Annotated in this window: 177 protein-coding genes and 1 pseudogene (1 of these 178 cut by a window edge); 85 read left to right on the top strand and 93 right to left on the bottom strand. The window is 66.4% G+C overall.

The window, feature by feature from the left end:
* The first annotated feature begins 258 nt into the window (after positions 1-258).
* Positions 259-1188, top strand: a complete 930-nt coding sequence (locus tag DC347_RS01680; RefSeq protein WP_109044223.1) for an NADP-dependent oxidoreductase — start codon at positions 259-261, stop codon at positions 1186-1188.
* A 15-nt stretch (positions 1189-1203) separates the two neighbouring features.
* Here DC347_RS01680 and DC347_RS01675 read toward each other — a convergent pair whose 3' ends face one another.
* Complete coding sequence (locus tag DC347_RS01675) at positions 1204-1914, bottom strand: TetR/AcrR family transcriptional regulator C-terminal domain-containing protein (protein WP_231369923.1); 711 nt, start codon at positions 1912-1914, stop codon at positions 1204-1206.
* 138 nt (positions 1915-2052) lie between these two features.
* Between DC347_RS01675 and DC347_RS01670 the strand changes: the two genes are divergently transcribed.
* Together DC347_RS01670 and DC347_RS01665 are read left to right on the top strand one after the other, a co-directional pair.
* Positions 2053-3444 carry an NAD(P)/FAD-dependent oxidoreductase gene (locus DC347_RS01670; protein WP_109044222.1) on the top strand — a complete coding sequence of 464 codons (1392 nt, stop codon included), beginning with the start codon at positions 2053-2055 and terminating at the stop codon, positions 3442-3444.
* Between the two features lie 66 nt (positions 3445-3510).
* Entirely contained in the window at positions 3511-3993 is a 483-nt protein-coding gene (locus DC347_RS01665) for a pyridoxamine 5'-phosphate oxidase family protein (protein WP_018763393.1), read from the top strand.
* 21 nt (positions 3994-4014) lie between these two features.
* On the opposite strand, the gene DC347_RS01660 is transcribed toward DC347_RS01665, so the two are convergent.
* Both DC347_RS01660 and DC347_RS01655 read right to left on the bottom strand, forming a co-directional pair.
* Positions 4015-4623 carry a hypothetical protein gene (locus DC347_RS01660; protein WP_018763392.1) on the bottom strand — a complete coding sequence of 203 codons (609 nt, stop codon included), beginning with the start codon at positions 4621-4623 and terminating at the stop codon, positions 4015-4017.
* 60 nt (positions 4624-4683) lie between these two features.
* Positions 4684-5301 (bottom strand): hypothetical protein, encoded by a 618-nt coding sequence (locus DC347_RS01655; protein WP_240617664.1) that lies wholly within the window; start codon positions 5299-5301, stop codon positions 4684-4686.
* 154 nt (positions 5302-5455) lie between these two features.
* Here DC347_RS01655 and DC347_RS01650 point away from each other — a divergent pair, with 154 nt between their 5' ends.
* Entirely contained in the window at positions 5456-5836 is a 381-nt protein-coding gene (locus DC347_RS01650) for a VOC family protein (protein ID WP_109044220.1), read from the top strand.
* Positions 5837-5839: 3 nt separating this feature from the next.
* On the opposite strand, the gene DC347_RS01645 is transcribed toward DC347_RS01650, so the two are convergent.
* Positions 5840-6244, bottom strand: a complete 405-nt coding sequence (locus DC347_RS01645; RefSeq protein WP_026265045.1) for a DUF5997 family protein — start codon at positions 6242-6244, stop codon at positions 5840-5842.
* On the opposite strand from DC347_RS01645, the gene DC347_RS01640 reads away from it, so the two are divergent.
* Both DC347_RS01640 and DC347_RS01635 read left to right on the top strand, forming a co-directional pair.
* Positions 6207-7028, top strand: coding sequence for a LysR substrate-binding domain-containing protein (locus DC347_RS01640; RefSeq protein ID WP_206073865.1), 822 nt, complete (start codon positions 6207-6209; stop codon positions 7026-7028). The genes DC347_RS01645 and DC347_RS01640 overlap by 38 nt on opposite strands.
* A 128-nt stretch (positions 7029-7156) precedes the next feature.
* Positions 7157-7690 (top strand): MarR family winged helix-turn-helix transcriptional regulator, encoded by a 534-nt coding sequence (locus DC347_RS01635; RefSeq protein WP_109044219.1) that lies wholly within the window; start codon positions 7157-7159, stop codon positions 7688-7690.
* A gap of 46 nt (positions 7691-7736) precedes the next feature.
* On the opposite strand, the gene DC347_RS01630 is transcribed toward DC347_RS01635, so the two are convergent.
* The 8 genes from DC347_RS01630 to DC347_RS01595 form a co-directional block, all read right to left on the bottom strand.
* Positions 7737-8075 (bottom strand): hypothetical protein, encoded by a 339-nt coding sequence (locus tag DC347_RS01630; RefSeq protein WP_109044218.1) that lies wholly within the window; start codon positions 8073-8075, stop codon positions 7737-7739.
* A 9-nt stretch (positions 8076-8084) separates the two neighbouring features.
* The gene (locus DC347_RS01625) at positions 8085-9335 is read right to left on the bottom strand and encodes a D-arabinono-1,4-lactone oxidase (RefSeq protein ID WP_109044246.1); all 1251 of its coding nucleotides are present in this window, start codon (positions 9333-9335) and stop codon (positions 8085-8087) included.
* Positions 9336-10152: 817 nt separating this feature from the next.
* Positions 10153-11925, bottom strand: a complete 1773-nt coding sequence (locus DC347_RS01620; protein ID WP_109044217.1) for an amidase — start codon at positions 11923-11925, stop codon at positions 10153-10155.
* Entirely contained in the window at positions 11922-13022 is a 1101-nt protein-coding gene (locus DC347_RS01615) for an agmatine/peptidylarginine deiminase (protein ID WP_018763382.1), read from the bottom strand. Before DC347_RS01615 ends, DC347_RS01620 begins: the two co-directional genes overlap by 4 nt.
* 49 nt (positions 13023-13071) lie before the next feature.
* Positions 13072-13782 (bottom strand): alpha/beta fold hydrolase, encoded by a 711-nt coding sequence (locus DC347_RS01610; protein WP_109044216.1) that lies wholly within the window; start codon positions 13780-13782, stop codon positions 13072-13074.
* Between the two features lie 44 nt (positions 13783-13826).
* Positions 13827-14990 (bottom strand): ribosome small subunit-dependent GTPase A, encoded by a 1164-nt coding sequence (gene rsgA, locus DC347_RS01605; RefSeq protein ID WP_109044215.1) that lies wholly within the window; start codon positions 14988-14990, stop codon positions 13827-13829.
* Positions 14991-15276: 286 nt separating this feature from the next.
* Positions 15277-16317, bottom strand: coding sequence for a hemolysin family protein (locus DC347_RS01600; RefSeq protein ID WP_109044214.1), 1041 nt, complete (start codon positions 16315-16317; stop codon positions 15277-15279).
* On the bottom strand, positions 16310-17671 hold the full coding sequence (locus tag DC347_RS01595; protein ID WP_109044213.1) for a hemolysin family protein: 1362 nt from the start codon (positions 17669-17671) through the stop codon (positions 16310-16312). Before DC347_RS01595 ends, DC347_RS01600 begins: the two co-directional genes overlap by 8 nt.
* A gap of 246 nt (positions 17672-17917) precedes the next feature.
* Between DC347_RS01595 and DC347_RS01590 the strand changes: the two genes are divergently transcribed.
* Positions 17918-19069 carry a GGDEF domain-containing protein gene (locus DC347_RS01590; protein WP_026265040.1) on the top strand — a complete coding sequence of 384 codons (1152 nt, stop codon included), beginning with the start codon at positions 17918-17920 and terminating at the stop codon, positions 19067-19069.
* Between the two features lie 24 nt (positions 19070-19093).
* On the opposite strand, the gene DC347_RS01585 is transcribed toward DC347_RS01590, so the two are convergent.
* The 7 genes from DC347_RS01585 to DC347_RS01555 are packed head-to-tail and all read right to left on the bottom strand — an operon-like array spanning position 19094 to position 26355.
* Positions 19094-20209 (bottom strand): Gfo/Idh/MocA family protein, encoded by a 1116-nt coding sequence (locus DC347_RS01585; RefSeq protein WP_109044212.1) that lies wholly within the window; start codon positions 20207-20209, stop codon positions 19094-19096.
* Positions 20194-20892 carry a ThuA domain-containing protein gene (locus DC347_RS01580; RefSeq protein WP_018763375.1) on the bottom strand — a complete coding sequence of 233 codons (699 nt, stop codon included), beginning with the start codon at positions 20890-20892 and terminating at the stop codon, positions 20194-20196. The genes DC347_RS01585 and DC347_RS01580 overlap by 16 nt, the downstream gene beginning before the upstream one ends.
* A 50-nt stretch (positions 20893-20942) precedes the next feature.
* Complete coding sequence (locus DC347_RS01575) at positions 20943-21947, bottom strand: sugar phosphate isomerase/epimerase (protein ID WP_109044211.1); 1005 nt, start codon at positions 21945-21947, stop codon at positions 20943-20945.
* A gap of 35 nt (positions 21948-21982) precedes the next feature.
* Positions 21983-23173: a Gfo/Idh/MocA family protein gene (locus tag DC347_RS01570; RefSeq protein WP_109044210.1), complete on the bottom strand. Its 1191-nt coding sequence runs from the start codon at positions 23171-23173 to the stop codon at positions 21983-21985.
* A 14-nt stretch (positions 23174-23187) separates the two neighbouring features.
* Positions 23188-24093 carry a carbohydrate ABC transporter permease gene (locus tag DC347_RS01565; RefSeq protein WP_109044209.1) on the bottom strand — a complete coding sequence of 302 codons (906 nt, stop codon included), beginning with the start codon at positions 24091-24093 and terminating at the stop codon, positions 23188-23190.
* A 1-nt stretch (position 24094) separates the two neighbouring features.
* Positions 24095-25030, bottom strand: coding sequence for a carbohydrate ABC transporter permease (locus DC347_RS01560; RefSeq protein ID WP_109044208.1), 936 nt, complete (start codon positions 25028-25030; stop codon positions 24095-24097).
* On the bottom strand, positions 25027-26355 hold the full coding sequence (locus tag DC347_RS01555) for an extracellular solute-binding protein (RefSeq protein WP_109044207.1): 1329 nt from the start codon (positions 26353-26355) through the stop codon (positions 25027-25029). The genes DC347_RS01560 and DC347_RS01555 overlap by 4 nt, the downstream gene beginning before the upstream one ends.
* Positions 26356-26590: 235 nt before the next feature.
* Here DC347_RS01555 and DC347_RS01550 point away from each other — a divergent pair, with 235 nt between their 5' ends.
* Both DC347_RS01550 and DC347_RS01545 read left to right on the top strand, forming a co-directional pair.
* The gene (locus DC347_RS01550; RefSeq protein WP_109044206.1) at positions 26591-27634 is read left to right on the top strand and encodes a LacI family DNA-binding transcriptional regulator; all 1044 of its coding nucleotides are present in this window, start codon (positions 26591-26593) and stop codon (positions 27632-27634) included.
* A 9-nt stretch (positions 27635-27643) separates the two neighbouring features.
* The gene (locus DC347_RS01545) at positions 27644-28831 is read left to right on the top strand and encodes a mandelate racemase/muconate lactonizing enzyme family protein (RefSeq protein ID WP_109044205.1); all 1188 of its coding nucleotides are present in this window, start codon (positions 27644-27646) and stop codon (positions 28829-28831) included.
* 71 nt (positions 28832-28902) lie between these two features.
* On the opposite strand, the gene DC347_RS01540 is transcribed toward DC347_RS01545, so the two are convergent.
* From DC347_RS01540 to DC347_RS01515, 6 genes are all read right to left on the bottom strand, one after another.
* A complete protein-coding gene (locus DC347_RS01540; protein ID WP_109044204.1) occupies positions 28903-29763 on the bottom strand; it encodes a phosphogluconate dehydrogenase C-terminal domain-containing protein in 861 nt (286 codons plus the stop codon).
* Position 29764: 1 nt separating this feature from the next.
* Positions 29765-30565 carry a sugar phosphate isomerase/epimerase gene (locus DC347_RS01535; protein WP_109044203.1) on the bottom strand — a complete coding sequence of 267 codons (801 nt, stop codon included), beginning with the start codon at positions 30563-30565 and terminating at the stop codon, positions 29765-29767.
* Positions 30562-31374 carry a triose-phosphate isomerase family protein gene (locus DC347_RS01530; protein WP_109044202.1) on the bottom strand — a complete coding sequence of 271 codons (813 nt, stop codon included), beginning with the start codon at positions 31372-31374 and terminating at the stop codon, positions 30562-30564. Before DC347_RS01530 ends, DC347_RS01535 begins: the two co-directional genes overlap by 4 nt.
* Positions 31358-31828 (bottom strand): ribose-5-phosphate isomerase, encoded by a 471-nt coding sequence (locus tag DC347_RS01525; protein WP_109044201.1) that lies wholly within the window; start codon positions 31826-31828, stop codon positions 31358-31360. Before DC347_RS01525 ends, DC347_RS01530 begins: the two co-directional genes overlap by 17 nt.
* Positions 31825-33567 carry a dihydroxyacetone kinase family protein gene (locus DC347_RS01520; RefSeq protein ID WP_109044200.1) on the bottom strand — a complete coding sequence of 581 codons (1743 nt, stop codon included), beginning with the start codon at positions 33565-33567 and terminating at the stop codon, positions 31825-31827. Before DC347_RS01520 ends, DC347_RS01525 begins: the two co-directional genes overlap by 4 nt.
* A gap of 93 nt (positions 33568-33660) precedes the next feature.
* The gene (locus DC347_RS01515; protein ID WP_206073864.1) at positions 33661-35025 is read right to left on the bottom strand and encodes an MFS transporter; all 1365 of its coding nucleotides are present in this window, start codon (positions 35023-35025) and stop codon (positions 33661-33663) included.
* A 228-nt stretch (positions 35026-35253) separates the two neighbouring features.
* Here DC347_RS01515 and DC347_RS01510 point away from each other — a divergent pair, with 228 nt between their 5' ends.
* A complete protein-coding gene (locus DC347_RS01510; RefSeq protein ID WP_018763362.1) occupies positions 35254-35997 on the top strand; it encodes a FadR/GntR family transcriptional regulator in 744 nt (247 codons plus the stop codon).
* Between the two features lie 9 nt (positions 35998-36006).
* On the opposite strand, the gene DC347_RS01505 is transcribed toward DC347_RS01510, so the two are convergent.
* The gene (locus tag DC347_RS01505) at positions 36007-36411 is read right to left on the bottom strand and encodes a DUF1003 domain-containing protein (RefSeq protein ID WP_109044198.1); all 405 of its coding nucleotides are present in this window, start codon (positions 36409-36411) and stop codon (positions 36007-36009) included.
* Positions 36412-36414: 3 nt separating this feature from the next.
* The gene (locus DC347_RS01500) at positions 36415-37524 is read right to left on the bottom strand and encodes a LacI family DNA-binding transcriptional regulator (RefSeq protein ID WP_018763360.1); all 1110 of its coding nucleotides are present in this window, start codon (positions 37522-37524) and stop codon (positions 36415-36417) included.
* Between the two features lie 172 nt (positions 37525-37696).
* Between DC347_RS01500 and DC347_RS01495 the strand changes: the two genes are divergently transcribed.
* From DC347_RS01495 to DC347_RS01475, 5 genes are all read left to right on the top strand, one after another.
* Positions 37697-38554, top strand: a complete 858-nt coding sequence (locus DC347_RS01495; RefSeq protein ID WP_109044197.1) for an ABC transporter substrate-binding protein — start codon at positions 37697-37699, stop codon at positions 38552-38554.
* A 109-nt stretch (positions 38555-38663) separates the two neighbouring features.
* Complete coding sequence (locus DC347_RS01490; protein WP_018770382.1) at positions 38664-39452, top strand: amino acid ABC transporter permease; 789 nt, start codon at positions 38664-38666, stop codon at positions 39450-39452.
* Positions 39449-40231 (top strand): amino acid ABC transporter ATP-binding protein, encoded by a 783-nt coding sequence (locus DC347_RS01485; protein WP_109044196.1) that lies wholly within the window; start codon positions 39449-39451, stop codon positions 40229-40231. Before DC347_RS01490 ends, DC347_RS01485 begins: the two co-directional genes overlap by 4 nt.
* Positions 40231-41274 carry a Gfo/Idh/MocA family oxidoreductase gene (locus tag DC347_RS01480; protein WP_109044195.1) on the top strand — a complete coding sequence of 348 codons (1044 nt, stop codon included), beginning with the start codon at positions 40231-40233 and terminating at the stop codon, positions 41272-41274. The genes DC347_RS01485 and DC347_RS01480 overlap by 1 nt, the downstream gene beginning before the upstream one ends.
* A gap of 80 nt (positions 41275-41354) precedes the next feature.
* A complete protein-coding gene (locus tag DC347_RS01475; protein ID WP_109044194.1) occupies positions 41355-42476 on the top strand; it encodes an FAD-binding oxidoreductase in 1122 nt (373 codons plus the stop codon).
* Positions 42477-42556: 80 nt separating this feature from the next.
* On the opposite strand, the gene DC347_RS01470 is transcribed toward DC347_RS01475, so the two are convergent.
* Positions 42557-44056 carry a SulP family inorganic anion transporter gene (locus DC347_RS01470; RefSeq protein WP_109044193.1) on the bottom strand — a complete coding sequence of 500 codons (1500 nt, stop codon included), beginning with the start codon at positions 44054-44056 and terminating at the stop codon, positions 42557-42559.
* Between the two features lie 196 nt (positions 44057-44252).
* Between DC347_RS01470 and DC347_RS01465 the strand changes: the two genes are divergently transcribed.
* Positions 44253-44663 carry a MerR family transcriptional regulator gene (locus DC347_RS01465; RefSeq protein WP_026265034.1) on the top strand — a complete coding sequence of 137 codons (411 nt, stop codon included), beginning with the start codon at positions 44253-44255 and terminating at the stop codon, positions 44661-44663.
* A gap of 86 nt (positions 44664-44749) precedes the next feature.
* Complete coding sequence (gene mptB, locus DC347_RS01460) at positions 44750-46366, top strand: polyprenol phosphomannose-dependent alpha 1,6 mannosyltransferase MptB (protein ID WP_018763352.1); 1617 nt, start codon at positions 44750-44752, stop codon at positions 46364-46366.
* On the opposite strand, the gene DC347_RS01455 is transcribed toward mptB, so the two are convergent.
* Positions 46363-47619, bottom strand: coding sequence for a glycosyltransferase 87 family protein (locus DC347_RS01455; RefSeq protein ID WP_109044192.1), 1257 nt, complete (start codon positions 47617-47619; stop codon positions 46363-46365). The two genes, mptB and DC347_RS01455, sit on opposite strands and share 4 nt — an antisense overlap.
* 28 nt (positions 47620-47647) lie before the next feature.
* A complete protein-coding gene (locus tag DC347_RS01450) occupies positions 47648-49042 on the bottom strand; it encodes a glycosyltransferase family 87 protein (protein WP_240617663.1) in 1395 nt (464 codons plus the stop codon).
* 254 nt (positions 49043-49296) lie between these two features.
* On the opposite strand from DC347_RS01450, the gene DC347_RS01445 reads away from it, so the two are divergent.
* The 3 genes from DC347_RS01445 (at position 49297) to DC347_RS01435 (ending at position 52077) form a co-directional block, all read left to right on the top strand.
* Entirely contained in the window at positions 49297-49500 is a 204-nt protein-coding gene (locus DC347_RS01445; protein WP_018763349.1) for a hypothetical protein, read from the top strand.
* Between the two features lie 134 nt (positions 49501-49634).
* The gene (locus DC347_RS01440) at positions 49635-50507 is read left to right on the top strand and encodes an NAD(P)-dependent oxidoreductase (protein ID WP_109044191.1); all 873 of its coding nucleotides are present in this window, start codon (positions 49635-49637) and stop codon (positions 50505-50507) included.
* Between the two features lie 199 nt (positions 50508-50706).
* Positions 50707-52077 (top strand): MFS transporter, encoded by a 1371-nt coding sequence (locus DC347_RS01435; RefSeq protein WP_109044244.1) that lies wholly within the window; start codon positions 50707-50709, stop codon positions 52075-52077.
* Between the two features lie 126 nt (positions 52078-52203).
* Here DC347_RS01435 and DC347_RS01430 read toward each other — a convergent pair whose 3' ends face one another.
* Positions 52204-53004: an IclR family transcriptional regulator gene (locus tag DC347_RS01430; RefSeq protein WP_109044190.1), complete on the bottom strand. Its 801-nt coding sequence runs from the start codon at positions 53002-53004 to the stop codon at positions 52204-52206.
* A gap of 120 nt (positions 53005-53124) precedes the next feature.
* Between DC347_RS01430 and DC347_RS01425 the strand changes: the two genes are divergently transcribed.
* From DC347_RS01425 to DC347_RS01390, 8 genes are all read left to right on the top strand, one after another.
* Entirely contained in the window at positions 53125-53628 is a 504-nt protein-coding gene (locus DC347_RS01425) for a tripartite tricarboxylate transporter TctB family protein (protein ID WP_109044189.1), read from the top strand.
* 2 nt (positions 53629-53630) lie between these two features.
* The gene (locus tag DC347_RS01420) at positions 53631-55133 is read left to right on the top strand and encodes a tripartite tricarboxylate transporter permease (protein ID WP_018763344.1); all 1503 of its coding nucleotides are present in this window, start codon (positions 53631-53633) and stop codon (positions 55131-55133) included.
* A 48-nt stretch (positions 55134-55181) separates the two neighbouring features.
* A complete protein-coding gene (locus tag DC347_RS01415; protein WP_109044188.1) occupies positions 55182-56189 on the top strand; it encodes a tripartite tricarboxylate transporter substrate binding protein in 1008 nt (335 codons plus the stop codon).
* 23 nt (positions 56190-56212) lie between these two features.
* On the top strand, positions 56213-56839 hold the full coding sequence (locus tag DC347_RS01410) for a methyltransferase (protein WP_109044187.1): 627 nt from the start codon (positions 56213-56215) through the stop codon (positions 56837-56839).
* 45 nt (positions 56840-56884) lie between these two features.
* A complete protein-coding gene (locus DC347_RS01405; RefSeq protein WP_109044186.1) occupies positions 56885-57664 on the top strand; it encodes an NAD(P)-dependent oxidoreductase in 780 nt (259 codons plus the stop codon).
* A 79-nt stretch (positions 57665-57743) separates the two neighbouring features.
* Positions 57744-59081: a TRAP transporter large permease subunit gene (locus tag DC347_RS01400; RefSeq protein ID WP_109044185.1), complete on the top strand. Its 1338-nt coding sequence runs from the start codon at positions 57744-57746 to the stop codon at positions 59079-59081.
* 9 nt (positions 59082-59090) lie between these two features.
* Positions 59091-59348, top strand: coding sequence for a hypothetical protein (locus DC347_RS01395; RefSeq protein WP_018763339.1), 258 nt, complete (start codon positions 59091-59093; stop codon positions 59346-59348).
* Positions 59345-60325: a cyclase family protein gene (locus tag DC347_RS01390; protein ID WP_109044184.1), complete on the top strand. Its 981-nt coding sequence runs from the start codon at positions 59345-59347 to the stop codon at positions 60323-60325. The genes DC347_RS01395 and DC347_RS01390 overlap by 4 nt, the downstream gene beginning before the upstream one ends.
* Positions 60326-60456: 131 nt before the next feature.
* Here the strand turns inward: DC347_RS01390 and DC347_RS01385 are convergent, their stop codons facing one another.
* Positions 60457-61029: an MOSC domain-containing protein gene (locus DC347_RS01385; RefSeq protein ID WP_018763337.1), complete on the bottom strand. Its 573-nt coding sequence runs from the start codon at positions 61027-61029 to the stop codon at positions 60457-60459.
* Between the two features lie 56 nt (positions 61030-61085).
* On the opposite strand from DC347_RS01385, the gene DC347_RS01380 reads away from it, so the two are divergent.
* The gene (locus DC347_RS01380) at positions 61086-62057 is read left to right on the top strand and encodes an alpha/beta hydrolase (RefSeq protein ID WP_109044243.1); all 972 of its coding nucleotides are present in this window, start codon (positions 61086-61088) and stop codon (positions 62055-62057) included.
* Positions 62058-62155: 98 nt separating this feature from the next.
* On the opposite strand, the gene DC347_RS01375 is transcribed toward DC347_RS01380, so the two are convergent.
* The 3 genes from DC347_RS01375 to DC347_RS01365 form a co-directional block, all read right to left on the bottom strand.
* On the bottom strand, positions 62156-64507 hold the full coding sequence (locus DC347_RS01375; protein ID WP_109044242.1) for an excinuclease ABC subunit UvrA: 2352 nt from the start codon (positions 64505-64507) through the stop codon (positions 62156-62158).
* Positions 64508-64638: 131 nt separating this feature from the next.
* Positions 64639-65058, bottom strand: a complete 420-nt coding sequence (locus tag DC347_RS01370; RefSeq protein ID WP_109044183.1) for a VOC family protein — start codon at positions 65056-65058, stop codon at positions 64639-64641.
* The gene (locus tag DC347_RS01365) at positions 65055-65504 is read right to left on the bottom strand and encodes a helix-turn-helix transcriptional regulator (protein ID WP_109044182.1); all 450 of its coding nucleotides are present in this window, start codon (positions 65502-65504) and stop codon (positions 65055-65057) included. The genes DC347_RS01370 and DC347_RS01365 overlap by 4 nt, the downstream gene beginning before the upstream one ends.
* A 258-nt stretch (positions 65505-65762) precedes the next feature.
* Between DC347_RS01365 and DC347_RS01360 the strand changes: the two genes are divergently transcribed.
* The 6 genes from DC347_RS01360 (at position 65763) to DC347_RS01335 (ending at position 75113) form a co-directional block, all read left to right on the top strand.
* Positions 65763-66149 carry a YgjV family protein gene (locus DC347_RS01360; RefSeq protein ID WP_018763332.1) on the top strand — a complete coding sequence of 129 codons (387 nt, stop codon included), beginning with the start codon at positions 65763-65765 and terminating at the stop codon, positions 66147-66149.
* Positions 66150-66242: 93 nt separating this feature from the next.
* Positions 66243-69560, top strand: a complete 3318-nt coding sequence (locus tag DC347_RS01355; RefSeq protein WP_240617662.1) for a DUF5107 domain-containing protein — start codon at positions 66243-66245, stop codon at positions 69558-69560.
* A complete protein-coding gene (locus tag DC347_RS01350; RefSeq protein WP_109044180.1) occupies positions 69557-70873 on the top strand; it encodes a cellulase-like family protein in 1317 nt (438 codons plus the stop codon). The genes DC347_RS01355 and DC347_RS01350 overlap by 4 nt, the downstream gene beginning before the upstream one ends.
* Before the next feature lie 10 nt (positions 70874-70883).
* Complete coding sequence (locus DC347_RS01345; protein WP_109044179.1) at positions 70884-73220, top strand: beta-galactosidase; 2337 nt, start codon at positions 70884-70886, stop codon at positions 73218-73220.
* Between the two features lie 30 nt (positions 73221-73250).
* Positions 73251-74138, top strand: coding sequence for an AraC family transcriptional regulator (locus tag DC347_RS01340; RefSeq protein WP_240617661.1), 888 nt, complete (start codon positions 73251-73253; stop codon positions 74136-74138).
* A gap of 87 nt (positions 74139-74225) precedes the next feature.
* Positions 74226-75113, top strand: coding sequence for an SDR family NAD(P)-dependent oxidoreductase (locus tag DC347_RS01335; RefSeq protein ID WP_109044178.1), 888 nt, complete (start codon positions 74226-74228; stop codon positions 75111-75113).
* Between the two features lie 25 nt (positions 75114-75138).
* On the opposite strand, the gene DC347_RS01330 is transcribed toward DC347_RS01335, so the two are convergent.
* Complete coding sequence (locus DC347_RS01330) at positions 75139-75669, bottom strand: YbhB/YbcL family Raf kinase inhibitor-like protein (RefSeq protein WP_109044177.1); 531 nt, start codon at positions 75667-75669, stop codon at positions 75139-75141.
* A 73-nt stretch (positions 75670-75742) separates the two neighbouring features.
* On the bottom strand, positions 75743-76033 hold the full coding sequence (locus DC347_RS21890) for a cupredoxin domain-containing protein (RefSeq protein ID WP_109044176.1): 291 nt from the start codon (positions 76031-76033) through the stop codon (positions 75743-75745).
* On the opposite strand from DC347_RS21890, the gene DC347_RS21885 reads away from it, so the two are divergent.
* Positions 75969-76289 (top strand): hypothetical protein, encoded by a 321-nt coding sequence (locus DC347_RS21885; RefSeq protein WP_165837963.1) that lies wholly within the window; start codon positions 75969-75971, stop codon positions 76287-76289. The two genes, DC347_RS21890 and DC347_RS21885, sit on opposite strands and share 65 nt — an antisense overlap.
* 20 nt (positions 76290-76309) lie before the next feature.
* Here DC347_RS21885 and DC347_RS01315 read toward each other — a convergent pair whose 3' ends face one another.
* From DC347_RS01315 to DC347_RS01305, 3 genes are all read right to left on the bottom strand, one after another.
* A complete protein-coding gene (locus DC347_RS01315) occupies positions 76310-77032 on the bottom strand; it encodes a class F sortase (protein WP_109044174.1) in 723 nt (240 codons plus the stop codon).
* Positions 77033-77065: 33 nt separating this feature from the next.
* Positions 77066-77815, bottom strand: coding sequence for a hypothetical protein (locus DC347_RS01310; protein WP_109044173.1), 750 nt, complete (start codon positions 77813-77815; stop codon positions 77066-77068).
* Between the two features lie 159 nt (positions 77816-77974).
* A complete protein-coding gene (locus tag DC347_RS01305; RefSeq protein ID WP_109044172.1) occupies positions 77975-78379 on the bottom strand; it encodes a hypothetical protein in 405 nt (134 codons plus the stop codon).
* Positions 78380-78751: 372 nt separating this feature from the next.
* On the opposite strand from DC347_RS01305, the gene DC347_RS01300 reads away from it, so the two are divergent.
* Entirely contained in the window at positions 78752-78931 is a 180-nt protein-coding gene (locus tag DC347_RS01300) for a hypothetical protein (protein ID WP_109044171.1), read from the top strand.
* A gap of 69 nt (positions 78932-79000) precedes the next feature.
* Here the strand turns inward: DC347_RS01300 and DC347_RS01295 are convergent, their stop codons facing one another.
* From DC347_RS01295 to DC347_RS01285, 4 genes are all read right to left on the bottom strand, one after another.
* Positions 79001-79390 carry a hypothetical protein gene (locus DC347_RS01295; protein WP_109044170.1) on the bottom strand — a complete coding sequence of 130 codons (390 nt, stop codon included), beginning with the start codon at positions 79388-79390 and terminating at the stop codon, positions 79001-79003.
* Between the two features lie 283 nt (positions 79391-79673).
* A complete protein-coding gene (locus tag DC347_RS22085) occupies positions 79674-79901 on the bottom strand; it encodes a low affinity iron permease family protein (protein WP_206073862.1) in 228 nt (75 codons plus the stop codon).
* Positions 79864-80109 (bottom strand): low affinity iron permease family protein, encoded by a 246-nt coding sequence (locus DC347_RS22080; RefSeq protein ID WP_206073861.1) that lies wholly within the window; start codon positions 80107-80109, stop codon positions 79864-79866. Before DC347_RS22080 ends, DC347_RS22085 begins: the two co-directional genes overlap by 38 nt.
* Positions 80110-80256: 147 nt before the next feature.
* The gene (locus tag DC347_RS01285; protein WP_240617660.1) at positions 80257-81624 is read right to left on the bottom strand and encodes an ABC transporter substrate-binding protein; all 1368 of its coding nucleotides are present in this window, start codon (positions 81622-81624) and stop codon (positions 80257-80259) included.
* A 268-nt stretch (positions 81625-81892) separates the two neighbouring features.
* Between DC347_RS01285 and DC347_RS01280 the strand changes: the two genes are divergently transcribed.
* Together DC347_RS01280 and DC347_RS01275 are read left to right on the top strand one after the other, a co-directional pair.
* Positions 81893-82792, top strand: a complete 900-nt coding sequence (locus tag DC347_RS01280; RefSeq protein WP_240617659.1) for a carbohydrate ABC transporter permease — start codon at positions 81893-81895, stop codon at positions 82790-82792.
* Positions 82792-83745: a carbohydrate ABC transporter permease gene (locus DC347_RS01275; RefSeq protein ID WP_109044168.1), complete on the top strand. Its 954-nt coding sequence runs from the start codon at positions 82792-82794 to the stop codon at positions 83743-83745. The genes DC347_RS01280 and DC347_RS01275 overlap by 1 nt, the downstream gene beginning before the upstream one ends.
* 260 nt (positions 83746-84005) lie before the next feature.
* Here the strand turns inward: DC347_RS01275 and DC347_RS01270 are convergent, their stop codons facing one another.
* Positions 84006-84221 (bottom strand): transcriptional regulator, encoded by a 216-nt coding sequence (locus DC347_RS01270; RefSeq protein ID WP_109044167.1) that lies wholly within the window; start codon positions 84219-84221, stop codon positions 84006-84008.
* Between the two features lie 292 nt (positions 84222-84513).
* Here DC347_RS01270 and DC347_RS01265 point away from each other — a divergent pair, with 292 nt between their 5' ends.
* A complete protein-coding gene (locus DC347_RS01265; RefSeq protein WP_109044166.1) occupies positions 84514-84855 on the top strand; it encodes a DUF1508 domain-containing protein in 342 nt (113 codons plus the stop codon).
* 58 nt (positions 84856-84913) lie between these two features.
* Here the strand turns inward: DC347_RS01265 and DC347_RS01260 are convergent, their stop codons facing one another.
* From DC347_RS01260 to DC347_RS01245, 4 genes are all read right to left on the bottom strand, one after another.
* Positions 84914-86020: a GTP pyrophosphokinase family protein gene (locus DC347_RS01260; protein WP_109044165.1), complete on the bottom strand. Its 1107-nt coding sequence runs from the start codon at positions 86018-86020 to the stop codon at positions 84914-84916.
* A gap of 45 nt (positions 86021-86065) precedes the next feature.
* Complete coding sequence (locus tag DC347_RS01255; RefSeq protein WP_109044164.1) at positions 86066-87112, bottom strand: LacI family DNA-binding transcriptional regulator; 1047 nt, start codon at positions 87110-87112, stop codon at positions 86066-86068.
* 84 nt (positions 87113-87196) lie between these two features.
* Positions 87197-87838 (bottom strand): response regulator transcription factor, encoded by a 642-nt coding sequence (locus DC347_RS01250; protein ID WP_109044163.1) that lies wholly within the window; start codon positions 87836-87838, stop codon positions 87197-87199.
* On the bottom strand, positions 87835-89040 hold the full coding sequence (locus tag DC347_RS01245; protein ID WP_109044162.1) for a sensor histidine kinase: 1206 nt from the start codon (positions 89038-89040) through the stop codon (positions 87835-87837). Before DC347_RS01245 ends, DC347_RS01250 begins: the two co-directional genes overlap by 4 nt.
* Positions 89041-89165: 125 nt before the next feature.
* On the opposite strand from DC347_RS01245, the gene DC347_RS01240 reads away from it, so the two are divergent.
* The 4 genes from DC347_RS01240 to DC347_RS01225 all read left to right on the top strand — a co-directional run bounded on the left by DC347_RS01240 (position 89166) and on the right by DC347_RS01225 (position 93644).
* Complete coding sequence (locus DC347_RS01240; protein ID WP_109044161.1) at positions 89166-90029, top strand: GAP family protein; 864 nt, start codon at positions 89166-89168, stop codon at positions 90027-90029.
* A gap of 148 nt (positions 90030-90177) precedes the next feature.
* Positions 90178-91251, top strand: a complete 1074-nt coding sequence (locus DC347_RS01235) for a nucleoside hydrolase (protein WP_109044160.1) — start codon at positions 90178-90180, stop codon at positions 91249-91251.
* Entirely contained in the window at positions 91252-92679 is a 1428-nt protein-coding gene (locus DC347_RS01230; protein WP_109044159.1) for an MFS transporter, read from the top strand.
* Positions 92676-93644 (top strand): ribokinase, encoded by a 969-nt coding sequence (locus DC347_RS01225; RefSeq protein WP_109044158.1) that lies wholly within the window; start codon positions 92676-92678, stop codon positions 93642-93644. Before DC347_RS01230 ends, DC347_RS01225 begins: the two co-directional genes overlap by 4 nt.
* Positions 93645-93669: 25 nt before the next feature.
* Here DC347_RS01225 and DC347_RS01220 read toward each other — a convergent pair whose 3' ends face one another.
* From DC347_RS01220 to DC347_RS01200, 5 genes are all read right to left on the bottom strand, one after another.
* The gene (locus DC347_RS01220) at positions 93670-94740 is read right to left on the bottom strand and encodes a LacI family DNA-binding transcriptional regulator (RefSeq protein WP_240617666.1); all 1071 of its coding nucleotides are present in this window, start codon (positions 94738-94740) and stop codon (positions 93670-93672) included.
* A 47-nt stretch (positions 94741-94787) separates the two neighbouring features.
* The gene (locus tag DC347_RS01215) at positions 94788-95693 is read right to left on the bottom strand and encodes a carbohydrate ABC transporter permease (protein ID WP_109044157.1); all 906 of its coding nucleotides are present in this window, start codon (positions 95691-95693) and stop codon (positions 94788-94790) included.
* Positions 95690-96571 (bottom strand): carbohydrate ABC transporter permease, encoded by an 882-nt coding sequence (locus tag DC347_RS01210; protein WP_109044156.1) that lies wholly within the window; start codon positions 96569-96571, stop codon positions 95690-95692. The genes DC347_RS01215 and DC347_RS01210 overlap by 4 nt, the downstream gene beginning before the upstream one ends.
* 9 nt (positions 96572-96580) lie before the next feature.
* Complete coding sequence (locus DC347_RS01205) at positions 96581-97915, bottom strand: ABC transporter substrate-binding protein (RefSeq protein ID WP_109044155.1); 1335 nt, start codon at positions 97913-97915, stop codon at positions 96581-96583.
* Positions 97916-97980: 65 nt separating this feature from the next.
* On the bottom strand, positions 97981-99417 hold the full coding sequence (locus tag DC347_RS01200; RefSeq protein ID WP_109044154.1) for a GH32 C-terminal domain-containing protein: 1437 nt from the start codon (positions 99415-99417) through the stop codon (positions 97981-97983).
* Positions 99418-99692: 275 nt separating this feature from the next.
* Between DC347_RS01200 and DC347_RS01195 the strand changes: the two genes are divergently transcribed.
* Positions 99693-101246 carry a glycoside hydrolase family 32 protein gene (locus tag DC347_RS01195; RefSeq protein ID WP_109044153.1) on the top strand — a complete coding sequence of 518 codons (1554 nt, stop codon included), beginning with the start codon at positions 99693-99695 and terminating at the stop codon, positions 101244-101246.
* A 5-nt stretch (positions 101247-101251) separates the two neighbouring features.
* Here DC347_RS01195 and DC347_RS01190 read toward each other — a convergent pair whose 3' ends face one another.
* The 12 genes from DC347_RS01190 to DC347_RS01135 all read right to left on the bottom strand — a co-directional run bounded on the left by DC347_RS01190 (position 101252) and on the right by DC347_RS01135 (position 114246).
* The gene (locus DC347_RS01190) at positions 101252-101992 is read right to left on the bottom strand and encodes an SDR family NAD(P)-dependent oxidoreductase (RefSeq protein ID WP_018762750.1); all 741 of its coding nucleotides are present in this window, start codon (positions 101990-101992) and stop codon (positions 101252-101254) included.
* A gap of 44 nt (positions 101993-102036) precedes the next feature.
* Entirely contained in the window at positions 102037-103215 is a 1179-nt protein-coding gene (locus tag DC347_RS01185) for an ROK family transcriptional regulator (RefSeq protein ID WP_026264852.1), read from the bottom strand.
* Positions 103216-103242: 27 nt separating this feature from the next.
* A complete protein-coding gene (locus DC347_RS01180; protein WP_109044152.1) occupies positions 103243-104601 on the bottom strand; it encodes a glycogen debranching protein in 1359 nt (452 codons plus the stop codon).
* On the bottom strand, positions 104598-105680 hold the full coding sequence (locus DC347_RS01175) for an ABC transporter ATP-binding protein (RefSeq protein ID WP_018762747.1): 1083 nt from the start codon (positions 105678-105680) through the stop codon (positions 104598-104600). Before DC347_RS01175 ends, DC347_RS01180 begins: the two co-directional genes overlap by 4 nt.
* A 41-nt stretch (positions 105681-105721) precedes the next feature.
* Positions 105722-106561, bottom strand: a complete 840-nt coding sequence (locus DC347_RS01170) for a carbohydrate ABC transporter permease (RefSeq protein ID WP_018762746.1) — start codon at positions 106559-106561, stop codon at positions 105722-105724.
* Complete coding sequence (locus DC347_RS01165) at positions 106558-107451, bottom strand: carbohydrate ABC transporter permease (RefSeq protein ID WP_018762745.1); 894 nt, start codon at positions 107449-107451, stop codon at positions 106558-106560. Before DC347_RS01165 ends, DC347_RS01170 begins: the two co-directional genes overlap by 4 nt.
* Positions 107451-108794 carry an ABC transporter substrate-binding protein gene (locus tag DC347_RS01160; RefSeq protein ID WP_018762744.1) on the bottom strand — a complete coding sequence of 448 codons (1344 nt, stop codon included), beginning with the start codon at positions 108792-108794 and terminating at the stop codon, positions 107451-107453. The genes DC347_RS01165 and DC347_RS01160 overlap by 1 nt, the downstream gene beginning before the upstream one ends.
* 158 nt (positions 108795-108952) lie before the next feature.
* Positions 108953-110359 (bottom strand): MFS transporter, encoded by a 1407-nt coding sequence (locus DC347_RS01155; RefSeq protein ID WP_109044151.1) that lies wholly within the window; start codon positions 110357-110359, stop codon positions 108953-108955.
* A 28-nt stretch (positions 110360-110387) separates the two neighbouring features.
* Entirely contained in the window at positions 110388-111308 is a 921-nt protein-coding gene (locus DC347_RS01150; RefSeq protein ID WP_109044150.1) for an amidohydrolase family protein, read from the bottom strand.
* Between the two features lie 46 nt (positions 111309-111354).
* Positions 111355-112038, bottom strand: a complete 684-nt coding sequence (gene ligK / locus DC347_RS01145; RefSeq protein WP_018762741.1) for a 4-carboxy-4-hydroxy-2-oxoadipate aldolase/oxaloacetate decarboxylase — start codon at positions 112036-112038, stop codon at positions 111355-111357.
* Between the two features lie 19 nt (positions 112039-112057).
* Positions 112058-113083: an amidohydrolase family protein gene (locus DC347_RS01140; protein ID WP_018762740.1), complete on the bottom strand. Its 1026-nt coding sequence runs from the start codon at positions 113081-113083 to the stop codon at positions 112058-112060.
* Entirely contained in the window at positions 113080-114246 is a 1167-nt protein-coding gene (locus DC347_RS01135) for a 4-oxalomesaconate tautomerase (RefSeq protein WP_255414754.1), read from the bottom strand. The genes DC347_RS01140 and DC347_RS01135 overlap by 4 nt, the downstream gene beginning before the upstream one ends.
* A gap of 262 nt (positions 114247-114508) precedes the next feature.
* On the opposite strand from DC347_RS01135, the gene DC347_RS01130 reads away from it, so the two are divergent.
* Entirely contained in the window at positions 114509-115171 is a 663-nt protein-coding gene (locus tag DC347_RS01130; RefSeq protein WP_109044149.1) for a GntR family transcriptional regulator, read from the top strand.
* Between the two features lie 158 nt (positions 115172-115329).
* Positions 115330-117408, top strand: coding sequence for a bifunctional diguanylate cyclase/phosphodiesterase (locus DC347_RS01125; protein ID WP_165837968.1), 2079 nt, complete (start codon positions 115330-115332; stop codon positions 117406-117408).
* A gap of 172 nt (positions 117409-117580) precedes the next feature.
* Here DC347_RS01125 and DC347_RS01120 read toward each other — a convergent pair whose 3' ends face one another.
* On the bottom strand, positions 117581-118792 hold the full coding sequence (locus DC347_RS01120) for a chaplin family protein (RefSeq protein ID WP_109044147.1): 1212 nt from the start codon (positions 118790-118792) through the stop codon (positions 117581-117583).
* 90 nt (positions 118793-118882) lie between these two features.
* Complete coding sequence (locus DC347_RS01115; protein WP_133247065.1) at positions 118883-119911, bottom strand: hypothetical protein; 1029 nt, start codon at positions 119909-119911, stop codon at positions 118883-118885.
* 179 nt (positions 119912-120090) lie between these two features.
* Between DC347_RS01115 and DC347_RS01110 the strand changes: the two genes are divergently transcribed.
* Together DC347_RS01110 and DC347_RS01105 are read left to right on the top strand one after the other, a co-directional pair.
* Positions 120091-120879, top strand: coding sequence for an alpha/beta hydrolase (locus DC347_RS01110; protein ID WP_206073859.1), 789 nt, complete (start codon positions 120091-120093; stop codon positions 120877-120879).
* A 36-nt stretch (positions 120880-120915) separates the two neighbouring features.
* Positions 120916-121857, top strand: a complete 942-nt coding sequence (locus DC347_RS01105; RefSeq protein WP_368665735.1) for a carbohydrate kinase — start codon at positions 120916-120918, stop codon at positions 121855-121857.
* A gap of 3 nt (positions 121858-121860) precedes the next feature.
* On the opposite strand, the gene DC347_RS01100 is transcribed toward DC347_RS01105, so the two are convergent.
* On the bottom strand, positions 121861-122730 hold the full coding sequence (locus DC347_RS01100; RefSeq protein ID WP_109044145.1) for a ThuA domain-containing protein: 870 nt from the start codon (positions 122728-122730) through the stop codon (positions 121861-121863).
* Between the two features lie 118 nt (positions 122731-122848).
* Here DC347_RS01100 and DC347_RS01095 point away from each other — a divergent pair, with 118 nt between their 5' ends.
* From DC347_RS01095 to DC347_RS01015, 17 genes are all read left to right on the top strand, one after another.
* Positions 122849-124141, top strand: coding sequence for a DUF6379 domain-containing protein (locus DC347_RS01095; RefSeq protein ID WP_109044144.1), 1293 nt, complete (start codon positions 122849-122851; stop codon positions 124139-124141).
* A gap of 30 nt (positions 124142-124171) precedes the next feature.
* Positions 124172-125644 carry a DUF6379 domain-containing protein gene (locus DC347_RS01090; protein WP_109044143.1) on the top strand — a complete coding sequence of 491 codons (1473 nt, stop codon included), beginning with the start codon at positions 124172-124174 and terminating at the stop codon, positions 125642-125644.
* 170 nt (positions 125645-125814) lie between these two features.
* On the top strand, positions 125815-126042 hold the full coding sequence (locus DC347_RS01085; RefSeq protein WP_109044142.1) for a DUF2188 domain-containing protein: 228 nt from the start codon (positions 125815-125817) through the stop codon (positions 126040-126042).
* A 205-nt stretch (positions 126043-126247) separates the two neighbouring features.
* The gene (locus DC347_RS01080; RefSeq protein ID WP_109044141.1) at positions 126248-127462 is read left to right on the top strand and encodes an ATP-binding protein; all 1215 of its coding nucleotides are present in this window, start codon (positions 126248-126250) and stop codon (positions 127460-127462) included.
* A gap of 230 nt (positions 127463-127692) precedes the next feature.
* On the top strand, positions 127693-128991 hold the full coding sequence (locus tag DC347_RS01075) for an ABC transporter substrate-binding protein (RefSeq protein WP_109044140.1): 1299 nt from the start codon (positions 127693-127695) through the stop codon (positions 128989-128991).
* Positions 128992-129045: 54 nt separating this feature from the next.
* On the top strand, positions 129046-130005 hold the full coding sequence (locus DC347_RS01070; RefSeq protein ID WP_109044139.1) for a carbohydrate ABC transporter permease: 960 nt from the start codon (positions 129046-129048) through the stop codon (positions 130003-130005).
* Positions 130006-130008: 3 nt separating this feature from the next.
* Positions 130009-130845 carry a carbohydrate ABC transporter permease gene (locus DC347_RS01065; RefSeq protein WP_109044138.1) on the top strand — a complete coding sequence of 279 codons (837 nt, stop codon included), beginning with the start codon at positions 130009-130011 and terminating at the stop codon, positions 130843-130845.
* A gap of 5 nt (positions 130846-130850) precedes the next feature.
* A complete protein-coding gene (locus DC347_RS01060; protein ID WP_109044137.1) occupies positions 130851-131222 on the top strand; it encodes a nuclear transport factor 2 family protein in 372 nt (123 codons plus the stop codon).
* A gap of 32 nt (positions 131223-131254) precedes the next feature.
* Positions 131255-132031: a TIM barrel protein gene (locus DC347_RS01055; protein WP_109044136.1), complete on the top strand. Its 777-nt coding sequence runs from the start codon at positions 131255-131257 to the stop codon at positions 132029-132031.
* On the top strand, positions 132028-133587 hold the full coding sequence (locus DC347_RS01050; RefSeq protein ID WP_109044135.1) for a GMC oxidoreductase: 1560 nt from the start codon (positions 132028-132030) through the stop codon (positions 133585-133587). Before DC347_RS01055 ends, DC347_RS01050 begins: the two co-directional genes overlap by 4 nt.
* Before the next feature lie 64 nt (positions 133588-133651).
* A complete protein-coding gene (locus DC347_RS01045) occupies positions 133652-134047 on the top strand; it encodes a DUF6379 domain-containing protein (RefSeq protein WP_109044134.1) in 396 nt (131 codons plus the stop codon).
* Positions 134044-135147: a sugar phosphate isomerase/epimerase gene (locus tag DC347_RS01040; RefSeq protein WP_109044133.1), complete on the top strand. Its 1104-nt coding sequence runs from the start codon at positions 134044-134046 to the stop codon at positions 135145-135147. Before DC347_RS01045 ends, DC347_RS01040 begins: the two co-directional genes overlap by 4 nt.
* 20 nt (positions 135148-135167) lie before the next feature.
* Positions 135168-136193, top strand: a complete 1026-nt coding sequence (locus DC347_RS01035) for a sugar phosphate isomerase/epimerase (RefSeq protein WP_109044132.1) — start codon at positions 135168-135170, stop codon at positions 136191-136193.
* A 10-nt stretch (positions 136194-136203) separates the two neighbouring features.
* Entirely contained in the window at positions 136204-136974 is a 771-nt protein-coding gene (locus tag DC347_RS01030) for a nuclear transport factor 2 family protein (protein WP_109044131.1), read from the top strand.
* A 9-nt stretch (positions 136975-136983) separates the two neighbouring features.
* Positions 136984-137382 carry a DUF6379 domain-containing protein gene (locus DC347_RS01025; RefSeq protein ID WP_109044130.1) on the top strand — a complete coding sequence of 133 codons (399 nt, stop codon included), beginning with the start codon at positions 136984-136986 and terminating at the stop codon, positions 137380-137382.
* A complete protein-coding gene (locus DC347_RS01020; RefSeq protein ID WP_206073858.1) occupies positions 137379-138566 on the top strand; it encodes a Gfo/Idh/MocA family protein in 1188 nt (395 codons plus the stop codon). Before DC347_RS01025 ends, DC347_RS01020 begins: the two co-directional genes overlap by 4 nt.
* 13 nt (positions 138567-138579) lie before the next feature.
* Positions 138580-139584 (top strand): sugar phosphate isomerase/epimerase, encoded by a 1005-nt coding sequence (locus tag DC347_RS01015; protein ID WP_109044129.1) that lies wholly within the window; start codon positions 138580-138582, stop codon positions 139582-139584.
* Between the two features lie 63 nt (positions 139585-139647).
* On the opposite strand, the gene DC347_RS01010 is transcribed toward DC347_RS01015, so the two are convergent.
* Complete coding sequence (locus DC347_RS01010) at positions 139648-140637, bottom strand: restriction endonuclease subunit R (protein WP_109044128.1); 990 nt, start codon at positions 140635-140637, stop codon at positions 139648-139650.
* Positions 140638-140707: 70 nt separating this feature from the next.
* On the opposite strand from DC347_RS01010, the gene DC347_RS01005 reads away from it, so the two are divergent.
* The gene (locus DC347_RS01005; protein ID WP_109044127.1) at positions 140708-141121 is read left to right on the top strand and encodes a DUF6379 domain-containing protein; all 414 of its coding nucleotides are present in this window, start codon (positions 140708-140710) and stop codon (positions 141119-141121) included.
* Between the two features lie 27 nt (positions 141122-141148).
* Here the strand turns inward: DC347_RS01005 and DC347_RS01000 are convergent, their stop codons facing one another.
* Positions 141149-142411 (bottom strand): ROK family protein, encoded by a 1263-nt coding sequence (locus DC347_RS01000; RefSeq protein WP_109044126.1) that lies wholly within the window; start codon positions 142409-142411, stop codon positions 141149-141151.
* 106 nt (positions 142412-142517) lie between these two features.
* On the opposite strand from DC347_RS01000, the gene DC347_RS00995 reads away from it, so the two are divergent.
* From DC347_RS00995 to DC347_RS00970, 6 genes are all read left to right on the top strand, one after another.
* Positions 142518-143558, top strand: coding sequence for a Gfo/Idh/MocA family protein (locus DC347_RS00995; RefSeq protein ID WP_109044125.1), 1041 nt, complete (start codon positions 142518-142520; stop codon positions 143556-143558).
* A complete protein-coding gene (locus DC347_RS00990; RefSeq protein WP_109044124.1) occupies positions 143555-144364 on the top strand; it encodes a hypothetical protein in 810 nt (269 codons plus the stop codon). The genes DC347_RS00995 and DC347_RS00990 overlap by 4 nt, the downstream gene beginning before the upstream one ends.
* Before the next feature lie 158 nt (positions 144365-144522).
* Complete coding sequence (locus tag DC347_RS00985; protein WP_109044123.1) at positions 144523-146016, top strand: MFS transporter; 1494 nt, start codon at positions 144523-144525, stop codon at positions 146014-146016.
* Between the two features lie 16 nt (positions 146017-146032).
* The gene (locus DC347_RS00980; RefSeq protein WP_109044122.1) at positions 146033-147601 is read left to right on the top strand and encodes a GMC oxidoreductase; all 1569 of its coding nucleotides are present in this window, start codon (positions 146033-146035) and stop codon (positions 147599-147601) included.
* Positions 147602-147656: 55 nt separating this feature from the next.
* A complete protein-coding gene (locus DC347_RS00975) occupies positions 147657-148619 on the top strand; it encodes a LysR family transcriptional regulator (RefSeq protein WP_109044121.1) in 963 nt (320 codons plus the stop codon).
* A 71-nt stretch (positions 148620-148690) separates the two neighbouring features.
* Positions 148691-149473, top strand: coding sequence for an SDR family NAD(P)-dependent oxidoreductase (locus tag DC347_RS00970; RefSeq protein WP_109044120.1), 783 nt, complete (start codon positions 148691-148693; stop codon positions 149471-149473).
* A gap of 62 nt (positions 149474-149535) precedes the next feature.
* Here the strand turns inward: DC347_RS00970 and DC347_RS00965 are convergent, their stop codons facing one another.
* The 8 genes and pseudogenes from DC347_RS00965 to DC347_RS00930 form a co-directional block, all read right to left on the bottom strand.
* The gene (locus DC347_RS00965; RefSeq protein ID WP_109044119.1) at positions 149536-150531 is read right to left on the bottom strand and encodes a Gfo/Idh/MocA family protein; all 996 of its coding nucleotides are present in this window, start codon (positions 150529-150531) and stop codon (positions 149536-149538) included.
* Between the two features lie 13 nt (positions 150532-150544).
* Entirely contained in the window at positions 150545-151546 is a 1002-nt protein-coding gene (locus DC347_RS00960; protein ID WP_109044118.1) for a fumarylacetoacetate hydrolase family protein, read from the bottom strand.
* Positions 151547-151557: 11 nt separating this feature from the next.
* The gene (locus tag DC347_RS00955) at positions 151558-152631 is read right to left on the bottom strand and encodes an amidohydrolase family protein (protein WP_109044117.1); all 1074 of its coding nucleotides are present in this window, start codon (positions 152629-152631) and stop codon (positions 151558-151560) included.
* On the bottom strand, positions 152628-153752 hold the full coding sequence (locus DC347_RS00950; RefSeq protein ID WP_109044116.1) for an FAD-dependent monooxygenase: 1125 nt from the start codon (positions 153750-153752) through the stop codon (positions 152628-152630). Before DC347_RS00950 ends, DC347_RS00955 begins: the two co-directional genes overlap by 4 nt.
* Positions 153753-153806: 54 nt before the next feature.
* Complete coding sequence (locus DC347_RS00945) at positions 153807-154841, bottom strand: cyclase family protein (RefSeq protein ID WP_109044115.1); 1035 nt, start codon at positions 154839-154841, stop codon at positions 153807-153809.
* Positions 154838-155800, bottom strand: a complete 963-nt coding sequence (locus tag DC347_RS00940) for a fumarylacetoacetate hydrolase family protein (RefSeq protein WP_109044114.1) — start codon at positions 155798-155800, stop codon at positions 154838-154840. The genes DC347_RS00945 and DC347_RS00940 overlap by 4 nt, the downstream gene beginning before the upstream one ends.
* A gap of 7 nt (positions 155801-155807) precedes the next feature.
* The gene (locus tag DC347_RS00935) at positions 155808-156827 is read right to left on the bottom strand and encodes a VOC family protein (protein WP_109044113.1); all 1020 of its coding nucleotides are present in this window, start codon (positions 156825-156827) and stop codon (positions 155808-155810) included.
* Positions 156828-157101: 274 nt separating this feature from the next.
* A pseudogene (locus DC347_RS00930) lies at positions 157102-158270 on the bottom strand (ABC transporter substrate-binding protein).
* Positions 158271-158516: 246 nt separating this feature from the next.
* On the opposite strand from DC347_RS00930, the gene DC347_RS00925 reads away from it, so the two are divergent.
* The 4 genes from DC347_RS00925 to DC347_RS00910 all read left to right on the top strand — a co-directional run bounded on the left by DC347_RS00925 (position 158517) and on the right by DC347_RS00910 (position 160403).
* On the top strand, positions 158517-158873 hold the full coding sequence (locus DC347_RS00925) for a helix-turn-helix transcriptional regulator (RefSeq protein WP_109044112.1): 357 nt from the start codon (positions 158517-158519) through the stop codon (positions 158871-158873).
* Positions 158866-159309, top strand: coding sequence for an SRPBCC domain-containing protein (locus DC347_RS00920; protein ID WP_165837967.1), 444 nt, complete (start codon positions 158866-158868; stop codon positions 159307-159309). The genes DC347_RS00925 and DC347_RS00920 overlap by 8 nt, the downstream gene beginning before the upstream one ends.
* Entirely contained in the window at positions 159306-159935 is a 630-nt protein-coding gene (locus DC347_RS00915) for a maleylpyruvate isomerase family mycothiol-dependent enzyme (RefSeq protein ID WP_206073857.1), read from the top strand. The genes DC347_RS00920 and DC347_RS00915 overlap by 4 nt, the downstream gene beginning before the upstream one ends.
* A gap of 321 nt (positions 159936-160256) precedes the next feature.
* Positions 160257-160403 (top strand): lmo0937 family membrane protein, encoded by a 147-nt coding sequence (locus tag DC347_RS00910; RefSeq protein WP_109044233.1) that lies wholly within the window; start codon positions 160257-160259, stop codon positions 160401-160403.
* 54 nt (positions 160404-160457) lie between these two features.
* On the opposite strand, the gene DC347_RS00905 is transcribed toward DC347_RS00910, so the two are convergent.
* Positions 160458-161738: a Y-family DNA polymerase gene (locus DC347_RS00905; protein WP_206073867.1), complete on the bottom strand. Its 1281-nt coding sequence runs from the start codon at positions 161736-161738 to the stop codon at positions 160458-160460.
* Between the two features lie 26 nt (positions 161739-161764).
* Entirely contained in the window at positions 161765-162196 is a 432-nt protein-coding gene (locus DC347_RS00900; protein ID WP_026264842.1) for a LexA family transcriptional regulator, read from the bottom strand.
* An 89-nt stretch (positions 162197-162285) separates the two neighbouring features.
* Here DC347_RS00900 and DC347_RS00895 point away from each other — a divergent pair, with 89 nt between their 5' ends.
* The 3 genes from DC347_RS00895 to DC347_RS00885 all read left to right on the top strand — a co-directional run bounded on the left by DC347_RS00895 (position 162286) and on the right by DC347_RS00885 (position 164318).
* Positions 162286-163104 carry an HAD family hydrolase gene (locus DC347_RS00895; protein WP_109044109.1) on the top strand — a complete coding sequence of 273 codons (819 nt, stop codon included), beginning with the start codon at positions 162286-162288 and terminating at the stop codon, positions 163102-163104.
* A 106-nt stretch (positions 163105-163210) separates the two neighbouring features.
* The gene (locus DC347_RS00890; RefSeq protein ID WP_109044108.1) at positions 163211-163474 is read left to right on the top strand and encodes a hypothetical protein; all 264 of its coding nucleotides are present in this window, start codon (positions 163211-163213) and stop codon (positions 163472-163474) included.
* 85 nt (positions 163475-163559) lie between these two features.
* The gene (locus DC347_RS00885; RefSeq protein ID WP_231369902.1) at positions 163560-164318 is read left to right on the top strand and encodes a glycerophosphodiester phosphodiesterase; all 759 of its coding nucleotides are present in this window, start codon (positions 163560-163562) and stop codon (positions 164316-164318) included.
* A gap of 12 nt (positions 164319-164330) precedes the next feature.
* Here DC347_RS00885 and DC347_RS00880 read toward each other — a convergent pair whose 3' ends face one another.
* The 3 genes from DC347_RS00880 to DC347_RS00870 all read right to left on the bottom strand — a co-directional run bounded on the left by DC347_RS00880 (position 164331) and on the right by DC347_RS00870 (position 168751).
* Entirely contained in the window at positions 164331-165362 is a 1032-nt protein-coding gene (locus DC347_RS00880; RefSeq protein WP_026264838.1) for an EAL domain-containing protein, read from the bottom strand.
* A 175-nt stretch (positions 165363-165537) separates the two neighbouring features.
* On the bottom strand, positions 165538-167088 hold the full coding sequence (locus tag DC347_RS00875; protein ID WP_109044106.1) for a bifunctional diguanylate cyclase/phosphodiesterase: 1551 nt from the start codon (positions 167086-167088) through the stop codon (positions 165538-165540).
* Between the two features lie 19 nt (positions 167089-167107).
* Positions 167108-168751, bottom strand: coding sequence for an ATP-binding protein (locus DC347_RS00870; protein ID WP_240617658.1), 1644 nt, complete (start codon positions 168749-168751; stop codon positions 167108-167110).
* A gap of 207 nt (positions 168752-168958) precedes the next feature.
* Here DC347_RS00870 and DC347_RS00865 point away from each other — a divergent pair, with 207 nt between their 5' ends.
* From DC347_RS00865 to DC347_RS00850, 4 genes are all read left to right on the top strand, one after another.
* Entirely contained in the window at positions 168959-169735 is a 777-nt protein-coding gene (locus DC347_RS00865) for a class I SAM-dependent methyltransferase (protein WP_109044104.1), read from the top strand.
* Positions 169736-169888: 153 nt separating this feature from the next.
* On the top strand, positions 169889-170353 hold the full coding sequence (locus tag DC347_RS00860) for a hypothetical protein (RefSeq protein ID WP_018762708.1): 465 nt from the start codon (positions 169889-169891) through the stop codon (positions 170351-170353).
* Positions 170354-170389: 36 nt separating this feature from the next.
* A complete protein-coding gene (locus DC347_RS00855) occupies positions 170390-171199 on the top strand; it encodes an SDR family oxidoreductase (RefSeq protein WP_109044103.1) in 810 nt (269 codons plus the stop codon).
* Between the two features lie 76 nt (positions 171200-171275).
* Complete coding sequence (locus DC347_RS00850; protein ID WP_109044232.1) at positions 171276-172400, top strand: glycerate kinase; 1125 nt, start codon at positions 171276-171278, stop codon at positions 172398-172400.
* A gap of 32 nt (positions 172401-172432) precedes the next feature.
* On the opposite strand, the gene DC347_RS00845 is transcribed toward DC347_RS00850, so the two are convergent.
* Positions 172433-172957 carry a DUF6328 family protein gene (locus DC347_RS00845; RefSeq protein WP_109044102.1) on the bottom strand — a complete coding sequence of 175 codons (525 nt, stop codon included), beginning with the start codon at positions 172955-172957 and terminating at the stop codon, positions 172433-172435.
* Between the two features lie 140 nt (positions 172958-173097).
* Between DC347_RS00845 and DC347_RS00840 the strand changes: the two genes are divergently transcribed.
* Positions 173098-173451 (top strand): hypothetical protein, encoded by a 354-nt coding sequence (locus tag DC347_RS00840; RefSeq protein ID WP_109044101.1) that lies wholly within the window; start codon positions 173098-173100, stop codon positions 173449-173451.
* Positions 173452-173715: 264 nt separating this feature from the next.
* Here DC347_RS00840 and DC347_RS00835 read toward each other — a convergent pair whose 3' ends face one another.
* The 8 genes from DC347_RS00835 to DC347_RS00800 form a co-directional block, all read right to left on the bottom strand.
* Positions 173716-174717 (bottom strand): sugar phosphate isomerase/epimerase, encoded by a 1002-nt coding sequence (locus DC347_RS00835; protein ID WP_018762703.1) that lies wholly within the window; start codon positions 174715-174717, stop codon positions 173716-173718.
* A 23-nt stretch (positions 174718-174740) separates the two neighbouring features.
* Positions 174741-175931 (bottom strand): Gfo/Idh/MocA family protein, encoded by a 1191-nt coding sequence (locus tag DC347_RS00830; protein WP_109044100.1) that lies wholly within the window; start codon positions 175929-175931, stop codon positions 174741-174743.
* A 19-nt stretch (positions 175932-175950) separates the two neighbouring features.
* Positions 175951-177078, bottom strand: coding sequence for a Gfo/Idh/MocA family protein (locus tag DC347_RS00825; RefSeq protein WP_109044099.1), 1128 nt, complete (start codon positions 177076-177078; stop codon positions 175951-175953).
* Positions 177075-177827 (bottom strand): sugar phosphate isomerase/epimerase, encoded by a 753-nt coding sequence (locus DC347_RS00820; RefSeq protein ID WP_018762700.1) that lies wholly within the window; start codon positions 177825-177827, stop codon positions 177075-177077. The genes DC347_RS00825 and DC347_RS00820 overlap by 4 nt, the downstream gene beginning before the upstream one ends.
* A 45-nt stretch (positions 177828-177872) precedes the next feature.
* Positions 177873-178766 carry a carbohydrate ABC transporter permease gene (locus tag DC347_RS00815; RefSeq protein WP_018762699.1) on the bottom strand — a complete coding sequence of 298 codons (894 nt, stop codon included), beginning with the start codon at positions 178764-178766 and terminating at the stop codon, positions 177873-177875.
* Positions 178766-179728 carry a carbohydrate ABC transporter permease gene (locus tag DC347_RS00810; RefSeq protein ID WP_018762698.1) on the bottom strand — a complete coding sequence of 321 codons (963 nt, stop codon included), beginning with the start codon at positions 179726-179728 and terminating at the stop codon, positions 178766-178768. The genes DC347_RS00815 and DC347_RS00810 overlap by 1 nt, the downstream gene beginning before the upstream one ends.
* Before the next feature lie 9 nt (positions 179729-179737).
* Positions 179738-181063, bottom strand: coding sequence for an ABC transporter substrate-binding protein (locus tag DC347_RS00805; protein ID WP_109044098.1), 1326 nt, complete (start codon positions 181061-181063; stop codon positions 179738-179740).
* Between the two features lie 113 nt (positions 181064-181176).
* Positions 181177-181988: the 3' portion of a hypothetical protein gene (locus DC347_RS00800; protein ID WP_109044097.1), read on the bottom strand. 19 nt of this gene lie beyond the right edge of the window; the window shows 812 of its 831 coding nt (coding positions 20-831); its start codon lies off the right edge, out of view; its stop codon occupies positions 181177-181179.

The following is a 181988-nucleotide window of genomic DNA, read 5'->3' as shown; positions in this document are numbered from 1 at the left end:
CATGGGCTTCTGCCGGCCGGTGAAGACTTTGGCGTCGCTGATGGGAACAGTGAGCGGCAGGCGCGCGGTGGACAGCTTGACGTGCCGGATCAGATCGACAGTACTCATTGATACTCCTAGGGGCGTGACTGGGCTCCATCGCCCACCTCTTTAGGATATAAGTTGATAACTTGTATTACAAGTTTGGGCTTTTGTTGTACTCACCACTCCGGGATCGCGGCAGGAATAGCGCCGGGCTGCGGTGCTGTTGACCCAGGCATGAAAGCAATTACCTACAGCGAATACGGCAGCCCCGATGTCCTTGAGCTCACCGAGCAGCCCATGCCGAAGGTGGGTCCGGGAATGGTCCTGGTCAAGGTGAAGGCGGCTGCAGTCAATCCGGTGGACTGGAAGATCATGGCGGGTTACCTGGATGCGGCCATGGACCTGCAGTTCCCGGCGATCCCGGGATGGGATGTGGCAGGCGTGGTGGAGTCGGTGGGAATCGATTCCCGGCAGTTCAAACCCGGCGACGAAGTGATCGCCTACGGGCGCAAGGACTACGTCCACGGCGGCAGCTTCGCCGAATACATTGCCTTGCCCGAAAGGCTCTTGGCGCGGAAACCCGCCGCCCTTGACTGGAGCGGGTCCGCAGGCCTTCCGCTGGCGGGCTTGACTGCCTACCAGGTGCTGAACCGCCTTGGCCTCAGCGCAGGCGAGACCGTACTGATCCATGGCGGCGCCGGCGGCGTGGGATCCCTGGGCATCCAGATTGCCGTGGCGCTGGGCGCCGAAGTCATTGCGACGGCGTCGGAAAAGAACCACGATTTCCTCCGCTCCCTGGGCGCGCACCCCGTCACGTATGGTGACGGTCTTGCCGACCGGGTCCGGTCCCTGCGGCCCGGCGGGGTGGACGTGGTTGCCGATTTTGTCGGCGGCAACCTGGCGGCCACCCTCGACGTGCTTGCAGAAGGCGGACGGCTTGCTTCGATCGCCGACAGTGACGTTGAAGAGCATGGCGGCACCTGGATGTGGGTCAGCCCTGTCGGCGCCCAGCTTCAGGAACTGGCGGACCTGGTGGATGAAAGGAAGATGCGGGTGGAGGTTGCCGAGGTGTTTCCCCTGGCCCGGGCCGCGGACGCATTCCGGCTCAACATGGAGGGGCATACCCGGGGCAAGATCGTGGTGACGGTGGATCACACAGTCTGAGTCCGCAACTGCCCGTTATTTCCTGATTGCGCCGAATCCTGCAATCAGCGCCTCGAGTCCGAGGCGGAAGGCGGTGTCGGCCGGGCGGCCGCGTTCCTGCCCGGCCGAGGCCTCCTGCCCTGATGCCGAATGTCTCACGGCCGCCGTGAAATAGGGCGTGGATTCCGCCATTGAACCGGCGTCGAAAATGTCCTCGGGCGCCGTGACGTCGTAGGCGGAGCCGAAGATAAAGGACTCCAGTGCCACGATGGAGGGTACGATCCGGTCCTGGGGAAAACCGGCGTCCGAAAATCCCTTGCTGACGGTCTCGTACATGGCGAGGGTCTGCGGGGCATCCGTCACAGGCAGGACGGCGATGACGGGAATCAGCGGGGTGTGTTCTGCAAAGACATCCCGGTAGCTCCAGGCCCAGGTGCGCACGGCGTCTTCCCAGCTGCTGCCGCCGAATCCGGAGACATCCACCAAGGACATTAGATGGTCCTCCACCAGGAGCAGCACGTCGTGCTTGGACGCCACGTGGTTGTAGAGGGCGGACGGCGCAACGTCCAACACCTTGGCGAGGGCGGCCATGGTCAGCCCGTCATAGCCTTTGCGGCTGACCAGCTTCAGCGCGGCCGAGGTAATCCCCGCTTTGTCCAAGACCGCCGCCGACGGCCTGCCCGCCCGCCTCTTCTGCGCGCCCCCGCTGGTGGCGGCGCGTCCCTGTGCGGCTGATAGTGCCGGCATTCCTGCCCTTTCGTCGGTAGTCTCCAGCATTATTCCATCCGGGACTTCCGCTCCCGGATGCCACCGGTTATAGTTCTACTAAATGAATGCCATTCATTTAGTGGTTTCCATCACTAGGGAAGCCGAAGAGAGGACATCATGCTGAACCTGAACCGCGACGTCGTGGTCGTTGGAGCCGGGCCGTCCGGACTCACCGCCGCCCGTGAACTGAAGAAGGCCGGCCTCACCGTCGCCGTACTTGAGGCCCGCGACCGCGTGGGCGGCCGCACCTGGACGGACACCGTGGACGGCGCCATGCTCGAGATTGGCGGCCAGTGGGTTTCCCCGGACCAGACCGCCCTCCTGGAACTCCTCCGGGAACTGAACCTGGAGACCTACCCGCGCTACCGCGACGGCGAGTCCATCTACATCGGCGCGGACGGCACCCCCGTGCGCTACACCGGCGACTCCTTCCCCGTGGACGCGGACACCGCCGTCGAAATGGACCGCCTGGTGGCCCTCCTGGACGGCCTGGCCGCCGAGATTGGCGCCACGGAACCGTGGGCCCACCCGAAGGCCCGCGAACTGGACACCATTTCCTTCCATCACTGGCTGCGGCAACACTCGGCCAACGAGGAAGCCTGCAAGAACATTGGCCTCTTCATCGCGGGCGGCATGCTCACCAAGCCGGCCCACGCCTTCTCCGCCCTGCAGGCGGTCCTGATGGCCGCCTCCGCCGGCTCGTTCACCCACCTGACGGACGAGGACTTCATCCTCGACCGGCGCGTGGTGGGCGGGATGCAACAGGTTTCGCTGCTTCAGGCGCAGGAACTGGGCGACGACGTCGTCCTGGACTCCCCGGTGCGCACCATCAACTGGGAGCAGGATGCCGACGGCGGCTACCGGGCTGCCGTCGAGTCTGACCGCGCTACCGTCAACGCCCGGTTTGTGGTCATGGCCGTGCCGCCCAACCTCTATTCCCGAGTCTCGTTCAACCCGCCGTTGCCGCGCCGCCAGCACCAGATGCACCAGCACCAGTCCCTGGGCCTGGTCATCAAGGTCCACGCCGTCTACGCCACTCCTTTCTGGCGGGACAAGGGACTTTCGGGTACCGGCTTTGGCGCGGATGCTTTGGTGCAGGAGGTCTACGACAACACCAACTACGGAGATTCCCGCGGCACGCTGGTGGGCTTCGTCTCGGATGAGAAGGCGGACGCCGTCTTTGAGCTCAGCGCCGACGCCCGGAAGAAGGCCATCCTGGAATCCATTGCCGGCTTCCTTGGCGACGAAGCCCTGGCTCCGGAGGTTTACTACGAGTCCGACTGGGGCTCGGAGGAGTGGACCCGGGGCGCCTACGCTTCCAGCTACGACCTGGGCGGCCTGCATCGTTACGGCAAGGACCAGCTGGCACCCGTGGGTCCTATCTACTGGTCCTCGTCCGACCTGGCCGCGGAAGGCTACCAGCACGTCGACGGTGCCGTCCGCATGGGGCGCCTGACCGCCGCGCGCATCGCCGAGGTGGCGAAGGTTCCGGTTGCCGCCGGCTGGTAAATAAGCATGCTTACTAATAGGCTGGCGGCGGGGAGCGTCCCCGACTTCAGACGAACGAGGTGAGGCATGACTGACGCGCAGAGCATCAGCAAGGTTACTGAGATCATCAACGATGCCAAGATTGGGATGGTCACCACCATCAACGAAGAAGGCGCCCTCGTCAGCCGGCCGCTGGCAGTCCAGGAGGTCATGGACGACGGCGATATGTGGTTCTTCACCGGCCTGGGCACCTCGCAGGTGGCGCACGTCCGGGCAGATCCGCGCGTCAACGTCGCCTTTGGCAAGAACACCGAATGGGTTTCCGTTGCCGGAACCGCCGAGGTGGTCACGGACCGGGCCAAGATCCACGAAATGTGGAACCAGGTGGTCGAGGCGTGGTTCCCCGACGGTCCGGACACCCCCGAAGTGTGCCTGCTCCGGGTCGAATCGGACTCCGCGGAGTACTGGACCAGCCCGGGTGGCACTGCGGCCACCGTGCTGCAGTGGGTGAAGTCTAAGGTCACCAACAGTCGGATGAGTGTTGGCGAGAGCGGAACCGTGGAGCTTTAGCAGAACCAGGGGGCGGAGCGGCTACGGCTGCTCCGCCCTTTTCAACGCCTGCAGGACTGCCGGCAGCAGCACGTCATTGCGGCCCCACAGCGGATCCAGGATCTCCACGTACCAGGAGTCCGCGAGGAGCAGGGCCAGGGCATCGTTGGTTTCCACGGCCCAGTCCCGGATCTGTTCCTCTTCCACCGGGTTTTCGCTGGAGCCGAGGACCGTGGTCACTTCCGATCCGGCGATGGTCACGGGGATGGCTGCGCTGCTGGCCTCGCCAGGCGCGTGCGCCACCGTCACCAGTTCGGTGCGGGTGGACAGCGCCAGCAGTTCACCAGCGGTGGCCGCACTGCAGAAGCCCGTGACGTATTCGCGTTGCGCCGCCGCACCGTCCCGGATGCCCGGTTGGGATTCCTTGGTGAAGAGGCCGTGCCGGTTCAGCTCTGCCAAGGCCCCGGCGATGGGCCTGGTCTCGTCGTCGGAGCCCGGGGCAAAGTGTCCGGGCTGGTAGGAACTACCGCCCTCCAGCCACCGGGCCGTCAGTTCCCCGGCGGCCTCAAGGGTAGTGGCTTGGCGCCAGACTCCACGGTCCTCCAACAGCCGGCCGAACTTGTCACGGACGGGCACTTCCTCAGGCTTCATCTTCGGATGCTATCGCCGGGGCGGCGGCCCGATCCACCGCCCCCGACACAGCAGTTAACCTCAGCCGGCCTGGTCGGCCGGCTGGCGGGATGGAATTCCGGCCGCCCGTTCGGCCGCCGCCAGGGTCGCCGCCAGGCTCCCGACGGCGTCCGGGTACGTCGCGTGCGCGGCAGTGCGCAGCTGGTCCGCCGTGCGCATCGCCTTGATCAGGGCGGAGGTCTCCGGCAGGCGCACGTCCGTCAGGGCGGGGTAGTCGATCATGCTGGCCGGATCGAGCTCATAGCGGCGCCAGCGGAGCAAAAGCTCGTCATGCCGAGCCGTCGCCGCCTGATGGGCAGAGAGCTGCCGGCGGTGCTCACGGCGGCCCGCATGCCAGGCCAGGTACCGGGGGGTGGCGTGGTGGGCGGCAATTCCCGCGGCCACCGCCGCGCCCGCCATGACAAGCCCGGACCAGGGGGACACCATCGCAGGGATGATCAACGCCGGAAGTGCAACGCACGAGCCCAGGAAAAGGTCCCAGAACAGCTGGTCCGGCACCTCGGCGGCGCGGCCCTTGGGTCCCAGTGCCCGGCGTCTTACGGCAAAAACTGTGGCGGCCACGCTGGCAACCAGGACCGGACCACACAACAGGACCGCCCACGCACCTTGATGCAGTCCCTGGAACAGGAATTCGGCCATGGCTGACATTGTGCACCTCCAGCGCCCGCAGGCCCCGGCCGGAACGCCCGGGCTGGTCATTCCATTGCATCGTCTTCCGGGCACCGCGTCAATGGCGTCAGGGAATGGCCACAGGGGGTACTGCAAAGCATCGGGAGGTGGGTAGCGTGGACCCATGCGTATCAAAATGTGCAGCATCCATGTCCAGGATCCCGCAGCGGCCCATGCCTTCTACACGGGGACCCTGGGCTTTGACACGCTCATGGCCATGCCTGAGTACAACCTCTACATCATCAAGGACCCCGGCGCGGACGACAGTTCCACGGGGTTGCTCCTGGAGCCCAGCGACAACCCGATCGGCGCGGACTACATGAACTCCGTGCGCGAAGCGGGCCTGCCCGCCATCGTCTTCGGCGTCCCGGACGTCCAGGCCGAATTCGAACGGCTGACGGCGGCCGGCGTCAGCTTCAAGACGCCGCCCACCACGGATCCCTTCGGCACCAGTGCCGTGTTCGACGACGGCTGCGGCAACTACATCCAGATCCACCAGGACTGAGGGCTACTCCGCCTTCGCGCGGTCCTTCTTGGCCTGCTTTTTCGCCGCCTCTTCCTTGACCCGCTGGGCCTCGGCGCGGACGGCAGCGTGCGTGGAACGCTCGGTGACCAGCCATTGTGGCGGTGCCTGCAGCAGGGCGGTGATTTCCGCCGTCGTAAGCGCTTCCTCCACGCCGCCGCGGGCAAGGCCGCTGATGGACACGTTCAGCTTCTGTGCCACCACCGGGCGGGGGTGCGGGCCGTTGCGGCGGAGCTCGGCGAGCCACTCCGGCGGGTTGGCCTGGAGCTCGGCGAATTCCTCGCGGGTGATGGTTGAATCCTGGAACTCCTGCGGCGCAGCAGGCAGGTAGATGCCAAGTTTCTTGGCAACGGTGGCCGGCTTCATGGACTGGGAGTTTGCAGAGGTCATGCTTCAAGGGTATCCGGGCGGCGGGTACTGTGAAGACGTGCCCGCCGACAATACCCCTGCCCCTGACGCCCCGGACGCCGTTGCCGGCGCAGAGCCGCGGATGCTTCGCATCTCCTACGTGGCAGGAGTGACGCCCGGTAAGTGGATCCGCCGGTGGGAGGAGCGGATGCAGGATATTCCGCTGCGCGCATCCATGGTTGACGACGGCGACCAGCTGGAGGTGCTTCGCGACGGCAGGGCGGACATGGCCTTTGTCCGGCTTCCGGTGGACCGGACCGGCCTCAATGTCATCCCGCTGTATGAGGAGCAGCCCGTGGTGGTGGCCCCCAAAGGCCACGAGATCTCCGTGTTCGAGGAAGTGGCGCTCGCCGACCTGGAAGAGGAATCGATCCTGGATGTGGCCTCATTGGGTGGACCGGAGGCGGCGCTCCAGGTGGTTGCCACCGGCGCCGGGCTGGTGATCCTCCCCATGCCGGTGGCGCGCCACCTCAACGTCAAAGACACGGTGGCGCGGCGGCTGACCGGGTTGGACGGGACGGAAATCGGGCTGGCCTGGCCTGTTGACGCCACGGACGAGGTCCTTGAAGAGTTCATCGGCATCGTCCGCGGGCGCACTGCCCACAGTTCGCGGCAGCCCTCTGCCCAGCCGGTCAAGGAAAAGAAGGATCCCAAACCGGACCGGCGGGGAACCGGCACCAAAAAAGCCCCGAAAGTGGCCCAGCGCTATGCTCCCAACCCGGACAAGGGCCGTGGCAGGGGATCGCGGAAAAAGGGCAAAAGATAATCATTCACGGGTCCGTCGCGGCCAAATAATAAGTCTACTTGCGAATATGTTGCTAAGCATGCTTATTGTAGGAGGGTAGCGACGCGGGGTGACCAGCACCTTGCCACCTGCAGGAAGGCCGCGGCCCGATGACCAGCAACCTCGATCCTGATGCCCGGAGCAGTTACCGCCTGATCGCGTTGGCGGCGCGCCTGATCCAGCGGCGCCAGGACGATGCCCTGGCCCACCTTGGCCTCACCCGTGCCGCCGTCATTGCCCTGGAAGGGTTGACGGAGGGTCCGCTGAACCAGGAACAACTTGCCGAGGAAATCCGGGTCCAGAGCCAGACGCTGGGCCGGGTCCTCCTGCGGCTCGAAGCCGCCGGCCTGATTACCCGGACCCGCCAGGTCACGGACCGCCGGCAACTAAAGGTGGAACTGACGGATGCGGGCAGTGCCGCGGTCGAAGCCGCACGGGAAGCGGAGGTCAACGCCTACCCGCGCGACTCCGATATTTCGTGGAAAGCCCTCCGCGAGGAGCTGACGAAGTTCGTCCACGCGGTCCCGCCGGGCCATGACTCCGGAGTGGTCCCCTTCGCGCCGCCCGAACACCGTACGGGGCACCGCGGCCAGGCCAGCCGTGCCGGCGGCATGCGCGGCTGGGACCAGCCCCGGCAGAACTGATCACACGCGGGGAGCGTGCCGAACGTCCGCGGAACCCTCGTGCTGGTCAGGCCGGGCAGGCGTCCTTGAGGGCTTTGACCGAGTCCGCCGGCACCTGGTCCCCGGATGCAGCCACGTCGCCGAGCGGCGTCGTGATTTCCGCCGGGACCCCGGCCTCCCGGGCCGCGGACACCAACCCTGCCAGCGCCTTCTTATCGTCCACGCTGACAAGTCCGTCCTGGACCCTGGCGCAGATCTGCTTGGTGACCTCCTGGGCAACGGCGGAGGCGGCCTGGGAAGCGGCGGCGCTGGCCGCGTTGCCGGCCGCGTCCCCTGCCGCTCCGCATCCGGTCAACAATAAAGCTGCGGACAGGACGGCGGTGAGGGCTGCGTGGCGGCGGATCATGGTTCCAGCCTACCGGCGGGCGGGAACCCCCAGGATGCCGTCCAGCAGCCCATTCCGGAATTTGCCCTCCGGATCGTGCCCGCCGGCGAAGGCCCGGAAGTCTGCGAAGCGCGGATAGAGCTTCTCCCAGTCGTAAGCGTCCGCGGAAAACAGCTTTCCCCAGTGCGGCCTCGCCCCGAAGGGCCGCAGGGCTTCTTCAAGGACCGGAAGGAAAGCCTCCACCTCGGGTTGCATCGGCTTCCAGGTAAAGTGCAAGGCCACGCTCGGCTGCCGGAAGAACGGGCTGAGCCAAAACTCATCGGCGGCGCCGGTGCGGATCTCCGAGACAAAGAGCAGGGGTGCGAGCTCGTCCGCGAGGGCCCGGACCGCCTGGAGGGCCCCGGGGGCCTGCCCGATGGGCAGGATGAACTCGCTTTGCAGCTCGTCCCCGTTGCTCGGCGTGAATTCATGGCGGAAATGCGGCAGACGGTCCAGCCAGGGCCCGGGCTGGTCCAGCTGGAGGGTGCAGTTCTCGGCAGACATGTCCGGCAGTGGATGGCGCGGGCGCTGGGCCGGTGTGGCGCCATACAGGTTGGCCAGCGGCTCTTCCCCGGCAAGGGCTTTGAGCCAGACCTGGTTGACGGTGTCACCGGCATAGTCCGTAAAGAGGCTGACGCTGTAGGCGCTGGACACGATGTCGGTGAAGTCCTCCAGCGCGGCATCCCACGGAAGGTCTTCCAGGACGCGCTGGCGCATGCTGAAGCTTGGCCGTACCGCCAGTTCCAGCCCGGTGACGATGCCGAGGGCACCCATGCCCACCACGCTGGCCAGGAAATCGTCCCCGTCCTTCCGGGACAGCGTGACCTGCTCGCCCGAGGCCCGAACCATGTCGATCGATTCCACGGCGCCGGCCAGTGCGGGGTTGTTGACGCCGGAACCGTGGGTGCCAGTCTGCACCGCGCCGGCTACCGAGATGTGCGGCAGTGATGCCATGTTGTGGATGGCAAGGCCGGCCTCTTCCAGCTTCCGGCACAGGGCACCGTAGCTCACCCCGCCGCTGACCCGGACCGTTGAACGGTCCGCACCCACCTCCACCTGCTGGGGGAGTGCATCGAGGAGGACGTGCATGCCGTCCGTGTCGCCGACGCTGTTGAATGAGTGCCGTGACCCCAAGGCCTTCACCCGCGTCGATCCGGCGACGATGGCAGCCAGTTCGCTGACCGATTCCGGCCGCCGGACATCAGCGGAGGAGTATTGGAGGTTTCCTGCCCAGTTCTTCATTGAGTGGCTTTCGCTTGGTGTTGGGGTCATCCCACTGTCAGCGCTAACAAAGTGGGATGTCAAGGCACTTCCGCTGTGCGGGCGGCGGCCCGCCAGTGTCCGGGCCGTCCGATACCCGCCGGGAGGCTCGTGGCCGCGCTGCCCCGCGCCGCGGCAACCTGCGCGGACCTCCTCGCTGACCTCCCGCAGAACCGCGCCCACACTCTCATGGAGGGACCCGACGTCGGCTGCAAGGACCGTTTCGAGGCTTCCACCGGCGATTCCCTGTACGAGGCTGTGTACCTGGCCCACCTCCCGTGCCGTTTCCGGGCTGTAAGCAAGCGACTCCGCCCGGTCCAGTTGCCAGAGCATTTCGTGGAGCTGCCGCAGGACCTTGAAGGCGGCAAACATGTCCTTGGCCGACCGGGGGTCGTCCCGCCAGCTGGTCCCTCCGAAGAGCCGCTGGCTGACGGCCTGGCCGGCGCCGAAGCAGTCAAACGCCGTGCAGCCTGCGAACCCGCGGGCGCGCAGGCTGCGGTGGATGGTGCAGGAGAAGTCGCCTGCCAGGTTGGGGCACGGGGTGGCTGGCGGCTTGTCGATGGCAAAGTCCGCGGAGCGGGTGAATCCGAAGGCGGTGCAACACAGTGCAAAGCACTGGGTGCAGTCAGGTGTGAGGCGTGGGGTGGTGGGTTCCATGGGGGCTCCCTGGGGTGGTTCCGATCAGGGGCGCACGGAATCACCGTTCCCGTACGGAAGGACAAGAACTGCCGGCAGCGGGAGGTCACTGGGAATGCATGAAAGTCACTGCGACCAGAATAGCCACTGCGGGCGTGCTCTGTCAGGAGGTCCCTGTATCTCCTGCCTGCGTGGTGCGCGGCGGCGGGACGCGGCGGCTGCCGGTGGTTTCGAAGGCCGCGGCCAGCCGGAGCAGGTCCGTGTCGCTGTACGCTTTGCCGGCGATGGTCAGGCCCACGGGCATGGCAAGGTCAGCCGCGACTCCCATCGGGACCGTGACCGTGGGGATGCCCAGGTGCCGGGGGACCAGGTTTCCGTTGGCCACCCACACGCCGTTGCGCCACGCGATGTCTGCGGAAGCCTCGTTGCTGTCGGCATCGGCGGGTGCAACGTCGGCAGCTGCCGGGAACACCACGGCATCCAGTCCCAGCCGGTCCATCCATTCCTCCAGGTCGACGCGCCGGGTTTCCTCCAGCCCCGCCAATCCTTCGGGCAGGTGCGGAATATCGGCCAGGACTGGAACGCCGTACTCCCGGATCCAGGCGGGATAGTCGCTGATGTCGTCATCGAACCCGTCGTAGCGGTCCGGCAGCGAACCTTCAGGGGCTGGGAAGATGGCGGAGCCGTCCACGTCAGACAGGCGGTTCAGCCGCGGATCACCGTTGGCATCAAGGAAGTCATTCCACGCCCAGGCTGACAGGTCCACGATCTCCCGCCGCAGATACTCCGGGGACACGAATCCCCGCGTGGCGATGGTGGGCGCGCCCGGCCGGTCCCCTTCGTAGTTGGACACCACGGGGAAGTCCACTTCGATGACCTCCGCACCTGCGGCCTCGAGGTCCTGCCGGGCTGCGTTCCAGAGGTCCAGCACCGAGTTCCGGGTATTGATCCGCTGCCCCGTGGGACCACCGATGCCCGGATGGTCCGACGTCCCGGCGTCGGGATCGGCGTTGATGTACATCCGGGGGATACCCAGCCGCTTGCCCGCGAGGACGCCGGCTGCTGCGGAAGCGTCCGGCACGGCCAGCTCAACGTACGACGGCGGGCGGACACTTGATGCCTTGGGTACCGGCACCCACGGCTGGACGCGCCAGAAATCCCCGCGTGCCTCGGCGTCGTCCGCCACCACGACGTCCAGGACTTCGAGCAGGTCGGCCATGGTCCGGGCGTGCGGAACCACCACGTCCATGGTGGGCACCAGGGGCCAGTTTCCGCGGACGGAAATGACCCCGCGCGAGGGGGTATAGGCACACAGGGCGTTGTTGGACGCCGGGGCGCGACCGGAGGACCAGGTCTCTTCCGCGAGGCCGAACGCCGCGAAACTGGCGGCGGTGGCGGTCCCGGAGCCGTTGGACGAACCTGACGCGAAGGCGGCCGTGAGGTAGTCCGCGTTGTATGGGCTTTCTGCCCGGCCGTAGACCCCGCGCTGCATCCCGCCGTTGGCCATGGGAGGCATGTTGGTAAGCCCGATCAGGACTGCGCCGCCGGCCCGGAGCCGTTCAATGGTGAAGGCGTCGCGCTGCGCCACCAGGTCCTTGAACGCCGGGGAACCGGCGGCCACGGTGAGGCCGCGGACCTGGTAACTGTCCTTGGCCGTGTAGGGGATGCCGTCCAGCGGGCCCAGCGTGAAGCCGGCCGCCCGGCGCCGATCGGACGCCTGCGCCTCGGCCACCGCCGCAGGGTTCATGACCACCATGGCATTTAGACATATGCCTGATGAGTCATATTTTCGGATCCGCTCCAGGTACAGCTCCACCAGCTCCTCGCTGGTGACCTCGCCGGACTCGAGCGCCGCACGCAGCCGGCTGATGCCGGCCTCGACGACGTTGAACGGGCGGGCTGCGGGCGCGGACTTTTGCTCCTCGACCAGTTTCACGCGGCCTCCTCCCTCGGGGCAGGCTGCTGCTGGGTGATGCAGTGAATGCCGCCGCCGAAGGCGAAGATGTCGCGGGCGTCCACCAGTTCCACAGTTCGGCCCGGGTACGCGCGCTCGAGGATGCCTGCGGCGATGGCGTCGTTGGGATCATCGAAGCTGCACAGCACCACCACGTCGTTAGCCACGTAGTGGTTGATGTAGGACCAGTCCACCCAACCTTCGTCGTCCTTGAGGGTTGTGGGCGCGGGAACGTCGATAATGCGCAGCGGCCGGCCCTGGGCGTCCATTTGGCCGGACAGGACCGCCTTCAGTTGGAGATAGACGGCGTGATCCGGGTGTGCGGGGTCGTCTTGGCGGTGAAGCAGGATGGTGCCGGGTCCAGCGAAGGTTGCCACGATGTCCACATGGCCGCGGGTGCCGAATTCGTCGTAATCGCGCGTGAGTCCGCGCGGCAGCCAGATGGCCTTGCTGGTCCCCAGTGCCGCGGAAACCTCCGCTTCCACGGAGTCCTTGGTGGCGCCGGGGTTGCGGCCGGGATCAAGCTGGACGGTCTCGGTCAGCAACACTGTCCCCTCACCGTCCACGTGGAATCCGCCGCCCTCGTTCACCAGTGGACTTGTCCGGACGGGGACGCCGGTTGTGGCGGCGACGGCCTTTGCCACTGCTTCGTCGTTGCCCCAGGCTGCCCATTCCTGGGCGCCCCAACCGTTGAAGATCCAGTCCACGGCGGCCACTGATCCGTCCGGTTGGTGTACGAAGGTGGGTCCGCTGTCCCGAAGCCAGGCGTCATCGAGGGGGACCTCCACGATGTCGATGCCCGTGCCGAGCCATTCCCGTGCGGCCGTGGCGTCCCGGGGATCGGCGACCACGGTGACCGGCTCGTACCTGGCAATGGTCTGTGCCACCCTGGTCCACGCGGCGCGGGCGCGGTCAAGGGTCGGGCTGCCTGTTGGACCGAAGGTTTCGTTGGGTGGCGGAAATGCCATCCAGGTGCGCTGGTGGGCCTCCCACTCGGCGGGCATCCCGGTGGTGGCGGAGGGCGAAACGTGGTTGGGGGCGGCGGTGGCCCCAACGGCGGTCGAATAAATGAATGACATTCATTTATTATGGAGAGGCGGATGTGTCGTGCGCAAGGGTTACGCCGATTCAGTCCATGCCTGACCGGTCAACGGCCGCCAGGATGGCGCGTGCCAGTTCCGCCGGCTTGGTGAATTGCGGCCAGTGGCCGGTGGGCAGGTCGACATAGTCGACGTCGTGGACCCGCGCCAGCTCGGCGACGAACGGACTGCCGGCCGCGATCCACTCCCTGAGCAGGGCCGCGGGAAACTCGCACGCAATCACAGTGGCGGGCACGGCGTAGCGGCGCTCGTCATGCAGGTGCTGCCTGCCGTAGGCCACGCCCCGCGGTTCGGGAATGGCGTGTGCGCGGAAGGCCCGGCGGAGCCCGTCGTCCAGGTCCACCAGGTCGGCGTCATCGAAGCTTTCCCAAGGCGGAAGGGGAATGTCGTCACCCTCGGCGGGCAGTTCGTCATTGATCACACCCCCTTCGCCCAGTGGGCCGCTGTCCACGTAGATGGCGCGCTCCACCTTGTCCGGCGGTGCGTCAACGGCCCCGTGGATGATGGCGCCACCTCCCGAATGCCCCACCAGGACCACCTTGCCGCCGATGGCATCGACGGCCTGGACCACGGCGTCTATGTGGTCCTGCAGCCCTATTCCGGCCCGGCTGGAGTCCACCGATTCCAGTCCGGGCAGGGTCAGGGGGTGGGGGCGGTGGCCCGCTGCCTCCAGGGCAGGTGTCACCTCCGCCCAGGATGAAGCGTCCAACCAGAATCCGGGTACCAGGATGATGTCCATGACCGCACCCTACCCCCCACCCCCTGCGCCGGAGCAAGGGGCCGCTACCGCTTCCGGTTCCGGCCCTTCCCGGCGTTCCGGCTGCCGCGTTCGAAGGCCTCGCGCTCTGCGGAGCGCTGCGACTTTCCCGCGGAGACCACCTTCTGCTGCCACTCCCGGTGGTAAGCGCGCTGGGCGGCGACGTCGGAGCGGCGGGCCAGGGCTGCGAGTTCACGCTGCATCTTCAGGTACGAATTCCAGCGCCGTTCCTCCAGGACGCCCGCGTCAATCGCTTCCCGGACTGCGCAACCGGGCTCAGTTCCGTGCGCGCAGTCCGCAAACCGGCAGCTTGCGGCCAGTTCCTCCACGTCGCCGAACATCCCGCCCAGGCCTTCGCCGGCGTCGAACAGCCCGAAACCCCGCACGCCGGGTGTGTCCATCAGCACCGTGCCGTTGGACAGCGGCACCAGTTCGCGGGCGGTGGTGGTGTGCTTGCCCTTGAAATCGCCGGACCTCACCGCACCGGTCTCTTGGACTTCCTGCCCCGCCAAGGCGTTGATCAAGGTGGACTTGCCGGCTCCGGACGGACCCAGGAGCACAATGGTGCCTCCGGCCGGAATGCGGCCCATCAATTCGTCGATGCCGTCGCCGTTCTCGGCAGAGGTGGTCACCACGTCCACGCCCGCCGCCTGAAGGACCACCTTCCCGACGACGTCGTCCGCCACCTGCGCAAGGTCAGCCTTGGTGATGATCACCAGGGGAGTGGCGCCCGAGTCCCATACCGCCACCAGGGTCCGTTCCAGCCGGTTGTGGGTGAGCGGCCGGTCCACGGGCACCACCACGCCAACGGTGTCCATGTTGGCGGCAAGGACCTGCTCGGCGGACGAGTCCTCGAAGGCACGTTTGCGGCTGAGCTCGGACCGGCGGGGCAGGATGGCCAGGATCTGGCGCCCGCCGGCGCGGTTGGGGCCGATCCAGACCCAGTCACCGGTGACGGGCTGGTCGCCGGTGAGCGGGTAGGGCAGGTGGAGCAGCCCGTCGGCGACGGCGACCAGCAGCAGCGTTCGGTCCACGCGCACCACCCGCCCGGTGCCGGTGGCCTCGGGGTTGGGATGCGCGGCGAAATGGCGGGCGACGGCGGGCGTGTAGCCGTAGGCGAAAGGGCCCTCGGCCGTTGAAGGGTTGTTGATGCCAGGGTTGTCCAGGGCGTTGCCTGAAGGAATATGCACGTTGGTGTCCTCGGAAAGGTTCCCGGAGCAGGCGCGAGGTACCGGTCAGGAATCTCAGGAACGGCGCGTGCAACGGGAAAGGATGGTTGATGGTGTTGATGCGGGGCGCTCACGGCGCGCGGCAGTCGCAGTCATCAAAGCCACCTCCTCTCCCTCGTGCGGGTCCCGTCATCCTGCCGGGAACGGCAGGATGGGGCCGGGTCCCACTTTAGTGGCCGCCGGCGTCGGGCACCAGAGCCTGGACCACAAGGGTGCGGACTCCCGTGGATCCACCCCCCTCCGGCCGCTAGGCGCTGGTGGCGTCCTGGACCTCGCCCACCAGCTCCTCGATGATGTCTTCGAGGAAGAGCATCCCGGTGGTCCTGCCGCCGGCGTCGAACACCCGGGCCACGTGGGCCCCCGTCCGGCGCATGGCGGCCAGCGCATCCTCAAGGTCGGCGCCGGCGAAGGCCGAGGCGAGGCGCCGGATCCGCTTGGCCGGCACCGGCTGGTGGAACTTCGCGGCCGTGGTCAGGTCCATGACGTCCTTCAGGTGGAGGTAGCCGCCAGGTTCCCCGGCCGGGTTGGTCAGGATGTACCGGGAGTAGCCGTGCCTGGCTACGGCCAGCTGGATATCAGCAGGCGTGGCCGACTCCGGCAGCAGCACCATCTCCGCCAGGGGGACCTGGACATCTGCCACGGTCTTGGCCGTGAATTCGAACGCGTTGCTCAGGGTGCCGCTGGTGTCGGCCAGCATCCCGTCCCTGGTGGACTGCTCCACGATGGTGGCGACCTCGTCCAGCGTGTAAGCGCTGGTGGCCTCATCCTTGGGTTCCACCCGGAAGAGCCGGAGGACGGCATTGGCAATCCCGTTCAGCGACCAGATCACCGGTTTGAAAACCCGGGCCACCAGGACCAACGGGGGAGCGAGCAACAGGGCCGCCCGGGTGGGAACCGAGAAGGAGATGTTCTTGGGCACCATTTCCCCCACCACTACATGCAGGAACGTCACCAGCAGCAGCGCCACAACGAACGCGATGATGCTGATCGCCTCATAGGACAGGGATGTCAGGCCCAGCGGGATTTCCAGGAGATGGTGGATGGCGGGCTCGGAGACGTTCAGGATGACCAGCGAGCAGACAGTGATGCCCAACTGGCTGGTGGCCAGCATGAGGGTGGCATGCTCCATGGCCCACAGGGTGGTTTTGGCCGCCTTGCTCCCCGCCTCCGCCTTGGGCTCAATCTGGGACCGGCGTGCGGAAATGACGGCAAACTCGGCACCGACGAAGAAGCCGTTCACCAGCAGGAGCACGGCCAGCCAGATGATGCCGGGAAGGTAGTCACTCATGGGCCAGCTCCTGGGTCAGGTTGTCGATCATCCGGTCATGCGGGCTCCGCGGCGGTTCGGCGGCCCCGGCGGGAGTGAAGCGGAGCCGCTCCACGTGCATCCCCGCCACGCGCTCCACACGGAGGGTGCCGCCGTCGACCGCCACTTCGTCGCCCAGCTCCGGCAGCCGGTCCAGCTGGTCCGTGACGAACCCGCCAACTGTGTCGTACTCCTCCCCGTCCGGAACCTCGATGCCGGTGCGGTCCAGCAGTTCATCGGGGCGCAGCGCCGCGTCGAACGTGACGGACCGGCCAACCCGGACCACACCCGCCCGTGCGCGGTCGTGTTCATCCTCGAGTTCGCCCACTATCTCTTCCACCAGGTCCTCGAGCGTGACGATTCCGGCGGTACCGCCGTACTCGTCGGAGACGATGGCCACCTGGAGCCCCTGCCGGCGGAGGAGGCCCAGGAGGGTGTCCACGCCCATCGACTCCGGGACCCTGAGCGGTTCAACCATCAGCCCCGCCGCGGTGGTCCCGGCGCGCTGGTCCAGGGGCAGCGCGAACGCCTGCTTGACGTGCAGGAGGCCCAGCACCTCGTCCCGGTCGCGGCCGATCACGGGAAAGCGGGAGTAGCCGGTGGCCGTGGCAAGGGCCACAATGTCCTCGGCGGTGTCACCGGACGCGACAGCCGCCATGCGCACGCGCGGAGTCATCACGTCCGCTGCGCTGTACTCCGAAAAACGCAGGGTGCGGCGCAACAGGGTGGCGTGGTCAAGGTCCAAGACCCCTTCGACGGCGGAGCGGCGCACCAGGGAGCTCAGCTCCTCGGCGCTGCGCGCACCGGAGAGCTCCTCCTTCGGTTCGATCCCGAACCCCCGGATGATCCGGTTGGCTGTGTTGTTGAAGAGCAGGATCACCGGCTTGAACACAGCCGTGAACAGGGCCTGGAACGGGACCACCACCTTGGCGGTAGCCAGCGGCAGTGCCAGGGCGAAGTTCTTCGGGACGAGCTCGCCCACCACCATCGAAAAGACCGTGGCCAGGAAGATCCCGGCAACGGAGCCAACGGCGGGAACCACCGCATCGGGAACGCCCAGCGAGGTGAGCGGCGCGCTGAGCAGCCGGCTGATGGCCGGTTCAAAGGTGTAGCCGGTGAGGAGGGTGGTCAGCGTGATACCCAGCTGCGCACCGGAAAGGTGGGTTGAGGTGATCCGCAGCGCTTTGATGGTGGGGCCCAGCCGCTTCTCGCCGCGGGCCTGTCGGGACTCGAGGTCATGCCGGTCAAGGTTCACCAGGGCGAACTCGGAGGCGACGAAGAAGCCGGTACCGACGGTCAGGACCAGGCCGATGCCCAGCATGATCCATTCATACATTGGGGCGCCCCTCTCCTGTGGTGGCCGGTGGTCCGGTCAGGCGGCAGAGGGGCCAGGGCATGTGTGAAGGAGGGTCGTCCATAACCGGTTCAACTCCGCTCCCGCCGGCGAAGTTCCCAGCGGGTTCCAGATCCCGTCCAGTGCGGGGTTCCGCGCTTAATCATGGTGCGGGGTTCTTCTGCCAGGCGCGGCGGGGTGTGATACTTGCTGCGGCAGCATTCGGGCTTTTGGGGGGACTTCCTGCATATGGTTCTGGACACCGCAACCCTGCGCATCGCGTTTGGCCTGATGGCCCTGGCGCTGGTGGTCCTCTTCTACTTCTCCGCATACCGGGTGACGCGCTCGCCGTACAGCGGCTGGTGGTGCGTCGCCCTGGTGTTCTTCCTGGCGGGGTCGGGCTGCTTCCTGCTGAACGGCACCCCCCACCAGGTTTGGGCCAATCCGCTGGGTAACGCGGTGCTGGTGTACGGTGCGGTGGCGGTCTGGGCCGGGGCACGTTCCCTGCGGACGGCGCCGCCGCCGAAGTGGGCCTTCACGGGCATCCCGCTGGTCACGCTGGTTGCCTCAGTGCTGGACCACCCGGCCACCAACACATGGTCCGGTGGCGCCGTGTTCCTCGCCGCCATGAGCGCCACCATCGGGCTGGCATCCCATGAGCTGTGGCGCCTGGAACCCGGCTACTCGAGGGTCCGCATTCCCATGGCCGTGGCTGCTGGAGGGCTGTCCGTTTTCTACTTGTTCCGGTGGGTGGCCTTCCTCCTGGACGGCCAGGACGGTCCAGTGTTCGTCACGGTCTTCGGGTCCGCCGTGACCACCATGGTGACCATGGTGCTGCTGGTGGTGGTCTCCTTCAGCATGGCAGCACTGAGCAGCGAACAGCAGACGCGTGCCCTCCGCGTGGTGGCCACCCGCGATGACCTCACCGGGCTCCTGAACCGCAAGGCGTTCCTGGACCTTGCTGCCGAGCAGCTCGCAGACCGCGCCATCACCCGCGGATCCGGGGCGTTGATCCTTGCCGACCTGGACCATTTCAAGACGGTCAACGACACCTACGGGCACGCTGCCGGGGACTTCGCCCTGAAGGCCTTCGCTGACGCCTGCGTAGCCACCGTGCGTTCCACGGACTTGACCGGGAGGTACGGCGGGGAGGAGTTCGTCATCCTGGTTCCCGGGGCCAGCGCCGAGCGGGCGGAGGCAATCGCGGAGGAGATCAGCAGGCGGCTGGCCGACGCTGCCGCGCCGGGCGGACTGGAGCTGCCCACGGCCAGTTACGGGATTTCCGTCTACGACGCCGGCACCTCCAGCGTGGACCGCCTCATCGCTTCGGCCGATGCCGCCCTCTACCGGGCCAAATCGCTGGGCAGGAACCGCGCCGCCCGCAGCGACGAGATGCTGTAGGGCGGCGCGGCTCCCGACTGCCGGTCAGAGCGGCTGGAGGGCGTCCGCCTGGCCGGCAAGGAGCGTCAGGGCCACGGCTTCAGGCCGGTCCACGGTGCTCTGGATGGCCACGGAGGTGCCCTTGCGGGCCGAATCGAGGATGGATTCCATGACTTCCAGGACGTGGTAGGCCAGGGCACCTCCCGCGCGCGGTTCCTTGCCCTGCGGGGTGGAAGCCAGGTCAGCGATGCCGAACCCGCGTCCGGAGTCGATGTAGCCTGCGGAGGCGGGAAGTGTTTCCCAGTCCTCGGCGCCCAGGGAGAACAGCTGGACGTCGCCGTCGAAGTGGTTGGGGTCCGGCACCACCAGGGATCCGCGTTCGCCGTGGATTTCGATGTTCGGGGACTTGGACTTCACGGCGTCGAAGCTCATGAACAGCGTGGAAAGTGCACCCGAGGCGTGGACCAGGACGCCCGTGACGTGGGAGTCGATGTCCACGGCTACCTGCTCGCCCTGCCGCGGTCCGGACCCGATGGTTCGCTGGTTCCGGGTATGGCTGGCGGCACCCACCACGGACACCACCGGTCCAAGCAGCGTCACCAGGGCCGTCACGTAGTAGGGCCCCATGTCCAGGAGGGGCCCGCCGCCGGGCTGGTAGTAGAAGTCCGGGTTCGGGTGCCAGCGTTCGTGCCCCGGAGTTGCCATGGTGGCGGTGGCCGAGATGGGTGCGCCGATCAGCCCGTCATCGATCGCCTTCCGCGCGGTCTGGATTCCGGTGCCCAGGACGGTATCAGGGGCGCAGCCGACGGCGACGCCGGCCTCGCGTGCCGCGTCCAGCACCTGGCGCGCCTCCGCAGTCGTGGCAGCAAGGGGCTTCTCGCCGTAGACGCTCTTCCCGGAGGCAATGGCCTTCAGGGCGATTTCCGCATGCGCGGCGGGGATGGTCAGGTTCAGGACCAGGTCGATGTCGTCAGCGGCGAGCAGTTCGTCCACGGAGACGGCGCGGACTCCGTCGTAGTCATCCGCCACGGCCTGGGCACGCGCGGGATCCAGGTCCGCGACGGCCACCAGCTGGATCTGGTCCAGGCGCCGGAAGTTGGCGAGGTACTGGGCGATGATGGCTCCGCAGCCAATGATCCCTACGTTCAACGGCTTGCCCACAGCAGGCCCCTTTCGATGATGGTTCGTACGTTCCGGTCCTGCAGGATTTCCACCCGGTGCCCGGGCGTGCAGACGAAGATCCGGCCCTTGCCCCACTGGCGGGTCCAGATGGCGGGGGAGGTGACTTCGCGGTGCCAGGGGTCCCACTCGCGGACTTTTTGGGTGGTGGTGGCGAGGACGTCGATGTAGTCGTCCGAGAGGACCCAGTACTGCTCGGTCTCCAGGTCGAAGTCCTGGATGCCCCGGGTGATGGGGTGTTCGGCCGCCGCGGGCAGCATATTGACGGTATAGGGCACATAGTTGTCCGACTGCTCGCCGATGCACTCATCCGGGTGTTTGCCGGGGTGGCAGGCGAACTGGCCGCCGATGAGGTGCAGGTAGTCGGAGGTGTTCCGGTAGGAATCGGCGATTCCACCGTGCCAGCCGGCCAGGCCGGTGCCGTTCTCCACGGCGGCCCGCAGTCCGGCGAACTCGTCCTTTTCGATGGTGGACATGGTCATGCACTGCACGATCAGGTCCACCCCGGCCATGTACGCGGCGTCGGCGTAGACCTTGGGGGATTCCTCCACCCGGACGTCATAGCCGTTGTCTTTGAGATAGGGAATGAAGAGCTCGGTGGCCTCGTAGGGCTGGTGGCCGTCCCAGCCGCCCCGGACCACCAGTGCATGCTTGCGTTCTGTCATTGGATTTCCTTTGTTTGGCTCCCGGCCTCGCGGGCCGGAAAGAGCAGGGATCAGCGGCTGGCGAAGGCGGCGTCGAAAGCGGCTGCGGGCGGGGCGATGCGTGCCAGTTCCCGGACCATGGCAAGGGCCTGCGGGGCGCCGATGAGGCGGTCCATTCCAGCATCCTCCCATTCGATGCTGGTGGGACCCTCGTAGCCAATGGCGTTCAGGGTCCGGAAGATCCGGTTCCACTGCACGTCACCGTGTCCTGCCGTGACGAAGTCCCAGCCCCGGCGGGGGTCCGCCCAGGCGAGGTGTGAGCCAAGCCTGCCGTTGCGCCCATCCAGCTGCCGGACGGACTCCTTCACATGCACATGGAAGATCCTGTCCGCGAAGTCCTGGAGGAACATCACGGGATCCAGGTCCTGCCAGATGAAGTGGGAGGGATCGAAGTTCAGCCCAAAATTTTCCCTGTGGCCAATAGCTTCAAGGGTCCGCTTCGTGGTCCAGTAGTCGTAGGCGATCTCGGACGGGTGGACCTCCAGGGCGAACCGGACTCCCACGTCGTCGAAGACGTCCAGGATGGGGTTCCACCGGTCCGCGAAGTCCTGGTAGCCGGCGTCGACCATTGCCTGCGTGGCGGGCGGGAACATGGCGACGGCCTTCCAGATGGAGGAACCGGTGAACCCCGTCACGGTCTTGACGCCAAGCCGTGCGGCCGCCCGGGCGGTGTCCTTCATGGATCCCGCTGCCCGGCGGCGCACCCCTTCAGGCTCACCGTTGCCCCAGACCTCCGCCGAGAGGATGCCTTGGTGGCGCTCATCGATGGGGTCGTCGCAGACGGCCTGGCCGGTCAGGTGGTTGGCGATGGCGAACACCTGGAGGTTGTTTTTCTCCAGGATGTCCAGCCGGCCCTGGACGTAGTTGTCATCGTCGGCTGCCCGGCGGGGGTCCAGGTGGTCGCCCCAGCAGGCGATTTCCAGCCCGTCAAAACCCCACTCGCCGGCAAGCCGGGCCACTTCCTCGAAGGGCAGGTCGGCCCATTGGCCGGTGAACAGCGTGATTGGTCGTGTCATTGGGTGGTCCTTGGGTTCTTGGAGCTGTGGATCGCTCAGACTTTTTGCCATTGGCTCGAATTCGCGGCGCTGGACTCCACGGCGGCGAGGACCCGCTGTACCTGCAGGGCATCCGCGAAGGACGGTTCAGGCTGCCGGCCTTCGCCGATGGCGGTGACGAGGTCCACCACCTGGTGGGTGAAGCCGTGTTCGTACCCGAGGCCGTGCCCGGTGGGCCACCAGTTTCCGACGTACGGGTGCTCGGGCTCGGTGACGAAGATCCGGCGGAATCCTGCGTCGGGCGATTCAGCCGCGTCGTAGAAGGAGAGGACGTTCATCTCCTCGAAGTCAAAGGCGAGGGAACCTTTGGTGCCGTTGATCTCCAGCCGCATGGCGTTCTTCCGGCCCAGGGCGTACCGCGTAGCTTCAAACACGCCGATCGCGCCCGCGGAGGCGCCGCCGTCGAACCTTGCGCTGAAGATGGCCGCATCATCGACGGTGACACTCCCGCGCGGGGCCTCGCTGCTGACGTCGCCGTGGCCGCCCAGGCCCACCAGGTCGCCTGCCAGCGGACGTTCGGGGACGAAGGTTTCCAGCAGTGCCGAGACCCCGCTGATGTTTTGCCCCGTGACCCACTGGGCGGCGTCGATGCTGTGCGCACCGATGTCGCCCAGGGACCCGGATCCGGACTTGGCCTTGTCCAGCCGCCAGGTCATGGGGGCGTTGGCGTCGGAGAGCCAGTCCTGGAGGTACTGGGCGCGGACATGGCGGATCTCGCCGAGCCTGCCCTGTTCGACGAACCGCTTGGCCAGCGCCAAAGCGGGGGTGCGTCGGTAGCTGAAGCCGCACATGGAGAGGACGCCGTGCTTCGCGGCAGTCTCCGCGGCCAGTGTCATCCGTTCGGCTTCTTCCACGGAGTTGGCCAGCGGCTTTTCGCACAGCACGTGCTTGCCGGCTTCGAGGGCCGCGATGGCGATCTCCGCGTGGGTGTTGCCGGGCGTGCAGATGTCGATGAGGTCGATGTCGTCGCGTTCGATCAGGCGCCGCCAGTCGGTCTCCACCGAGTCCCAGCCCAGCTTGTCTGCGGCCGCCTGGACGCCGTCGGCATTCCGCCCGGCCACTGCGGTGAGCTGTGGCTGCAGCGGCAGGTCGAAGAACCGTGGCGCGGTGCGCCAGGCGTGGGAGTGGGCGGCACCCATGAAGGCGTAGCCCACCATGCCCACCCGGAGGGGTTTGGCGATGCTCATGGCATCGGTCCTTTCTACTTGCTGAAGCCGGCGGTCAGGCCTGCCAGTAGCTGGCGGCGGCCGATGACGTACAGAACCAGGATGGGTAGGGTACTGAGCACCACGGAGGCGAGCACGGCAGGAATGTTCACGCTGAACTCTCCTTGGAAGGTCCAGAGCCCCAAGGGGAGGACCCGCAAGCTGGGGCTCTGGGTGAGGACCAGTGGAAGCAAGAACCCGTTCCAGACGTGCAGGCCGTTGTAGATGGCAACAGTCACGATTGCAGGGCGCGTCAAGGGCAGGGCCAGCCGCCACATCGTCTGCCACTCGCTGCAGCCGTCCAGCCGCATGGACTCGAACAGTTCGTTAGGAACGTCACGGATGAAGTTGGACAGGATCAGGACCGTTAGCGGGATGGCGAAGGCTATGGACGGCAGCATCAGCGCCAGCAGGCTGTCATACAGGTTGAGCCTAATGATCATCAGGTAGATGGGGATGATCGTCGCCTGCAGCGGGATGGCCAGGCCCATCAGGAACATGCCGTTGACCAGCTTGAGGAACCTGCCAGCCCCGCGGACGATGGCAAACGACGCCATGAAGGAGATCAGCACGGCAGGAATCACGGAACCGAGCGTGACGATGGCGCTGTTCATGAAGTACTGGGCAAAATCCGCCTCGAGGACCGACTGGTAGTTCTCCATCGTGGGCTCGGCGGGCAGGGACAAAGGATTCTGACTGAAGTAGCCGGCCTGCGTTTTGAGGCTGGTGACCACGACGTAGTAGACCGGCAGGATGATAACGGCCAGCCATATCCAGCCGCCCAGGCCGCCGGGGATGTTCAGGCGCCGAAGCCGTGGGCCGAGTCCCCGGTTCGCGGCTGCTGTGCCGCCAACCGACCCGGTGCGTGCCTCCCGTGTATCGCTTTTCAGGACGGTACTCACCCTACAAACCTTCCAATTGGCTGCCCTGCTTGTCCTTGCCTCCAAGGCGCTGGAGGAACAAAGCGAGTGCAAGGCCGATGATGACGAGAATGACGGCGATGACGCTGGCCGGGCCCATGAGGTTGGCCCGGAAGCCGCGGAGGTACATATCCAGGGCGAGGATCCGGGTGGAGTTTCCCGGTCCACCGCCGGTGAGGACAAAGATCAGGTCGAAGTAGGTCAGCGACCCCACCACCATCAACGTGGACGAGGTGATGATCGTGTACTTCAACTGCGGAAGGGTGATGTGGAAGAACTGCTTGATGGTTCCGGCGCCGTCGATCTGGGCCGCCTCATACAGTGACTTCGGGATCTGCCGCACGCCACCTTGGTAGATGAGCGTGTGGAACGGCACGAACTGCCACGCGATGACGAAGATCACCAGGCTGAGCGCCAGATGCGGGACACCCAGCCAGTCCTGGGCCAGGAATGGCAGGCCCAGGCCGGTTGCCAGGCCGAAGTTCGGGTCCAGCAGTGCCTTGAATGCGATGGCCACAGCTGCTGAGGACAGCAGCAGGGGCAGAAAATAGAGCACCGCCAGGACTGCCCGGTAGCGTTGGCTTCCCGCAGTGAAGACGCCGAGCAGGAGGCTGATGGGGGTCTGGACCAGCCAGGAGACGATCATGATCAGGAAGGTCAGCCCCAAGGCGTTGTACAGCCCGGGATCCGCCAGCACGGAGAACCAGTTATCCAGTCCCGCCGCCCCGATGGCACCGATGCCGTCCCAGCTGGTGAAGCTGAGGATGAGAACACCGCCCAGCGGGATGACGGCGAAGACCAGGAAGAAGAACAACGCAGGAATGGTCAGCCACGCCAGGGCGGCCTTGCGCTGTTCCGTTTGCTTGGAGTCCTTGACGCCGACAGCGCGCCCCGGGGCGGTGGAGACGGCGCTACTCATTTCCCGAGGGTGCCATTCATATTCTCGGCGAACTGTTGCGGCGTGATCGACTTCAAGAACAGTTGGTCGATGTTGTTCAGCAGGGCTTCAGCTGCGGTGGGGCTCAGTGCCTGGTCCCACGACTGCTGGAAACTGGGGGCGTTCTTCGCAAGGTCGTAGACGAAGTTAAGGAAATCCTTGTCCGGGGACGTATTCAGCTTGCTTTCGATGCCGTTGACAATGGGAACCGATCCGGAGTTGATGTAGGCGTCGATCATGGTGTCGGTCATGATGCCGTCCTTGAGGAACTTCTTGGCGGACTCCTTTTCCTTGTCGCTGGCCTTGGCGGAGATGGACTGGTAGTTCGCCGGGTTGCCTACGCCGTTCTTGGGATCCCCCTTGCCGCCGGCGACAGTGGGGAACTGTACGAATCCAAGTTTCCCGTCCTGGACGAAGTTCTTACCGTCCTTTTTCATCGGGCCATATGTCCAGGAACCGTGCAGCATCATTGCGGCCTTGCCGGTGTACAGCAGGGCCTGGTCCGCATTGGAGTCGGCAGTGATGGAGGAGAAGCCCTTGATAAAGCCATCAGCGGAGACGAGTTCCTGGATCTTGGTGCCGGTTTCGACCACCGCGGGGTCCATCCAAGCATTGGGCTTGCCTTCGAAGATCGCCTTGAATACGTCGGGGCCGCCAATGCGGTCCAGCAGGTATTCAAGCCACATCATGGACGTCCAGCGTGATTGGCCGCCCAGGGAGAAGGGTGCCACGCCCATGCCATTGAATGTCTTCACCAGGGACATGACGTCGTCCCAGGTCCTGGGCGGCTGGACGCCCGCCTTCTGGAAGAGTTCCTTGTTGTAGAACAGGACAATCGGTCCCACGTACATGTTGGGCAGCGCGTAGATTTTTCCGTTGACCGTCGCGGCGCTGAAGGTGGACGGGAAGAACTTCTTCTTCAGGTCCGGCTCGGACTCCAGCCAGCTTGTGAGGTCTTCGACCTGATTCGCCTCGGCATACGTCTTCAGCGTGCCGCCACCCCAGTTGTAGATGATAGTGGGCGCCTGGTTGGCTCCAATGGCGGTTTTGATCTTGGTCTTGTAGGCGTCGTTCTGGAAGAACGTGACCGCGATCTTATTGCCCGGGTTTGCTTGGTTGAAGGCGTCGACGGCCTTCTGCATGTTGGTTTGGTTCGGCTCACCGGAAAGAAACCACATGCTGGCGCCACCGTTGGCGCTGGACGCGCCCGGACCTGACGTCCCGCAGGCACTGGTCGCGGCGACGGCAAAGGGAGTAAGGGCAGCGAGGGCGAGGAAAGAGCGCCGTGAGGTCTGGGGTTGCTTCATTGCTTCTCCATTGTGAATTCGCAGTCGATTTCCGGGGCAGCAGCTCCGAAGTACATTCGAAACATTTCGAATGGTGATATAAGTCACGCTCTAAACTAAAGCGGCAAAGATCAGGACGTCAAGGGATCGTGGAGGATATTTTTAAGATCTTGCGCCTATTTGCGCTATGCCTTGACGGCGAGCGGGCGATTCTCGAGAATGAATGCACATCTCATTTTCGAAAGATTGCGAACGCATGACGACCAAATTGACGGATCGCAGCAAACCCACGCTCGCTACCGTGGCCAAGCAGGCAGGGGTTTCGGCGCCTACGGTGTCCAAGGTGGTGAACGGGCGTGAGGACGTGGCCCCCGAAACCAGGGCCCGGATCCTTGCTGCACTGGAGCAGGCGGGCTACCAGTCGCCTGTCCAGCGCCGGGCGGCCGCCGAAAGCGGAACCGTGGTGGAAGTTGTGATCGACGTGCTCGACTCCGCGTATACCATCCAGGTCCTCAATGGCATCCTGCAGTTCGCTGCCGCAGCCGACGTCGAAATACTGGTCAGCGTGACCGGCCAGTCCACCCCCGCCCGTCAAACTCCGGAGCGCCGGGCGCAGCGGATGCTGGAAGAGGGCAGGGCCGGGATGATCGTTGTGACCTCGGCCTTCAGCGAGGCGCAACTGCACGCCTTCAGGCGCCGCCACATCCCCGTCGTCGTCATCGACCCGCTTAATCCGCCTTCCGCCGACGTCGTCAGCGTTGGGGCCACCAACTGGGCCGGCGGCAAAGCAGCCACCGAGCACCTCCTGGGATTGGGACACCGCCGCATTGCCTACATCGGCGGCATAGAGGGCGCTGAATGCAATCAGGCGCGGCTGCACGGATACATGGCAGCCCTGATGGCACAAGGGATCAGGGTGGCCCCCCAGTACGTTGTTTCCGGTGGCCGGTTCCGGACGGAGAGTGGGGTTAATGGATTCAAAGAGCTGCTCAAGCTTGACCCGCGCCCCACGGCGATCTTCGCCGGAAGCGACACGATTGCCCTGGGAGTCCTCAGCGAAGCGCGGCGCCACGGAATCAGGGTTCCCGAGGACATCAGCCTCATCGGCTTCGACGGCACCAACCAGGGTGAGCAGTCGGTGCCATCCTTGAGCTCCGTGGCCCAGCCCCTGGAGGAAATGGGACGGGCGGCCCTGAGGTCGCTGCTGCGCCAGGTCCACGGCGAAGTCCTTGATTCCCACCGCGTGGAACTGGCAACCCAGGTAATCGTCCGGGAATCCACCGCACCTCCGGCCGGATGAAAGACAACCATGAAAATCACCCATCTCGACACTGTGGTCGTGGACTTCTACCGGACAAACCTCATCTTCGTCCGGCTCACAACTGACGAGGGGCTCACCGGCATCGCCGAGGCGACCCTCGAAGGGCAGGAACATGCTGTCCTCGGGGCGGTGGCTGTCCTTGCCGAAGCCGTCAGGGGCAAGGACGCCACGCGGATCACCCAGACGATTTATGAACTCAACCGCGACGCCTACTGGCGCGGCGGTCCGGTATCCATGACAGCGCTGAGTGCCCTTGAGATGGCGATGTGGGATGTTTCGGCGCGCGCTTTAGGGGTCCCGGTCCACCGGATGCTGGGGGGACAAGTCCGCGACCGCGTCCGCGCCTACGCCAACGGCTGGTTTTCCGGGGCCGTCACTCCGGAGGATTTCGCCGAGGCCGCTCTACGGACAGTCGGCCAAGGGTTCCGCGGCCTTAAATGGGACCCTTTCGAGGCCGCGGACCTTTTCCTGGAACCGCGGGACCTGCGGCGCATGCTTGAACCTGTTGAAGCAGTGCGGGCGGCAGTGGGCGACGACGTTGAACTCTTCATAGAAGGCCATGGCCGCTTTGATGTCCCCACTGCCATCCGGGTGGCCCGCGAACTTGAACGGTACCAGCCGGTGTTTTTCGAGGAACCGTGCCCGCCGGACGGGATCGACGCCCTCGTGGAGGTGCGCAGCAAGTCCCCTGTCCCCATTGCCGCGGGGGAGAGGTGGATAGGCCGGAACACCTTCGTTCCTGCCCTGGCCCGCAACGCCGTGGATTACCTCCAGCCGGACGTCACGCATGCAGGCGGGCTGCTGGAAATGTCATTCATTTCCACTCTGGCGGCAGCCCACTATGTGCCTTTCGCACCGCACAACCCCAGTGGACCACTCAGCACTGCGGCAACCCTGCAACTCGGTGCCACGCTGCCGAATTTCCGATACCTGGAGATCATGGCCACCGACGTGCCGTGGCGCAGCGACATCTCCAGTGAGCGTCTTCGGCTGACGGCAGACGGCGACGTCATGATCCCCGAAGGGATTGGGCTGGGCATCGACCTCGACTATGACGCGATCGCGGAGCACCCTTTCACGCCGCATCCCATGCGGATCTTCAGCGACGTGGTGGCCGATATCCGGCCGCCGGACGCCCGGTCGTACTTCAACCTCGAAGGCGCCGGCGTCCGCTGACGCGTCGGACAACGAAAAAGCGGCATCCGCCGGCCTGCTAACCGTACGGACGCCGCCTTGCGGGTGGGTGCTTAGCGTTTGACGGCTTCGAGCTTGAGCATCTTGGCGATGACGCCGTCGAGTTCGGAGTCGTCGAAGATCTTCTTCCAGTCGTCCTTGATGATGGTGTCCTTGCCGTACTGGATGGCGATTTCGCAGGCTTCCGAGAAGGGGTTGGACCCGCGCAGGGCGTTGGTCAGGGCGATCTGGACGTGGCCGAACAACATGGCCTTGGCCGCCTCCTCCGGCACGCCGGCCGTGTGGACGGTCTCGTGCAGCGCCTCGTTGAGCAGCGTACCGATCATGCAGGCCACGGTTTCCACCAGGGTGGGCTCCAGGATGGCAAGCTGCTTGACGGTGACCCAGTGCACGTCGATGACCGGCGCGTAGATGGTGCGGATGACGGCCTCCGCAGAGTCGCGGGTGGCTGCCGGCGCGTCGTCGTCGATGGCGGCGACGACGTTCTGGGGGGCGCCCTCGCCGCCGAAGGTGTCGGCCCATTCCTCCTTGGTGGTGCGCTCCAGGAACACCGACGGGTGGCACGGGTGCGCGACTGCCTGGACGACGTCGTCGCGCTTGGCCAGCAGGCCCGCGTAAGCGGCAGCGGGGTCAAGGGTGAGCAGGATGGCGCCGGCCTTCATCTGCGGCACCACACCTTCGGAGACGATGCCCAGGACGGTGTCGGGGACGGCGAGGATCACCACGTCGGCGCCCTTGACGGCGTCGTCCGTGGCGGTGATCTGGCGGCCTTCGGCCTGGACGCGTTCCTGGCCGGCGGGGGAGTTCTCGCTGTAGAAGACGATGTGGCCGGACTTCTGGAGGTTGCGGGAAACGCGCATCCCCATCTTGCCTCCGGCTCCGATGACGGCGACGGTCAAAGTTTCTGCTGACATTTCACTTGCTCCTTAGGAATTTGATGCTGTGCCGGGTCCACTGGTTTTCGAGCCGGATGGTGTCCGCCTCGGTGTCCTGCCAGGGCAGCCAGTGTTCGACGATCTGGTTGATGTTTCTTTCGTGCGGCCGGATTTTTTCGACCATGTACGCGTAGTCGAGCAGGCCTTCGCCAAGCGGCGCGCCGGAGTAGGTGAAGCCCACCCATCCGTCCTTGCGGCTGAAGGCAAAGTCCTTGATGTGCATGTTCAGGACGTAGGGGGCGACGGCGTCAATGACCTCGCGGGGCATTTCCAGCGCTGCGACGGTGTTGGCGGGGTCGCTGCAGATCCCCAGGTACGGGCTGTCCACGCCGCGGATCATGTCCAGGATGCGGGCGGTGGGGACCTGTTCGTAGGTTTCCACTGCGATCTTCACCCCGGCATCCTCGAATTCCGGCAGCACGTCCTTGAAGATCGCCACCGCTTCCTCCGTGGTGGGGCTGTGGCCGGGGGCGTGGACCATGGTGCGCAGAAGCGGCGAGCCGAGGATGCCGGCGATGTGCAGGAACCTTCGCAGGTGGTCCGGTCGGATGCCCTTGGTGCCCAGCTCCAGGGAGATTCCCAGCCTGTCCGCGGTGTCCCGCACGGCTCGGAGTTCCGTGTCAGCCATGGCCTCCAGGGGTGCGTAGTCGCAAACCTGGAACAGGTCCACGCCCAGTTCCGCGGTCCGCTCCAGGACATCATGAAGGCTCAGTGGCTGGGAGACCTTGGCCGAGAGCTGCCAGAAGAAGGCGTAACTGCTCAGCCCAATCCGTGAGGTCATGCCGGCACCGCCATCGTTTGCAGCCGCGCCGCGGCTTCGTCAAGGACGGCCTTCAGTGCTGTGGGGTCGTGGGCGAAGCGGCCCAGGAACAGGCCGGCGACGGCGGGACCGAGTTGGGTGATCAGGCCCGGCCCGGCGCTGCCGCCATAGATGACGCGGCTGTCTTCCTGCCCCGGGAGGCTGCGCAGGTGCTCGTCCAGGCCCGAAATGACGGCGTTGATATACCCGGGCGTGGCCGGCTCCGGAGCGCCGATGGCCCACTGCGGCTCGTATGCCACGATGGTCCTGGCGGCCGCTGCCAGCGATGACGCGCGTTTGAGGATGCCATCGATTTCCGCCGTGCACTGGGCGATGGCTTCCTCAACGGATCCGCGGTGCAGTTCCCCGACGCACAGGACGGGGGTCAGGCCATTGCGGTAGGCCGCGGCGGTCTTCAGTCCGATCACGCGCTGGTCCTCGTCAAAGATCCGGCGGCGTTCAGCGTGGCCCACCTCGGCGTACCGGCCACCGAGTTCAGCTACTGTTTTGCCGCCGACTTCGCCGGTGAACGCGCCTTCGTCTTCCCAGAAGACGTCCTGCGCTCCGGTGGCAGCACCTGCCGGACCGAGGATCCGTGCCGCTTCCGGGAGCGCCGGGAGGATGGGCAGGACGAAGAGTTCGATGTCGCCGTTTTGCACCGCGGGGTGGGCGAAGGCGATGGATGCGATATCGCGACAGTAGTCCACCGAGCGGGCGTAGCCGAAGTACATCTTCAGGCTGACACCGATAATGGCCGTGGGTCCGGTGCGGGGCTTAGCAGGAAGTGACACCTTCGTAGTCCTTAATCAGGGAAACTTTCTCTGCCGAGGCGGAGGTTTCGTCGAAGGTGTATGTGAGCCATTCCCTGGCGAGCCGCCGGGCGAGTTCAAGTCCGACGACGCGCTGGCCGAAGGTCAGGACCTGGGCGTTGTTGCTCAGGACGGCGCGTTCAACGGAGAAGCTGTCGTGGGCGGTCACCGCGCGGATGCCGGGGACCTTGTTCGCTGCGATGGCGACGCCGAGCCCGGTTCCGCAGACGAGCAGCGCGCGGTCGGCCTTTCCTGCGGCGATGAGTTCCGCCGCTGCGATGGCTACGGAGGGATAAGGGGTGTGGCTGGTGGCGTCCACGCCCACGTCAGCGACGGACTCGACCAGGTCGGAGGCCTCGAGGTCGGCCTTGAGGGCTTCCTTGTAGTCGAAACCGGCGTCGTCGGCTCCGATGACCAGGCGCAGTTTGGCGCTCATGCGTTCTCCTTGATGGTGGTGTTCTGGCTGAAAGTGTTGTGGATGGCCCGCACGATCAGGGCCATGGAGACGGCGCCCGCGTCCGGGGTACCAAGGCTCTTCTCGGCGTGCGGACGTGCCCGGCCCATCAGTGGCAGCAGGTTGGCGGTGTCCTCGGCGGCCTGCTGCGCGGCGGTGGCGGCAGCGTCCCAGGCTCCGGACAACGGCTTTCCGCTGTCCACGCCGGCAGTGAGGGCATCCCGGAAGGGAACCAGCACGTCCACCAGCGTCTTGTCCCCCACCTTGGCCTTGCCGAAGTCCATGATGGCTGCAGCGGCGCCGGCCACTCCGGTGGCGACGGCACCGGCGTCGGGAGCTTCGTCATCGCCCACGGCGTCACCGACGGCGCGCAGGGCCATGCCCCACAGGGCGCCGGAGGTGCCGCCGGCCTTGTCCGCCCAGGCGTCTGCGGCGAAGTAGAGGGTGGTGGCCGCCCCGGCGCCGCGGGCGACGGCGTCTGCCGCGGCCTTCACGGCGGCCCCGACGCCCCGCTCCATGCCGATGCCGTGGTCGCCGTCGCCGGCGACCGCATCGATGCGGCCCAGTTCGCCTGCGTTGGCGTCCACCACGTCCTTGGCCGCACCGAGCGCTGCCAGGACACGGACGGCCCCCGCACGGGACGCGGGAGTCGCCTCGGGAATGGGAAGTTCGACGTCGGCCACCTCGTCGACGGTCTCTTCCAGCGCTTCGGCCCTGACGGCGCCGCGGCGGAAGGCCGGGGCGTCCACAGGGGCGTTCCAGAGGGCTTCGAGTTCGTCGTCGAGCCAGAAGAGCGTCAGGGACGTGCCGGCCATGTCGAAGCTGGTGACCAGCTCGCCCACCTGCGGATCCACTGCCTGCAGGCCGGCCTCGGCGAGGAGTTGCGCCACGCGGCGGTAGACCACAAACAGCTCCTCGTACTTCACGCTGCCCAAGCCGTTCAGGATGGGGACCACGCGTGCACCCTTGGGGTCCACGCCCTCCGGCACCTCGGTCAGGAGCTTGGCGACGAGGAGTCCGGCGAGCTCATCCGCCGTCGGAATCGCCGTTTCGTCGATGCCCGGCTCTCCGTGGATGCCCATGCCGACGGCCATGCGGCCCTCGGGGACAGAGAACAGGGGCTGGGTGGCTCCCGGCAGGGTGCATCCGCTGAAGGCCACCCCGAAGGAACGGGTGCGGTGGTTGGCGCGTTCGGCGATTTCCACCACCGCGTCCATTCCGTAGCGCGCTTCCGCGGCGGCGGCCGCCACCTTGAACACGGTCAGGTCCCCGGCAATGCCGCGGCGCTTGGTGTGCTCTTCGACCGGGGCGGAAGAGACGTCGTCGGTGACGGCGATGCTGCGGCAATCGATGCCTTCCCGGCGCAGCTTCTCCCGGGCCTGGGTGAAGTGCAGGACGTCGCCTGCGTAGTTGCCGTAGCCCAAGAGCACCGCGGCGCCGTTGTTGGCCGCCTTGGCCACGTTGTAAATCTGTTGTGCCGACGGCGACGCGAACAGGTTGCCCATCGCGGCGCCGTGCGCCAGGCCCTGGCCCACCAGGCCCGCGAATGCGGGATAGTGGCCGGAGCCCCCGCCGATCACCAGTGCCACCGTGTCCGGGGTGCTCTTGGTGCTGCGGACCACGCCACCCGAAACGCGTTTGACCCAGCGTCCGTGGGAGGCGACGAAGCCCTCGATCATTTCGTCAGCGAAGGCTGAAGGTTCGTTGAAGAGGCGGGTCATGGGAAAGCTCCTGGGCCTGGCTGGGGGGACGATCTGGTTCGGGGGTGGGATGGTGCGGGGGCATCCGCGGATGAGGCGGATGCCCCCGGGCTGCTACGGTTCGGCGTGCTGTGCGGCGCCGGCGGGATCCAGTGCCTCGGTGCGGACGCCCTCGCTGGCACGGCCGGAGCGGCTGAGGGCCACCATCAGGACGGCGGACAGCAGCATGAACCCGCCCACGACGAACATCGGCACGGTGTAGTCGCCTGTCCAGTCCTTGAGCCAGCCGGTGATGTAGCCGGCGCTGAAGCCTGCCAGGTTGCCCACGGTGTTGATCAGGGCGATGCCCGCTGCCGCTGCCGCGCCGGTCAGGAACTGGGTGGGAACCGTCCAGAAGTTGGGGAGTGCCGCGAAGATGGCCATGGCCGTGATGGTGATGACGGCGATGGTGGCTGCCGGGCTTCCCGCAAAGAGTGCCAGCGGGATGCTCAGTCCACCCACCAGTGCCGGAACCGCAATGTGCCAGGTCTTGACGCCGCGCTTGGTGGCGTCCTTTGACCAGAAGTAGAGGGCGAAGGCTGCCGGCAGGTACGGGATGGCAGTGATCAGGCCCTTCTGGAGGACGTCAAACTTGATGCCGTAAATGCCTTCGAAGCCGGAGATGATGGTGGGCAGGAAGAAGCCGAGGGCGTACAGGCCGTAGATGAAGCCGAAGTAGATCAGGGAGAGCATCCAGACGCGGCCGTTGCCGAACACGGTGCGGACGCTGACGTGCTTGTTGCCGGCGGCCGTTTCGTGCTTTTCCTTTTCCAGGGCGCCCGTCAGCCAGGTCTTTTCCTCGGCGGAGAGCCACTTGGCCTTCGCGGGGGAATCGGCCAGGTAGAACCAGGAAATGATGCCGATCAGGATGGCGGGAACGGCCACGCCGAGGAACATGACGCGCCAGCCTTCAAGGCCGAAGAGGCCGTGCTGCTGGATCAAGAGGCCTGCCAGCGGGGCGCCGACCACGGTGGTGAGCGGCTGGGCCAGGTAGAACAAGGCCAGGATCTTGCTGCGGTGCCGTGCGGGAACCCAGAGGCTCAGGAAGAGGATGGCGCCGGGGAAGAAGCCGGCCTCGGCCACACCCAGGATGAAGCGCAGGATGTAGAGCTGTTCAACGTTGGCCACCCAGGTGAACAGCAGGGAGACGATGCCCCAGCTGACCATGATGCGGGCCAGCCAGCGGCGGGCGCCGAACTTGTGGAGCGCCAGGTTGGAGGGGACTTCAAGCAGGATGTAGCCGATGAAGAACACGCCCGAGGCGAAACCGAACTGGGCGGCGTTCAGCGCCAGGTCCTTGTTCATGCCGTTGGGGCCGGCGAAAGAGATGGCGGTGCGGTCGAGGTAGTTGATGAAGAACATCAGTGCGACGAACGGGACAAGCCGGATCGCCACTTTCCTGATTGCGGATTTTTCGACCACCGATTGTGTGGTGTCCACATTGACTCCTAGATGTTGGTGCCCCGGCCGCATCCGTCACTGGAGGCGTGGGGTTGTCTCAGATACGCGCGGACTGGGAGGCGCCGCGGTGCGTGAAGCTGTGAGTTCCACCATAGGACCGAAATGTAAATTGGTCAACCGGTTGACGAGTTGGAGTCAGTACATTGCGGTCATCATGCGGACCCTCCCTGCAGTCGGGCGTGGTCAACCAGTTGTTACGCTTGGGAGGTGTCCGTAGAATCCGCCGCCTCGACGGCCAAGATCAGTGCCGCCCTGGGCTCTCTGGGGCAGGGTTCAGTAGTGTCGGAAGTGGCCGAGCGCCTGCTGGCCTTCTTTACGAGCGGCGACATTGCACCGGGAACCAGGCTGCCTGCCGAGCGCACGCTGGCCGCCTCCCTTGGCGTGGGCCGGTCTGCGGTGCGTGAGGCCCTCGCCGCGCTGGAAATCCTGGGCATCGTGGTGGTCCGGCCGGGGTCCGGAACCTACCTTCGGGACGGTGTCTCGGAGCTTCTGCCCCGCACCCTGAGCTGGGGCATGATGTTGGGCGCCCCACGCACGCGCGAGCTCGTGGAACTGCGCAGCGGACTGGAAGTGCAGGCTGCCCAGCTGGCCGCGGAGCGCATTACGGATGAAGCGCTGGCACGGATGCGCGACAATCTGGACACCATGGCCCGCACCTTGGATGACCTCGGCGCCTTCGTCGAGGCGGACGCAGCCTTCCACCGCGAAATCGCTGCGGCTTCAGGCAACCAGGTTCTCCAGGAACTCCTGCAAAGTATCCGCTCGCTGCTGCGGATCTGGGTGGACCGGGCCCTCACTGATGAGGGCCATGCTGCGGCCGCCCTCAAGGAGCATGCCAGGATCCACGAAGCCTTGGCGGCCCGCGATGCCGACGCCGTGACCGCCACCATGCGCTCGCACATGCAGACAGCGTCCCGGCGCCTGCTGGCAGGATACGACGCCGCCCAGTAGGGCGCCGCCCTATCTGGCAGCCGCCTTCTTCAATTCCTGCAGGATTTCCAGCTGGACCCGGTTCATGGAGATCAGCAGCTCGATCTCCTTTTTTGCCTCGACATTGGTGTCGTAGTCGTGTTGGGCCATGGCTGCGGCAATGGCGTCCTGCCGCTTGGCGGCGATGAGCAAAATGGCGCCCTGCAGTCCGGCGAGCATGGAAAGCAGGAGGTTCAGCAGGATGTAGGGGTACGGGTCCCAGGCGTTGGCGGCAAGTGCCACGGTATTGATGGCGGCCCAGATGAGCATGAAGCCGGTGAAGCTGCCAACGAAGGGCCAGCTTCCCATCCCGTTGCGCATGATGTCAGCGGCACGCTGGCCCTTGCTCAGGGAAGCTTTGTGTTTCTCGTGCCAGGTCTTCTGTTGGAGGCTCATGGCTCAGGGTAGACCCAGTCCGGACGGTTGCAGGTCGGCCCGGTCCCCTCCCGTCTGGAGCGGTCCCACCGATCCGCGCCGCACCAAGGTGGCAGTAAACTGTGCCGGAGCGGCGGAGGGTAGGCCCTCTATCTGGCGGATGAGCGCCTTGGCCGCTGCAACGCCCATGTTGTAGACGGGCTGGGCAATAACGGTAAGGGGTGGGCTCACGAGCCTGGTCCAGGCGAAGTCGTCATACATGAGGAACGAAACATCGGCCGGAATGGACAGGCCCAGTTCCTGGATGGCCTCGACCACACTGAGGGCGATCAGGCCATCCGATGCCACCACGGCTGTGGCGCGGTTGGGGTCCCGCAGTACTTCGCGGGTGATGCTGCGGATGGAGTCTTCGTCGCCCGCATTCAACCTGACAAGGTCTTCCGGGAAGGGCAGTCCCGCAGCAAGGAAAGCCTGCCGCATCCCCTCAATGCGGTCCGCAATCTGGGAGGACTCCAAGGTCATGCCCGGCGTATAGGGCGAGTCGGTCCGCAGCGTGGAAATAAAGGCGATGCGCCGGTGCCCTGCCTCGAGAAGATATTGTGTGGCCTCCAGGGAAATCCTCACCATGTCCACGGCCATGGTCTCCACCTCAAGGTCACCGGCGGTGCGGTCGATGAACACCAGGGGGCGTCCGGACCGGTGGACATCCTGTAGGTGTTCGGTGTCCACGGATGACGCCGGGGCGACGATAAGGCCGTCCACCCGCTTGTCCAGCAAAACCCGCACCGCGTCGACTTCTGCGGCCCGGTCCTCATCAGTGTTGACCAGGATGACGTTGTAGCCGGCTTTTTTGGCCGTGTCCGTAATGCCCCGCGTGGCAAGCCCAAAATGCGGGTTTTCGATGTCACCCACCACCACGCCGATGGTGTGCGATTTGCCGGTGTTCATGCTGCGGGCCAGCTCGTTGGGCCGGTAGGAAAGCGCTTCGGCGGCCGCGAGGACGCGCTCGCGGACGTCGTCGCTGACAGCGCCGTAATTGCCCAGTGCCCGCGCGGCCTGCGCCTTGGAGACCTGCGCAGCTTTTGCGACGTCGGCAACGGTTACGTCCCGCCGTCGTGCTCCATCACCGTTCATCTTCACCTTTCGAGGGGGTGTTGACGCCCCCTGTGACTTCAGCTACATTTCTATCCATCGATGTGAGTCCGGTCTCAATCTTATGGTGTGAGACCGGACTCAACAAGACCATCGGCGACTTTCTTCGGCGGCCCTGACAGCACCGCCTTCCCACCAACGATTGGACAACGCTGTGAAGAAAAAGAACCTCCGACCTGCCGGATTTGCCGCAGCAGCCCTGGCCGCGGTCCTGGCACTTTCCGGCTGCGGCTCCACCTCGGCCGCCTCCACCACCGAAAACAACCCCTACGGACTGATCCAGCCCGGCACCATCCGGGTGGCAAGCCTCGGTGACTCAAAGCCGTACACGTTCGCCGATGCCTCCGGAAACTTCACCGGCTTCGACGTCGAACTCTTCAAGGACGTGGCCCACCGGGCCGGTGTGGACAACGTAGTCTTCACCGGGCAGGACTTCTCGGGCCTCCTCGCCGCTGTGGCCAACGGACAGTTTGACGCCGGTGTCGCCGCCATCGGCATCACCGACAAGCGGAAAGAAACCGTGGACTTCTCGGACGGTTACCTGGCCGGCTACCTCACGGTCATCACCACCAAGACCTCCGGCATCACCAGCGCCGACGGGCTGGCCGGCAAACGCCTGGGCGTGGTCCAGGGAACCCTGCAGGAAGCCTATGCGGTAAAGAACTTCACCTCGGCCAGCCTGGTCCGCTTCCCTGACAACAACACCGCCATCGCCGCCGTGAACAGCGGAACCGTGGACGCGCACTTCCTGGACTATGAGGCCGCCAAGGCCTATGAGGAGCAGCACGGCCTGGTCAGCGCCGCGGACATACCGTCCTTCGACGCCCCGGCCGGGTTCGCAGTGGCCAAGGGCAAGACGGCCTTCAAGGAAGCCCTGAACAAGGGCCTGGCCGCAGCCATGGAAGACGGCACCTGGAAGAAGCTCTACCAGAAGTGGTTCCCGGGCTCACCGATGCCCGAGCAGTACCTGCCCAAGGCTGAGCAGGCCGCATCACCCTCGCCAAGCAAGTAAGCCCCAAGCATCATTTGCCGGGCTGGCAGGCCTTCGGGCCACCTGGCCGGGCGGGCCGCCTTACGCGGCCTGCCCGGCACCTCCCCTTCATCTACGTCTGAGAGCAACCATGGACTGGCTCAACACCATCATCCGTACCTTCTTTGACTTCGGCGCTATGGCCGAGGTCCTGCCCCAACTCCTGGCGGTCGGCCTGCTGAACACGCTGATCATCTCCATTGCCGCCACCGTCCTTGGCACGGTGCTGGGAATGGTGGTGGCCGTCATGGGCATTTCACCGTCCAAGTGGCTGCGCGTCCCGGCCAGGATCTACACGGACCTTTTCCGCGGCCTGCCCGCCATCCTCACCATCCTGCTGATTGGCCAGGGCTTTGCCCGCCTGAGCCAGTCGATCTTCGGCCCGTCCCCCTACCCGCTGGGAATCATCGCGCTGAGCCTCATCGCCAGCGCCTACATTGGGGAGATCTTCCGCGCCGGGATCCTCAGCGTGGACAAGGGCCAAGGCGAGGCCTGCCGTGCCCTGGGCATGAGCTACGCCAAGTCCATGGCCCTGGTGGTGGTGCCCCAAGGTGTCCGCCGGGTCCTCCCGGCGCTGGTGAACCAGTTCATCGCCATCGTCAAGGACTCCTCCCTGGTGTACTTCCTGGGCCTGCTGGTCACCGAACGCGAACTCTTCCGGGTGGGCCAGGACGCCGCCGTGCTGTCCGGGAACCTTTCACCCCTGGTGGCCGCCGGCCTCCTCTACCTGGTGATCACCGTCCCGCTGACGCACCTGGTGAACCACTTCGACAACAAGTTCCGCACCGGCCGCCGCCGCGCCGCACCACCCACCAGCGGACTGAAGGAAGTCAAGGAACTCGACGCGGCCTCGCCGCTCACAGCCGGGAGCAACACATGAACACCCCCACCCCCACCACCATGAATACCGCCACCCCTGAGGGGCAGTCGTTCCGCGGCTCAAGCCTGGAACTGCGCAACCTCACCATGGCGTACGGCGACATCGAGGTACTGCGCAACGTCAGCCTCACCGTGGCGCCGGGCACAACCACCTGCATCATCGGCCCCTCGGGATCCGGCAAATCCACCTTGCTGCGCGGCGTCAACCGGCTGCACGAACCTAAAAGCGGAAACGTCCTGCTCGCGGGCGACAGCACCCTGACCGTCAACCCGGACACCCTCCGTACCCGCATCGGCATGGTGTTCCAGCACTTCAACCTCTTCCCGGACCACACTGCCGAGGAAAACGTGGCACTCGCCCTCTGGAGTGTCAAAGGCATGCCCAAGGCCCAGGCCATGGAACGCGCCCGCCAACGGCTCGCCGAGGTTGGCCTCGCCGAACGTGCCGACCACCGCCCCCGTGACCTCTCCGGCGGCCAGCAACAACGAGTCGCCATCGCCCGCGCCCTGGCCATGGAACCCGAAGTGATGCTCTTCGACGAGGCCACCAGCGCCCTGGACCCCGAACTGGTCAAAGGCGTCCTGAACCTCATGGCCGGCCTGGGCCGCCGCGGCATGACCATGCTCGTCGTCACCCACGAAATGGGCTTCGCCCGGAAAGTGGCAGACCAGGTGGTCTTCATGGATGAAGGCGAAGTGGTGGAGGCCGGGACACCCGCCCAACTCTTCGACAACCCCCGCAGCGAACGCCTCCAGCGCTTCCTCTCCGAGGTGCTCTGATGGGTGCGGTTGCAGCGGCACCCATCCGGACCGCCGTCGTCGGCTTTGGAATCTCCGGCAAGGTCTTCCACGCGCCCCTGGTCGCGGCCAACCCGGACTTCTCGCTGGACGTCATCGTCACGGCCCAGCCGGACCGTGCGGCGGAGGCGGCACGCCTCTATCCGCAGGCACGGATTGCCGGCACCCCGGAGGAGCTGTTCGCCCTGGCAGCGGACCTGGACCTCGTCATCCTGGGAACCCCGCCACACACGCACTACGGCCTGGCCGCGACAGCCATCGCCCACGGCCTGCACGTGGTGGTGGACAAGCCTTTCGTCCCCACCTCCGCCTTGGGCGCGGAGCTGATCAGCAGGGCGGCCGACGGCGGGGTGCAGCTGACGGTGTTCCAGAACCGCCGGTGGGATGCAGACTTCCTCACCCTCCAGAAAGTGTTGGCGTCCGGAGGCCTTGGCAGGATCACCAGCTTCGAATCGCGGTTCGAATGGTGGCGGCCCGAAGGCTTCGGCAACTGGCGTGACACGGTGTCCCTTTCCGAGGGCGGCGGCATCCTGCACGACCTCGGCGCGCACCTGATCGACCAGGCCATCCACCTTTTCGGCCCGGTGGAACGGAGCTACGGCGAAACTGCGAATCGCGGTCCGCATCCGGACGCGGCGGATACCGAAGCCTTCGTGTCGTTGCTGCACGCCTCCGGCGTCCGCACGCGGCTCTGGATGAACGGCATGGCCGCCCAGGCCGGGCCGCGGTTCCACGTCCTCGGTTCCCGCGCCGGCTACACCAAGTGGGGCCTGGACGGACAGGAACCTGCCCTCGCTGCCGGGATGCCGCCGTCGGACCCCGCCTATGGCGTGGAATCCCAGGAGCGTTGGGGGCTCCTGGGGGTGGACGGGGCAACCGCGCCGGTCCGCGCCGAACGCGGCGCCTACCCGCAGTTCTACGTCCGGTTGGCCACAGCCCTGCGCGGGAACGGGTCGCTGCCGGTGGATCCCGCCGAACCGCTTGAGGTGTTGAAGGTCATCGAGGGCATCCACGCCCTGGCCTAACGCCACACCTAACTTCCCCTGCTTTCCCTGACGCATCGTCAGCGTCTTCCGCAACCACGAATTCCACAGAAAGGGACACCATGTCCTCTCTTCCAGCCACCAAGCGCGTTGCCGTCATCGGCGGCGGCATCCTCGGGGTCTCCACCGCAGTGCACCTGCTCCGCGAAGGAGCGTCCGTGATCCTGCTGACCGAGCGCGGGCTCGCCAGCGAGGCCAGCGGCCGTTCGCTGTCGTGGCTCAACTCCGCCGGCGAACGGTCCACCCCGTACCACCATCTGCGGGTGGCCGGTGTTGACCGCTACCGTACCCTCTTCGCCTCGGACCCCAGCCGCGACTGGCTGCAGTTTGGCGGCGGCCTGATGTGGAATGCTGCCGGGCAGGGCGAGGCCACCGCGGGCCGGCACGCCTACGAAAAGTCCATCGGCTACGACTCCCGGCTTCTCGCCCCCAGCCATATCGCAGCCACCACCCCCGGCATTGATGCGGACGCCGTGCCGGAGAATGCCATCTTCAATCCCGGCGAGGGCTGGGTGAGCCTGCCGGACCTGATCGACTTCCTCATGGAGGAGTTCCACGCCCGCGGCGGCGAATTGGTCCTGAACGCCGGAAAAGCCACCGTCATGGTGGAAGGCGGCCGCACCTCCGGCGTGGAGACAGCGTCGGGCGGGACATACCCGGCCGACGCCGTGCTGGTGGCTTGCGGTGCAGCGACGCCCGCCGTCGTCGAACCCCTGGGAGTGCACATCCCGAACGGCTCTCCCGTGTCCATGCTGGTGGTGACCAAGCAGGTGCAGCACGATGTGGCCGCGGTGATGAACACCCCGCGCGCAGCCTTGCGGCCCAACCCGGGCGGGACGTTTGCCCTGGACCACGACTGGTACGAGGAACGCATTACCGAGCACGCGGACGGCTCCTTCAGCATCCCCGATGAGGTGGTCCAGGAACTGGCCGATGAGGCATCGAAGCTTGTTGCCGGCAATCCGGAACTCAAGCCCGCCTCCTGGAAGATGGGCTACAAGCCCATTCCCGGGGACGGCGAACCCGTCCTCGGCGAACTGGGCCAGGTGCCCGGATGCTTCGTTGCCTTCACGCACTCCGGCGCCACGCTGGGACTCATTGCCGGTGAGCTCCTGGCCGGGGAAATCCTGACCGGCAGGAAGCACCCCATGCTGGCCACCTTCCGGCCGGGACGCTTCTCCTAGGCCGGGCCCAAGGGGCGGGGCCGTGCTGAGTGCGGCTCCGCCCCTTTGCCTGTGCCTGCCGGACCGGATGCCGTCCGGAATCAGGCGCCCAAATGCCCCGTGAGGCGGCGGTGGAACCCGGTGCTGCGCTCGTCCAGGCCTTCGATTGCCACTTCGGCGCCATGATCCGCGTACTTCGTCTCGATCGAGTCCAGGGCGGCAACGGTTGAAGCGTCCCAGATTTGGGCCCGGCTGAGGTCGATGGTCACGGAGGCGGGGTCGTCGGCGTAGGCGAAGTGCTCCACGAGGTCATTGCTGCTGCCGAAGAACAATGGCCCCACCACCTCGTAGCGGACGCTCCCGCCGTCGACCGCCAAGGTCCGCTCAACGGTGATGACGTGGGCCACGCGGCGTGCGAACAGCACCATCGCGAGGATGACGCCCACCAGAACCCCGTACGCGAGATTTCCGGTCAGGACCACGACGGCGACCGTGACACCCATGACGAGCGTCTCGGGGGCCGGCATCCGCTTCAGCGTGGACGGTTTGACGCTGTGCCAGTCCACAGTGGTCACGGCGACCACCATCATCACGGCCGCCAGCGCCACCATGGGGATCTGTCCCATGATCGAGCTGAGCCCCGTCACCAGGGCCAAAAGGAAGATCCCCGCCACGAATGTCGAAATGCGGGTGCGGGCCTGCCCGGTCTTTACGTTAAGGACGGTCTGGCCGATCATGGCGCAGCCGGCGATGCCGCCATAGAGGCCGGCGAAGATGTTCGAGACGCCCAGGGCCCAGGACTCGCGGCCCTTGTGCGACGGGGTGTCCGTGATGTCGTCCACGAGTTTTGCGGTGAGGAGCGTTTCCATGAGCCCCACGAACGCCACGCTCAGCGCGGTGGGCAGGATCAGCTGGAAGGTCTCAGCACTCACCGGGAACAGGAACGGGGTGATCCCGGGCATCTTGCCGGTGAGCGGGCCCTCGTCCGCGACGTTCGGAACAGCGAGGCCGGCGATGATGGCGATGGCGGTGACGACGACGATCGCCACCAGCGGCGACGGGACCGCCCTGGTGAAGCGCGGGAGGATGAAGATGATCGCGAACGTCAGGCCGAACAGGACGTAGGCGAGCCAGGGGACATTGAGGACGTGCGGCACCTGTGCCATGAAGATCAGCACGCCCAGGGCGTTGACGAAGCCGATCATCACCGAACGCGGGATGAACCGCATCAGCCGGGCCAGTCCGGCCAGGCCGAAGACGATCTGGATGACGCCGGCGAGGAGCACCGTGGGCAGGACATACTCGACGCCGTGCTCGTGGACCAGCGGCGCGATCACCAATGCCACGGAGCCCGCCGCCGCCGTCACCACGCCCGGCCGGCCGCCGAGGACCGACATGGTCAGGGCCAGCACGATGGAGGCCACCAGGCTGACCATTGGATCGACACCGGCGACGATCGAAAACGATATGACTTCAGGGACCAGCGCAAGGGTGGTCACCATGCCGGCAAGGACCTCGCGGAAAAGCTGCCGCGGGGAGCGCAGCGCGGTCAGGACCGTGACCGGCTTCCGAAGAAGGCGGGGATTGTCGGCGATGGACAAGGGGCGGCTCCAGGGACGTGGGCCCTCAGGGGAGGGTGGGTGGTCAACGTTTTGCGCGCCACGGTGCGCACGGGTCCAGCCCGGTCATGGAAGACAATGGGGATGGAGAGAGAATGCGCCGGGAACTCTCGGCTGCATCTGCAACACTACCCCAACGTGAGGGTTGAGCCGGATTGGTGACGTGATGGTGAACGAAATGACCGCTGAAGAAGTGGTGGCCACGATGCATATCGGGGAACTGGCCGACCGTTCCCAAATGTCGTTACGGACCATCCGCCACTACGACGAGGTTGGGCTGCTCAAACCGTCGGGACGCACCGAAGGCGGGTTCCGCCTGTACACCGAGCGTGACTTCACGCGCCTGCTCCTGATCCGCCGGATGAAGCCACTGGGGTTCACGCTCGAGGCCATGTCCGGCCTCTTGCGGGTCATCGACGCGCTGGAGGCGGCCGAACCGGGCGTGGAGGACGCAAGTGTCAGGTCCGAACTGAACGAATTCATCGAGGAGGCTGCCCGGCGCCGGGCCAAGCTGGAGGAACAACTTGGCATGGCCGACGAATTCCTTGCGCTGCTTCGTGCCCGGCAGGATGGCCCGGGGCAGCAATAAGCATGGCTGATAAAATGGCCGGGTTGCAGGGCGGCCTTGAAGCTGGTTGAGCCAGGGCCGTAACAAGGTAGGGGACCACACACATCATGACGGCAGGCGGGTCACACCTCAGGACATCGGACAGCCGGCCGGGCGAACCGGCCGATGCTTCCGTGCCTGCCAAGGGCCGCGCCTACCTGGCAACCATTGAAGGTTTCATCGGCGCCCTGATGATGTTCGTCGGTTCGATCGGCACGGGTTGGATTGCCAACGGCTCGCCCATGATCCGCCAGCCCGTGGTGATCGCGCTCCGCACCGAGGGGTGGGGAGTGGCGGTCTCCACCGTCCTGTTGACCGCCGGGGCCATGCTGCTGATGCGCTCCTGGCTCCGGCTGGGCCAGCGGCTGGGGGACTGGGGCCATTCGTCGCTGCGGTCCGTGGTGGTGGCCATCTCCGCCTGGTCGTTGCCCTTGCTGTTCTGTGTCCCGGTCTTCTCCCGCGACGTCTACGCCTACACGGGCCAGGGCCGGCTGGTGATGGAAGGCCAAAACCCTTACGAGGTTGGCATCTCCACCCTCAACAACTGGTTCGCGCTTGGCGCCGACCCCGCCTGGGCGGAAAACCGGACACCCTACGGCCCCTACTTCCTGTGGCTGGCCCGCGGGGTGGTGGGACTGACCGGTGCCCAACCGGACGCATCCGTCCTGCTGTTCCGCCTGCTGGCCGGCGTCGGTGTGCTGCTCTGCGTCATCTACGTGCCCAAGCTCGCCGAGCTGCACGGCATCAACGGGGCGCGCGCACTCTGGGTCTCCGTGGCCAACCCGCTGTTCCTCATCAGCTTCATCGCCAGCGCGCACAACGACGCGCTCATGGTGGGGCTCGCCGTCGCCGGCGTGTACCTGGCCGCCACCCGCCGCTACCTCCTGGGCATCCTCCTGGTGACCGCTTCCATCGGCATCAAGCCCATCACGGTGCTGCTGCTGCCGTTCATCGGCCTGATGTGGGCCGGCCCGGGCGCCACCTGGCCGCGGAAGTTCCTCATGTGGGCGGCCACGGCGGGCATCAGTTTTGGCGTCCTGGCCCTCAGCGGCATCCCGTTCAACCTGGGCATCGGCTGGACCTGGGCCATCATGGACCCCACCCCCGGCTATACGGGCTATTCGCCCTCCGGCTTCCTGGGCCAGCAGGTGGAGATGCTGGCCAACGCCTTGGGCCTGCCGGGCGGAACCTTGGCCACCCTGCTGCGGACCGGCATGAAGTGGGCGGCCATCGGGCTGGTCCTGCTGCTGATGTTCCGCGGCGACTACTCGCGGGCGGTGCGCCGGATGGCGCTGGCGTTCACCGCCGTCGTGATGCTTTCCCCCATCATCCAGCCGTGGTACATCCTGTGGTTCCTGCCGTTCCTGGCCGTCACCGGCATCCGGGACGACTGGCAGATCCGCTCGCTGTACGTGGGCGTGACGTTCTTCGTGGTGTTCGGCGCCCAGGACCAGCTTTCGGTCTGGTCCTTCGTGGAGCTGCCCATCGACGCCTCGTCCCTGGCATTCTTCACCGCCCTGGCCTTCACGTTCTACCTGCTGGTCCTGGATGTCCACACCCGGAAACTGCTGATCGAAGGCAGGCCGCTGGATGTGGCGCGGCGGGCGTGGACGTGGGCGGTGGAACGTCGGGCTGCGCGACGGGCTGAAGCCCGCGCCGCCGTCGACCGCTCCGAGGCGCCCTAGGCTCCTGCCGGTACCTGCGCGGCGGTTTTCCGGCCCAGCTCCGCGGTGCGTTTCACCGACCACCACAGCAGCACCACCAGGAGCACGTTGCGGGTGGTGAGGATGGCCGCCATGACCGGGTGGGCGTGGATGAGCGGCGTGTAGAACAGCGGGTAGATCACGAAGGTGGTCATGGCGATGCCCATCAGCAACGCTGCCGGGACCTTCCAACGATCCCAGTCGTGGGTGAGGCCGGCGATGATCACCGGTGCCAGCCAGATGATGAACTGCGGGGAGCCCACCTTGTTGAAGACGATGAACGCGGTGGCCATCATCAGGGCGCCTTCGAGGAACAGTTCTTCCCGCTCGGCGCCGCGCCGCAGGGCACGCACCAGCAGGATGGCAGCGCCAAGGGCGGCGAGGATGAGCAGCGGCTGCATCAGGAACGCGGCCACGTCGGCCCCCGGCCCGTAGACCTCGGTGGAGTTGATGGCGGTGTTGTCCGCCATTTTCGAGCCGGCAATGTGGAAGACGCTGAGCCACACCCAGGGGGTGGAGAACGTGGCCTCGAGCTGCATGCCGCGCTCGCCCTGGTTGGTGAGGAAATCCATGATGTGCGGCAGGCCGCCGGTCAGCCAGGTTCCCAGGCCGACGACGGCGGTCACAGCGGCGCCGGCGAGCACCACCTGGACACGCTTGTGGCTGGCGATCACGATGGGCACCAGCACGGCTGCGGGCCACACCTTGATCCAGGTGGCGATGCTGAGCAGGACGCCTGCCACCACGGGCCGTTCCGCCACATAGAGCAGCGCGATCAGGACGATCGGGGCGGTGATCCCTTCCACCCGGGCAAAGCTGAGGTACCCCATGAAGACCGTGAAGAACAGCCACCACCAGGCCGGGGCAACACCGGTGACGGTCCGCGGTCCGCGGGTCAGGTAGAGCAGTCCGACGGCGTTCAGCGCCGTGATGATCAGGAACCAGACCAGCAGGTAGGGGCCGGGCCCGGCGATGTTGGCAAGGAAGATGGGGATCTGCGCCAGCACCGGGTAGACCCAGGGGCTGATCTTCCCGGTCAGGTCCGCCGGGTTGTAGCCGGCCATCGCCCACTGCCGGTACTGCTCGGTGTCGCTGAACGTATTGCCGTTCAGGAAGAAGGACGCCATCCAGCCCAGGAAATACAGGTGGACGACGGCGAAGCCCCACCAGACGCTGGACGGGCGGGCGAACCAGTCCACCACCGTGGCCGGGAGGACTTTGCTGCGGACCGTCACCAGGCGGTCAAAGAACCTCGTGGAAATCTCAGGTCTCCTTGAGCGCGGGGGCGGGTGCTGCGGTCTTCCTGCCCATGGAGTACAGGCGCCGGACGCTCCACAGGAACAGGACCACGAGCAGGACGTTGCGGATGGTCAGGACCAGGGCCATCCACGGGTTGTTGTGGCTGAGGGCGTCGTAGAACAGCGGGTAGATGAAGTACGTGGCCACGGCGATGGCGATCAGCATCGCCGCCGGGACGCGCCATTCGCGCCAGCTGTGCGCCAGGCCGACGGCGACGGCAGGTCCCAGCCACACCATGAACTGCGGGGAGCCCACCTTGTTAAAGACCACGAAGGCGGCGGCCAGGGCGAGGGCGCCGGCGAGAAGCAGTTCGGTGCGGTCAACGCCGCCGGCCACCTTGTGCTGCTTGCCGTTGTGCAGCGCCCAGAACGCAAGTCCTGCCACCAGGAGGGCGGCCAGGACCAGGAGTGGTTGCATCAGGAAGGACATGGTGGCGGTGCCCGGGCCGTCCACCTGCATGGAGTTGATGTCCGTGTTCATGTACATCCGGGAGCCGCCCGCGTTCAGGACGGACAGCCAGAGCCAAGGCGTGGTGAAGGTGGCCTCAAGCTGCATGCCACGGTCGCCTTGCTGCGTGAGGAAGTTCAGGAGCTTGGGAACGCTGCCCAAGGCGGCCGCCAGCGCCACGACGCCCGCCGTCGTCGCGATTCCTGCCAGCACCACCAGCAGGCGGTTCTTTACCACCGCGAAGAGGGCCAGCATGATGGCTGCCGGCCACACCTTCACCCAGGTGCCGATGGCCAGCAGGACCGAGGCCACGAACGGGCGCTGGACCCCGTACGCCAGGGCTACCAGGACCAGCGGGGCGGTGAGTCCGTCCACGCGGGCGAATCCCAGCCAGCCCATCAGGAACGTGAAGGCCAGCCACCACCAGCCGGCGGGGATGGCGTTGGTGTTGCGGCCCCGCTCCGTGAGTTTCAGCAGCGCCCAGCCGTTGAGGAGCGTGGTCATGAGAACCCAGAGGAAGAAGAACGGACCCGGTCCCGCCACGCCCGCTATGGCCATGGGGATCAAGGCCAGGATGGGGTAGACCCAGGGGCTGGGGCCGCCGGAGAGGTTCGCGTCGTTGAAGCCGGCCATGGCCCACTCGCGGTAAATGAAGGTGTCGCTGAAGGCCTCGCCGCGCAGGGACAAGGATGCGCCGAACACCAGGAAGACCAGGTGCACCACAATGAAGCCGCCCAGCAGCCCGCGCCCGCTGTTCAACGCCGTACGCACCCTCGCGGGGAGGATGACGTCGCGGATCCGGGTGAGGTTGCCGAAGAGAGCGTCGGTGGAAATGGCGGATTCCTTGTCAGGTCGTTGCACTGTCAGCGGCGGCGCAAAATGGCTCGGGTCATGCCCCGAAGCGGGTCTCATGGAGATTGGAGGCCTTGGATTTCGGATTCCAGTCCCTTTCAACTCTAATTCACGGCGCATCTCCGCCAATAATTGTCAGGACAATCCAGGGACTCCACGCGCCTGACCTGCGGCCTTTATCTAAAGTTGCTGGCACTTATTTGCTCAGGCACCATGGTGCGAGGCACGTGAGTGCCTACCGCCTATGCAGCCAGGGGGAGCGCAGGGCGTCGAATGACCACCCCAACCCCACGAAAGACATAAGGCGCCATTCAATGAACTTCCCCCTGACCCTGACCGTGTCCGACCGCCAGAGCATGGACAGCGAACTCGACGCCGCCGTCGCAGCCGCCAAGGCCCACGCCCTCACCGGCAAGCGGCACGGTATCCTCGTCACCCGGCACGGCGTGGACAAATTCACCGTTGCCCTCAGCGAGGCGGTCCCCTTCGGCCTCACCCGGGAACACCAGGCCTGGTAGCCGCTTCTTTGCCGCCAATCCAGCGGCGCCGCTCCCGTTTGTGACGCGCGTTCTCCCGCGTTTGGGCTCATCCCGGCATGGGTACCTGCTGTTCGTCTGCCCTGAGAGCAGGGCAGGGTCAGGAGAATAGTCGCATGGATAACTCGATGAGCGTGGCGGTGCTGGGGACCGGAATCATGGGAGCGGCCATGGCGCGCAACCTCCTCCGGGCCGGCCATAAGGTGTCGGTGTGGAACCGGGATCCGGCCAAAACTGAGCCGCTCGCCGCCGAAGGTGCCCTGCGGGCGGCCAGCCCCGCCGAAGCGGTGGAAGCCGCCGACGTTGTCCTCACCATGCTGTACGACGCCGCCGCGGTGGCGCAGGTCATGCGGCAGGCGGCGCCCGGCATCCGCGCCGGCACGGCCTGGATCCAGTCCACCACCGTGGGAGTGCAGGACGTTCCCGCTCTCGCCGCCTTGGCCGCCGACCTTGGACTGGACTTGGTGGAAGCACCTGTCTCCGGCACCCGCGCGCCCGCCGAGGCGGGCCAACTGCTGGTCCTCGCCGCCGGCCCCGAAGCCATCCGCCCCCGCGTAGCGCCGGTCCTCGATGCCATCGGCGCCCGCACCCTCTGGACCGGCGAGGACCCCGCCAAGGGTTCGGCCGCCCGGCTCAAGCTGGTGGTCAACAGCTGGGTCATTGCCGCCTCCAACGCCGCGGGCGAGGTGGTTGCGCTTGCCCAGGCGCTGGGCGTGGATCCCGGGCAGTTCCTCAACGTGCTCGACGGCGGTCCGCTGGACCTGCCCTACCTGCGCACCAAGATGGGACTCATCCTTGACGACGGCCTGGAGCCGGCGTCCTTCGCCGTGGACACCGCCCGCAAGGACGCCCACCTCATTGTCGATGCCGCCGCGGCCGAAGGCCTGAAACTCGATGGAGCCGAGGCGGCTGCCGCCCGGCTGGACCGGGTGGCGGACCAGGGCCGCGCCAAGCAGGACATGGCCGCCGCTTATCACGCCAGCAGGTAGCAGGGGCTCCTTTCCAGGGCGCCCCGCCCGTCGGGATAGCGCTTGCCGTTGACGTTATCCGCGTCACCTTCTATATTGGATGAATCGATTCAAGAGTTGCCGCTCCTGCCCCGATCCGGCTCCGGCGCAGCACACCAAACCCTGAATCCTGCCCACCAGCGGTTCCGGTTCCTTGCCAATGAAGACGAAGGACAAGCACATGAGCACCACCCCCACCCGCGCGCCCCTCACCAGCCAAGGGGCTGGAGGCGGCGTTCGGGACCCCAGGAAGGCCGCGATGAGCGGCTGGATCGGAAGCGCCCTCGAGTACTACGACTTTGCGCTGTACTCCCTGGCGGCAACCCTGGTCTTTCCCGCCATCTTCTTCCCGTCCGGGAACCCCACCGCCGCCATCATCGCCTCCCTGGCCACCTACGCCGTCGGCTACGTCTCCCGTCCCATCGGCGCCGTGGTGCTCGGCGCCTATGGTGACCGGCACGGCCGCAAGAAAGTGCTCGTGTTCGCGATGCTGCTCATGGGCTTCGCGACGTTCGCTGTTGGCCTGCTCCCCACGTACGGCCAGGTGGGCCTCCTGGCGCCCGCTCTGCTGGTGATCCTCAGGCTCATCCAGGGTTTCGCCGTTGCCGGTGAACTGGGCGGTGCCAGCGCCATGATCGTGGAGCATTCCCCTGACGCAAAGCGCGGGTTCTTCGCCAGCTTCAGCCTGCAGGGCACCCAGGTGGGCTCGATCCTGGCCACCGCCGTCCTCCTCCCGCTCGCCGCCCTCCTCCCGGCGGACCAGTTCAGCTCCTGGGGCTGGCGCATCCCGTTCCTGCTCAGCGCCGTCGTCATCCTGGCCGGGTACCTGATCCGCCGCCGCGTGACCGAACCCCCTGCGTACGCCGCGCAGTCCGGAGCAGCCCCGGCCAAGCAGCGCTTCCCGCTCATCGAACTCCTCCGTACCCGCCCCGGCGTCCTGGTCCGCTGCGTCGCCATGACGTTCACCAACGTGATCGGCATGGCCACCCTGATCTTCGGCGTCTCCTACGCCACCCAGAAGGGCTACGGCAACGGCTTCTCCAGCAGCGAGTTCCTTTGGGTGACCCTGGTAGCCAACATTGCTGCCGTCATCACCATCCCGTTTTTCGGTGCACTGTCCGACCGGATCGGCCGGCGGATGCTCATGGCGGCCGGCGGGGTCATTGGCGGCGTACTGGTCACCGGGTACCTGTGGGCGATCCAGCAGGGCAGCCTGCCACTGGTCTTCGTGTGCGTCGTGATCGTGCAGGGCATCTTCTTCCAGATGTGGAACGCCACCTTCGCCACGTTCTTCCAGGAGCAGTTCCCCATGCGGATCCGGGTCACCGGCTTCGCCGTCTCGCAGAACATCGGGCTGATGATCGCTTCATTCTTCCCGAGCATCTTCACCGCGATCGCTCCTCCCGGTTCCACCAACGTGCCGCTCACCATCGGCCTGACCACGCTGGGGATCTGCCTCGTGTCCGCGGTGGCCACCCTGATGTCCTCGGACACGAAAGGCAAGTCGCTTGAGGACCTCGAGGGCCTGAAGGAAGCGCGCCCAGGCAGCTGACGGCAACGGACGACGGCGGGAGGTCGCCGGGTCGGCCGCCACGCCAAATGCCCGGCAGGGGGAGCCCAGCCGGGCATTTGGCGTCTCACGGGATGGTTTCCTGGCGGTCCGACGTCCCGGGCCCGCTCAGTAGACCGAGCCCTCCAGGAGCTCGGAGAGCCGGACTGCGGCGCGGCGCAGCTCCGGGACCCCGGCCTTCAGCGTGGCCTCGCTGGCCGCTTCCACCGGGCTGGTGAGGGACATGGATTCGGTTGGCCGGCCCGTCCGGTTGGGAACGGCCATGGCCACGGACAGGACGCCGGTGGCACGCTCGTCGGCGGAGAACGCGTAGTCGGTTCCGGGTTCAGGGAGCCGCGCGCGCAGTTCCTCTGCCGTCAGATCGGCGTCTTCCTGGCCGGCTGCAGCAGCTGCCGCCACCGCCTGCTGAAGTTCGTCATCGGACGCGGATGCCAGCAGGATCTTTCCTGCGGCGCCGAGGGTCAGGGGCAGCCGCTTGCCCAGCGGGAGATCGTAGCGGAGGGGCGCCTCGCCGTCGACGCGGGCCACCAGGATGCGCTCGAAGCCGAGCCGTGAGTACAGCGACGCTGTCAGCCCGGTTTGCGATGCGACCTGCTGCAGGACGGGGCGGGCAGCGACCACCAGGGGATCGTTCTCCAGGAAGCTCCGTGCGGCGGGCAGGACGGCGGGGCCGATCCGGTAGGACTTGTCCGTCTGGCTCACCATTCCGAAATCCTGCAGCACCCGCAGGATCCGCAGCGTGGTGGGCAGGCTCATGCCGCAATTCCGTGCCAGATCACTGAGCCGCTGCGGCCGCTCGGCCCGCTGCAGCTCGGCGAAGACCTCCATGGCCCTGGAAAGGGAGCGCATGTTCGAGGACTTGGGGCCCTCTTCTGCCGGGCCGGCCGTGGTGGAAGTCGTGGTCGCCATTCTTTCATTCTATGTAAGTTCTTTGCGCTTGACAGTCCTTGTGTCTCCTGTCACTATTTCTCAGTACGCAATATAGTTTCATTCTATGAAACGCAATGACGCGCTGTGAAAAGGAAACTCATGACAACGGAGTCAGTCACGACGAAAACGGGGAGCACCATTCGGGTTGCCCGCGGTGTGCTGGCGGGGATCGGCGCCTTCGCCGCCGTCGGCATCTATGTCCTGGTCAGCTCGGTGAGCCTGGGGCTCTGGACGTCCCTGGGCCCCGGTGCCGGCCTGTTCCCCTTCGCCATGGGGGCTCTCCTGGTGGCGATGTCGGCCATCTGGCTCCTCCAGGAACTCCGCCGGCCCAGCGCCAAGGGCGAGGGCGTGGACAAAGGGGTGGTCATCTCCATCGTGGCCAGCCTGGTCATCCTGGCAGCGGTCATGGACCTGCTGGGCTTCCAGCTGAGCATGTTCGCGTTCCTGCTCTACCACCTTAAAATCCGCGGACGCCGGGCATGGGTGCCCTCATTGATCATCGCCCTGGCGGGAAGCGTCGGTGCCTTCTACGCCTTCAACTACGGCCTGAACGTGGCCCTTCCCGTATCGGCATTTACTCCGCTGAACCTGATCGGACTCTAGGCATGGAAACCCTCAACGAACTGCTCGGCGGATTTGCCACCGCCATGACCTGGCAAAACCTGCTGTTTGCCTTCCTTGGCTGCCTGCTTGGCACCATTATCGGCGTCCTGCCCGGCGTCGGCCCCGTGGCAGGGGTGGCACTGCTCATCCCTCTGACGCTCAACCTCGACCCCGCGGGGTCCATCATCATGCTGTGTGCCATCTTCTACGGAACCCAGTACGGCGGCACCATCACCAGCGTCCTGCTGAACACTCCCGGCGAAGCCTCCTCCGCCATCACCACCATCGACGGTTATGCCATGACAAAAATGGGAAGGGCCGGAGCGGCACTGACGCTGGCCGCCGTCGGTTCCTTCATCGGCGGCACCATCGCAACAGTCGGCCTGGTGGCCGCAGCCAAGCCGCTTGGTGAGATGGGCCTGCTGGTGGGGCCGCCCGAATTCTTCGCGCTCATGGTGGTGGGCATCTCGCTGCTGGTCGCCCTGGCGGGAAAGTCCATGGTCAAGGCACTGATCTCCGGCGCCCTGGGCCTGCTGATCTCCATGGTGGGCATCGATCCCGTGGCCGGAGCACCGCGCTTCACCTTCGGGATCGACAACCTGATGGACGGGGTCAGCTTCGTTGCCGTCATCGTCGGCGTCTTCGGGCTCTCCGAAATCCTCTCCTTCCGCCGGAACGAGCCCACCCCGGTGGTGCATGCCCCCGGTTTCCGGCAGCTGTTCCCGTCGCGGACGGAATGGCGCCGCAGTGCACCCGCCATGGCCCGCGGCACCGGCGTCGGCTTCGGCCTGGGCCTCATTCCCGGCATGACCGGGTCCGTGTCCTCGCTCCTTTCCTACGCTACGGAGAAAAGGTTCTCCCGGTTCCGCCACGAGCTCGGCAAGGGGGCCGTCGAAGGCGTCGCCGGTCCGGAGACCGCCAACAACGCCCACGCCAACGCTGCCCTCATCCCGCTGTTTACCCTTGGCATTCCCGCTTCGCCCACCATCGCCGTGCTGATGGGAGCGTTCCTGCAGCAGGGCCTCACCCCGGGACCCAGCCTGTTCACGGATCACTCGGAGATCGCCTGGGCCATCATCGCCAGCCTCTTCATCGGCAACGTCCTCCTGCTGCTGCTGAACGTCCCGCTCGTGGGGCTGTGGACTTCCATCCTCCGCGTGCCCACCCCCATCCTGACGGCCGTGATCCTCGTGTTCATGGTCATCGGGGCCTACACCATCAACTTCAGCGTCTTCGATGTCTATGTCATGATCGGCTTCGGCCTCCTTGGCCTGGCACTGCGGAACCTCGACATCCCCCTGGCTCCGATGGTGCTCACCCTGGTGCTCGGGCCGCTGATGGAACGCTCCCTGCGCGAATCGCTGGAAATCTCCCAGGGCGACTTCACCGTCTTCACCAGCCGTCCCATCTCCGCCGTCCTGATCGGCATCGGCCTGCTCATCATCTGCAGTCCGCTGCTCAAACTCCGCAAGCCCAAGGCCCTCATGGAGGACCCGGAGGCCTGACTCCACACCCGCAATCCCTGCACCCGCACCCTTCAAAGGAGAAGAACCATGTCACGCAAAAAGATTTTCGCAGCCGTCGCAGCTGCGTCCCTGCTCGCCCTCACCGGCTGCGGCGCCAACGCCGGAGCCAGCAATTCCGGTGCGGCCGCCGGCGACTTTCCCAAGAAGGGCAAGTCCATTGACCTGATCGTGGCCTTCTCGTCGGGCGGTGCCGTGGACACCGCCGCCCGGCTCATCCAGCCGGTCCTCGAAAAGGAACTCGGCACCAACGTTGAGGTCATCAACAAGCCAGGTGCCGGCGGCCAGATCGGCTACACGGCGCTGACCGGTGCCAAGCCGGGCGGCTACACCATCGGTGCCACCGGGTCCCCCTCGGTGGTGGTCTCACCCCTGGACCCGGCCCGCGGCGCCAAGTACACCAGGGACAGCTTCCAGCCGCTGGGCCGGCAGGTGATCGACCCCACCGTTATCGCCGTCCAGCCGGACAGCCCGTACAAGTCCCTGAAAGAGCTGCTCGACGCGGTCAAGGCCAAGCCGAAGTCACTCACCGCCAGCACCACCGGCATCCAGACCGGCGAACACTTCGCCCTGGCCCAGATCCAGGAAAGCACCGGCTCGGAGTTCGCGCCGGTCCACTTCTCCGAGGGCGCCTCGCAGGCCACCACCGCGTTCCTGGGCAAGCATGTTGACGTCCTGGTGGCCAACGTCAGCGACGTGAACGACTTCAGCAAGCAGGGCAAGGCACGCGTGCTGGGTGTCATGTCCGGGGACCGCGCCCCCTCACTGCCGGAGATCCCCACATTCAAGGAGTCCGGCTACGACCTGACCGCGGGGACTGCCCGCGGCTACTCCGCTCCCGCCGGGCTCCCCGCTGACGTGGCCAAGAAGCTCGAAGCCGCCATCGAGAAGGCCATCGAAGACCCGGCAGTGGTGCAGAAGATGAAGGACCTGGGCCTGCAGACCAGCTACCTCAACGGCACCGACTACCAGCAGTTCTGGGCAGGCCAGGAAGACGACTTCAAGAAGGTCCTTCCGCTGGTCCAGAAAAAAGACTGATCCGCATCTCTAAGGAATCGACCATGACAACTCCAGCCATCGACACCACCGCCGACTTCGCCCGCCCCGACCAAGGCATCGTGGACCGGCTCGCCAAGCTGCCCGCCGCCAACATCGGCGACGCCATGGACCGGCTCGGCGTCGCAGACTCCGCCATCCAGGCCGTCTGGCCCGGGGCGAAGCTCGCCGGACCGGCGTTCACCGTGTGGACCCGGCCCGGCGACAACAAGGGCATCCACGCAGCGCTGCAGCTGGCCCGTCCCGGAGACGTCATCGTGGTCGCCGGCGGCGCAGATGAATCCCGCGCCCTCCTTGGTGAACTGATCGGTGAGCGCGCCATCAACCTCGGCGTCGCGGGCTTCGTGCTGGACGGAGCAGCGCGCGACGCCGAGGCGCTGGGCGAGATCGGCATGCCCGTCTTCGCCCGGGCTACTTCGCCCGCCGGCCCCTACAAGGATGGCCCCTTCAGGCTGGGGAGCGCCGTCGCCTTCGGCGGCGTCCCCGTCCTGCCCGGCGATGTCATCGTTGGTGACTCCGACGGCGTGGTGGTCATCCCCCGGGACCAGGCCGCCGTCGTCGCCGACGCGGCCGAGGCCGTGTTCGCTGATGAAACCGGCCGGCGCCAGGCAATCGTCGCCGCCCGCAACTGAAATGCCACACCACCAAGATCGTCACGAGAAAGAACTGAGCAAACCATGACAGCGTGCACCGTCATTGGCCTCGGCGAAGCCGGAGCCACCTACGCCGCAGCGCTCGCAGCTGCGGGCCACCAGGTCAGCGGGTTCGATCCCGTTGCCGCCACTACCCCGGAAGGTGTTTCCCGGGCGGCAACGGCGGCCGAGGCCTGTGCCGGGGCTGAGATCGTCCTGGTGATGACCGGAGCTGCCGCTGCGCGCAGCGTGGCACAGGAATGCCTGCCGGTCCTGGGTGACGGCAGCGTCTACGCCGATTTCACATCATCTTCCCCGGGCGTCATGCAGGAACTCGGACAGCTGCCCAGCAAAGCCCGCTTTGCCGACGTCGCCATCCTTGGACCCGTCTCCGCCCTGGGGGAAAAGACCCCGCTCATGGTGAGCGGTCCTGGCGCCCAGGCCGTTGCGGAACTGCTGCGACCGCTCGGCGTGCAGGTGGAAATCGCCGACGGCGAGCCCGGTGCAGCGATGGCCCACAAACTGCTCCGCAGCGTGCTCATGAAGGGCCTGGCGTCCGTGGTGGTCGAAGCGGTCCAGGCCGGCCACGCGGCAGGCCTGGAGGAGTGGATCCGCGGCCAGATCGCGAACCAGCTGGCGGGGGACGGCCAGGCCGTCATCGACAGGTTCCTCACGGGAACCGCCAAGCATGCCGTCCGCCGCTCCAAGGAGATGCAGGACACCGCCAACTATCTCTCAGACCTCGGTGTCCCGGCCGAGATGACCACCGCCTCCGCCGCCGCCCTCGCCCGGATGGCGCAGGCCACGGAACCGGCCTTGCGCTGACCGCACAGCAGGGCACAATCAAGAACGGGAAATACGTGATGTCAACAGCAACCGGCATTCCGCCGACAGGAGCAGCAGCATGATCGGCATTTGGGCACTTGGCGCCTACCTTGCCGTCATCCTGCTCTGGACGACGGCGATCAAGCGCAGCGTGGGGGAAGCCATGATCTTGGGCTTCCTGGTGGTGCTGCCGTTTACCGGAGCCGCCGCGGCACAGGTTGGTTGGTCAGCGCTTTCCTCGGCAGCGACCGACGAAATTGTCTACGCCACCATGGCGTTCGTCTTCATGGGCTACCTGCTGGACAAGGGCGGCGTCCTGGACCGGCTGATCGACCTGTTGAACTCCGTGATCGGCGGAGTCAAGGGCGGTCCGGCCTGGGTCTCCACCGTGGCCTCGGCAGGCCTGGGCGGAGTGGTCCACAACCAGGCCGCCATCGCCGCAACGGTAGGCTCCGTGACCATCCCCTGGATGGAAAAATCCAAGCTAGACAAGCCGGCTGCCGCAACCCTCGTGGCCGGGAACGCCGGGATGGGCATCACCTTCCCGTTCAGCGCCTCCATGTTCGTCCTCGTCGGCTCGGCCACGGTGGGGGCCCTGCTGGACATCAACGCGTTGGTCCTTCCCCTGCTGTTCGGCGGCCTGTGGTGCTTCCTGCACCGGCTCATCGTCACGTGGCTGCTCATCAGGAAGAGCGGAATGGCGCCGCTCGACGCCGCCCACCGCCTGTCTGTCCGGACCGCGTTCGGCCAGGGATGGGCCACGCTCCTGCTGTTCGTCGTCGTCGCCATCCCCCTGGCAGTCACCTCCGGGTTCCTCACCCCGGCCCTCTCCGACTGGACCGGCGGCGACGTCAGCAAGTCCGTCAGCGTGATCGTCTGGATCCCGGTGGTCCTCCTCATCACGGGTGCGCTGCTGGGCAGGAAGCAGCTGCCCCGCACCGGCCGGGACTGGGGAACCTTGCTGCAGGGCTCGGCCCCACGGTTCGGCATCGTCGGCGTCACGGTGCTCTTCGCTTTCGCCGGCGCCAACGCGCTCGCCGCCACCGGCCTGCCCAAGCAAATGACCGCCCTGCTGAACGGGCTGAACCTGCCACTGTGGCTGCTTGCCATCCTGATCGGACTGATCGTCATCGCCGTTGCAGCCCCCCTGTCCGCCACCGCCACGATGGCCGCCGTGGGAACGGTGGGCGTGGCTGCCCTTGTGGCGGCCGGGGTGCCTGCCACCACTGCCGCCGTCGCCGTCCTCATTTTCTCCTCCTGCGAGGCCGCGGTGCCGCCCGGTGGTGCACCGCTCTATGTGGCCTGCGGCATCGCGGACGTCAACCCCATCAAGACCTTCGCCCGCTTGCTCACCCACTATGCGCTGCCCCTGCTGGTCATCGGCGTGCTGATCATTCTCGGCATCCTGCCCATCTAAGGAACCACCATGAACACACCCCGAAGGTTCATCCAGACCGTCTTCACCCTCACCCTTGGCGTCCTCCTGGCAGGCGGCGTCCTGTTCGTTGCCGGGCAGGCCGCGGGCCTGGTGGCCGGGCAAAACGCCTGGCTCGAGTTCTTCAACACCTACGTCAAGCCGCCCGTGTGCATTGCCGCATCGGTGTGCGCCGTGGCCGGGTTCCTGCTCAGCTACCAGCGCCCCCGGAAACAGGCCGAACAGCAGCAGGAAGCCACCACCCGATGACCGCACCCGGAACCTTTCCCACCTTCGCGGAGCTCCTGGCGAGGGAGGGCAACCTGGCGGGTGCATCGTGGGGCCTGTTCCCCGAACCGGGCAGGGGCACGCCGTCCTTCATCACGCCGGCTGCCCTCCTCGAGGCCAGGAACAGCATCCGGTCCGGGACCGTGTTCGGGCTGGACTATCCCGCAGATGCCTTTGACCCGGGGATGTCGCTCAAACGCAGCGCGCCCCGGCATACCATTTACTCCTCCCACCCTGCCCACCGGGACGACTACCTGGACGGGTATTACCTCCAAGGGTCGACGCAGATTGACGGGCTCCGGCACCGTCGCGCAGATGACGTTGGCTTCTACAACGGCGTCCCGGACCACCGGATCACCGAGGGCACGCCGGACCTTGGCATCCAGGAATGGGCGGAGCACCCCATCGCCGGGCGGGGAGTCCTGGTGGATCTCGACGGTTTCCGGAAAAGCGTGGGGGAGCCCATCGACCATGCAGGCGGGGAACCGCTGGGCCTTGACCTGCTTCAGGCAGCCATGGAGTCCCAGTCCCTGACCACCCGTCCCGGCGACATCCTCCTGCTCCACACCGGGTGGTGCGAATGGTTCCTCGCGCTGGACCCGGAAGAGAAACAGCGCCTCCGTGAGAGCCGGAAGGCAACAGGCGTGGCGCAGTCGCAGGAGTTCGTGGCCTGGGCCTGGGACAGCCGGTTCGCCGTCGTCGCCGCCGACAACTTCGCCGTCGAATGCCTCCCCGCCGTCCCGGACAGTCCCTACCAAGAGTCCGCCTTCAACGACCACGGCATGATGCACCAGCAGCTCCTGGCCAAGCTCGGCATGCCGCTCGGGGAGCTGTGGCGGCTCGGCCCCCTGGCGCGGCACATGCGCAGCACGGCCACGTGGGATGCGTTCATCAGCATCAAGCCGCTGAACATCACCGGCGGCACCGGCTCCCCGGCCAACGCCACCGCCATCATGTGAGCTGAGGCCGCACCCGCGTCACGCGGGGCACGCTTTCAGGCAGCGCACGACGGCGGTGGGCAGGGATTCAGGGGCTTCCCCGCCGATGGCGGGCCGAAAGCGTGCCGTGCGTGACGCCGTCGTACGCGTTACTAGGGAAGCCGCGACGGCCGCAGGAAACTCGACTCCCCGGCCCGGCCCGGATCCAGCGGCACCGGACTGGCCAGCACGGCAGGGCCCCGGTGCAGGAACCCGCCGGTCAGGGCGCGGCACCGGATGCCGCCGCGGCCCCGCATGGCCGGGTGGGCGCCCGGGGCGAGCATCCCGTCCATCCACGCGCAGGGCTGGGCATGCCTGCCGCCATGGAACTCCACCACGTCCCCGCCGGACTCCAGGGCAAAATCGTGGCCCAGCAGCGGCGCCAGCTGCGCCCCGCGGAGCACCACGTTCCTCCGGGTCAGCAGGGGATCGAACGGCTGCGAGCCCAGCTCGGCGGCGATCGCCTCGAGGGATTCGACGGCGAACAGGGTCACCGCTGCGTCCATGTGGGCGGCCTTGCCGAAGAACCGGTCGCCCACGATGCCTTTCCCGGCCACCACCTCAGCCTGCGCAGCATCTTCGGTCGGAACATCGGCGGCACCGTCCCGGGCACGGCCGAAGTAGGCGTGCGCGGGGGACACCAGCAGGTGCAGGATCTCGACGTCGTACCGGAAGCTTTCAGCCATACCGCCAGCGTATGCCGTTCCCCGCAATCCGGCCGCCCGGTGGAAAGATCAGACCCATGGATACCTCACCAACCGCAGCCCGGGTTCTGCCCGCCAGACACAGGACCGTCCTCTTCTGGGCGTCGGTGGCCTGTGCCGCCGCCCTCATCCTGGTTCCCGCGTGGATGCTTGCCGGCAATCCCGCAGTCCTGGGCGGACACCCCCTGCTGCCGGGCATCCTGCTGGTGGCGGCTGCGGCCGGCGTCGTCTGGGCCATCCTGCTGTGGGTGCGCCGCGATGTTCCGCGGCCCCGCTCCCGTGTCCGGGCCGTCGGCGCCTGGGCGGGCAGGATCGCCGTGCTGGCGCTCGCCGCCGGCCTGGCCTGGCTAAGCCCCTTCGCCTACCAGCCGGGCCAGGCAGCGGAGGCGGGCCCGACGTCGGACCTCGCCGTCACCGAGTCAGCCACCGCCATCACCATGTCACCTGAGGGCAGGACTGCCACCAAGGGGTTGGTTTTCTACCCGGGTGCCCGGGTGGACGCCAAGGCGTACCAGGACATCCTGGCCCCCGCCGTGGGGGCCGGGTACCGGGTGGTCATCCTGAAGGAACCGCTGGGGCTCAGCCTGCTGGACGGAAGCCAGGCCAGGAGCGCCATGGCCGACAACCCGGACATCAGGACCTGGGCGGTGGGCGGCCACTCACTTGGCGGGGTATCAGCATCGTCCTTCGCCCTGGCCAACACCGATGTGAGCGGCCTTGTTCTCTACGCTTCCTACCCGATCGAATCCCTGCGCGGGCGGACCGGCCTGTCCGTCCTGTCCGTCTCCGGCAGCCAGGACGGACTCAGCACCCCCGCCAAGATTCAGGCATCCCGGGACCTCCTCCCCGTGGATACGGAGTTCGCCGCGGTCCAGGGCGGGGTGCACGCGTTCTTTGGCGACTACGGGGCGCAGCCCGGCGACGGCGAACCCGGCATCAGCCGGCAGGCCGCACAGCAGCAGATCGCTGCAGCTACCGTGTCCTTCCTGGGGCAGCTCCAGCGGAGCTAGGTTTCGACAGGCTCAACCACCGAAAGGCTCAACCGCCGGCGGGCGCAACCACCGGCAGGCGCAACCGGCGCCGGGGTCAACCGCCGGCACCGTCCGGATCAAGCTCCGACGTATGCCGCCAGGTGCTGCCCGGTGAGCGTGGCCCGGCCGGCCACCAGATCCGCCGGCGTACCCTCAAAAACGATCGAGCCGCCGTCGTGCCCGGCTCCCGGTCCGATGTCGATGATCCAGTCCGCGTGCGCCATGACCGCCTGGTGGTGCTCGATGACGATGACGGACTTCCCGGAGCCGACCAGCCGGTCCAGCAGGCCAAGGAGCTGTTCGACGTCGGCCAGGTGCAGGCCCACCGTGGGCTCGTCCAGGATGTAGATCTCCCCGGCCTCGGCCATCTGCGAGGCGAGCTTGAGCCGCTGGCGCTCGCCGCCGGACAACGTGGTCAGTGGCTGGCCCAGGGTGATGTAGCCCAGCCCGACGTCGGCAAGCCGCTCCAGGACCTTGTGCGCCGCGGGCGTTTTGGCCTCGCCGTCGGCAAAGTACGCCAGCGCCGCGTCCACGGACAGGTCCAGGACGTCGGCGATATTCTTCCCGCCCAGGGTGTACTCCAGGACGGCGGCCTGGAACCGGCGGCCCTCACATTCCTCGCAGGTGGACTCCACCGTGGCCATGACGCCGAGTTCGGTGAAGATCACGCCGGCGCCATTACAGGTGGGGCAGGCGCCCTCGGAGTTTGAGCTGAACAGCGCGGGCTTGACCCCGTTGGCTTTGGCGAAGGCTTTGCGGATGGGTTCCAGCAGCCCGGTGTAGGTGGCCGGATTGCTGCGCCGGGACCCCTTGATGGCGCCCTGGTCAATGACGATCACCCCGTCACGCTTCGCCAATGAGCCGTGGATCAGCGAGCTCTTGCCGGACCCCGCCACGCCCGTCACCACGCACAGCACCCCCAGCGGCACGTCGACGTCCACGTCGCGCAGGTTGTTGGTGGAGGCGCCGCGCACCTCCAGCGCGCCGCGGGCCGCCCGGACCGAGTCCTTCAGCCGGGACTTGTCACCCAGGTGCCGCCCGGTGATGGTGCCGCTGGCACGCAACCCGTCGACGTCGCCCTCGTAGACGATCTCACCACCGCCGGCACCGGCGCCCGGACCGAGGTCGACGACGTGGTCGGCGATCGCGATCATCTCCGGTTTGTGCTCCACCACCAGGACGGTGTTGCCTTTGTCCCGCAGCTGCAGCAGGAGCGTGTTCATCCGCTCGATGTCGTGCGGGTGCAGGCCGATGCTTGGCTCGTCGAAGACATAGGTGACGTCGGTGAGGGACGAGCCCAGGTGCCGGATCATCTTGGTCCGCTGCGCTTCGCCGCCGGACAGGGTGCCGGCCGGACGGTCCAGTGACAGGTAGCCCAGGCCGATCTCCGCGAAGGAATCCAGGAGGTCCCGCAGCCCGGCCAGCAGCGGGCGCACCGTGGGCTCGTCCAGGCCGCGGATCCACTGCGCGAGGTCGCTGATCTGCATGGTGCACAGGTCCGCGATGTTCTTGCCGTTGATCCGCGAGTCGAGCACCTCCGGCGTGAGGCGCGTGCCGCCGCAGTCCGGGCAGGTGGCGAACGTGACCGCCCGTTCCACGAACCGCTTCACGTGCGGCTGCATGGCCTCCACGTCCTTGGACAGCATGGACTTCTGGATCTTGGGGATGATGCCTTCGAAGGTGAGGTTGACGCCCTCCACCTTGATCTTGGTGGGCTCGGCGTACAACATCGTGTCCAGTTGTTTCGCCGTGAACGTAGCGATCGGTTTGTCCATGGGCAGGCCCATACCCTCGAACAGCCGGCCGTACCAGCCGTCCATGGAGTAGCCGGGGACGGTGAGTGCGCCCTCGGCCAGGGACTTCGAATCGTCGTACAGGGCGGTCCGGTCGATGTCGCTGACGTTGCCCATGCCCTCGCACCTCGGGCACATGCCGCCGAGGTAGGTCACCTGGCGGACCACGTTCTTTTCCACCCGGCCCCCCTTTTCGGTGCTCATGACGCCGCTGGCCTTGCGGGTGGGCACATTGAAGGAGAAGGCGGTGGGCGGCCCGACGTAGGGCTGGCCCAGCCGGCTGAACAGGATCCGCAGCATGGCGTTGGCATCCGTGGCGGTGCCCACGGTGGACCGCGGGTTGGCGCCCATCCGCTCCTGGTCCACGATGATCGCCGTCGTGAGCCCCTCCAGCCGGTCCACATCAGGCCGGGCCAGGCTGGGCATGAAGCCTTGGACGAACGCACTGTAGGTTTCGTTGATCATGCGCTGCGATTCGGCGGCGATGGTGGCGAAGACCAGGGAGCTCTTGCCCGACCCGGATACTCCCGTGAACGCGGTGAGCCGCCGCTTGGGCAGCTCAAGGCTGACGTCCTTGAGGTTGTTTTCCCGTGCGCCCTGGACCCGGATGAGGTCGTGGCTGTCGGCCAGATGCATTCCGGTGTGCGCGGCGTCGGTGCTGGTGTCGGTGCTCAAGGTGTCCCCCTGTGTCCTGGGCGGCACTGCGGGGAGGCTGCGCTGGCTGCCTCCCGCGGCGTCGTCCGTTATATACGTTGCTGGTTATATGCCTAAGGCTGCTGGTTGATGCGGACCGTGTTGCCGGCCGGGTCGCGGAAGGCGCAGTCGCGGATCCCGTAGGGCTGGTCGATGGGTTCCTGCACGACGTCGGCGCCGGTCGCCTCCACCTTGGCGAACGCCGCGTCCACGTCCGGGGAGGAGAGGACGATCGTGGCGTAGGTGCCTTTGGCCATCATTTCGGCGATGGTGCGGCGCTCGTCGTCGGTGATGCCGGGGTCCACCGCCGGCGGATGCAGGACGATGGAGACGTCCTTCTGGCCGGCCGGCCCCACGGTGATCCACCGCATGGTGCCCCGGCCAACGTCGTTGCGGATTTCGAAGCCCAGGGCGTCGCGGTAGAACGCCAGCGAGGCGTCGGGATCGGTGGCGGGAAGGAAGGTTGAGGAAATGTTGATGTCCATGGCAGTCATGCTAGTAACGGCGCAGGGGCGGGCGCTTCTCGATTCCTGACCGGTCTGGTGACCTGCTTCGCCACGCAGGCGGGGATCCCCGCCGTCGAGTTCGCTGCCTCCTGCTTGTAGACGCTGGGCGGCATCCCCACCAGTTCGCTGAAGCGGGTGCTGAAGGTACCCAGCGAGGAACAGCCGACGGCGAAGCACACGTCCGTCACGCTGAGGTCCCCCATGCGGAGAAGCGCCATGGCGCGTTCAATGCGGCGGGTCATGAGGTAGCTGTACGGGGATTCCCCGTAGGCGAGCTTGAACCGGCGGCTGAAGTGGCCCGCGGACATGTGCACGTCCCTGGCGAGGGATTCAACGTCCAGCGGCTGCGCGTACTCCCGGTCCATCCGGTCCTTGACGCGGCGGAGTTGGGTGAGTTCCCGGAGGTAGGGATCGGCGGCTGGACTGCTGGTCACAGCTCCGATCGTGCTACGCCGCGGGGGTCTTGTCCACCCTCTTCGGCGGCGGGGAACCGGGCGTCAAAAGTGCTCCGGGGTGCGGGGTATGATTATGCCGCCGGCCAGCGTATGAGGTCCTCGCCCGAACAGGGCTTGAGGCAACGCAGAGCTGGATGTGAGCGGTCCCGCGGGTCCGGCACGCGGCGAAACCAAACCTTGATTCACCATCTTGAGCCCTGCCCGGATACTGCGCAGGCACCACCTTGGAAGGACGCCATGGAACTGCTGTGGGAAATTGCCGGCTGGGCAGGCGCGGTTGCGATACTCAGTGCGTACCTGGCCGTTTCCATGGGCTGGCTGAAGGCAGGCAAGGGCTTCCAGACGGCCAACCTGTTCGGTTCCGTTGCCTTCATCATTAACGGAACCCTGCACGGGGCCTGGCCGTCCGTCGTCACGAACGTGGCCTGGTTCCTGATCTCCGCGGTGGCGCTGGTCCGGATGCGGCAGGAAGACCCGGCCCCCTCCCTCGAACCGGCGCAGGTCCAGTACCCGGGGGTTCCGGACGGCACCGGCCAGCTCGCTGTGGTGGAAGCCCTTACCGGGTCCCTGCCGGTCATGCCGTCGGTCCATCCCGCCGGGGACGGGCCGCGGCTGGCGCTTTAGGCTCATCGGGGCCAACGCCGCGTACACGATCGTCCATATAACCGCGCGTTTTTGCCATGGCCACCGCCTAGGGCGCCTTCATAGCCTTGGGGGGTGACCAACGAACTTACCCCGCCGGGCAGGATTGTGCTGCCCGATGCGCCGCAGGACCAGCAGGACATCCTGGATGCAGGCGGCGTGGCCTGCTGGAGCGAACCCGTCCTTATCGACACCTACGCCCCAGGGGAGCCGGACCGGTATCCGTTGTTCCTTGACCGGCGGGTGTACCAGGGATCCAGCGGCAAGGTGTACCCCATGCCGTTCATCGACAGCATCGAACCGGACAAGAAGCCCAGGCTGTGGCAGGCCATCCACCTGGAAAACCGGTACGTCCGCCTGATGCTGCTGCCCGAAATCGGCGGCCGCATCCACGTGGGATATGACAAGACCGCAGGCTATGACTTCTTCTACCGGAACAACGTGATCAAGCCCGGGCTGGTGGGACTGGCCGGGCCCTGGATCTCCGGCGGAGTGGAATTCAACTGGCCCCAGCACCACCGGCCCGGCACGTTCCTGCCGGTGGAAACCGCCGTGGAGCCTGCCGGCGACGGCAGCGTCACCGCCTGGCACACGGACCTGGACCCGTTGCAGCGGATGCGCGGAACCCATGGCGTCCGCCTCCGGCCAGGCAGCTCCCTCATCGAGGTGGAGGCCCGGCTCTACAACCGTACGGACGAGCCCCAAACCTTCCTGTGGTGGGCGAACGCCGCCGCCCGCGTGCACGGGAACTACCAGTCCTTCTTCCCCACCGACGTGTCCCACGTGGCGGACCATGCACGCCGCGCCATCACGGCCTTCCCCCGCGCCGACCGGCCCTACTACGGCGTGGACTACCCCGCGCTCGCCGGACAGCATGGAACCCCGGATGCCGACCGGCTCGATTTCTACGCCAACATCCCCGTCCCCACGTCCTACATGGTCACAGACACGGCTGACAGCTTCTTCGGCGGATACGACCACGACGCCAAGGCCGGCTTCGTGCATTGGGCGGACCGCAGCATTGCACCCGGCAAGAAACAGTGGACGTGGGGGAACGGTTCCGTGGGCAAGGCCTGGGACAAGCACCTAACGGACGACGACGGCCCGTACGTCGAGCTGATGGCCGGCGTCTTCACCGACAACCAGCCGGACTTCAGCTACCTCGCTCCTGGCGAGATACGCACCTTCAGCCAGTACTGGTACCCCATCCGGCACATCGGCCCGGCGCACCAGGCGAACCTGGAGGCCGCCGTCGCGCTTTCCCTTGACGACGCCGGCCGGACCGCCACGGTGGGTGTTGCCGGCACGGGCCATACGGAAAATGCCACGGTGGTCCTGGCCCTTCATGGCGAAACCCTCCACACGTGGACCGCCGGACTGTCCCCGGACCGGCCCTTCACCGCCACGGTTCAGCTGCCCGCCCCGGCCGAGGAAACGGACCTGGCCCTCAGCGTCATGGACGGCGCCAGGGAACTCATCTCCTGGACCCCACGGCAGCCAACGGACCGTCCCGCAGAGCCCTGGGCAGCCACCGAACCAGCGCCTCCGCGGGAGATCGAAAGCGCTGACGAGCTCCATGTCACCGCAACCCACCTGGCCCAAAACCGGCACCCCACCAGGAGGCCCCAGCCTTACCTTGAGGAGATGCTCCGCCGGGATCCAGGGGATTCCCGCGCCGCCACCGCCCTTGCTGCCACCCAGTATCGGACCGGGGCCTATGCCGGGGCCCGGAAGCTCCTTGAAACCGGCCTGGACCGGCTGACCGGCCGCAACCTGAACCCTCCCAGCGGGGAGGCAAGCTACCGGCTGGGCCTGGTCCTGGAACGAACGGGCCGGCTCGCTGAGGCCCGTGAACGCTTCGGGAAGGCCGCCTGGGACAGGGCCTGGGCGCACCCTGCCCGCCTCGCCTTGGCCCGGTTGGCCCTCCGGGAAGGTGAGCCGGCCACCGGGCTCCGTCATGCCGATGCCGCGCTGGCCCTGGAATCAACCAGCCCGGAAGCCAGGCATCTCCGGTACCTGGCCCTGGAAAACTTGGGCCGCAGGGCTGACAGCGCCCGGCTGCTGCAGGACATCCTGGCCGCGGATCCACTCGATCCCGTGGCCCTCTCGCTCGCCGGATCCCTTGACGTCGCAGACCCCAAGACCGGCCTGGCCGTCGCCTGCTGGCTGGCCCGCGCAGGCCAGTGGCAGCTCGCCCTGGACCTGACCGAAAGCGCGCCGCCCGCGGGTGCTGACCCGGCCTTCGGCAACCCCGCGCCCATCCGCCACTACTTGCGCGCCGGATGGCTGGAAGAACTGCTGGACCCGCAGGAGGCTGCCGCGCAACGGACAAAGGCGCGGCGGGCGGACACCACCCATGCCTTCCCGTACGGCCTGGACGAGTTCGATGCGCTGCACCGGGCCCTCGAAGCCGACCCGCGTGATCCCGTGGCGCACGCGCTGCTGGGTTGCTGGCTGCTTGACGCGGAACGGACCAAGGATGCGCTGGGCCACCTGCAGAAGGCGTTGATCCACGGGTCCACCGATCCCGTGGTGTGGCGCAATGCTGCGCTGGCCACGGTTAATACCGGTGGCGACCCGGCCGCCGCTGATGCGTATCTTGCCCGGGCCCTGGAACTAAGCCCGGATGACGCGCGGCTCGTCTTCGAACGGTCCGTCCTGTCGGAGCTCCGCGGGCTGCCCGCGGAGGAGCGGCTCGCCGCCATCGAACAGCATGGACCGGCCGTCCTGGCGCGGGACGATCTTGCCGTTCTCTACGCCAACCTGCTGACCGACGTGGGGCGGCCGCAGGAAGCCCTGGTGCTCCTGGGATCCCGAACGTTCCAGCCGTTCGAGGGGGGCGAGGGCCTGGTGCTCGCCGCCTACGACCGGGCAGCGGTGCAGCATGCGCGGACGTTGATGGAGCAGGACCCGACGGCGGCCGCCACCTTGCTGCGCACGGGCATCGAAGCGCCCGCGAACCTGGGCGAAGGCCGGCATCCCCGGGACAGCATGGCTGAACGCTTCGTGGCGCTCGGCGATGCGCTGGAACGTGCCGGGGACGCTCAGGCCGCGGTGGAGGCCTGGACTCGGGCCTGCCGGCAGGCGGGCGCCCTGGCAGTTGAACCCGGCCCGGCCGGCCCGGCCGACTACTGGCGCGGCGTCGCCATGTCCCGCCTGGGCAGGGGTGGCGACGCCGAGGACGTATGGCGCCGGCTGGAGGAACGGGCCGACGAACTCGAAGCCGCCCCCGCCGCGCCCGACTACTTCGCCACATCCCTCCCGGAACTGTTGCTGTTCGCCACCGACACCGCTGCATCCCGCCGCACGGCGGCTGCGTCACTGCGGGACCTGGCCGGGCGGGGCCGCCTGCTGACCCGCAAGCCGCAGCTGGAAGGAACCGGTGCCCCGTGACGGAAGAACCCCGCTACCTCGGGTCCGGCACGGTGCACGTCGACACGCGCTCCCTGACGGGCGCACCGCCGTCGCACCTTCCGCCCCGCCTGGCCATCAGCCTCTGGGACTTCTCCTGGTACACCCGCGCCGAGGCGGGCGGACCCTACGCGGACCTGGACGCCGCCTGCGCACGGGCCGCCGGGCTCGGATACAACGCCGTCCGCATCTGCGCTGCGCCGCTGCTGCTCCATGGCGGGCTGGGGCTGGAGGCGCTCGCGGAGGACCTGGTGATCGAAGGACTGGGAACGGCGCCCGACGGCGGGATATACGGCAGGGGGACCCGCTGGTATGACGTTCCCGGCGGGTACCGGATCAACCTGCGGACCCGGCTCCTGGACCTGTTCGAGGCCGCCGCCCGGCACGGGCTGGTGGTGATCCTGGCCAGCTGGGAGTACCAGCAGTCACCCGCCTTCGCAGAATCGCCGGAATGGTTCGAAGCCATCGACGCCGTCCCGCTGGAAGACCGGTACCGTGCCCTGGCCGACGCCTGGGACCGGCTGATCGGCGAGGTGTCGGATGCCGGGCACCGGGACCGCATCGCCCTGGTGGAACTGCACAACGAGGTGGACTTCTCCATCCTCCCGCCGCTCGCCAACGGCAGTAGTGAGGTGGAGCGGCTGCGCTCGCTGCATCCGGACCTGTTGATCACGGCCAGCTACGGCAAGCCGCCGCACGTTGCCATGCATACCCTGCCGGAGGGCCTGGGCGCGGCGCAGTTCCACGTGTACAGCTACGGCGTGCTGGACGCCCTGCAGCAGCAGATCGACATCCGTTCCGAAGGGAGCGGCGGGTTTCCCAACCGGGCACTGCGGGCTTTGCTGAAGCCTGGCGCACCCTCGGTCGCGGAGTATGGCCGCCTGCCCGAGTGGAAGTACCGCGCCACCGTGGTCACCGGCCAGATGCTCTACGGCTACGACTGGCTCGATCCCGATGCCTGGGACACCTGGCTGTACAACGAATACGGGCCCTACCGGGAAGTGATGCGGCGCGAGATTGAATCGCGGGTGACCGCCATCGCCGCATGGGCCCGCTGGAAGGACGTTCCCGCGGTGGTGGGCGAGGGCTGGATCGGTTACACACCGCTGCTGGGCACCTTCGAGGAGGGGCCGGTGGGGCGCGAGCTCGCCGAACACGGCATCCGCACCGCCCTGGAGCACGGCGTGTGGGGCATGGTGCTGTGCTCCAATGCTGCGCCGCACCACCCCCTGTGGGCCGACGAAGACTGGCAGCGCCGCATGAACCACCTGATCCGTACCGCACCTGTGACCTGAAAGATCCGCCATGCCCTCCCCGAACACGGCCCTTGACCTCCTGACCGCCACCCACCGGCCGCACAGCAATGCCCTGCTGCGGCCGGCCATGAGCAACACCGAGGATCCGCACGGCAGGTGGCGGGTCACCAACCACTACCTGGAGTGTGGCGGACGCCCGGCCATCCCGGTCTCCGGGGAAATCCACTTCAGCCGGCTGCCCAGGAACCGCTGGGAGGACAGGCTCCGCCTGATGAAAGCCGGCGGTATCACCGTCGTGGCCTGCTACGTCTTCTGGATCCACCACGAGCCGGTGGAAGGTGATGCGCGCTTTGACGGCAACCTCGATGTTGCGGCGTTCGTGCGGCTCTGTGCCTCGCTGGACCTGGACGTCGTCCTGCGCATCGGGCCCTGGGCCCACGGCGAGGTCCGCAACGGCGGCTTCCCGGACTGGGTGCAGGCGGCCCGCGTCCGCCACCGCACCAATGATCCCGCCTACCTGGACATGGTGGAGCGCTGGTACAACCGCCTGGGGGCAGAGCTTCACGGCCTGTGCGGTCCGGACGGCAACGTGATCGGCATCCAGCTGGACAACGAGCTCTACGACCAGCCGGCCCATCTTTCCCGGTTGAAGGAGCTGGCCCGGGCGGCCGGGCTCGGCGCCCCCCTCTGGACCGCGACCGCGTGGGGCGGGGCGGACCTGCCCGGGGCCGAGGTGCTGCCGGTCTTCGGCGGTTACGGGGACGGATTCTGGGTGGATGCCGGCGCGCCGTGGGATCCGACGTTCCGCCAGCACTACTTCTTCAGCCACCAGTGGGACGATCCCGGCATCGGGGCCGACCTCCGCGAACACCTGTCCGGAAACGAGGCCGCGCCGCCCCGGTCCACCTCCGACCTTTATCCGGCGGCCACCTGCGAGCTGACCGGCGGCATGGCCACGGCCTATCAACGCCGGCCATGGCCAGCGGGCAAGGACGTGGCGGCCGTGTCCAACAACAAGATCGGCAGCGGCTCCGGCTGGCAGGGCTATTACATGTTCGCCGGCGGGACGAACCCCGCGGCCGGCCTGCAGGAGACCCAGGCGACTGGCTACCCGAACGACCTCCCGGAGTTCGACTACGACTTCCATGCGCCCATCGGTGCATCCGGCAGGCTGGCGCCGGGCTTTGCCCTGCTGCGCCGGCAGCACGCGTTCCTCGCCGCGTTCGGGGACCTCCTGGCGCCGATGCCGTCCACCCTGCCGGACCGGGAGCCGTCCGGCGTGGAGGACTCGGAGACGCTGCGCTGGGCGTTGCGCTCCGACGGGACGTCCGGTTTTGTGTTCCTTACCTGGCACCAGCCGCATATACCGCTTCCGGCATATAGTGGTGCGCAGTTCCGCCTGGGTCTGGCAGATGGGCCTGTGACGGTTCCGGACGTGCCCGTCGACATCCCCGCAGGCACCATCGCCGCCTGGCCGGTGAACCTGGAGATTGGGGGCGTCCGGTTGCTCTGGGCCACCGCGTCCGCGCTGACAGTGCTCGATTCCGGGGGACCGCCGACACTGGTGCTCGCCGCGGAAGCGGGCATCGAACCGCGGCTGTGCCTGCCGGAGGGGACGGTCCTGGAAGGCGAGGCTGCTCCGCTGGGCGGGAATGCCTGGGCTGTCCGCCCCTCCCTGGCTCAGCTGACGGCGACGTGTTCCGGGGGTGCTTTGAAGATCCTGGTCCTCCCCGCTTCCTTGGCGGACCAGGCGTGGGTGCTGGAGACGCCGCGCGGCCGGGAGCTGGTGCTGTCCGCCGAACCGGTGTGGATGGACGCCGTCGGCTTGCTGGCGGGCCGCTCGCTGGGCGCGCCCTCGGTCCGGCGGTATGCACGCGAAACCGGGCGGTTTGAGGCTGTATCTGCCGCAATGCAGTTGAGGGCACCTGCCCGCCGCGACGTTCCCCTGGTGCCGGTCCGCGCTGCGGCCGCCATTCCGGCGTCCTTCGGCTCGCTGGCGGGCCGGGCTGCCGCGCCGGGCCGGGAAGCGATGGCGGAGCTCTCCGCGGAGTACAGGATTGAACTTCCGACGACGGACGCCGCCACCGGCGGTGCGCCCACCGAGCTGGAGGTCACCTGGGCGGGTGACGTTGCCCGGCTGCTCGTGGACGGCCGTGTGGTGGCCGACCGCTTCTGGGACGGATCGGAGTGGGTCATCGACACCGGCGATGCCGGCATCCGCGCCGGCTCGGAGGTCTTGCTCCAGGTCCTGCCGCTTTCCAAAGATGCAGAGGTGGGGCTGCCCGCCGCGGCCCAGCGCCTGCGGGACGCCACGTCTGGGGACTTGCTTGCCGTTGAAAGGGTGCAGCTGGTGTGCTGGTCCGATTGGCGGGAAGACCTGGGCTGAGCCCTCCCGCCGTCGTAGGATGGACGTTTCGTGACGGAGGGGACGCAGGTGGAACGGGCGCATGGATTCCAGAATCAGCGGCTGGTGGTGGTTCCCCGGCCCTTGGTCCTCGAAGCCCTCAACCGTCCCATCACCCGGCGCCTGGTAGTCACCGACGCAGGATTGTTTCCCGCCGCCGCGGACCATGGCCGCTACCGGCCACAGGGTGCGGACGAAACCATCGTCATCCTGTGTGTTGACGGACGCGGGTGGGTGGAAACCGCCGGTGCGCGGACCGACGTCGGCAAGGGGACCGCCGTCGTCCTTCCCGGCGGCACGGGCGAGGCCCACGCGTATGGTGCCGCCGGGGATGATCCATGGACGATCTGGTGGTGCCACGTCCGCGGAACGGATGCGGCGGAGCTGGTTGAGGGAGCCGGGGTCAGGCCCGGCCGGTGCATTGTTCCGGTGGTGGCGGCAGACCGGCTGACGGCGATGCTGGATGAGATCGTCAGCGCCCTGGAGAAGGACCAGTCACCCGCCCGCCTGGTTGCCACTGCGGGAATGGCGTGGAAGCTGCTGGCTACGTTGGCCGTGGACCGCCGGGTTCCGGAGAAGGGGACGCCGCTGCAGCAGGCCATGAATTACCTGGAGGAGCGGGCGGACGGCGCCATCCGGCTGGCTGACCTGGCCGCGCTGGTGGGTGTCTCGTCGTCGCACCTGAGCAAGCTGTTCCGGGAGGCGACCGGCGGGGGAGTGCTGGCACACCACACGTCCCTGAAAATGGCGCGGGCGCGGCACCTGCTGGATACCACGGGCCTGACTATCGCGCAGGTGGGCCGCGAGGTGGGGCTGCAGGACCAGTTCTACTTCTCCCGCCAGTTCCGCAGGCTGCACGGGATCAGCCCCAGCGCGTACCGGGCGGAGCGGAAGGGGTAAGGCTGCCTGCGCCTTGCTGGATCCGGGGACGCCGGAGAAACTAAAGGCATCCAATGGCCCAAGCACCATCAGCACCAAGGAGCGCCCGTGAGCGAACAGAACGTTGCCCCGTCACCTACGCCGGCCAAGGGTGTGGCGCTGATTACCGGAACGTCCACGGGGATAGGCCTTGCCACCGCGGTGGAGGCCGCGCGGGCAAGCTGGACCACCATTGCCACCATGCGCGACCTGCAGCGCGCGGACGCGCTTCGGGCCGCGGCCGATGAGGCCGGAGTATCCCTGGACATTCGTCGGCTTGACGTTACGGACGCGGCGGACATCGACCGTGAGATTGCGTATTGCATTAGTTCCTACGGCCGGCTGGACGTGCTGGTCAACAACGCCGGAAGTGCGGCGGTGGGTACGGTGGAAATGCTGGGTCTAAAAGATTTCCGCAGCGCCATGGAAGTCAACTTCTTTGGCGTGGTGGCCCTGACCCGCGCCGCCCTGCCGCACCTGCGTGAGAGCGGCGGACGCGTCGTTACCATCAGTTCGGTGGGCGGGATAGTGGGCCAGCCCTTCAACGAAGCCTATTGCGCGGCCAAATTTGCCGTTGAAGGATTCCTGGAAAGCCTGCAGCCCGTGGCCAGGACCGTTGGCGTCGGGGTGCACGTCATTGAACCCGGTGCCGTGTCCAGCAATTTCGTGGCGAACGCCCGGATCGATGTCCCGGCCCTGCTGGAAACGGCCGGCTCCTACACCCCTGCCATCACGGCCTACCTGGAACGAACCAGCACACAGTTCGCCAGCAGCAGCGCGCAGCAACCGGCGGATGTCGCGGCGGTGGTGCTGGCCACCATGGAAGGCGCTGAGCCCGCCTTCCGGATCCAGACCTCGTCCTGGGCGCACGACTTCGTGGCCACCAAACTGGCCGACCTGGACGGCAGCCGGGTCACCGGCCTGACCGCGGGCTGGGTGGCTGCCCCACAGGAGTGACCTGTTTCGTTCGCCAGGCCGCCTGCTAGGGCTGTTCGAAGGTTGCCACTATCCGGGCCCGCGCTATTGCGTGGGTAAAGAGGTTGAAGCCGAGGTTGGCAGGACTGGCATCGGCCGGGATGTCCAGGTGTTCGACGTCAACGGCGTGAACGACGACGTGATAGTGGTGCACGCCGTGGCCGGGTGGGGGAGCAGCCCCCACAAAACCGCGCATGCCGGCGTCGTTGGCCAACTGCACGGCGCCGGCTGGCAGCCCGGAATCTGCCGCACCCGAGGGCAAGGACGTGGTGGATACCGGAAGATTAAACGCCGCCCAGTGCCAGAACCCGCTGCCGGTGGGAGCGTCGGGGTCGAATATGGTGACCGCGAAGCTGCGGGTTTCCGGAGGGAATCCTTCCCAGGCGAGCTGGGGGGACTGGTCTTTGCCCCCCTCTATTCCCATTTTGCCGCTCGCTTGCGCAACCGGAAGCTTCTCGCCGTCGGAAATGTCTGTGCTGGACAGCGTGAACTCGGGAAGTTGAGGCAGGCGGGAATAGGGGTCCTGTTCGAGATTCATGTGTCTCCTGTCGCACTCATTCAGTGGTGTTTCATCAGTATGCTTAGGGCCCTGCGATAGGGCAAGCTGTGGCTCATTTGATGTTCAGTGTTCCCTGCATGTTGGAGTGGTAGGTGCAGTGGTAGGTGTAGGTGCCCGGCTTTGCCGGGGCGGTGAAGGTAGTGCTGGTCCCGGCTTTGACGACTGCGTCGAAGGATCCGTCGTCTGCGGTTACGGTGTGGGCCACGTTGTCCATGTTCATCACTGTCACCGTCGATCCTGCCGGGACACTGTCCGCGCCGGTGTATGCGAATGATTTGATGTGGATCGTCCTCTCGGCCGCCGTCCCGGCGGAGCCGCTTGAGGTGCCAGTGGCCTCTCCCATTGACGACGGTGTTGCCGAAGCCACTGGGGAGGAGCCCATGTTCATGCCTGGATCCATGGAGGCGCTGGCGGATCCGGCCGCTGTTGACGACGCCGGCGATGAACTTGTGCCGCTGGCGGTTCCGCACGCGCTGGCCCCAATGATCGTCGCTGCGCCTATCAGGGTCAGGGTGAGGCGTTGGCTGGTCTTGATGGTCTTCATGGAGTTGGCCTTCGGGATCGGCATCGGAAAGCCCTGGGACCGAGGCCGACCGTGAACGGGCGGGCGGTGCAGGCATCAGGATGCGGGGTGGCTGGAGGTGAGGTGTGCGTATACGACGGTGTTGTCCAGGTATTCCCTCGTAGCGGGGTTGTAGCCGCCGCATGTGATGAGCCGGACTTCGGGGCGGTCCGCGTTTTGGTAGACCTCGATCGTGGGGAACGTGGCTTTGCGGTAGACATCGACCTTGTCCACGGTGAACACGGCAGCTGTGTGGTCTGCGCGGGTGATGGTGATGTCCTGGCCTGGGGTGACTTCGTGAAGCCGGTAGAACAGCCCGACATCGCTGTTGGTGGCGTTCACGTGGCCAAGGATTATCGCGGACCCCGTTTGGCCGGGGGTGGGTGAGTCCTGGTACCAGCCCCCGGGAGAACCCGGTTCACCGGACGGGGTCTGGATTTCGCCGTTCGCTTGCTTGCCCAGTGGAATCAGGCCTGCATCGACCCCGATGGAGGGGACTTGGACCCGGACCGGGACGGAGGCCGGCAGGGCGGCGTCCGGCGGCGCGGGAAGCATGGTCGGGTCGGTCGCTGCCGGATCCACAGCCGCCTGCGACGCAGGGGGCGCCTGAATCGTTGGGTCGGGAGATGGTGCTGCAGCCGTCACCCTGCTGGTTGGAGAAGGGTTGGGTGGTTCGGCGTGCAGGCCCAGGCCGATGGCGGTGATGCCGCCGGCCAGGAGCATGGCGGCCGCCGCAGACGCGACAAGGCGTCCGCGGCGGCTGCTCGTTTCAGATCCCATCAGAGCCCTGAAATTCCCTTTGCTTCTCGGCCCTTAGGCTGCCATCTTGCGGCGCAGCGCGTAGGCTCCGCCGGCTGCCAGGACGAGGCCGCCACCGGCGGCGAGGAGTCCCAGATCCGGGCCGGCCGGGGCCGGGGTGGTGATGCCAGTGCCGGGGGCTCCGGCGGGCATTGCCTTCAGCGTCCCGCAAAGGGCCGGCGAGGTAGCGGCCAGCGGCAGGGACGGGACCAGATCGCTGGGTTCTTTTTGCGCGGCGGCGGGCAGGGTTGCCGGATCCAAGCCATGGACGACGACGACGGCGGTCCCGGCCTTGAGCGAATCAGCCGTCTTTGCGTCCAGAGTGAAGGTTCGGTTATAGGTGTAGGAGGCACCCATCCCGGCGACCTTCAGGTCGGTTCCGGCAGCAGGGCTGGTGTCACCGCTGGTAGACAGGGTCGTGCCGATCCCGCCGTAGAAGGGGGCGCCCTCGGTGGTACTGATGACGCCGTCCTTGCTGGTATCAGCTGACATGTCCGGGCAGGTTCCCTTGGCACCGATATGGATGTGCTGGACGTGCGGGTAGGGGCTGCCGTTGAACATCGCAGCGAGGCCGGAAACCTTCTCGGTCACGGTGGCCTGGTCGCCGTTGACGGTGATCATGACGGTTCCAGAGGCATTGCTGCCGTTGATAGCTGCGAGGTTTGCCTGGTACATCGTGTTGTCTGCGGCGAGGGCCGGGCTGGTGGAGAGCGCGAGGGCGCCCAGGGCCAGGACCGGGGCAATCAGGAAAGCGGATTTCTTCATGACGAGTTTCCTCCGTTGACAGTGAACGCTCCCCTGATGGGCACGCCCATGACTGTGACTTCAGCAATTCGTTGTGGCCTGGATCACGGATTGGTCACTGCCGGGAAACGCCTCGTCCCAACCAGGCGGGCTTGGAGTTCCTGCCGGGGGAATCTGGTGCTATTCGGACCAGCAGGCAAGGACTGTAGTCGCCACCTGGTAGGCGAACGCGTCGCGCGTGACTTGGTTTGGTCCAACTGTTTCCGGGAGGGCTGCCGCGTCCACGGTTAACACGAAGTTGTCCTTCGCGAAGACGGCGGAGGCGGGCGTTTGGAATGCCGGGAATCCGAGGTTGGCCAATCCTTCGATCGGTGCGGACGCCGGTGTGGTCTGCTGCAGGTCCTGAAAGTCGGCTCGGGCGGTATCCGGGTCCGCGGCTTCTTTGACCGAGAGGACGAGGGGCCCGGCGGGAAGCGCGTAGGTGCAGGTGTAGAGCTTGTCCGCCCAGGAGGCTGTGGTAGCAGGAGCAGCGGGGAGAGCCAGGATCCGGCTGATGCTGCCCCGCGTCTCGTCGCCGCAGACCATCAATGCAGCCCCCGACGGCCCACCAGCGTCCGTAGCGGGAATATCGGACGGCGCTGCTGCTGGTGGGGAGCTTGCAACAGCTGGGGCCGCTGCCGACGTGCCTGGAACATACGCGGGGTTACCAGGACCCGCGCCGCATCCTGCCAAAGCGAACATCGATACGGCCGCTACTACCGTCATCACAAGACGGCGTGAGGGCGATGCTGGCGCTTGGGTTAATCGTTGCGGCACGAGTACACCCCTCCAAAAGGTCTTGGCCGATATGGTATCGCCCTCTCTACTAATGATTCGTGCCCGCTGCCCCCGCGGACGGGTCCAGGGCCGATGGCTGCAAGCGGCCATCCTTCGCGGGGGGAGTCTCGAATCATTGGTATGAACTATTACAGCCCGGCGGCTCAGGAACGCGTCAAAGACGCCGCTTATGATGCGCTGGAGAAAGTCCTGACCGGCATGTTCGAACCACTGAGCAAGCAAGCTCTTACCCAACGGTGGAACCAGGCAGTTGAAGCCATGGCCAAGCACCTTGAAGCAGCGGACGACGGGTCCGAATAGTTGCACGAGTTGGGCATCCCGCATTCCCGGGGCAACCACTGAGCCCGGCTTGTGACGCCATGGGCAGTCCTAGATGTCGGCGATGGCCGGAGCGTTGCGAAAGTGGCCTACGGCGATCAGGACCGCCCCGGCAGTGGCCCAGCCGGCCAGTACGAGCCATGGGAACGCGGTGGCAGCGTCGGGGAAGTAGGAGAGGTCGCGCAGGAGCGTCCCGGAGGCGCCGGGGACCAGCCATTGGCCGACATCACCCCACGGTGCGGGGAGGAACTCCTTGGGTTGGGTCAGTGAGGAAAGCGGGTTGCCGATGAAGAGGGTGATGATCGCGCCAACCGCGATGCCCGGCTGCCCGATGAGTGCATTGAGGCCCACGATGATGGCGGCCGTTGCAACGATTCCCAGTCCGATCGCGCCCGCATTCGTCCAGTAGCTGCCTTGGAGGGTGTGGAACCACGCCTGCAACGGCGAGTCCGGTGCCGCGCGCGTCGTCAGGTGAGAGTGGTACGACGTCGGTCACAGTTACCTGAGGGACCGTGACCGGTGTGCCTTGCTGGGCCTGCCCCGTTTGGCCGCCCTGAGCTTTCGTTGCCGTCTGGGTGAGGGCCTCCTGAAGCTTGGCGATGGCCTGGCTAGCCGACCGCGACGGGGACAGGATGCCCTTCGAGTGCTTTCTGAACGCGCTTCTCCGCGGCTCTCCAGACCCCGCATTACGGTCCCTCCAGCAATAAGGGCGCCCGGAATGACCCTAGGCCAGACCCGCGGCCGCAGGGGGATCCGCCCGGCGGTCCCGGCCACCTTGTCCGGCGGCGCCAGCAATCCGCATCCGCTGGGCCTCGATCTCCTTCTCGCCCTCATGCTCGGCGTCGTAGAGCTTGGCATTCCCGACCTGGAGCTCGAGCATTAGGGCATCCAACTTTACGTGGAGGGCCGCCGTGTCACGGTTCTGGGTGTTCAGAATGATGATGAAGACCACACGGAAGGTGACAATCGTCGCTGCCGGTATTGATCGCCAGCTGCCAGGTGTCGGAGAAGCCAAGGAGAGGGCCGGTGAAGGGCCAGATGATCAGGACGACTACCGCACCGACGAACACCCACGCGTGGCCGAGGACCGCCGCCGTCGGGTTGTGGACCGGATAAGATATCCGGGCGTTCCCGCCCCGCATGCTGAACCATTCCGTCACGCTTTCCCTTGCGGAGTGCCGGCCCGGCAGGAGTGGGAAGGCCGGTCTTCCGGTTACCTTCAGTGTGGCACCAACGCCGGCGGATAGACGCCTACAGTCGTTCCGCGCAACAGCCCGGACCTGACCGCGGCGCGGAACGACAACAGCTTAGGAACCCGACTGGTCGTAGGCGCGCTTGGCAGCGGCCTGGGCGTCAGCAAGCGCCATGCCCGGATCCTTGGTCCCCAGCAGGGCCGAGGCGATGGCGTTGTTCAGTTCCGTTTTGATGGTCTGACCCGCAGGGGAGGCACCCAGGGTCTTGCCGGCAGGGAGGACGTCGTAGTACGTCTTGATTGTTTCGTCGAAGCCGGGATTGCCGCTCGGCTTGACGAAGGCGTCCCTGATCAGCTTGTCGGCCGACGGGGAACCGGTGAACAGCCCGGTGTTAATGCCGCCCTGCGTCGAGGCGATTTTCTGTGCACGAGCCTCCCCGGCGGCCTTCCATGCGTCGTCGGTGACCAGGGATGTCATCCACGCGCAGGCGGCGTTGGGATTCTTGGCGTTCGCAGGAATGACGAAGGACGTTCCTCCTGCCACGGTGAACGGTTTGCCGTCCTTGTCCTTAAAAGGAACGGCGGACAAGTCCAGGGACTGCGAATAGGGGGCCAGAACGTTGACGTACCACTGGGCGTCAACCTGGGCGCCCACCTGGTTCTTGACGAACTGGTTCTGCTTACCGAACGTGTCGAAGGAATCGGAGAAGCTCTTGGCCTTGGCATAGCCGCCCTGTGCGTCGTAGATCTGCTTCAGGAAACTGAGCGCCGCTGCGTTCGCCGGGTCGTCCAGGACGGGGGCTCCCTTGTCGTCCACCAGCCGTCCGCCCTGGCCGAGGATCCACAGTTCGGCCTGCCCGGCGGCCACCGGGTCGAAGCCGAGCGTTGAGGGGTTACCGCCGTCGGCCTTCGACGCTTTTCCGACGGCGTCCAGCAGCCTCGTCTTGTTTGAGGTGTCGATGTCCGCAGCCGTTACGCCGGCGCCCTGGAGAACCTTCTGGTTCAGAATGATGGCTGCCGGCTGATAGAACTGCGGCACTGCCCAGACCTTGTCCTGATAGGTCACCTGCTGGGTGACGGCCGGGTAGAACTGCTTTGCCGGGTCCATGCCTTGGGCCTTGAAGCAGCCGTCCAGCGGCTTGATCAGCCCCTCGGCAGCGTACGTCGCGACGAAGGCGCGGTCCATCTGGACGACGTCGGGTACCTCGCCGCTGGCCGCGCGGGTAGTGAATTTCTGCGCATCGAAGGGCGTCTGATCCATCGTGATCTTCACGTTCGAGAGCTGGGACGATGCGTATCCCATGCGTGCCTTGCCGACGTCGTCGGCGTTATCGAAGGCCCATGCCGTCATCGTCCCCGAGGCGTCCTTGGAAAAGTCTGCGCTTGCGGCGGGGGCACTGCTGCCACCGCCGCCACAGGCCGTCATGCCTGTAACCGCCAGAGCCAGAACCGCGGTGTATGCCGTCTTCCGGAAATGCATCATTGCATCCTCCTAATCGTCAGTGGTGGTGGTCGCTGCCGCGAGACCCTCGGCTAAAAGCGATTCGAGTGCAACACTGTAAGCAAGCTTCCTATTTCGAAAGCTAGCCCACGCCGCGGTGTGACGCAAGGGACCGGCCCCGATGCCGGCGCGCCGCGGGGCAGAGACCGCCGTGGAGCCACGGGAGAAAGGGTGTTGCCACATGACAGCCAAATCAGCCGCGCAAATCCGGCGCCCCGGGGGCGAACCCCGGAGGGCCCGGGCGCCCCGGGTGAAATACAACCGCAGGGAGGCCTTGGCGGGCTATCTGTTCATCTCGCCGTGGATCGTGGGCTTCCTGGTCTTCATGCTCGGTGCGATGGCTTACAGCCTGGTTATCTCTTTCAGCCGCTACAACCTGGCGACGAACGTGGCCAAGCCCGCCGGTGTGACCAACTACCAGCTCCTGTTTCAGGATCCGAAAGTCGCCTCCTCGCTGGCCAACACGCTCTTCTACGCGGTTATGGCCGTTCCCCTGGAGATCTGTGTCGCGCTGGGGCTTGCCCTGCTCCTAAACCGCGTGGGCCGGGGGGCCGGGATCTTTCGGACCATCTACTACCTGCCGAAGATGACACCATCGGTGGCGACCGCGGCGGTTTTCCTGCTGCTGCTCAACGGCAACACGGGGGCCATTAACCAGGCGTTGGCGTTCTTCGGCATCTCCGGTCCGCAGTGGTTGATCGACCCGGCGTGGGTAAAGCCGTCGATCGTGCTGATGACGCTGTGGGGGGTCAGCGGCACCATGGTCATCTTTCTGGCCGCACTCAAAAATGTGCCGCGGGAACTCTATGAGGTCGCGGCCCTGGATGGCGCCGGCCCGGTGCGGAAATTTTTCTCCATCACCGTCCCGATGATTTCGGGGGCCATCTTCTTCAACGTGATCGTCCTGACAATTGCGGCGCTCCAGGTCTTCGACCAGGCGTATCTGCTCTTCTGGCGTGACCAGACCAGCGCCTCGCCGGAGGCCTCGCTGTTCTACGGCATTTACCTGTTCCAGCAGGCCTTCCGGGAATTCAATTTCGGGTTCGCCTCTGCCATGGCCTGGGTGCTGTTCGTGCTGATCCTGCTGATCAGCCTGGTGCAGGTCCGGGTGGGAAACCGGTTCGTCTACTACGACGGGGAGAAGCGCTGATGGCCACCACCAATACCGACACCGGCGCGACACCGGCGTCCAGCACGCTGCTGGCGGAAGCTGACCGTTCCGCCACTGCCACGTCTGCCCCGCGCCGTCGTGTCCGGCGTCCCCGCACCACGGCGGGCAAGGTGGTGCTCGGCGTCGTCCTGACGGTGATCAGTGCCGTGTTCCTATATCCCCTCGTGTGGCTCATTGCCGCCAGCCTCAAGCCCCGTGGGGAGGTTTTCGACAACGCCCTGATCCCCGCGACGTTTTCCCCGCAGAACTACGTCGAAGTCTGGGATCAGCTCCCGCTGGTGAACTGGGTGACCAACAGCTTCCTGATCGCGGTGCTGGCCGCCACGCTGGTGACGCTCTCCAGTTCCCTGGTCGCGTTCGGGTTCGCTTATTTCCGTTTCCCGGGCCGGAACATCCTTTTCGGGCTTGTGCTGGCGACGATGATGTTGCCGGGCGCCGTCACCATGGTGCCGCAGTACCTCATCTGGAAAAACCTGGGCGTCCTGGGAACCTGGATACCGCTCTTCGGGATGAACCTGTTTGGCTCGGCGTTCTACATCTTCCTGCAACGGCAGTTCTTCCTGGGACTGCCACGGGAGCTCTTCGAGGCCGCGCGAATCGACGGAGCCAGCTACTTCGGGTTGTTCCGCAGGATCGCCCTGCCGCTGTCTGTGCCTTCGCTTGTAGTGATCTTCATCTTCGAATTCCAGGCAAGCTGGAACAACCTGCAGTCCGCGCTCATTTACCTCAACGCCGGGTCCGTTGAGGGATTCACGGCACCGCTGGGCATCGCCTACGCCATGACTAAGTACAGCCCCACCAACGGCGGCCAAGGGGACTACCAATACGTCATGGTCGCGACGCTCCTGATCACGCTCCCCATGCTCATCCTTTTTGCCTTCGGACAGCGCCACTTTATCGAAGGGGTCGCCACCGAAGGCAGGAAGGGGTAACCGGAGCGCTCTTGAGGGTCCTAGGGGAGCGGATGCCTGCATATTGACCTTCACAGAACGGGGGAACACGATGGATGGATCGGGCCGGCGCCCAGGTACCCATCGTTTCGCGCCGTCCCAGCAACCACGTTTGGAAACAGCTGATACCCGCATCCGGTGAACGCCTTTGGCTTCTACTCGTCCCTCTAAAGCGCCGGTAACGGACGCTACGTAAAGCTGAAGCTACCTCGCCGCCAGCAGCCAAGAGCGGGAAACAGCATCTACCGCTTCCCATATTTGCGGTGGACGGCCTGCTTGCTCACGCCCAGGCACAGGGCGATGGCTTCCCAGGAGAGGCCGGCCTGCCGGGCTTTCCGGACCAAGGACGCTTCCGCGCGCCCGACTTCCTTTTGCAGCTGGGCGACTGCCTGCAGTGCTTCAGCCGGTCCTTTCCCGTCCATGGATGCAACCAAAGTTTTCATCTGCTCCACCTCCATGCGTCAACATTAGTTGACGCATGGAGGTTGGGTCAACATGTGTTGACGACATGCGGCGAGCCGACGTCGGCTCGTGAAAGCTGCCCGCACCCGAGAGCGGATGATCACTTCTACCGGATGCCAGGGAACATCTTGCGCCGGCAAGGTGTCCCACGAGAAACTCGAGGAACGCATGCTGAATTGATGAAAATTTGGACGGCGGGATCTACCAGGGAAAGCGAAGGCAACGATGCCTCGTGCCCCTCTGGCGGCAACGGTGCCGCCTCAAGATCCCGCAGACGAAAGGATCGCAATGGCAGGAATGTTCGAACTATTTATCGACGCAGAATCAGCGTTCAGGTTCCGGCTGACAGCACCCGACGGAACCGTTATGGCAGTGTCCAAGCCCTTCGCTACCAAGACCGACGCCGTTGCCGGCATCGCCGCTGTACGCGAATACGCCGGCATGGGACTGATCGCCGACCACGCCACAACAGCCGCCAATGCGGCACCGCCCGCCACCTTGAATGATCCCGGCAGTCGCGCTGACCCTTCTCCGCGAATGCCAAAGATCGACTTCCACGCCCGTGCCCGGGCTGTCCGCCGGGCCGTCTCCGGCCCCCGCTGGGCCGGGGCAGTCCACAACCTTTCCTGAACGGCCTGGGAAGAGGGTTTCGCCCCATGGAGCAGCCAAATGCTCCTAACACGAACCCTTACGTCTTCGTCATCCTGTACCGCTCGATCTGCCGCAGCCGCCGCAGGAGGCTGTCGCGCCGGGGGTGCGGGACGGCGTCGGCCGGTTCTGCGGTGAGGTCGATGTGCTTGGTGCCGTACTGCCACAGCAGGAGGTCATCCATCAGCCGGTCGGGGCCGGGGGAGTAGCGGTGGTCCAGGGCCTTGCGGACCTCGGTGATGCGGTTGGCGCTGAGCAGGCCCGCCAGTTGCACGGTCTGGTTGAGGCCGTGGGCGGCCAGGAGTTCCGCGGCCCAGCCCCAGTCGTCGTCCACTTTCCGGTCAACGTGCGGGAGCAGGGTCCGCCAGACGTCGCGGATCCGGTTCGGGGTGAGGGCTGCCGCGCCTTCCCCGTCCATGTCCCAGAAGCTGCGGACTTCCTCGTACCGTTCATGCAGGTCCGCGAAAGCCGTCTCCACGGTCTCCAGCATGGCGGCGGTGGCCGTGAATTGCCGGTCGAAGTGCGGTGTCCACGCGCGCGGATCCTCGGCCTTGAATCTGATGTCATGCTCAATCTCGCTCCACGCATGGGCGAAGATGGTACGGATCTGGCACTCGAAGAAGTAGCTGCCGTTGGGCACGGCGTCCGGATTGAAGACCTGCTGGTACTCCTTGACGGCCTCGTTCTGGATGGTCCGCAGGATCAGGTGCCGGCTGGAGTATCCATAGGTGCCGGATTCGATGGAGCCGATGTCCTTCTCCCGGTCGCCACGGCAGTCGAAGAGTTGCCGCTGGCGCTTGATGATGTTGGCCACCACGGCGTTCTCCGCCGGGAGCTTGGTGATCACCCGGATGCCCACCATGTCATTGAGCGTCCGGAACGGGTCCGGGAACTTGAGCAGCCGCGGGCCGCCGTGCTCCAGCGGCTCTTCGGTCCGCGAGATCTTTTCCTTGAAAGACTCCACCGTCTTGGTGCGGCCGCTGACGAACAGCGGAGTCACCTCGGTACCCTTGAGCATGTCACGAAGGGTGAGGAGGACGTCCCGGGTGATGAGCTTCAGGGCAGGGCGGACGCGCTCATAGATCTCCACATTGTGCTGTACCGACTCACGCTGCGACGCGTCCAGACTCTCCCAGTTACTCGGCATAATCCCAGCTTACGGCCGGGGTCCGACAGGAACCCGCCGGCGCCGCTACGTTTCGCCTGCCGACGTGGAGCCGCGCACCACCAGGGAACTTTCCAGGACGAGTTCCTCCTGCTCCAACGCCCGCCCTTCCATCAGCCGGCGCAGCTGTTCACCAGCCTTCAGCCCCAGGCTTGCCGCCGGCAGGTGCACGCTGGTCAGGCCCGGGCTGCTGGTCGCCGAATACGGCAGGTCATCGAACCCCGCCACGGCCAGCTCCGCGGGAATGCGCACCCCGGCCACGCGGGCTTCCTGCAGCACCCCGTACGCATGGGTGTCCGTGGCGCAGACGACGGCGGTCACCCCCGCGCGCTGCCAGTCCGGCCACGCGTCGGCGAAGACAGCCGCCGCGGCACCCACATCGATGGTGGTGGCGGGCATTTGGTCCGGATCCACGGTCATGCCCAGTGAGGCGGCTTCGGCCAGGAAGGCCTCCCGGCGGATGGAGAACGTGGCGGTTCCGGTAACGCTGTCCAGGTAGGCCACGCGTCGGTGGCCCGCCCCGGCAAGGTGCGCGGCCAGCTCCCGCGCACCTTGGGCGACGTCAAGGTTCACGGCCGGCGCAAACGACTCCAGGCCGGGAGCGTCCAGCAGGACCAGGGGGCCGGCCACGGAAAGGTCCGCCAGGAACCCGGCATTCGGGGCATCAACCAAAAGGCCTGCCGGCCGCAGCGACATCAGCTTCCGGACGTCCGCAGCCTTGGGAAATTCACCTGAGTCCGTGACCGAGAGGAGCAGCTGGTAATTGGGCCCCAGCGATTCCCGGACCCCGCTGATCACCTTGGCGAAGAATGGGTTGGAGATATCCGGTGCCACCAGGATCACGATCGAACTGACGCCCTTGGCCAGCGAACTGCCGATGCCATCCACCACGTAGCCAAGCTCGGCAATGGCTTCCTGCACCCGGGAAATGTTGTCCTCGGAGACCCGGCCGGCCGTCTTGCCGTTGGCCACCAGCGACACCGTGGCAACCGAAACACCGGCCCGCGCGGCCACCATGGCCGCCGTTACCCTCCGGGGCCGCGCCCGCTGCTGCACTCGTTCCCCGGAATCCATACCTCGATCGTAGTGCGACCCGGTGCCGGCAGCTGATCGGGCCGCCCACCACGGACGCGCCGCCGCGGTACGGCGGCATTCCCGCTACAGAGTCCTTGCCACCAACGCAGCCTGCAGGCGGGATTCCACCTGCAGCTTTGCCAATACGTTTGAAACGTGGGTCTTGACCGTTGCTTCCGAGATGGACAGGTGGCGTGCGATGCGGGCATTGCTGAGGCCATCGCCCAGGCAGTCCAGCACCTCCCGTTCCCGGGCGGTCAGCTCACCGGCCGGCGCTGCCGGGGTGGGTGCCGCCGCTGCTCCATTGATGGCCGCAGACACCAACCGGCCGGCCACTTCGGGCGCGATCACAGTCCCGCCGTCGTGGACGCGGCCCAGCGCATGGAGTATTTCTGCGGGTTCAGCGGTCTTCAACAGGAAGCCGGCGGCGCCGGCGGACAGCATGCCAAAAAGATAGGAATCGTGGTCAAAAGTGGTCAAAGCCAAGACTTTCGACAACCCGGCAGAGACTATTTCGGCAGTAGCCGACACTCCATCCCTCACCGGCATCCGCACGTCCATCAGGACGATGTCCGGCCGCAGGGTCCGGGCCATGGCGACGGCGGTGGCACCGTCACCTGCCTCGCCGACCACATCGAACCCGGGTGCCCCGTGGAGCACCATCCTGATCCCCACACGGATGGCGGCATGGTCGTCCGCGAGCAATACCGAGATTCGTCCGCTCATGGTGCCTCGTTCTCCACCGTGCCCGTGCCGTTTGTCGGAAGGAACGCCTCTACTCTCCAGCCGTGGCCTTCAGGGCCGGCGATCGCATACCCGCCCAGCTGCTCAGCCCGGGCCCTCATGCTGGGCAGTCCCGTCCCTGTTCCGGCCGTGTTTCCCTGCGGTTCCTCGGTGCCGCCATCGTCAGCAACCCTCAGCCGGATGCCGGAAGGAACTTCCTCAAGGCTGGCCCGGACGCTGGCTCCCGCGGCATGCCGCCCGGCGTTGACCAGTGATTCGGCAATCAACCGGTGGATGGCAGCCTGCGTGCCGCCGGGAAGGTCCTCGCCTCCGCCGGGGAGGGCGTTGTTCCATTCGAGGTCCATCCCGGCAGCGCGATGGCCGGCAATGACGGCGTCCAAATCCCCGACATCGCCGGCCAGGGCCCGCGGCTCCCCGGCGTTCAACATCCGGATCATGGCGTTCAGGTCGCGCAGCCCTGCTACGCTTTCGCGGCGCACATGGGCCAGGACCTCCCGGTCCAAGGCCGGGTCCGCGGTGTTCAGCGCAGCAGCCGACTGCAACGCGATCGCGGACAGCCTGGACGAAAGGACGTCGTGAAGCTCACGCGCCATCTCCTGCCGCGCGCCGGCGAGCTCAAGTTCGTGCTCACGGGCAGCCAGCCGTGCCTGGTCGCGTGCCGCGCCTCGGATTGCAGCGGCACGCGCCCCCTCGCTGACGGCCAGTTCCCTGGCCTTGCGGACATTCCCTGCCCATTCGGCCGGCAGCAGCAGCACCATGGCACCGGCGAGCAGCGCTACAACGCCATCGGCGAAGGACCCACCTGCCAGCCATGCCGCCGCCCCTCCGGCCGCGCACAGGACAAGGACCGCCACCTCCGCCGTCTTGGCCGCTTTCGCGGTGCCGAACAACACCAGTGAGAAGACGGCTTCGAACAGCAGGAAGAACCCGCCGGCCGCCCCCGCCAGCAGGAGCGCCACCGCTGCGAGGAGGGAAACCGGAACCATCACCCGGGTGGTGCTCCGGCGCAGCACCACGACGGCGGATCCGGCCAGCGCCAGCGCGGGCCACCATGGCTCCAGCGAAGGGACTGCCGGGGCGCCGGTAGCGGTAATGCCCAGTGAGTGCAGCAGCCAGGTGAGCCCCGCGTAAGCCAGGGCCAGGACCACGTCCTCACGGCGGATGGTGCCCGGTGTTGAATGCATGGTCCCATCCTGCCGCAGAGGGGAGCGCCGGCCTGTCTCAAGCGCGGTTTCTGCGACTAAAGGATGAGTCCGCCCTCCCTCCGATGCCCGACGCGCCAGGAGGCAGGTTGGCGCAGACTCTTCCTGTGACTGCAGAACTCCTGGCCCAGTTGGCCATCCTCGCCCTGATCGACAGCACCAGCATCGGCACGCTGGTGATTCCCGTGTGGCTGCTCCTGCGCCGGGACTCCGGGGGGCGGGCAGCCGTCACCGGAAAGGCGGCGGCCTACCTCGCAGCCATCGGGCTCTTCTACTTCCTGCTCGGACTTGGCCTGCTGACAGGTGTGGCCGGGGCCGCCGGGGCGTGGGGTGCGGACCTCGGGGCCCTCGGCGGGTTGCCTGCCGTGCAGTGGGGAATGCTGGTGGCGGGCGGCGGCTTGCTGGCGTGGGCCGTATTGGGAGGAAGGCCCGGGCGCGGGGTTTCCACGCCGACGGAGCCGCCCTTTCCAAGCAGGATGACCGGTTCCCCGGACACTGCACGCCTCCAGGGCCGCGGCGCCCGTGCCGAGCGGTCCAGCGGGGTGGCCGCTGCGCAGGAGCCCGGGCCATCACCGGTCGAGGCCCGGTGGCAGCGGAGGATTGGCCGTGCAGTGGGGACCCCCGGCGGACTGCTGGGCCTGGCGCTGCTCGCGGGATTGCTCGAGGTGCCCACCATGCTGCCGTATATCGGCGCAATTGGGCTGCTGACGACCTCCAGTGCTGGCTGGGCCCTTTCCGCTGCCCTCCTTGGCGCCTACTGCCTGGTGATGCTGCTGCCTGCCGGGCTCCTGGTGGCCGGCAGGCTTGCCCTTGGCAGCGTGCTGGATGCCCCGCTGGCGCGCCTTGGCGCGTGGCTGTCGCGGGTGGCCGGGGAGGCGGTGCTGTGGGTGGCAGGCATTGTGGGGTTCCTGATGCTCCGGGCCGCGCTGGCGGCACTTTTCCCGGATGCGGCCTGGAATCCCTTCGGTTAGGCAGCCGCTGGTCCAGTCAGCAGGCGCAAGGCATCAAGCGTTTGACGTGGGCAAACGCCGCCGCCACGTTAAGCGCTTGACGTGGACCACAAAACGGTGCCATGATCACTCCCGGAATACTGGACCCCTGCCTCCCCGGCAGGCCCCAATGACGTGGAGAACCATCGTGGAACCAAACCCGCAAGAGAGTCAGCACCAGCCCCGGAAGATCATCCTGGACTGCGACCCCGGCCACGACGACGCCGTAGCCCTGCTGCTCGCGCACGGCAACCCGAACATCGAACTGCTGGCCGTCACCACGGTGGTGGGCAACCAGACCCTCGAAAAAGTCACCCGCAACGCCCTGGCCGTAGGCACCATCGCCGGCATCACCGGAGTCCCCTTCGCCGCCGGCTGCCCGCGGCCCCTGGTCCGCAGCATCGAAACCGCCCCGGACATCCACGGCGAGTCCGGCATGGACGGCCCCGCCCTGCCCGAGTCCACCATCGAGCTGGACCCGCGCCACGCCGTGGACCTCATCATCGACACCGTCATGGCCCACGAACCCGGCACCGTCACCCTGGTCCCCACTGCCGGCCTGACCAACATCGCCCTGGCCGCCCGCAAGGAACCGCGCATCGTGGAACGGGTCAAGGAAGTGGTCCTGATGGGCGGCGGCTACCACGTGGGCAACTGGAGCGCCGTGGCCGAGTTCAACATCATCATCGACCCCGAGGCAGCCAACATCGTCTTCAACGAGAAGTGGCCCGTGGTGATGGTGGGCCTGGACCTCACCCACCAAGCGCTCGCCACCCCGGACGTCGTGGCGAAAATCGCCGCCATCGGCACCACCCCGGCGAAGTTCGTCACCGAACTGATGGACTTCTTCGCCCACACCTACAAGGACGCCCAGGGCTTCGACTATCCGCCCGTCCACGACCCCTGTGCCGTGGCCTACGTGATCGATCCCAGCATCGTCAGCACCCGCAAGGTGCCGGTCAACATCGAACTGCAGGGCACCCTCACCCTCGGCATGACCGTGGCCGACTTCCGCGCCCCCGCTCCCGCCGACTGCCACACCAGCGTGGCCGTGGACCTGGACCACGCGCGGTTCTGGGACCTCGTCACCGACGCGCTGGTCCGCATCGGCGAGCCCGGCGCCCGTGACCTTAAGGACAACGGCACCGCGTCCGACGTCGAACCCGGCCGCAGTGCCCACCTCACCGCCGTAGGGGTCAAGTAAATGACCGCCACGACCACCGAAACCACCACCGGCCGCGGCAATACCGCAGCCCTCATGACCGCCCTGCTGGCCGCCTGCGTGGCGTTCCAGCTCAACGCCTCCATGCTCAGCCCCGCCCTGGTGACCATGGGCGAGGAACTCAAGACCGACCAGGCCGTCATCGGCCTCTCCCAGACCTGGTTCTTCACAGCCGCCGCCCTGTTCTCCCTGTTCCTGCCCCGCCTCAGCGACATTGTGGGACGCAAGAAGGTCCTGGTGGGCATGATGGTGCTGATGGCCGCGGGCTCCGTCATCGCCGCGCTCGCCCCGGACGTCACCTGGCTCTTCGTGGGCCGCATCATCCAGGGCGTCAGCGGACCCACCGTCCCGCTCTGCCTGATCATGTTGCGCTCCGCCGTGAGCAACCCGCGCAAATACGGCACGCTCATGGGCCTCATCACCGCCGTCAACGGCGGCGTGGCCGGCGTCGACTCCTTCGTGGGCGGCTACTTCGCCGAGCACTTCGGCTTCCGCAGCATCTTCTGGCTGATGGTGGTCCTGGCCGCTGCCGCCACCGCCCTCGTCCTGGTCCTTGCCAGGGAGAGCAAGCCTGCCGCCGGCACCACCATGGACTGGCGCGGCGTCTTCTTCATCGTCGTGGCTGTGGGCGCCCTGCTGACCGCCCTGAACGAAGGCTCCAAGCTGGTGGCCGGCTTCTCGGCCGCCACGCTGATCCTGAGCCTGGCGCTGGTCCTCGTCTCCGCCGTCGCCTTCTTCGCCTTCTGGCGCACCGAACAGCGGGCCGCCCAGCCGATGGTGGAAACCGTGCACCTGCGCCAGCGCGCCACCTGGGCACCCCTGCTCACCACCACCCTGACCATGACCGGCATCTTCGCCGTCATCAACGGCATCGTCCCGGCCTACGTCCAGGCCGCGGCGCCCGGCTTCAGCATCGGCCCCACCGAAATGTCGCTGATCATCCTCACCCCGTACGCCCTGCTCGGCTGGCTGGTGGGTCCGCTCAGCGGGCGGCTGGCCCCCGTCCTCGGGTACACCAAGGTGCTGCGGATCGGGCTCCTCGGCAGCATCGCAGCACTGGCCGTCATCGCCTTCTTCGGCCTGGGCAGCCTGCCGATGATGATTGCCGGCACCGTCTTGCTGGGCATCATGTACGCCGGTACCGTCAACATCATGCTCAACGGACTCGGCGTTGTCCTCTCGCCCGCCGGCAACCCCGGCTTCCTGCCCGGCATGAATGCCGGCGCCTTCAACCTGGGTGCGGGCCTGAGCTTCCTCATCCTGCCCGCGGTCCTGGTGGCCACGCAGGCGCTCGGCGATGCGAAGGCCTCCTACCTGACCGTCGTGCTTGTCGGGCTGGCCCTCACCGTGGCGGCGTTCGCCGCCTCGCTGTTGATCCCCAAGCCGGTTGAGGCCGAGGTGGCCCCGTGAGTGGCGAGGCGCAGAACACCGGCCGGATCGTCGTCGTCGGCTCCCTGAATGCAGATCTGACCATCTACTGCGAACGCCTGCCGCAGCCCGGCGAGACCGTGCACGGCAACGGATTCGCCGTGAACCCGGGCGGCAAGAGCGCCAACCAGGCCGTGGCCGCGGGCCGGCTCGGCGGACACGTCAGCCTGGTGGGGGCCGTGGGGGATGACGCCAACGGCAACATGCTCCAGGCCTCGGTTGCCGGTGCAGGGGTGGACGTAGGGCACGTGCGGACCTCCAGCGAACCCACCGGTGTCGCGGTGATCGCCGTGGACGCCCACGGCGAGAACAACATCATCATCTCCGCAGGAGCCAACGGCACGCTGTCCCCCGCCGACGTCGCCGGCGCCGCGGACGTCCTGGACGGTGCCGCCGTCGTCAGCCTCTGCCTGGAGGTGGCCATGCCCACCGTGCTGGCCGCCGCGCAGGCAGGGCACGACGCCGGCGCAACGGTTCTGCTGAATCTCTCGCCGTACGCGCACATTCCGGCGGAGCTGGCGGAACTGACAGACGTCCTGCTGGTGAACGCCCACGAGGCGGCGCTGTTCCTTGGCCCCGGGGCTTCGGTCCCGGGCGCGGAGGCCCACGCGGCGCAATGGGATACGGTCCGGGAGCGGTTTGCCGGGCGGGGGATCCGGCAGGTCCTCGTCACCCTCGGCGCGCACGGGTCCGTGGTGCTGGATTCGGAGGCGGCTCCCGGCGCCCAGGTGACCTTCGTGGCGCCCACGCGCGTGGACGCCGTGGACACCACCGGGGCCGGCGACGCCTTCACGGGAGCGGTTGCCGTCCGGCTGGCCGCCGGAGACGCCCTCGCCGAAGCTGCCGCCTTCGCCTCTGTGGCGGCCGCCCTGGCCACCACCCGGAAAGGCACCCAGTCGGCGTATCCGGAGACGGCCGACGTCGAACGCCGCCTCCGCGCGTCCTGACGCCGCCGGCGGGATCAGCCGGGGGTTACGCCCGGGCCTTGGTCTGGACGGAGGTCCGCTCGACGGCGGGGCAGTGGATCTTCGCTGCCCCGCCGACGGCTGGGTCGAGGCCCAGGAGCATCCGGACACCCGCAGCGCCCAACTCGTAGTGCGGCAGGGCAACCGTGGACAGCGGCGGGCGCAGGTGGGCGGCAATCACTTCCTGGTTGTCGAACCCCACCACCGCCATGTCCTCCGGGATGGCCAGGCCGTGTTCCCGCAGGCCGTCGTAGAGGCCCATGGCCATCCGGTCGTTGTAGCAGAACACAGCGGTGACATCCCGCGTGAGCAGTTCCGCCGTGGCCCGGTAGCCGCCTTCCTGGTCCGGGTAGGACTCCATCACCAGAGCCGAATCGAACGGGACACCGGCCTCCTCAAGGGCCTGCCGGTATCCGGCCAGCCGCCCATCCTTGGCCGGCGCCGGAATGGTTGCATTGATGAACGCAATGCGCCGGTGGTCGTTCCGCAGCAGGATCTCCGTGGCAGACCGGCCACCCTGGACCTCGTCCGGGACGACGGCCCGGGCGCCCGGCTCATCGGAAAAGCAGTTCACCAGGACAAAGTCGGCTTCGCGCAACGGGGCCGGAATATCGGTGGCCCGGTGGAACCAGGTGGAGTAGAGGATGCCGCGGACCTTGTATTCGAGCATCATGCTGATGGCGTCCTGCTCCAGCTCGCCATTGCCCTCGGTATTGGCGATGAGCAGCGCATACCCGTGCTTCCACGCCTCGTCCTGCGCCCCGTGGATGATCTGGCCGGCAAAGGGCGTGGTGGCCACGCCGTCGGCCACCAGCCCGATGAACTTGGAGGTGCCGCTGACCAGGGTCTTTGCCATCGCGTTGGGCCGGTAGCCCAAGGTGCGGAGGGCCTCCTTAACGCGCCGCCGGGTTTCCTCGGCTATGCGGGCGTCCTTCTTCTTGTTGACCACCAGCGATACCGTGGCGGTGGAAACACCGGCCGCTTCCGCGACCTCGCGGAGGGTCACGGGGTGGGCCCGCTCCGGCGCGTGCGGCGGATCCTGCGGCACGCCGCCGGCCGCGCCCGCACCATTCTCCATTGAACTCATCTGCCCTCCTTCAGGAGTATATCCAGCAGCAGGTGCCGTCATCCCTTGGTCGCTCCGCTCTCGAGCCCCTGGATCATGGCCTTGTTGAGCACCAGGAACACCAGCAGGAGCGGGGTGATGGTCACGCACACGGCCGCAAAGGTTGCCGTCCAGTCCACCTTGCCCATGGCGCCGATGTAGTTCTGCAGGCCCAGGGGGATGGTCTTGAGGTCCTCGGAGAGCACGAACGTGTTGGCGAAAATGAAGTCGTTCCAGATGAAGATGCTGTTTACCAGGACCACGGTGACCACCGTGTTCACTGACAGTGGCAGCGTGATCAGGCCGAAGATCCGGTACGGTCCCGCACCGTCCAGGGACGCCGCCTCATATGTCTCCTTGGGAATATATTCGTAGAACGAGGAGAACAGATAGACGGACATGGGCAGGGAGAAACCGGCCAGCGGGATGATCATCGACTGGTACGTATCCAGCAGGTTCACCTGCGAGTAGTCGATGAACAGCGGAACCAGGGCGATCTGCACCGGGACGATGATGCCGATGAGGAACAGCCCGCGGACCAGCTTGCTGAGCCGGAACCCCAGCACCTGGATGGCATAGGCGGCCATCATCCCCAGCAGGACGATGAGCACGTTGGCGCCCATGGTCACCACGAAGCTGTTCAGGATGTTCCGGCCCAGGTCGCCGGTTTCGAAGGCCCGGGCGTAGTTCTCCCACGTCAGCGAACTCGGCAACGCGAAGGGGTCGCCGGTGGCGAAGTCGTGTTCGCTGCGCAGGCTGGTCAGGAACAGCCATGCCAGCGGATACACCTGCACGATCACGATGAGCATGATCAGCACCCGGGAGAGTGTGCGGAACAGGTCCGGCCGGCGCTTGCGGCGCTTCACGGCGGGCGTGGGAGGTACGACGGCGGGCGGCTGGGCGGGCGGGGCTGCCTGGGTGATCATGCGTCTGCCTTTCGCTTCAGCAGGAACAGGATGAGGCCGACGGCGGCGAGGCACTCGATGACGATAAACACCGAGATGGTGCTCGCATAGCCAAAGTCCGTGCTGGTGAACGCCGTCTTGTACATATAGGTGGTGAGCAGTTCGGAGGACTGCCCCGGACCGCCGTTGGTCATCAGGTAGGGGATGTCGAACCCCCGCAGGCCGTACGTGGTGGCCATGATGGTGGTGGTGATCCACACCGGGCGGATGTACGGGAACCGGATCTTGCTGAACAGGGTCCAGCGGGACGCGCCGTCCAGGACGGCCGCTTCCTCCAGTTCCTTGGGCACCGCGAGCAGTGCCGCGTAGATGATCAGCATGTACAACCCGGTGAACCGCCAGCCTTCCGGTGCGGACACGGCCGCCAGGACCGTGTTCACATCCGAAAGCCACGGCCGTTCCAGGCTGCCCAGTCCGATCCAGTGGAGCAGCTGGTTCAGCAGCCCCACTGGTTCCAACGAGTAGATCCGGACGAAGAGGAAGGCAATGGCCACCGTGGAAATCACGGCCGGCAGCAGGTAGAGGGTCTTGATGAGCTCCCGTCCGCGGCGGAGGGAGGTAAGGAGGCTCGCGACCGCCAGGGCACCGCCGAGCTGCAGCACCAGGCAGATGACGAGGTAGATCAGCGCGTTCAGGAACGCCCGCCAGAAGATGTCATCGCCGACGAACATCCGGATGTAGTTCGCCAGGCCGACGAATTCCATCTCGCTGATGCCGTTCCACGAGAAGAAGCTCAGGAACAGGGACTGCAGGATGGGGAAGAGGACCGCAGCGCCATAGAGCAGCAGCGGCGGGAGCAGGAAGACCAGGACCGATGTCCGTGACCTGTTGGGCAGCATGGCGGACCTTTACTTGAAGAACTTGGGGGCGTTCTGGGCGATGGTGCTGTCCAGGGTTTCCGTGAACTGCTGGGGAGTGACCTCGCCCTGGACCAGCAGGACCAGTTCCTGCTGGAGCCGGCCGTTGGTGGTGGGGTCCAGCTGGGTGTCCCACGGCATGGCCTGCTTGGACCCGAGGTCCTTTGCCTGGTCCAGGGCCTTTTGGAACAGCGGCGTGGCGTTGGCGGGGACGGTGGTCTGGACGTCGGTGGTGGGCGACAGTGCGCCGGTGGCCGCGTATTGGGCGGGGTACTTCTTCAGGGCGAACTTCAGGAAGTCGCTGACCAGGGGATCGTAGGTCTTGGCGTTGACGGCCATGCCAATGCCCGACGGCGAGACGAACTCGTTCGCAGCCGTCACCGATCCTGCGGTGGTGGGCAGGGTGAAGAAGTCGACGTCGTTGCGGACGGCGGGGTTGAGCTTGTCGGTGGCCAGGCTGGGCAGCTCCCAGGTTCCGATGTTGTACATGGCGGCCTGGCCGGAGGTGAACTGGTTCTGTGCGTCGGAGTAGCCCTGGGCGGAGAAGCCGTCCTGGAAGCACTTGGCCTTGCCCAGTTCGGCCATCCAGTTGACGGTCTTCTGCCCGGCGGCATCGCTGAACTTTGCATCGCCCTTTTTCAGTTTCTGCACAAAGTCGGGGCCGGCTTCGCGGAACGGCTGGTAGGCGACGTACCGCTCCAGCGGCCATTGGTCCTGGCCGTCGATGGCAATGGGGGTGATTCCCTTGCTGCGCAGGGCGGTGCACATGGCGGGGATATCGTCCAGGGACTTGGGTACGGCCACGCCGGCCTTGGCCAGCAGTGCCTTGTTGTACCACATAAACTCCAGCTCGAACTGGAACGGAATCATGTAAAGAGAGCCGTCGTCAAAGCGCTGGTAGTCCAGTGCCCCGGGGCGGTAGTTGCCGTAGATGTCCAGGGATTTCAGCAGCTTCTCGGCGTCGAGCATCTTGCCCTGTTTGGCCAGCTGCTGGGCGAACGGGGTGGCATCGGTGTCGAAAAGTTCGGGAAGCTTGTTGGCCGCGGCCAGGGTCTCAAGCTTCTGGATGTAGGAGGGCCGGTCAGGGGTGGTGATCAGGTTCAGCTTGAAGCCGGGGTGGTCCGCGGCGTATTCGTCGGCCAGCTTCTTCATGATGTTGATGACGGCGCCATCTGCCGGGCGGGAGAGGAGCCAGGAGATTTCATGGGGCTTGATCTCGCCGGTGGGGCTGACGTCGGAGGAATTCGTGGAACTGCCGCCGCCACAGGCGGTCAGTGCCAGGGCGGTGGCGGCTGCGACGGCGGCAGCGCGGAGCAGGTTTTTCATTTGGGGCAATCTCCCTTGATTGAACGGATCGTTGGAACGGGTCGGATGGAATGGAGGATGGGTATTCAGTTGTCGGTGCGCTTGCGGACTTCGAGATCTGTGACAGTGACCGAACCTTCGCCGGCGAACACGCCCAGTGCACCGGTGGGGAGGTCGTAGATGCGGGTACTCAGGGCCACCTGCCGGTCCACGACGGCGACGCACAGATCGCCGTCCACCACCACTTCCAGCGTGTGGCGTCCGGGTGCGAGGTCGCACGGGCGTTCAAGTTCTATGGCGTACGGGACGTCGCCCGAGACGTGCCATTGGGCGTCGCCGGTGACGGCTCGTGGCCAGCGGTCGAACACCAGGCGGCCGCGTTTCGGTTCGAGGCGGAGGACGTAGGAGTGGTCGCCGTCCGCGGTCGACCGCAGCAGCAGCCCGCATTCCGTGGTGCCGGGGCCGATGTCCAGCACCGCTTTGGCGTAGAACTGCGTGGGCATCGGATTCGCAGACATGGCGGCAGCGTAGCCGTCCGGGACGTCCAGCCGGAGCGGCAGCCCGCTTCCAAGCTCAAGCGGGACGTCGTCCCAGAAGCTGTCCACCAGTTCGTCGGCGAACCCGAACGCCAACGTCCCGTCGGCGTTTTGGCGGGCCTCCAGCACGGCCATGGTGCCCGCCCACTGCCAGGCGCCGTCGTCGGAATTTCCTTCCTTGCTGGCGATCCAGCCGAAGAAGAACCGCCTGCCGTCCCGCTCCGCCGTTTTTGCAGCGTAGAAGGCGCGCCCGTCGATGCTGTCCCGGGCCGGAACGGTCCACGGGCCGTCGGGGCTCGTGGCCATCCGGTACCGGGTGGTGAAGGTTTCGGAGAACTCCGAGTAGACCATGTACCACCAGCCGCCCCACTGGAACACGTCGGGGCACTCATGGGTGATGTACCGGCGGGGATCCCAGAAGGGTTCGGCGTGGGACCAGGTCGTCAGGTCGGTGGAGACGCACTGCGCGATCACGCCCCGGCGGCGTTCCGGTCCGGTGGAGTGCCTGGCGGCAAGGAGCATCCGCCACACGCCGGCCGCCTCATCGCGGAAGACGAAGGGGTCCCGCCAGTCTGCGGAATCGTACCCGTCCGGGGCGCCGAAGGTGAGTTCGGGGTGCTTGGTCCAGGTGGCCATCCCGTCGGTGCTGGTGGCATGCATGACCAGTTGCAGGGGCAGTCCGCCGGGGCCGAGGTTGGCCGGGTTCTGGCCCGTGTAGAAGAGGTGGTGGACGCCGGACTCGTCGGCGACGATGCTGCCGGTATAGCAGTTGAAGTCCAGGTCGTTTGCGGTGCCGTGGGGGAGGGCCACGCCATGGTCCTGGAACTGCGTGAGGTCTTTGGTGGTCACCAGGTTCCACGCCGTACCGGGCTTCGGATCGGCGCGCACTTCATGAAGATAGAAGAGCCAGAACTCGCCATCCTTCTGGAAGGGGATAAGGTCTCCAACCCACGCATCGGCGGGCTGGAAGAAGACTGGGTAGCTCATCAGCGGTGATGTCCGTTCTGCTAAAGCGTTTGATCACCTAGAAGCTAGCGTGAAAGAAGGCGCTGATCAAGCGTTTTAGCAAAAATACTTTCCGAGGTGCCCACGGCCCCATTTATGACGTGGGCCACTTCGCTGAAACGCTTGACCACTCCGCCGCCGCTGGGTAACTTGTCCTGCTAAAGCGCTTAAGCACTGCGGTGACCGTGCGGACCAACGAGTGTTCCCCACGGAGCGCCCGGCGGCGGAGCCGCCGCCCCCGCGAGAGGAAGTCAATGATGACGCATGCCATGTCCCGCCGCCACATCCTGCAAGGCACCGGAGCAGGAGCGTTCGCCCTCCTGGCGGCCGGAGCCATCTCCGCCCCACCCGCGCACGCCCGGGATTCCCTGCGCGCGGTCTTCCACATGACCCCGCCATCGGGATGGCTGTGCGACCCCCAGCGGCCGGTATTCGTCAACGGGGCCCACCACCTGTACTACCTGCATTCCACGCAAAACAACGGGCAGGGCGGGTGGGACCATGCCAGCACCACCGACGCCGTGGCCTTCACCCATCACGGCGTGGCGCTGCCGCTGCAGCCCGATTTTCCCGTGTGGTCCGGATCCGCAGTGGTGGACACCGCCAACACCGCAGGCTTCGGCGCCGGAGCGATCGTCGTGCTCGCCACGCAGCCCACGGACGGCATCAGGAAATACCAGGAGCAATACCTCTACTGGTCCACCGACGGCGGTTACACGTTCACGGCCCTCGCGGACCCGGTGATCGTCAACACGGACGGCCGGGCGGCCACCACACAGGCAGAGATCGACAACGCGGAATGGTTCCGGGACCCCAAGATCCACTGGGACGCTGCCCGCAACGAATGGGTGTGCGTGATCGGCCGCGCCCGGTACGCCGCCTTCTACACATCCGTGAACCTGCGGGACTGGCAGCTGAAACGCAACTTCGACTACCCCAACCACGCGCTGGGCGGCATCGAGTGTCCGGATCTGTTCCAGATGAAGGCCGACGACGGCACCTGGCATTGGGTGCTGGGCGCCAGCATGGACGCCTACAGCATCGGGCTGCCCATGACGTACGCCTACTGGACCGGAACCTGGGACGGTAACCAGTTCCTTGCCGACGACGTGGACAATCCGCAATGGCTGGACTGGGGCTGGGACTGGTATGCGGCGGTGACCTGGCCGGTGCCGAATGCGCCGGAGACGCGCCGGTACGCCGTCGCCTGGATGAACAACTGGAAATATGCGGCCCGGGATGTTCCCACAGACGCCACCGACGGGTACAACGGCCAAAACTCGATCGTCCGCGAAATTCGCCTGGTGCGCCAGGGCGGAGGCTGGTACAGCCTGTTGAGCAGCCCGGTTCCCGCGCTGGCAGGCTACGCCACCTCCACCACGGTGCTCCCGGACCGGACGGTGGAGGGCAGCGTCGTCCTGCCCTGGAATGGCAGGGCCTATGAGCTGGAGCTGGACATCTCCTGGAGCGCCGCGGCAAATGTGGGCGTGTCCGTCGGCCGCTCCGCGGACGGTGCCCGCCACACAAATATCGGCAAATACGGTGCTGAGCTCTACGTCGACCGCGCACCCTCGGACCTTGCCGGCTACTCACTGGTGCCGTATACCCGTGCCGCGGCCCCCATTGACGCCGCCGCCAGGTCCGTGCACCTGCGCATCTTCGTGGACACCCAGAGCGTGGAGGTGTTCGTGAACGCCGGGCACACGGTTTTGTCGCAGCAGGTGCAGTTCACCGGCGGCGATACCGGCATCTCGTTCTACAGTGACGGGGGACCGGCCGTCTTTTCCGGAATCACCATCCGTGCCTTCTGAACGGTCTAGCTGAGCGCTTCCAGGGTGGTGCCGGTGCAGTCCGCGAGCTGCGCCAGCAAAGCATCCTGGAAACGGGGGTCGCCGGCTGCCGGATGCGGGGTTTGCCGCTCCTGGTGAAACCAGTAGCCGCCGCTGGCCAAGGCCTCCGCATCATCGCTGGTGGCCAGCCACTCCTGGGTGCGGTGGCCCAGTTCCAGGCTGTCAGGCGCCGACCGGCCACCCATCCGGGTGGGCACCCAGCCGGGGTCGACGGCGTTGCTGGCGACGTGTGGCACCAGCCGGGCCAGCGCCAAGGTCAGCGCAGTGACCTGGAGCTTGGTGGTGGAGTAGGAGGCCGTCGTCGTCCGCCCTTCCCAGTCCAGGCCGCCTAGGCCGGCGTCCCCGCCCCGGTGCATGCCGCTGCTCAGGTAGACCAGGCGGCGCGGACCGGGCATGAGGGCCGTCAGCAGGTAAGGGGCAACCACGTTGACGGGCAGCAGCGCCGGGCCGCTGAGTACGCCGGCGTTGTGGATGACGGCGTCGATGTCGCCGATTCCGTTGGCGTCCGCCGCCAGTTGCCTGACGTCCGCCAGGACGGCCAGGTCTCCGACGACGCTCTGCGCCCCGCGGTCCAGCAGGTGCTGTACTGCGGGGAGCCGCCGGGAGGACCGCGCATGCACGATCACCTCGTGGCCGTCCCGGAGCAGCGTCTCCGCCGTCGCCAGGCCCAGCCCGTCAGTGGAGCCGGTGATGAAGATGCGTGCCACGGTCAGCCTTTCCTTCGATGGTGGGAGGCGTGACGGCCCAGGCGTCACGCCAGGGCCGTCACATCCGAGAACATCCGGTCAACGGCGCGGGGGGCAAAGATGTCGCGCATCACCAGTGTGGTGAGTCCGTGGCAGGCCGCCAGGTCTTCCGGGTGGCCTGCTTCCACCACCATGCCTTCGGCGATCCGGTCAACGACGTCGGCGAGGACCCGGCGGCCCACCCGCTCCACGAACGTTGCCAGGGAACCCAACTGCCCGCCGAGTACCAGCCGGTCCGGGTTCAGCGTGGTGACGGTGGCGGCAAGTGCCTGCCCCAGGACGTCCGCAGCCGAGTCGAGGGCGTTCAGCACCTCGGCGTTTCCGGCCATCGCTGCATCGCGTACCTGGCCCGCCGTCGAAAAGTCCAGATGACCGAGCTGGTCCTGGATGGCGCGGCCGGAACTGTAGGCTGCGAGGCAGCCGCGGCGCCCGCACCGGCACAGCGGCCCGTCCGGTGTCATCCGGATGTGGCCGATGTCGCCGGCCGACCCGTGGGCGCCCCGGAGGATTGATCCCTCCACCACGATGCCGCAGCCGATGCCCGTCCCGACCTTCACGTAGACAACCGTTTCGGTGTCGCTGTTCCGTTCGCCCAGGGCGGCGGCGCGCGCGTCATTTTCGATGACAAGGGGCAGATCCCATGCCGCTTTCACGGCCGACACCACCGAGTCCGGGGCCCAGCCTGGGATGGTGGTTGGGTGTTTCACGAATCCGGTGACTGCCTCCACCGGCGCGGGGAGGCTGACGCCGATGCCCAGGAGGGTCTCACCCGCGCCTTGCGCCAGCAGCGCGCGTCCGTCCTGGATCAACGGATCCAGGACGGACGCGGCGGGCTCACTGATGTCGAGCCCCCTGGTCACGGAGCGCAATTGCCTGCCGGTGGTGTCGGCAATGCTTACGGTGCCGTGGGTCTGGCCGAGCGTGATGGCCAGGACCACCCGGCCCCGGTCTTCGAAGCGGATCTTCCGCGAAGGGCGTCCGCCGGTTGAATCCAGCGGTTCTGCTTCATAGATGTAGCCCCGGCGGGTGAGGGTATCCAACCGTTCATACAACGTGGCCCGTGACATCCCCGTGGTGGAAAGGAGCTGCTGGCGGGACAATCCGTCCGCGGCGCGGATCAGCTCCAGCAGGTGTCCGTGCGACGTCGCTCCACCCAAGCTGGCAGGCACTCTTTCAACGGTCACGCGGCCCCCTTCTCCCGGTCCACAAGCCTACTTGCCCGACGCGTCCTCCCGCGCGGTTCCCATCCACTCCAAGGCTGCTGCCGCTGTCCATGCCTGGGCGAGGCTCCCCAGCGGTTCGCCGGTGAAGGGCTCGTAGTACTCGCCGAACTGCAGGTCGGAGAGTTGCTGAAGTGATGCGGACCGGAGCTCCGCGAAGAGCCCCGTGGCACCGTCACGGGCGCTGGCCCAGCCCAGGAGCAGGTTCAGGAAGGGCCATACCGGTCCACGCCAATAGGTCCGCGGCCGGAACGCGTCGCTGGTTGGCGAGGTCGAAGGGGGCAGCGGAAACCGGAGCTCCGGGAAGCCCATCCAGCGCGGTCCGCGCAGGAGGTCGCGCTGGGCCGCGAGGAGGGCAGGATCGCCGCCGGCGACGAGGGGGGCGAAGCCGGAAACCGTCTCAGTGCCGATCCACTCCTTGGCGAGCACGTCATAGTCCCTGGCCAGCCCGGTTTCCGGGTCCACCGTGGACGCCACCCCCGCACGGAACCGCGCCGCCATTCCCTGGAGCTCCAAGGCATCCTGTTCGCGTCCGAGTTCCATGGCCAGTCCGGCGAGGACCTCGCTGGACGCCGCCATGATGGCGGAGAAGAAGACGTCCCGGACCCGGAAATCGACCACGTCCTGCACTGCGGCGTCATCGAATTTAACCTCTGCCATCTGCTGCACCAGCCAGAGGTACTTGGTGTACTCGGCGTCGTCGGGCCGTTCGCTGGCGTCCGCGACGTGCAGGACGTCCCGGCGGGTATAGGCCGGAACGGCCCCCGGCGCGATCCTTGAGTAGGGGCCGTCCCAGCGGGGTGAATTATCGAAGCCCGATTCCCAGCCGTGGTGGATTTCGACCAGGCCCACACCGTCCGGGTCGCGGACCGTGGCCAGCCACCGGTGCCACGCCAGCCAACCGTCAAAGGACTCGGCCAGGAACTCCTCGGCCGCTTCCTGGTCGGCGCCGCCGTTTTCCCGCCCGCGGTCAACGATGTGGCGCAGGGCGATGGCGTGCACGGGCGGTTGGCAGATGCCGCTGCTGCGGATTCCTGCGGGCAGTGCTGCAGCGTCTGCTGTTCCCCACCGGTCGAAGCCCGGGAAGTAGCCGGTGTCATTGTCGCTGAAGACGATGTGCGGAATCATCCCCGTGGACCACTGCGCGCCCAGCAGGCTGCGCAGTTCCGTGACGGCGCGGGGGACGTTGGTGCGGGCAAGCCCGATGGCAACGAATGCCGCGTCCCAGCTCCACATATGGGGGTACAGGTTGGGGGCCGCGCTGGTCATGGTGCCCAGGTCGTTGATCTTCAGGACGTCGATGGCGGCTGAGCGCAGTTCTTCACTGGACAGGGAGCGGGTCGGGTTCATTTGGCCTCCAGTGCCATTGATGTTTCGCGGTCATAGACGCGCATAGTGTTCGGGGCGAAGCCCAGCCAGATGGTGTGCCGGGGAGCCGTCTTGAAAGTGGGCGGTGCCTGGACCTTGAGGCTGTGGCCGTCCACATCCACCGTGAGCAGGACGGTGGATCCCATCGGTTCGACGACGAGGACCGTGGCCGCCACGTCGCCTGAAGAGCGCTGGTTGCTGACTGTCACGTTCTCCGCCCGGACGCCCAGGAGAACGTCCTTGCCCGCAAAAGAGCGCAGGATGGACGGCGCCATGAGCTGCTGTTCACCCAGGACCAGCGTGCCGCCGTCGTGGCTGACCGCGGCATCCAGGAAGTTCATGGGCGGGGACCCGATGAAGCCGCCCACGAACTGGTCGGCAGGCGCGTCGTAGACGTCCAGCGGATCTCCCAGCTGGACGATGCGGCCCTTGCGCATGACGGCCACCTGGTCGCCGAGGGACAACGCCTCGCTTTGGTCGTGGGTGACGTAGACCGTTGTGGTGCCGAGGTCCTGAACGATCTTCTTCAGCTCGGACCGGAAGGTCAGGCGCAGCAGGGCGTCGAGGTTGGACAGCGGTTCATCCATCAGCAGCACATCGGCATCCATCACGATGGCCCGTGCCACGGCCACCCGCTGCCGTTGTCCGCCGGAGAGGTTGGCCGGAAGCCGGTCCAGGTATGGACCCAGCTGGAGAAGGTCGGCGGCCCACTGGACCTTCCGCTCAATCTCGTCGGCCGGCACCTTCGCCATCCGCAGCCCGAAGCCGATGTTGTAGCGGACCTTGCGGTGCGGAAACACAGCGTAGGACTGGAACACCATGGAGAGGTTGCGCTTGTTTGGCGGCAGGTAGGTGACGTCACGGCCGCCGATGGAGATCGAGCCGGAGTCCGGAAGTTCGAGTCCGGCGATCATCCGCAGCAACGTGGTCTTCCCGCAGCCGGACGGTCCCAGCAGGACGGTGAACTCGCCGTCGCGGATGGACAGGGACACGTCGTCCGTGGCGCGCTCGGATCCGCCCGGATACGTCTTAACAAGGTTGGAGATCTGGATATCAGCCACAATCGGCTCCTTTGGGGAAAGTGGTGGCAGGCCGGCGCGGCCTAACGGATGGTTGAGCCCCACATGTTGGTGAGGTAGCGGCGCATCAGCGCGATAAAGATGATGGACGGAATGACCAGGGCAAAACCGCCCGCAAACCGGTACGCCAGCGGGGAGTCGGACAATGAGCTGAGGACCTGGGCGGGGAGGGTGCGGTGGTCAAGGGTGAGGATCGACGCACCCAGCACTTCGTTCCAGGACATGACGAAGGTAAAGATCGACGCCGCGGCGAGGCCCGGCAGTGCCATGGGCAGCACCACCCGCCCGAATGCGCCGAGCGGTGAGCAGCCAAAAAGGCGTGCCGCTTCCTCGACATCGATGGGAACGCTGAGGAAAACGCTGGCGGAGATCAGGATTGTGGTGGGCAGCGCCAGTGCGGTGTGCAGGAGGATCACTGCATAGGTCGTGTCGTAAATGTCCACCGTGAGGAAGAGCCTGGCGAGCGGGACGGACAGCACCACGATCGGCAGGGCACGGGTGAACAGCAGGAAGAGTTGGTAGGGATCCTTGCCTCGGAAGCTGAAGCGGGCCAGCGCGTATCCCGCGGGTACGCCGATCAGCGCCGCCAGGACCAGCGTTCCGGCCCCGACGATCAGCGAGTTCCCCAGTGCCCCGAAAATGCCCGTCGCCCCCAGGAAGCCGTTGAGCGTTTCCACGGAGAGGTTGGTGGGAAGGAGCGAGAGCGGAAAATCGTTGAGCGACGCCCTGGTGGAAAGCGCTGCGAGGGAGATCAGGTAGATGGGAATCAGCATGAACAGCGAGACGGCGATGCATGCCGCCTGCAGCAGGAACCGGTTCCGCTTCTGCCGGGCGATGGGTATGGTGTCCACTGTGGGGCTCATCGGAGTCCTCCCTGGTTCTTGTCGCGGAGCGCCCGCAGGTAAAAGATCGACGTGGCCATCGAGACGACGAGGATGACCAGGGCCAGTGCGGCAGCCACGTTGGGGTTCTGCAGCCCGGTGTACCAGCGGTACGTTTCGCCCACCACCAGGGGGAAATTCTGGCCGGTTAGCGCCTGCGCCACGGCGAACGTCTGGAAAGCGAGGATGGTCCGGAGGATCAAGGCCACCTGGAGGCTGGGTTTCAGCAGCGGCAGGGTCACGTGCCGCAGGCGCTGCCAGAACGTGGCACCAAATACCTGCGCGGCCTCGTCGTAGTCCTTGGGGATGCCTTGGAGCCCGGCGACGACGATGATCAGCACCAGGGAGGTTGCCCGCCAGAGTTCGGCGATGAGGACGCAGATGAACATGCTGGTCTGGTTGTCGTAGGCGAGCCACGAAGTGCCCTGCAGGCCCATCCATGAGAGCACCGAGTTCAGGTATCCGCGGTCGTTGAAGATCGCAAGCCAAACCAAACCGGCCGCCAGGTCGCTGAGGGCCAGGGGAATGGCCCAGATGAAGAAGTGGACCTTGTGCAGCCGCGGATTGCTCCGCAGCATCAGGGCCATGGCGATCGCAAGCGCGAACTGCAGGGGGATCATCACAACGATCAGGAGCAGCGTGTTGCGGACTGCCGGCCAAAAGTACGGGTCCTGCACCATGCGGCTGACAAACTCGAGGGTGAAGCCCTGGTCATCCTTGAAGGCCTGCAGGACGCCCTGGATAACGGGCCAGCCCAGGAGCAGGGCCATGAAGATGACGGACGGGGCAATCAGCAGGACCGCGGGCGGTATCCTGCGCCGCCGCGGTGGAGCAACTGTTGCGGCTGCTGTGGGGGGTGCCTCTACGGCCATTACGCTACCTCGCATTTCATCGAGATCGGATCGGGCGCCCAGCAAGGAACATTCAGGCCCTTCAGGATGGTGTTCAGCTGGGTTGCCTGCGTATCGAGGACCTGCTGGATGGGCCGGGTTTCCAGGCAAATCTGCTGGAAGCAGTTCTTGAAGATCTGTGAAACTTCCCCTTCCTTGGCGCCCAGCCCTACCGGCGGAAGTGCCAGCAACGCCCCGGCGGATCGCTGTTGCCGGCGTACCGCTGCGGCCTCCAGCGCGATGGCACCGGTCAGGTCCGAGGGAAGTTCGGTCTGGACCACAGGGAAGAACGCGTTGCTGCGCAGGGTCTCGATCTGGGAGGCCGGCTCGGTCAGGGCCCGGATGGCCTTCTCGGCAAGATCGCGGTCCTTGCCGTTCCTGGGCAATGCCATACCCGCGATGATCAGCATGTATCCACGCCCCTTCGGCCCACGGGGCGCCGGGACCATCAGCCAGTCGTCGGGTTTGTCTGCCGGCGCGTTGACCAGGCGTGCAACGTGGTCCCAGGCGACCAGGATTTCGCCGCGGGCCAGGGGTTCCTGCATGTAGTCGTAGTTGGTGGAGGCCGGGGCCATGGCGGACCACAGTTCCTGCATATAGGACCACGCGGCCACCGCATCCTGGTTGCGGAACGTGGTGATTTGGCCGCCGGTAAAGCTGGGCAGCAGGAACCCCTGGTAGAAGCGGTGGTGCAGGCCTTTGGGGCCGGCGGGCATCCCGAATACCGGCCTGCCGGCACCCTGTTTGGCGGCTTTGGCCCAGGCCAGGTAGCCCTCGTAGGTCAGGTCGTTGACGTCCACGCCGGCGGGCAGCCACTCCAGGGCCTTCTTGTTCACGGCCACCACGTAGGTGGCTTGCATCCAGGGGACATAGCGCGAGGTGGCGCCGCCCACCTTGGTGAGGTCAAGCATTTCCTTGGTGAACCCGCGCCCGGCCAGGTCCCGGAGGAGGGCGTCGACATCCTCGAGGGAGTCGGCGAGCGGGGCCAGTTCACCGTGCAGGCCGCCCAGAAGGGAGGTTTTCACGTTCCCGGCGGCCGCCTGGGTGCTCACCGTTGAGGAGAAAACGCCGGGGTCCACGGAGTTGTAGGCCATGGGCACCTTGGCGAACTTCTTGAGGACCGCTTCGTACCGTTGCTTTTCTTCCACCGGGGTGAACTGGGTGGACAGGAACCCTACGGTTCCCTGGCCTGCGGCCGCGCCGCTGGTGTCGAACCCCGCGCAGGATGCCAGGAACGGCGCTGACATGGCCGTTCCCAATCCGGCCAGGAGGAGGCTTCTGCGGGAAACGGCACTGCGCCGGGGGTGGAATGTGGTGTCTGTCATTGACTGCTCCCATCGGATGTGCGCCACTGCACAAACTTTCGTTTAAGCATTAGACATAAGTGGCGCAGTGTCAACCCTCCGTGGGGAGCGTGCGGCCCCCGGAGTTAACGGAAAGAGCCCGGTGCCGCCGTGCGGCACCGGGCTCTGGATCGCGCGGATTAGTGGCGGATGCCGCCGTCGTGCGTCCTGACTGCGGCGGTTCCGTTCACCGGCCCGGCTGCGGGGTCTGCCCCCGTTGCCGCGAACAGGCGTGCCTTCCGCGTTGCGGGGCCGAAGATGGCCAGGGCGACGGCGCCGAAGAGCCAGGTGCCGGCGATGAAGAAGAAGACGCTCTGGTAGCCGCTGCCGTTATAGAGGGCAGCGATGATCAGCGGACCGGCGGCATTGGAAAGCCGGCCCAGTCCGTAGGACACGCCGGTGCCCATGGAGCGTCCGTTGGTGTCGAATAGTTCGGGCGAGTAGGCGTAGGCAAGTGCCGTGTAGCCGCGCTCGAACAGGTTGACCAGGAAGCCGAACAGGACGATCAGCACCGGGTTGAACGTGAGGCCGTAGAGGAGGCCGCATACGGCGATGATGGTGCCAAAGACCACCAGGCACCACTTTCGCTCGAAGCGGTCCGTGACCAGGGACGCGAGGTAGGAGCCGAGGGGTGCGCCGACCGTGGTCAGTGCCACGTAGAAGATGGAGTTTTCAACGCTGAAGCCTTCCTTGGCCAGCAGCGTGGGTGCCCAGCTGGAGTAGCCGAAGAAGCCGATGGTCTGGGTGACCCAGAGGACGGTGAGGAGGAGGGTGGGTGCCAGGTATTTCTTCTGCAGCAGCAGCGTCAGGGGTGCCTTGGCGGCGGCGGGAGTTTCGACCGGGGCGGCGGGCGCGGGGAGGGCTCCCTTCTCCGCGCTGACGGTGGCCTCGATTTCCTTGAGGATGGCGTCTGCTTTGGCGTAGTCGCCCTTGTTTTCATACCAGCGCGGGGATTCCTTGAGCCGCCGCGTGAACAGGATGAAGAGGATGCCCAGTGCGCCCCATACGTAGACCAGCCGCCAGGTCCAGTCCGCCAGGGGGACCACCAGGCTGGCGATGAGGTTGGTGGCCGGTGTCCCGCAGATGCCGATGACGATCGCGTATGCCTGGTACTTGCCGCGCTTGGCCGCGGGGAACAGTTCGTTGACGTAGATGACCGCCACCACGGTCATGGCGGAGAGCCCGGCCGAGGTGAGGATCCGGAAGAGGCCCAGCGACACGATGTCCCAGGAGAACGCGGCTACCAGCGAGAAGGACGCGTACCAGAGGGTGGTGATGACCAGGGCATTCTTGCGGCCCCAGCGGTCTGCCATCCAGCTGGCGATGAGTGAGCCGAAGAACATGCCAACGAAGGAAGCGGACGTCACGTATGCCACCTCGTTGACGCTGACACCCCACAGCTTGATCAGTTTGGGCACGGTGGTGGCGAAGCTGTTGATGTCGGCGAACTCGAAGAAGTAGGCGAACGAGACGGCCACCAGGGCGATCTTATGGAATTTGGAAATTGGCAACCGGTCGAGGCGGTTGGCGGCGTTGGAATGCATCATTGAAATCCTTGGGCAAGAGGGAGGCAGGCTAGGCGTTTTCGCCGGGCCAGTAGAGGTTCATGGGGTTGGTGACGAGGAGTTTGTGCTGGAGGTCCGGGGTGGTGGCCACGTGCGGAATGTAGTCCACCAGGAGTCCGTCGTCCGGCATGTGGTGCGTGAGGTTCGGGTGTGGCCAGTCGGTTCCCCACAGGACACGGTCCGGAAATGCCTCGACGACGGTGCGGCCGAACGCCATAACGTCGCGGTACGGGGCGGGCTCCCCGTCCAGCGCGGGCGGACCGGAGATGCTGAGCCGTTCCGGGCAGCTGACCTTGACCCAGACGTCATTGTTCTCCACGAAGCGCAGGAACCTGCCGAACTCCGGCCCGGTCGCCGGTTTGGCCACGTCGGGGCGCCCCATGTGGTCCACCACCAGCGGCGTGGGCAGCGAACCGAAGAAACCTTCCAGCCCTTCTAGGTCCTGGCCTTCGAAGTAGATGACCACGTGCCAGCCCAGCGGGGCGATCCTGCGGGCGATTGCGGCCAGTTCCTCTTGCGGTGCCGCGTTGACCAGCCGCTTCAGGAAGTTGAACCGGACACCACGCACCCCTGCGGCGTCCAGCCGTTCCAGCTCGGCGTCGCTGATGTCCGGGCGGACGGTGGCCACTCCGCGGGCGCGGCCCTTGGAGGCTCGGACGGCGTCCACCATGGCGCTGTTGTCGGCGCCGTGGCAGGTGGCCTGCACGATCACGTTGCGGCTGACGCCCAGGTGGTCCCGCAGGGCGAACAATTGGTCCTTGCCGGCGTCGCAGGGCGTGTACTTCCGCTCCGGCGCGAACGGAAACTCGTTCCCGGGCCCGAAGACGTGGCAGTGCGCGTCCACTGTGCCCGCCGGAAGCGTGAAGCGTGGCGTGGAGGGGTTGCTGTACCAGCCGAGCCAGCCGGGTGACTTGGTGAAGGTGCTGTCCATGGGGTTCCTTTGGCCGGCAGGTGAATGGGCGGCAGTCCCGCGTGCGTCAGTGGACATAGCGCAGGCCTGCCTCTTCGAGGGGTCCGCGCATGTTGTAAATGTCGAGTCCGAGTTCTCCGTTGGCAAAACGGAGGCGTTTCGCCTCTTCGTTGTCTTCGCGCTTCCGCGCAGCCTCCGCGACGTCCGCGGCGCGCGCGGCGGGGACGACGACGACGCCGTCGACGTCCGCGACCACTACGTCGCCCGGGTTGACCAGGGCGTTGGCACAGATAACGGGGATGTTGACGGATCCGAGGGTGGCTTTGACGGTGCCTTTGGAGTTGATGGCGCGGCTGAAGACCGGGAAGTCCATCTCCTCCAGCGCGGCGACGTCGCGGCAGCCGCCGTCGATGATCAATCCGCGTGCGCCGCGGGCTTTGAGTGAGGTGGCGAGCAGGTCGCCGAAGAAGCCGTCTTCGCTTTCGGTGGTGCACGCGGCCACCACGACGTCCCCGGGCTGGACCTGTTCGGCGGCGACGTGCATCATCCAGTTGTCTCCGGGCTGGAGCAGCACGGTGACGGCGGTGCCGCACATGGCGGCGCCGGGGTAGACGGGGCGAAGGTAGGGGCGCATGAGGCCCAGCCGGCCCATGGCTTCGTGGATGGTGCTGACGCCGAAGGCGGAGAGGGCTTTGACGTCCTGTTCCGCTGCGCGGGTGATGGTGGTGTGGACCACGCCGAGTTCCTGCATGTTCGGGCTCCTGGGATGGCTAGCGGCCCTGCTGCTTGAGCAGGGCGTTGAGGCGGGGGTAGACGGTGCGGGCGTTCTGTTCGTGGACGGCGGCCAGGTCGGCTTCGTTCAGCCCGGCGGCGTCGAGGTAGCGGGCAGTGTCGTCGAAATTGTGGCCGGTGCAGGGGTCGATGTCCCGGACGGCGCCGATCATTTCGGAGGCGAACAGGATGTTCCTGGTGGGGATGACGTCCAGGAGCAGATCGACCCCGGGCTGGTGGTAGACGCAGGTATCGAAGAAGACGTTGCGCAGCAGGTGTTCTTCGAGGGCCGGTTTGCCCAGTGCCATGGCCAGGCCCCGGAAGCGTCCCCAGTGGTACGGGACGGCACCGCCGCCGTGCGGGATGACGAGTCTTAGGGTGGGGAAGTCGGTGAACAGGTCGCCCTGGATGAGTTGCATGACGGCGGTGGTATCGGCGTTGAGGTAGTGCGCGCCCGTGGTGTGGAAGGCTGGATTGACGCTCGTGCTGACATGGACCATGGCGGGGATGTCGAATTCGACCATTTTTTCGTAGATCGGGTACCAGTACCGGTCCGTCAGCGGCGGAGCGGTCCAGTGCCCGCCGGAAGGGTCGGGGTTCAGGTTCAAGGCCACGGCTCCGTATTCCTCAACGCAGCGTGTGAGTTCCGGGATGGATGTGGCCGGATCCACGCCGGGGGACTGGGGAAGCATCGCGGCCGGGACGAACCGGTCCGGGAAGAGCCGGCTGACCCGGTAGCAGAGCTCATTGCAGATCGACGCCCACTCGGCCGAGGTCTCGAAGGAACCGATGTGGTGTGCCATGAAGGAAGCCCGCGGCGAGAAGACGGTGAGGTCGATCCCGCGTTCGTCCATGAGCCGCAGCTGGTTCGCTTCGATGCTCTCCCGGAGTTCGTCGTCGGAAATTCTCAAATCTGCCGGGGACGGCGCCAAGGCGGGATCCTGCAGTGCGGCGACCTGCCGGTCCCGCCACTGCCCCAGGGCGGCCGGCGCCGTGGTGTAGTGGCCGTGGATGTCGATAATCACAGTGTGTGCTCCTGGAATGAGGGATGGGCGGGGACCATGACGGCGCCCGCCATGAGAAGCCGGGCCGTGCGGATCAGCGCGGATTTGACCACTTTGGTGGGGTCGTGGGCGTCCAGGCCGAGCTCGACGGTGAATTCACCGCTGGGGTGTTCAACTGCGACCGTGGGCGCGGTTCCCTCTGGCAGTACGGCGACGTCGTGCGCCACAGTCCCTTTGAGGATTGCGGCGGTGGCGGCCGTGACCGCGGCGAGCACGCCGATGGATTCATGGCAGACGTGCGGGATGAAGCTGCGGGTATTGACCGCACCGCCGGAGGCCGGCGCTGAGACCAGGGTCATTTTGGGGTAGTTCTTGCCCGTCACGTCGCCGAGGCCCATGAGTTTTCCGCATGCCAGCCGCAGGTCCTCAAGGCGGCCCTTGAGTTCGGTGTCCTTGTTAAGGTCGACGACGGACTCCCGCCCCGTGCGGCCCAGGTCACCGGCGTTGATGATCACCAGCGGTTGGCCATTGTCGATGCAGGTCACCTCCACCGCCCCCACCCCGGCGATATCCACGGTGTCGCGGAGGTTGCCGGTGGGCAGCAGTGAGTCGCAGACCGAGCCCGCCGTGTCCAGGAAGTTGATGGTCACTGGCGCGGCCGTGCCGGGAACACCGTCGATCCGGGCGTCTCCGGCGTATTCGACGTACCGTCCTGCCGGCCCCATGGGCGTCCGGACTGTAATCTCGGCGACCATGCCGGTGTTCACGGTGAGGACCCGCGCCGTGGTGGTGTCGCCGTCGGGAGTTAGAAGTCCTGACTCAATCGCGAACGGGAGCGCGGCCGCCAGCATGTTACCGCAGTTGGGCGTGGTATCCACCTGGCTGCTGTCCGGCTGGAGTTGAGCAAACAGGAACTCAAGGTCCACCCCATCCCGATCACAGATCGAGACAATACCGGCTTTGCTGGTTAATGGGTGGGCGCCGCCCAGTCCGTCGATTTGTCGCGGATCCGGCGAGCCCATGGCAGCAAGCAGGACCGCGTCCCGGGTGGCTGTGTCGGCCGGGAGGTCGGTGGCACGGAAGAACGGGCCCTTCGACGTCCCGCCGCGCATAAGCCAACAGGGTACGGGGGTTTGGCCCCCGTCTGGCTGTCCGACGTGAGCATGCTTGGTATGCGGCGCCACTGGGTCCACACGGCCTGCGCTCGCCGTCAAGGGCATGCCCTCATCCATGGTCTGTCCTTCGGTGATGTGGGAGGGCGCCCTCGGTTGCGACGCCGTCGCCTCAAGTGAACCAAGTTACATTCAAGATTGTCAACAATTTCTTATACATTTATGTTGACGATCCGCTTTGCCGTGGATGTCCCTGGAAGGAGGGGCAAGTAGGCTGGTACAAAGTTGTTGACAATATTGCTTGCCTTGGACAGGCGCACGGAGGTGGCGAAGCATGGAAACCCTGGGAGGTACCACGGCCCGGCCGTCCCTTACGGTTGCCGAACTGGTGGATATGCTGAGGTCTGCCATCGTGGGCGGAGACCTGGTGCCAAACCAGCGCTTAGTGGAGGCGGACCTGGCCGCCGAATATGGAGCCAGCCGGGGAAATATTCGGGCGGCGTTGGCAGAACTGACGGTCGAAGGCTTGGTGGAGCGGGTCCAGAACCGCGGCGCCCGCGTGCGCGCTGTTTCCGTGGAAGAGGCGGTTGAGATCACCGAGGTCCGTGCCGCCCTCGAGGCGCTCTGCGCACGGAAGGCGGCCGAACGGATCACGGACGATGAAGCCGTCGAGCTTCAGGAGCTTGCCGGGCGGATGAAGGACGCCGTGGAACGCGGCGACCGGGACTCCTATTCGGAGTGCAACCAGATCCTGCATGCCAGGGTCATCGACATCAGCGCACAGCAAACGGCCGCAGCTACCATCCACCGGCTCCGCGGCCAGGCTGTTCGCTTCCAGTTCCGGCTCGCCCGGCAGCCTGGCCGGCCGGCAGTTTCGCTGCCCCAGCACCTCGCGATCATCGATGCCGTCTGCGCGCACAATCCGGATGCGGCCGCTGATGCGATGCGGGTGCACTTGGAAAGCGTCGCTGACGTCATCCGCTCAACGCACACCTAGGACGCGCCACCCCGCACAACGTGCGGTCCCGCCACGAGTGCTGAGGACCCGGCACACATGGTTACCCGGGAGTAAGTTACCTTGGGCAGCAACTGATTCGAGGATGTGAGGGGTTTATGGACAGTCACGCGGCAGCTGTTCGGCCAGCCTTTTCGGCCATGAAGGTACTTGAGCTGGCGCGGTGCGCGATTCTCGTCCTGAGGCGGGAAGACGGGATTATCGTCTCGGCAAATCCGTCCGCGGAAAAACTGTTCGGGCGCGGCCCGGGAGAGCTTGACGAAGTACCTGTCACGTCCCTGCTTCCTGAGTGGAAGATGCAAACAACCACGGGTGTCGCCGGGGCCGCAAATGAACCCGCAGGCGACCCCGACGTTTTCCATACGCGTGGACAGTGGGTAGGGGGCCACAGCTTTACGGTTGAAGTCGGCTTCGGCGGATCGAGCCGGGACCCGTACGTGGTGCTCACCATTCGTGAGCTGCGGGACCATGAGGGTGGAACGGCAGAGCTGCAGAATCTCGTCTCGCTGCTAAACGCGACGCTTGAGTCTACTGCTGACGGGCTCTTGGTCGTTGGAGTGGATGGCCGGATCACCGGCATCAACGCAAATTTTGCGTCTATGTGGAGGATTCCGCGCACCATGTTGGCGACCCACGACGATCAAGCAGTGATTGATCTGGTGGTAGAACAGCTGGAGGAACCGGACGCCTTCCTGGCCAAGGTCCGGGAGCTTTATGACCAGCCGCAGGCCGAGAGCCTGGATGTTTTGGAGTTCAAGGACGGCAGGGTTTTCGAGCGTTTTTCCCGCCCCCAGATGATTGGGGATCGAATCGTCGGGAGGGTATGGAGCTTCCGGGACGTTACTGCGAAGCGGCAGGCTGAGGTCAAGGCCGATCAAGCCATGCGCGACCTTGCCAAAAGGGCAGATGACCTGCGGAGGCTCGCGTTTACCGATCCGCTGACTGGCTTGGGGAACCGGGCGCTGTTCAATGAGGAATTGCGAAGGGCATGCAGCTCCGGCGGTCCGCAGCATGCGGCGTTGCTGCTGTTGGACCTGGATGATTTCAAAGAGGTCAACGATGTCTATGGGCACCAGTCCGGAGACCGGATGCTCATCGAGCTCGCCCGACGTATCCGTGGCGTTATCCGTAACGACGACATTGTCGCCAGGATAGGGGGCGACGAGTTTGTCGTGATCATCCCAGACGGCTGCGACGCGGACAGTATCGCGGAGAGGCTCGTAGATCTGTCCCGTCGACCCATAGATGTGGGGGGTGTCCAGATCACGCCGAGCCTGAGTATCGGGATAGCACGGTCCGGTACTGACTGTCCTGGCCGGGATAGCGGCGAGGACCTCTTGCGGCGGGCCGATATCGCCATGTATGCGGCAAAAGCCGCGGGCAAGAGCCGTTTCGTGAGTTTCCAGCCAGAAATGATGAGCAAGCTCATCGAGCGCGCTGCACTGCAGGAGAACCTCCGAAAAGCACTTGCCACGGGCGCCGTTGTCCCCTTTTATCAGGTGGTGGTGGCGCGCAGCGGGGAAGTGGTCCAGCTGGAGGCGCTGGCCCGGTGGCAGCATGAGGGCAAGCTGCGATTGCCCTCCGACTTCATCTCCCATGCCGAAAGCACGGGCCTCATCCGGGACCTCGGTGCGGCGATGCTAACCAAGGCCTGCACGGACATGTCCGGATGGCTGGCGGAAGATGCCGGGCGCAGCATTGCAATCAACGTTTCGGGGCTGGAAATCCGTGACACGGAGTATGCGGGATCGGTGCTGCGGATTTTGCAGACCGCCGGGGTTGATCCGGGACAACTGGTTCTTGAGGTCACCGAGAGTGTGTTTCTCGGTGAGGAGACCGAAGTCATCACGCAGTTGGCGGAGCTTCGCCGCCGGGGCGTTAGGATTTCCGTGGACGATTTTGGTACGGGTTATTCATCCTTTGGCCGTCTGCACGAGCTGCCTGTGGACGCCGTTAAGCTGGACAAGTCCTTTACCCGGCTCATCACCGGCGGTGCCTACCACTCGCCAATCATGGTCTCCATGGTGGACATGGCGCACAACCTTGGCATGGCGGTTACCGCCGAAGGGATCGAAACCAACGAGCAGGCCGATTACCTGAATCGAATTGGGTGCGACTACCGGCAAGGGTATCTCTACGGCCGCCCCCAGGCACTCCGTGATGTCCAGGCGGCCCTTCCATACCTGACCAAGAAGGGCCGCAGGCGTCCGCCTGGCTAACGGCTCCGGGGGACCGGACCGGGTCGTGCAGCGGCGCCGAGCGGTTCGTTGTCCCGACCGCCCGGCGCCACAGCTGTAACCATTCATCCTTCCCGGCCGGATTGGGTCCACTGTAATTCCTGGACTCCCGGCGTCTTCTCAGGTGCGTAGACGATTCACGCCATGACCGGGATTAGACCCTTTTCCGACGCAGGACCAGGGTGAGGAGACCGCCGAAGGCCAGGAACAGCAGGCCCACCAGCAACAAGCCGGTGTTCACCCCCGTGTTGGCCAGGACCGTCGGGGCTGCAGCATAGTTGGCCTGCATCGGAGCCGCTGCGGCGCGGATGTCAGCAGCGCCGGCCCCCGGCTGGGCCGCCGGAACCTCGGTGGACGGAGTGGTGACTGTCGGGGTGGTGATGGTCGGCGGGGTAACTACCGGAGGGTTCACGACCGGAGGAGTAACCACCGGGGGGTTCACCACCGGCGGGGTCACAACTGGCGGCGTGACAACCGGGGGGTTCACTACTGTGGCCGTTGAATTACCGATCACGCCCACAGAGGTGGCGCCAAGGGAGACCGGAAGAGTGATCGGCGCGACCACTTGCGTTCCGGAGAGGACCCCGTCGGTTCCGCCGGTGGTAATGGGTCCAGCGGGTGCCGTCGTGGTGCCCGCGGTGCTGGAGCCCTCAACACTGGCGACGGAATCCCCGACCAGGCCCACGGACGTGGCCCCGAGGTTGATCGGCGCTGTTACAGGCGCCACTACCTGGGTTCCGGATGCGATGCTGTCACTACCGGTGGTGGTCGCCGCGGGCGCCGGGGCTGCCGGTGCCGCGCCCGAAGTGGCGGGGTTTTGGGTGCTTGCTGCCGAGTCGCCAACAGCGCCCACGGACGTGCCCCCGAGGTTGATCGGCGCAGTTACAGGCGCCACTACCTGGGTTCCGGACGCGATGCCGTCGCCGCCGTTTGTGGATGCGGGTGCCGGAGCGGGGGCTGCCGGTGCCGTGCCCGAAGTGGCGGGGTTCTGGGTGCTTGCTGCCGAGTCGCCAACAGCGCCCACCGAGGTTGCCCCCAGGGTGATGGGAACGGTGATCGGCGCCACTACCTGGGTTCCGGATGCGATCCCGTCGCCGCCGTTAGTGGATGCGGCGGGTGCCGGAGCGGGTGCTGCCGGTGCTCCGGCATTCTGTGTGCTCGCTGCGGAGTCGCCAACAAGTCCCAGCGAAGTGGCTCCGAGGTTGACCGGGATGTTGATCGGGGCCACCACCTGAGTGCCTGAAAGTAGCCCGTCATTTCCCGAGGTTGTGGTGTCTGCTGCGTTGGCGGCGACACCGCCGAAGGCCAGCAGTCCGCCGGCAAATGCGGTGCCGAGCAGGCACCTGCGAATGTTGCGATGCATCATTTTAAGTTCTCCTGAAAAGTTGAATTGGGCATACTTCTTGGGCCCGGAAATGGCTCAGTTTCCGCACGTGAGTGCGCGGAGGGGCCTCAACTAATCAGGGGAAGATCCGGGGTCGAAGGACACCGGTGCCGGGGCTGCGAGCAGGCGGCCCTCGATGGCGGCGGTACCCGCCGCAGGAACGTAGAATTGGTGGGCGTTGAGCCATGCGGGGACGGCCGGGCCGTTGCCCCCGGAGGAGCTGCTTCCGCCGGTAGTGGCACCCGGCACGCCCGGCAGGGAATCAGAAGGTTCATGGATTGGTGCGTGGTCCGGGCCGGCTTCGGCAAGTGCCGGGGCGTTTGCCACCGAATTCATTCGGGTGTCACAGGCCTGGCCGGTTCCGGGCAGGGCGTCTCCGAGAATCATCGCGGCTCGACCCGGCGCGGTGCCGGCGGCATCGGCGTTTGCGACCGTGACAGACGCATCCGCTTCGTGGCCTGCCTGCGGAAGGCCGGTCACGGAAGGAACGGGGGTCGACGCCGGATCAGAGGTGAGAGTGTCGATGGCGTCGGTGACCACGGGGGGAACCGGGCCGGAGTCAGCCGGGTTAACGCCGGGAAGGGGAACGGCGTCGATGACAGGTTCGACAACAGGCTCAAGGGGCTCAAGAACAGCGCCGGCAATTGGGGCCACGGTTCCCACCGCACGGTCCAGCACGGTATCGACAGTGCCGGCAACCGGGTCCACCACCGTGCCCACCGTCCCGGCAGGCACTACCCGGTTGACGACGGGAACGGCCTGCACCACCTGGTCGGCAAGTCCGGTGACGTCTTTCACCGCCGGGCCCAGGGATGGCGCGGGGATCAACGCCGGAACACTCGCGACAGGCGCATTGTCCGGACCGCCCTTGAGGGTGGCCTCCACCGGTTCCAAGGCACCTTTGGCTTGATGCGCAACGGTGGTGGTGACGGAGCGAAGGGATGATCCGACCGATCCGAGCATGGAATGCCGGGAGTCCGAATCGTCCGCACCGGTATCAGCAGAAGCGCCTCCGGCGGACAACGCTACCCAGGCGGCAGTAGCGGCGAGGGCAAGCAGGAGGGGGCGGAGAAAAGCCCACGGATTATGATGTGACTTCACTCAGAACGCCTCCCCCCAGAGATTGCTCTTACAAGCAGCACCAAGCATAGGCACAGGTCTTAGGCCAAGTCCAGCAAATAGAAAAACTAAGCAAGAGGGAACTTTCGCTTATGCCGGATCGTTTGCAGCTGTCGCCGGCGCGGCTTCCGCCCACGCCCGGTCCCTGTAGTCTCTGGCATATGGTGCAGCGGCTGAAGTACTCCTACGGCGCGGACCCCAGCCAATGGGGCGAGCTCTTCCTGCCAGATCCTCCCGCGGCCGGGCAGCTTCGGGGGGTAGTGGTGGTGATCCATGGCGGCTACTGGCGCTCAACATACGGGGCAGAACTTGGGGAGCCGCTTGCCGTAGATCTTGCCGAACATGGGATGGCCGCCTGGAACCTGGAGTACCGCCGCGCCGGCAACGGCGGCGGCTGGCCTGCCACCTTCCAGGATGTCCTGGCCGGGATCGACAAACTCGCTGAACTGGCAGGGCAGCACTCGCTTGACCTCGGCAAAGTGGTGGCCGTGGGCCATTCTGCCGGCGGACATCTTGCCGTCTGGGCGGCGGGCCGCGGGCACCTGGCCGGGCCGGGTCCGGGCGCGGAGCTCGCAGACCCCGGCCGCGTCCGCCTCGCCGGGGTGGTCAGCCAATCCGGCGTCCTGAACCTGGCCGAGGCCGAACGCCTGAACCTCAGCAACGGTGCGGTGACCAACCTGCTTGGCGGATCGTCGTCGAAATTTCCCCGACGCTACCGCTGCGCCGACCCCATGGCCGCCCTGCCGCTGGATGTGCCGGTCTACGCGGTGCATGCAGAGGCGGACGACGACGTGCCGCTGGCCATGTCGGCGCTGTACGTGGACGCAAGCGGGGCCGGAGGCGTGCCGGCGCACCTGGTCATGGTGCCCGGTGACCACTTCGACCTGATCAATCCCAAGTCCCCGGCGTATGCGGTATGCCGCGAACTGGCGGCCCGGCTGCTGGGCTGACATGAACTGCTGAGCCGGCCCGCTTTCTGGCAGAGTATGACCATGCTCACAGTTATTGGCGAAGGCCTTGTCGACGTCGTCCAGCGTGCCTCGGGAATCGAGGCGCACGTCGGCGGCAGCCCCCTCAACGTCGCGGTCGGCCTGGCCCGGCTGGACCATCCGGTGCAGTTCATCGGCCGCTACGGCCGGGACGCCTACGGCGATTCTGTGGCTGCGCACCTTCGCGCCAGTTCCGTGATGCTGCCGCTGCCTCCGGATGAGTTGCCTACCAGCGTTGCCACCGCATTGATTGACGACGACGGCGCCGCCACCTACACGTTCGACCTCGCCTGGGAGCTGCCCGGCCTCGTGGACCGGCTCGGCTTCATGCTGCAGGGCACCACGCTTCTGCACACCGGCTCCATTGCCACCATGCTGGCGCCGGGCGCCGCCGAGGTGCTGGCCGCCGTCGAGCATGCCCACCCGTCCGCCACCATCAGCTTCGATCCCAACTGCCGCCCCAGCATCATCACCGATGTGGACTACGCGCGCCGGCAGGCGGAGAAGTTCGTCAGCTTGGCGGACGTGGTCAAGGCCTCGGACGAGGACCTGGAATGGCTCTACCCCGGCCAGGATGTGCTGGACTCCGCGCGCGCCTGGCTGGCGCTTGGCGGGGAGGAGGGCCCTGCCCTGGTGGTGGTCACCCGCGGCGCGGACGGGCCCTGGGGTATCTGCCGCGCCGGCGAAACGTCAGTGCCCGCGCCCAAAGTGGAGGTGGCGGACACCGTGGGCGCCGGCGACTCGTTCATGGCCGCGCTCCTCTCCGGCCTGGTTGACCGGGAGCTGGACGGCGCGCAGAACCGCGAGGAACTGCGCGGCCTGCCCGCCGAAGGGCTGGCCGAACTCCTGGCGCACTCGGCCCGCGCGGCTGCCGTCACGGTGTCGCGCCCGGGCGCCAACCCGCCCACCCGAACCGAGCTGAACGCGGTGGGCGGGTAGCCGCTATCCTTCGTGGTTGTAGTACGGCCACGGCAGGAAGCGGCGCTCACCGCGCCGGTCCGGCCCTTCCAGGGTGACTTTCCCCGTCGCGGCCCACTCAACGCCGCGGGGGAACATCCGGATGAACTCAATCCGCCGGAAAGTGTCGATATCGTGCCCGATGGTGATGGTGAAGCTGCGGCCCTCGCCGTAGTTGTTGATCCAGGCCAACGGTTGCTGCGTGTTAATGCCCGGAAGGCCGCTTGGTCCTTCCGGCGGAATGGCCACGGGATAGTGGGACATCGGCCACATGGGTGCGTGCTCGTAGGATTCCAGGTCGTCGAATACTGAGAGAAGCACTTCTGCTCCTTCGTAGAGGTGGACGCCGGTCAGGATGTCGTCTCCGGTCACTGTCCAGGTCCCGCTGATGCCTTCGGTGATGGGGTGGCGGGGCTCGGTGGTCTGCAGCAAGGCTTCTCCCCACGGGCGCGGGCGGAGTCCGGTGGGCACGCTGAGCTTCGCGCCACGCATGATGTTGTACTCCTCGGGGTAGCCCCAGTCGTCCTCCTGCACGGCAGAGCCATGGAACCAAACGATGCCCTTGCCGTCCTGGTGCACGAACTTCAGCAACGCGGCGTCGGTCTCCGGGCCGAATCCCACTGCCTTGTCGTGGTAGCCGTCGCGGCCCTCGAATACCACCAGGACAACGTCGTACTTGTCGATGATGTTCGACCCCAGCCCCCGAGGGTCCTCCACCACCCTGATTCGGAACCGGCCGGTGTCCTCAAGGACGGTGGTGAGCCATTGGTTGTGCTGGCGGAAGCTGCGGACCTCGTTGTCGTGCTCCCGGGTCATATGCCCGGAAAGGATGAGGGCATTCAACATCTCGGTCATGGCATCAACGCCTCGATTCTTGGAAAGTGGGAAAGTTAGGATGGAAGTATACATACTTTAGTAGAAAAGCAACATAATGCTGATATGCTCGATGAGAACCTAGAGAGAGTGAGCAACGATGCTTCTCGAAAGAGACCTCATCCAGTCGGCCGGCTTCCGCAATATCACCGAAGGCGGCCGCGTCACGGGCTTCCAGTTCCGGCTCCGGATGCCCTCCTACCGGGGTATGGCCGCGTCCCTCGTCGACGGCGTCGCGGTGCGTGTCGGCGGCCTGGTGGATGTTGAACCGCACGTCCCGCTGTGGAGTTTTGGTGGCCGCACGTTCACCCTGCAGCAGCTATGGGACAGCGACGGCGTTCGCTGGCCGCTGGAGGAAGCGGCGGTAGTCACCGTGCCGTTCGACGGCGGCCTGCCGCAGGGAGTGCACGACCTTACGGTCGAACTGCGCCTCCGGATGTCCTACATTCCGGTGGAGCACCAGCCCACCATCCACCGGGTCAGCCGAAAGGTCACGCTGGCCCCCGAAGGCGGCGAGGGTACGTTCCGCTACGGCGTATCCCTTTACAGCTACATGGGCGACTACGGAACGGTCCTGGACCTGGAAACCGCCCTGGCCCACGTTGCCGATGTCGGCGCCACCGGGGTGGAGATTCTCGGCGAGGCGCATGTCCCCGGCTATCCGGAACCCTCGCCGGCCTGGATCGACACCTGGTTCAACCTGCTGGAAAAGTACTCCCTCGAGCCCACCAACTACGGGTCCTGGATCGACACCCGGCTGCGCCCGGGCCGGTCCATGACCGCTGCGGAAGGGGCGGAAGCGCTCCAGCGCGACCTGAAACTTGCCGGCATGCTGGGCTTCAGCTTTGTCCGGCCCAAGATCGGCGTTATCTCCGGTGACCTTGTACCGGACCCCATCTGGACCGAATCCGTGGAGCGCTCGCTGGACCTGGCGCATGAGTTGGACGTGGTCATCTGCCCCGAGATCCACTCACCAACACCCATCAAACATCCCGTGGTGGATGACTACATTGGCTTGATCGAGCGCACCGGCACCAAGAACTTCGGCCTGCTCATCGATACCGGCATCTTCCAGGACCGCCCCATTCCGCTGCGTGAAGGCGAGGCCCGGGAGGCGCGCCCCGCGTTCCTGGACGGGATCGGCGTGGACCCCGCAGACCTGAAAGGCATAGCACCATACGTGGTGTTCATCCAGGCGAAATTCCACGACATCAACGAACAGCTGGAAGACCAGCAGATTCCGTGGCGCCCGGTGCTTCAAGCCCTCAAGGACTCCGGCTACACCGGCTTCCTCTCCAGCGAGTACGAGGGCGACCGGACTCCGTGGCGGGCCATCGAGCAGGTGCGGCGCCAGCACGCCCTGATCCGGCGCATCACCTCCGACCTCGTCTGACCTATTCCTGCTCCCAGTAAAGAGACACCCATGCCGAACGGACTCCTTGACCAATCCAGCCTCCGGGCCCACCCGGAGGGCCTTGCCCTCTCCCTGACCCTGCCGTGGTACCGGAGCCTCTGGCTCTCCTCGGTCACCAGCCTCGCGCTCACCATCGACGGCGAGGAAATACCGGCCGGGGACTTGTCCCTGGAACTCGGTGGCATCCGCTACGCACTCCCGGACCTGGCCGCACACAGCGAAACCCTCTGGTACCTCCAGGACCACCCCCTCCTCATCGCCAAAAGGGCCACTGCCGCCACCTTGGGCAGCCGTCATACGGTCCAGCTCATCGGTGAGCTGAGGCTGCCGTACATGCAGATTGCCCCGGGCCCGGATGGCGGTCCGGGCATGTACGTCCCCAACTATGTGAACCAGACGCTGGAATTGAGCGTCACGGACAGGCCGGCACCCGCACCTGCATTGGCGACGGCGGATACACCGCCTCCGCCCGCGGCTGCCGGGGACCCCTTCTCGCTGGGCCTCACGCTCTACTCGGCAAGCGCCGAATTCAGGGCCGGCTGGTACGACTTCGACGGCCTGCTCAATCGCGTTGCAGAGCTGGGAATCGGGCCGGGCATCGAAATTGTGGCATCCCAGGTGCTGCCCTCCTACCCGCGCGTCACGGATGATTTCGCCCGGTCGTGGCACGCTTCCTTCGACAAATACGGCTTCACCGCCAGCTCCTTTGGAGCCAACCTGGACATGGGCCGGCGGCGCGACCGTGACATGACCCCGGATGAGGAGTACGAGTTCACGGAGACTCTTTTCCACGGAGCCAAAAAACTTGGCTTCCCGCTGGTCCGGATCCAGAGCGCCAAACCGGACCTCCTGCGCCGCCTGCTGCCCTTGGCCGAAAAATTGGAACTCCAGCTCGCGTACGAGATCCATGCCCCACTCGGGCCGAACTCGCCGGAAATCATGAAGGTCCGGGACGTGTACGCGGAGTTCGATTCGCCGCTGTTGGGCTTTGTCGCCGATTTTTCCTCGACTATGCACAGCATGTCGCCCACGCTCCTCCGGGCCGTCCGCCGTGCCGGGCTCGATAACGAAGCAGTGGAGAAGCTGCAGGCCATCTGGGCCACCGACGCGCCGATGCGGGCGCGCCAGGAGGAGTTCATTGGATACCTGAAAGGCCGGGCCTTCGATCCTGCCCGGCTTGGCTCCTTCGCCCATCTTGCCTTCAACATGCACGGCCATGTCAGTCCGCGGGAGTGGGCGGACATTATGCCCCAGATCCTGCACGTCCACGCCAAGTTCTACGACATCGACGACGACGGCAACGAGCCCGCAATCGACTATCCGGAGCTGGTGCGCGTCTTCGTCGAAGCCGGCTACCGCGGCTACTGGTCAAGTGAATGGGAGGGGCATGCGTTCGCCGAACTGGGGGAGGTGGACCCCTTGCTGCTGGTGCGCAGGCAGCATGACCTGATTCGGAAGAGCATGCGTTCCGTTCCGGCTTGAAAACTAAGCATGCTTTCTATTACTTTGGTGTCAGCTCCTCCGCCGGCCCCCCAACAGGCGGAGTGGCTGCCGCGAAGGCCCCGTTTTACAACAACATGTACAGCGGGGCTTTTCGTTTTCCGCGCTTGCGCAGCAGGCGTCTTGGAACCAAACAGCAGAGGGAGTGTGCAATGGCTCAGGGCGATATCGAGACGTACTACGAAGACGGCCAGTGGAAGAACAAGCGCGAAGGCGCTGACCGCGCGTTTGGTGCGGGCTACGGCACCAAGGAAGAAGGGGTGGCCGCCGGCCGCGACGCCGCGAAAACAGACAAGGTGGAACACGTCATCAAAAACCAGGACGGCCAGATCGGGGAGAAGTACAGCTACGGCAACGATCCCCGGAACGTCCCGGGCTGATTGGTTCACCTTCCCGGACGCCGCGGCGCCCGGGAAGGCAAGGAGGGCCGGCTCATGGATTTGAGCCGGCCCTCCTGTGTTTTCCCCGTGCGGCGACGCCGGTATGCGATGCTGGGCCGGTGGACGATCCCGGCATGGAAGGCTTGGCCACCGCACGCGCGGATGGCCTGTGGTTCGAGCGCGCTAATAACAAGGCGCGCCGGCCATGACGGTGAACGAGATGGTCCGAGACGCAGTCCTTGCCGGAACCGGGCTGCCCATTCCAGGTCCGGACGGACATGTCGAAGTTCCGGCTGCCTCGGAACGCTTGCAGAACCTTGTTGAACTGGCCCGCACGGTCTGTGGCCAGCCGGTGACAGCCATCAACATCATCACCGAAGACCTCCAGTACCAGGCAGCCACCGCGGGCTTGGAACCGTATCTGTGCACCAGGGAAGACTCGATGTGCGCGGTGGGGTTCCTTAGCGGTGAGCCCACCGTCCTCGAGGACGCTTCCCTGGACCCCCGGTACCGCGAAAACCCCTACGTGGACGGCCGGCGGGGCAGTGTCAGGTTCTATGCCTCCATTCCGCTGGTGACCGACGACGGGTTTGTCCTTGGCACCCTTTGTGCCGGCGCCCGGGAAACCGGCCGGCTCAGCGGCGAACAACTCCGCGGCCTTGAAATCCTCGCCGCCCAAATCGTCGACGTCCTGCAATTGGAACACCGCGCACGCCGCCTGGCTGATGCGCTGGCCGAAGCCGAGCGGAGCAACACCCTCCTGGCGGAGTTTGCCGGCAGGATCAGCCACGACCTCCGCAACCCGCTGACCTCGATCCTCGGATTCGTGGAACTGGGCGAGATGGACGCAGAAGCAGGCGACGACGCCCGGCTTCCGGAGTACCTGGGCATTGTCGGCCGGACCGGGCGGCGCATGCTGGCGATGGTCGAGGACGTCCTGGCCTTCGCCACCATCGGCGGTGACCTGCAGCCCGCCGCGGTTTCCCTGGCGGACCTCGTGGGGGACGTCATCGCGGACCTGGCCACCGCCGTGGAGGAGTCGGGAGCGTCCGTGGACTCGGGGGAGCTGCTGTTTACCGCGGACCCGGTCCAGACCCGGGTTCTCCTGCAAAACCTCATCCACAACGCCCTGGCCTACAGCCGGCCTGGCGTCCCGCCGGTCGTCCACATCACCGGCCACCGTGGCGACGACGGTGCGGTCCTGCGCGTCATCGACAACGGCAAGGGCATCGCCTCCGCCGACCGCGAACGCGTGCTCGATCCGCTGGTGCGCCTTGACCGCCAGGGTGACCCGCCCGGATCCGGCCTGGGCCTGGCAACCTGTGCCCGGATTGCCGCTGCGGCCGGTGGCCGACTTGACCTCGGTCCCGCCCCCGAGACCGGGACCATCGTCACCATTCACCTGGGGCCGGGCAGCTAAGCAGCCGCCACGCGCCCTCCGGGGCGTGGCACCGAAGGGCAGCCCACACAACGCGTGCTGGACCGGCCGCGCCATCACTGCTCTCTATGTGATCCTTCTGCGAACCTTCGTGAAACTTATGTCTGTCATCTGCAATACTTATGTGCTTTTTCTACACATCTCCCGCATACTTGTGAGTGACCGGGGTCACGACCCCGGATTCCTCGACAACGAAGTCTGAAAGGCTGGACATGACACAGCACCGTCGCCCCGCGGGATTGAAGGTGGTCGGCGCCCTCGCCGTTCCCACCATTGCGGCCCTCGCCCTCTCTGGCTGCTCCACCTCCGCCAGCAGCACCTCTTCTTCCGGTGGATCGCAGGAATTTTCCCTCTCTTTCGCCACTTCCAACACCATCGAGAGCCCCTTCCAGACGCTGGCGGAGGACTACATGAAGTCCCACTCGAACGTGAAGATCACGTTCAACCCGCAGCCCAATGATTCTTACGACCAGACCCTGCGGACCCAACTCCAGGCCGGTAACGCCTCGGATGTCGTGGTCACGACGCCGGGTTCCGGGCAGGGACGCAGTATCCTTCCCCTCGCACAGGCAGGCTTCCTGGAGCCGCTGGATGATGCCGCCAAAAAACTGGTTCCCTCCGGCAGCGACGCCCTCTTCGGCGCGGACAGCAAGGTCTACGGCCAAGCCATGGAGATCACTGTCGTAGGCCTGGTGGCCAACGAAACGGCCGCTAAGGCCTCCGGCATCACCGACTTCCCCGCAGACTTCGCCGCCATGGAGAAGCAGTGCAAGAACCTTCAGTCTTCCGGCAAGTCCTTCTTCGCCTTGGCCGGCGCGGCCGCCCCGAACACCGGGCTGATGGCCATGTCCCTTGCTGCCAGCCGGGTCTATGCAGGCGATCCTGACTGGAATGCCAAGCGGACCTCGAACCAGGTAACGTTTGCCGGCTCGGACGGGTGGAAGTCTGCCCTCGACGCCGTGAAGAAGCTCAATGATGCGGGCTGCTTCCAGCAAGGTGCCGCCGGCGCGGGATTTGATGCCATTACCCAAGGCCTTGCCAGCGGAACTTCCGTCGCCGGCTTCATCCCCGCCCCAAGCTGGAAGCAGCTGAAGACCGCAGCAGCCGGTTCGGAATTCGATGTCCGCGCCCTCCCGGCCGAGCAGGCCTCCGACAAGGCCTACACGTTCGCCAGCGCCAACTACGCGTTCTCCATCAATGCCGCCTCCAAGAACAAGGACGCTGCCAAAGCATTCCTCGACTGGGCGGCCGAGCCGGAACAGACCAAGGCCTTTGCCGAGATTGACGGCGCCCTTCCTGTCAGCGGACTGGACAGCTATGACTTCAACGGCAGTGCCTACAAGAACGTAGCCGACCTGATCAAGGGCGGAAAGTATGGGCCCCTGCCCAACAGCCAGTGGCCCAACTCGTCCGTCTACGACGCCCTGGCCACCGGCGTCCAGGGGTTGATCACCGGGCAGAAGACCACTGACCAGGTCCTGCAGGCCATGGATGCCGCCTGGGGACAGTAAGTCTTCCACTCCACTACCGTTCCAACGACTCAACGGGACAAGCAAGGAATTATCATGACTGCGACGATGCAACCCAAGAGCGAAGCAGCAGAAGCACCCCGGCGAGGCAAGCGCGCCCCGGGGACGGGCCGGCCTGCCCGTCCCCGGGGCCGCTCCCTGGAATTTGGACACTGGTGGTGGGCGCTCCCCGGGATCGCCCTCGTTATCGCCATCCACTACGTGGCGACCGGTATCGGCGGGTTCTTCGCCTTTACCAACTGGACGGGAATCGGTTCCTTCAAGATCACCGGTTTGAACAACTTCGAGGCAATCTTCAAGGACCCCACCAAGGTTGGCGCCCTCTCCAACACACTGTTCCTCGCGTTCGGATCGGTACTGCTGGGCAACATCGCCGGGCTGATCATTGCGCTGGGACTCAACCGTGTGGTGAAGACGCGCTACATCCTCCGCACGCTGTTCTTCATGCCGGTGGTCCTCAGCCCCCTCGCCACCGCCTACATCTGGAAGTACATCTTCGATTTCAACGGTCCCATCAACGTCCTGCTGAAGGCGGTGAGCCTCGGTGAACTGGCAAAGCCCTGGCTCGCAGACCCCCAGTGGGCCATCTGGACAGTCCTGGTGGTCCTGGTGTGGTCCTCCACCGGGTTCGCCATGGTGATCTTCATGGCCGGACTCACCGGTGTTGCGGTGGAGGTGGAAGAAGCCGCGGCTATCGACGGCGCCAACTTGTGGCAGCGCTTCCGGAACGTCACCCTGCCGGCCATCCGTCCCGCCGTCGCAATCGCCACCACGCTGGGCATTGTCCAGGGCCTCCGGGTCTTCGACCCCATCATGGCGCTTACCGGCGGCGGCCCGGCAGGGGCCACGGAAACGCTGGCCACCCAGGTGTACAAGCAGGCATTCGCGCTGGGCAACTTCGGCGGCGGCGCTGCCCTGGCCCTGGTGCTCGCCTTCATCATCCTGATCTTCGCCGTGATCCAGCAGCGTCTGACGCGATCGAATCCTGAGGACTAACCCATGTTCCGCTACACGAAATTCACCCTGATCCGCGAAATCGGGCTGTGGGCCCTGGCCCTGGTCTTCCTCGCCCCGTTCTACTTCCTGGTGACCACGGCGCTGAAGCCGGACGTCGAAATGTACACCACCTCCGCCCTGGCCCTGCCCGGCAATCCGGACTTTGGCAACTTCGTCAAGGTCCTCACGGCAACCGGCAATTCCAACGTCATGGCCGGACTGGTCAACAGCCTCATCATCACCACCGGGAGCATCCTCGGGTTGATCGCACTGGGCTCCATTACCGGCTACGTCATTTCCCGCAGCACCCGCAGGTGGAGCAAGGCGGCGTACTACCTCTTCCTGGTAGCCATCATCCTTCCGGGCCAGCTCGGCGCGGTACCGCTGTACATGGGCGCCCGCGGACTGGGGCTCACCGGATCGGCCTGGGGCCTGATCATCCTGTATACCGGGATGCTGCTTCCGCTCTCGATCTTCCTGTACTCAAACTTCTTCCGGGGCCTCGGGACGGACTACGAGGAAGCCGCCACGATCGACGGCGCCAGCAAGACCCAAGTCTTCTCCAAGGTGGTGTTTCCCATGATGGCCCCGGCTACCGGAACAGTCACCATCTTCGCGGGACTGATCGTGTGGAACGATTTCTTCACCTCGCTGATCTTCCTCGGCGGATCCGCCAACCAGACGCTCCCGGTAGCCATGTACTACTTCATCGGGTCGCTGGTCTCGAAGTGGAATTCCATCTTCGCGATCGTCATCGTGTCCATGATTCCCATCCTGGCGTTGTTCCTGTTCGCGCAAAAGCGCTTCATCCAGGGCTTCTCCGGCGGACTCAAAGGCTGACCCGCATGGCCGGCAACCGCGAAGCGTTTGAACGCTTCGTGGAGATCTTCTACACCCAAAAACGGGTGCGGGAAGCCTTCGAGTTCCTTGTTGCCGATGAGTACAAGCAACACAATCCCACCATCCCGGACGGTCCGGAGGCCGCCATCCGGATGCTCACGCCTAAGTTCGACGGTTCACCGGACTCGCGCTTCGAGGTCCAGCGGATCCTCGTTGACGGAGACCTGGCCATGGTGCACGTCCGGGCATCAGGACCCGGGCGTCCCGACGCCGCCGTCGCAGATATCTACCGCTTCAAAGCCGGGCGCATCGTGGAGCACTGGGATGTGCTCCAGCCCGTCCCGGACCACCCGGTGCACGACCACCCCATGTTTTAGCCACCCCCTTTCCAAGAATCCAGGAGACAGCCATGTTCCAGCTCGCACCCAATATCGACCTTTTGTTTTCCGAAGCAGGCGACAGCGCCGCAGACCGCGTACGCGCGGCGGCCGCGGCAGGCTTCGATGCCGTGGAAATGTGGGGTCCCACCGGCAAGGACATCCCGGCTCTCAAGGCGGCACTTGAGGAAACCGGTGTCCAGCTCACCGCCCAGCTAGCCGAGCCCCGGATGCAGTTCATGATTCCGCCGAAAAACCACGAGCCCTTCTACGAGGGCCTCGATGCCGGCGTAAAGGTGGCACAGGAACTGGGCTGCCCGCGGATCGTCGTAGGCAGCGGCACCGGCTTCGGCGGACGCAAGCGGCAGGACCAGCTCGATGAACTCATTGAGATCTTCACCAAGGGCGTTGCGCACATCGAAGGCTCCGGGATCACCCTTGTCCTGGAGCCGGTCAACATCCGGGTGGACCACCCCGGGGCGTTGCTGGACCGGACCTCCGAGGCCGTGTATGTCGCCAGGGGAGTGGACTCGCCCAACTTCGGCGTCCTCTACGATCTCTACCACTCAACAGTGGAAGGGGAGGACGTGGCGGCGGAGCTCGCCAACGCGGGCCGGCTGGTCAAGTACGTCCAGATTGCCGACGCACCGGGCCGCGGCGAACCGGGGTCGGGTTCCATCGACTGGGCCGCCAGGCTCACCGATCTGCAGGACAGCGGCTACGCCGGCCCCATCGGGCTTGAGTACTACCCCACGATTGAGTCCGCCAAGTCTGTCCGGCGCATCCAGGAACTGGCGGCAGGACGGTGAGCAGCAGCCGCTACCCCGCCACCGTCGATGTAGCCATCGTGGGCAGCGGGCCCACCGCATCCGCGTACGCCCGCATCCTCAGTGAGCGGGCCCCCGGCGCCAGCATCGCCATGTTCGAGGTGGGACCCACGGTCAGTTCTCCACCGGGCGCCCACGTCAAGAACATCGAGGATGAGGCCCGCCGTGCAGCCGCCCAGCGGGCTTCGGAAGGCCCCGGCCCCGGGGCTGAAACGGTCAATTCCCCCGGCGCCGTGAAGAGCGGCGAACGGCGCGCCCGTCCCGGAACGTATCTGCTGCAGGACGGCTACGCCTTCCCGGGCGAGGACGGCATGCCCGTCGCGGCAATGTCCAGCAACGTGGGCGGCATGGCCGCCCACTGGACCGCCGCCTGCCCGCGCCCCGGCGGAAAGGAACGCATCGGGTTCCTGCCGGACTTGGACCAGCTGCTGGACGAAGCCGACCGCCTCCTCGGCGTCACCACTTCTGCCTTTGAAGCGGCACCGTTCTCCGGCCTCGTCCACGATCGGCTCGCGGCCGCCGTCGACGACGGCCGCAGCCCGGCCTTCCGCGTCCAGCCCATGCCCCTCGCTGTGCACCGGCGAGCCGATGGCCGCCTCGTATGGTCCGGATCCGACGTCGTGATGGGTCCTGCCACCCGGGATAACCAGCGGTTCGACCTGTTCGACGAGTCCCTGGTCCGGCGGGTCCTGGTTGAGGGCGGCCGCGCCGCCGGTGTCGAGGTGGAAGACCGCCGCGGTGGCGGCACGCACCGGATTGCCGCGCGCTATGTTGTGGTGGGCGGTGACGCGCTGCGCACCCCCCAACTGCTGTGGGCTTCCGGGATCCGGCCCGAGGCCTTGGGCCGTTACCTCAATGACCAGGCCCAGGTGGTGTTCGCCACCCGGCTGCGCGGCGTCGGTGCCGAGGAGGGGCGGTCCAGTGCGGACGGAACCCTCAGTGAGCAAAGCGGAGTGACGTGGGTGCCGTACACGGATGAGATGCCGTTCCATGGCCAGATCATGCAGCTGGATGCTTCACCCATCCCCCTTGCCGACGACGACCCGGTCGTTCCCGGATCGATTGTGGGGCTGGGGCTGTTCTGCGCCAAGGACCTCCAGCGGGACGACAGGGTCGCCTTCGACGACGCCGCCGTGGACAGCTATGGGATGCCTGCTCTGCGCATCCACTACAGCCTGACCGACAAGGACCGGGAGGTGCTTGAGCGGGCCAAGGAGGAGATTGTGCGGCTCGGCAGGGCCGTGGGAGAACCGATCGATGAGCGGCCGTTCGTCCTCCCGCCGGGTGCCTCGCTGCACTACCAGGGCACTACGCGGATGGGGCAGTACGACGACGGCGGAAGCGTGTGTTCTCCGGACAGTGAGGTCTGGCAGGTCCCCGGCCTCTTCGTGGCCGGCAATGGCGTGATTCCCACCGCCACGGCGTGCAACCCCACCCTGACATCGGTGGCGCTCGCGGTCCGCGGCGCAGCGAAAATCGCGGCGGAACTCGCCGATGCTTTACTTATGTCTGATTCAGACAATAGAATGACTAAATAATGAATAAGCGCACGTTGCCGCTATTCCGATGCCGACAAGGCATGCCGCAGACAAGGAGGTCTCGATGATCGCCGACCGCATAATCGAGCAAGGAACACTTACCAGCCAGGACGGCCGCGCCGCCGTCGAGGTCCGCATTCCCTGGTACCGGGCCCTCCCCGGTTCATGCATCGCCGGGGCCGCCCTCACCATTGACGGTGTTGCCGCACCGGAGGAATCGCTGCGCTGGACCATGAACAACCGCACGTTCAGCTTCGGGGAGCTCGTGGACCAGACCGGCGAATGGTGGTTCCCGCTGGACTCCGCCGTGCTGTCCGGGGACCTTCCCGTCGATCCTTCCAAGGCTGGGCACGAGGTGCGGGTGGACCTGAAGCTCTACATTCCGTACATCATCACCGACCACGGCGTGCTGCACATCGAAGAGCACGACACCAAGACCATGAAGGTGGCACAACGATGACCAGCCTTGGCACGCCCATCCAGGGCGTCACCCTCTACAGCTTCACCCGCGCCTTCCACGGCCGGCAATACGATCTCGACGGCCTGATCCGCAAAGTGGCGGCCGAGGGCTTTGGACCCGGGCTCGAAGTCATTGGCTTCTCCAGCCTGCGCGGCTTCCCCGACCACGTCGATGACAATTTCGTGGGGCAGTTCCGGGACCTTGTGGCGGAGGTGGACCTGGTGCCCACCTCGCTCGCCGTCAACGTTGACACCGGAATCCGCCGCGACCGGCTCATGAACCACGATGAACTGGTCGAATACATGCGCAAGCAGATCGAAGTGGCAGCCAGGCTCGGCTTCCCGATCGCCCGGGTTCAAATCTCCCTGACACCCGATGCCATGGAGAGCCTCCTTCCCGTCGCAGAAAAGTACGGCGTCACACTGGCGCTGGAGGTCCACGCCGACCAGCACGGGGCACACGAACGCGTCCTTGCGCTGCGCGACCGCTACGAGAAGCTCGACTCCCCGCTCCTGGGGTTCACCGCAGACTGGGGCGCCACCGTCACCGGCTTCGCCCCTTCGCTGTTGGAGGCCTACCGCCGCCGCGGAGCATCCGAGGACCTGCTCCAGCAGGTGGTGGACCTGTGGAACGGTTTCTACGCGGAAGGACCGCCCAACACGCAGAAAGTCCACGGCGAGCGGTTCGGCGCCTTTATCGGCCTGGCCGCACGCAACGGCCGCCCGGACCTGGGCATCGACTTTGCCATCAATGGAACCGGCCTGTTCGGCCCCGCGCCGCTGGACACCTGGCTGGAAATCATGCCGTGGGTCCGGCACGTCCACGGAAAGTTCTTCGGCATCGACGAGAACGGCGAAGAGCCGTCCGTGCCTGTGCGCGGCCTTGTCCGCCAGTTGGTGGAGAACGGCTATTCCGGTGCGATTTCCAGCGAATACGAAGGCTGGCACTGGAACAACTGGCAGGACCCGTTCGACATCATCCGCGGCGAGCAGGCCGTCCAGCGCTCCGCCGCTGCCGACGCCGGCTCAGCCATGGTCACCGACGCCGCCGAAGCGCGACGCATCCTCAACAGCCACCTCACCCAGCCCGTCCGCGGCTGACACCGAAGGGATCACAGAACATGTCAGAAGGAATCGCAGGCTCCGGCATCGAGCTTGGCATCACCCTTTACTCACTCACCTCCGAATTCGCTGCCGGGCTGTACACCCCCGAGACCCTGATCAAGGCCGTCGCCGACGAAGGCCTGGGCCCCGGCGTCGAATTCAACATCGCGCAAATGCTGCGCACCTATCCCGACGTGGATGACGACTTCGTGAAACTGTGGCGCGACAGCATGGACCGCTACGGCCTCACCCCGAGCGCCGTCGGCACGAACCTGGACATGGGCCGGCGCAAGGACCGGGACATGACGCCGGACGAGGAATTCGACTTCTTCGCCAGGCAACTCAAAACCGCCAACACGCTCGGCTTCAACAAGATCGTGATCCGGTCCGCCGGCAAGGAACTGCTGCGGCGGCTTCTTCCCCTGGCCGAAAAGTACGACCAGAAGCTGGGCTACGAGATCCACGCCCCCCAGGGCCCCAACGATCCGAAGATCCTGCAGATCCGGGAGATGTACGCCGAACTGGACAGCGACCGTCTGGGTTTCACCGCCGACTTCAGCTCCACCATGCACAGCCTCTCTCCCACCCTGTTCCGCACGCTGACCCAGATGGGCCTGCCGCAGGAACACTTCGCCGTCATGCAGGACATCTGGCGCAAGCCCCTGCCCATGCAGGAACGCAACCAGGAATTTGAGGACTACCTGCGGGAGAACAACTTCGATCCGGCGCAGCTCGGTCCCTTCACCCGGCTCGCCTTCAACATGCACGGCCTGGTTCCACCGGAGGAATGGCTGGACATCATGCCGCAGATGTTCCACGTCCACGCCAAGTTCTATGACATCGACGGGGACGGCAACGAGCCCGCCATGGACATTCCGAGGATTGTGCGCCAGTTCGTCAAGGGCGGCTACCAGGGCTTCCTGTCCAGCGAGTGGGAGGGCCACGCGTTTGCCGACCTGGGCGAATCCGACCCCATCGAGCTCGTCAAGAAGCAGCACGCCCTCATGCGCAAGGCCATCGAAGAATCAGTGGTTCCCGCCTAAGGAGAATTCAATGCCTGCGATCGACACCGACCTCACTGCCGAGGTGGACCGGCTCCGCGCCGACCTTGGCGAAGCGCTCCGGTTGGCGCGCCGGGCCAACGACCGGGGGGACATCGAGAACCTGTTCAACCGCTACATGTACCTCCACAATGCGTTTGAGGATGAGCAAATCATCCCGCTCTGGGTCAAGCCGGGCACCCCGGGGGTACGTGCCCGGTACACGAACGCCGGGCAGTACACCGACTACGACAGCGTGATCCGGTACCACCAGGGCCGCCCCAAACCCGTAGGCAAGCTGATCCTGCACTACACCACCACTCCGGTCATCGAAGTGGCGGCCGACGGCAAGACCGCCAAGGGCGTCTGGATCATGACCGGCAACGAGTCCGGCCTGACCGACCCGGACGTGGCCAAGGAGAGCCCCGACTACATGTACTCGCCGGGCGAAGTCCAGGGCAAGAAAGTCTGGGCCCACTGGGTCTGGTGCAAATACGCGGTGGACTTCCTGCGCCAGGACGGCGAATGGAAGATCTGGAAGTTCCGCTGCTACGAGTTGCTGCGGGCACCCTTCGAGGAAAACTGGATCAGCTTCGCCGAGAAGAACCAGCACGCTTTCGCCCTGGACCTCATGTACTTCGGTGACGACGGAAAGCCCGTCTTCATGCCGCCCGCGGACCAGCCGGTCCCGAGCGAGTACCACCCCTACAGTCCGTCCGCCCGGCAGACGCTGGAACCGCAGCCGCCGGCACCCCACCAGACTTTCGTCGAGACCTTTGAGTAAGGACTAATCATGGCAACCCATAACTCCCTTTTCCAGGACGCCGACGTCCGCCGGCACCCGGAAGGCATCTCCGTAGCCGTCCAGCTCCCGTGGTACCGGAGTCTCTGGCTGTCCGCCGTGGACGACGTCGCGGCAACCGTCAACGGCGTGGAAATCTCCAAGGAATCCCTCCGCTTCGAACTGCAGGGCCGTTCCTACTCCATCGCGGAGCTTCCGGAGCAGTGGGACACCCTGTGGTTCGTGGCTGACAAGCCGGACATCATCATCCCGCTGGACCGTGTTCCCGACGCAGGCGAGGAAATCGACGTCGAGGTCATCCTGACCCTCCGCCTCCTCTACATGCAGATCGCTCCAATGCGGTACGTGGGGAACCGGGTGGCCGTGGACCGAAAGGTTGTGCTGGCATGACAACCCTGCGCGTGGCCATGATCGGGTACGGGTTCATGGGCGCTGCGCATTCCCAGGGCTGGCGCACGGCTCCGCGGGTGTTCGACCTTCCCGCCGAGCCGGACATGGCGGTCATTGTCGGCCGGAACGCCCAGGCGGTGAATGAGGCGGCGCGGAAGTGGGGGTGGGCTGAGGCGGCCACCGACTGGCGCGACGTGATCGCGCGGGAAGACATCGACGTCGTCGACATTGTCACCCCAGGGGACTCCCACGCCGAGATCGCCATTGCGGCCCTGGAGGCGGGAAAGCACGTCCTGTGCGAGAAGCCGCTGGCCAACACCGTGGCCGAAGCCGAAGCAATGGCCGAAGCTGCGGAAAGGGCCGCCGCACGCGGCCTTCGTGCGATGGTGGGGTTCACCTACCGCCGCGTCCCCGCGGTAACCCTCATGCGCAATCTCATTGCCGAAGGTGCGGTGGGAACAGTCCGCCAGGTCCGGGCCTCCTACCGGCAGGACTGGCTGGTTGACCCGGACATGCCGCTCGCCTGGCGCCTGCAGAAGGAACACGCCGGATCCGGTGCGCTGGGCGACATCGGAGCCCACGCCATCGACCTCGCCCAGTTCGTCACCGGCCTCACCCTCCGCACGGTCTCCGGCGTGATCGAGACCATCGTGAAGGAACGGCCGCTGCTCGAATCGGGCGCGGGGCTGTCCGGAACCGCGGGTGCGGGATTCGGCAAGGTCACGGTGGATGACATCGCCATTTTCACCGGCCGCTTCGAATCCGGCGCCCTGGCCTCCTTCGAGGCATCCAGGTTCGCGACCGGCAGGAAAAACGCCCTGCACATTGAGGTTTCCGGGGACAAGGGGGCCCTCGCCTTCGACCTCGAAGACCTCAACAGCGTCCAGTTCTACGACCGGACCGCTTCCCCAGACCGCCAAGGGTTCCGGAAGATCCTGGTCACCGAGCCGGAGCACCCGTACCTGTCCGGGTGGTGGCCCGCCGGCCACATGCTCGGCTACGAGCACGGGTTCTCGCACCAGGTGAAGGATCTGGTGGAGGGCATCGCCAACGGCGCCCACCCGCAACCGACCTTCGCCGAAGGGCTGCAGGTGCAGCAGGTGCTGGAGGCCGTTGAACGCAGTTCTGACAATGATTCCGCCTGGACACGGGTCGCCGCCGGCGTGCCCGCCCCGGCAGCATAGGGAGGAGACATCCGTGGCACGACCGATCACTTTGTTCACCGGCCAGTGGGCCGACCTGCCCTTCGAAGAAGTGGCCCGCCTCGCCGGCGAGTGGGGCTATGACGGCCTGGAGATCGCCTGCTGGGGCGACCATCTGGATCCGTGGCGCTGGGATGATGATGCCTATGTTCAGGGCAAGCTGGACATCCTCGAACGCAACGGCCTGAAGGTATGGACCATTTCAAACCATCTCAAGGGCCAGGCAGTGTGCGACGACCCGATCGACGAACGGCACCGGGGCATCCTGCCGGACGTGGTGTGGGGCGACGGCGACCCTGAGGGCGTCCGCCGGCGCGCCGCCGAGGAGTTGAAGAACACCGCGCGGCTGGCCGCGAAGCTTGGCGTGAAGACGGTGACGGGCTTTACGGGATCGTCCATCTGGAAGTACGTTGCCATGTTCCCGCCGGCCACGGAGAAGATGGTCGACGCCGGCTACCAGGACTTTGCCGACCGGTGGAACCCGATCCTGGACGTCTTTGACGAGGTGGGAGTCCGGTTTGCCCACGAGGTGCACCCGTCCGAGATTGCCTACGACTACTGGACCACCCGGCGCACCCTGGAGGCGATCGGGCACAGGGAAGCCTTCGGGTTGAACTGGGACCCGAGCCACATGGTCTGGCAAGACATTGATCCCGTGGGATTCCTGTGGGACTTCCAGGACCGCATTTACCACGTGCACTGCAAGGACACGAAGAAGCGGCTGGTCAACGGACGCAACGGCAGGCTGTCGTCCCACCTGCCGTGGGCCGACCCGCGCCGGGGCTGGGATTTTATTTCCACCGGCCACGGCGATGTGCCCTGGGAGGACGCGTTCCGGATGCTCAATTCGATCGGCTACCGCGGACCGCTCTCAGTGGAATGGGAGGACGCAGGCATGGACCGGCTGGACGGCGCTCCCGAAGCGCTTGAGTTTGTCCGCAGGCTTTCCGGCTACGAGCCATCTGCGGCCGCCTTCGACGCCGCCTTCAGTACCAAATAGCACCGCCAACACAACGGCCGGCCCGGAATCTTCCGGGCCGGCCGTTGTGTTTTGTTCGGAGGCTCAACCACCCGTGGAAAGGGCTGCCTCCGCCAGGGCCAGGTGCCGCTGCGTCATCTCGGTGGGATCGTCCTGCAGCCACTCGTGGCCGCCCCACTCGCTGGTCAGCGTGCCGGTGAAGCTGCTCCGGCTGAGCAGGGCGGCAAGGTCCCGCAGCGGCTGCGAAACCCGCCCGCCGTCGTCGTGCAGGTCCCAGAACTTCAGGTGGAAGGCCCCCACCAGGGGCATGATGGCCTGCAGGTCTCCTGCTTGGCTGCGGCCGAAACGGATCAACAGGTTCATGTAGAGGGTGTGGATCCGCGGCGGCACCTCCCCCGACCGGAGCAGGGCCGTGACGGCGTCGAGGGTGGCGGGATCCAGCCAGTCGTGTTCCAGGCGTGCCAGGAGGTCCGCGGGAATGCCGCCTTGGCGAAGTTCCCCGAGGTAGGTGGGGGGAAGGGCGGGCATGAGCATGCTGATGTCCACGAGCACCCGCACGTGGTCATCCGCCAGCGTGGCGATCGCCTCCAGTGCAGGGTCGACGCCGGGGCTCCCCGGGGCCTGCTGCCCTTGGATTTCCTCATACAACACCAGGTCCAGCCGGTGCAGCAGCGGTTGCAGCAGGGTGAGCAGTTCCGGCCCTGCCTGGCCGATCGGCAGGCGCACTCCGTAGGCTCCCACCCGGTGCGCAGCGTGCAGTTGGGGCACCAGGAAGTCCAGCCGCTCCTTCTGGGACCGTCTGGTGCCGGGGGCGGTGAAGTCGTCCAGGCTCGCCCCGACAATGCTGATGCGGGCCCCTTTCGCCGCCAGGGACTCCCGGAGGGCGTCCACCTCATCGGCCTGCGGAGCGGGAAAGGACCGCCATACGAGCCCCGGTTCGAGCTCCACCGTCCGCACCGAGTCCGCAATGCCGGAAACGATGTCCCTGGCCGTGCGCCGGGCGGCCACGATGTCGGGCACCCAGTTGAATGAGCTGGCGCAGAGGGTCCAGCCGCCGGGAATTTCGTTAGCCATGGCTCCCTTTCCTTTAATGCACTTAACTGACAAACTTATGTCAGTTTCAGGATAAAGGAAGGGTGTTGGATTGGAAACCGCTTTACGTGACGATGCGCTGACCGCCGTTCCCGCTGGTTTCGAGCTCCGGCTCGGTTTGCCGTGGATCCGTTCGATGCCGCTCTCCAGTGTGGCCGGCCTGGCTGTGGAGGTGGATGGAGTGCCGGTGGCGGCGGACCGGGTGTCGGTGGTGCTGGGTGCCAGGCGCGTGCCTGCCGAGGCCTTGCGGGCCGAGCCCGGCTGGTGGTTCATCCAGGACAGGCTTGTCCTGGCGGTCCCGCAGGAAATCTCCGCCGGCGCCCACACCGTCGCTGTCGATTTCACCCTGATGGTGCCTTACCTTCAGGCACCATCAGGGTCTGCGCTGGTACTCCCGTTCCGCGTTGAGGCCCGGCTGGCTGTACGTCCTGCCGTGGTGCCGGGCGTTTCCCGCGACGTGGCGTGAGCGGCGCTGCCGGACGGGAATGCCAGGTCAGGCCGGCACTGCCGTGCGTTCGGGGGATGGCCGGCCTTCGGCAAACCAGCGCGGGAAGGTGACGTCGAACAACTGCTCGCGCGCAAGCTCGGCTCCGCCGCGCAACGGTTCGCGCTCGTCGTTCACGGACAACGTGATGGTGAGGTCGCGGGTGGCGAGGGGCAGTGACAGCTCATACACGCGTTGGCGTACCTCGGCCAGGAACACCTCGCCTGCGGAGGCAATGGCACCGCCGATGACAATGACTCCCGGGTTGAACATGTTGACCAGGGCTGAAATGGTCTCGCCGGCTACATGGGCGGACTTCTGGACGAGTGAGATGGCGAGCGAATCACCGGCCTGTGCCGCGAGCGTGATGTCCTCCAGCGTCAGTGCCCGCTCTTTTGCCCGGCCGGCCAGGGAAGTGGTGACGCCTTCCTTGATGGCCTGCTCTGCGTCCCGCACCAGGGCCCATCCGCCGGCCACGGCTTCGAGGCATCCGACCTTGCCGCAGCGGCACTGCTCGTTGGAGTCGGAAACCCGGACGTGGCCGATGTCCCCGGCAGCGCCGTTGGCACCACGGTGGATCCGGCCCTTGGACAGCAGGCCGGAGCCGACCCCCGAGCCGATCTTGCAGTAGATCAGGTCCGTGAGCATGTCGCGACGGCGGGCCCGCTCACCAAGCGCCAGCAGGTTGGAGTCGTTATCCACCCATACCGGCGCGTTGAAGCGTTCCTCGAAGGGCGTCCGGACGTCGAAGCCGTTCCAACCGGGCATGATCGGCGGAGCCACGGGCTGTCCTGTGGCGAAGTCCACCGGTCCCGGGAGGCCAACCACGACGCCCCATACCGGCACGGGAGGATGATGCTTGAGCACATCCTCAACAAGGGCCATGACGGCATCGATCGTCTTCTCCGGTCCCTGGGCGATGTCCCAGCTGCGGTGTGCGTGGTCAATGATGTCGCCGTCGAGCGCCGCGAAGCCAACCCTGATGTGTGCCGCGCCGAGGGCGCAAATGACAATCCGCCCCTGTTCTGAGCGAAAGCGGAGGGTCCGCGGCGCGCGGCCTCCGGACGAGGCTCCGAAGTCGCCGTCACCCAGGAATCCAATCGCGATGGCCTGGTCTACCCGCTGGCTCACGACGCCCCGGCCCAGCCCGGTAACCTTGCCGATTTCCGGCCGGGTGGTTGCCTCGCCTGTCCGCACCAGGTTGACGATCCGCAGCAGGCTGGTCACTTCGTCCGTTTGTGCTCCGAAACGGAGGGTGGAGTCTGTCGTCATGGCACCAATTCTCACACATTGCACGCGACTAAGGCGCGAAATCAGATCAACTATGGCTAAAAATTCGCCAACTTATGAATAATAGAGACATAAGAAGGAGGCGACGATGCCTTGGAAGATAGGGATACTCGGAGCCGGACCTGGCGTTGCGGCCCTTCATTTGCCGGTGTTGCGCGGGCTCCCGGATCTGTTTGATGTGGTGCATATCGCCGACGCCGGAAGTGGCCGTTCCCGGGATCTTGCTGAACCGTGTGGTGTGCGCTGGTCCAGCGGGGATCGGGCGCTGCTGGCAGACCCGGAGGTGCAGGTGGTGGCTGTCTGCAGCCCGCCGTCAGAACACGCCCGCCATATCATGGCGGCAGTGGCGGCCGGCAAGCGGGCCATCTTCTGCGAAAAGCCCCTGGCCACCACCAAGCAAGATGCCAGCCGCGCCATCGATGCCTGCCTGGCGGCCGGCGCCATCCTCCTAGTGGGCACAAACCACGTGTTCGATGCAGCCTGGGGCCGCGCCAGGCGCCACCTTGCTGCGCTCGACGGCGGGGTGCGGGCCGTATCGGTCACTTTGGCGCTTCCGCCCAACGACAGGTACCACCGGCTCGTGGCGGAAGGCGGCCCGTTCCAGGCCGCAGCCCACGGCCGCCCGGACCTGGGCGATCCGGCGGTGGCTGCAGGAGTCCTGCGGCAGCTGCTGATCGGGCTGGCCATCCATGACCTGCCTGCGGTCAGGGACGTCGCACCAGGCGTGGACGAGGTCGTCTATGCACGGCTCGCCCCGCCCATCGGTTACCTGGTGGGGTACCGGGCAGGCAGTGTCCTGGTCCAACTCGCCCTCACCATGCTTCCGGAAGGCCCTGACGCCTTTTGGCGCATGGCCATCGCCACCTCCCATGACCGGATCGAGGTCACCTTCCCGCCGGCCTTCGTCCATGCGGGAAGCGCCGTCATCAATGTACGCGCGGACGATGGACAGTGGACCGGATACGGGAGGGATCCCGTGGATGGCTATGTGGCTGAGTGGCGCGCCCTGGCCTCGCGCCTTGAAGCGGGGGTCCCGGTGGAGTACCGCGAACTGCTGGCTGACGCGCACCACGCAGTCGACCTGGCTGATGCTGCCGCCGCAAAGATCCTCGAAGCGGGCCGGCAGTGACGCCGCTAGGGCCCCGTGCCGGCGTCTTTACCCGGTCACCCGCGTACGTGGCGGCCGCGGTCGGGCTTCCCGCCAGTGCCAGGCTGGCGGATGACGTGTGCGGTGCTGTTGCCGTCATCCCCGGCTCCGGCAACTGGTGGGCCCGGCTGCTGGATGCCCGGGACGAGGGAGCGGCGGCGGTGGTGATCGCGGATCCCGCGGCCCTGCCCCGAGAGGTCTTCGCAGCGGGCACCTGGTCCGGAGGTATCCCGGTGGTCGTCGACCGCCCCGGCCTCCGCGCCGACATGCTGGGGGACGCGGTCCGGGCGCGGCGCGGGACCCTGCCGAGGGTGGTCACCGTGGAGTGCGCCGCCCCCGCCGCGCTCCTGGATGCCGTGATCCGTGACGGCCTCGGCTGGGCCCGGACCCTGACAGGTTCCCAGCTGACCCTCCGGGCGGGTATGGCGGCCGCGGAGGGCATCATGGCACTGCTGGATTCTCCGGTGGCCGGCGGAAGCCGCATTCCGTCCACCCTGGTGGGCACCGTCCTCGAAGGACCCGCCGCGGGCGGCTTGATCCAGGTCCTGGCCTTGGGCGAGGTCAGGACAGAGGTTGCCATTGACCATGCTGCCGGCCGGGTCAAGCTGGAGACCTCGACGGTGGAGGGGGCGCTGAGGGTGCCGGAGCGCTACGAGGCTCCGGTCCGGCTGGCCTTGCGCCGCGCCATCGAAGCTGCCTCGAGCGGCAGGGAGGTGGCTGACCTGCAGGAATTGCTGGAAGACCAACGGCGGGCGCACGACGTGGCGAGCGCGCGGGCGGCCCAGTGACTCCGTCGATTCCGTGCAACCTTTTGTTGTTTTTAGACTTAAGTGGTTGTAGGGTGGGGAGTGGCGCCGGGGTCCCATCCGGACCCGTTCCCCGTCGTGTTGGTGCGCCGGGGGCACACCACGTCGCGTCGACGGTCCGATCGTTCGGACAGACCACTATGCAACTATCACCTGTAAAGCTTCGCCTCCTCACCACCTCCCTGCTCACTGTCTCGTTCCTCGGGGCACTGGACCACACAGTGGTCTCCACATCCCTTGCCACCATTTCCGGAGAGCTGGGTGCCCTGCAGCTGATGAGCTGGGTGGTGGTGGGCTACACCCTGGCCAGCACGGTGCTGCTGCCCGTGCTCGGCAGGCTCGGCGATGTCCTCGGCGCCCGGCGGATCTTCCTTGTTTCCCTGGTGATGTTCCTGGCCGCATCCCTGGCTTGCGGTTTTGCCACGGACATCGCGTGGCTCATTGCCGCCCGTGTCCTCCAGGGCATGAGCTCGGCGGGCCTGCAGCTCATGTCGCAGACCATCATCGCCCGCGTCACCACGCAGCGGGAACGGCCCCGCTACATGGCCATCATCGGGGCGGCTTTTCCCATCGCCATCCTGGTGGGCCCGGTGGTGGGCGGTGCCATCACCGATTACTGGGGCTGGCAGTGGGTCTTCTGGATCAACATCCCGGTGGGTGCCGCCGCGTTCGCCCTGGCACTGGTGGCCGTTCCCCACCTGGAGCCGGGCCCGCCACCCCGGCACTTCGACATCGCCGGCTCCGCCGTCTTTACCTCCGCGCTGGTGGCGCTCGTCCTTGCCGCCTCCTGGGGCGCGGAAAGGGACGGCGGTCCTGCGGCCGGAAGCGCGCTCGCGGCCAGCATCGCGGGCTTTATCGCCTTTTTCCTGATCGAGCGGCGGGCACCTGAGCCCATCATTCCGCTGCATTTCTTCGCCAACCGCACCATTGCTGCCGGTACGGCGCTCTCGGCGATCATCGGCGTCGGCTTCTTCTCCATCACCGCCTACCTGCCCACCTACTTCCAGATGGCCTATCGGACCTCGGCTACGGTGTCCGGGCTGGTTCCCATCGCCACCGTCTTCGGCATGCTGATCAGCAACCTCCTCACGGGCTGGCTGGCCAGCCGCACCGGGCGTTACCGGATCTTCCCGGTCGGCGGAACGGTGCTGGGAGCCGTGGCCCTGCTGGTGATGGCGCTGCTCCCGGCCGGCCTCCCGCTGTGGGCGCCCATGATCGTGATGGGTGCCGTGGGCCTGGGCACCGGGGCGTTCATGAGCCTCATCGTGGCCGTGGTCCAGGGCGCCGTCCCCGCAGGCCAGACCGGCACCATCACCGCAACCATCAACCTGGTCCGGCAGGTGGGATCAACCGTGGCGACGGCGGTCATCGGCGGCGTCATCGGCTCCGGGGTGGCGGCCCTCCTGCCGGCAGGGCTGGACGCCTCCACCCTCACCCCGCAGCAGGTTCACCAAGCGTCACCGGCGGTCCAATCCGACGTCGCCCAGATCTACTCGTCCGTCTTCACACCCATCTTCATTGCCCTTGCCTGCGCCTACGCCCTGGGCATCCTGGCGGCAGTACTGCTCCCGCACGGCCGCCTGTCCGACGAACCCGTCCCCGCCCACGCACCTTCCGAAACCCTCCCGGCCTGATCTCAAAGGAGACATCATGTCCAACCCCACCATTGCCGTCGTCGGCAGCGGACCTATCGGTTCCACCTACGCCCGCCTGTTGCTGGAGCAAGTCCCCACCGCCCGGGTGGTGATGTTCGAAGCCGGGCCGCAACTGACAGCCGTTCCCGGCGAGAGCGTCCGGAACATCCCGGACCCGGCCAAGAAAGCACGCGCCCGGGAAATGTCGCAGGGGCCGCAGGCCGGGGCGTTCCGGGAGTCCCTCGGCATTCCGGCAGCAACAGTCACCGAGGGCATGTTCACCGCGCGCCAGGGCACGCACCTCCTGGACTTCGGCGGAGAAGGGTCAGCGCACGCCCCTTCGTTCCCGGCGGCGGCTGCCGCCACCAACGTTGGCGGCCAGGGCGCGCACTGGACCTGCGCGACGCCGTCGCCCGCGTTCAGCGAAAAGATCCCCTTCATCGCCGACGACGAGTGGGACGGCCTGATTGAAGAGGCCAAGGGTCTCCTGCACGTCCACAGTGCAGCCTTCGCAGACTCCAAGGTCGGCGAAGCCATCCGCTCCCTCCTGGACGAAGAGTTCGGCGCCGAGCTGCCCGACGGCTACGGGGTGGGCACCCTTCCGGTGGCCGGCGACCCGCAACCCGACGGGTCCGTGCGCTGGGCGGGGGCCGACGTCGTCCTCGGGCCGTTGATCGATCCCGACAACGCGCTCTCACAGCGGTTCGAACTCCGCGATCTCACCCTGGTCCGCCGGGTTGAACTCGACGGAAACCGGGCCACCGGGGTCACCGTGCAGGATCTCCGCACGGGTACGGAGTCCTTTGTTCCGGCGGACGTGGTGGTGGTAGCGGCAGATGCCTTCCGCTCGCCGCAGCTCCTGTGGGCCTCGGGCATCCGCCCCCAAGCGCTGGGCCACTACCTGACCGAACACCCGGTGGTGATCTCCACCGTGGCCCTCGACGCCGACAAGATGCTCCGCTTCGCCGCCGAGGGTGACCTTGACGCGGAACTGGCCCGGCGCGCCCAGAATCCCGCCGACCCCGTGGCCGCAGTCAACCGCATCCCCTTCTCCGAACCCGAACACCCCTTCTCCGTGCAGGTCATGTACTCGGAGTCCACCCCGTTCCCAATGGAACCGGGCACCCCGTACTCCGACAACCGCTGGGGCTACGTGAACATGGGCTACGGCATGCGCAAGCATCCCCGCTACGAGGACGCCGTCAGCTTCGACGACCATGAGCCCGACTACCGCGGTTTCCCCAACATGACCATCGAGTACGCACTCACCGAACGCGAAGAGGCGGAAATTGCCCAGGCCACCGACCTGCTGAGGCGTGCAGGCAAAGCCTTGGGCGTCTTTGTGGCCGAACCCCGGCTGATGCCCAACGGCTCCAGCCTGCACTACCAGGGCACCATGCGCATGGGAGCAGCCGACGACGGCAGCTCGGTTGCCGATCCATGGTCCAGGGTGTGGGGGTACGAGAACCTGGTGGTGGGCGGGAATGCGCTCATACCGACAGCCACGGCCATGAACCCCACGCTCATGAGCGTGGCCATCGCCGTCCGCGGTGCCCGGCGCGTCGCCCGAGAACTGGGATCCTGAAGCGCCCGCGGTCCGGCGGCGGTTCCGGGCGCCCCGGCGCGGCTAACCTGTGGGTATGAAGAACCTGGACCTGAACCTGCTGCCCCACCTGCAGGTCCTGCTGGAGCTGAGGAACATCACCCGGGCCGCTGAGCGCCTCCAGCTCAGCCAACCTGCCACCAGCGCGGCCATGGCCAGGCTTCGGCGACATTTCGACGACGAACTCCTGGTCCGCAATGGCCGCACCTACGACCTGACGCCCTTCGCCCAGTCCCTGGTCCCGCTGGTTGATGAAGCCATGCTTCACATCCAGCGGGCCACCCGCGTGCGCTCCGGGTTCGATCCGGCGTCCAGCGAGCGGGAGTTCGTGATTGCCGCCTCCGACTATGCGGCGGCGCTGATCGTGGGCCCGCTCCGGGGCATCCTGCGGGAGGAGGCGCCCGGGGTCTCCGTGGATTTCGTTCCCACGTCAAAGTCCGGGATCCAGGGCCAGATGGCTGACTACTCCAAGATCGACCTGCTCGTCGGGCCCACCGGGTACCAGATGCAGGGGGCCAGCCGGCAGCTCTTCAGGGACAGCTTCATGGCCGTTGCCGACGCCGGCAACCCCTTGCTCCAGCAGCCCCGCCTTACCCTTGCCGACCTGGCCAAGGTGCCCCACGCCGTCGGCTATTTCGGGGAGGGCATCAGCACTCCCGCGGACAAATTGTTCGAATCGCGCGGCATCCAGCGCCGGGTGGCCGCCGTGGTGGGCGGGTTCCTGTCGCTGCCCCTGCTGGTGGAGGGAACGGACCTGGTGGCGCTGGTGCCCGGGATGCTGGCGGCCCGGGCCCAGCGCGGCGCCAACATTGCGGTGCTTCAGTTCGACGACGATGCAGAAGCGTCCCTGGTGGAGGCCATGTACTGGCACCCCTCGCAGGCGGAGGACCCTGCCGGTGTCTGGCTGCGTTCGGTGGTGCAGCGCTCCTGCGCCCGGCTGCACGAACTCTTTCCCGCCGCCGCCCACCCCCTGACCATCCACGAGGCGGATACCATCTAGACCCAAGACGGCGTTCTGCGCCGGGCCGGTTCCTGCGAAAGTCGAAGAAACATGCTTTCGGAAGGAACCCCATGCCCGTTTCCAGCCAGCGCCTGGCCGGCAAGACCGCCGTTATCACCGGAACGGCCAGCGGCCAGGGCAGGGCCGCGGCGCTAGCGTTCGCTGCGGCCGGTGCCATGGTGCTGGGCTGCGACATGGACGACGACGGCGCGGCAGCCACGGTCGCGGCGGTCACGGCAGCCGGGGGCCGCATGGGCAGCAGCCGGGTGGACCTGACGGACGAGGCCGCCGTAGCCGCCTGGGCCCGGGAAGTCGCGGAAGCCCAGGGGCAGGTCCATATCCTCTATGCCAATGCGGCCATCACACGGTTCGCTCCCGTGGAGCAGCTCACGTACGCCGACTGGAAGTGGAACCTGGAGCACGAGATGGACGTGGTGTTCCTGCCCGTGAAGTACTTCTGGCCGCAGCTGATCGCCGCGCGGAACGCCGCCATCGTTTTGGTGGGTTCCACCGCCGGGGTGACGGGCTCCATGACCAATGGCCGGTTGGCGCACACCGCCACCAAGGGAGCCGTGGTGGCCATGACCAAACAGCTGGCGGCCGAAGGGGCGCCGCACGGGCTGCGTGTCAATGCCGTCAGCCCAGGGATGGTCCGCACCGCCGCCACCGAGGGCAACCTCCTCGCACCCGACCACCCCATGCGGACCATCGCCGGCAGCATTCCGCTGGGCAGGATTGGCGTGCCGGAGGAAGTGGCCGCCTGCGCGCTGTTCCTGGCGTCCGACGAAGCGTCCTACGTGACGGGAGCGAACCTGATGGTGGACGGCGGCTGGTCGGCTGTCCTGCCGGGCTGACAGATGGGCTGCTGGGGCACGGCATGACCGTGGCGAAGGTGGGGTGCCAGTTGGGCGTCACCTCAGCGGGGCTGCAGCCCCGCTGCGCGGTAGACGTCGTCGACGAGGGCCATCGTGGCCGTGGCGTGCGCTGCCGTGAGGGGTGACGGGCCATCGCTGGCGAGCACGTCCACGAGGTGCTCAAGCTGGGCGACGTAACTCGATTCACCCTCCATGGCCTTTTCGTCGATGAGCAGGTTCTCGCCGGCGGCGACGCGCAGCGTGGCTCCCCACTGCGGAACGATGACGCTTGTCGCGTGCAGGGTGGCTGCGGAGCCGACGATGGTCAGCGACATTTGACCTTTGTCGTCGCCCAGGAACGAGGCCCGGACCCGTGCTCTGATGCCCGTCTCGAACGCCAGCACGAAATCGGTCTGCATATCGACGCGGGGATCGCCGTCGTACAGCCGGGCCGACGACGATACGACGTGCGCCTCGCCCCATGCCGCCCGCAGGAGGTCGATGGCGTAGCAGCCGACGTCCATCACGGCCCCGCCGCCCAGATCGCCGTTCAGCCTGATGTTGCCGGGCTTCACCACAAAGTGGGGGATGCTGAAGTCGATCGAGGCGTCGTCGATGTCGCCGAGCACACCCGATCCGATCACGTCGAGCAGCCGCTGGGTGAACGAATGAAGCCGGTAATGGAATCCGACGAACGCCGAGCGACCGGTGGCCTCGGCAGCGTCGGCAATGGCCCGCGCGTCGGTTCCGTTGGCGGAGAGCGGCTTTTCGCAAAGAATGTGTTTGCCTGCGCGCAGCGCGGCGACCGCCCACAGCGCATGGGCCGTCGGCGGGAGTGCCACATATACGAGGTCGACGTCGGGATTCGCCATCACGCTGGCGTAGTCACCGGCCGCCTTAATCCCGAAGCGGTCGGCAAAGGCCCGGGCGCGCTCAGGGTCGCGGGAGCCGACGGCGATGACCTGCACACTGTCGACGAGGGTGGAGGGTTCCACCATGGCCCGTTCGGCGATGCCGCCGGTACCAAAGATGCCGACCCTCAACGGTTGACCTGTCATTCTCAGTTCTCCTTTAGGGGGAGGCCACGGGGGCCGGCTGGATGCTGCGGGTGCGCGGCCGGGTCCGGGCCGGTACCCGGGTCACGGCCTCGCGGCGGTCACCCACCCTGTTCTCGATGCTGCCGATGCCTTCCACGGTCATCCGGACCACGTCACCGGTTTTCAGCGGCGGGGGAGTCTGTGCCCCGTTCCGGCCCCAGAGCTCGGCCAGGCAGCCGCTGCCGCAGGTGCCGGAGCCCAGCACGTCCCCTGGCCGCACCACGGAATCCTGCGACGCATAGGCCACCAGTTCGGCGAACGGCCAGCCCATGTTGGAGAGCAGGTCCTGCCCGATCAGCTGCCCGTTGACTTCGACGGACATGGAGATGGGCAGGAAGCCCTCGGCGTCGTGCAGGGCCTCGAATTCGTCGGCGGTGACGATCCAGGGCCCCAGCGTGTTGGCAAAGTCCTTGCCTTTGCACGGACCCAGGCTGACTTTCATCTCCCGGCGCTGGAGGTCCCGGGCGGACCAGTCATTGAGCACCGTGTAGCCGAAGATGTGCCGGTGGGCTTGCTCGGCGTCCAGGTTCCGTCCGTCGCTGCCAGGGACGCGCCCGACGACGGCGGCAACCTCCGTTTCGAAGTCCAGGTCCGTGCAGCCTGCGGGAATCCCAATCACCTCGCCCGTACCGGTGACGGTGTGCGGGTTGGTGAAGTAGAACGTGGGTGCCTCGTACCATTCGGGCACTACGCCGGCCACACCGTCGATGCTTTTCCGCACTCCCTCCACGTGTTCCTCAAACGCCACGAAGTCCCGGATGGTGGCCGGTTCCAGTGGGGCCAGCAGCCGCACCTCCGCCAGCGGTACGGGTGCGGCCGATGCGGTAACTTTTCGGGCAAGGTCGAGTGTCTCCTGCAGGCCGGCATCGAGCAGTGTCTGTACGGACTGGCCTGCCGGCAGCGCGTAGCAGTGTTCGCCGTCCACGAAGCCGGACCGCGTCCCGCCGTCGTGGTTCCAACGGGCAATCTTAACCATGTGGGTATTCCTTAGGCGTTGGGGCGGGTGGCCAGGGCGGCTGCCGCGGTGATGCCCAGGGCCCGTGCGTTGCCGCCCAAGACCCGGGCCTCGTCGTCGGCCGGGAGTGCGGCGGCTTCCACCTCGTCCGCCGGAAGGTCGGACCCCATATCGAACGGGTAGTCCGAGCCGAGCAGCACCTGCTCCGGCCCGGCGGCGGCAACCAGGGCCCGCAGTTCAGCCGGGCTGTGGACGAGCGAGTCGAAGTACAGTTTCCGCAGGTAGGACGACGGCGGCGCGGCGCACCCATGAGCCTCCGGACGCACTTTCCAGGCACGGTCCGACCGGCCCAGCGTCGTGGGCAGGTAGCCGCCGCCGTGGGCGGCCAGGACCTTCAAAGCGGGGTGCCGGTCCAGGACGCCGCTGAAAATCAGGTGGGACAGGGCCACCGCGTTCTCGGCCGGCTGGGACACGGTGTTGGCCAGGTAAAAGCGGTCCAGCCGCTCATCCAGCGAGCAGCCGAACGGGTGCAGGAACACCACGGCGCCCAGCTCTTCGGCGCGGGTCCAGAACGGTTCCAGCCGGGGGTCCGAGAGTTCTACGGTGCTCCGTTCCGGGTCTCCGGGAGTGGCGGCGAAGGACCCGATTTCGACTCCCAGCAGGCCGCACTCCAGGACGGCGTGTTCCAAGGCATCCACCATCAGGCCCGGGTGCTGGAGCGGGACCAGGCCCAACCCGTTCAGCCTGCCCGGCGCGCGGTCTACGAACCCGCGCACCGCCTGGTTTGCGGCCCGGGCGAGCTGAAGGGCCAGATCCTCCCCGGCGAAGTAGTAGAAGTGCGACGGCGACGGTGAGACCAGCTGCACGTCCACGCCCTGGGCATCCATGTCCGCCAGCCGGCGGTCCAGGTCGGTCAGCTGCGGCCAGCGTTCCTTGATCATCCGGCCCGAGGCGGCCATGGACTCGGGTCCGTTGCGGCGCACCTCCAGGGCCTGCTGGGTGCCGAAGCCCTCCGGATCGGCCTCGGCCACCAGCTGCTGGAGGGCCGGCAGCAGGATGTGTGCGTGGACATCCACCGTGGGGTTCGGGCCGGGACGGGTGCTCATGCCGGCTCCTTCAGCATGACGGACAGGCCGTGCATCAGGCCGGGCACATCGGCGTCGCGGACGCCGTCGAGCATCCACTGGCCCAGCTGGACCGAGGCGTTCACCACTGCCGTGGCGCGGTCCAGCCGGCGGTCGCTGAACTCCTTGAACAGGGTTTCGGTGACGTCGTCGGCCTTGATCAGCAGCTCGGCCAGGACGGCGGCGTCCTCCAGGGCCATGGCGGCACCCTGTGCCACCGTTGGGGGGCAGCTGTGCGCGGCGTCGCCGATGATCACCGTGCGGCCGCGGTTCCAGGGTCCGTTCACCAGATGGGTGGTGAACCACGTGTAGTTGATGCGGGCACTGTGGTCCAGGTTGGCGCGGATCTCGTTCCACGGCCCGCCATAGGCTGCTGCGAGTTCGGCCATGATGCGGGGGCCGTCCTCGTGCTTGCGTTCCTGGGCCTTCTCCACCAGGTAGGCGTAGATGGTGTCCGGGCCGGTGGGGCAGTAGCCGGCAATGAAGCAGGGGCCGCCGTAGGTGAGGTCGGTCCGGACCACCTCCGCCGGCCGTTCCACGAACGCCCGCCAGATGCCCATGCCGGTTGGATGGGGTTCCACGTCGATGCCAATGGCCTTGCGGACGGCCGAGTGCAGGCCGTCGGCGCCGATCAGGAGGTCGTAAGTGGCCGTGCCGCCGTCGGCGGTGCCCACGGTGACCGAACCGTCGTCGTCCGTGATGCTGGTGACCGTCCGGCCGTAGCTGATCCGGGCACCCGCCTGTTCCGCACGTTCACGGAGGATGGCTGTAAGGTCCGGCCGGTACATGCCCATGGTGGCCGGGAGGTCGTCGCCGCCGGTGCGGATGTCCTCCAGGACGGCGAGCACCGTGCCGGCCGGGTCCGGGGCCCGCAGGCCGAGCGTGCTGAAGGCGTAGCCCTTGGCCTCCACCTGGTCCCAGACGCCGAGCTGGCGGAGGACGCGCAAGGCGTTCCCCTGCAGCGTGATGCCGGACCCAAGTGTCTGCGGGGCGTCTGCCTTCTCGAGGACTTCCACCCGGATTCCGGCGTCGGCCAGGAGGATGGCGGCGGCCAGCCCCGCGGCTCCCGCCCCCACGATTCCGACGTTCTGTACTGCTGCCATCGCTGACTCCTTTGTATTGACGGCGTTACTGCTGGTGGTTTGTTGTAGTGAAAGCTACCGGACGGCGATCGGGTTGACCGGTGATCCGACGGCCCCGGTGATGGGGAGCGGTGCTGCGGTCAGCAGGAAGTCGTACCTGCCGTCCGCCGCGCATGCCTCCGCCAATGCGTCGGGGTCCCACATCTCGCCCAGGAACAGGCCCAGGTTGGGGATGGCGATCTGGTGGAGTGGCTGGAATGCGCCGTCGAACTCGTTGGGCCGGACCTCGAAACCCCAGGTGTCGGTGGCGATGCCGGCGATCTCGCTGCGGTGCAGCCAGGGTGCCGTGCTGAAGGACAGCCCCGGGGCCGAGCCACCGGCATAGTCGCCCCAGCCGTCGCGGCTCACCCGGGTGTACTGCCCGGTGCGGATCACCACGATGTCGCCGCGCCGCACCTCGGAGCTGGGCCCTTGGAGTTCGATGGTCCGCTGGAGGTGTTCCGGAGTGATGGCGAAACCGTCTGGCAGTTCGCCGTCGTTCCGTCCCAGCCCGGGGCCCAGCGCCCGGCCGACGTCGAGCAGGACGCCCCGGGTGACGATCTTCGCCGCGGCGGTTTCGATTCCGGTGACCAGGTCGCCCTCGGAGGTGACGACGTCGCCGGCGGCCCGGCCGTTCCAGGCCTTGCCTTGGTCGAAGATGTGGCCCAGGCCATCCCACTGAGTGGAGCATTGCAGGGGCATGGCGATCACGTCGTCAGCGCCGCCGAAACCGTGCGGGAAGCCTTGGTTGCCGCGTTCAGCGTCAACGCCCGTGTCCGTCATGGTGTGGACCGGGTTGGTGCGGCGGCGCCAGCCTTTTTGCGGACCGTTGGTATCGAAGGGTTGGGAGAGCGAGAACGCCTCCCCGGTGCTGACGAGCGCGGCGGCCTCGACCCGCTTGGCGGCGTCGATGAAGTTCAGGGTGCCCAGGACGTCGTCCTGGCCCCAACGGCCCCAGTTGCTGTGTTCCCGGGCCATGGCGCGGATGCTGCCGAGCGGGTCTTCACGCCGGATGGCCGGGGAATCAGTACTTGATTCCCCGGCGCCGGTTGCTGTGTCCTGGGTGGTCACGGCTTGCTGCTTTCGGTTGGAGTTTCGTCCTTGCAGTGGATGAACTGGGTGCCCAGCCCGGTGATGGTGCCTTCCATGACGTCGCCGTCCTGGAGCAGCCGTCCCCAGTGCTGGCCGTTGCCGGCCGGGCTGCCTGTGAGGACAAGGTCGCCGGGGCGCAGCGGCATGATCTGCGAGGCTTCGCTGACCAGTTTGGCAACGCCGAAGATCATGTCCTGGGTGGACTCGTCCTGCATGGCCTTGCCGTTGAGCTTGAGCGTCACCTGGACGTCCTGCGGGTCGCCGAAGAATTTGGCCGGCACCAGCAGCGGGCCCGTGGGCAGGAAGCCGGGGGCGTTCTTGGCGCGGTACCAGTCCGAACCGATGGCGGGCATGTCCTTGCGGAAGACGTACTCGCGGGTGGTGATGTCATTGACCATGGTGTACCCGAAGACGTGCTCCAGGGCTTCTTCGGGGGTGACCCGGAACGCAGTCTTCCCGATCACCGCGGCCAGTTCCAGCTCCCAGTCGTGGGACTTGCTGTAGGCGGGCAGGGTGAGGTCGTCCGTGGCGGACGCGACCGCCGTCGGAAGCCCGATGAAGAAGTACGGCGTGCCCTGGCCCGCGCGCTTGTCCATCATCGCGGCAGTCTTGGTGCGCACCTCTTCCGCGTCTTCGCCCGGCTCGCGGTGCGCCACGGCCAGGTCGATCACGTGCTTGCGGTAGTTGGCGCCCGTCTGCAGGATCTGGGCCGGCTCCACGGGGGCCAGGACCTCGACGTCGGCAATCGCCAGGCCTGTGTCCTCGCCTGCAGAGGCGGCCAGCGAGTCCAGCTGGCCTTCGGTGGTGTCCCAGTGCTCGATCAGGGAGTTGATGTCCTCGTCCAGGGGCAGGACCCTGTCATCAACGAGCAGGCCCGCGCGGGCCTTGCCGCCGCCAGGCTCCTGGAACCGGATGAGTGCGTAAGGTGCTTCGGCCATGGTGCCGTTAGCCCCGTCCCTGCTTGGCGTACGGGTTCAGGAGGGCTTCCTTCATCTCCGGCGACGCGCCTTCCTCGGTGGCCGTGAAGCCTTCAGCCGGTGGGAACGATTCGGTCATGGAGTGCGGCATGGCGCCGTTCTTGTAGAAGTTGTTGGAGCCCTCCGACGGCTTCCAGGTGTTGGCCTCCCAGTCCGGGACGTAGTTGCGGTAGCCGCCGGAGTTCAGCTCGACGCGCAGGCCGGACGGTTCGCGGAAGTAGAGGAAGTTCTGCTCGCCCACGCCGTGGATGGAGGGGCCATATTCCATGGGGGTGCCGTTTTCCATCATGACGTCCGCGGTGCGGAGCAGGTCCTCTGTGGTGTCCACCCAGAAAGCGATGTGGTTGACTCGGCCGGCACGCTGGGACGTGTCCTTGACGACGCCGAGGTCGTGGGACTTTTCGTTGGTGGTCAGGACCGAGAACACGGTGATGGGTGCTTCGTCCAGGTCCACGAAGGCCATCACGCGGAAGCCCAGGGCATCGCCGTACCACTTGGCGAAGCCGCGCACGTCGGAGGCTGCGACGGTGACGTGGTCGAGGAAACGCGGTGCTGCGGCGTGGCTGCTGCGGCGCTCCGGCCGGTCCGGGTAGGTGGATTCGAAGCCGGGCTCGGCGACGAACTTTTCCACGTCGTAGAAGACGCGCATGTGGTGGCCGTAGGGGCCCGTGAATTCGTAGGCCTTGCCGTAGCCATGGCCGCCTGCGGTCCAGGTGCCCTGCACGCCGGTCGCTTCGATGCGCTGGGCGGCTGCTTCGAGGGCGGCCTGCGAGTTGGTGCGCCAGGCCATCCGGCCCAGCGATGCTTCCGGTCCTTCGGTGACCACCAGGCTGTAGCGGTAGTAGTCGCCCCAGCAGCGGAGGTAGACGTTGCCGTCCACACGGTCGACGATGCGCATGCCGAACTTTTCCTCGTAGAACCGTGCGGACGCTTCAACGTCCGGGCTGGTGATTTCGAGGTGGGCAAGATGGGAGAGGGGAGTTTCCACGTTGAAGTCCTTCTGGGTTTTACCGGCTGCGGTTTGGTGCAGGTCCTGTAATCACTGTGAGGCACTTCATATATTCGGGGAATGGCAGGTTTTCGATATCAGATATCCGCCACGCTGATACTCCCCCCAGCAACGCCCGCTCACTTATCGCTCCCCAAACGGCGACGCCCGCTCACTTGTTGCTCCCAAAACGGCAACGCCCGCTCACTTTCCCGAAAGAAGTGAGCGGGCGTTGACCGAAAAGGGGTAATAAGTGAGCGGGCGTGCGGCGGGACTATTCCTTGCCGAGCCCGGCTGCCGAGGTCTTCTCGCCGGACACGCTGTTGAGCGCCCGCAGGTCGAAGATGCCGTTGATGTCGGCCTGCTTGGTGGTACCGGCGGTCACGCCGTCGGCCAGCAGTTTCTGGTAGGTTCCGGCAAGCGGGTCCACAGTGAAGACGATGTTCTTCAGGGACCGGTCAATGACATCCGGCTTCAGCTCCGCGCCGGCGGCTTCCTTCAAGGCGGAATTGATCACTGTGGCCTTGTCGGCGGCAGAGGCGTTGTTCAGCCACTCAACGGATTTCACGTGGCCCTTCAGCAGCGCCTTGACGGTGTCCGGGTGGTCCGCCGCGAACTTCTGGTTGACGATCAGGATGGTTGTGGGGAACTCGCCCGGCTTGCCCGAGAGCGAGCCGTCCCACAGGTCCTTTTCGTCCACCAGAACCTTGGCGCCGGCGTTCAGCACCAGGCGGGATGCCCAGGGCTCGGGCAGCCAGGCGCCGTCGAGCTTTCCGTCCTGGAACAGCTTGAGGGTCTGGGCGTTCTCGGTGGGGTTGATGGCGACGTCGCCACTGCCGTCCACGTTCGTTTTGTAGCCCTGTGATGAGAGCCAGGCCCGAAGGGCGACGTCCTGGGTGCCGCCCAGTTGGGGGATGCAAGGGTCTTGCCCTTGAGGTCTGCGGCGGAGGTGATCTCCGGCTTGACCACAAGCTGCGCCCCGCCGGCGGCGGCTCCGGCGATGATGCTCACCGATTGGCCTTGGCTCTTGACGAACGAGTTGATGGCCGGGTTGGGGCCGATATAGGTGGCATCGATGGCGCCTGCGTTCAGGGCTTCGATGGCGGCCGGACCGGCATTGAAGACCTGGGTGCTGAGTTTGGTGCTGCCCAGTTCCCCGGCGATAAAGCCTTTGCTGACGCCCACCAGGGCCGGGGCGTGCGTGACGTTGCCGAAATAGCCCAGCTTCAGCTCGGCTGCCGGATTGCCGGCCGGGGCGCTTTCCGGGGTTGCGGCCGGGGCGCCAGTGTTGACGGCTGAGGCGACGGCGGCGCCACCGCCAACCAGGGCCAGGATTGCGGCGGCAATGCCGATTTTCAGGCCCAGGGGGCGCTTGGGTTTGGCTGACTGGCCGGCCACGATGCGTGTGGACTTCTGCGGACCGTTGTCCTGCGGGTTGGTCATGGGGATTCCTTTGCTGGGGCGGATGCTGAGACGAGGTTACGGAGCGCCCACCAGGCCCACAATCGTTCGTGTCGTACTGGTTCACCCGGCGACGCGAACGCGCAACGTGGCGTCGCGAGGCGTCAAAAAACGTCGTGAAGCGTCTTTTTGCGGGTGGCAGCGCCAGCCCGGAAGCCACCTTATTTTGCTTGACGGTTAATTAGCTAATAAGTAAAATATAAGGATGGAGAAATTCTGGAGCCCCGCATGACAGTTGCGGAAGATCAGCGGCTCGACGCGATGTTCAGTGCGCTTTCCGACCCGACGCGCCGGGCCATCGTGGTCCGGCTCGCCGCCGGCGACGCCACCGTCAACGAACTGGCGGAACCGTTCAACTTGAGCCTTCCGGGTATCTCCAAGCATCTGAAGGTACTCGAGAGATCGGGATTGATCAGTCGAGGCCGGAAAGCCCAGTTCCGCCCCTGCCGCCTGGAGTTGCAGGCCCTCGATGTCGCTGCCGGCTGGATCGAGGAGAACCGGCGCCTTTGGTCCGAGCGCTTCGACAAGCTCGACCAACACCTCCGCAACCTGCAGGAACCCCCGAATGGAGACCGCCATGAATGAGAACACCCTCCGCTTCACCCGCATCTTCGAGGCGCCACGGCAACTGGTCTTCAGCTGCATGGTCGAACCCGAGCATTTGACCCACTTCTGGGGTCCGGCCGGCGTCACCACGCCCTTGGACACAATCACCGTGGATGCCCGCGTCGGGGGTGCCTTCACCACCGTCATGGTCAACGACCGCGACGGCAGCACCTACCCGACCAGCGCACGGTACGTTGAGGTGACCCCGCCGGAGCGCCTGTCGTGGATTGAGGACCACTCGGGGATGACCGTGACCATCACCTTCACCGAGCTGGGATCGCGCCGTACCCAAGTCGACATCGAACAAACGAACGTTCCGGAGCCAATGCTCGATCCCGCCGCCCAGGCCGGATTCCTCACCTCGCTGGACCGCTTCGAGGCCTACCTGGCACAGCACGCCGGAGCCCACCGATGAGTGCGGGCAGCTACTCCATGGCGAACATAGCAGCCGAGCGGCGGGCCTTTACCAAAATCCTGGAAGTGCTGCCGCAACAGGCGTGGGACGCCGCCTCGCTCTGCGCCGGCTGGCGCGTGCGGGAAGTCGTCGCGCACATGGCCATGCCCCTGCGCTTCTCCACCCCACGGTTCATCGGCGAGTTGCTCCGCTCGCGCGCCAACTTCGCCCGCATGGCGGATCGGGTCGCCCGCCACGACGCCCAGGAGCCGGTCAGCACCTTGCTTCACCGCTGGCGCGCGAACGAGGACACGCTGTGGAAACCGCCCGGCGGTGGACTCCAGGGAGCCCTTACCCACGACATCGTCCATGGCCTGGACATCACCATCCCGCTCGGCCTCAAACACCCGGTCAGTGATGCAAGCCTCCGCACGGTACTCGACCATGCGACCAGCCCCCTCAGCCGGAAGCATTTCCGGCTTGACCTGGCCGGCGTCCGGCTCGAAGCCACCGACCTGGACTGGGCCTTCGGCGACGGCGAGCCCCTCCGCGGCGCCGCCCACCACCTCCTGATGGTGCTCATGGACCGCCGGCTGCCCAGCGGGGCCCTCGACGGCGGGGCAACTGCCCGGTTCACCACCGCCTGATCCTGCCCGGCCCCGGTGCGTTCCAGGAGAGCTGCGGGGATTTGCATCCATGCGCGAAATCACGCACAAAGGGGACACGTCTATTTTTTTGATGCCCTGCCATTTCCAGCAGGGGCGTCCTGAAATAGTCTGGGATTTGCCACACAATTTCGGTGTGGCGATTCAGCAGGCCACTGCGACGTTTTACCGGCCGTGCTGATGAACGGAAGCGGCATGGGGGCCTGGAGCGGGAGGTAGGGGTGTATTCCTTGCAGTAGGCCCGGCTAAGGCGCCGTACTGCACATGCAGCAGTTCCAGCCAATAACAATCCAGGAGAAATTCATGTTGCTTTGGATCGCTATTATCATCGCCGTTCTCTGGCTCCTCGGACTGCTCGCCAATATTGGCGGCGGGCTCATCCACATCCTTTTGGTTGTTGCCGTGGTAGTCCTGATCTTCCACTTTGTCCGCGGCAGGTCCCGCGCCTGATGGCCACGAGGGTCCCCGCCGCCGGCCTTGGTGCCGCCGGCGGGGACCCGAAGGTCAGGCGGCCTTGACCAGCGGCAGTTCGTCCCAGTGGGTTGTGTACCGGGGTGAACGCATATTGCGCTTCATGGTCCAGTCAAGGCCGGACTTGACGCCTGCGTACCCCAATCCAATGGAACCGCGCCCAAAGCGGCGGCTGACGTCCTCCAGCAGCGGCCCGATGCCGCGTTCCTCGTGCCGGTTCTCGAAAGGCTCCAGCGGTGGCTGGTTGCCGGTGGGCCGAAGATCGGTCAGCATCAGGCCCGCCTTCGCATACCTGAGCCCTTCCCGGATTTTCGGCAGCAGAGCGTGCGCGGCCCTGGTGAGCAGGAGCGGATCCGCGGTGGGCATGGGAAGCCGGACGCACACCGTAGGATACGCCTGCTCCTGGTTCCGGAACGGCGAGGTGGCTGCGAACGCCGTCAGCACCTTTGCCTGGAGGCCGTGTTTGGACAGCCGTGCGCTCGCCTGCTGGCTGTAAATGCCCAGCACCTCCCGCACACCGGCAGAGGTGGTCACCGGGGTGGCGAACGAGCGGGAAAAGATCAACTGGTCGCGGCCAACGCGCTCCTCCTCCATGGGAATGCAGGCAGTGCCGCGCAGTTCGAGGACGGTGCGCATCAGCACCACCGAAAACTTGCCCCTGATCGCCACCGGGTCGGCGTGCATCAGGTCCAGCACGGTAAAGATCCCCATGGCATTCAGGCGCTTGGCCAGGCGCCCGGCGACGCCCCAGATCTCGTCCACGGGCAACCGGCCCATCAAGCCCTCCCGCACCGGCGGCGGCACTGACTCCCAGAGGCACACCCCGCCAAATGCGGGATTGTTCTTGGCCCACCTGTTGCACAGCTTGGCCAGTGTTTTGGTGGGAGCTATCCCTACGCACACCGGAACCCCGACGTGGCGCACCACGGCCTCCTTGATCCGGCGGCCAAGGACCAACAGCTGGTCCGGTTCGCCCTTGACGCCGAGGAACGCCTCGTCAATGCTGTAGACCTCCAGCCACGCCGAGTAGCGGCCGAGAAGTTCCATGACGCGGGCGCTGATGTCCCCGTACAACTCATAATTGCTGGACTTGGCCACCAGGCCCCATTCCTTGGCCCGCGGCGCGAGCTTGAACCAGGGCTCCCCGGTGGAGATGCCGAGGGCTTTCGCCTCGGGGGACCGGGTAACCGCGCAGCCGTCATTGTTGGACAGGACCACGAGCGGCCGGCCCTCCAGGGAGGGATCGAAGGCGCGCTCCGCCGACGCGTAGAAGCAGTTGACGTCCACATGGGCGATCTGCGGCATCCTCCGCATGGGGGCCGGCTTAGCCACGATGCACTTCACACATGATGGAGGCACCGGGTGGCAACGCCCCAGATGGTCAGCTCGGACAGGGCCGGTACCCGGATGTCCGGATACCGCGGGTTTTCCGCCTGCAGCACCACGCCGTTGCCGGTGATGCGCAGGCGCTTGACCGTCAGTTCTCCGTCCAGGACGGCGATCACCACAGACCCGTCCCGCGGTTCCAGGGCCCGGTTCACAATGAGTTCATCGCCGTCGCTGATGCCCGCGCCTTCCATGGAGTCCCCGGTTACCCGGACCACGAACGTGCTGGTGATGTCCTTGATCAGGTGGGCGTTCAGGTCGATCCGGCCATCGAAGTAGTCCTGTGCGGGCGACGGAAACCCCGCCGCCACTGCCACGGGCGAGATCAGCACCGATAACAAGGAGACGCCCGCGTCTATCACGCGGGGACCAATAATAACGCCCACAACACACCTTTATTCGAATATATGTTCGATACTTCAGTGTAGCCCCGCAGGCCGACAACGGGAGCCGGCGGCCAACGTAGACTTGCAGGATGCGGTTGGTTGCGAGCGATATTGACGGAACGATCCTTGGGCACGACGGAAAAATCAGCCCGCGCACCATACGCGCCTTCCACGCCTGCCGGGATGCCGGCGTCGAACTGGTCTTCGTCACCGGGCGCCCTCCGCGCTGGCTGCACCCGCTTGAGGAGCAGCTGGGCCACGCCGGACGGGTGATCTGCTCCAACGGTGCCGTCGTCTGGGACCTGGAAGCGGACCAACTGGTATCCGCCCGTGCGCTGGCCACCGCTGCTGTCCTGGAAATCCGCCGCGTCATCAAGGAACTCCGTCCCGCCGCGCTGTTCGCCGCCGAAACGCTCACCGGGTTCCACCTTGAGCCGGGCTTCATCGAAAACGAATCCAGCGAACTCCTCGCCGAATTCACTCCGGCGCCGCTCCATGAAACGCTCACCGGGGACGATTCCGTGGTCAAATTCCTGGCCATTGTCCGGGAGGGCACCCCAGACGACTTCCTCGCCGAGGTGGCGCCCGCCGTCGAACACCTGGCCGCCGCCACGCACTCCTCGCCCGGCGTCGCCATGCTGGAACTGTCCCTCCCTGGCGTGAACAAGGCCGTCACCCTGGCCGAGTACGCGGCCGCACTGGGCATCGATGCCGCCGACGTGGTCGCCTTCGGCGACATGCCCAACGACATCGAAATGCTCCGCTGGGCCGGTCACGGTTACGCGATGGCCAGCGGCCACCCCGAGGCCATCAGGGCGGCGGGCCGGCAGGCACCGCATTTTGACGACGACGGCGTGGCCCAGGTCCTGGAGGCCAGGCTGGCAGCCTTGGGCGTCCAGTTTTCCTGACTCCCGCCCCGTACTTCCAGCTGGCGCTCACCTGGCGTTTACCTTTCGTCTGTACCGTCAAGGCTGGAGGGTTCGCCCCTCACCGGCCGGCTCACAGGGGGTTCCGATGGCACGAAGCGTCAAACAGCGCGCAGCAGATGCGCCGCTGCGCAAGGCAACGCCTGATCCGCACTGGAAACAGTTGCGCCAGGGCGACAGGGTCCGCGTCCTGCTGTCACCCGGCTTCCAAGCGAGCGGGGTAGTGGACACCATTACCGCAGACCACAGCGCCGTCTGGGTCCACCTGGATGGCGGCCGCGGACGCGTCCTGCTGCACTGCGGCGACGGCGTGGACATCCTGCCCTGCGGCGAGAACGACTGCCGGGACTGACGGTGCGGGCCTCGGGTACGCTCGCAGGGTGACCCTGCCCTTTTTCCAACACCCCGACGACGCCGGGCGGCAGCTTCCCATCGCCATGGCCCACCGGGGCTTCTCGGTGGACGGGCTGGAAAACTCCATGGCCGCGTTCCGCGCCGGCATCGAACTCGGCTTCCGCTATCTCGAAACGGATGTCCACACCACGGCGGACGGCGTGCTGCTGCTGTTCCACGATGAATTCCTGGACCGGGTGACCGACGGCAGAGGCAGGGTCGGGGACCTTGCCGCCGCAGAGGTGGCGAAGGCGCGGATCGACGGCCGTGAACCCATTCCCACGTTCGACGAGCTGGTCACCGGCCTGCCGGAGGCCAGGCTGAACCTCGACGTCAAGGACTGGGATTCGGTGCGGAGCACTGCCGCCGCGATCGAGCGGCACCAGGTGCACCACCGGGTGCTGGTCACCAGCTTTTCGGACCGGCGGCGGCGGGCGGTGCTCAAGCTGCTCAGCCGGCCGGTGGCCTCCTCCGCCGGCGTGGCCTCGAACGCCCTCTTCACCCTCCTGGGACCTGTCCTTCCGCGGGCGGCCTTCCGCCGGATCATGCGCCGGCCGCTCCGCGATATCCAGGCATTGCAGGTTCCCGTGCGGTACGGACGTGTCCCCGTGGTCACCGCAGGCTTCATCCGCCGCGCCCACGACCTTGGCCTGGTGGTGCATGTCTGGACCATCAACGAGGCCGCTGAGATGCACCGCCTCCTCGAGCTCGGAGTGGACGGCATCGTCACGGACCGTGCGGACCTGCTGCGCGAGGTGCTCAGTGCGCGCGGCCAGTGGCCGCCGGCGCAGGAACCCCGGTAGGTTCCGTGCCGGCTACTCGCCGGGGCTGGCCAGGTGGCGTTCCAGGCCGTCCACGTCCAGGCGGGTGTTCCAGTTGGCCCAGTCCTCAGGCCGTACCGAGGGGCGGCCCAGCAGGTAGCCCTGGCCGGCGCTGATGCCGAGTTCCGTCAGGACCTTCAGCTCGCCCACTGTCTCAATGCCTTCGGCCACCAGGGTGATGCCGATCTGGTCCGTGAAGTCCACCAGGCAAGCGGCGAGGGCGCGCTGGACACCGTCTTTGTCCACGTCACCGATCACGTTGCGGCCCACCTTGAGGAAGTCCGGGCGCAGGTGGATCATGCGGCTCAGGGCGCCGGCGCCGGTGTGGGTGTCGTCCACGGCGATCCGGAGGCCCTTCTCGCGGAGGGGATTGAGTGCGGAGATGAACTGAAGGTATTCCTCTTCCGGAATGTCTTCCGTCAATTCGAGCACCACCCGATCGATGGGGAGCTCGATGTGCTCGAACAGTTCGGGCAGCCGCGGGTCCATGCAGGACGTGGGGGAGATGTTGAGGGACACGTAGAGGGAACCGGGCAGGTCACGGGCAGCTGCTGCAGCCGAGCCAAGGGCTGAGAACTCGAGGTTCGCGCCCAGGCCCACGGCCTCTGCCTCGGCAAACCAGAGTTCCGCGGTGGCGCCGTCGTCGCTGACGAAGCGCGAGAGCGCCTCCACACCCACCACGGCCTTTCCTTCCAGCCCGTAGATGGGCTGGAAGGCGGTCATCAGCATGTGGTTTTCCAGCAGGGCGCTGATCCGGGAGGCGCTGCGGATGGCGTCCAACTGTTCGGCCAGCTTCGGTGGCAGTACGGGCGGCGCCAGGCGCATCTGCCGTACGGATTCAATGGTTTCCGCCGTGTTGGCGTCGCTCCTCCGGGCCTCCAGGAGATATTCCAGCAGGGCCCGCTCGGGCACGCCGGGATTCTCATCGAGGCTGTCGCTCAGCCGCTGCCGGACAGCGGCCCCCGCGGGATCCGTATCCGAGAGTACTGCGGCGATAATTCCCCATGCTTGTACACGAACCGACATTAGCTACGCCCCCAGTTGACGAAGTAATGACCCATTGGCCCATTAATGTTCAATTTCAAAAACGCCTTTTAGAGTCCGGTGCTGCTGTGAGACCTGAAATTCCGCGGCGACGAAAAAGCCGGACACCGCACGCTGATCGTATAACGGCGGCCACAAAAGCGCAGTAGTTTGCGCACTACTGGTTAGCGCTTTCCGCCCGCTCTTTCAATAAACCTGGAATCTGGTCGGGTGGGACCGGCCGGCCGAAGTAGTAGCCCTGGGCGCTGCGGCAGCCCAGGTTGCGAAGGATTTCCGCCTGCTCCGCCGTTTCCACGCCCTCCCAGACAGCTTCCAGCCCGCAGGCACGCACCAGCTGGAGGACTGCTGCCACCAGGCCCGGCTGGCTGGGATCGCTCTCCAGTCCGGTGATCAGCGACCGGTCAACCTTGACCCGGTCCACCGGCAAACGGCGGAGGTAGCTGATGGATGAGTAGCCGGTGCCAAAATCGTCAATTTCAATGCCCACGCCCAGGCCCCGCAGGCCGCCCAGCGAGTATCGGTCCAGCTCATTGCCCTTGACGATTGCCACTTCCGTCAGTTCCAGGACCACCTGGTCGGGCCGCACGCGGGTTTCTTTCAGGACGTTGCGCACGTCCTCGATGAACTGCAGGCTTTGGAGGTCCGTGGCGGAGATGTTGATCCGCACGGAGAAATCGCTGTCCACCAGCGAGCTGTCGATCCATTCCCGCAGCTGCCACACAGCGGTCCTGAGGACCCACAGGCCCAGCTCGGAGATCAGCCCCGCCTCCTCCGCCAGCGGGATGAACTCGTCCGGCATGATGAAGCCCCGGGTGGGATGGTTCCAGCGGACCAGCGCCTCCACGCCCTCGACGCGTCCGGTGTTGAGCTCAACCACCGGCTGGTAGTAGAGGGTCAGGCCATCCTCCTTGATGGCTGCGCGCAGGTCATCCACCAGCTGGCTGCGGAGGCGCCGCATCAGCAGCAGCGCGGGTTCGAACCGGTGCAGCTTGTTCTGGCCCTCCGCCTTGGAGGCGTACATGGCGACGTCGGCCTCCATCAGCATGTCCTCAGGGCTCTGGCCTTCGCTGCCCAGGCTGAGCCCGATGCTGGCACCGCAGCGCACGCTGCGGCCGGGGAGCTCGATGGGTTCGCTGAGCGCCGCCAGGATGCGGTGCGCCACGATGGCGGCCTGGTCCGGTGATGCCGTGGGCATCACGATGGCGAATTCGTCCCCGCCCAGGCGGGCTACGACGTCGGAAACGCGCACCGCGCCCCGCAGCCGTTCGCCCACGGTCACCAGCACCTGGTCGCCGGCGGTATGTCCGAGGCTGTCGTTGATCGACTTGAACGAGTCCAGGTCCATCAGCAGGATTGCCGGGCACTCGCCGGCCGGTTCCAGGGTCCTTCCGTCCACGGCCAGCAGCGCGGTCCGAAGGGCTTCGATGAGGGCGGACCGGTTTGCCAGGCCGGTCAGGGGGTCCTGCATCGCCATTTTCTGCATTTCCAGGTGGGCTTCGTGCAGCAGTTGGGTCCGGACCTGGACCCGCTGTTCGAGTTCCTGGTAGATGATCTCCAAGTCCTCGGCGAGCAGGTTGGTGCCCATGATGATGGCGTCCAGCTCGTCCCGGGCGGGGGAGACCTCAATCCGGGAGGTGAGGTCGCCGGAAGCGAGCCGGACAATGCCTTCCAGCAGCTGGGAAAGCCGGGGGTCGTCGTCGGCAAACATTGCCAGTCCTCCTTCCCGCTTAGTTGACCTGGGCGTGGTCGGTGCCTAGGGGAAGGCTGACCGTCACCGTGGTCCCGGCGCCCAGGGTGGAGGCCACATCGATGCTGCCGCCGTGGCGGTCCACGATGTCCTTGGAGATGGCCAGGCCCAGGCCGGTGCCCGGGATGGCCCCGTTCATGGCGTTGGAGGCCCGGTAGAAGCGGGTGAACACATGGTTGATCTCGTCGCTGGAAATGCCGATTCCGGTGTCGGCGATCCGGACAGTGGCCCATTTGGATCCGTCGGCACCGGCGTAGGACTCACTGCCCACCTCGATGCGTCCGCCGCTGGGGGTGAACTTGATGGCGTTGGACACCAGGTTGGTGAAGACCTGCTGGAGCTGTACCTCGTCGGCAAGGATCTCCGGATCCTCTGGAACGGGATCGACGTCGATGGTGACGTTCTGCAGCGTGGCCAGCGGCCGCAGTGCGGCGGCCACCAGGTCAAGGGTCTGCCCCAGGCGTACGGGCGCCAAGTGCATCACGGTGTCATCCAGTCCGCCACGCGAGACGCTGAGCATATCCTCGATGAGCGTCCGCAGCCGTTCGGTGTTGCGGACCACGATGTCCAGCATCTGGTGGACTTCCTTGGATACCGGGTGTTCAGTGCTCTCCTGGATCATGTCCAGGTAGGCCATGATCGAGGTCAGCGGCGTCCTCAGCTCGTGGTTCACGGTGGCCAGGAAGTCCGTCTTTGCCTTGTCGAGTTCCCGCAGCTGTTTGACCACCTGCTGCTGGCTGTTGATCAGGTGGCTCTGGATCAGTCCGTACGCGGCGTTGCCCGCCACGTGCTGGATCAGCCCGAGCTCGGCGCTGGACCAGGTCCTGGGCCGCTCCATCATGGCGATCCAGATGATGCCCAGGGACGAGTTTCCTTCGCCGATGGGAACTGCCAGGGTGGAGGCGGCCCCGGCTACAGCGGGTGCGGGCCTCGCGGGGGCATCCGCATCGGCCTCGCTGCCGTCGGCAGACAGCGTTTCCGTGCCCGCCCAGAGCGCATCCGCCGTGGCACGGGCTTCGTCCTCGCCAGGCAGGGCTTCGGGGCGCAGCTCCACGAGCCCGCCCCGGCGCCAGGTGGCCGTGATCACCGGGACCCTGTGGTCCTCGAAGGTGGAAAGGACAACGTAATCGGCCTTGAAGGTCCGGCCGAATCCGGCCACGACGTGGTCGGCAATTTCCTGGGGATTGTTGGTGGCGCGCACCGCCGCGGACACTTCACGCAGCTGTTCGCGGAGCCCTTCCGCCTCCTCCCGTGACGCGCGGCGGCGGGATACCTGCTCGATAAGGACCGACGCGCGGTGGACCAGTTCCTGCGGTGCGGGCGGCTTGGTGATGCAGTCGTGGATGCCGGGCGGGTTCGCTGCCCCAATGTCCGCCGGATCGTCCAGGTCCACCATCACCAGGACCGGGGCGGTCGTCCGGACCGCTGACAGCGGCGCGTCCGCGACGATGATGGAAGGCTCGCCGGCAGCCAGCAGCCGGGCCAGGGACGCGGCGTCGGCGGCTTCCAGGACGGTGTAGCCGGCCTCCCGCAGGGCGTGTGCGTTAAGGGCCAGGCGCCCGGCGTCGGGATCGGCCACGACGGCGGTGCGGGGCAGGCGCACATCACTCGGGACAGCCGTCACAGTGCTCCCTTCCCTCCCAGTTGAGTACATTGTAGGGGGATGCAGGGTGCAGGGGGCCACTACGGCCCTCCCGCGCCCCAACCGCCGCCCCGCGCCGGGGCGCGCCGTAATGTAGCGCAAGGTGCGCCGCCTGCGGGAGTGGGAACATATATTTGAGCCGTGTCCTCCCGAACCAAATCGACGTCGTCCGCCTGGCGGAAGTACTTGTTGATCCCCAAGCTCGTCAGGTTGTCCCGGAGTGCTCCGAAGGACCGGCATAAGGCGTGGGACCAGTATTGGGCCGGTATCACCGCCACGGGCCCGGGCGGCGAGGTCCTGTGGGATTCGGGCAGCGACCACGAGTTCCTCGGCTACCGGGACAACCTCCTGCGCTACCTGGACCCGGCCCTCCCGGTGGTGGACGCCGGTTGCGGCCACGGCGGTTTCACCCGGGCGCTCGCGGGTGTCTTCCCGCGGGTAATTGGCGTGGATGTGTCGCCGCACGCGGTTGACATAGCGCGGCGGCAGTCCGCAGGAGCTGCCAACCCTGCTTTCGAAGCGCTCGACATGACAGCACCGGGCGCTGGCGCTGCCCTGGCAGGGTCAATCCATGCGGGTGCTGATGGCGCCAACGTCTTCATTCGCGGAGTCCTGCACGTCCTCGATCCCGCCCACCAGAAGGCGCTCGTGGAAAACCTGGGGACCTTGGCCGGCAACCGCGGCACCGTCTTCATGGCGGAAACCAACTTCCACGGGAACCCGGTGGAGTACGTGTCCCACCTCGGTGCCACCACGCGCGGCATCCCGGCGCCGCTGGAACTGGCCATCCGCGGGCTGCCGATGCCCGGCCACTTCGGCCCCGAAGAACGCGAACGGGCGTTCCCGCCGTCGGACTGGGAACTCCTGGAAGACGGCCACGCTGCCATCGAAACCAATCCGGTCACGGGCGTCCCCGGGCAGGACCGGGTGCCCGGATATTACGCGGTGGTCCGGCCCCGGCGGTAGCGCGCTGGGCCTGCTTTTCCGCACGTTTCCGCAGGCCTGTGGGTATCTCCGCAGGCCATCCACACAGTCCTGGCGCGGGTCCTTGACATGGAGCGGATCCGGAGGCTCTATGGTAAGTACGCTTATCAATTGGCCGCAGGAAAGGAAAGAGCTGTGGCAGGGGACCAAGGCAACAGCACCCGTCAGTTCATTCCGTCCGGGGCGCTCCGCAGGCTGCTGCTCCCGCCCACCTACGGGCGGCATGTCACCGAGGTTGCCGAATTCACCATCCTGTCCGTGGAGGTGTGGGCGTCCGGGCTGGTGGTCAACATCCACCTGCCCTCGGACGGTGCGCCCGAGCCGCGGCTCACGCTCCAGGATCACTTCGGGACCGAATACACCCTGCAGGATTCGGCCACGGTGGGCACCCGCAACCTGCAGGTCTTTGCCCCGTCGGTGCCTCCCGGCACCAGAAGCCTGACCGTCAGGTCCGCGGACGACGACGGCCGGCCCGTGGTGACGTTCGCCGTGCCGTGGATGTCTGCGCCCGAGAGCCCGCCCACCCTGGCCGCCGGACCACGCGGGCGCTCCAGCGGCACCGACGGGCCCTACGAGCCGGAACTCCGCCGCCCCGCCTGACCTGCTACCCCGCCTGCCCCCGATGAAAGGCCCGCCATGCCGGACACCAGCAATTTCACGCCTACCGCTGCCATCGTCACTGCCTCCGATTCCGGGATCGGCAAGGCCACCGCGGTGGCGCTCGCGCGCGCCGGCCTGGATGTTGGCGTCACCTGGCATACGGACAGGGCGGGTGCCGAGGGTACTGCCGAGGAAGTTCGGAGCCTGGGCCGGAGGGCCGTAGTCCGGCAGCTGGACACCACCGAACTCCATGCTGCCGCCGGAGTCATCGACGACCTCGCCGGGGAGCTGGGTGGCCTGGACGTCTTTGTGAACAACGCCGGCACCGGGGCGAACGCCAAGTTCTTGGACATGGGCATCGACGACTGGATGCGGATCCTGGATACCAACCTCAACGGGGCCTTTGTCTGCCTGCAGGCCGCGGCCCGGTACATGGTCCGCGCCGGCGGCGGCGGGCGCCTGATTGCGGTGTCCAGCGTCCATGAGTTCCAGCCCCGCGTCGGCTCCTCCGCCTACGATGCCTCCAAGCACGGCCTCGGCGGCCTCATGAAGACGCTTGCCCTGGAACTGGGCCAGTACGGCATCACGGCCAACACGGTGGCCCCAGGCGAGATCGCCACGCCCATGACGGGGCAGGAGGACCAGGACCCGACGACGATCAGGCGGCCCGGTGTCCCGCTCGGCCGGCCGGGGCACGCGCGGGAGATCGCCGACGTCATTGCGTTCCTCGCCTCGCCCGCCTCCAGCTACGTGACCGGTGCGGCCTGGGTGGTGGATGGCGGAATGCTGCAGATGGGACCGCAAGCGGGCTCCCACCTCGCCGGCGACGACTGGCGCCAGGGGTAACAGCACTTCCGGCGCCCTGGGCGTCCGCATTACGATGGCAAGCGCTTTCCCGGCGGATGCTGGCATGATGGAGCGCATGCGCATTCTTATTGCTCCGGACAAATTCAAGGGGTCCCTCACGGCGGCAGAAGCGGCCGCCGCCATCGCCGAAGGGGCACTGCGGGTCTACCCGGATGCCGTGGCCACCCAGTTCCCCATCGCCGACGGCGGGGAGGGGACCCTGGAGGCCGCCGTCGCGGCCGGGTACGAGGAGCGGCTCAACGCCGTGGTGGGACCGATCCTTGCTCCCGTCGGTGCCGCCTGGGCCATCCACAAAGGGGCCGACGGCACTGTCACGGCAGTGATCGAGACGGCCCAGGCGTCCGGACTGGCCGACATGGAACCGACCCCTGCCAACGCCTTGCGCGCCCACAGCTACGGCTGCGGCCAGCTCATCGCCGCCGCCCTGGACGCGGGCGCCACCGAGATCGTGCTGGGCCTGGGCGGTTCGGCAATGACCGACGCCGGGAGCGGCGCCCTGCGCGCCCTGGGATTGAAGCCGCTTGATGGTGCCGGGAATGTGGTGCCGCTGGGCGGCGGGTCGCTGGCCGACGTCGTGTCCCTGGATACATCCGGGCTGGACCCGAGGCTCGCGGCCACCACCTTCCGGATCGCCGTGGACGTCCGCAACCCGCTGTATGGACCGTCCGGTGCAGCCCACGTCTTCGGCCCCCAGAAGGGTGCGGGCCCGGAAGCTGCGGAACTACTTGACGCCGGCCTGCGCAACTGGGCATCCATACTGCGGGAAGTGACGGGCCGGGACGTGAACGTCCCCGGGGCGGGCGCCGCCGGCGGCTTCCCGGCGTCGTTCCTTGCCTTCACCGACGCCACGCTGGAGGGCGGCTTCGCGCTGGTGGCCGGCCTGACCGGCCTGGCCGGCCAGCTGGACAGCGCAGACCTGGTGATTACGGGGGAGGGGTCCATGGACTCGCAGTCGCTGACCGGCAAAGCGCCGATTGCGCTCGCGGATGCAGCCCGGGAGCGCGGGATTCCGGTCATCGTGGTGGCCGGCCGGATCCTGGTGACCCTCGAAGACCTCGCCGGGCATGGTGTGGTGGCGGCGGCGCAGTTGCTGGACGTGGCAGCGAGCCCGGACGACGCCGTCGCCAACGCGGGCAAGTACCTCGCCTGGGCAACAAGCCAAGTGCTCGAAGGCGCCTAGCCGGCGAGGGGTTGCAGGGGCCCAAGTCCGCCTTACTGCGCCTTGCCGGGAGGGAGCGGGGCGGGCTTCCCCGAAGCCCGCTTGTTGAGTCGGAATGGAACGAATACCAACAGCACCACCATGATGCCCAGCAAAGCTCCGCCGGCAGTAACTCCGGCCGAGCGCCCGGCCGCGACGTCGAAGACGAGGGCTGCCGTGCCCGCGCTGAGCAGGGCGATGCCGCCAAGGGCAATCTTGGTGATGGTGTCCGCGCTGGAAACCAGTGTTTCCTTCAACCGTTTGCGGAACAGCCTGCGGTGCACGCTCACCGGAAGGAGGATGAAGGCGGTGGTCAGGGCCGCCACTACGACGTTCGCGAGGTAGAGTGCCACCTCTACGCCATCAAGCGTTTCAAAGCGCTGCTGGAACGGCAGCGTCAGCAGGAAGCCGGCCAGGATCTGCACCCCGGTCTGGAGCACGCGAAGCTCCTGCAGGAGTTCTGCCCAGTTGCGGTCCAGCTGCTCCTCGCGGGTCTCATTCCGTCCCGTCCGGCCCGTGTAGTCCTCAACATCGGACACCGGTGCTCCTTCCTTGCAGGCCAAGTACCAGGTCTTCTTTCTACTCCTCCCGTACCCGGAAACAAGGCATCCCGTTGCACTTGCACCCATATTTGATAAGTTTGCTGATTATCACCCGCAGTTGGCACACAGGAGGAAGCATGACGCAGGAAAACCAGCAGGCTGAACCCGAGTCCGCCCCGGGCGGTTACGGCACCCCCACTGCCGAGCAGGAAGCGGCCGGTACGCAGGGCCAGGGGGCCGGTGGCGGGTCTTCCGCCGGCGCGGACACCAACGAACCGCAGCAGGGAGCGGGCCAGGAACCCGTGCCCCACGACATGGACCTTCCGTCCAGCGCCGCGGAAATCGATGAGTCGAATGACGATTCCCAAGGTTCGGCGCCGGTTTCGTCCGAATCCGGCGAGGAAGCCACGGGCCTTCCGGACGGCAGCGGAAACGACCTCCCGCAGGAGGAATCGCCCAATGACGACGACGAGAGCTTCGACGCCGGATAAAGCGACCTAAGACGGTGGCCCTTGGATCAGGTACTGGTTCCAGGGGCCACCGTTTTTTGCTGTATGGGCCTATGCTGTATCAGCCTCCGTGGGAGTTGTTCGACGCCGGTGCCATCTGCACGGACCCGGGCGAGCTGGGCATGGCCGTGCGTGGTCGAGAAAGACTCCGTGTGGCCGTCATTGGCGGACAGGAAGATGGTTTCGCCATCAGGATTCGATCCACACCTCGCACTGCTGCCCCGGCCGGAGGGTCCGCTCGCCGCGTCAGTCGTTGCTGCTGAAGGCGGCGTCGAAGCTGGTTTGGGAGGCGGGGAAGTCGTATTTTTTCAGGGCGGCGAGGGCTTCGGGGGCTCCGTGGAGGCGGTCCATGCCTGCGTCTTCCCATTCGATGCTGATGGGGCCGTTGTAGCCGATGGCGGAGAGGGCCCGGAAGGAGGCTTCCCAGGGGACGTCGCCGCGTCCGGCGGAGACGAAGTCCCAGCCGCGGCGGGGGTCGCCCCAGGGCAGGTGGGAGCCCATGACGGTGTTGCGTCCGGTCTGGCGGATCTTGGTGTCCTTGCAGTCCACGTGGTAGATCCGGTCCTTGAAGTCCCAGATGAAGGAGACGGGGTCGATGCCTTGCCACATCATGTGCGAGGGGTCCCAGTTCAGGCCGAATGCTTCGCGGTGGCCGATCGCTTCGAGGGTGCGGACGGTGGTCCAGTAGTCGTAGGCGATCTCGGAGGGGTGGACTTCGTGGGCGAACCGGACGCCTTGTTCGTCGAAGACGTCCAGGATGGGGTTCCAGCGGTCGGCGAAGTCCTGGTAGCCGGCGTCGATGACTTTTTCCGGGACGGGCGGGAACATGGCCACGTACTGCCAGATGGCGGAGCCGGTGAACCCGACCACGGTGTCCACGCCCAGTGCTTTGGCGAGCCGGGCGGTGTGTTTCATTTCCTCGGCGGCGCGGGTGCGGACTCCTTCGGGGTCGCCGTCGCCCCAGACTTTGGAGCCGACGATGGCCTGGTGCCGGAAGTCGATGGGGTCATCGCAGACTGCCTGGCCTTTGAGGTGGTTGGAGATGGCCCAGACTTTGAGGTTGTACTTGTCCAGGATCTCGAGTTTGGACTCGACGTAGCCGGGTTCGTCCCAGCGCCAGGCGTCCAGGTGGTCGCCGGAGACGGCGATTTCCAGTCCGTCGTAGCCCCAGCCGGAGGCCAGGCGCGCGACTTCTTCGAAGGGCAGGTCGGCCCACTGGCCGGTGAACAGGGTGAAGGGGCGGGGCATGGGGGCTCCTTGGTGGTGGGGCGCTAGTGGCGCACGACGGTGAGGGTGCTCTTATTGGCTGCGGATTCCTCCACGGCGTCCAGGACGTATTGGACGTTCAGTCCTTCTTCGAACGACGGCGAGGGCTGGGTTCCGTCCCGGACCGCCAGCAGGAAGTCGCGGACCTGGTGGGTGAAGGTGTGTTCCCAGCCGATGATGTGTCCCTGCGGCCACCACGCTTCCAGGTAGGGGTGCTCGGGTTCGTTGACCAGGATGCGGCGGAAGCCCTGTTCCCGGGCGGGGGCGGTGGCGTCCAGGAAGCCGAGTTCGTTGAGGTTTTCCAGGTCGAACAGGAGGCTGCCCTTCTCGCCGTACACCTCGATCTGGAGGGAGTTCTTCCGGCCGGTGGCCACCCGGGAGACCTCCACCGAGGCGACCGCCCCGGAGGTGAGGGACAATGTGGCCCAGGCGGCGTCGTCGACCGTCACTTCTTCGAGGCCGCCTGCGGGACCACTTGTGCCGGGACGGCGGTCCACGAAGGTGTGCAGCCGGCCGCTGACCTCGCTGACCTGGTCGCCGAGGAGGAAGAGGACCTGGTCGATGGCGTGGCTGGCGATGTCCCCCAGCGCGCCGGACCCGGCCGTTTCCTTCCGCAGCCGCCAGGTCATGGGTGCCTGCGCATCGGCGAGCCAGTCCTGGAGGTAGGCGGCGCGGACGTGCCGGACCGTGCCCAGGCGTCCCTCGGCGATCAGTTCCCTGGCCAGGGCCAGTGCCGGAACGCGCCGGTAATTGAAGCCGATCATCGACTGCACGCCCCGGGCACGGGCCTTGGCGGCAGCGGCCGTCATGAGTTCGGCCTCGGCCAGCGTGTTGGCCAGGGGCTTCTCCACCAGCACGTGCTTGCCCGCCTCCAGCGCTGCGATCGCGATCTCGGCATGCATCCACCCCGGCGCGCAGATGTCCACGATGTCGATGTCATCCCGTTCAATCACGGCGCGCCAGTCGGTGGCCGACTCCGCCCAGCCGTACGCGGCCGCGGCCTCGGCCACGGCAGTGGCGTCCCGGCCCACGAGGACCTTCTGCTCGAAGGCCGGGACGTCGAAGAAGCTGGCCACGTTCCGCCATGCGTTGGAGTGCGCCTTGCCCATGAAGGCGTAACCGATCGCGGCCACACCCAACGGGCGGCCGGACCGTCGGGAGGGCGTGGAATCGGAGGGGTGTGCGGGTGTGCTCATGATGCGTTCCTGCTGCCTGTCAGAGGGTGGCGGTTTCCGGAGCCCAGTCCTCCGGAATGGCGGAGGATGCCGGGGCGGAGCTTTCGACGTCGATGAACGTGCCGGAGTCGATGGACTCACTGATCGAAACCATGGTGTCCAGCACGTGGTACGCCAGGTCGCCGGTGGCCCTGTGGGCTGTTCCTGCCCGCAGTGAGCGAGCCATGTCCAGCACGCCCATGCCGCGGCCGTTGGCGGGGCCGGTGGCCGGGACGGTGGTCCAGTCCTCGTCGCCGGCACGCCAGAGCTTGATCTCGCCGGTGAAGTAGTTGGGGTCCGGCAGCGACAGGGTTGCTTCGGTGCCCGTGATCTCCACGAAGCCCATCCGGGTCCGGGGGGACTCGAAGGAGAAGACGCTGTGCGAGGAGGCGCCGGACTCGAACTGCGCCATGGCAGAGACGTGGGTGGGCACCTCGACGGTGAACTCCTCGCCCGCCTTGGGGCCGGAACCGATCACGCGCACATCCTTGGCCTTGGACCCGACGGCGGCCACCTTGCGGATGGAGCCGAACGCCTGGACCAGGGTGGTGAGGTAGTACGGGCCCATGTCGAACAGCGGGCCGGCACCATGCTGGAAGAGGAACGCCGGGTTGGGGTGCCAGGACTCCGGGCCGGGGGTCTGGAACGTGGTCATCGCCGTCAGCGGGGTGCCGATGTCGCCGCGCTGGATCAGGCGCAGGGCGGTCTGGATCCCGGCACCGAGGAACGTGTCCGGGGCGCAGCCCAGGCGGATCCCGGCGGTGTCCGCCGTCTTGAGCAGGCCCAGCCCGGACTCGCGGTCCAGGGAGAAGGGCTTCTCGGTCCAGACGTGCTTGCCGGCGTTGACGGCGGCGGTGGCCACCTCCACGTGTGCTGCCGGGATGGTGAGGTTGACGATGATTTCGACGTCGGGGTGGTTCAGGGCCTTCTCCACCCCGCCCCACTCGGGGATGCCGTACTCCTTGGCCCGCGCCTCGGCGGCCTCCTCGAAGAGGTCCGCGATGACGTGGACCTTCAAGTCCGGGAACGCAGTGAGGTTGTCCAGGTACTGCTTGCTGATCACCCCGGCGCCGATCACGCCGACGCCCACCGGGCCCTTGCGGGAAGATTTTGCTGCGGGCGTGCTCATGCGTTGGCCCCCTCGGCTGCGGTGTTGCTGTTCAGGAAAGCAAGGCTTTCGGCGATGCCTTCGAAGATGTCACCGGCGTAGTCGTCGAACTCCACGACTCCCACTTCAAGCGACGTGGCCGCGGCGATCACGTCCATGACCGGCACTTTGCCCTGGCCCGCCGGCTGCTGGGCCTTGTTGTCCCTGGTGAGGGGGCCGTCCTTGATGTGGATGAACTTCACCCGGTCACCCAGCTTTGCCAGGATGTCCACCGGGTCCTGCCCGCCCACGGCTACCCAGTAGGTGTCCACTTCGAGGACGAGTTCCGGGTCCAGCAGGGATTCGAAGTATTCCAGCGCGGTGCGGCCGTCGATGATGGACTCCAGCTCCCAGGCGTGGTTGTGGTAGCCCACCCGGATGCCGTACTCGGCCCCCTTCCTGGCAGCCTGGTTGAGCTTTTCGGCGGTGGCTTGGATGTCTTCGGCCTTCTGCCAGTGCTCGGCGGGCAGGAACGGGTCAATGACCGTGCTGATGCCCAGTTCCTTGGCCGCGGTGAAGATCTCGTCCTGGTCCTGGCTCATCAGCGGGGCGTGGCCGGACGGTGCGGTGAGGCCGTTCTCTTTCAGGGCTGCGCCGAGTTCCTTGGCCGTGGCTACGAAGTTGTAGGGCTCCACCTGGGTGAAGCCGATATCGGCAACCTTCTTGATGGTGCCGGGCAGGTCCTCGGAGATGGCGTTGCGGAGCGTGTAGAGCTGAAGCGAGTAGGACATGGGTTTCCTTAGCGGTGTTGGGAAGCGGTTGGTCGAATGCGGCGGTCAGCGGCCGGCGAGGGAGCCGCCGATGCCACCGACGCTGAAGTATTTGTTCAGGGCGGCGAACACGATGACCGGCGGGAGCATCATGACCACGGCCAGGGCCATGACTGAGGTCCAGTCTGTCGCGTTTTGCTGGAAGAAGGACTGCACGCCCATGGGGAGGGTGAAGATTTCGTTGGAGCGGAGGAAGACGATGGCCACGAGGTAGTCGTTCCAGGCCAGGAGGAAGGCGAAGATGGCGGTGGAGAGGACGCCGGGGAGGGAGTTTCGGAGGACCACTTTGGTGAAGGATCCGAAGACGGAGCAGCCGTCGATCCAGGACGCTTCCTCGAGGCTGATGGGGATGGAGTCGAAGTATGCGGCCATCATCCAGGTGGCCACCGTCATGGTGGAACCGACGTAGATGATGGTCAGGCCCAGGAGGTTGTCCACCAGGCCCATCCCGGCGAACAGGATGAACAGCGGCACCACCGAGGTGATGATGGGCAGCGACTGCATGACGAACAGGAGCAGGGAGTAGCCGGAGACGGCCTTGGACCGGCCGCGGGAGAGGACGTAGCCGGCGGGTGCGGCCACCGCCACCGATACCACCACAGTGGAGAGGGTGGTGACCAGGCTGTTCTTCAGCCAGGTGGCGGCAAGGGTCTTGGAGAACACGTTGCTGAGGTTCTCGAAGGTCAGGCCGGTGGCGGTGCTGTTGGGGCCGGGGGTGAAGGCGAGCACGATGGTGACCATGATGGGCACCAGCACGATCGCGGTGATGATGAGGATGGCGATGAACCGCCACCAGCGGCCGCGTTGGCCGGCTTCGGAGAGTACCCGGCGGGTGTTGCCTGCCTGGCCGACTCCCAGGGCCGGGCCGGATTGGGGATGGGCGTGGACTGCTGCGCTCATTATTCGACACTCGACTTTCGGATCTGGCGGTACAGGATGACCGAGATGACCACCAGGGTCATGGTCATGAGGAAGGCGATGGCCACGCCGGGGCCGGTGGCGAAGTCCTGGAACACGGTGCGGTAGGCCAGGACCACCAGGGAGGTGGTGGCGTTGACGGGTCCGCCGCCGGTGAGCAGGTAGATGGTGGGGAAGTCGTTGACGCAGAAGATGGTCATCAGGATCCAGCTGATGTAGGTGGAGCGGGCGATCAGCGGCAGGGTGATCTGGGTGAATTGCTGCCAGCGGCTGGCGCCGTCCATGCTGGCGGCCTCATAGACGGTGGTGTCCACGGAGGCCAGGGCGGCGGAGATCATCATCATCATGAACGGGAAGCTGACCCAGACTTTGAAGACCATCACGGTGATGGAGGCCAGGGTGGGGTCTGCCAGAAACAGGGGGGTGCCCAGGCCAAGGTTCCGGAACAGCGCGGGAATCAGGCTGTCCGGGGTGGCCACCAGCCAGTTCCAGGCGGTGGAGGACACCACGATCGGCACCACCCAGGGCAGGAGCAGCAGGACCTTGAACGTATTGCCGGCGGGGATCTTGGTGCGCAGGAGCAGGGCGAGGCCCAGGCCCACGAGCCAGGATCCGAACACGCCGACGATGGTGAACCAGAGGGTGAACTGGGCGGCTTTCCAGAACGCCGGTGAGCTCAGGACGGTGGAGAAGTTCTGGACGCCCACGAAGTTGCCGGTCTGGAGCAGGTCGCCGTCGTGCGTGGCCTGGACCGCGGCGTAGATCAGCGGGTAGCCGTGGATCAGGACCAGGAGGACCACAGAGGGGAGCAGGAGCCAGAAAAAGGTCCTGGTGGCCTGGGCCGAGAGCTTGCTCTTGCGTTTGCCGGGGGCGGCCCCGGACCCGCCGGGGGCAAGCCCGCGGCGGGCCCGGGCGAGGCCGGATTGTGCAGTGGTGGAGGACATGGCGGGCGCTTACTTCTTCAGGACGGACTCGAGGCCGGACTGGAAGGTCTGCAGGGCGGTCTTGGCGTCGGCCTTTCCGGTGATGATGGTCTGGCTGAACTGGTTCAGGGCCTGGCCGCCGTCGAGGGCGGCAAGATTCGCGTTCAGCCTGCTGCCCTGGGAGGCGAAGGTCTTGGCGATCGGCTGCCAGTCCTTGACGATCTTGACGTTGTTGGGATCGTCCGCGAACTCGGGCATCTCCGTGATGGATTTGAAGACCGGCAGTGCGGACATGAGCTTCTTCTGCCACAGCTGCTTGAGCTGGCCCAGGTAGTACACCAGGAACTCCTCGGAGGCGTCCTGGGACGGGGTGTTGGTGTACATCATGATGTTGTTCGGGAACACGATGGTGGCTTTGTCCCCGTGCGGGCCCTTGATCGGGTCAGCGACCAGGAGGTCGCCGGAGGTGTCGCCCACGCGCTGCGGAACGTTCACCTGGAAGAGGCCGTAGCCCGCCTTGCCGTCCTTCCACTGGGCTGACATGTTGTCGGTGGTGTAGCTGACCGCGGCGGGGTCCACGATGCCGTTGGACACGAGCTCCAGGACGAACTCCATGGCCTCGACGTTGCGGTCGTTCAACAGGTCCAGCTCGCCGTCCTTGTTGAACACGCCGCCGCCGTTGTTGACCATCATCATGATCATGGAGTGGTTGGCGTAGTTGTTGCCGGCACCTGCGCCGGTGGTGAAGCCGAACGCGCCGACCTTCTTCAGGGCCTTGCCGGCTTCAAGGAGGGACGGCCAGTCCGTGGGCAGGGCAACGTTTGCCTTCTCGAAGAGGGACTTGCGGTACCAGAAGACGCGCATGTCCAGCTGCCAGGGAACAGCCACATAGCCCTTGTCCGACTTGAACGGGTCCAGCACGCCGGGCAGGAAGTCGTCGAACTGGCCGTTCGCCTTCAGCTTGTCGATCACCTTGTCCGCGTAGGCGATCTGGCCCTGCTGCTCGAACTGGAACGCCTGGAAGCCGCCGCCGGTGGAAACGGCGGGGCCGGTCTTGGAAGCAATCGCGGAGGAGAAGGTCTGGTAGAAGTTGTTCCACTGGATGATCTGGTAGCTGGCCTTGCTGCCGTTGGCACCGGAGAAGCCCTCGGCGATGCTCTTGGCGGCGTCGTTGTAGGCCGGCGTTGCCCAGGGCATGTCCCAGAACTTGACGGTCCCGCCGGCCCCGCCTCCGCCGCCCTGGGACGCCGAGCCGCCACCACAGGCTGCCAGCAGCGGCACGGAGGCCGCGGCAGCCGTCAGGCCCAGGAAACCGCGGCGGGAGAAGGAGCGGCGTGGTTCGGAAGATGCATTCATGGTGTGTCCTTTCGGGACCGTCGGACGCAGTGTGCCGTGGGTACGGTCCTGCTCATCGTTGAGAGTGGAGGTGGGACTGGGCTGCTGTGTTCGGTTGCGTATCTAAAAGGCGGTTACGTGGCGGTAAGGGTTGCGTAAAGGTCGGTCAGCCGGGCGAACCCGGCCAGGTCGTCCGGCCTGGTGCCGGCGCTGAGGTGTTCCTTCAGGCGCCGCCACGCAAACCGGTGGGCGGATTCGTACAGGGTGGGAAGCAGGAGGTCGCCGTGCGGCCCGGTGACCCGGACCTCGGCAGGCCATGCGGCGTCAGGGTCGGGGACCCGGACGGCAACCCCGCCGTCGGCGGTGTAAAGGCGGATGTCGACGCCGGCGGGCCGGGCGGCGGTCAGCACGCCCTGGGCGGTGAACGGCGCACCGTTTGCCAGCCGGCCGCCGGCCGTGTAACCGGAGGTGTCCAGGCGCAGGATGGCCACGCCGTCCAGGCGGCCCGCCACGGCAAGCAAGGCGGCGAAGTGGTCGCTGAGGAGTTGCCGTGGATCGGTGCCGGGCGCCGCCGTCGCCACGCTGTCCAGCAGCGAGGCGCTGCCGAGCCCGCTGCGCACTGCGCCACGGGCATCCGCGCCGGAACCTTCGCCGACCAGGGCCGGGTTCGCTGCCCAACGGAGATCGAGGACGACGACGGCCCCCGCCGCGTCCGCGGCAGCCGCGAGCTCCGAGGTGTCCTCGGGCACGGGGTTGGCCACCACAATGCCGCGGGCCCCTGCCTGCACGGCGCCGGCGGCTTCGGCGGCCCATCCACTGCTGCCCGCAACCACCCGCACGTCGGCCTGCCCGGAATGGCCGGCCGGCATAGGGCCGAACGTTGCAGGCAGCGATGCCACGGTCTCGGTGACGGCGCCTGCCTCCCGGGCTGCGGGCGTGGCGTGCA

It is taken from the genome of Pseudarthrobacter sp. AG30, assembly GCF_003116525.1.
GTDB lineage: Bacteria > Actinomycetota > Actinomycetes > Actinomycetales > Micrococcaceae > Arthrobacter.
This window is presented reverse-complemented; position numbering and strand designations above follow the sequence as displayed.

Bases quoted from the DNA above. Each gene is read 5' to 3' on its own strand.
- DC347_RS01635 (WP_109044219.1), top strand. From the start codon at position 7,157: ATGACCAGCAACCTCGATCCTGATGCCCGGAGCAGTTACCGCCTGATC.
- DC347_RS01020 (WP_206073858.1), top strand. From the start codon at position 137,379: ATGACAACCCTGCGCGTGGCCATGATCGGGTACGGGTTCATGGGCGCT.
- DC347_RS01580 (WP_018763375.1), bottom strand. From the start codon at position 20,892: ATGACAGAACGCAAGCATGCACTGGTGGTCCGGGGCGGCTGGGACGGC.
- DC347_RS00885 (WP_231369902.1), top strand. From the start codon at position 163,560: ATGGCCCACCGGGGCTTCTCGGTGGACGGGCTGGAAAACTCCATGGCC.
- DC347_RS01475 (WP_109044194.1), top strand. From the start codon at position 41,355: ATGTCCTCTCTTCCAGCCACCAAGCGCGTTGCCGTCATCGGCGGCGGC.
- DC347_RS01065 (WP_109044138.1), top strand. From the start codon at position 130,009: ATGTTCCGCTACACGAAATTCACCCTGATCCGCGAAATCGGGCTGTGG.
- DC347_RS01255 (WP_109044164.1), bottom strand. From the start codon at position 87,112: ATGGATTCCGGGGAACGAGTGCAGCAGCGGGCGCGGCCCCGGAGGGTA.
- DC347_RS01205 (WP_109044155.1), bottom strand. From the start codon at position 97,915: ATGAAAAACCTGCTCCGCGCTGCCGCCGTCGCAGCCGCCACCGCCCTG.
- DC347_RS01650 (WP_109044220.1), top strand. From the start codon at position 5,456: ATGCGTATCAAAATGTGCAGCATCCATGTCCAGGATCCCGCAGCGGCC.
- DC347_RS00895 (WP_109044109.1), top strand. From the start codon at position 162,286: ATGCGGTTGGTTGCGAGCGATATTGACGGAACGATCCTTGGGCACGAC.
- DC347_RS01130 (WP_109044149.1), top strand. From the start codon at position 114,509: ATGGAAACCCTGGGAGGTACCACGGCCCGGCCGTCCCTTACGGTTGCC.
- DC347_RS00950 (WP_109044116.1), bottom strand. From the start codon at position 153,752: ATGGCAGCAGTACAGAACGTCGGAATCGTGGGGGCGGGAGCCGCGGGG.
- DC347_RS01120 (WP_109044147.1), bottom strand. From the start codon at position 118,792: ATGATGCATCGCAACATTCGCAGGTGCCTGCTCGGCACCGCATTTGCC.
- DC347_RS01010 (WP_109044128.1), bottom strand. From the start codon at position 140,637: ATGGCTAACGAAATTCCCGGCGGCTGGACCCTCTGCGCCAGCTCATTC.
- mptB (WP_018763352.1), top strand. From the start codon at position 44,750: ATGACGGCAGGCGGGTCACACCTCAGGACATCGGACAGCCGGCCGGGC.
- DC347_RS01570 (WP_109044210.1), bottom strand. From the start codon at position 23,173: ATGAGCATCGCCAAACCCCTCCGGGTGGGCATGGTGGGCTACGCCTTC.
- DC347_RS01595 (WP_109044213.1), bottom strand. From the start codon at position 17,671: ATGTATGAATGGATCATGCTGGGCATCGGCCTGGTCCTGACCGTCGGT.
- DC347_RS01660 (WP_018763392.1), bottom strand. From the start codon at position 4,623: ATGAAGCCTGAGGAAGTGCCCGTCCGTGACAAGTTCGGCCGGCTGTTG.
- DC347_RS00970 (WP_109044120.1), top strand. From the start codon at position 148,691: ATGCCCGTTTCCAGCCAGCGCCTGGCCGGCAAGACCGCCGTTATCACC.
- DC347_RS01055 (WP_109044136.1), top strand. From the start codon at position 131,255: ATGTTCCAGCTCGCACCCAATATCGACCTTTTGTTTTCCGAAGCAGGC.
- DC347_RS01180 (WP_109044152.1), bottom strand. From the start codon at position 104,601: ATGAACCCGACCCGCTCCCTGTCCAGTGAAGAACTGCGCTCAGCCGCC.
- DC347_RS01040 (WP_109044133.1), top strand. From the start codon at position 134,044: ATGACCAGCCTTGGCACGCCCATCCAGGGCGTCACCCTCTACAGCTTC.
- DC347_RS01170 (WP_018762746.1), bottom strand. From the start codon at position 106,561: ATGAGCCCCACAGTGGACACCATACCCATCGCCCGGCAGAAGCGGAAC.
- ligK (WP_018762741.1), bottom strand. From the start codon at position 112,038: ATGCAGGAACTCGGCGTGGTCCACACCACCATCACCCGCGCAGCGGAA.
- DC347_RS01215 (WP_109044157.1), bottom strand. From the start codon at position 95,693: ATGATCACCCAGGCAGCCCCGCCCGCCCAGCCGCCCGCCGTCGTACCT.
- DC347_RS01095 (WP_109044144.1), top strand. From the start codon at position 122,849: ATGCTTCTCGAAAGAGACCTCATCCAGTCGGCCGGCTTCCGCAATATC.
- DC347_RS01315 (WP_109044174.1), bottom strand. From the start codon at position 77,032: ATGGGATCTGAAACGAGCAGCCGCCGCGGACGCCTTGTCGCGTCTGCG.
- DC347_RS00840 (WP_109044101.1), top strand. From the start codon at position 173,098: ATGACGCAGGAAAACCAGCAGGCTGAACCCGAGTCCGCCCCGGGCGGT.
- DC347_RS01395 (WP_018763339.1), top strand. From the start codon at position 59,091: ATGAACACACCCCGAAGGTTCATCCAGACCGTCTTCACCCTCACCCTT.
- DC347_RS00940 (WP_109044114.1), bottom strand. From the start codon at position 155,800: ATGGCCGAAGCACCTTACGCACTCATCCGGTTCCAGGAGCCTGGCGGC.
- DC347_RS00905 (WP_206073867.1), bottom strand. From the start codon at position 161,738: ATGCGGAGGATGCCGCAGATCGCCCATGTGGACGTCAACTGCTTCTAC.
- DC347_RS01150 (WP_109044150.1), bottom strand. From the start codon at position 111,308: ATGGACAGCACCTTCACCAAGTCACCCGGCTGGCTCGGCTGGTACAGC.
- DC347_RS21885 (WP_165837963.1), top strand. From the start codon at position 75,969: ATGTGGATCGTCCTCTCGGCCGCCGTCCCGGCGGAGCCGCTTGAGGTG.
- DC347_RS01440 (WP_109044191.1), top strand. From the start codon at position 49,635: ATGGATAACTCGATGAGCGTGGCGGTGCTGGGGACCGGAATCATGGGA.
- DC347_RS01430 (WP_109044190.1), bottom strand. From the start codon at position 53,004: ATGGCGACCACGACTTCCACCACGGCCGGCCCGGCAGAAGAGGGCCCC.
- DC347_RS01330 (WP_109044177.1), bottom strand. From the start codon at position 75,669: ATGAATCTCGAACAGGACCCCTATTCCCGCCTGCCTCAACTTCCCGAG.
- DC347_RS21890 (WP_109044176.1), bottom strand. From the start codon at position 76,033: ATGGGAGAGGCCACTGGCACCTCAAGCGGCTCCGCCGGGACGGCGGCC.
- DC347_RS00910 (WP_109044233.1), top strand. From the start codon at position 160,257: ATGTTGCTTTGGATCGCTATTATCATCGCCGTTCTCTGGCTCCTCGGA.
- DC347_RS01575 (WP_109044211.1), bottom strand. From the start codon at position 21,947: ATGACACGACCAATCACGCTGTTCACCGGCCAATGGGCCGACCTGCCC.
- DC347_RS01110 (WP_206073859.1), top strand. From the start codon at position 120,091: ATGGTGCAGCGGCTGAAGTACTCCTACGGCGCGGACCCCAGCCAATGG.
- DC347_RS01125 (WP_165837968.1), top strand. From the start codon at position 115,330: ATGAAGGTACTTGAGCTGGCGCGGTGCGCGATTCTCGTCCTGAGGCGG.
- DC347_RS01545 (WP_109044205.1), top strand. From the start codon at position 27,644: ATGAAAATCACCCATCTCGACACTGTGGTCGTGGACTTCTACCGGACA.
- DC347_RS01445 (WP_018763349.1), top strand. From the start codon at position 49,297: ATGAACTTCCCCCTGACCCTGACCGTGTCCGACCGCCAGAGCATGGAC.
- DC347_RS00980 (WP_109044122.1), top strand. From the start codon at position 146,033: ATGTCCAACCCCACCATTGCCGTCGTCGGCAGCGGACCTATCGGTTCC.
- DC347_RS01105 (WP_368665735.1), top strand. From the start codon at position 120,916: ATGACCATGCTCACAGTTATTGGCGAAGGCCTTGTCGACGTCGTCCAG.
- DC347_RS01540 (WP_109044204.1), bottom strand. From the start codon at position 29,763: ATGTCAGCAGAAACTTTGACCGTCGCCGTCATCGGAGCCGGAGGCAAG.
- DC347_RS01270 (WP_109044167.1), bottom strand. From the start codon at position 84,221: ATGGAGGTGGAGCAGATGAAAACTTTGGTTGCATCCATGGACGGGAAA.
- DC347_RS00925 (WP_109044112.1), top strand. From the start codon at position 158,517: ATGACAGTTGCGGAAGATCAGCGGCTCGACGCGATGTTCAGTGCGCTT.
- DC347_RS00880 (WP_026264838.1), bottom strand. From the start codon at position 165,362: ATGTCGGTTCGTGTACAAGCATGGGGAATTATCGCCGCAGTACTCTCG.
- DC347_RS01085 (WP_109044142.1), top strand. From the start codon at position 125,815: ATGGCTCAGGGCGATATCGAGACGTACTACGAAGACGGCCAGTGGAAG.
- DC347_RS01250 (WP_109044163.1), bottom strand. From the start codon at position 87,838: ATGAGCGGACGAATCTCGGTATTGCTCGCGGACGACCATGCCGCCATC.
- DC347_RS01465 (WP_026265034.1), top strand. From the start codon at position 44,253: ATGACCGCTGAAGAAGTGGTGGCCACGATGCATATCGGGGAACTGGCC.
- DC347_RS01405 (WP_109044186.1), top strand. From the start codon at position 56,885: ATGACAGCGTGCACCGTCATTGGCCTCGGCGAAGCCGGAGCCACCTAC.
- DC347_RS01075 (WP_109044140.1), top strand. From the start codon at position 127,693: ATGACACAGCACCGTCGCCCCGCGGGATTGAAGGTGGTCGGCGCCCTC.
- DC347_RS00915 (WP_206073857.1), top strand. From the start codon at position 159,306: ATGAGTGCGGGCAGCTACTCCATGGCGAACATAGCAGCCGAGCGGCGG.
- DC347_RS01680 (WP_109044223.1), top strand. From the start codon at position 259: ATGAAAGCAATTACCTACAGCGAATACGGCAGCCCCGATGTCCTTGAG.
- DC347_RS01625 (WP_109044246.1), bottom strand. From the start codon at position 9,335: ATGAAGAACTGGGCAGGAAACCTCCAATACTCCTCCGCTGATGTCCGG.
- DC347_RS01195 (WP_109044153.1), top strand. From the start codon at position 99,693: ATGACGCATGCCATGTCCCGCCGCCACATCCTGCAAGGCACCGGAGCA.
- DC347_RS01600 (WP_109044214.1), bottom strand. From the start codon at position 16,317: ATGAGTGACTACCTTCCCGGCATCATCTGGCTGGCCGTGCTCCTGCTG.
- DC347_RS00965 (WP_109044119.1), bottom strand. From the start codon at position 150,531: ATGACAGGTCAACCGTTGAGGGTCGGCATCTTTGGTACCGGCGGCATC.
- DC347_RS00805 (WP_109044098.1), bottom strand. From the start codon at position 181,063: ATGAATGCATCTTCCGAACCACGCCGCTCCTTCTCCCGCCGCGGTTTC.
- DC347_RS01380 (WP_109044243.1), top strand. From the start codon at position 61,086: ATGGATACCTCACCAACCGCAGCCCGGGTTCTGCCCGCCAGACACAGG.
- DC347_RS01300 (WP_109044171.1), top strand. From the start codon at position 78,752: ATGAACTATTACAGCCCGGCGGCTCAGGAACGCGTCAAAGACGCCGCT.
- DC347_RS01435 (WP_109044244.1), top strand. From the start codon at position 50,707: ATGAGCACCACCCCCACCCGCGCGCCCCTCACCAGCCAAGGGGCTGGA.
- DC347_RS01230 (WP_109044159.1), top strand. From the start codon at position 91,252: ATGACCGCCACGACCACCGAAACCACCACCGGCCGCGGCAATACCGCA.
- DC347_RS01535 (WP_109044203.1), bottom strand. From the start codon at position 30,565: ATGACCTCACGGATTGGGCTGAGCAGTTACGCCTTCTTCTGGCAGCTC.
- DC347_RS01370 (WP_109044183.1), bottom strand. From the start codon at position 65,058: ATGACTGCCATGGACATCAACATTTCCTCAACCTTCCTTCCCGCCACC.
- DC347_RS00815 (WP_018762699.1), bottom strand. From the start codon at position 178,766: ATGAGCGCAGCAGTCCACGCCCATCCCCAATCCGGCCCGGCCCTGGGA.
- DC347_RS01060 (WP_109044137.1), top strand. From the start codon at position 130,851: ATGGCCGGCAACCGCGAAGCGTTTGAACGCTTCGTGGAGATCTTCTAC.
- DC347_RS01655 (WP_240617664.1), bottom strand. From the start codon at position 5,301: ATGGCCGAATTCCTGTTCCAGGGACTGCATCAAGGTGCGTGGGCGGTC.
- DC347_RS01485 (WP_109044196.1), top strand. From the start codon at position 39,449: ATGAACACCCCCACCCCCACCACCATGAATACCGCCACCCCTGAGGGG.
- DC347_RS01285 (WP_240617660.1), bottom strand. From the start codon at position 81,624: ATGATGCATTTCCGGAAGACGGCATACACCGCGGTTCTGGCTCTGGCG.
- DC347_RS01210 (WP_109044156.1), bottom strand. From the start codon at position 96,571: ATGCTGCCCAACAGGTCACGGACATCGGTCCTGGTCTTCCTGCTCCCG.
- DC347_RS01410 (WP_109044187.1), top strand. From the start codon at position 56,213: ATGACAACTCCAGCCATCGACACCACCGCCGACTTCGCCCGCCCCGAC.
- DC347_RS00820 (WP_018762700.1), bottom strand. From the start codon at position 177,827: ATGTCCTACTCGCTTCAGCTCTACACGCTCCGCAACGCCATCTCCGAG.
- DC347_RS01425 (WP_109044189.1), top strand. From the start codon at position 53,125: ATGACAACGGAGTCAGTCACGACGAAAACGGGGAGCACCATTCGGGTT.
- DC347_RS01070 (WP_109044139.1), top strand. From the start codon at position 129,046: ATGACTGCGACGATGCAACCCAAGAGCGAAGCAGCAGAAGCACCCCGG.
- DC347_RS01310 (WP_109044173.1), bottom strand. From the start codon at position 77,815: ATGAAGAAATCCGCTTTCCTGATTGCCCCGGTCCTGGCCCTGGGCGCC.
- DC347_RS00855 (WP_109044103.1), top strand. From the start codon at position 170,390: ATGCCGGACACCAGCAATTTCACGCCTACCGCTGCCATCGTCACTGCC.
- DC347_RS01390 (WP_109044184.1), top strand. From the start codon at position 59,345: ATGACCGCACCCGGAACCTTTCCCACCTTCGCGGAGCTCCTGGCGAGG.
- DC347_RS01520 (WP_109044200.1), bottom strand. From the start codon at position 33,567: ATGACCCGCCTCTTCAACGAACCTTCAGCCTTCGCTGACGAAATGATC.
- DC347_RS01420 (WP_018763344.1), top strand. From the start codon at position 53,631: ATGGAAACCCTCAACGAACTGCTCGGCGGATTTGCCACCGCCATGACC.
- DC347_RS00920 (WP_165837967.1), top strand. From the start codon at position 158,866: ATGAATGAGAACACCCTCCGCTTCACCCGCATCTTCGAGGCGCCACGG.
- DC347_RS00975 (WP_109044121.1), top strand. From the start codon at position 147,657: ATGAAGAACCTGGACCTGAACCTGCTGCCCCACCTGCAGGTCCTGCTG.
- DC347_RS01400 (WP_109044185.1), top strand. From the start codon at position 57,744: ATGATCGGCATTTGGGCACTTGGCGCCTACCTTGCCGTCATCCTGCTC.
- DC347_RS00960 (WP_109044118.1), bottom strand. From the start codon at position 151,546: ATGGTTAAGATTGCCCGTTGGAACCACGACGGCGGGACGCGGTCCGGC.
- DC347_RS01260 (WP_109044165.1), bottom strand. From the start codon at position 86,020: ATGCCGAGTAACTGGGAGAGTCTGGACGCGTCGCAGCGTGAGTCGGTA.
- DC347_RS01025 (WP_109044130.1), top strand. From the start codon at position 136,984: ATGGCAACCCATAACTCCCTTTTCCAGGACGCCGACGTCCGCCGGCAC.
- DC347_RS01275 (WP_109044168.1), top strand. From the start codon at position 82,792: ATGGCCACCACCAATACCGACACCGGCGCGACACCGGCGTCCAGCACG.
- DC347_RS01375 (WP_109044242.1), bottom strand. From the start codon at position 64,507: ATGCATCTGGCCGACAGCCACGACCTCATCCGGGTCCAGGGCGCACGG.
- DC347_RS01080 (WP_109044141.1), top strand. From the start codon at position 126,248: ATGACGGTGAACGAGATGGTCCGAGACGCAGTCCTTGCCGGAACCGGG.
- DC347_RS01480 (WP_109044195.1), top strand. From the start codon at position 40,231: ATGGGTGCGGTTGCAGCGGCACCCATCCGGACCGCCGTCGTCGGCTTT.
- DC347_RS01550 (WP_109044206.1), top strand. From the start codon at position 26,591: ATGACGACCAAATTGACGGATCGCAGCAAACCCACGCTCGCTACCGTG.
- DC347_RS01165 (WP_018762745.1), bottom strand. From the start codon at position 107,451: ATGGCCGTAGAGGCACCCCCCACAGCAGCCGCAACAGTTGCTCCACCG.
- DC347_RS01555 (WP_109044207.1), bottom strand. From the start codon at position 26,355: ATGAAGCAACCCCAGACCTCACGGCGCTCTTTCCTCGCCCTCGCTGCC.
- DC347_RS01155 (WP_109044151.1), bottom strand. From the start codon at position 110,359: ATGATGCATTCCAACGCCGCCAACCGCCTCGACCGGTTGCCAATTTCC.
- DC347_RS01305 (WP_109044172.1), bottom strand. From the start codon at position 78,379: ATGGTCTGCGGCGACGAGACGCGGGGCAGCATCAGCCGGATCCTGGCT.
- DC347_RS01670 (WP_109044222.1), top strand. From the start codon at position 2,053: ATGCTGAACCTGAACCGCGACGTCGTGGTCGTTGGAGCCGGGCCGTCC.
- DC347_RS01645 (WP_026265045.1), bottom strand. From the start codon at position 6,244: ATGACCTCTGCAAACTCCCAGTCCATGAAGCCGGCCACCGTTGCCAAG.
- DC347_RS01500 (WP_018763360.1), bottom strand. From the start codon at position 37,524: ATGAACGGTGATGGAGCACGACGGCGGGACGTAACCGTTGCCGACGTC.
- DC347_RS00830 (WP_109044100.1), bottom strand. From the start codon at position 175,931: ATGAGCACACCCGCACACCCCTCCGATTCCACGCCCTCCCGACGGTCC.
- DC347_RS01045 (WP_109044134.1), top strand. From the start codon at position 133,652: ATGATCGCCGACCGCATAATCGAGCAAGGAACACTTACCAGCCAGGAC.
- DC347_RS01525 (WP_109044201.1), bottom strand. From the start codon at position 31,828: ATGAGCGCCAAACTGCGCCTGGTCATCGGAGCCGACGACGCCGGTTTC.
- DC347_RS01665 (WP_018763393.1), top strand. From the start codon at position 3,511: ATGACTGACGCGCAGAGCATCAGCAAGGTTACTGAGATCATCAACGAT.
- DC347_RS01265 (WP_109044166.1), top strand. From the start codon at position 84,514: ATGGCAGGAATGTTCGAACTATTTATCGACGCAGAATCAGCGTTCAGG.
- DC347_RS01345 (WP_109044179.1), top strand. From the start codon at position 70,884: ATGCCCTCCCCGAACACGGCCCTTGACCTCCTGACCGCCACCCACCGG.
- DC347_RS01610 (WP_109044216.1), bottom strand. From the start codon at position 13,782: ATGGACATCATCCTGGTACCCGGATTCTGGTTGGACGCTTCATCCTGG.
- DC347_RS01675 (WP_231369923.1), bottom strand. From the start codon at position 1,914: ATGCCGGCACTATCAGCCGCACAGGGACGCGCCGCCACCAGCGGGGGC.
- DC347_RS01245 (WP_109044162.1), bottom strand. From the start codon at position 89,040: ATGCATTCAACACCGGGCACCATCCGCCGTGAGGACGTGGTCCTGGCC.
- DC347_RS00810 (WP_018762698.1), bottom strand. From the start codon at position 179,728: ATGTCCTCCACCACTGCACAATCCGGCCTCGCCCGGGCCCGCCGCGGG.
- DC347_RS01035 (WP_109044132.1), top strand. From the start codon at position 135,168: ATGTCAGAAGGAATCGCAGGCTCCGGCATCGAGCTTGGCATCACCCTT.
- DC347_RS00850 (WP_109044232.1), top strand. From the start codon at position 171,276: ATGCGCATTCTTATTGCTCCGGACAAATTCAAGGGGTCCCTCACGGCG.
- DC347_RS01090 (WP_109044143.1), top strand. From the start codon at position 124,172: ATGCCGAACGGACTCCTTGACCAATCCAGCCTCCGGGCCCACCCGGAG.
- DC347_RS01160 (WP_018762744.1), bottom strand. From the start codon at position 108,794: ATGACAGACACCACATTCCACCCCCGGCGCAGTGCCGTTTCCCGCAGA.
- DC347_RS01360 (WP_018763332.1), top strand. From the start codon at position 65,763: ATGGAACTGCTGTGGGAAATTGCCGGCTGGGCAGGCGCGGTTGCGATA.
- DC347_RS00955 (WP_109044117.1), bottom strand. From the start codon at position 152,631: ATGAGCACCCGTCCCGGCCCGAACCCCACGGTGGATGTCCACGCACAC.
- DC347_RS00835 (WP_018762703.1), bottom strand. From the start codon at position 174,717: ATGCCCCGCCCCTTCACCCTGTTCACCGGCCAGTGGGCCGACCTGCCC.
- DC347_RS01630 (WP_109044218.1), bottom strand. From the start codon at position 8,075: ATGATCCGCCGCCACGCAGCCCTCACCGCCGTCCTGTCCGCAGCTTTA.
- DC347_RS01560 (WP_109044208.1), bottom strand. From the start codon at position 25,030: ATGAGTAGCGCCGTCTCCACCGCCCCGGGGCGCGCTGTCGGCGTCAAG.
- DC347_RS01490 (WP_018770382.1), top strand. From the start codon at position 38,664: ATGGACTGGCTCAACACCATCATCCGTACCTTCTTTGACTTCGGCGCT.
- DC347_RS01000 (WP_109044126.1), bottom strand. From the start codon at position 142,411: ATGACGACAGACTCCACCCTCCGTTTCGGAGCACAAACGGACGAAGTG.
- DC347_RS01415 (WP_109044188.1), top strand. From the start codon at position 55,182: ATGTCACGCAAAAAGATTTTCGCAGCCGTCGCAGCTGCGTCCCTGCTC.
- DC347_RS01220 (WP_240617666.1), bottom strand. From the start codon at position 94,740: ATGGAGAATGGTGCGGGCGCGGCCGGCGGCGTGCCGCAGGATCCGCCG.
- DC347_RS00825 (WP_109044099.1), bottom strand. From the start codon at position 177,078: ATGAGCACGCCCGCAGCAAAATCTTCCCGCAAGGGCCCGGTGGGCGTC.
- DC347_RS01200 (WP_109044154.1), bottom strand. From the start codon at position 99,417: ATGAGCTACCCAGTCTTCTTCCAGCCCGCCGATGCGTGGGTTGGAGAC.
- DC347_RS00985 (WP_109044123.1), top strand. From the start codon at position 144,523: ATGCAACTATCACCTGTAAAGCTTCGCCTCCTCACCACCTCCCTGCTC.
- DC347_RS01450 (WP_240617663.1), bottom strand. From the start codon at position 49,042: ATGAGACCCGCTTCGGGGCATGACCCGAGCCATTTTGCGCCGCCGCTG.
- DC347_RS01505 (WP_109044198.1), bottom strand. From the start codon at position 36,411: ATGAGCCTCCAACAGAAGACCTGGCACGAGAAACACAAAGCTTCCCTG.
- DC347_RS01385 (WP_018763337.1), bottom strand. From the start codon at position 61,029: ATGGCTGAAAGCTTCCGGTACGACGTCGAGATCCTGCACCTGCTGGTG.
- DC347_RS01100 (WP_109044145.1), bottom strand. From the start codon at position 122,730: ATGACCGAGATGTTGAATGCCCTCATCCTTTCCGGGCATATGACCCGG.
- DC347_RS01030 (WP_109044131.1), top strand. From the start codon at position 136,204: ATGCCTGCGATCGACACCGACCTCACTGCCGAGGTGGACCGGCTCCGC.
- DC347_RS01615 (WP_018763382.1), bottom strand. From the start codon at position 13,022: ATGTCATTCATTTATTCGACCGCCGTTGGGGCCACCGCCGCCCCCAAC.
- DC347_RS00875 (WP_109044106.1), bottom strand. From the start codon at position 167,088: ATGTTTGCCGACGACGACCCCCGGCTTTCCCAGCTGCTGGAAGGCATT.
- DC347_RS01590 (WP_026265040.1), top strand. From the start codon at position 17,918: ATGGTTCTGGACACCGCAACCCTGCGCATCGCGTTTGGCCTGATGGCC.
- DC347_RS01235 (WP_109044160.1), top strand. From the start codon at position 90,178: ATGACGTGGAGAACCATCGTGGAACCAAACCCGCAAGAGAGTCAGCAC.
- DC347_RS00995 (WP_109044125.1), top strand. From the start codon at position 142,518: ATGCCTTGGAAGATAGGGATACTCGGAGCCGGACCTGGCGTTGCGGCC.
- DC347_RS00890 (WP_109044108.1), top strand. From the start codon at position 163,211: ATGGCACGAAGCGTCAAACAGCGCGCAGCAGATGCGCCGCTGCGCAAG.